Origin of the sequence: Paraburkholderia metrosideri (assembly GCF_904848625.1) — a bacterium.
GTDB classification, from domain to species: Bacteria; Pseudomonadota; Gammaproteobacteria; order Burkholderiales; family Burkholderiaceae; genus Paraburkholderia; species Paraburkholderia metrosideri.
Window position 1 is genome coordinate 56595 of the sequence record NZ_CAJHCP010000001.1, and the last position, 230686, is coordinate 287280.

Annotated in this window: 178 protein-coding genes, 2 tRNA genes, 2 pseudogenes and 1 riboswitch (2 of these 183 only partly in view); of the genes and pseudogenes, 118 read left to right on the forward strand and 64 right to left on the reverse strand. The window is 63.0% G+C overall.

The annotated features are described in order from the left end of the window. The 3 genes from LMG28727_RS00260 to LMG28727_RS00270 form a co-directional block, all read left to right on the forward strand. Positions 1 to 491: the 3' portion of a LysR family transcriptional regulator gene (locus tag LMG28727_RS00260; protein WP_201640310.1), read on the forward strand. It extends 418 nt beyond the left edge of the window; the window shows 491 of its 909 coding nt (coding positions 419–909); the start codon falls outside the window, past its left edge; its stop codon occupies positions 489 to 491. 236 nt (positions 492 to 727) lie between these two features. Further along, complete coding sequence (locus LMG28727_RS00265) at positions 728 to 1651, forward strand: LysR family transcriptional regulator (RefSeq protein ID WP_201640311.1); 924 nt, start codon at positions 728 to 730, stop codon at positions 1649 to 1651. Between the two features lie 130 nt (positions 1652 to 1781). Then, on the forward strand, positions 1782 to 2099 hold the full coding sequence (locus LMG28727_RS00270; RefSeq protein ID WP_201640312.1) for a single-stranded DNA-binding protein: 318 nt from the start codon (positions 1782 to 1784) through the stop codon (positions 2097 to 2099). Here LMG28727_RS00270 and LMG28727_RS00275 read toward each other — a convergent pair. Then, on the reverse strand, positions 2069 to 2995 hold the full coding sequence (locus LMG28727_RS00275; RefSeq protein WP_201640313.1) for a LysR family transcriptional regulator: 927 nt from the start codon (positions 2993 to 2995) through the stop codon (positions 2069 to 2071). The genes LMG28727_RS00270 and LMG28727_RS00275 overlap by 31 nt on opposite strands. A 129-nt stretch (positions 2996 to 3124) precedes the next feature. Here LMG28727_RS00275 and LMG28727_RS00280 point away from each other — a divergent pair, with 129 nt between their 5' ends. The 5 genes from LMG28727_RS00280 (at position 3125) to uvrA (ending at position 15500) form a co-directional block, all read left to right on the forward strand. Next, positions 3125 to 4909, forward strand: coding sequence for an acyl-CoA dehydrogenase family protein (locus LMG28727_RS00280; protein ID WP_201640314.1), 1785 nt, complete (start codon positions 3125 to 3127; stop codon positions 4907 to 4909). Continuing rightward, complete coding sequence (locus LMG28727_RS00285) at positions 4906 to 6153, forward strand: CaiB/BaiF CoA transferase family protein (protein ID WP_201640315.1); 1248 nt, start codon at positions 4906 to 4908, stop codon at positions 6151 to 6153. Before LMG28727_RS00280 ends, LMG28727_RS00285 begins: the two co-directional genes overlap by 4 nt. A 68-nt stretch (positions 6154 to 6221) precedes the next feature. Continuing rightward, positions 6222 to 7535 (forward strand): MFS transporter, encoded by a 1314-nt coding sequence (locus LMG28727_RS00290; RefSeq protein WP_201640316.1) that lies wholly within the window; start codon positions 6222 to 6224, stop codon positions 7533 to 7535. A gap of 158 nt (positions 7536 to 7693) precedes the next feature. Beyond that, positions 7694 to 9202 carry a cysteate racemase gene (cuyB, locus tag LMG28727_RS00295; RefSeq protein ID WP_201640317.1) on the forward strand — a complete coding sequence of 503 codons (1509 nt, stop codon included), beginning with the start codon at positions 7694 to 7696 and terminating at the stop codon, positions 9200 to 9202. 412 nt (positions 9203 to 9614) lie between these two features. Further along, a complete protein-coding gene (gene uvrA / locus LMG28727_RS00300) occupies positions 9615 to 15500 on the forward strand; it encodes an excinuclease ABC subunit UvrA (protein ID WP_201640319.1) in 5886 nt (1961 codons plus the stop codon). A 153-nt stretch (positions 15501 to 15653) separates the two neighbouring features. Here the strand turns inward: uvrA and LMG28727_RS00305 are convergent, their stop codons facing one another. Continuing rightward, entirely contained in the window at positions 15654 to 16010 is a 357-nt protein-coding gene (locus tag LMG28727_RS00305; RefSeq protein ID WP_201640320.1) for a DUF4148 domain-containing protein, read from the reverse strand. A gap of 380 nt (positions 16011 to 16390) precedes the next feature. Between LMG28727_RS00305 and LMG28727_RS00310 the strand changes: the two genes are divergently transcribed. The 4 genes from LMG28727_RS00310 to LMG28727_RS00325 all read left to right on the forward strand — a co-directional run bounded on the left by LMG28727_RS00310 (position 16391) and on the right by LMG28727_RS00325 (position 20621). Beyond that, positions 16391 to 17068: a response regulator transcription factor gene (locus tag LMG28727_RS00310; RefSeq protein ID WP_201640322.1), complete on the forward strand. Its 678-nt coding sequence runs from the start codon at positions 16391 to 16393 to the stop codon at positions 17066 to 17068. Then, positions 17065 to 18477 carry a HAMP domain-containing sensor histidine kinase gene (locus LMG28727_RS00315; protein ID WP_407945815.1) on the forward strand — a complete coding sequence of 471 codons (1413 nt, stop codon included), beginning with the start codon at positions 17065 to 17067 and terminating at the stop codon, positions 18475 to 18477. Before LMG28727_RS00310 ends, LMG28727_RS00315 begins: the two co-directional genes overlap by 4 nt. 35 nt (positions 18478 to 18512) lie before the next feature. Beyond that, complete coding sequence (locus LMG28727_RS00320) at positions 18513 to 19217, forward strand: response regulator transcription factor (protein WP_201640323.1); 705 nt, start codon at positions 18513 to 18515, stop codon at positions 19215 to 19217. Positions 19218 to 19505: 288 nt separating this feature from the next. Continuing rightward, entirely contained in the window at positions 19506 to 20621 is a 1116-nt protein-coding gene (locus LMG28727_RS00325; protein WP_201640325.1) for a porin, read from the forward strand. Positions 20622 to 20888: 267 nt separating this feature from the next. On the opposite strand, the gene LMG28727_RS00330 is transcribed toward LMG28727_RS00325, so the two are convergent. Further along, on the reverse strand, positions 20889 to 21167 hold the full coding sequence (locus tag LMG28727_RS00330) for a DUF4148 domain-containing protein (RefSeq protein ID WP_201640326.1): 279 nt from the start codon (positions 21165 to 21167) through the stop codon (positions 20889 to 20891). On the opposite strand from LMG28727_RS00330, the gene LMG28727_RS00335 reads away from it, so the two are divergent. Both LMG28727_RS00335 and LMG28727_RS00340 read left to right on the forward strand, forming a co-directional pair. Then, positions 21157 to 21357, forward strand: coding sequence for a hypothetical protein (locus tag LMG28727_RS00335; protein ID WP_201640328.1), 201 nt, complete (start codon positions 21157 to 21159; stop codon positions 21355 to 21357). The genes LMG28727_RS00330 and LMG28727_RS00335 overlap by 11 nt on opposite strands. Positions 21358 to 21491: 134 nt before the next feature. After that, complete coding sequence (locus LMG28727_RS00340) at positions 21492 to 22673, forward strand: porin (protein WP_201640329.1); 1182 nt, start codon at positions 21492 to 21494, stop codon at positions 22671 to 22673. A 144-nt stretch (positions 22674 to 22817) separates the two neighbouring features. Here LMG28727_RS00340 and LMG28727_RS00345 read toward each other — a convergent pair whose 3' ends face one another. The 6 genes from LMG28727_RS00345 to LMG28727_RS00370 form a co-directional block, all read right to left on the reverse strand. Next, the gene (locus tag LMG28727_RS00345; RefSeq protein WP_201640330.1) at positions 22818 to 24329 is read right to left on the reverse strand and encodes an efflux transporter outer membrane subunit; all 1512 of its coding nucleotides are present in this window, start codon (positions 24327 to 24329) and stop codon (positions 22818 to 22820) included. Beyond that, positions 24322 to 25545, reverse strand: coding sequence for an efflux RND transporter periplasmic adaptor subunit (locus LMG28727_RS00350; protein WP_201640331.1), 1224 nt, complete (start codon positions 25543 to 25545; stop codon positions 24322 to 24324). Before LMG28727_RS00350 ends, LMG28727_RS00345 begins: the two co-directional genes overlap by 8 nt. Then, a complete protein-coding gene (locus LMG28727_RS00355) occupies positions 25535 to 28813 on the reverse strand; it encodes an efflux RND transporter permease subunit (protein WP_201640332.1) in 3279 nt (1092 codons plus the stop codon). The genes LMG28727_RS00350 and LMG28727_RS00355 overlap by 11 nt, the downstream gene beginning before the upstream one ends. Before the next feature lie 256 nt (positions 28814 to 29069). Then, on the reverse strand, positions 29070 to 29744 hold the full coding sequence (locus LMG28727_RS00360) for a response regulator transcription factor (RefSeq protein ID WP_201640333.1): 675 nt from the start codon (positions 29742 to 29744) through the stop codon (positions 29070 to 29072). Positions 29745 to 29760: 16 nt separating this feature from the next. Beyond that, positions 29761 to 30684 carry a LysR family transcriptional regulator gene (locus LMG28727_RS00365; protein WP_201640335.1) on the reverse strand — a complete coding sequence of 308 codons (924 nt, stop codon included), beginning with the start codon at positions 30682 to 30684 and terminating at the stop codon, positions 29761 to 29763. Positions 30685 to 31063: 379 nt separating this feature from the next. Then, positions 31064 to 31438, reverse strand: coding sequence for a hypothetical protein (locus tag LMG28727_RS00370; RefSeq protein ID WP_201640336.1), 375 nt, complete (start codon positions 31436 to 31438; stop codon positions 31064 to 31066). 771 nt (positions 31439 to 32209) lie between these two features. Here LMG28727_RS00370 and LMG28727_RS00375 point away from each other — a divergent pair. After that, on the forward strand, positions 32210 to 33205 hold the full coding sequence (locus LMG28727_RS00375; protein WP_201640337.1) for a GlxA family transcriptional regulator: 996 nt from the start codon (positions 32210 to 32212) through the stop codon (positions 33203 to 33205). 104 nt (positions 33206 to 33309) lie between these two features. Next, a complete protein-coding gene (gene rfbC / locus LMG28727_RS00380) occupies positions 33310 to 33861 on the forward strand; it encodes a dTDP-4-dehydrorhamnose 3,5-epimerase (RefSeq protein WP_201640338.1) in 552 nt (183 codons plus the stop codon). A 146-nt stretch (positions 33862 to 34007) separates the two neighbouring features. Here the strand turns inward: rfbC and LMG28727_RS00385 are convergent, their stop codons facing one another. Next, positions 34008 to 34169 (reverse strand): DUF1328 domain-containing protein, encoded by a 162-nt coding sequence (locus LMG28727_RS00385; protein WP_201640339.1) that lies wholly within the window; start codon positions 34167 to 34169, stop codon positions 34008 to 34010. 249 nt (positions 34170 to 34418) lie between these two features. Here LMG28727_RS00385 and LMG28727_RS00390 point away from each other — a divergent pair, with 249 nt between their 5' ends. Then, the gene (locus LMG28727_RS00390) at positions 34419 to 34928 is read left to right on the forward strand and encodes a DUF523 domain-containing protein (RefSeq protein WP_201640340.1); all 510 of its coding nucleotides are present in this window, start codon (positions 34419 to 34421) and stop codon (positions 34926 to 34928) included. A 218-nt stretch (positions 34929 to 35146) separates the two neighbouring features. Here LMG28727_RS00390 and LMG28727_RS00395 read toward each other — a convergent pair whose 3' ends face one another. Continuing rightward, a complete protein-coding gene (locus tag LMG28727_RS00395; protein WP_201640342.1) occupies positions 35147 to 35572 on the reverse strand; it encodes a diacylglycerol kinase in 426 nt (141 codons plus the stop codon). A gap of 370 nt (positions 35573 to 35942) precedes the next feature. On the opposite strand from LMG28727_RS00395, the gene bcsB reads away from it, so the two are divergent. The 9 genes from bcsB to LMG28727_RS00440 all read left to right on the forward strand — a co-directional run bounded on the left by bcsB (position 35943) and on the right by LMG28727_RS00440 (position 51753). Further along, positions 35943 to 38375 (forward strand): cellulose biosynthesis cyclic di-GMP-binding regulatory protein BcsB, encoded by a 2433-nt coding sequence (gene bcsB, locus LMG28727_RS00400; protein ID WP_201640344.1) that lies wholly within the window; start codon positions 35943 to 35945, stop codon positions 38373 to 38375. Between the two features lie 4 nt (positions 38376 to 38379). Continuing rightward, on the forward strand, positions 38380 to 39756 hold the full coding sequence (bcsZ, locus tag LMG28727_RS00405; protein WP_201640346.1) for a cellulose synthase complex periplasmic endoglucanase BcsZ: 1377 nt from the start codon (positions 38380 to 38382) through the stop codon (positions 39754 to 39756). 41 nt (positions 39757 to 39797) lie between these two features. Continuing rightward, positions 39798 to 43871, forward strand: coding sequence for a cellulose synthase subunit BcsC-related outer membrane protein (locus tag LMG28727_RS00410; protein ID WP_407945818.1), 4074 nt, complete (start codon positions 39798 to 39800; stop codon positions 43869 to 43871). A gap of 32 nt (positions 43872 to 43903) precedes the next feature. Continuing rightward, positions 43904 to 46015, forward strand: coding sequence for a cellulose biosynthesis protein BcsE (gene bcsE, locus LMG28727_RS00415; protein ID WP_407945816.1), 2112 nt, complete (start codon positions 43904 to 43906; stop codon positions 46013 to 46015). Beyond that, complete coding sequence (locus LMG28727_RS00420; RefSeq protein WP_201640348.1) at positions 46015 to 46221, forward strand: hypothetical protein; 207 nt, start codon at positions 46015 to 46017, stop codon at positions 46219 to 46221. The genes bcsE and LMG28727_RS00420 overlap by 1 nt, the downstream gene beginning before the upstream one ends. Next, positions 46218 to 47006, forward strand: a complete 789-nt coding sequence (gene bcsQ / locus LMG28727_RS00425) for a cellulose biosynthesis protein BcsQ (RefSeq protein ID WP_201640350.1) — start codon at positions 46218 to 46220, stop codon at positions 47004 to 47006. The genes LMG28727_RS00420 and bcsQ overlap by 4 nt, the downstream gene beginning before the upstream one ends. Before the next feature lie 305 nt (positions 47007 to 47311). Then, entirely contained in the window at positions 47312 to 49849 is a 2538-nt protein-coding gene (bcsA, locus tag LMG28727_RS00430; protein WP_201640797.1) for a UDP-forming cellulose synthase catalytic subunit, read from the forward strand. A gap of 51 nt (positions 49850 to 49900) precedes the next feature. Next, positions 49901 to 51451, forward strand: coding sequence for a cellulose biosynthesis protein BcsG (bcsG, locus tag LMG28727_RS00435; RefSeq protein WP_201640352.1), 1551 nt, complete (start codon positions 49901 to 49903; stop codon positions 51449 to 51451). A gap of 8 nt (positions 51452 to 51459) precedes the next feature. Beyond that, positions 51460 to 51753 carry a hypothetical protein gene (locus LMG28727_RS00440; RefSeq protein WP_407945817.1) on the forward strand — a complete coding sequence of 98 codons (294 nt, stop codon included), beginning with the start codon at positions 51460 to 51462 and terminating at the stop codon, positions 51751 to 51753. A 69-nt stretch (positions 51754 to 51822) separates the two neighbouring features. Here the strand turns inward: LMG28727_RS00440 and LMG28727_RS00445 are convergent, their stop codons facing one another. Continuing rightward, positions 51823 to 52476, reverse strand: coding sequence for a LysE/ArgO family amino acid transporter (locus LMG28727_RS00445; protein ID WP_201640354.1), 654 nt, complete (start codon positions 52474 to 52476; stop codon positions 51823 to 51825). Between the two features lie 97 nt (positions 52477 to 52573). On the opposite strand from LMG28727_RS00445, the gene LMG28727_RS00450 reads away from it, so the two are divergent. Then, the gene (locus LMG28727_RS00450) at positions 52574 to 53467 is read left to right on the forward strand and encodes a LysR family transcriptional regulator ArgP (protein WP_201640356.1); all 894 of its coding nucleotides are present in this window, start codon (positions 52574 to 52576) and stop codon (positions 53465 to 53467) included. Between the two features lie 18 nt (positions 53468 to 53485). On the opposite strand, the gene LMG28727_RS00455 is transcribed toward LMG28727_RS00450, so the two are convergent. Beyond that, entirely contained in the window at positions 53486 to 54436 is a 951-nt protein-coding gene (locus tag LMG28727_RS00455) for a LysR substrate-binding domain-containing protein (RefSeq protein WP_201640357.1), read from the reverse strand. 117 nt (positions 54437 to 54553) lie between these two features. Here LMG28727_RS00455 and LMG28727_RS00460 point away from each other — a divergent pair, with 117 nt between their 5' ends. Beyond that, the gene (locus LMG28727_RS00460) at positions 54554 to 55726 is read left to right on the forward strand and encodes a M20 aminoacylase family protein (protein ID WP_201640358.1); all 1173 of its coding nucleotides are present in this window, start codon (positions 54554 to 54556) and stop codon (positions 55724 to 55726) included. A 71-nt stretch (positions 55727 to 55797) separates the two neighbouring features. After that, positions 55798 to 57192 carry an MFS transporter gene (locus LMG28727_RS00465; protein WP_201640359.1) on the forward strand — a complete coding sequence of 465 codons (1395 nt, stop codon included), beginning with the start codon at positions 55798 to 55800 and terminating at the stop codon, positions 57190 to 57192. Positions 57193 to 57272: 80 nt separating this feature from the next. On the opposite strand, the gene LMG28727_RS00470 is transcribed toward LMG28727_RS00465, so the two are convergent. Continuing rightward, positions 57273 to 58529, reverse strand: coding sequence for an MFS transporter (locus tag LMG28727_RS00470; protein WP_201640360.1), 1257 nt, complete (start codon positions 58527 to 58529; stop codon positions 57273 to 57275). Beyond that, positions 58526 to 59518 (reverse strand): PRC-barrel domain-containing protein, encoded by a 993-nt coding sequence (locus LMG28727_RS00475; protein WP_201640361.1) that lies wholly within the window; start codon positions 59516 to 59518, stop codon positions 58526 to 58528. The genes LMG28727_RS00470 and LMG28727_RS00475 overlap by 4 nt, the downstream gene beginning before the upstream one ends. Before the next feature lie 503 nt (positions 59519 to 60021). On the opposite strand from LMG28727_RS00475, the gene LMG28727_RS00480 reads away from it, so the two are divergent. From LMG28727_RS00480 to LMG28727_RS00495, 4 genes are all read left to right on the forward strand, one after another. Beyond that, positions 60022 to 61404, forward strand: a complete 1383-nt coding sequence (locus tag LMG28727_RS00480) for an NCS2 family permease (RefSeq protein WP_201640362.1) — start codon at positions 60022 to 60024, stop codon at positions 61402 to 61404. Positions 61405 to 61638: 234 nt separating this feature from the next. Then, on the forward strand, positions 61639 to 62082 hold the full coding sequence (locus LMG28727_RS00485; protein ID WP_201640363.1) for an ArsR/SmtB family transcription factor: 444 nt from the start codon (positions 61639 to 61641) through the stop codon (positions 62080 to 62082). Next, positions 61971 to 62423, forward strand: coding sequence for an SRPBCC family protein (locus LMG28727_RS00490; RefSeq protein ID WP_201640364.1), 453 nt, complete (start codon positions 61971 to 61973; stop codon positions 62421 to 62423). Before LMG28727_RS00485 ends, LMG28727_RS00490 begins: the two co-directional genes overlap by 112 nt. 76 nt (positions 62424 to 62499) lie before the next feature. Beyond that, positions 62500 to 63249: a DUF899 domain-containing protein gene (locus LMG28727_RS00495; protein WP_201640365.1), complete on the forward strand. Its 750-nt coding sequence runs from the start codon at positions 62500 to 62502 to the stop codon at positions 63247 to 63249. A 43-nt stretch (positions 63250 to 63292) separates the two neighbouring features. Here LMG28727_RS00495 and LMG28727_RS00500 read toward each other — a convergent pair whose 3' ends face one another. Together LMG28727_RS00500 and LMG28727_RS00505 are read right to left on the reverse strand one after the other, a co-directional pair. Then, the gene (locus LMG28727_RS00500) at positions 63293 to 63475 is read right to left on the reverse strand and encodes a hypothetical protein (RefSeq protein ID WP_201640366.1); all 183 of its coding nucleotides are present in this window, start codon (positions 63473 to 63475) and stop codon (positions 63293 to 63295) included. A gap of 136 nt (positions 63476 to 63611) precedes the next feature. Beyond that, positions 63612 to 64505, reverse strand: a complete 894-nt coding sequence (locus LMG28727_RS00505) for an NAD-dependent epimerase/dehydratase family protein (RefSeq protein ID WP_201640367.1) — start codon at positions 64503 to 64505, stop codon at positions 63612 to 63614. A 119-nt stretch (positions 64506 to 64624) separates the two neighbouring features. Here LMG28727_RS00505 and LMG28727_RS00510 point away from each other — a divergent pair, with 119 nt between their 5' ends. From LMG28727_RS00510 to hutG, 8 genes are all read left to right on the forward strand, one after another. Further along, positions 64625 to 65521, forward strand: coding sequence for a LysR family transcriptional regulator (locus LMG28727_RS00510; RefSeq protein WP_201640368.1), 897 nt, complete (start codon positions 64625 to 64627; stop codon positions 65519 to 65521). A 463-nt stretch (positions 65522 to 65984) separates the two neighbouring features. Next, on the forward strand, positions 65985 to 67505 hold the full coding sequence (gene hutH / locus LMG28727_RS00515; RefSeq protein ID WP_201640369.1) for a histidine ammonia-lyase: 1521 nt from the start codon (positions 65985 to 65987) through the stop codon (positions 67503 to 67505). 25 nt (positions 67506 to 67530) lie between these two features. Next, the gene (gene hutC / locus LMG28727_RS00520; RefSeq protein ID WP_201640370.1) at positions 67531 to 68226 is read left to right on the forward strand and encodes a histidine utilization repressor; all 696 of its coding nucleotides are present in this window, start codon (positions 67531 to 67533) and stop codon (positions 68224 to 68226) included. A gap of 66 nt (positions 68227 to 68292) precedes the next feature. After that, positions 68293 to 69981 carry a urocanate hydratase gene (gene hutU / locus LMG28727_RS00525; RefSeq protein WP_201640371.1) on the forward strand — a complete coding sequence of 563 codons (1689 nt, stop codon included), beginning with the start codon at positions 68293 to 68295 and terminating at the stop codon, positions 69979 to 69981. A gap of 20 nt (positions 69982 to 70001) precedes the next feature. Further along, positions 70002 to 70619 carry a HutD/Ves family protein gene (locus LMG28727_RS00530; protein ID WP_201640372.1) on the forward strand — a complete coding sequence of 206 codons (618 nt, stop codon included), beginning with the start codon at positions 70002 to 70004 and terminating at the stop codon, positions 70617 to 70619. Positions 70620 to 70737: 118 nt separating this feature from the next. Then, a complete protein-coding gene (gene hutI, locus LMG28727_RS00535) occupies positions 70738 to 71952 on the forward strand; it encodes an imidazolonepropionase (protein WP_201640373.1) in 1215 nt (404 codons plus the stop codon). A 3-nt stretch (positions 71953 to 71955) separates the two neighbouring features. Continuing rightward, positions 71956 to 73341: a formimidoylglutamate deiminase gene (locus LMG28727_RS00540; RefSeq protein ID WP_201640374.1), complete on the forward strand. Its 1386-nt coding sequence runs from the start codon at positions 71956 to 71958 to the stop codon at positions 73339 to 73341. A gap of 128 nt (positions 73342 to 73469) precedes the next feature. Continuing rightward, positions 73470 to 74282, forward strand: a complete 813-nt coding sequence (hutG, locus tag LMG28727_RS00545) for an N-formylglutamate deformylase (RefSeq protein ID WP_201640375.1) — start codon at positions 73470 to 73472, stop codon at positions 74280 to 74282. Positions 74283 to 74630: 348 nt separating this feature from the next. On the opposite strand, the gene LMG28727_RS00550 is transcribed toward hutG, so the two are convergent. After that, positions 74631 to 74771: a hypothetical protein gene (locus LMG28727_RS00550; RefSeq protein WP_201640376.1), complete on the reverse strand. Its 141-nt coding sequence runs from the start codon at positions 74769 to 74771 to the stop codon at positions 74631 to 74633. Positions 74772 to 75136: 365 nt separating this feature from the next. On the opposite strand from LMG28727_RS00550, the gene LMG28727_RS00555 reads away from it, so the two are divergent. Genes LMG28727_RS00555 through LMG28727_RS00565 form a run of 3 tightly spaced genes read left to right on the forward strand, consistent with a single transcriptional unit; the run spans position 75137 to position 77960 of the window. Beyond that, positions 75137 to 75802, forward strand: a complete 666-nt coding sequence (locus tag LMG28727_RS00555; protein ID WP_201640377.1) for a hypothetical protein — start codon at positions 75137 to 75139, stop codon at positions 75800 to 75802. A 2-nt stretch (positions 75803 to 75804) separates the two neighbouring features. Then, the gene (locus LMG28727_RS00560; protein WP_201640378.1) at positions 75805 to 76026 is read left to right on the forward strand and encodes a helix-turn-helix domain-containing protein; all 222 of its coding nucleotides are present in this window, start codon (positions 75805 to 75807) and stop codon (positions 76024 to 76026) included. Next, on the forward strand, positions 76023 to 77960 hold the full coding sequence (locus LMG28727_RS00565) for a DUF3857 domain-containing transglutaminase family protein (protein WP_201640379.1): 1938 nt from the start codon (positions 76023 to 76025) through the stop codon (positions 77958 to 77960). The genes LMG28727_RS00560 and LMG28727_RS00565 overlap by 4 nt, the downstream gene beginning before the upstream one ends. Positions 77961 to 78044: 84 nt before the next feature. Here the strand turns inward: LMG28727_RS00565 and LMG28727_RS00570 are convergent, their stop codons facing one another. Further along, positions 78045 to 79196 carry a branched-chain amino acid ABC transporter substrate-binding protein gene (locus LMG28727_RS00570; protein WP_201640380.1) on the reverse strand — a complete coding sequence of 384 codons (1152 nt, stop codon included), beginning with the start codon at positions 79194 to 79196 and terminating at the stop codon, positions 78045 to 78047. 791 nt (positions 79197 to 79987) lie between these two features. Further along, complete coding sequence (locus tag LMG28727_RS00575; RefSeq protein WP_201640381.1) at positions 79988 to 80449, reverse strand: hypothetical protein; 462 nt, start codon at positions 80447 to 80449, stop codon at positions 79988 to 79990. A 217-nt stretch (positions 80450 to 80666) separates the two neighbouring features. On the opposite strand from LMG28727_RS00575, the gene LMG28727_RS00580 reads away from it, so the two are divergent. Next, the gene (locus LMG28727_RS00580; RefSeq protein WP_201640382.1) at positions 80667 to 81023 is read left to right on the forward strand and encodes a hypothetical protein; all 357 of its coding nucleotides are present in this window, start codon (positions 80667 to 80669) and stop codon (positions 81021 to 81023) included. A gap of 14 nt (positions 81024 to 81037) precedes the next feature. Here the strand turns inward: LMG28727_RS00580 and pdxY are convergent, their stop codons facing one another. The 3 genes from pdxY to glgC form a co-directional block, all read right to left on the reverse strand. Beyond that, positions 81038 to 81904, reverse strand: a complete 867-nt coding sequence (gene pdxY / locus LMG28727_RS00585; protein WP_201640383.1) for a pyridoxal kinase PdxY — start codon at positions 81902 to 81904, stop codon at positions 81038 to 81040. A gap of 298 nt (positions 81905 to 82202) precedes the next feature. Continuing rightward, positions 82203 to 83663, reverse strand: a complete 1461-nt coding sequence (gene glgA, locus LMG28727_RS00590) for a glycogen synthase GlgA (RefSeq protein ID WP_201640384.1) — start codon at positions 83661 to 83663, stop codon at positions 82203 to 82205. Between the two features lie 244 nt (positions 83664 to 83907). After that, the gene (glgC, locus tag LMG28727_RS00595) at positions 83908 to 85173 is read right to left on the reverse strand and encodes a glucose-1-phosphate adenylyltransferase (protein WP_201640385.1); all 1266 of its coding nucleotides are present in this window, start codon (positions 85171 to 85173) and stop codon (positions 83908 to 83910) included. Between the two features lie 541 nt (positions 85174 to 85714). Between glgC and LMG28727_RS00600 the strand changes: the two genes are divergently transcribed. Beyond that, positions 85715 to 86839, forward strand: a complete 1125-nt coding sequence (locus LMG28727_RS00600) for an alpha/beta fold hydrolase (RefSeq protein ID WP_201640386.1) — start codon at positions 85715 to 85717, stop codon at positions 86837 to 86839. A gap of 90 nt (positions 86840 to 86929) precedes the next feature. On the opposite strand, the gene LMG28727_RS00605 is transcribed toward LMG28727_RS00600, so the two are convergent. After that, positions 86930 to 87925, reverse strand: coding sequence for an LLM class flavin-dependent oxidoreductase (locus LMG28727_RS00605; protein ID WP_201640387.1), 996 nt, complete (start codon positions 87923 to 87925; stop codon positions 86930 to 86932). Between the two features lie 488 nt (positions 87926 to 88413). Between LMG28727_RS00605 and LMG28727_RS00610 the strand changes: the two genes are divergently transcribed. The 15 genes from LMG28727_RS00610 to LMG28727_RS00680 all read left to right on the forward strand — a co-directional run bounded on the left by LMG28727_RS00610 (position 88414) and on the right by LMG28727_RS00680 (position 106188). After that, positions 88414 to 90018: a rhodanese-related sulfurtransferase gene (locus LMG28727_RS00610; protein ID WP_201640388.1), complete on the forward strand. Its 1605-nt coding sequence runs from the start codon at positions 88414 to 88416 to the stop codon at positions 90016 to 90018. Positions 90019 to 90694: 676 nt separating this feature from the next. Continuing rightward, entirely contained in the window at positions 90695 to 91219 is a 525-nt protein-coding gene (locus LMG28727_RS00615) for a hypothetical protein (protein ID WP_201640799.1), read from the forward strand. A 48-nt stretch (positions 91220 to 91267) separates the two neighbouring features. Further along, positions 91268 to 92221 (forward strand): patatin-like phospholipase family protein, encoded by a 954-nt coding sequence (locus LMG28727_RS00620; RefSeq protein WP_201640389.1) that lies wholly within the window; start codon positions 91268 to 91270, stop codon positions 92219 to 92221. A 336-nt stretch (positions 92222 to 92557) separates the two neighbouring features. Continuing rightward, on the forward strand, positions 92558 to 93247 hold the full coding sequence (locus tag LMG28727_RS00625; protein ID WP_201640390.1) for an ABC transporter permease: 690 nt from the start codon (positions 92558 to 92560) through the stop codon (positions 93245 to 93247). A 6-nt stretch (positions 93248 to 93253) separates the two neighbouring features. Continuing rightward, positions 93254 to 93967 carry an ABC transporter permease gene (locus LMG28727_RS00630; protein ID WP_201640391.1) on the forward strand — a complete coding sequence of 238 codons (714 nt, stop codon included), beginning with the start codon at positions 93254 to 93256 and terminating at the stop codon, positions 93965 to 93967. A 120-nt stretch (positions 93968 to 94087) separates the two neighbouring features. Further along, entirely contained in the window at positions 94088 to 94879 is a 792-nt protein-coding gene (locus LMG28727_RS00635) for an ABC transporter ATP-binding protein (RefSeq protein ID WP_201640392.1), read from the forward strand. A gap of 40 nt (positions 94880 to 94919) precedes the next feature. Further along, a complete protein-coding gene (locus LMG28727_RS00640; protein WP_201640393.1) occupies positions 94920 to 95972 on the forward strand; it encodes a GlxA family transcriptional regulator in 1053 nt (350 codons plus the stop codon). 162 nt (positions 95973 to 96134) lie between these two features. After that, positions 96135 to 97379: an aspartate aminotransferase family protein gene (locus LMG28727_RS00645; protein WP_201640394.1), complete on the forward strand. Its 1245-nt coding sequence runs from the start codon at positions 96135 to 96137 to the stop codon at positions 97377 to 97379. A 55-nt stretch (positions 97380 to 97434) separates the two neighbouring features. Next, positions 97435 to 98493, forward strand: a complete 1059-nt coding sequence (aruF, locus tag LMG28727_RS00650; protein ID WP_201640800.1) for an arginine/ornithine succinyltransferase subunit alpha — start codon at positions 97435 to 97437, stop codon at positions 98491 to 98493. Next, the gene (astA, locus tag LMG28727_RS00655) at positions 98490 to 99527 is read left to right on the forward strand and encodes an arginine N-succinyltransferase (protein ID WP_201640395.1); all 1038 of its coding nucleotides are present in this window, start codon (positions 98490 to 98492) and stop codon (positions 99525 to 99527) included. The genes aruF and astA overlap by 4 nt, the downstream gene beginning before the upstream one ends. Positions 99528 to 99529: 2 nt before the next feature. Next, complete coding sequence (astD, locus tag LMG28727_RS00660) at positions 99530 to 100993, forward strand: succinylglutamate-semialdehyde dehydrogenase (protein WP_201640396.1); 1464 nt, start codon at positions 99530 to 99532, stop codon at positions 100991 to 100993. A gap of 9 nt (positions 100994 to 101002) precedes the next feature. Further along, entirely contained in the window at positions 101003 to 102343 is a 1341-nt protein-coding gene (astB, locus tag LMG28727_RS00665; RefSeq protein ID WP_201640397.1) for an N-succinylarginine dihydrolase, read from the forward strand. Further along, positions 102327 to 103391 (forward strand): succinylglutamate desuccinylase, encoded by a 1065-nt coding sequence (astE, locus tag LMG28727_RS00670; RefSeq protein ID WP_236591548.1) that lies wholly within the window; start codon positions 102327 to 102329, stop codon positions 103389 to 103391. The genes astB and astE overlap by 17 nt, the downstream gene beginning before the upstream one ends. 269 nt (positions 103392 to 103660) lie before the next feature. After that, complete coding sequence (locus tag LMG28727_RS00675) at positions 103661 to 104455, forward strand: ABC transporter substrate-binding protein (protein ID WP_201640398.1); 795 nt, start codon at positions 103661 to 103663, stop codon at positions 104453 to 104455. A 368-nt stretch (positions 104456 to 104823) separates the two neighbouring features. Beyond that, complete coding sequence (locus LMG28727_RS00680; RefSeq protein WP_201640399.1) at positions 104824 to 106188, forward strand: EAL and HDOD domain-containing protein; 1365 nt, start codon at positions 104824 to 104826, stop codon at positions 106186 to 106188. A gap of 229 nt (positions 106189 to 106417) precedes the next feature. On the opposite strand, the gene LMG28727_RS00685 is transcribed toward LMG28727_RS00680, so the two are convergent. Beyond that, a complete protein-coding gene (locus LMG28727_RS00685; protein WP_201640400.1) occupies positions 106418 to 107875 on the reverse strand; it encodes an HDOD domain-containing protein in 1458 nt (485 codons plus the stop codon). Positions 107876 to 107966: 91 nt separating this feature from the next. Beyond that, positions 107967 to 109781: a putative bifunctional diguanylate cyclase/phosphodiesterase gene (locus LMG28727_RS00690; RefSeq protein ID WP_236591549.1), complete on the reverse strand. Its 1815-nt coding sequence runs from the start codon at positions 109779 to 109781 to the stop codon at positions 107967 to 107969. A 321-nt stretch (positions 109782 to 110102) separates the two neighbouring features. Here LMG28727_RS00690 and LMG28727_RS00695 point away from each other — a divergent pair, with 321 nt between their 5' ends. From LMG28727_RS00695 to LMG28727_RS00705, 3 genes are all read left to right on the forward strand, one after another. Then, positions 110103 to 111437 (forward strand): EAL and HDOD domain-containing protein, encoded by a 1335-nt coding sequence (locus LMG28727_RS00695; RefSeq protein ID WP_201640401.1) that lies wholly within the window; start codon positions 110103 to 110105, stop codon positions 111435 to 111437. 221 nt (positions 111438 to 111658) lie between these two features. Then, the gene (locus LMG28727_RS00700) at positions 111659 to 112219 is read left to right on the forward strand and encodes a peroxiredoxin (RefSeq protein ID WP_201640402.1); all 561 of its coding nucleotides are present in this window, start codon (positions 111659 to 111661) and stop codon (positions 112217 to 112219) included. Between the two features lie 214 nt (positions 112220 to 112433). After that, complete coding sequence (locus LMG28727_RS00705; protein WP_201640403.1) at positions 112434 to 112898, forward strand: hypothetical protein; 465 nt, start codon at positions 112434 to 112436, stop codon at positions 112896 to 112898. 136 nt (positions 112899 to 113034) lie between these two features. Here the strand turns inward: LMG28727_RS00705 and LMG28727_RS00710 are convergent, their stop codons facing one another. The 6 genes from LMG28727_RS00710 to LMG28727_RS00735 all read right to left on the reverse strand — a co-directional run bounded on the left by LMG28727_RS00710 (position 113035) and on the right by LMG28727_RS00735 (position 124612). Continuing rightward, positions 113035 to 116352, reverse strand: coding sequence for an efflux RND transporter permease subunit (locus tag LMG28727_RS00710; RefSeq protein WP_201640404.1), 3318 nt, complete (start codon positions 116350 to 116352; stop codon positions 113035 to 113037). 3 nt (positions 116353 to 116355) lie between these two features. Beyond that, complete coding sequence (locus tag LMG28727_RS00715) at positions 116356 to 119490, reverse strand: MdtB/MuxB family multidrug efflux RND transporter permease subunit (RefSeq protein ID WP_201640405.1); 3135 nt, start codon at positions 119488 to 119490, stop codon at positions 116356 to 116358. 18 nt (positions 119491 to 119508) lie between these two features. Continuing rightward, on the reverse strand, positions 119509 to 120948 hold the full coding sequence (locus LMG28727_RS00720; RefSeq protein ID WP_201640406.1) for an MdtA/MuxA family multidrug efflux RND transporter periplasmic adaptor subunit: 1440 nt from the start codon (positions 120946 to 120948) through the stop codon (positions 119509 to 119511). Between the two features lie 416 nt (positions 120949 to 121364). Beyond that, positions 121365 to 122201: an IclR family transcriptional regulator gene (locus LMG28727_RS00725; RefSeq protein WP_201640407.1), complete on the reverse strand. Its 837-nt coding sequence runs from the start codon at positions 122199 to 122201 to the stop codon at positions 121365 to 121367. Between the two features lie 511 nt (positions 122202 to 122712). Continuing rightward, positions 122713 to 123093: a fluoride efflux transporter CrcB gene (crcB, locus tag LMG28727_RS00730; protein WP_201640408.1), complete on the reverse strand. Its 381-nt coding sequence runs from the start codon at positions 123091 to 123093 to the stop codon at positions 122713 to 122715. 76 nt (positions 123094 to 123169) lie between these two features. Then, positions 123170 to 123231, reverse strand: a riboswitch (Fluoride riboswitch). Between the two features lie 193 nt (positions 123232 to 123424). Then, on the reverse strand, positions 123425 to 124612 hold the full coding sequence (locus tag LMG28727_RS00735) for an ammonium transporter (protein ID WP_201640409.1): 1188 nt from the start codon (positions 124610 to 124612) through the stop codon (positions 123425 to 123427). Positions 124613 to 125030: 418 nt separating this feature from the next. On the opposite strand from LMG28727_RS00735, the gene LMG28727_RS00740 reads away from it, so the two are divergent. After that, complete coding sequence (locus tag LMG28727_RS00740) at positions 125031 to 126800, forward strand: sensor histidine kinase (protein WP_201640410.1); 1770 nt, start codon at positions 125031 to 125033, stop codon at positions 126798 to 126800. Positions 126801 to 126968: 168 nt separating this feature from the next. Here LMG28727_RS00740 and LMG28727_RS00745 read toward each other — a convergent pair whose 3' ends face one another. Both LMG28727_RS00745 and LMG28727_RS00750 read right to left on the reverse strand, forming a co-directional pair. Beyond that, positions 126969 to 127295, reverse strand: a complete 327-nt coding sequence (locus LMG28727_RS00745) for a hypothetical protein (RefSeq protein ID WP_201640411.1) — start codon at positions 127293 to 127295, stop codon at positions 126969 to 126971. A gap of 188 nt (positions 127296 to 127483) precedes the next feature. Continuing rightward, on the reverse strand, positions 127484 to 128065 hold the full coding sequence (locus LMG28727_RS00750; protein ID WP_201640412.1) for a DJ-1/PfpI family protein: 582 nt from the start codon (positions 128063 to 128065) through the stop codon (positions 127484 to 127486). 331 nt (positions 128066 to 128396) lie between these two features. Here LMG28727_RS00750 and LMG28727_RS00755 point away from each other — a divergent pair, with 331 nt between their 5' ends. The 4 genes from LMG28727_RS00755 to LMG28727_RS00770 all read left to right on the forward strand — a co-directional run bounded on the left by LMG28727_RS00755 (position 128397) and on the right by LMG28727_RS00770 (position 133174). Next, the gene (locus LMG28727_RS00755) at positions 128397 to 128873 is read left to right on the forward strand and encodes a hypothetical protein (protein WP_201640413.1); all 477 of its coding nucleotides are present in this window, start codon (positions 128397 to 128399) and stop codon (positions 128871 to 128873) included. Positions 128874 to 128969: 96 nt separating this feature from the next. Then, positions 128970 to 129419, forward strand: coding sequence for an Rrf2 family transcriptional regulator (locus LMG28727_RS00760; RefSeq protein WP_201640414.1), 450 nt, complete (start codon positions 128970 to 128972; stop codon positions 129417 to 129419). A gap of 175 nt (positions 129420 to 129594) precedes the next feature. Then, entirely contained in the window at positions 129595 to 130242 is a 648-nt protein-coding gene (locus LMG28727_RS00765; RefSeq protein WP_201640415.1) for an NAD(P)-dependent oxidoreductase, read from the forward strand. Between the two features lie 262 nt (positions 130243 to 130504). Further along, positions 130505 to 133174: a mechanosensitive ion channel family protein gene (locus LMG28727_RS00770; RefSeq protein WP_201640416.1), complete on the forward strand. Its 2670-nt coding sequence runs from the start codon at positions 130505 to 130507 to the stop codon at positions 133172 to 133174. Between the two features lie 262 nt (positions 133175 to 133436). Here the strand turns inward: LMG28727_RS00770 and LMG28727_RS00775 are convergent, their stop codons facing one another. Continuing rightward, a complete protein-coding gene (locus tag LMG28727_RS00775; protein ID WP_201640417.1) occupies positions 133437 to 134117 on the reverse strand; it encodes a cysteine dioxygenase family protein in 681 nt (226 codons plus the stop codon). Between the two features lie 138 nt (positions 134118 to 134255). Between LMG28727_RS00775 and LMG28727_RS00780 the strand changes: the two genes are divergently transcribed. Both LMG28727_RS00780 and LMG28727_RS00785 read left to right on the forward strand, forming a co-directional pair. Next, a complete protein-coding gene (locus tag LMG28727_RS00780; protein WP_201640418.1) occupies positions 134256 to 134729 on the forward strand; it encodes an Lrp/AsnC family transcriptional regulator in 474 nt (157 codons plus the stop codon). A gap of 159 nt (positions 134730 to 134888) precedes the next feature. After that, positions 134889 to 135098 (forward strand): hypothetical protein, encoded by a 210-nt coding sequence (locus LMG28727_RS00785; protein WP_201640419.1) that lies wholly within the window; start codon positions 134889 to 134891, stop codon positions 135096 to 135098. Positions 135099 to 135225: 127 nt separating this feature from the next. On the opposite strand, the gene LMG28727_RS00790 is transcribed toward LMG28727_RS00785, so the two are convergent. Continuing rightward, complete coding sequence (locus LMG28727_RS00790; protein WP_201640420.1) at positions 135226 to 137757, reverse strand: FUSC family protein; 2532 nt, start codon at positions 137755 to 137757, stop codon at positions 135226 to 135228. A 237-nt stretch (positions 137758 to 137994) separates the two neighbouring features. Here LMG28727_RS00790 and recC point away from each other — a divergent pair, with 237 nt between their 5' ends. Genes recC through LMG28727_RS00805 form a run of 3 tightly spaced genes read left to right on the forward strand, consistent with a single transcriptional unit; the run spans position 137995 to position 147382 of the window. Further along, the gene (gene recC, locus LMG28727_RS00795) at positions 137995 to 141369 is read left to right on the forward strand and encodes an exodeoxyribonuclease V subunit gamma (RefSeq protein WP_201640421.1); all 3375 of its coding nucleotides are present in this window, start codon (positions 137995 to 137997) and stop codon (positions 141367 to 141369) included. Beyond that, positions 141366 to 145061 carry an exodeoxyribonuclease V subunit beta gene (recB, locus tag LMG28727_RS00800; RefSeq protein WP_201640422.1) on the forward strand — a complete coding sequence of 1232 codons (3696 nt, stop codon included), beginning with the start codon at positions 141366 to 141368 and terminating at the stop codon, positions 145059 to 145061. Before recC ends, recB begins: the two co-directional genes overlap by 4 nt. Next, positions 145058 to 147382: an AAA family ATPase gene (locus LMG28727_RS00805; protein ID WP_201640423.1), complete on the forward strand. Its 2325-nt coding sequence runs from the start codon at positions 145058 to 145060 to the stop codon at positions 147380 to 147382. The genes recB and LMG28727_RS00805 overlap by 4 nt, the downstream gene beginning before the upstream one ends. A gap of 116 nt (positions 147383 to 147498) precedes the next feature. On the opposite strand, the gene LMG28727_RS00810 is transcribed toward LMG28727_RS00805, so the two are convergent. After that, complete coding sequence (locus tag LMG28727_RS00810) at positions 147499 to 148140, reverse strand: VC0807 family protein (protein WP_201640424.1); 642 nt, start codon at positions 148138 to 148140, stop codon at positions 147499 to 147501. Between the two features lie 184 nt (positions 148141 to 148324). On the opposite strand from LMG28727_RS00810, the gene arfB reads away from it, so the two are divergent. Further along, positions 148325 to 148729, forward strand: coding sequence for an alternative ribosome rescue aminoacyl-tRNA hydrolase ArfB (gene arfB / locus LMG28727_RS00815; protein WP_201640425.1), 405 nt, complete (start codon positions 148325 to 148327; stop codon positions 148727 to 148729). Positions 148730 to 148733: 4 nt separating this feature from the next. Here the strand turns inward: arfB and LMG28727_RS00820 are convergent, their stop codons facing one another. Continuing rightward, positions 148734 to 150026: an EAL domain-containing protein gene (locus LMG28727_RS00820; RefSeq protein WP_201640803.1), complete on the reverse strand. Its 1293-nt coding sequence runs from the start codon at positions 150024 to 150026 to the stop codon at positions 148734 to 148736. Positions 150027 to 150607: 581 nt separating this feature from the next. On the opposite strand from LMG28727_RS00820, the gene LMG28727_RS00825 reads away from it, so the two are divergent. Further along, complete coding sequence (locus LMG28727_RS00825; RefSeq protein WP_201640426.1) at positions 150608 to 150898, forward strand: putative quinol monooxygenase; 291 nt, start codon at positions 150608 to 150610, stop codon at positions 150896 to 150898. Between the two features lie 178 nt (positions 150899 to 151076). On the opposite strand, the gene LMG28727_RS00830 is transcribed toward LMG28727_RS00825, so the two are convergent. From LMG28727_RS00830 to LMG28727_RS00840, 3 genes are all read right to left on the reverse strand, one after another. Continuing rightward, positions 151077 to 151334 (reverse strand): hypothetical protein, encoded by a 258-nt coding sequence (locus LMG28727_RS00830; protein ID WP_007182306.1) that lies wholly within the window; start codon positions 151332 to 151334, stop codon positions 151077 to 151079. Between the two features lie 333 nt (positions 151335 to 151667). Beyond that, positions 151668 to 151892, reverse strand: a complete 225-nt coding sequence (locus tag LMG28727_RS00835; protein ID WP_201640427.1) for a hypothetical protein — start codon at positions 151890 to 151892, stop codon at positions 151668 to 151670. A gap of 255 nt (positions 151893 to 152147) precedes the next feature. Further along, positions 152148 to 152867: a YdcF family protein gene (locus tag LMG28727_RS00840; protein WP_236591550.1), complete on the reverse strand. Its 720-nt coding sequence runs from the start codon at positions 152865 to 152867 to the stop codon at positions 152148 to 152150. A 263-nt stretch (positions 152868 to 153130) separates the two neighbouring features. Here LMG28727_RS00840 and LMG28727_RS00845 point away from each other — a divergent pair, with 263 nt between their 5' ends. Continuing rightward, the gene (locus LMG28727_RS00845; RefSeq protein ID WP_201640429.1) at positions 153131 to 153454 is read left to right on the forward strand and encodes a hypothetical protein; all 324 of its coding nucleotides are present in this window, start codon (positions 153131 to 153133) and stop codon (positions 153452 to 153454) included. 344 nt (positions 153455 to 153798) lie between these two features. On the opposite strand, the gene LMG28727_RS00850 is transcribed toward LMG28727_RS00845, so the two are convergent. Beyond that, complete coding sequence (locus LMG28727_RS00850) at positions 153799 to 154053, reverse strand: hypothetical protein (protein ID WP_201640430.1); 255 nt, start codon at positions 154051 to 154053, stop codon at positions 153799 to 153801. 305 nt (positions 154054 to 154358) lie between these two features. Then, positions 154359 to 154754 (reverse strand): annotated as a pseudogene (locus LMG28727_RS00855) (transposase); the annotation flags it as partial. A 407-nt stretch (positions 154755 to 155161) separates the two neighbouring features. Between LMG28727_RS00855 and LMG28727_RS00860 the strand changes: the two are divergent. From LMG28727_RS00860 to truB, 9 genes are all read left to right on the forward strand, one after another. Further along, complete coding sequence (locus tag LMG28727_RS00860) at positions 155162 to 156064, forward strand: LysR family transcriptional regulator (RefSeq protein WP_201640431.1); 903 nt, start codon at positions 155162 to 155164, stop codon at positions 156062 to 156064. 315 nt (positions 156065 to 156379) lie between these two features. Beyond that, positions 156380 to 157591 (forward strand): pyridoxal phosphate-dependent aminotransferase, encoded by a 1212-nt coding sequence (locus tag LMG28727_RS00865; RefSeq protein WP_201640432.1) that lies wholly within the window; start codon positions 156380 to 156382, stop codon positions 157589 to 157591. Positions 157592 to 157974: 383 nt separating this feature from the next. After that, on the forward strand, positions 157975 to 159132 hold the full coding sequence (gene scpB, locus LMG28727_RS00870; RefSeq protein ID WP_201640433.1) for an SMC-Scp complex subunit ScpB: 1158 nt from the start codon (positions 157975 to 157977) through the stop codon (positions 159130 to 159132). 63 nt (positions 159133 to 159195) lie between these two features. Then, complete coding sequence (locus LMG28727_RS00875) at positions 159196 to 161088, forward strand: pseudouridine synthase (protein WP_201640434.1); 1893 nt, start codon at positions 159196 to 159198, stop codon at positions 161086 to 161088. Positions 161089 to 161657: 569 nt separating this feature from the next. After that, entirely contained in the window at positions 161658 to 162116 is a 459-nt protein-coding gene (gene rimP / locus LMG28727_RS00880) for a ribosome maturation factor RimP (RefSeq protein ID WP_121318629.1), read from the forward strand. Next, entirely contained in the window at positions 162113 to 163588 is a 1476-nt protein-coding gene (gene nusA, locus LMG28727_RS00885; protein ID WP_201640435.1) for a transcription termination factor NusA, read from the forward strand. The genes rimP and nusA overlap by 4 nt, the downstream gene beginning before the upstream one ends. Before the next feature lie 94 nt (positions 163589 to 163682). Beyond that, on the forward strand, positions 163683 to 166646 hold the full coding sequence (gene infB, locus LMG28727_RS00890; RefSeq protein WP_201640436.1) for a translation initiation factor IF-2: 2964 nt from the start codon (positions 163683 to 163685) through the stop codon (positions 166644 to 166646). 192 nt (positions 166647 to 166838) lie between these two features. Continuing rightward, positions 166839 to 167204 carry a 30S ribosome-binding factor RbfA gene (gene rbfA / locus LMG28727_RS00895; protein ID WP_201640437.1) on the forward strand — a complete coding sequence of 122 codons (366 nt, stop codon included), beginning with the start codon at positions 166839 to 166841 and terminating at the stop codon, positions 167202 to 167204. Between the two features lie 105 nt (positions 167205 to 167309). Beyond that, a complete protein-coding gene (gene truB, locus LMG28727_RS00900; RefSeq protein ID WP_201640438.1) occupies positions 167310 to 168245 on the forward strand; it encodes a tRNA pseudouridine(55) synthase TruB in 936 nt (311 codons plus the stop codon). A 143-nt stretch (positions 168246 to 168388) separates the two neighbouring features. On the opposite strand, the pseudogene LMG28727_RS00905 reads toward truB, so the two are convergent. The 4 genes and pseudogenes from LMG28727_RS00905 to LMG28727_RS00920 all read right to left on the reverse strand — a co-directional run. Further along, positions 168389 to 169963 (reverse strand): annotated as a pseudogene (locus LMG28727_RS00905) (DHA2 family efflux MFS transporter permease subunit); the annotation flags it as partial. A gap of 24 nt (positions 169964 to 169987) precedes the next feature. Further along, complete coding sequence (locus LMG28727_RS00910) at positions 169988 to 171226, reverse strand: HlyD family secretion protein (protein ID WP_201640440.1); 1239 nt, start codon at positions 171224 to 171226, stop codon at positions 169988 to 169990. Positions 171227 to 171301: 75 nt separating this feature from the next. Further along, positions 171302 to 172810: an efflux transporter outer membrane subunit gene (locus LMG28727_RS00915; protein ID WP_201640441.1), complete on the reverse strand. Its 1509-nt coding sequence runs from the start codon at positions 172808 to 172810 to the stop codon at positions 171302 to 171304. 49 nt (positions 172811 to 172859) lie between these two features. After that, positions 172860 to 173375, reverse strand: coding sequence for a MarR family winged helix-turn-helix transcriptional regulator (locus LMG28727_RS00920; RefSeq protein WP_201640442.1), 516 nt, complete (start codon positions 173373 to 173375; stop codon positions 172860 to 172862). Between the two features lie 369 nt (positions 173376 to 173744). Between LMG28727_RS00920 and typA the strand changes: the two genes are divergently transcribed. From typA to zapE, 5 genes are all read left to right on the forward strand, one after another. Next, positions 173745 to 175571 (forward strand): translational GTPase TypA, encoded by a 1827-nt coding sequence (gene typA / locus LMG28727_RS00925; RefSeq protein ID WP_201640443.1) that lies wholly within the window; start codon positions 173745 to 173747, stop codon positions 175569 to 175571. 406 nt (positions 175572 to 175977) lie between these two features. Further along, positions 175978 to 178839 (forward strand): 2-oxoglutarate dehydrogenase E1 component, encoded by a 2862-nt coding sequence (locus LMG28727_RS00930; RefSeq protein WP_201640444.1) that lies wholly within the window; start codon positions 175978 to 175980, stop codon positions 178837 to 178839. A 143-nt stretch (positions 178840 to 178982) separates the two neighbouring features. Then, a complete protein-coding gene (odhB, locus tag LMG28727_RS00935; protein WP_201640445.1) occupies positions 178983 to 180263 on the forward strand; it encodes a 2-oxoglutarate dehydrogenase complex dihydrolipoyllysine-residue succinyltransferase in 1281 nt (426 codons plus the stop codon). Between the two features lie 138 nt (positions 180264 to 180401). Beyond that, complete coding sequence (gene lpdA, locus LMG28727_RS00940) at positions 180402 to 181844, forward strand: dihydrolipoyl dehydrogenase (RefSeq protein WP_201640446.1); 1443 nt, start codon at positions 180402 to 180404, stop codon at positions 181842 to 181844. Positions 181845 to 181933: 89 nt separating this feature from the next. After that, positions 181934 to 183031 carry a cell division protein ZapE gene (gene zapE, locus LMG28727_RS00945; protein ID WP_201640447.1) on the forward strand — a complete coding sequence of 366 codons (1098 nt, stop codon included), beginning with the start codon at positions 181934 to 181936 and terminating at the stop codon, positions 183029 to 183031. Between the two features lie 29 nt (positions 183032 to 183060). On the opposite strand, the gene LMG28727_RS00950 is transcribed toward zapE, so the two are convergent. Continuing rightward, positions 183061 to 183222, reverse strand: coding sequence for a hypothetical protein (locus LMG28727_RS00950; RefSeq protein WP_201640448.1), 162 nt, complete (start codon positions 183220 to 183222; stop codon positions 183061 to 183063). Between LMG28727_RS00950 and LMG28727_RS00955 the strand changes: the two genes are divergently transcribed. After that, positions 183221 to 183679: a transposase gene (locus tag LMG28727_RS00955; RefSeq protein WP_201640449.1), complete on the forward strand. Its 459-nt coding sequence runs from the start codon at positions 183221 to 183223 to the stop codon at positions 183677 to 183679. The two genes, LMG28727_RS00950 and LMG28727_RS00955, sit on opposite strands and share 2 nt — an antisense overlap. 190 nt (positions 183680 to 183869) lie before the next feature. On the opposite strand, the gene LMG28727_RS00960 is transcribed toward LMG28727_RS00955, so the two are convergent. The 4 genes from LMG28727_RS00960 to LMG28727_RS00975 form a co-directional block, all read right to left on the reverse strand. Beyond that, entirely contained in the window at positions 183870 to 184352 is a 483-nt protein-coding gene (locus tag LMG28727_RS00960; protein WP_201640450.1) for a DUF2147 domain-containing protein, read from the reverse strand. A 304-nt stretch (positions 184353 to 184656) separates the two neighbouring features. Further along, on the reverse strand, positions 184657 to 186366 hold the full coding sequence (locus tag LMG28727_RS00965; RefSeq protein ID WP_201640451.1) for a ShlB/FhaC/HecB family hemolysin secretion/activation protein: 1710 nt from the start codon (positions 186364 to 186366) through the stop codon (positions 184657 to 184659). A gap of 292 nt (positions 186367 to 186658) precedes the next feature. Then, positions 186659 to 188065 (reverse strand): collagen-like triple helix repeat-containing protein, encoded by a 1407-nt coding sequence (locus tag LMG28727_RS00970; RefSeq protein WP_201640452.1) that lies wholly within the window; start codon positions 188063 to 188065, stop codon positions 186659 to 186661. Positions 188066 to 188253: 188 nt separating this feature from the next. After that, positions 188254 to 189822 carry a collagen-like triple helix repeat-containing protein gene (locus LMG28727_RS00975; protein ID WP_201640453.1) on the reverse strand — a complete coding sequence of 523 codons (1569 nt, stop codon included), beginning with the start codon at positions 189820 to 189822 and terminating at the stop codon, positions 188254 to 188256. Between the two features lie 657 nt (positions 189823 to 190479). On the opposite strand from LMG28727_RS00975, the gene LMG28727_RS00980 reads away from it, so the two are divergent. The 14 genes from LMG28727_RS00980 (at position 190480) to LMG28727_RS01045 (ending at position 204643) form a co-directional block, all read left to right on the forward strand. Further along, positions 190480 to 190659, forward strand: coding sequence for a Flp family type IVb pilin (locus LMG28727_RS00980; RefSeq protein ID WP_201640454.1), 180 nt, complete (start codon positions 190480 to 190482; stop codon positions 190657 to 190659). 140 nt (positions 190660 to 190799) lie between these two features. Beyond that, complete coding sequence (locus LMG28727_RS00985) at positions 190800 to 191327, forward strand: A24 family peptidase (RefSeq protein ID WP_201640455.1); 528 nt, start codon at positions 190800 to 190802, stop codon at positions 191325 to 191327. After that, complete coding sequence (locus tag LMG28727_RS00990) at positions 191324 to 191875, forward strand: TadE/TadG family type IV pilus assembly protein (RefSeq protein ID WP_201640456.1); 552 nt, start codon at positions 191324 to 191326, stop codon at positions 191873 to 191875. The genes LMG28727_RS00985 and LMG28727_RS00990 overlap by 4 nt, the downstream gene beginning before the upstream one ends. Positions 191876 to 192014: 139 nt before the next feature. Then, a complete protein-coding gene (gene cpaB, locus LMG28727_RS00995) occupies positions 192015 to 192959 on the forward strand; it encodes a Flp pilus assembly protein CpaB (protein ID WP_201640457.1) in 945 nt (314 codons plus the stop codon). 41 nt (positions 192960 to 193000) lie between these two features. Further along, on the forward strand, positions 193001 to 194419 hold the full coding sequence (locus LMG28727_RS01000; RefSeq protein WP_201640458.1) for a type II and III secretion system protein family protein: 1419 nt from the start codon (positions 193001 to 193003) through the stop codon (positions 194417 to 194419). Between the two features lie 132 nt (positions 194420 to 194551). Then, positions 194552 to 195796, forward strand: a complete 1245-nt coding sequence (locus tag LMG28727_RS01005) for a fimbrial protein (protein WP_201640459.1) — start codon at positions 194552 to 194554, stop codon at positions 195794 to 195796. Positions 195797 to 195798: 2 nt separating this feature from the next. After that, positions 195799 to 197199 carry a CpaF family protein gene (locus LMG28727_RS01010; protein ID WP_201640460.1) on the forward strand — a complete coding sequence of 467 codons (1401 nt, stop codon included), beginning with the start codon at positions 195799 to 195801 and terminating at the stop codon, positions 197197 to 197199. Then, positions 197192 to 198235 (forward strand): type II secretion system F family protein, encoded by a 1044-nt coding sequence (locus LMG28727_RS01015; protein WP_201640461.1) that lies wholly within the window; start codon positions 197192 to 197194, stop codon positions 198233 to 198235. The genes LMG28727_RS01010 and LMG28727_RS01015 overlap by 8 nt, the downstream gene beginning before the upstream one ends. A 2-nt stretch (positions 198236 to 198237) precedes the next feature. After that, positions 198238 to 199242 (forward strand): type II secretion system F family protein, encoded by a 1005-nt coding sequence (locus LMG28727_RS01020; protein WP_201640462.1) that lies wholly within the window; start codon positions 198238 to 198240, stop codon positions 199240 to 199242. Between the two features lie 10 nt (positions 199243 to 199252). Beyond that, the gene (locus tag LMG28727_RS01025; RefSeq protein ID WP_201640463.1) at positions 199253 to 200164 is read left to right on the forward strand and encodes a tetratricopeptide repeat protein; all 912 of its coding nucleotides are present in this window, start codon (positions 199253 to 199255) and stop codon (positions 200162 to 200164) included. A gap of 101 nt (positions 200165 to 200265) precedes the next feature. Next, complete coding sequence (locus tag LMG28727_RS01030) at positions 200266 to 200694, forward strand: DUF3613 domain-containing protein (protein ID WP_236591551.1); 429 nt, start codon at positions 200266 to 200268, stop codon at positions 200692 to 200694. Between the two features lies 1 nt (position 200695). Further along, entirely contained in the window at positions 200696 to 202471 is a 1776-nt protein-coding gene (locus LMG28727_RS01035) for a TadG family pilus assembly protein (RefSeq protein ID WP_201640464.1), read from the forward strand. 10 nt (positions 202472 to 202481) lie between these two features. Continuing rightward, positions 202482 to 203873 carry a sigma 54-interacting transcriptional regulator gene (locus LMG28727_RS01040; RefSeq protein ID WP_201640465.1) on the forward strand — a complete coding sequence of 464 codons (1392 nt, stop codon included), beginning with the start codon at positions 202482 to 202484 and terminating at the stop codon, positions 203871 to 203873. Positions 203874 to 203920: 47 nt separating this feature from the next. Beyond that, a complete protein-coding gene (locus LMG28727_RS01045) occupies positions 203921 to 204643 on the forward strand; it encodes a DUF2968 domain-containing protein (protein ID WP_201640466.1) in 723 nt (240 codons plus the stop codon). A 358-nt stretch (positions 204644 to 205001) separates the two neighbouring features. Here the strand turns inward: LMG28727_RS01045 and LMG28727_RS01050 are convergent, their stop codons facing one another. Further along, on the reverse strand, positions 205002 to 205190 hold the full coding sequence (locus tag LMG28727_RS01050; RefSeq protein WP_201640467.1) for a hypothetical protein: 189 nt from the start codon (positions 205188 to 205190) through the stop codon (positions 205002 to 205004). Between the two features lie 117 nt (positions 205191 to 205307). Here LMG28727_RS01050 and LMG28727_RS01055 point away from each other — a divergent pair, with 117 nt between their 5' ends. After that, positions 205308 to 205487, forward strand: coding sequence for a hypothetical protein (locus LMG28727_RS01055; protein ID WP_201640468.1), 180 nt, complete (start codon positions 205308 to 205310; stop codon positions 205485 to 205487). A 176-nt stretch (positions 205488 to 205663) separates the two neighbouring features. Here LMG28727_RS01055 and hfq read toward each other — a convergent pair whose 3' ends face one another. Continuing rightward, positions 205664 to 206173: an RNA chaperone Hfq gene (gene hfq / locus LMG28727_RS01060; protein ID WP_201640469.1), complete on the reverse strand. Its 510-nt coding sequence runs from the start codon at positions 206171 to 206173 to the stop codon at positions 205664 to 205666. A 383-nt stretch (positions 206174 to 206556) separates the two neighbouring features. On the opposite strand from hfq, the gene LMG28727_RS01065 reads away from it, so the two are divergent. The 6 genes from LMG28727_RS01065 (at position 206557) to alaE (ending at position 211364) form a co-directional block, all read left to right on the forward strand. Beyond that, positions 206557 to 206697, forward strand: a complete 141-nt coding sequence (locus LMG28727_RS01065; RefSeq protein ID WP_201640470.1) for a hypothetical protein — start codon at positions 206557 to 206559, stop codon at positions 206695 to 206697. A 14-nt stretch (positions 206698 to 206711) separates the two neighbouring features. After that, on the forward strand, positions 206712 to 207266 hold the full coding sequence (locus LMG28727_RS01070; RefSeq protein WP_201640471.1) for an RNA polymerase sigma factor: 555 nt from the start codon (positions 206712 to 206714) through the stop codon (positions 207264 to 207266). Next, on the forward strand, positions 207266 to 208366 hold the full coding sequence (locus LMG28727_RS33945) for an anti-sigma factor (protein ID WP_236591552.1): 1101 nt from the start codon (positions 207266 to 207268) through the stop codon (positions 208364 to 208366). The genes LMG28727_RS01070 and LMG28727_RS33945 overlap by 1 nt, the downstream gene beginning before the upstream one ends. Positions 208367 to 208531: 165 nt before the next feature. After that, positions 208532 to 210109, forward strand: coding sequence for an FAD-binding oxidoreductase (locus LMG28727_RS01085; protein ID WP_201640472.1), 1578 nt, complete (start codon positions 208532 to 208534; stop codon positions 210107 to 210109). Positions 210110 to 210187: 78 nt separating this feature from the next. After that, complete coding sequence (locus tag LMG28727_RS01090) at positions 210188 to 210613, forward strand: hypothetical protein (RefSeq protein ID WP_201640473.1); 426 nt, start codon at positions 210188 to 210190, stop codon at positions 210611 to 210613. 334 nt (positions 210614 to 210947) lie between these two features. Further along, complete coding sequence (gene alaE, locus LMG28727_RS01095; RefSeq protein ID WP_201640474.1) at positions 210948 to 211364, forward strand: L-alanine exporter AlaE; 417 nt, start codon at positions 210948 to 210950, stop codon at positions 211362 to 211364. On the opposite strand, the gene LMG28727_RS01100 is transcribed toward alaE, so the two are convergent. From LMG28727_RS01100 to LMG28727_RS01135, 8 genes are all read right to left on the reverse strand, one after another. Then, the gene (locus LMG28727_RS01100; protein WP_201640805.1) at positions 211361 to 212302 is read right to left on the reverse strand and encodes a DUF1571 domain-containing protein; all 942 of its coding nucleotides are present in this window, start codon (positions 212300 to 212302) and stop codon (positions 211361 to 211363) included. The genes alaE and LMG28727_RS01100 overlap by 4 nt on opposite strands. Before the next feature lie 263 nt (positions 212303 to 212565). Then, on the reverse strand, positions 212566 to 214371 hold the full coding sequence (locus LMG28727_RS01105) for an AMP-binding protein (RefSeq protein ID WP_201640475.1): 1806 nt from the start codon (positions 214369 to 214371) through the stop codon (positions 212566 to 212568). Between the two features lie 90 nt (positions 214372 to 214461). Then, a complete protein-coding gene (locus LMG28727_RS01110) occupies positions 214462 to 215763 on the reverse strand; it encodes an acetyl-CoA C-acetyltransferase (protein WP_201640476.1) in 1302 nt (433 codons plus the stop codon). Positions 215764 to 215978: 215 nt separating this feature from the next. Next, the gene (locus tag LMG28727_RS01115) at positions 215979 to 216914 is read right to left on the reverse strand and encodes a MaoC/PaaZ C-terminal domain-containing protein (RefSeq protein WP_201640477.1); all 936 of its coding nucleotides are present in this window, start codon (positions 216912 to 216914) and stop codon (positions 215979 to 215981) included. A 2-nt stretch (positions 216915 to 216916) separates the two neighbouring features. Further along, positions 216917 to 218326: a 3-oxoacyl-ACP reductase gene (locus LMG28727_RS01120; protein WP_201640478.1), complete on the reverse strand. Its 1410-nt coding sequence runs from the start codon at positions 218324 to 218326 to the stop codon at positions 216917 to 216919. A 176-nt stretch (positions 218327 to 218502) separates the two neighbouring features. Next, positions 218503 to 221001: an acyl-CoA dehydrogenase gene (locus LMG28727_RS01125; protein ID WP_201640479.1), complete on the reverse strand. Its 2499-nt coding sequence runs from the start codon at positions 220999 to 221001 to the stop codon at positions 218503 to 218505. A 522-nt stretch (positions 221002 to 221523) separates the two neighbouring features. Then, on the reverse strand, positions 221524 to 222417 hold the full coding sequence (locus LMG28727_RS01130) for a TetR/AcrR family transcriptional regulator (protein WP_201640480.1): 894 nt from the start codon (positions 222415 to 222417) through the stop codon (positions 221524 to 221526). Positions 222418 to 222779: 362 nt separating this feature from the next. Continuing rightward, complete coding sequence (locus tag LMG28727_RS01135; RefSeq protein WP_201640481.1) at positions 222780 to 224000, reverse strand: MFS transporter; 1221 nt, start codon at positions 223998 to 224000, stop codon at positions 222780 to 222782. 441 nt (positions 224001 to 224441) lie between these two features. Between LMG28727_RS01135 and LMG28727_RS01140 the strand changes: the two genes are divergently transcribed. The 3 genes from LMG28727_RS01140 (at position 224442) to LMG28727_RS01150 (ending at position 226653) form a co-directional block, all read left to right on the forward strand. Next, the gene (locus LMG28727_RS01140) at positions 224442 to 224828 is read left to right on the forward strand and encodes an MAPEG family protein (RefSeq protein ID WP_201640482.1); all 387 of its coding nucleotides are present in this window, start codon (positions 224442 to 224444) and stop codon (positions 224826 to 224828) included. Between the two features lie 235 nt (positions 224829 to 225063). Beyond that, positions 225064 to 226395 (forward strand): chloride channel protein, encoded by a 1332-nt coding sequence (locus LMG28727_RS01145; RefSeq protein WP_201640483.1) that lies wholly within the window; start codon positions 225064 to 225066, stop codon positions 226393 to 226395. Positions 226396 to 226437: 42 nt separating this feature from the next. After that, positions 226438 to 226653 carry a hypothetical protein gene (locus LMG28727_RS01150; RefSeq protein ID WP_201640484.1) on the forward strand — a complete coding sequence of 72 codons (216 nt, stop codon included), beginning with the start codon at positions 226438 to 226440 and terminating at the stop codon, positions 226651 to 226653. Between the two features lie 7 nt (positions 226654 to 226660). On the opposite strand, the gene LMG28727_RS01155 is transcribed toward LMG28727_RS01150, so the two are convergent. Together LMG28727_RS01155 and LMG28727_RS01160 are read right to left on the reverse strand one after the other, a co-directional pair. Beyond that, positions 226661 to 226747 (reverse strand) — tRNA-Leu (locus LMG28727_RS01155). Between the two features lie 230 nt (positions 226748 to 226977). After that, positions 226978 to 227064 (reverse strand) — tRNA-Leu (locus LMG28727_RS01160). A 318-nt stretch (positions 227065 to 227382) separates the two neighbouring features. Here LMG28727_RS01160 and rnr point away from each other — a divergent pair. Together rnr and rlmB are read left to right on the forward strand one after the other, a co-directional pair. Beyond that, positions 227383 to 229893, forward strand: a complete 2511-nt coding sequence (gene rnr / locus LMG28727_RS01165) for a ribonuclease R (protein ID WP_201640485.1) — start codon at positions 227383 to 227385, stop codon at positions 229891 to 229893. A 225-nt stretch (positions 229894 to 230118) separates the two neighbouring features. After that, positions 230119 to 230686: the 5' portion of a 23S rRNA (guanosine(2251)-2'-O)-methyltransferase RlmB gene (gene rlmB, locus LMG28727_RS01170; RefSeq protein ID WP_201640486.1), read on the forward strand. The gene runs 179 nt beyond the window's last position; only the first 568 of its 747 coding nucleotides appear in the window; the start codon lies at positions 230119 to 230121; its stop codon lies off the right edge, out of view.

Consider the following 230686-nt stretch of genomic DNA (forward strand, 5'->3'; position numbering starts at 1 on the left):
TGTTGCGGGCGGGGAATCTGCAGGATTCGTCGATGGTCGGGCGGCGCGTCGCGCAACTGCGGCAAGTCACGGTCGCGAGCCCGGCGTATCTCGCGGAATATGGCGAGCCAGCCGATCTGGCGGCGCTGTCCACGCATCGGGCGGTGAATTACGTGTCGAGCGCAACGGGCAAGCCGGTGCCGCTCGAATTCAACGTCGGCGGCCGCGAGACGGCGATGGTGCTGCCGTCCGCGGTGTCGGTGACGGGCGCCGATCTTTATGCCGGCGCGGCGCTAGCGGGCCTCGGTATCGTGCAGGTGCCGCAGTACCGGGTGGCCGGCGACCTCGCCGCAGGGCGGCTCAAGATCCTCCTCGCGAATTTCCCGCCGCCGCCGATGCCGGTGTCAGTGCTGTATCCGCAGAATCGACAGTTGTCGTCGCGTGTGCGGGTGTTTGCGCAGTGGCTGCGGGATATTTTCGAAGCGGCGGAAAAGGCCCAACGCCTGTCGTGAACGGCGTGATGCGCAGCCCGCAAGCGCGGCGAATCTGGCGCGGTGTTGTGCTCTTTGACCAGGCGAGCTTCGATTGGGGAGCGTAACCGGCGGCCGGGAATGAGCGAGCCAGCATCGCTTCGATCTATAGCGACAGGCGCGAGCGAGCTATTCACCGCGCTTCACGTTTGCACGACCCGCGCTTGCGCTTTGCCAGTACCTTCCTCGCATCGCGAACTCGTTCGAAGGAATGGAACATGTTGTCGGAAGACGAACTGGCTTTGCTCGACGCGATTCGCGAAACCGGCAGTCTGTCGCGGGCGGCGGCACGGCTCGGCAAGGCGCCGTCCACGATTTCGCATGCCGCGCGACAGCTCGAGACGCGCTTCGACGCGCTGTTGTTCGACCGGCGGCGGTACCGGCTTCAACTGACACCCGCCGGCCAGCTTCTCGCCGACGAAGCCGCACGCCTGATGCTCGACATGTCGCGAATGACGCAGCGTGTGCGGCAGATCGCGAGCGGCTGGGAGGATCGTCTGTGGGTCGTCACGGACGAGCTTCTCGAATTCGAACTGCTGATGCCGGTGGTGCGCGCATTCGATGCGCTCGACTCCGGTGTCAAGCTGCGCTTCACGCATGAAGTGCTGGGCGGCACGTGGGAGGCGTTGCGCGACGGTCGCGCGGATCTGATCGTCGGCGCGACGAACGAGCCGCCCGCCATTCCTGCTTTGCGCTGGTTCGAACTCGGCGTGATGGAGTGGGTGTTCGCGGTGTCGCCGCGGCATCCGCTGGCGGGGATCGACGGGCCGCTTGACCGCGAGCAGATCCTCGCGCATCGGGCGGTGGTGGTCGCGGATTCGTCACGCGCGACAGCCGGGCGCGCATATGGCGTGATCGGCGGACAGGCGTCGCTGGCGGTGCCCAGCATGCGCGCGAAGATTCTCGCGCAGCGCGACGGTTTGGGCGTGGGGTGGTTGCCGCGTCAGCGCGTGGCGTCGCTATTGAAGCGGGGTGAATTGATCGAGAAGGCGACGGCCGACCCGCGCGAGCCGAACGTGTTGTACGTCGCGTGGCGCGGCGATCACGAGGGACGGGCGTTGCAATGGTGGCTCGAACAGTTGCGGCAAGCGCGTCTGGCGAAGCGTCTTGTGCGTGGCGTGGATATGACGGCGGGCGGGTAGAGGCGCGCCATTCTTCTCTGTCCGGATGTGTCTTTTCTGCTGTCTGCCCAGCGTCTCATGGGATCATACGGACCGTGCTGGGCAATTCCGCTTTTTGCACCGTGACAGCAACAGCAACAGGAGCAGTGTAATGATCGATGGACTGGTGGGCGGGCGGTTATACGGCGAGGCGCAGATTCGCACCGGGCAGAACGGCAGGCGTTTCGTGACCTGCAAAGTGCGGGCGACCACCAACGACGGCGACACGATTTTCGTCAACGTCATCGCGTTCGACGATGACGTGCAGACCGCGTTGCTCGCGTTGACCGACGCCGATAGCGTCGCACTGAGCGGCACGATCACGCCGAAGGTCTGGACCGACAAAAACGGCCTCGTCAAGCCGGCGGTGGACATGATCGCCCACAAGCTGCTGACTGCCTACGACGGCCGCCGCGACGGCGACGCCTGACGCGTTTTATCCGGCTCTGCGCCAGCCATCCGGAGATAGTCGACAAAGCGGTCCGCGACCGGTTCTGCGTCGCCGTTTCGTCGCAACAACAGCACTTGCGAGAGCAACGTCTCGCCCCGCAGCGGCAAAAAACACACCCGTGGATCCTGCACCTGCCGCAAGGTGTACGGCACTAGCGCGACGCCCATGCCGAAGCCGACCATCGTCACGACGGTCTGCCACAAGCGCGCTTCATGACGGATCAACGGACTGAAACCCGCCCCTACGCATTGCGCGATGATCAGATCGTGATAATGCGGCGACACGGTACGCGGAAACAGGATGAACGGTTCCTGCGCGAGCGCCCGCAGATCGATTTTGCGTTTGCGCGCGAGTGGGTGATTCGCAGGCAGGCAGCACAGAAACGGCTCGGAAAAAACCGGCGACGAGATCACATCCGACGGAAAATTGCCCCAATGCGCGCAGCCCATGTCGATCTGCATCCGCTGGATTGCGTGGACCTGTTCGCTGGTGTTCATCTCCTTCAACACGATCTCGACGCCCGGATAGTCGGCCTCGAAGCGGCTCACCGCCTGCGGCAGACCGCGATACAACATCGAATTCACGAAGCCGATGCGCAGGCGGCCCGCGAGCCCATGCGCGGAGCGCACCGTGATGCGCTCGGCCTCGCTCGCCTGCAAGAGCAGACGGCGCGCCTCGCCGAGCAGCACCTGACCCGCATTGGTCAGCGCCACCGACTTATTGGTGCGCGCAAGTAGCTGCACGCCAAGCTGGTCCTCGAATTTGCGGATGTCGAAACTGAGCGCCGGTTGCGAGATGAACAGCCGCTTGGCCGCGCGGCCGAAATGCAGTTCTTCGGCGACCGCCACGAAATAGCGGAGTTGCTTCAGGTCCATGGCGGTCTCCGCTGGGTTATCGATAAGCGCTGTCTATCGTACCGGATATAAGTTGTATTAGACGATTATCGACGCCGCTTCTATGCTGCCTCCACAACACCACCCTGGCACATGGGCTCGGAGGCACGCATGACCAATATCAGCGACATCGGCAGAATCACTGCGCAGCCGGCCCCCGGCGCGTCCAATATCCCCGACAGCCGGGGCATCAACTTCTTTTCCAGCGACCCTGACTTTGCACGCCTGCTCAAGCTGCATCTGGGTGACGCGCTGTATCAGGAACTCGAAAGCCAGTTCGTGTCGCTAGGCCAGCGTGCGTCGGACGAACTCGACATCTGGGCGATGTCCGCCGACAGAAACCCGCCGCAATTGCACCATCGCACGCGCCGCGGCGAGGCGCTGCAAAGCATCGACAAACACCCCGACTACGTCGCACTGGAGCGGGTGGCTTACGCGGAGCTGGGGCTGGCGTCGATGAGCCACGATAAACATAACGGCAGGACGCCACCGCCGCCGCTGGTGAAATACGCGCTGACGTTCCTGTTCGTGCAGGCGGAATTCGGTTTGTGCTGTCCTGTCAGCATGACCGATTCGCTCACGCGGACGTTGCGCAAATTCGGCGCCCCCGAACTGGTTGCGCGCTTTCTGCCGATGCTCGCGTCGCGCGATTTCGACACGCTGTTTCAGGGCGCGATGTTCATGACCGAACAGGCGGCGGGGTCGGACGTGGCGCGTATCGCCACGCGGGCGTCGCGCGGAACCGATGCGAATGGTCATGCCGAGTGGCGTCTGTCTGGCGACAAATGGTTTTGCTCGAATGCGGACGCCGATCTCGCGATGGTGCTGGCGCGCCCCGACGACGCACCGCCTGGCATCAATGGACTGGGCCTGTTCCTGCTGCCGAAAACCTTGCCCGACGGCTCGCGTAACAGCTACCGGATCGTGCGTCTGAAGGACAAGCTCGGCAGCCGTTCGATGGCGAGCGGCGAGATCGTGCTCGAAGGCGCGCTCGCGTATCTGATTGGCGAAGTGGGGCGCGGCTTTCATCAAATGGCCGACATGATCAACATGTCGCGGCTGTCGAACGGCGTACGTGCCGCTGGGTTGATGCGGCGCGCGCTGACCGAGGCGTTGCATATCGCGCGAAATCGCGAAGCGTTCGGCCGCAAACTGATCGACATGCCGTTGATGCAGCGGCAGTTGCTCAAGATGATGCTGCCCACCGAACAGGCCCGCTCGATGTTCATCCGCATCGCGCAGTTGTTGCCGCTAGCCGATGCCGACGATCGCCAGGCGGCGAAATGCGTGCGGATTCTCACGCCGCTGATCAAATTCCGCGCGTGCCGCGACGCGCGCCGCGTGACCGGCGACGCGATGGAAGTGCGCGGCGGCACTGGCTATATCGAAGAATGGAGCGACGCGCGGCTGGTTCGCGACGCGCATCTCGGCTCGATCTGGGAAGGCACCAGCAACATCGTCGCGCTCGATATCGCGCGGGCGGCCAAACGCGACGGCGCGCTCGAACCGTTGCGCCACTATCTGAACGAACTGCTGGACGCGGCCGGTCTGCCGGCTGAAAGTCTCGCGCTGTTTCGCTGGACCTTGACGCGTGCCTGCGACGCGCTCGCAAGCGTCGCCGATTCCGGTCGCGACGAATCGGTCCGTCAGGCTGGCTCGGCGCTGTATCACGCGAGTACGGCGGTGTTGATGGCGTGCGAAGGCGTGCAACTCGCGCCCGATTACCGGCGTCTTGCGCTGGCGCATCTGGTGGTGCGGCACAAACTGCTGCCAGCCGATCCGCTCGATCTGCACGGCGCAACCGACGATATCGAAGTGATCGACGCGCTGGTCGATGGCCGTGAGATCACGCTCGATCAGGCGATGCAGTTGTTGCCGGCAGGAGCCGCGCAATGACCGCCGCCGCGACTCATCAAACTCAGGGCGCGTTGCAGGGCCTCAAGGTTATCGACCTGAGCCGTGTGCTCGGTGGCCCGTATTGCACCCAGGCGCTCGCCGATCACGGTGCGCAGGTGATCAAACTCGAACCGCCTGACGGCGACGAAACCCGCGGCTGGGGGCCGCCGTTCTATGGCGACACCGCGTGGTACTTCGCGGGCGTGAACCGCAACAAGCAGGGCATTGCGGTCGATCTGTCGCGCGAAGAGGGCCGCGCGATTTTGTGGAAGCTGCTCGAAGATGCCGACGTGCTGGTCGAGAACTTCAAGCCCGGCACGCTCGCCCGCTGGGGCATGGACTACCAGCGCGATCTGCGGGTGCGTTTCCCGAAGCTGATTCATTGCGCGGTGTCGGGCTTCGGCCCCGATGGCCCGCTTGGCGGTTTGCCTGGCTACGACGCCGCGATTCAGGCGATGACCGGACTGATGAGCGTGAATGGCGAACGCGACGGACCCGCGACGCGCGTGGGCCTTCCAGTCGTCGATATGGTGACGGGCCTGAACGCGCTCGCCGGCATTCTGCTGGCGCTCGCTGAGCGCGCGACAAGCGGACACGGCCAGTCGATCGATATCGCGTTGTACGACTGCGGCGTATCGCTGCTGCATCCGCATCTGCCGAACTATTTCGGCTCGGGCCGCACGCCGCAGCGCAGTGGCAATGCGCATCCGAATATCACGCCGTACGACAGCTATCGCACCGCGACCGCGCCGATCTTCCTCGCCGTCGGCAACGACCGGCAGTTTGCGCGGCTGTGCGCGCATCTGGGCGCGCCTGAACTCGCCGACGATCCGCGTTATGCCGACAACCGCAGCCGCTGCGCGCATCGCGAGCCGTTGAAGGCCGCGCTCGAAAGCCTGCTCGCGACGCACGCTTGCGAGCCGCTCGCGCAAGCGCTGATCAACGCGGGCGTACCGTGCGGCCCCGTGCAAACGGTCGATGTGGTCGCGCGTCATCCGCATACGCTGCATCGCGGGATGGTGGTCGAGATGGGCGAGTATCGCGGCACCGCGTCGCCGATCAAATTGTCGCGCACGCCGGCCAGCTACCGCAGTGCGCCGCCGTCGCTCGGGGCCGACACGCGCGACGTGCTCGATGCCTTGGGTATCGACGCGGCCACCCAGCAGCGTTTGTTCGATGCGGGCGTGCTCAAGGCCGACACGCGCACCGACGCAACGCCCGAACCCGAGGTGCTCAAAGCCTGACAGCGGTTTTCCGGCGACGGCACCCAGATAGCCGCGCCTTCCAGAAGAATCATCTTGGAGACAGACACATGCATCGTGCACCCGACGACCACGCCGCTACCCGGCAACCCACCCGCGCAGCGGCCGCCGCTTTTGTCGGCACCACGATCGAGTGGTACGACTTTTATATCTACGCCACTGCATCCGCGCTGATTTTCGGCAAGCTGTTCTTTCCCGGCAGCGATCCGTTTTTCGCGACGCTCGCGTCATTTGGCACGTTCGCGGTGGGCTTTTTCGCGCGGCCTTTCGGCGGGCTGGTGTTCGGTCATCTGGGCGACCGCATCGGCCGGAAGAAAGCCTTGGTGGCGACGCTCGCGATCATGGGCATCGGCACGGTCGGCATCGGCTTCCTGCCCACCTATGCGAGCGCCGGTACGTGGGCGCCGGTGCTGCTGGTGCTGCTGCGCGTGGCGCAAGGCATTGCGATTGGCGGCGAGTGGGGCGGCGCGGTGCTGATGGCGAGCGAACATGCGCCGAAGGGCAAGCGCACGTTCTTCGCGTCATTTGCGCAGTTGGGCAGCCCGGCCGGCTTGATCCTGTCGCTGCTGGCGTTTCGCGCGGTGGCGTCGATGGATAAAGAGGTGTTTTTTAGCTGGGGATGGCGTCTGCCGTTTCTCGCCAGCGCGGTGTTGCTGGTGGTCGGCCTGCTGATTCGCTCGGGGGTCGGCGAATCGCCGGAATTCAATGCGCTGAAAGCGCAGCGGCGGGTCGCGGCGTTGCCGGTTGCCGAAGTCGTGCGCGATGCATGGCGCACGGTGTTGCTGTGCCTCGGCGCGAACGTGATCGGCGTGGCGGGTGCGTGGTTCGTCAACACCTTCATGCTCAATTACACGACCCAGACGCTCGGACTCGATCGCTCGCTGATTCTCGACTGTCTGTTCGTGGTGGCGTTCATTCAGCTATTTACGCAACTCGGCTCCGGGTGGTTCGCGCAACGCATCGGCACCGGACGCTTTCTGAAGGGCGCGGCGGCGTTGGCGATGCTGTCGCCGTATCCGATGTTCGCGCTGGTCTCGACCGGCCGGCCGGTGGCGATCGTGATCGGCATTGCGCTCGCGGTGATGTGCATGTCGAGTTCGTATGCGGTGATGGCGGGATTCATGTCGACGGCATTCCCGGTGCGCGTCCGCTATTCGGCGATTTCGCTGTCCTACCAGATGTGCGCCGCGCTGGCAGGTGGCTTGACGCCACTGATCGGGACTGTGCTCGCGCATCGTTATCCGGGCGCGTGGTGGCCGCTCGCCGTGTTCTACAGTTGCCTCGCGGGGGTGTCGCTGGTGTGCATCGGCACGCTGGAGCGGCGCAAACGCGGCGCGGCGCGAGGTGTCGTCGAAATCGCCTGATGGCTTTCCCGCCGGTTACGATGGCCGTTGCGGCATGCGCCGTAACGGTGATTTCGTGGTTAACCCCACGTCATGGAGGCGCTACATAATGTCATCCTCAAGCGCTCAATAGCCGCCTGCGTTGAAGGCGGACGGACTCAATGACGGGGGAGGTCATCATGAATCGCTTTCGTTCGCTAGGTGTGGTGACGGGCGCGGCGCAATTCGCCAGCGCCGACGTGCTGTGCCGGATGAGCGTGGCGTCGCAACGGGCCGGCGCGACGCGGCCCTTCGACCTCGTTCTCGAGCAGCGCTCCTGGCAGGGACCCGCGGCGCCGGAAGCCGCCCACGCGCCTTTCCGGTTTCATGTGTTCGACGCGGTGCGTGCGTTAGAAAAGCGGGGGGTCGACGCGATCGTGCTGCCGTGCTTTTTGTGCCACACCTTTATCGACGAACTGTCGGCCAATGTTGCCGTGCCGGTCGCGAACATCATGACCGCGCTCGTCGCGCATGTGCAGAAGACGTTTCCTTCCGTGCGTCGCGTGGGGGTGCTCACGTCCGCGACGATTCGCGACAACGGGCTTTTCGAGCGCTATTTCGGCGGCGCGCAATTTAACGTGCTGTATCCGCGCAACGACACCGGGATCGACTGCGTGACGAGCGCCGTGTACGGCGAAGAGGGTATCCGGAGCGGCCGTGTGCACGGGCGGCCGGTCGAGTTGTTGCGGGCGGCGTGCGCGGACCTGATCGTGCAGGGCGCTGAATTGATCGTGCCGGGGCTCGCGGAAATTGGCCTCGTGATGCGCGCGCTCCATGCGCTCGAGGTGCCGCTCGTCGATACCAATCAGGTCTATGCGCGCTACGTCGCATCGGACCGGTATCTGCAGCCGGCACCGCGCTTCAAGCTGGGCGTGGTGGGCGGAGTCGGGCCGGCAGCAACGGTCGACTTCCTGGCGAAGCTCGTGCGCAATACACCGGCGGCGCGCGATCAGGACCATATCAAGGTGATGGTCGAGCAGAATCCGCAGATTCCGGATCGCACCGACGCGCTGCTCGGCCATGGCGACGATCCGACTCTCGCGCTATATGCCGCGTGCAGGACGCTGGAGGACGGCGGCGCGGATCTGATTGCGATCCCGTGCAATACCGCGCATGCGTTTGTCGAACAGATCCAGTCTGCGTTGAAGGTGCCGATCGTCAATATGCTGACCTGTACCGTCGATTATCTGCGTGAGAGCTTCCCGGCATTGCGCGAAGTTGGCGTGCTGGCGACCTCGGGCACGCTCGCGAGCCGCGTGTATGAGCGCTCGCTCGAGGCGCGCGGCTTTGTGCAGATCGCGCCGGCGGCGCCGGCGCAGGCGCGTCTGATGAGCGCGGTGTATGGTCCTCGCGGCGCGAAGGCGGGCTACACGTCCGGTGAGTGTGCCGACGATGTTGCCGCCGCGCTCGACGATCTCGTCGCGCAAGGCGTTCAGGTGATCGTGCTGGCGTGTACCGAATTGCCGCTGCTGCTGCGCGACGCCGTGCTGGCGTGTCCGGGCGGGCGAGTGGTGCGGCTGGTCGATCCTACCGAGGTGTTGGCGCGCGCTTGCGTGGCGCATGCGTTGGGCGAGAGTGGCGCGCGCGGAGAGCGTGGCGAAATCGCCGTGACGCAAGGTCCGGCGGACATTGAAAGCGCTTATGGCTGAGCGGTGGCGATGACGCGGCGGTTATCCGCTGCGCGCTGAGCGGCGCGGGTTGCTTTGCGCGGGCTACTGGCACGGAAAGTCTCGTGCCGCCTCTCTATTCTCGTTTCTGGCGATCCGGGTTCGGCTCGTTTCGAGTCGTCTTCGGGATCGGCACACCCCTTGCTGCCCCCACTCAGCGGCGCTGCCGCTCGCCACCTATTTACACGCGACTCGCTGACCACGCCGCTGGCAAACCCGCTGGCAAGTCGTTACCGGCGGTGTCATGGAAAACTGTATAAATATACAGTATAGTATTTGGCTGCAAGCTGGGCTTCGGTGCGTCTGCGCCGCCCCGGCAGCACCGAACTTGCGCGGTCGCGAGGCGTCCGTGAGAGGTGGCCCACCCATTCAGACATTCAGACGGTCGGAAAAATTGTCATCTAACGGCACTATCAAGATTCGCGGCGCTCGCCAGCACAATCTCAAGAACCTCGATCTCGACGTACGAACCGGCGAGATGACGGTCGTCACCGGGCCCTCCGGTTCCGGTAAATCGAGCCTCGTGTTCGACACGCTTTACGCGGAAGGCCAGCGGCGCTACGTCGAAACTTTCAGCGCTTACGCGCGCCAGTTCCTCGACCGCATGGACCGGCCGCAGGTCGACCGGGTAGACGGCGTGCCGCCTGCCATCGCGATCGACCAGACCAATCCGGTACGCAGTTCGCGCTCCACCGTCGGCACGATGACGGAGCTCAACGACCACCTGAAGCTGCTCTATGCGCGCGCGGCCGAACTGTTCGACCGCAAGACCGCGCAGCAGGTGCGGCACGACACGCCGGAAACGATTTACGCCGAGCTGCTCGAACGCACCGGTCAGAACGAACCCCGGCTGGTGGTGACGTTTCCCGTCGAGTTGCCGGAATCCGCTTCGGAACAGGAGGTCGAGCAGTGGCTTTCCGCCAGCGGCTACACGCGTGTGCAGGCGCAGCGCGAAGTCGATTCGCCCACCGGCAAGCGCAAGCTGCTCGACGTGGTGGCCGACCGTTTCCGTCTGAGCTCGGTGGACAAACAGCGCGTGGTCGAGGCGATCGAAGCGTCGCTGAAGCGCGGCGGCGGGCGCGTCAATATTTACGTGCTGCCTGCGTCGTCCGAAGGCGCGCAGAGCCAGCACGCCGAGCCGATAATCTGGCGTTTCTCCACCGGCTTGCATAACCCCGATAGCGATCTGCGCTATGCCGACCCGCAACCGGCGCTGTTCTCGTTCAACTCGGCTTACGGCGCGTGTGAAGTTTGCCGCGGGTTCGGGCGCGTGATCGGCGTCGACCTCGGGCTCGTCATTCCGGACGCGCGCAAGACCTTGCGCGACGGCGCGATCAAGCCGATGCAAACGCCTGCATGGAAGGAATGCCAGGACGATCTGATGCGCTACGCGGCGAAAGCCGACATCCGTCGCGACACGCCGTGGGGCGAGTTGACGGAGGCGGAGCGCGACTGGGTCATCAACGGTTCGCCGGACTGGAACGGCACATGGCAGAGCCACTGGTACGGCGTCAAACGCTTCTTCGAGTATCTCGAATCGAAAGCGTACAAGATGCATATTCGCGTGCTGTTGTCGAAATACCGCAGCTATACGCCGTGCGAAACCTGCGGCGGCGCACGTCTGAAAACGGAATCGCTGCTGTGGCGTCTCGGCAGCAAAGCGAATGCGGACGAAGCGCTGGAGGCGCCACGCCGCTTCCTGCCGCGCGGTGTCGACTGGACACGCGCACAACTCGAAGCGTTGCCGGGGCTGACCGTGCACGACCTGATGCTGATGCCGATCGAGCGCATTCGCCGCTTCTTCGACGAAATCAGTTTGCCTTCCGCGCTGCTGGACGACGCGCTGAAACTGCTGCTGGCCGAAGTGCGCACCCGCCTGAAGTATCTGTGCGACGTGGGCCTGGGCTATCTGACACTCGACCGGCAAAGCCGCACGTTATCGGGCGGCGAGGTGCAGCGGATCAACCTGACCACGGCGCTCGGCACGTCGCTGACCAAAACGCTGTTCGTGCTCGACGAGCCGAGCATCGGGCTGCATCCGCGCGATCTGAACCGGATCGTCGAGGCAATGCATCGTCTGCGTGACGCCGGTAATACGCTGGTGGTGGTCGAGCATGACCCGTCGGTCATGCTCGCAGCCGACCGTCTGATCGATATGGGTCCGGGGCCGGGCGAGCGGGGCGGCTCGATCATTTACGACGGTGTGCCCGAGGCGATTCGCTCGTCGGGCACGCTCACCGGCGAATATCTCGGTGGCCGCCGGCATGTGGCCGACGCCGCGCACTGGTCACAGCGTCCGGTGAATGCGACGACGCCGCGCATCGTGCTCGAAGGCGCGACCGAGCATAACTTGCGCGATGTCACGGTCGAGATTCCGTTGGAACGGCTCGTTTGCGTGACGGGCGTGTCGGGTTCTGGCAAGTCCACGCTGCTGCAAGACGTGCTGTATCCGGCCATGGCGCGCCATTTCGGCCTTGCTACCGAATCGCCCGGTGCGTTCAGAAGCCTGACCGGGGCCGATCAGGTGACCGACGTGGTTTTCGTCGACCAGTCGCCGATCGGCAAGACTGCGCGCTCGAATCCGGCCAGTTACGTCGGCGCGTTCGACGAAATCCGCAAGCTGTTCGCCAAAGCGCCGCTTGCTCAGCAACGCGGCTATGGTCCCGGCATGTTCAGCTTCAACTCGGGCGACGGCCGTTGTCCGACTTGCGGCGGCTCGGGTTTCGAGCATATCGAAATGCAGTTCCTGAGCGACGTGTACTTGCGTTGCCCGGATTGCGACGGGCGCCGTTATCGCGCGGAACTGCTCGAAGTGAAGATCGAGCGCGGCGAACCGGCGCGTGCGTTGAGCATTGCCGACGTTCTGGAGTTGACCGTCAGTGAAGCCGTGGCTTACTTCGCGAGAGATGCCGAAGTACTCCGCGTGCTGCAGCCTATCGTCGACGTGGGTCTCGAGTACGTGAAACTCGGTCAGCCGGTGCCCACGTTGTCGGGCGGCGAAGCGCAGCGGCTGAAGCTCGCGGGCTTCCTCGCAGAGTCGGCGCAGGCGCGTACCGCGCGCAGCGCGAAACAGGCGGTGCCAAAACGTCTGTTCATGTTCGACGAACCCACCACCGGCTTGCACTTCGACGACATCGCCAAGCTGATGCAGGCGTTCGGCAAGCTGCTCACAAGCGGACATTCGCTGATCGTGATCGAACACAATCTCGACGTGATCCGCGCGGCGGACTGGCTGATCGATCTTGGGCCCGAAGGGGGCGACGGCGGCGGCCGTGTGCTGTGTGCGGGCACGCCGGAAGAGGTCAAGCTGTGCGCCGAATCGCATACCGGTGAGGCGCTGTTGCAATACGACCGCGCGGTGGGCGCGGCGGCTGAACCCGTGTCGCAAGGCATTCCGCTGCAAAAGGCGCTGAGCGCCGCGCGCGCGCGGCGGGCGATCGAAGGCGAGGACGTGGTGCGCATCGTCAACGCGCGCGAGCACAACCTGAAAGCGCTGGACGTAGACATCCCGCACGGCAAGTTCAATGTGATTACCGGCGTATCCGGTTCGGGCAAGTCCACGCTCGCGTTCGACATCCTGTTTCACGAAGGGCAGCGCCGTTACCTCGAATCGTTGAACGCGTACGCGCGTTCCATCGTGCAACCGGCTGGGCGGCCCGAAGTCGACGCCGTGTATGGCATCCCGCCGACCGTTGCGATCGAACAGCGGCTTTCGCGCGGCGGCCGCAAGAGTACGGTCGCCACCACGTCCGAGGTATGGCACTTCCTGCGCCTGCTGTATGTGAAACTCGGTTTGCAGCATTGCATTCATGACGGCACGCCGGTTACGTCGCAGAGTGTCGAATCGATTGCAGCGCAGTTGCTGCGCGATCACAAGGGCCAGCATGTCGGTTTCCTCGCGCCGCTGGTCGTGAATCGCAAGGGCGTCTATACGGATCTCGCGAAATGGGCGAAGGCGCGCGGCAATACGCATCTGCGAGTCGACGGTGAATTCGTGCCGGTGGATCCGTGGCCCAAGCTCGATCGCTTCCGCGAGCACACCATCGAACTGCCGGTGGCGGACCTCGTCGTGTCGGCGGATCATGAAGCGGAATTGCGCAAGGCGCTCGATCAAACGCTGGAAATCGGCAAAGGCGTGATGCATCTGCTCGCCCCGCTCGACGGTCTGCATGACGCGATTCACGGTGGCCGCACCACCGCGAAACTGGGTGCCGTGAAAGTGCTGTCCACCAAACGCGCCTGTCCGGCATGCGGTACGAGCTATCCTGAACTCGATCCGCGTATGTTCTCGTACAACAGCAAACACGGCTGGTGTACGACATGTGTCGGCACCGGTCTGTCGCTGACCCGCGAACAGCGTGCCGCGTACGACGACACGATCGTCGTCGAAGACAATCGCGGCCGCGAACAGAGCTTGCCGTCGGAGGAGCAGGAGCCGGAAGGCCTGATCGACGAGCCGTGCCCGGATTGCTCGGGCACGCGCCTGAATCCCACGGCGCGGGCCGTCACGTTCGACACCCAATCCATCACCAACGTCGCGCAGTGGACCGTGTCCGATACGCGTACGTGGATCGACACATTGGAGATGACCGGCCGCAACGCCGAAATCGCGCGCGACGTGATCAGCGAAATCGGCAGCCGTCTGCAATTTCTGGAAGAAGTCGGGCTGGGTTACCTGAGCCTCGACCGTGCCGCGCCGAGCCTGTCCGGTGGTGAGGCGCAACGGATCCGGCTCGCCGCGCAACTTGGCAGCAACCTGCAAGGCGTGTGCTACGTGCTCGACGAGCCGACCATCGGTCTGCATCCACGCGACAACCAGATTCTGCTGAACGCGTTGCGCAAGCTGGGCGAAAAGGGCAATACGCTGGTGGTGGTCGAGCATGACGAAGATACGATTCGACGCGCCGATCACATCATCGATATTGGTCCGGGGGCGGGCAAACGCGGCGGGACGCTGGTCGCACAGGGTAGCGTGGCGGATCTGTCCGCGCAGCCCGATTCGCTGACCGGGCAATTTCTTGCGCAACCTATCGTGCATCCGCTGCAGCCGCGCCGTCAGGTGATGGCGCCCGGCAAACGGACAGCCGCGGTGCCGGAGAACTGGCTGACCGTGCATGGCGGCAAATTGCACAATCTGCGCAATGTCACGGTGGGCATTCCGCTGTCGCGGCTGGTGGCGGTGACGGGCGTCAGCGGTTCGGGCAAGTCCACGCTCGCACGCGACGTGCTGATGACCAATCTGCTGGACGCGGTTGGGCGCTCGGTTCTGTCGTCGCCGGCCACCCGGCGTGCGCGCGCGGCGGCCGAAGAAAAGCCGGCGGCTAACCGGCGCTCCAGCGTGCTCGCACGAAGCGCGCCGCGTGCGCCGTTGAACGTCACGCATGCATGGCAAGGGTGCGATTCGATCACCGGTTGGGAGAGTATCGACCGCGTGCTCGAAGTCGACCAAACGCCGATCGGTAAAACGCCGCGCTCCTGTCCCGCCACTTACATCGGCGTGTGGGACGCGATTCGCAAGCTGTTCGCCGGCACGCTCGAAGCGCGTGCGCGTGGCTACGCGGCGTCGCGTTTCTCGTTCAACACCGGCGACGGTCGTTGTCCGGCTTGCGAAGGACAAGGCGTGCGCACGATCGGCATGAGCTTCCTGCCCGACGTGAAGGTACTGTGCGATGTGTGCCATGGGCAGCGCTTTAATCCGGAGACGCTGGCGGTCACCTGGCGCGGCAAGAATATCGGCGACGTGCTGACCATGGAAATCGACGAGGCGGTCGAGTTCTTCTCGTCAATCACGAATATCGGTCACCCGTTGCAGTTAATGAAAGACGTCGGCCTCGGCTATCTGACGCTGGGTCAACCGTCGCCGACGTTATCGGGCGGAGAGGCGCAGCGGATCAAACTCGTCACCGAGTTGAGCAAGGTGCGCGACGACATCACGCGGCGCGGTCAGAAGCCGCCGCATACGCTGTATGTGCTGGACGAACCGACGGTCGGCCTGCATATGGCGGACGTCGCCAAGCTGATCCGCGTTCTGCATCGTCTCGCCGATGGCGGGCATAGCGTCGTCGTCATCGAGCACGATCTGGACGTGATCGCCGAAGCCGACTGGGTCATCGATCTCGGTCCGGAAGGCGGCGTCGGCGGCGGGACGATTGTCGCCGCGACGGATCCTGAAGGACTGTCGCGCGTTGCCGCCAGTCACACCGGCGCTGCATTGCGCCCGGTACTGGCGCGCACGCAGAACGGTACGGCAAGAGTGGCGGGTGAGGGTACCAACGGTTGACGCGAGGCGGAGCGGCGCAGCGCAGCCAGCTTGCGCCGCTCGAAGCAATGCGTTGCGACCCGGGCCCGCGTTGCACTGCGCGAGTTCGCAAGTCCGCTTCCGGATTGAAGCGCGTCGGCGCACAGCCACGCGCGCCCACCATCCCGATGAACCTCAACCGGCCGGCTGATTGACGTTTTGAGCCGGCGCCACGCCACCGGGCGTCGGCGCCGCGCTGGCCGACACGTGCGTTTGCGCAGGCATACAGTCCGCGCGATATTCGGCTTGCAACTTCTGCTCGGCCGCCTCGAGATCGTCCGGGTAATTGGCGTCATCGCCGCTGCTCGGCTGGTAACCAACCGCTTCCAGTTCGCCGAGTTCGCGCATTAACTGCTTGTGCGTGACCTCGCCGGTCATCTGTTTGAACGGGTAATCGTTGCATTGCTGCTGCGTGAGACCGGGGGCGGCCATCGCCGAAGCACTGCCAATCAGAAGAAGCGTAGTGAGCAGGGTTTTCGTTGCGAGCTTCATTTTTGTCCATCCACGAGAAGGTTCGAATCGGACCGCCATAAAACAGCGGGCAGACAGAAGGCTAGTGGAGGCGGTCTACCGAACCGGCGTCGGCAGAATGAAATTTGTTTTATCGTTTTTCAGGCCTGTTTAAAGGGCCTTTCTGCGGCCTTTCGGCGGATTTTTCCGAGCTTAAATAATTCTTCATGAAACGGACGCTCATCCGCTACGAGGCCCGGCGTAGCCTGCATTCTCGCATCGTGGCGAAGCGGCGACATCCGTTGAATCGCACGCCCGTGCACTGAACGCGCTAGCCGAATATGGCATCATGTCCTCCTACTGATAACCGGTCGCGTCCGTCGCTTGCATCGGTAGAGCGGGCTGCGGCGCATGCAATGATCATGTCGCGAGTTCTGACAATCGAAGATGATGAAATTACCGCGAATGAAATTGTCGGTGAACTGAAAAGCCGCGGCTTCACCGTGGACTGGGTGGCGAACGGTCGTGACGGCATGGCGCGCGCAATCAGCGAAGACTACGACGTCATTACGCTCGACCGCATGCTGCCTGGCGTCGACGGCCTCACGATTCTGACCACCATGCGCAGCATCGGCATTCAAACGCCGGTGTTAATGCTAAGCGCACTCGGCGATGTCGACGAACGCGTACGCGGTCTGCGTGCCGGTGGCGACGATTATCTGACCAAGCCGTTCGACCCCGAAGAAATGACCGCGCGCCTCGAAGTATTGTTGCGCCGCAGTCAGACTCCAACCGCGCAACTCGAAACCCATCTGCGAGTCGGCCCGCTCGAACTCGACCTGATTTCGCGCAAGGTTCAGCGCGATGGTGAAGAGATCGTGCTGCTGCCTACCGAATACCGCGTGCTGGAATTCATGATGCGTCATGCAGGGCAAACTATTACGCGCACGATGCTGTTCGAGGCGGTATGGGGTTATCACTTCGACCCGGGCACCAATCTGATCGACGTGCATATGGGCCGGCTACGCAAAAAAATCGACCCGCCCGGCGTCACGCCGATGATCCAGACCGTACGGGGTTCGGGCTATATCCTCGCATGAGCGATATTCTGATGGACACGACTTTGCCCGCTCAATCAGCGCTCGGGCGGCGCTGGCATTCGACCACGTTCCGGCTGCTGGCCATTTACGCGGTCATTTTTTCGCTTTCGGTGATGGTGCTGCTGGGCGTCATCGGCTGGGCCGTGACCGGCGACATGGAGCGCGAGTTCGACGTCGTCATGGATTGGCAACTGATCTATTTCGACTCGCTGCCTGACGCGGATCTTGCCGACGCGATCCACCGGCGGATCGAGCACGAACGGATGCACTCCAACTACTACGGTCTGTTCGGACCCGACGGCCATCTGCTGGCCGGCGACGTGCTCGCGCTTCCGCCGCAATTACCTACCAATCGCACGGGCAAGACGCTCAATCTCACGGCGTCGATGGGGCATGACGAAGAACCGCCCCGGGTGCGCGCGATGGCCGAACAGCGCAAAGATGGTTCGACGCTCATGATCGCGCGCGATCTCACGCACGTGCTGCGGATTCGCGAGACCATCATCAAGGCGTTGGTGGGCGGCGGTATTTTGTGTCTGCTCGCCGGTACGGCAGGCGGACTCGCGTTGAGTGTGCGGCAGATGCGCCGGCTGAAAGCGATCCGGCACGTCACGCAACGCATTGCACAGGGCGACCTCGCACAGCGTTTGCCGATTGGCGGCCGCGATGAAGTGGATATGCTCGCGCATCTCGTGAATCATATGTTGGCGGAAGTCGAGCGCCTGATGAACGAAGTGAAGGGCGCGTGCGACGGTATTGCACACGATCTGCGCACGCCGTTGGCCCACGTTCGTACGTTGCTCGCGCATGCGGCAGAGCGCACGTCGTTGCATGACGATGCCGAGTTGTCCGCGTTAGTGGATCGCGCGCGCATCGAGACCGACGGGTTGCTCGACCGCTTCCGCGCGATGCTGCGCATCTCCGAAATCGGCACGTTGCAACGGCGCGGCGGCTTCAGCGAGATGCAACTGCAAACCCTGGTTCAGGAAGTGGGCGAGCTTTATGAGCCGCTCGCCGAGAGCCGATCCATTCAACTTTCCGTCCACACCCAGCCCGTCGATGCCATTCACGGTGACCGTGCTTTGCTATTCGAAGCGCTGAGCAATCTGATAGACAACGCGATCAAATTCACCCCCGAAGGCGGCGTAGTGCGAATGGAATTGCGTCAGACTCCGGCGGGACCCCAGGTCGACATTATCGATAACGGCCCCGGCATTGCCGCAGACGAACGTGATGCGGTGCTGCAACGGTTCTATCGCGGGGAAACGACTCGACACCTCGCGGGATCGGGCCTTGGCCTCAGTATTGTTTCGGCAGTGATGCGAGTGCACGACTTCACGATGAAGATCGGCAATGCGCGACCGGGCGCCAGAATTTCCATCGAATGCTGGTCGAGGACGTTGGCGTGATTGATCTATTGTGTCCTGTCATTGGCAGGTGCTGAATGCGTGTTTTATTCGTAGGTCCTGCTCATCCCGAAGCGGCGTGGCTCTTTAAAGCACTTCAGGAGAGCGCGCATAGCCTGCAGCGAGCCGACGATCTGCGCGACGGCGTTTTTCTGGCCACTCAGGAAACCTTCGACGCCATCGTGCTGATGGTCATCGACATCGCGCATTACCCGTCGCTGCTGGCCTTTCTCGCAGAGTTTTCCGCAACGGCAAATGGAGCGTCGATCGTGGCCGTGCTCGGCGCTGCCACCGCTCAGGACCGCACCCGTGTTCTGCGTGCCGGTGCAGATGCCTGCTTTTGCCAACCCTATTCGTTTATTGAAATGCATGAGCGGCTTCACGCATTGCGGCGAATCAGCGGTACTCGTGCTGTGGCGGCAAATTCAGGTCCTGCGTCGGCGTCTTTCGCGTTCAATCGTCCTTCTCTCGACACAGCGACCAGAGAACTGGTTTTCGGCATGCGCCGGCTCGCCGTGACGCGACGTGAGTTTCTATTGCTCGAATGTCTTCTGCGGCAGATGAATGCGCCGGTGGCCAGAGATCAATTGATCCGCTATGCGTGGCCCGAGAAGGAAGATGTCGATCCGTCCAGCGTCAATCTGGTGGTGTCCCGATTGAGAAGAAAGTTGCTGGACGATGTTCCTCAGGTCAGGATCGAAACCGTGAGCCGCTTTGGGTATCAGGTGTCGATCGCTTCTTAAGCTTCTCCGCTTTCCCAGTACCTTATCTTTTATTCGCTCGCTCGCGCACGCTTCGCGTCGCGAGTACTTTCGCGTGCCCGTCTTTCAGCTTCTGGTTCCGTCATTGGCGTGAGGGAGGGTGTTCATGCGCCTTGGGTCAATGATCCGCTCATGAAAATGCAACGCGTAGGTTGAAACTCAGTCTTGCAGATGCAGCGGTTTCTGGTCTCGATATATTCGTCGCGTGGTCACATTCATAGCAATGTTCCTACTGTTATCAGCCATCCTTAATTAAATGAAAGGTCATGCATGAATCAGAAGATGAAACTGGCACACATGGTCGGGGCACTCCTGTGTGTCGGTGTTGCCAGTACTGCACACGCACAAAGCAGCGTCACGTTGTATGGACTTCTCGATACGGGGATCGATTTTGCCAATAACGTCGACGGTAGCCATCTTTATCAGATGGCGAGCGGCGTGAGCGCGGGGAGCCGCTGGGGCGTGAGAGGCAAGGAAGATCTGGGCGGCGGTCTGTCGGCGGTTTTCGATCTGGAAAGCGGCTTCAATTCGACCAATGGCAGCCTTGGCAGCGGGCTCGCCTTCTCGCGTAATGCGTACGTCGGACTCGCCAGTCAGACGGCCGGTACGGTGACGCTTGGCCGCCAGTGGGACCCGATTGTCGACCTGATCGAGCCGTTCTCGCTGAACGACAGTTACGGCGGCTGGTATTTCTCGCATCCGAACGACATGGATAACCTCGACAACGGCTTCGCGATCAGTAATGCGGTGAAGTACACGAGCCCGACGATCGGCGGCTTTACCGGCGAGGCGCTCTATTCATTTGGCGGACAGGCGGGACAGTTCTCGAATAACTCCGCCTATAGCGCGGCGGCATCGTACTCGAATGGTCCGTTCTCGATGGGCGCGGGCTATTTGCGTGTCAACGATCCCGAGCAATCGATCCAGAGTTATCAGAACGGCTCGGGCTTCACCAACGCCGTGTATGGCGATTATCTGGCGAATGCGCGCAGTCAGGGCATCTTCGCGGCGGGCGCGTCGTACTCGGTCGGCAAGTTCAAGGTGATGGGCAACTTCACCAACGTGAACTTCCAGCAGGGCGATGATGGGCAGGACGTGAAGTTCCAGAACTATGAAATTGCCGGTACGTTCCAGGCAACCAGCCAGGTGAACCTCGCAGCAGGCTATACGTACACGGAAGGCCGTAATCACGCGACCGGTCAGGAACCCAAATACCAGCAGCTCAATCTGAGTGCGGAGTACGAGGTATCCAAGCGTACTGCTGTCTATGCACTTGCCGCATTACAAAGGGCCAGCGGTGGCGCGGTCGCGCAGATTGCCGGTTTCGATCCGTCGACTACCGGTGAACAGGTTGTCGGCCGGGTCGGCATTCGACACTCGTTTTAAAGCGTCGATATCAGATAAAAGAGCGCGTTGCCCGAACGGGTAACGCGCTCTTTTCTATTACGAGCCAAAAAAGGTATTGCAGAAACTGACTGGGCCGACGCAACTGTTGTCGGCGGTACTCGACGGCGTTGTCGCGCAACCGGATAACAGCAGTCCGGCTGCGACGGCGACAACGGCGAAACGGGCGGATCGTTTGATCGCGGTACGAAAAGTCATCAGTATCGTCGTGGGGTAAAGGCAGGGCGGCGCGCGTGGTCCCCGAACGGGTCAGTGCGCGTAGAGCGTGGAATTCAGATACGCGAGCTGGCCGTCCTTCTCCGCATGCACCAGTTCCTGATAAACCTGAGCGCGCGTTTTTTCGACCGTCGGCTGTCCATACGGAGCCACCCACGTGCCGGCGGCGCTGATGGAAGGCGTAGCGTTTGCCGCGACCTGCATCGACGGTGCGGCGCTTTGCTGTGAAGCCGGCGCCGTGGTGGATTGAGCAAAAGCGGAAGCAGTCGCGGTCAGACCGATAAAAGCGATGGCAAGCGTCATGGATTTCATCTTCGTATTCCTCATAAATCGGATGGGTTGGCGGCCGGCGCGCGAAGCGCAATGCATTCGTGGTTCGGCTGATGAGAAGGATAGTCAACCCGCTTTAGCGGATGAGCGCTGTGAGCATGAAAAGAAATTTATCTGTTACAGCAAAGAATCAGTAAGCAGGGCACTTTGCGAGACCATGTCGGAAACATAAAAAACGTTTCATCAAACCAGTGGTTTTGATCACGGGTGTGTCACTGCGCGTATCTAAATTGCGGCTACCCGCACGGTTTGCGGGATCGGTCCGTGGATGCGCGGATCGGCGCCTTCTTTTACCCGGAATCAAACATGAAAAAAGCATTGGCAACCACACTCGTCGCGCTGGCCGGATCGCTGGGTGCGACAGCACACGCACAAAGCAGCGTGACGCTCTACGGCACGCTCGACACCGGTCTCGACTACGTCAGCAATCAGAAGACGGCTTCGGGTGCGGGCAAAAGCAACTGGATGATGGAAAGCGGCAATCTGAGCACCAACCGTTGGGGCCTGCGCGGTAACGAAGATCTGGGCGGGGGCCTGAGTGCGGTCTTCGATCTGGAGAACGGTTTCAATGTCGATAACGGCAAGATTTCGAATGGCGGCGATCTGTTCGGCCGGCAGGCATGGGTGGGTCTGTCCAGCAAGCAGTGGGGTACGGTGACGATGGGCCGTCAATACGACTTCATGGTGGACTTCGTCGCACCGCTGTCGGCAACGGGCTCGGGTTTCGGCGGCAATATCGCCGATCATCCGTTCGACAACGACAACCTGAACAACGATATGCGCCTGAACAACGCGGTGAAATTCCGCAGCGCGACTTATGACGGCCTCTCGGTCGGCGCCGCCTATGCGTTCAGCAACGCAGCAGGCGGCTTCAGCAACAACAATGCGTACAGTCTCGGCGCGCAATGGGCCGGTGGTCCGTTCAACCTCGCCGTGGCCTATCTGCAGATCAACCAGCCGGGCGGTGTCAACACCCCGACCAACACGAGCGGTGCGGCGAGCAGTAGCGATGGCGATGCGATCTTCACCGGCGCACGTCAGCGGACGCTCGGCGCGGCGGGCCGCTATATGTTCGGCGACGCGACGGTGGGGCTGGTCTTCACGCGTACGATTCTTAACGACCCGAGCCAGATCACGCAGGGCGGTGCTTATTCGACGCTCAACGGTAATCTGCTGACCTTCAACAACTATGAACTCAACGCGCGCTATGCGCTGACCCGTGCGTTGTCGGTGGGCGGTTCGTACACCTTCACGGACGGCCATTTCAGCGACGACGGCAAGCGTGTCGCGCCGAAGTGGAATCAGTTCATGCTGCAGACGACCTACGCGTTGTCGCGCCGCACCGACGTGTATCTGCAAGGGGTCTACCAGCATGTATCGGGCGCGAACGGCGTGGCGGTACTGGGCAATGCGTCGATCTACTCGCTGGCGGCTTCGTCGAACAACAAGCAGGCGGTCGTGGCCATCGGCATGCGGCACAAGTTCTAAATCTCTTGTGCGCACGGGCGTTGAACTGCGCCCGAGACAAAAGCGTCGCCGGTTTGATCGACCGGCGACGTTTTTTTATGCCTGCCGCCGGAGCCGGCAAGCAGCGGACTTCTGCTGTATCAGCCGAGGTGTGCGGTGCGGCGACTAACCGGCGTTCGCAACGCTGTGCGACGGCGTCCCCCGGGTCTGCGCCGCCTGAACATCAGGCGCGGCTTTAGGGCCGTCCGCGGACCATCCCCCACCCAACGCCTCGATCAATCCCACCGAAGCCAGCAGGCGCCTCGTATTGAGGTTCAGCGCGGCGATCTGCGTGTCGAGTTCGGTCGTTTGTGCGGTGACCACGTCCAGATAACTGACCACACCGTCACGGTAACGCGACATCGACAGCGTCAGTGTGCGTTGCGCGGCCACGAGCGCTTCATTCTGACGCTGGGCTTCGTCGCCGAGATGGTGCAGTTGCGCGAGGTTGTCCTCCACCTGCTGGAACGCCAGCAGGACCGCGGCCTTGTACTTCGCGCCGTTCTCCGCGAGTTTGGCGCGTGCCTGCCGGGTGATGGCAGCACGGCGGCCACCGTCGAACAGCGTCATCACGAGACTGGGTCCGACCGACCACATCTCGTTGGGTGCCATCAGCCACGGCGACAGCGTGGTGCTTTGATAACCGCCGTCGAGGCCGAGCGAGATGTCCGGGAAAAACGCGGCTTTCGCGACGCCGATCTGCGCATTCGCCTGAGCGACACGCCGTTCGGCGGCGGCGATGTCGGGTCGCCGTTGCAGCAGCGCGGCCGGCACGCCCGTGGGTAACGACGGCAGATAGGCTTCGGCGGTGTCGGGGTCCAGCGAGAAGTTCGACGCAGGCGTGCCGGTCAGACTCGCGATGGCGTGCTCGTAAAGCGCGCGGCGCGCGGCGATATCGTCGGCGGATGCGCGGGCGGTGTCGAGCTGTGTCTGCGCGCGCGATACATCGAGGTCCGACGCAATGCCGCCGGCGTGACGGCTCAACGTGAGTTTGAGCGCTCGCTGGTAGGTGTCGATCGTGTCGTTGAGCAGTTGCTGTTGCGCGTCGAGACCGCGCAGATTGAAATACGCGTCGGCGAGATTGGCCTGCAGGCTCAGGCGCACGGATTCGAGATCCGCCTCGCTGGCCTGCATGGCGGCGCGCCCCGCAGAGACTTCATTGCGGACCTTCCCCCATAGATCGAGATCGTAGCTAATGCCGACGTCGACGGTATTCGCGCCGTACACGGAAGGCTGGCCGGTGCCGCGCAGCGGCCGGTCATCCGATTGCCGCTGACGAATCACCGACGCATCGGCGCCGATGGTCGGGAACAGGCCCGAGCGCGCTTGCGCCAGATAGCTCGTGGCTTCGTCGTGACGCGCGATTGCGGCGGCCACGTCCGGATTCGCCACGGCCACCTGAACTTCGAGGCGATCCAGCACGGGGTCGCGATACACGCTCCACCACGCATCGCGTGGCACGCGGTCGGCGGGTCGTGCGAGTTGCCAGGCTCCGCCTTCCTTGAACGTGGTGGGGATGCTGGTGGGCGGCGCGTGATATGTCGGTGCGAATGAGCAGCCGCTCATCAGCGTCGCAGCCGCCAGCGCCACGCATAAGCGGCGCAGGTTGCGGGTGGTGTGCGGGTTGCGTTCAGCCATGAGCGCTCTCCGCTGGCCGGCGTCCGGCGACCGACGTGCCGGACCGGTCGGCAGTGCGGGTCGGGTTGCCTTGAAGTCGAATTTCGTCGCCGGACGACAGCGAATCGGGCGGATTGTCGATCACACGGTCCGTCGCATTCAGGCCCGACGCGATGTCGACATGTGTGCCGAGATCGGTCGCGATCGACACCGGCTTGAGCACCGCGCGGTTGTCGCTGCCGACCACCGCGACCTGCAAGCCGGCTTGCCGGAAGATCAGCGAGCTCGCGGGGATCGATAGCGAATGCGCACTGGTCGGCAACGAGAAATGCACCTCGGTGTATTCGCCAGGAATCAGCAGACCGTCATGATTGTCGACGGAGAGTTGAACCAGCAAGGTGCCGGATGACGGCGTGATCGCGTCGTCGGTGTCGACGAGCCGCGCGTTGAACTTCATCCCGGGCCGCTCAGGGACGGTGAGCGTTGCGTTCATTCCTGGCTGGATCGCAGCCGCTTCGTCCTGCGGTACGCTGACGTACACCCGCAATTGACGCGCGTCCGATACCGAGAACAACTCCGGGCCGTTGCCGCCGCCCGCGTTGATCAGCGCGCCGATATCGGTGGTGCGCGCGGTGACGATGCCATCGAACGGCGCGGTAATGCGCTTGAACGATGCGAGCGCTTCGAGTCGCCGCACGTTGGCTTCGGCTGCATCGACGGTGGCCTGTTTGGCGACGAGGTCGCTGGTCTTCTCGTCGGCGTCCTGTTGCGAGACGGAGTCCTGCTGCAACATCTTGGTCCAGCGTTGCGCAGTGGATGCCGCGAGTTTTTCATTGGCCTGGGCGTTCTGCAAATCGGCGCGCGCCTGTTGCAATTGCTGATCGAGATCGGGCGTATCGATCACGCCAAGCAACTGTCCCGCTTTGACGTGCGTGCCGATATCCGCATACCACGCATGGAGATAACCGGATACGCGCGCATAGATTGGCGCGTTCACGAACGCAGACAGATGACCCGGCAGGACCAGCGACTGCGCGTCGAGGTCGTGCGTCGGCGTATAGGCAACCACCGTGGGGATGGCCTGTTGCGCGGACCAGGTGGTCAATTCCTGCTTCGCATGCACGCGGCTGGTGATACCGCTTGCCACGATGCCAGCTGCCGCCAGCAGCGCAATGAGGCCGATGAGTTTCAGATGACGCAGCCGCTTCGGCGAATTGATCTCGATCTCAGTGGACATGATGGACTCCGGGTTCGGATGATGAATGCTCGTCAGAAGGGGCGTGCGCGTCGTTTGCGTGGTCGCGCGAAGGGGGATGATCTGCCGCATCGCGACGATGCACGATGCTGAACACGACCGGCACGAAGAGCAGCGTGGCGAAGGTCGCGCAAAGCAGCCCGCCGATCACCGCGCGGCCGAGCGGCGCGTTCTGCTCGCCGCCATCGCCGAGACCCAGCGCCATCGGCGCCATGCCGATGATCATCGCGAGGGCGGTCATCAGCACCGGGCGAAAGCGCGTGAAGCCCGCTTCCATCGCAGCGACCAGCGCATTGCCGGTCACCGCCAGGCGTTCGCGCGCAAAGCTCACCACCAGAATACTGTTGGCGGTGGCGACGCCCATGCAAAGAATCGCGCCGGTCAACGCGGGCACCGACAGCGGGGTGTGCGTGATGAACAGCATCCACACGATGCCCGCCAACGCAGCCGGCAACGCGGTGACGATCACGAACGCATCGCTCCACGAATGGAAGTTCACGACGATCAGCAGGAAGATCAGCAGGATCGCGCCGACCAGACCCAGCGACAGGCCGAGGAACGCGCTGTTCATCGTCTGAACCTGGCCACGCAGCGTGACGATCGATCCTTTCGGTACGTCTTTCGCCGTATCGTGGACGATGTTCTGGATCTTCGCGGACACGGCGCCGAGGTCCTGACCTTGCGTGGTCGCGAACACGTCGTAGAGCGGTTCGATGTTGTAGTGCGAGACCACCGCATTCCCCACCCCACGCGTGATCGTCGCAATGCCGCCGAGAATTTGCGCCTGACCGTTCTTGCCGGTCACGGGCAGATTGCTGAGATTCGACAGCGACGTCATCCGGTATTGCGGCGTCTGCGCGACGATCGGATACGACACCCCGTTCTTCGGATTCAACCAGTAGGTCGGCGACACCTGGCTCGTGCCGGACAGGCTCGCCACCACGGAGTTGGTCACGTCCTGTTCGGTGATGCCAAGCTGGTCGGCGCGTGAACGGTCCACGGACACAGTGAATTGCGGATACGTTGCAGCCTGCTGCATGCGCGTATCGGCAATGCCCGGAATCATCCGCATGCGGCGCAATACTTCATTCGCGTAACGGTGATTGGCGGCCTGGTTCGGGCCGGCCACCTGCAAATCGATCGGCGCGGGTGCGCCGAAATTCAGAATCTGACTCACGATGTCGGCCGGCAGGAACGCGAATGTCGTACCCGGAAACTGACGCGGCAGGCTCTCGCGCAGCTTGCGCACGAAGTCGGCGGTCGGCTGATGAGCTTCATTCAGCGAGACCAGAATGTCGCCGTCCTGCGGTCCGATCGTGCCGCTGTTGTTATACGTCAGGTTGATACCGCTATTCGGCAAGCCGATGTTGTCGACGATGCTGCGCAGTTGATCGGGCGGAATTGCACGACGTAGCGCGTTTTCGATCCTGTCGAACTGATCGGCGGTGTCTTCGACTCGCGTGCCGATCGGCGCGCGAACGTGAATCGCGATTTCACCCGAGTCGATATCCGGGAAGAAGTTGCGGCCCAGCCAGGGTGCGAGCAGGAAAGACGCGGCGACGACCACGAGGAAGCCCGCGACGAAACGTTTGCGATGGGTGAGCGCGAGACCGAGCACGATCCGGTACACGCCGCGTACGCGCTCGAAGCGATGTTCGAAAGCGCGCTGGAAGCGAACCAGCGGATTGCGCGATGGGGCGGCATGCGCATGGCCGCCATGCGGGTCCATTACCGCGGCCAGTTCGCCGGACGCGTGACCGCCGGATGCGTGCGGACGCAGCAGGTATTGCGCCATCATCGGCACGAACGTGCGCGACAGAATGAACGACGCGATCATCGCAAAGATCACCGCTTCGGCCATCGGCACGAACAGGAAACGCGCAATGCCGTCGAGCAGCAGCATGGGTACGAAGACGATACAGATGCACAGCAGCGACACGAATGCAGGCGCGACGATCTGCGCAGCGCCATCGAGAATCGCGCTCCTCACGTCCTTGCCTTGCTCGAGGTGCCAGTTGATGTTCTCGATCGTCACGGTGGCGTCGTCGACCAGAATCCCCACGGCGAGCGCAAGTCCGCCAAGCGTCATCACGTTGAGCGTTTCGCCCATGGCCGCGAGCCCCGCAATGGCCGCAAGCACGGCAAGCGGAATCGATGCCGCGATAATCAGCGTGGAGCGCCAGCTGCCGAGGAACAGCAGGATCATCAGCGACGTCAGCGCGGCCGCGATAATGCCCTCACGTGCCACGCCGCTGACCGCGCCTTTCACGAAGGTCGACTGGTCGCCCATCGTGACGAGTTTGAGGCCCGGTGGCAGCGTTGCTTCGATACGCGGCAATTGCGCTTTCACGCCCGCGATGATGTCGAGCGTCGATGCCGAGCCGTTCTTCAGAATACTCATCAGCACAGCGCGATGACCGTCCACCCGCACGATATTGCCTTGCGGCGGATACCCGTCGCGCACATGCGCGACGTCGCGGATATAGATAGTTGCGCCATCTACCGTCTTGATTGGCAATGCATTCAGTTCGTCGAGTGCGAGCGGACTGTTGTTCAGCTTGATGTTGTATTCGAAGCGGCCGATCTTCTCGGTCCCCGCCGGGATGATCTGATTCTGCTGCGCGAGCGCCGTGGCGACATCGTTAGCCGAGAGCTTTTTCGCCTGCAAGGCCTGCGGATCCAGATCGATTTGCACTTCGCGGGTCTTGCCGCCGTACGGCGTTGGAATCGCCACGCCCGGCACGCTGAGCAATTGCGGACGAATGAAGTTGGTCGCGTAGTCGGCGAGTTTCTGCTCGTCGAGCGTATTGCTGGTGAGGGCGAGTTGCAGCACTGGCACCGTGGACGCGTTGTAGTTCAGAATCTGCGGCGGCGTGGTGCCGGGCGGCATCTGTTTGAGTACCGTCTGCGAAACGGATGTTACCTGTGCGGTGGCGGTGCGAATGTCGACGGTCGGCTGAAAGAAGATCTTGACGATGCCGTAGCCGCGAAACGATTGCGACTCGATATGGGCGACGTCGTTGACCGTCGTGCCGAGCGTGCGTTCATAGTAAGTGACGATGCGCCCGGACATATCGTCCGGTTGCAGGCCGGCGTAATTCCACACCACGCTGATCACGGGAATGCGGATGTCGGGAAAGATATCCGTTGGCGTGCGCATTGCGGCAAGCGGGCCGATCAGCAGGATCAGCATGGCAAGCACGATGAACGTGTAGGGCCGGGTCAAAGCTAACCGGACTATTTTTAACATCGAAGGCTGCTCCGTTCAGAGGCGCGATTGAATCTGCGCGAGCGTGTGGCGATTGAGGCCGACGCGCAACGGCGCGACCCGGTAACGGCATTCTGGGGAGCGGGTCCTAACAGGTGCGGACAAAACAAATGAAACAAGTTTTAGGAAAAGACGTGTGGCGCGCGATGCGATCGACGTGTTTGCGAGACGTGCAGAGTGCAGCAGCTATAGCGCTGTATGCAGCGCTATAGCTCGCTTGCCCGATAGGGTGGTGCGGTTAGCCGAACAGATAGCCGGACCCACGGATCGTGCGGATCAGCGGACGCTCCCCCGGCATTTCGACTTTTTTGCGCAAACGGCCGACATGTACGTCGATGAGATTCGTGCCTGGGTCGAAGCGACAGCCCCACACGGCTTCGAAAATCATCGTGCGTGTGAGAACCTGGCCGGTGTGGCGCATCATGAATTCGAGCACGCGAAATTCGGTGGGCTGCAAATCGAGTTCACGCTGCCTGTGCGTGACTTTACGTCGCACGAGATCGAGCTCCAGCGATCCATTGCGCAACATGGTTTCGGCTTTCGCGTGACGCGGGCGTCGTCGCAACAGCACTTCAACGCGGGCGAACATTTCCTCGGGCGAGAACGGCTTGGTCAGATAGTCGTCGCCGCCGGCCCGCAGGCCCTGAATGCGCTGATCGACATCGGACATCGCGCTCATGACGAGCACCGGAGTTTCCATGCCGACGCCGCGCATCGTCGCGACGATGGTGAGGCCATCGAGATCGGGCAGCATGCGGTCGAGCGTGACGACGTCATAGTCGCCCGCCATCGCTTTAGCCATGCCTTCACGGCCGGTACGCGCGACATCGACGGAAAAGCCGCTCGCGCTGAGTGTGCGCACGATGTCGTGCGCGATCAGCTCGTCATCTTCGATCGTCAATATTTTGGGCATGATGCGGGGGTCCGCGTCAGGCTGCAGCGCGCAGCGCAACGTGCCGATCCGGCGCGCGATACTGGCTGACCGCGAAGTCGATGAAAGCGCGCACGCGCATCGACAGATAATTGCGGCCCGAGTACAGGATCGAAATCTCGCGTGGACCGCCGTTGATGTCGAACTGTTCGAGTACCGGCACGAGTGCGCCGCGAGCGAGATCGTCGGCAATGATCGGTTTGGGCAGCAACGCGATGCCCATGTGATTGAGTGCGGCGACCCGCACCATTGCACTGCTGGTGGCGGTCAGCGCGCTGCCGGTGTTCACGCGGTAGACACCGTCGTGATCCGCGAATTCCCAGGTGCGCGACGAGCCGTCGGACACTGTCAACAGACCATGCTGGTTTAACGCGGCCGGGTCGCGCGGCGCGCCGTGGCGTGCGAGATAAGCGGGCGAGGCCACGGTGATGTCGTCGACGCTGGTGAGCTTGCGGCTGACCAGTGACGAATTGGCGAGACGCCGGTCGTCGGAAAAGCACACGTCGTAGCCGCCTTCCACCATATCGATGTGCGTGTCGAACGTCGTGACGTCGAAATCCACCCGGGGATGCAATGCGCGGTACGACGCCAGCAGTGCGCCCAGGCCCGAGGCCGCGAATGTCATTGGCGTCGCAATGCGCAGCGTGCCCTGCGGATCGCGCGTAGTCTCCAGCAGATTCGATTCCATTTCATCGAGCTTTTCAATGATCGCGCGGCATCCGTCGAGATATTCGCGGCCCACGTCGGTCAGTGACAGACTGCGTGTGGTGCGATTCAACAGGCGCATGTTCAGATGCGCTTCCAGTGTGCCGACGCTGCGCGTGACCGCGGCGGCCGACATGCCTAACTGTCTCGCGGCGAGATTGAAGCTGGCGAGATCGACTACTCGTGTGAAGACACGCATCGCTTGTAGCTGGTTCATGTTGGAACAGTAGAGAAGGGCGATGGATGCATGATGGGTGATCGAAGATAAATCCACGCAGCCACGTGGATTAAGTCTTTTTTAACTTTGTGAAATGTTCATGAATTGCCGTACGAACCTGTAAGGTGGCCCGTGATGCTTATCATTGGGATGGCTAAACAATGGGCAAAAAAAGAGCGCGGACAGAGCCGCGCTTGAGAAAGTCTTGATGAAAGTTGCCGCAGTCAAGCGGCGAACGAAGTATAGGCGGATCGCGTGGCGAATTGCACAAGCAATCTGAAACGCAGTGCTGCGAGAAATGCAAGAGGCGCAAGAAGCGCAGGAAGCGCCGCACGACGCTTCTTGAAAGGGGCTTTCAGCGAGTCTTTCAACCAGCCTTTCAGTTAAGCATCCCGTGTACTTCCAGCGACTTCTCCAGTTGCTGCCCCAGCGCGTGATGCAGTTTGACAAGGCTTTCAGTTGGCAATGCGAAGCCGGCCCAGCCGAGACCGGAGTGCCGCAGGAACAGCACGGCGCCGTCACTCATCGGATGTTTTTCGGCGTGCCAGCACGGATCGACTTCGATCACATATCGATGCGCGCGCACTGGCGCCATCGGAAGCTCGGGGCGCATCGTGGCGCGCAGCGCACCGAGGTGTTCGATCAGCGCATCCAGATCGGCGACCTCGAGCAGCACCGCGCTGCCGTCAATGTCGATTCGAACGGCGTTCTTTCCATACTCGTTGACTTTCTCGATGCTCATCGGGCGCGACATGTTTCACTCCTTGCGGCGATCACGGTACCCGAAGTATCGCGCGCGGCAGGCAGGCCGATCCTTAAACAGCGCAATCCCCTGATGAAATTTTGTTTAAACAGCGGTCACCGCGCCAATTGCTGCACTGCTTTAATCATCTGATGTTTATTTTCCGGTTGCTCGAGACCTTACGAAACAGCGTGCGTTAAGTCATACGATATGAGTTCAAATGTTTCAATTTAGAAACGTTTTTTGGCAGTCGGAAATTTCGCCGTGAAATCATTAATTAAGTTAACTCCGCACATTATGCGAAAGTACCCAATGCGGAAGCCGGTAAATTCCCAATTTGCGAATATAAGCCGGAATTGACGGCCATTATCACCGTGCATTAGAGTTCAGGTTTGAAACACTTTCATTCTCAATGGACCGAGGCGATGTGAGATACAGAAAACGATTCGCGCAGTGTAGGATTTCTGCATGTGAAACCCCGACAGCCCGTCTGCATGCGGCTTGGCACCGATGGTGACCGGAGCGCCGTGACATAACGCAACGAAGCGCCGCCGCGTCGCGCGGATCTCATATCAAACACTCAATAATTCTTTTCGTCATACATTCAATTTCGTGATTGAGATTTGTTTTTCAAATTTACTATAGCGAGCCATTCCGCTAACATCACGCATAATCCGTTAAACGGCGTTGTCAGCACTTTCTGCCGTAATAAATTCATTCGCTCGTTTACGCGAACCAGCGGGGCATCGGGGTCCACAACGTATGACCGTTTGGGGAAAGATCATGCCGCAAATGCACCTTGATACAGCGAGAATTACATGGCTACACACGCCGACTTTGAACGTGCGTACTGCAGCGCGGCGAATCGGCGTATTGCTGTTTGATGGCTTCTGGCTGCTCGGGCCGGGCACGGTGGTCGAAATGTTCCAGACCGCCAATGAACTCTCCGGCTCGCAAGCCGGCGAAGAGCCACCCTATGAAGTGCAATTCCTGTCGATGGATGGCGGCAGCGTCGCCAGTTCGTCATCGGCACGAATCTGGACCGATCGTATCGACATTCGCTTTGGCGCCGGTTTCGACGTGCTGTTCATCGCCGGCGGCTACGGTGCGCATGCGGCCGCGCGCGACGAGCGACTGCTCGGCTGGCTGCGTTCCGTGCAGTCGCGTACCCGCGCGATCGAAACGATAGGCGAGGGGCGCGTCGTGCTGGAAGCCGCCGGTCCGACCGACCACGATGGTTTGCAGATGAACCGCTATCTGGGCAGCGTCGCCAGCGAGGCCGCGTTGAGTGCCGCCAACGATCGTCACGACTGCGCGCGGGCCGCGCTGATGTTTATCAAACGCGATCTGGGTGCTGAACTCGCACGCAGCGTCGCAGACCGCGTGATGCCGGGCATGGCTGCCACGTGGGTGCCGTTGCCCGCCGAAGGCGGCACGCTGAGCGTCGCGGAGAAAATCCGCGCGGCGGCGCGCTGGATGGAAGCGAACTGCGACCGGCCGGTGTCGGTGGCCGACGCCGCGCAGGTTGCAGCGATGAGCGAGCGCAATTTCCTGCGCCGCTTCAAGCATGAAATGCACGTCACGCCGTCCGACTATCTGTTGCAGGTGCGACTGCGGATTGCCTGCAATTTCCTGACTGAAACCGAATTGCCCGTCGACAAGATCGCGCGCCGCAGTGGCACGGGTAATGGCGACCGCCTCGCGAAGATCTTCCGCAAACGCATGGCGCTGTCTCCTACCGAATATCGCGCACGCAGCAGGGTGAGCAGTGAGGTGTAGCATTGACGAAGGCGCCCGTGCCGACGTGCGCCGGATGACCGTTGGATGCGGTCGCGCTGGCTGCCGCGTCTTTGTCGGGCGAGCTTCTTACGAGCACAGTGGCAATGGGCAACAAGGTAATGGCGACGGCATTGCCGGAGGTGAAACTCATCGAGCCCGACGTGTTTTGCGACGAATTCGGGTTCTGCTATGAGAGCTTCAGCGCGGACGAATTTACCGACGACGTCTCGCAAGGTTTCAATTTCGTGCAGGACCGGCATTTGAAAGCGGTACGCGGTGTGCTGCGTGGGTTGCACTATCAGGTGCAACGTCCGCAAGGGCGACTGGTGCGGGTCGTCAGAGGAGAAGTATTCGACGTGGCCGTCGACGTGCGGCTCAATTCGCCGAACTTCGGCAAATGGACCGGCACGTATCTGAGCGAAACGAATCAGCGGCAGTTGTGGGTGCCACCCGGTTTCGCGCAAGGATTCGTGGTGTTGTCGGAAGTCGCGGAGTGTTTGTGGAAGACCACCGAGTACTGGTTTCCCGAACTCGAACGCTGCATCCTATGGTCTGATCCCGACATCGGCATTGAATGGCCGATCGACTTCGAGCCCATTCTTGGTACGAAGGACGCCGCGGGCCGGCGTCTTTACGAAGCGGAAAACATTGCGTGAATTCAGTCCCGGTGCGCGCAGCAACTCTTGCAATAGCGGGCGGCAATTATTGCAACTTCAATTGCAACTTCAATTGCAACATCATGCCGCCGTTCACACCGGGACAGACCTCGACGCACGTTGACGCACGCGCGCAACCTGCGCGGTCAGCGTCGCATCAGACCCATCAGCAGGGTGACGAGGAAGATCACCACGAAGATGAAGAACAGTACTTTGGCGATCTCTGTCGCGCCAGCGGCAATACCGCCAAAGCCGAACAAAGCGGCGATGATGGCGATCACAAAGAAGATTGCAGCGTATCGAAGCATGGGGCCTCCCACCGGTGGATTGCTGATTGAATAGAAACGGCGACCCGTTTCAGACACTGCGCGCCTGGACGGGTTATTTGCCGGCGAGCGGAATACAGCAATAGGTGTGCCCAGCATTTCAAGTGAGGCCAGGGAACAACCTGCACCAGCCACATCGGACAATTGGGCCCGGCGGTTGCGATCATCGCGCGGCCATTACAATCTTTCCGTCCCTAGTCATCGGCCCCCGTCGGGGCGCTTTCCATCGTCATGTTGAAGATTCTGGTCAGTGCGTGTCTCGCTGGTTTCCCGGTGCGCTATAACGGCACGGCTAAAACGGCACGCGACGCGTGGCTCGCGAGTTGGCGCGAAGAAGGCCGCCTCGTGATCGTGTGCCCGGAGGTGGCAGCCGGCTTTCCGACTCCGCGTCCTCCCGCGGAAATCCAGTTGCGCGGGACCGGTGCCGATGTGCTGAATCATCGGGTGTCGATTGATGACAACACCGGCGCAGACGTCACCGCGCTCTTCATCGCGGGCGCCCGGCATGCGCTTGAACGCGCACAGGCAGAAGATTGCCGTTTTGCGTTGCTGGCCGACGGCAGCCCGTCATGTGGCAGCACGTTCATCTATGACGGTGAATTCAGCGGCACGCGTCACGCTGCGGCGGGCGTCACCGCGACTCTGTTGCAGCAGCACGGCATTCGCGTTTTCGCCGAGTCGCAGATCGCTGAGCTTGCTGCGGCTATCGCGCTCGAATCGAATCGAATCGGTAACGGGTAGCACACGCCGCCCGCTTTGATTCGCTCATCTACGGATTTTCTTGCAGCTTTAAGTGAGCGCTAACGTTTGCGACCAACCGATTCATCGCGAAGAGGGGCAATTGCACCCCTTACACGAACAAGTTACGCGAAGCGAAACGAAACGAAACGAAACGACACGGTACGGAACGGAACGGCACGACGCAAAAACTACCGCGCCTGCAGACGCAAACTCGCGGCTCAGAGCATCAATCCACGCAGCCAGTGATAAACAATCGGCCCGCAGAATACGCCCCACGTCACCGCGCAAATCAGCAGCGCCATCGTCACCGCCGCGCTGCCGCAATCCTTAGCGCGCTTTGACAACTCGTGATGCTCCAGTGAAATACGGTCGATGGCGGCCTCGATACTCGAATTGAGCAACTCGACCAGCAGCACCAGCAGCACCGACACGATCAACAACACCCGTTCGACCGCGCCCACCGGCATCAGCAGCGCCGCGGGAAGCAGCACCACCGCCAAGGCAGCTTCCTGGCGAAATGCGCTTTCTTCGCGCAAGGTCGCGAGGATGCCATCGCACGAATGCCGTAGCGCAAACAGCGCACGCAAAGGACCACTACGTTTTGGGGGCGGACGGACCGTCGGCGAGTCGGTTGGATTGAGCATGATCAAAGTCACTTCGGGAATGGCGGCAGCATGCCTTAAACGTAACAATTTGTCACAGACTTGTGATATCTTTGCGCCGCCGCGGGCGTACGGATGCCTAAGCGTTTAGGCGACGAGGCCGGGAATCAAAGTGCGCTTCGCGCGCTGCACGGGCGATCGCGTGCGAGACGGACCGGGTTCTTTCCGTTATATCGCCCGCCCTCAAGGTTTGACCAAATTTTCCGTATACAAAGATTAGGAGACCGCGTCGCGGTCGCACGGTATCCGTTTGCCATTTTCCGCACGTTCGTGCGGTAAGCCGAATTCGCAAAGAAGTGTGTCAGCACTCGTTGGTGGACGGCGGACTTTTAATAAAAAAGCTGGTCTGTTCATGAAATCTGCCGTTTCGTTGTCCGCTTCATTGTGCGTTCCGCTGACCGCTGTTGTCGGCACTCTGTATGCAATCGTGTCGGCTGCTGCGCCCACCGTGCCGGTTGCCGCTGCGGCGCATCCCACGTCTTCGATGGCCGTTCCGGCGTCGGCGGTAAGCGCGCCGACCGTCAACAGCGCGGGCCTTCAGCCTGCGCTCAAGCCGAGTGTCAATGCAATCGGCGACGCAATCGGCGACGCGCCTCGCACGCCCGCAACCGCCGCCGGTTCCACCACGACACATCTTTCATTTGCCGCGCTCGGCGCCTATCAGCCGCTGAATATGCGCGGACTCGAGGATTCGCGCACGGTCAATGTCGGCGTGCGGCTCGACCGGGTGGTGACGGCAGCGCATCTGCGCTTGCGCTACACCTATTCGCCGGCGCTGGTCTTTCCGATCTCGCATCTCAAGGTCTCGATCAATAACGAAGTGATCGCGACCGTGCCGTTCGACCGCGAGCACGCGGGGCAGATCGTCACGCAGGACATCGCGCTCGATCCGCGCTTTCTGACCGATTACAACCAGCTGGGTCTTCGTCTGATCGCGCATTACACGCTCGATCATTGCGAGGACCCCGACAACTCGGCGCTGTGGGCCGACGTGAGTCCGACCAGCGAACTCATTCTCGACACCGCGCCGATTCGTCTGCCGAACGATCTCGCGTTGTTGCCCGCGCCGTTTTTCGACCGGCGCGACGTGAGCCGTCTGCGGCTTCCGTTTGTGTTGCCCGCCGCTGCCGATAACGCCACGCTGCGCAGCGCAGGTGTGCTGGCGTCGTGGTTCGGCGCGCAGGCCGATTACCGGCAGGCGCGTTTTCCGGCGCTGTCCGCGTTGCCCTCCGACGATCAGGCGGTCGTGGTCGCACGCAGCGAGCAATTGCCCGCCGGGCTGAAGCTGCCGCCGATCAACGGCCCGATGCTGATCGTCACCGACAACCCGAACGCCGCGAACCGGAAGCTGCTGATCGTCACCGGCCGTACTTCCGCCGAAGTCGATCAGGCGAGCGACGCGCTGGTACTCGGTAAAACGGCGATGGCGGGCCCTGCCGTGCGGATTACGCAACTCGACATTGGCGAGCCGCGCAAACCGTACGATGCGCCACGCTGGCTGCCGGTGGATCGACCGGTCGCATTCAGGGAACTGATCGACGACCCGAACCAGTTGCAGGTGCAAGGCAGCGCGCCCGACGCGATCCGGCTGAATCTGCGCGTGCCCGCCGATCTGTTTTCGTGGAACGGCGCGGGTGTGCCGCTGAATCTGAAGTACCGTTACACGGCGCCGACCGTGCAGAACAATTCGGTGCTGGCGGTGCAGATCAACGATCAGCTCGTGAAGTCGTACCGGCTCCCGGCCGCCAGTGCCGACGACGCGCAGGGCCGCCTGCAATTGCCGGTGCTGTCGAACAACGGCAGCCGCTCGAGCAGCCTGCTCGATATTCCGGCGTTCCGCGTCGGCAGTTCGAACCAGTTGCAGTTGCGCTTCAATCTGGACTCGCAGAAGACCGGGCTGTGCCAGTCGGTTGCGTCGAACCCCGTGCAGGCCGCGGTCGATCCCGACTCGACGATCGACTTTTCCAGTTTCGTCCACTACGCGCAGATGCCGAACCTCGCGTACTTCGCGAACAGCGGGTTCCCGTTCACGCGCTACGCCGATCTCGCGCAGACCGCCGTGGTGGTTCCGGCTCATCCCGCGCCCCAGGAGATCGAAAGCATGCTGACGATGCTTGGTCACATGGGGCAGTGGACCGGTTATCCGGCGTTGCGCGTGCAGATTGCGCGACCCGCCGAACTCGCGCAACTGACGGCCAAGGATTTGCTGGTGATCGGCGGCAATGGGTCGGCGCCATTGCTTGACCGGTGGCACCAGACGCTGCCTCTGACTATCGGTACCTCAGGCACCTCAGACACCCCGGACACCGCGGGTTCGTCGAACGACGCCGCGCAGGATAGCCCGATCACCCGCGCATCGTTTTCGGTGAAGGAAGAGTGGCGCAACGGCACGCACTTGCCGGACGGCAGCGCGCGGATCGACCGCGACGGTCCGCTGGCCGCGCTGATGGGCTTCGAGTTGCCTGGCAGCAAGGGACGCAGCGTCGTCGCGCTGACCGCCACCGATCAGCAGCAGCTGTCGCAATTGCTCGACATGCTCGAGAAGCCGGATCGCGTCGCGCAACTGCAGGGCGATGTCGCGCTGCTGCGCAGCGGTGAAGTGGACAGCATGCGGGTCGGCGACCTGTATGTGGTCGGCTATGTGCCGTGGTACGCGAAGTTGTGGAGCAAGGCGATCCAGCATCCGGTGTTGCTCGGCGTGCTGGGCGCACTGGCCGGGCTGTTGCTGGCGATCGGCGCATTCACCGCGCTGCAGGAACTGGCCGCGCGCCGTCGGGGAGTCTGACGCGATGGCGTGGGGGATCGGTAAGGTGCCGCGACGGGCGGGGCGCGGCGATCTGCGGACGGCGCTGAAGAAGCGCGTGCCAGCGCCCGCGGGCGCCGCGCGTACGGCCGCCATGAAAACAGCCGCGAAGGTTGCCGCTACGGTGGTCAACCGAGCGGCCATGACGTTTGCGTCGAGCCTGATGTTGTCTGTCTGGACGACATCCTTGGCGTTCGCAACCGGCGCACCGCAGAAGGCCGTCACGACTGTGACGACCATCGCGAGCGTGACCGGTATGTCCGCTAGCGCATCTACCGCAAACTGCGTGCCCCCGACATGGCCTGCGTGGCAGCAATTCCGGCGCGATTTCATTTCCGCCGACGGCCGCGTGATCGACGTCGGCTCGGCCGATTCGCGCACCGTCTCGGAAGGGCAGTCCTACGCGCTGTTTTTTGCGTTGGTCGCCAACGACCGCGCAACCTTCGACACCGTTCTGCAATGGACCGAACAGCATCTCGCGCAAGGCGACCTGACCGCCCATTTGCCCGCGTGGCTATGGGGCCGCGCGGACGACGGGCAGTGGCAGGTGCTCGACACGAACGCGTCGTCGGATGCCGATCTGTGGATCGCCTATGCGTTGCTCGAAGCCGGTCACGTGTGGCAGGACCGCAGCTACACGGCGCGCGGCGCTGTGCTCGCGCGGCATGTGCTCAATGACGAAACGGCGAGCGTCCCCGGTCTCGGTCTGACGCTGTTGCCAGGTCCGGTCGGTTTTCATCCGGCGTCGGATCTGTGGCGCGTGAACCCGAGCTATTCGCCGCCGCAGGTGCTGCGCGGCCTTGGCACGCGTTTGCCCGACGATGAGCGCTGGTCGCGGGTTCTCGCCAGCAGCAGTCGGGTTCTGATCGATACCGCGCCGCACGGCTTCGCGCCGGATTGGGCGCTGTATCGCGCGAAACGGGGCTTCGTGCCGGACGAGCAGACCCAGGCGGAAAGCGCCTATAACGCGATTCGGGTCTATCTGTGGGCCGGCATGCTCGATCCGCGCGACCCGCTGGCGCCGACCCTGCTCAAGCACTTCGCGCCGTTTGCCAACTTCATCGCGAGCCATCGGGCGCCGCCTGAAAAGGTCGACACCACCAACGGCAGCGTCGGCGAAAACATGGGCAACGCCGGTTTCTCGGCGGCGGCCGTGCCGTTCCTCGAAGCGAGCGGCCAGCGCATGCTCGCCGATACGCAGACGGCGCGCGTCGCGCAACTCGATCGCGAGAGTGCCGCGGGTTATTACACCAGCGTGCTGAGTCTGTTCGGACTGGGCTGGCGTGATGGTCGCTATCGTTTTGCCGCTGACGGCACACTGGATCTGCATGGGAGTTCGCTGTGTCGCGCCGCCGTTCAGTGAGTCTCGTGGTGCGCTGGGTCGTGCTCGTTGCGTGGCTGGGTATGACGGGCGTTGCGCGGGCGCTGCCCGCGCAGCCGGACGCGCTGGGCGCCGCCACGCCTCATGCGGCGTCGCCGACGGCTGACGTTCGACCCGCCGCGGCTTCGCATGCGTCGGCGATGCGGCACGCGACCGGTACGTCGGCGTCCATGGATCCGCGACACGCTGCTACCGTGCTGCCAAATGGCGGCGCGAAAGAAAATGGCGGCGCGAAAGATCGAGCGTCACGCACGGTCGCCGCGCCGCCTGCGCCCGCCGCGCAACTCGCCAGATCTCACGGCATAGCAGTCCCCACCGCGACCCTCGCAGTCCCGCACACCGAAGGCGCTTCGCAGCACACCGCCGCGCAGCAGTTGTTCGCGACCGCGAAGATGTGGTCTACCAAACATCGCGACGACCTCGCGTCGCAGTCGATTCACAAGGCGTTGCTGATCGCGCCGAACGACCCGGCGTTGCTCGCCGAACAGGTCCGCATCCAGCTACGCCTCGGCCAGGCGCAGGCCGCGCAGACCACGTTGACGCGTCTACGCTCGCTAGCGCCAGGCGCGCCGCTCACGCAGCAGATCGAAGATGAATACCGGGTCGCGACTGACGGCCGCCAGGAACTTGCGACGATCCGCCTGCTCGCTCGCAGCGGCCAGTCCGCCGAAGCGACACGCCGTCTGCTCGCGCTGTTTCCACACGGCGCGCCAGCGGGCTCGCTCGGCGCGGAGTACTACCAGATCATCGCCGGCACGCCCGACGGACGGACACAGGCGATCGGCGCGTTGCATCAGCGGGTCGCCGCCGATCCGTCCGACGTCGACTCCGCGCTGGTGCTCGCAAATCTGCTGAACGCGCGCGGCGACACGCGGGCGGAGGCCAACCGCATCGCATGGAATCTGGCGACGCGGCCCGACTCGGACCAGTCGGCCTCGCTCGACGCATGGCGTCACGTGTTGCAATCCGCAGGCGCGGACCCGGCTTATCTCGCCGCGTTGCGCGCGTATCTGCAACTCGTGCCTGACGACACCGAATTCAAGGAGCGCGTCACCGCGATCGAAGCGCAGCTCGAAGCGCAACGCCAGCTCGAACGCAATCCCGATTACATCGCGCAGCAACGCGGTTTGCAGGCGCTCGCACGCAACGATCTGAGCACCGCGGAGCCGCTGCTCGCGCGTGCCGCAGAGGCTCGTTCAACCGATGCCGAAGCGGTCGGCGGACTCGGTCTCGTGCGCATGCGGGAAGGGCGGCGCGACGAAGCGCGCGGCTTGTTCCTGCGCGCTGCCGCGCTGGCGCCGGACAATCGCGCGAAATGGGAGAGCCTGGCGCGTGCCGCGCAGTTCTGGGGCACGCTCGCGCAAGGCCGCGATGCCGCTGCCGCAGGCCGGCAGCAGGACGCGGAGCGGTTTGCGCGCGCCGCGCTGGCGATGCAGCCCGACAACGCCGACGCGAAGCTGATGCTCGCCGACGCGCTGCTCGCGCAACGCAACTGGAGCGCTGCCGAACCCCTGCTGCGCGAATTGCTGTCGGCGCGCGAGCCGAGCGTGTCGGCGGTGCGCAGTACCCGGACGCTGTACGAGAACACGGGCCGCGACGCCCAGGTCGAGCCGTTGCTCGAGGCTTTGCAAAGCCGCTTTACCGCCGCGGACGATCGTCAGAGCCTCGCGCAACTGCGCGCCGATCGGCTCGACGATCAGGCGGAGAAACTGCTGGCTGCCGGCCAGCGCGGTCCCGCTGCGCAACGTTACGAGGCGTCGTTGCGGCTCGCGCCCGACGCGCCCTGGACCCGCTTTGCGCTCGCGCGTCTGTATCGCGATCTGGGCTTGCCGCAACTTGGCCGGATCGTGATGGACGATGGGCTCGCGGTCTCCGCATCGCCGGAAATGCGTTATGCGAGTGCGCTGTACCGTAACTCGATCGACGATCTCAGCGGCGCGCAAGCCGTGCTCGCGCCGATCGCCGCGCAGGACCGCACCGACAGCATGCGCGCGCTCGATCGCAGTCTGCAGGCGCAGCAGTGGCTCGCGAAGGCGCGTGCCGCGTTTGTGCTCGACGACCGCGCTGCTGCCACGCAGTCGCTCGACGAAGCCCGCGCGCTAGCCGCCGACGATCCCAATCTGCTGGCGTCGATCGGTTCGCTGTGGATCGACCAGCGCGAACCCCAGCGCGGTCTCGCGTTGCTGCAGGACTGGATGGCGGCGCACCCGCAGCAGACCGATGCCGACGTGCGTCTGCGCTACGGCGATCTGCTCGGCAGCGCGAAGCGCAACACCGAACTCGACGCGTGGCTGATCCGCTTGCGCGACGACCGCACGCTCGAGCTGACGCCCGCGCAACGCGCGCGTCTCGAAGATCAGGCGCTGCGCTCGGTGCTGCGCGAGACCGACGACGCGCTCGATCGTCAGGATTACGACGCAGCACGCCGCCTGCTGGCTCGTGCGAGTCCCGCGGGCAAGCGCGATAAACGCTATGCGTTCGAAGTCGCCGACCTCGAACGGCTGCAAGGTCACTATGCGGCTGCGCGTGCCGCATTGAGTCCGGTGCTGGCGGCCACGCCTACCGACCCAGAAGCGCAACTCGCGCTGGCTCGCGTGCTGGAGCAAAGCGGCGAGCGCCGCTCCGCGCTCGATCTCGTGCACAGCGTGCTCGACGGCGCTGCACCCGACGACGTCGACACGCGGCTGTCGGCGGCGCGGCGTTTGTCTGCGTTGCGGCATCCCGACGAAGCGCAGCAGATCACCACGGCGTTGCGCGTGTCGTATCCGGCGCGGCCCGACGTGACCGTGCAAAGCGGCCGGGTGGCGGAAGACCTCGGGCAGTACGACGAAGCGGCGTCGTTGTATCGGTTGTCGCTGGCGCAGGAACGGGTGGCGGGGGTCAGCGCCGGTCCTGACGGCACGCCTGCCCAAGCCGCGTTGGCTGATCTGGAGCAGCGCCGCAATCCGGAGATCGAAACCGGCTGGCTGCCCAGCTATAAATCGGGCGATGCGGGCATCTCGCAGTTTCACGGCTACCAGGTGCCGGTGTATGCGCAGATTCCGTACGGCTATGACGGCCATTTTTTCGCGCATGTCGATACCGTGCATCTCGATGCCGGCACGCTCGACCCGGGCACGGCCGGTGCCGGCTTCGGCAACGCGTCTTCGCGCGCCCAGTTCGGCACGCTCCCTGCCTCCGATGAACCGGTGCAAACGCAGTATCTGCATCAGGCGGTAACGGGTGTCGCGCTTGGCGCGGGCTATACGTCGGACGCGTGGCGCTTCGACCTCGGCACCACGCCGCTCGGTTTCCCGGTGCACTACCTGGTCGGCGGCGCGCGCTACCAGTTCGATGCCGGACCCGCGAGCTTTTCGCTTAGCGGATCACGCCGGCCGGAGACCAGCAGCCAGCTTTCCTATGCGGGCATGCATGATCCGGTGACCGGGGCCGTGTGGGGCGGCGTGCGTCGCGACGGCATCGATCTGCATTCATCGGTCGATGTCGGTGCGACGAATCTGTTCGCCGATTTCGGCGCGGGCATATTGACGGGCCGCGAGGTCGAGAGCAATCAGGAAGTCACGCTGCGTACTGGCGTGACCGTGCCGGTCTATCAGCGGATCAATACACTGGTGAGCACCGGACTGATCGGCAACGTCTGGCACTACACGAATAACCAGCGTTTCTATACGTTCGGGCAGGGCGGTTATTACAGCCCGCAACGCTATCTGTCGCTCGGCGTGCCGATCGAATGGGCCGGCCGTCACGATGACCTGAACTGGGACCTGACCGCCACCGTCGGCGTGTCGAATTCATACGAGAAGAATGCGCCGTATTTCCCGAACGGCTTGCCCTCGGTGCTGACGGCTCCGTCTGCCTCCGACAGTGGCGTCAATGCCGGCAGCTCGACGCGCGGCGTCGCGTTTTCGTATGGCCTCGCGGGCATCGTGCAATACCGCTTCAGTCCGCATCTGCTGGCGGGCGCGCAATTGAGCATCGACCGTTCGCACGACTACGCGCCGAGTTCCGCGCTGGTTTATCTGCGCTATACGATCGACGCCCGCAAGCAGGACAACAGTCTGTCGCCAAGACCTGTGCGTCTTTACTCCAGTTTCTGAACGGCGATAGAACGAGATCAGGGAAGCCACGCGTGAGCACTGTTTCGACTCCACCCAGGCCGGCACCGGCGGCCGGCAACTTCATCCGGCGCTGGTGGCACACGCTGCGCCGCGCGGGCGCGCACGGCGACGCCTATGGGCGCGCGCGGCTCGTCGGCCGGCTGGCGGTGGACGCGTTGCCCGACGAATGGTCCGCGCTCGAAGCGGGCAAGCTGTACGCGATTTATGCGGCGCCGCGCACGCCCGGCGCCGATGTGCTGATCTGGGAAAGCGCCCGCGAAGCACATACGCGCGACGTCACGGTCGTGCTGGCGCGCGAGCGTGTCGAGGTTGACCGGCGTCTGCGTGAGCTTGGCTTCAGCGCCAGCGCGCCGGCCTCCGGCTGGCCGCGCAATCTGGGCGTTCTGGCGATGCCGCCGGTCGCCGTCGAGCGCGACCGCGACCACGAGCGCAACCGCGAGCGCAACAACGAGCGCAACAACGAGCCGGCGGCCGATCAGCCGGGTAACACATCCGCGGTGTTCGGCAAGGTATTCGGTGGCTTGCGCGCGCTCAAGCGCTTCGGCTTCCGTACACGTTCGCTGTATTTCATCGAAGGGGCGGAGCGCTGGTTCAACTGGGACGACGCTGCCGCGCTGGCACGCGAGGGCCGCATGCTGGCGAACTGGTGCGCCGCGCGCAAGATCACGCTGGTGCTCCTGCTCGGCTCGCCGTCGGGCGTCAGCGATAGCGATGACGGCCTCGACTGGCTGGACCCGGCGACCTCGACGGACAACGCGCTCGCGCAACAAGGCCGCAACGAATTCCATGCCGCGTGCGCAGGCGTGGCGCGGATGCGGCGCACCCACGGCGAGTTGCTGTGGCATGTCGACTTCTGGCGCGCGGACCGTACGCTCGTGACCGGCGAAGTGCGCTCGCTGCGTTTCACCGAGCACGGCCGCCTGAGCGTGACATCCGAGCAACCCGGCAACGCGGCGGACGGCGACGGCTTACTCGCACGCGATGAGCAGCGGGTCGTGGTCAGCCGCGCGGCGGTTCGCGGGCACGAAGCCTGGGTGCCGCCCCACTGGGAAGTCTGCGCGGATCTGGCCGGCGTGCTGGCCGCGTGTGTCGACGCGCAGGCAGCGACCGTCGTACTCGACTATGCGGGCGGCGCCCAACTCGACTCGCTGTGCGCGGCAGTGCATGCGCTGCGGCGCCAGGCGGGACGCGCGTTGAAGATCGTGATCGTCGAACGCGGGGAAGTGTTGCGGCATCAGTACGAACTGCTGGTCCTGACGCTTGGCGCCAATCTCGTGCTCGGACGCGACCTGCCGTTTTCGCGGATGCAGTCGTTGCTGCAATCGCTGCAAGGGCAATTGCACACACGTCCGATTGCCACCGACTATCGTGGCGCGCTCAGTGCCGCATTGAGCGATGACGTGCTCGGCTATCTGCCGCCCGGCGCATTCTGCGAGCGGGTGCGCACCGTGCTCGATCGCAGCGCGATCCTGCAATTGCCGCATGTGCTCGTCAAACTGACCCTGCTGCCGGAATGCGCGCATGTCGACGCGTTGCGGCATTGCGTGCCGCGGCGCGCGGGCGATGTGTTCACGGCCGACGCCGCGCATCTGTATGTGTTCCTGTTCGCCTGCCGGCTCGCCGATGCGGATGCAGCGCTGGCGCGCATCTTCGATGTGCCGGTCGAGCAGATCGCGGACACGCTCGTGCATCTCGCGGAGCAGAGCATCGGTGACGAACTGAAAGCGCTGGAGACGGCGAACCGCCGGGCGCGCATCGCCGATTACAGCGATCTGTTCGCGATGCCGGCGGCGGCACATCAGGTCGAAGTGAAAGCGCCGGCGGTGGACGCTGACGCGACAGTCCCGAACGGGACGGTGCAGGCCAGCGCCGAGCAGCTGGCGCGGGTCGAAGAGGCGCTGGCTCGAGCGCGTGCCGACGCTGAGGCCGAAGCCAATCTTCATGCTGACGATTCCGGCATCCCCAACGCAGTCGACGCTCACGGCGTCGCTGACAACGCCACGCGCAACGCAGTACCCGACCTCACGGCGTCAAAGCAGGTTCTCGCGACGCGCCAACTGACACCCCCATCGCGTTACGCCGAACCGTATGCGATGCCCGTGCGCAAGACGGAGAGCAGGTAATGGAATTTCTATTGACGTGTTTCGCCGTGGGTATTCTGGTTGCGATTCCGCTGTGGATCGTCTGGCAGCGGCTCGGTTCGCGCCGGGCTCTGGCGGCGATGCGAGGTTTTGATCCGCGCGACGCAGTGCCGTGCGATATCGAAGCGGTGGCACTCGGCGCCCGTTTGCTGCCCGATGCACCCCACACCGGCGAGGCCGCGCGATGAAGGTGATTGCCATCGTCTCCACGGCGGGCGGTACGGGCCGTACGACGCTCAGCGCCGCGCTTGCGGTGCTGCTCGCGCGGCGTGGCCGTCAGACGGTCGCGCTCGACCTCGATCCGCAGAACATGCTCGGCGCGCATCTGGGGATCGACGGGTTCGCGCCGCAGGGCATCGCCCACGCGTTGCTCGACGACACCCATGCGTGGCATGCGCATACGTGGCGCAATGCCGAGGGCGTGCTGTTCGTGCCGTATGGCGCGGTGTCGCTTGCACAAAGCGCGCGTTGCGATGCGCGTCTGGCTGCCGAGCCACGGTGGCTCGCGACCGCGCTCGCTCAACTCGATCTGCCACGCGACGGCGTCGTGCTGATCGACACCGCGCGTTATCCATCGCAACAGGCGGAGCAGGCGGTGGGTTGCGCCGATCTGGTGTTGTGCGTGACGCCGCCCGAACCGGCTGCATGCGCGACGCTGGTCGTGCGGCTCGCTGCATTACGCAGCGGCGGGGCGCAATTGCGGATCGTCGTGAACCGGCTGAATCCGGCGCGCGATATGCAACGCGACGTGCTGGCCATGCTCGGCGCCGCGCTCGGCGATGGGGTGCCGCTCGTCCAGCGCGTGCATCTGGATGGGGCGTTGCCGGAATCGTTCGCACGCGGCACCTGGTTATTCGACGACGCGCCGCATTCGCAGGCTTCGCACGATCTGCATGGCGTGGCGAACTGGCTCGACACGTGGCTGGCCGACGCGCCGCGCAAGCCCACTCACCGTGATGGTGAGCGGGCATGACGAGGCGAGTCGACGCCGGCCGCGAACCGGACGATGCGCGCGATGGGCGCGAGATGCGCCCGCCCGGCGAGCGGGGCGATGGGCACGGGGCGCACGACGCGCACGAAACCCACGAAACCCACGAAACCCACGAAGCGCACGAAGCGCACGAAGCGCACGAAGCGCACGAAGCCCACGAAACGCACGAAACGCAGGAAGCGCACGGAGCACACGAAGCCCACAAAGCCCACAAAGCCCACGAAGCCCACGCGCTGCGCGATTCACCCGCGGCGACCCGTCCGCGCGAAACGCGCGATCCGGGTGCAATGCGAGCGCCACGCGAAAAGCGCAACACGCTGCGCAAACGCGCGATCGACTGGTTCGCGCGCGGCCTCGGCATGCCCGCCGAGCGCACGCTGCTCGACTGGTTCGTGCGGCTGTTTTTTCAGCCGCCGGCGCCGGGCAAGACCGACTTCGCAAGTCGCTGGATCCGGACCGCCGTGCTGCATCTGGCGCTGCAATGGGGCGTCCTCGAACCCCATCGACTGCGAGCGTGGCTGTGGCGCGCGCTGGTTCGCCCAGCGCGTGCGCCTGAGCACAGCAATGCGGCAAAACTGCGCGCGTTGCTGGCGTGGGTCGACCGTTGGCTGGTGCCGCTGTGGTTGCGCGGCCAGCGCCTGCGCCGTCGGATCGAAGCGATGCTGCCGACACTGCCCTGGCAGCGCTGGGGCACACAACTCGAAGCGGGCACGCAGCGCATCGGCCATATCCGCTGGCTGCTGCCGCCGATCGTGCTGGCTGGCGCAGGCTTGTGGGTGATGATCGGCACGTCGCCGTTGTCGCCGGACGGGCAGTTCGAATTTTTCGCGGTGCTGATGGCGGTCGCGCTGTTCCTGCGCCGCTTCCCGGGCCGCATGCCGGTGCTGGTTCTCACGGTGCTCGCGCTGCTCGCGATGGCGCGCTACATATGGTGGCGCGTCACGCAGACGCTCACGTTCCAGACGCCGGGCGAGGCGGTGCTCGGCTATCTGCTGTTCGGCGCGGAGGCGTACACGTGGATCATTCTGCTGCTCGGCTTCGTGCAGACCGCGTGGCCGCTCAATCGCACAGTTGCCGAATTGCCCGCCGATACGGACAGCTGGCCGAGCGTCGATATTTATATTCCGACCTATAACGAGCCGCTCTCCGTGGTGCGGCCCACCGTGTTCGCCGCGCAGGGTATCGACTGGCCCGTGGACAAATTGCGCGTGTACCTGCTCGACGACGGTCATCGCGAGGAGTTCAGGGCGTTCGCGCGTGACAGCGGCATCGGCTATCTCACGCGCGACGACAACCTGCACGCAAAGGCCGGCAACATCAACCGCGCGCTGCAAAAGACCGACGGCGACTACATCGCGATCTTCGATTGCGATCACGTGCCGACGCGTTCGTTCCTGCAAACCACCATGGGCACCTTCCTGCGCGACCGTCGTTGCGCGATGGTGCAAACGCCGCATCATTTCTTTTCGCCCGATCCGTTCGAACGCAATCTCGGCACGTTCCGCCGCGTGCCGAACGAAGGCAATCTGTTTTACGGGCTCGTGCAGTCCGGTAACGATCTGTGGAATGCGTCGTTCTTCTGCGGATCGTGCGCAGTCATCAAGCGTACGGCGCTCGATGAAGTGGGCGGCGTCGCGGTGGAAACCGTCACCGAAGACGCGCATACGGCGCTCAAATTGCACCGGCGCGGCTATACGACGGCCTATCTGCCGACCGTGCAGGCCGCCGGTCTTGCCACCGAAAGTCTCGCGGGCCACATCAAGCAACGGGTGCGCTGGGCGCGCGGGATGGCGCAGATTTTCCGCATCGACAATCCGTTTCTTGGGCGAGGCCTCGGCTTCTTCCAGCGCCTGTGCTATGGCAACGCGATGCTGCATTTCTTTTACGGCATACCGCGGCTCGTGTTCCTGACCATGCCGATGGCGTACCTGTTTTTCCAGATGTATTTCATCAACGCATCGGCGACCACCATCGCCGGCTTCGTGCTGCCGTACATCGTGCTCGCCAACATCGCGAACTCGCGGATGCAGGGTAAATTCCGCCACTCGTTCTGGGCCGAAGTGTATGAGTCGGTGCTCGCGTGGTACATCGCGCTGCCGACCACGATTGCGTTTTTCAGCCCCAAACACGGCAAATTCAACGTCACCGACAAGGGTGGCCGCATCGACGAAGGCTACTTCGACTGGGCTGTGTCAAAGCCGTATCTGGTGCTGTTCGGGCTGAACGCAGGCGCGCTGACCGCGGGGGTCTACCGGCTCGCCTTCGGGCAAAGCGGCGAAACCGCGACGATCCTGATGAACGTGTTCTGGACGCTCTACAACCTCGTGATGCTCGGCGCGGCCGTGAGCGTGGCGCGCGAAGCGAAGCAGGTGCGCGTGACGCACCGAATCGCGATGCGCACGGCCGCGACCCTGCTGCTCGCGGACGGGACGACGCTTGCCTGCGCGACCACCGACTATTCGACCGGTGGCCTCGGTCTCGATGTCGACCCGGATCTCGAACTCGCGCTCGGCGACACACTCGGCGTCTGCCTGAGCCGTGGCGACCGGCAATTTCATTTTCCGGTCCACGTGAGCCGCTTTGTCGGACGCAATCTGGGTGTGCGCTTTGACAACCTCACGCTCGACCAGGAGCGGCAGATGGTGCAATGCACGTTTGGCCGCGCCGATGCATGGCTCGACTGGGACGAGCAAACCGAAACGGACGCACCGCTGCGTGGCCTGAAAGAAGTCCTGACGATGGGCGTCGAAGGCTATTCGCGACTGATGAGCGGCGTGGTGCGCGCCGTGCAGTCGCTGCTCGCACTGGACCGTACCCGTTATTAATGCCGCCGGAATGCTGACGACACGCGCCCGGCCAATCAGGAAACTCTGTTCATGACTTTGTGGAACCTGTATTTCATCATCAAGCTGTATCTGTTCACGGGCGGCCATCTGTTGCCGCTGTGGACCGTCAACATCGGCTTCGCGCTGGTGCTCGCGGCGACGTCGACGCTACGGCATCGCGGGCTGCGCGTGTTGCGCAACGTGATCGGTCTCGCAATCGGCATTCCGTTGATGTACCACGAAGCAAACGTGCCGCCGTTCTCGCGTCTGACCGAAGAGTTCGGCAATCTCACGACGTTCAGCTTTGGCTACTGGCTCGAACTCGCGCAGCGTTTTGTTCCGCCTATGCTGCTGCTCGCCGTGCTTGGCGGTGTGCTCGCCTATCTGATCGTGAACCGCTGGCTGCGGGTTGCCACGTTCGTGCTGATCGCGCTGGTCGCCATGCCGCTGTGGCACGAAGGCAGTGTGGTGCTGGCACAGTTGCGCAGTGCGCCGGTTGTCGCGTCGTCGGGTAATGCGCAGGCTGCCCAGCCGCTCGACCATAATGCCGCGCTGGCCGCGTTCCGCACGCAGGAATCGCAACGGCAGGTGAGCTTTGGCCACCTCGGCTCCGATCCGAATACGCAGTTCGACGTGATCGTGCTGCACATTTGCTCGCTGTCGTGGGACGATCTCGACGCCGCGAAGGCGCGCAATCATCCCATGCTGAGCCACTTCGATTATCTGTTCTCGAATTTCAGCACGGCGGCGAGCTACAGCGGACCGGCTGCGATTCGCGTGCTGCGCGCGAGTTGCGGACAGGAAGCGCATGCGGACCTCTACAAGGACTCGCCGCAAAACTGCCATCTGCTGGCCGATCTGGCGCAGGCCGGGTACACGCCGCAGACCATGCTGAATCACGACGGTCACTTCGATAACTTCCTGCAACTGGTGCATGACAACGCGGGCGTGCCGAACGTGCCGCTGATTTCGAACACCAGCGTGCCGGTCGCGATGCATGCATTCGACGGCTCACCGATTCGCGACGACTACGCGACGCTCGCCAACTGGTACGCCCAACGCGCGAGCGTGCCGGGCCCGGTCGCGCTGTACTACAACACGATCAGTCTGCACGACGGCAATCGTCTGCCGAACAACAATCTGTCGAGCATCGACTCCTATCCGCGGCGCGTGAACCAGATGATGAGCGACTTCGACCGATTTGCGGACCTGATTGCGGCGTCGGGGCGGCGCGCGGTGATCATCTTCGTGCCGGAACATGGTGCGGCGTTGCGTGGCGACGCGAATCAGGTGGCGGGCTTGCGTGAGATCCCGACGCCACGCATCGTGCATGGTCCTGCGGGTGTGCGTCTGGTCGGCTTCCAGGGCAACCACGGGCCGACCACCGTGATCGACACGCCGTCGAGCTTTCTGGCGGTCGCGCAACTGTTGTCGAATCTGGTGTCGAACAGTCCGTTCAAACCGGGCGTGACGTTGTCGCAATACGCGGTCAATCTGCCGCAGACACAGATGGTCGGCGAAAACGAAGGGACGGTGACGATGACGACGGCGTCCGGTTATGTCGTGAAGACGCCGGACGGCGTGTGGGTGGACGGAAAATGAAAAGCGACGTGAAAAGCGACGTAAAGCGCGATATGAAGAGCGATGTGAAGCGCGCCGCGGCATCGGACAGCAAACCGTCCGAGATGGCAGCAGGCTGGCCGGTCGACGATATCAACGGGCTTGCACGCCGTTTGCCCGAGGTCGATCCCGCCAGCTATTTCGATGGACAGGCGCGGGACGCATACCAGCAGTCGCTGATGAAATGGCCGGTGCTCGCGCGGCTGATGAATCTTGTCGCGCGTGATGAGGTTCCTGCGGCGACGGGAGAGAACGAGCCAGTGAAAGAACTGGCCGTTAAATGATGCGGTGTTGAAGAAGGTAGTGTTTGATTGGCGACGCGCTCTCTGTACCAACGCGTCGCCGTGGTCGGCTTAACGCAACTGCGTCACTGCAAGCAGCAACACCATGCTGCCGATCGCGCCATCCAGCACCCGCCATGCAGTCGCCCGGCGGAACAGCGGCGCCAATGCACGCGCCCCATACCCGAGGCCGACGAACCAGATGCCACTCACGGCCATCGCGCCGAGTGCAAATGCCACCCGCGCGCCTTCGGGTTCGCGCGCGCCCGCCGTGCCGATCAGCAGGAACGTGTCGAGATAAACGTGCGGATTGAGCCACGTAAAAGCCAGCGTCATCAGGATGATCGGCAAAGCGCGTTGGGCGGGCGGGTTGTTTGAGCCAGGCGTCGCGCCGTTCGCACTATTCTCATCATTCACATTGGCGTCCAGCACCGCATGCCCCGGCCGCACTGCGCGCCGCAGCGCGTTGATGCCGAACCACGCCAGATAGGCAAGCCCGACATACAGCATGGCGTGGACGAACACCGGATAGCGCTCCACCAGCACCGACGCCCCGCCGACACCCGTGCCGATCAGAATGAAATCCGACAGCGCGCACAGCGCGACGATTTTGCCGACATGCGAACGCATGATGCCCTGACGCAGGATGAAAGCGTTTTGCGCACCGATGGTCACGATCAGCGAAGCGCAGAGCGCGGCACCATGGGAAAAAGACAGCCAGTTCATAGTCGATCCAGTAGACGGGGGAAACCAATGGCGTTAGTCTGCGGTTTCGCATCTCGTAAGAGAAGCTAATTTATCTAACGCCGATTAAGGAACGCTAATGCTCGACTATGCGTTGCTCGATGCACTGGCCGCCGTGGTGCGCCACGGTTCGTTCGACCGCGCGGCAAGTGAGCTGAACGTCACGCCGTCGGCGGTATCCCAGCGGGTCAAACTGCTGGAAGAGCGGGTGGGGAGCGTGCTCGTCAAACGCGGCCAGCCGTGCGTCGCGACCACCTCGGGCGCGCTGCTGTGCCGTCATACCGAACGCGTGCTATTGCTGGAGGCGGAGTTGACCGGCCGCCTGCCGGCGCTGCCCGGCACGCTGGTCGAGCCGTGGCCCGCGCTGCGTGTCGCGGTGAACGACGACAGTGTCGGCACCTGGTTTATCGACGCCGTCGCGCCATTCTGTGTCGAGCGGGAGATGTTGCTCGACCTGGTCGTCGACGATCAGGACCATACCGCGCAACTGATTCGCGACGGCAGCGTGCAAGGCGCGGTCACCACGCAGGCCGAGCCGGTGCAGGGCTGCCGCTCCACACGGCTTGGACGCATGCGCTATATGGCGGTGTGCTCACCGGCATTTTTCGCTCGCCATTTCGCCGACGGCGTCACGCGCGACAGTCTGAGGCGCACGCCGTGCGTCGATTTCAATCCGAAAGATCAGTTGCAAAAGCGCTTCATGCGACGGGTGACGCGAGCGGAAATCGACCCGCCTTTGCACTGGATTCCGCATGTCGCGGGTTTTCTGCGAGCCTGCGTAACGGGTCTCGGCTGGGGGATGTGCCCGGAGCGGATGATTACCGGTCATCTGGCGCACGGCGAACTGGTGCAGATCGTGCCCGGCAAGCATATCGACGTCGATCTGTACTGGCAGAGCTGGCGTCTGTCGATTGGCTGGCTCGACGATTTCGGCGCAGTGCTGCGCAAGCGGGCCGCGGAATATCTCGACTGAAGCCGCGCCTGCATGCCGCTAGAGCAGCAATTCGATTGAATGAAACAGCCGGCGCTGTTCGGGGTCCGGCGAGCGCGCGCCTTCATCGATCACTTCACGCAGACACGCGAGAAAACAGACCGCCGCCGGACTGGTCGGCGCGCCCCGGCGTGACGTGATGCTCACGATGGTTTCGTCCACCGTTTCGCGCAGCGGCAACGCCCACAGGTTCTCTCGGGCGAGCATCACCTCGACCAGCGGCCACGGGAAGATGCTCAGCATGTCCGTTTGCGCGAGCAGCCCCAGCACGATGGCCAGCGAATGCGCGAGATGAATGGTATGCGGCACGCGCATGCCGCGCTTGCGGAACAGGTTGTCCGACAGCGACTCCTGACTTGCCGGGTCCCAGTTCAACACCCATTCGGCGTCTTCGAGTTCGAGCAGCGTGCGGCAACCCGCCTTCGGATGATCGCGCCGCGCGACCACCGCCGAATGCGTCGAGAAAAGCGGCACGTTGTGAAACTCCGATTGCGGTGACGCAGGCGGCGGCCGGCCAATCGAAAAATCGAGGCTGCCGTCGCGCAGTCGCGGTTGCACGAGCGCCAGCAGGCCTTCGAAAAACTCCAGTTGAACCTCCGGCATCCGTTGCCGGAAGCGTTGCACCGCAGGCGGCAAAAACGTCAGCGCGACCCACGGCGTGACGCCAATCGACAGCTTGCCCGCTGCCGCGCCGCGCAATGCTTCGATCTCGGCTTCTGCGCGTTGCAATTGCCCGAGCACCAGCCGCGCGTGCACGACCAGCGCACGGCCGAACTCGGTGAAGGCGGCGCCACTCGCGCTGCGCACCAGCAGCGGCGCGCGCAGATCGGCCTCCAGTTCCCGCATCGCCTTGGTGACGGCGGCCGGCGAAAGGCCCAGCGAGCGTGATGCGGCCCGGATACTTCCAGTATCTGCAATGGCCGCCAAGGTGCTGAGCTGATGAAGTTTCATCGACAAAATTCGGAAAAAGGCGGCAACCAGCGGTTGCCGGCGTAACGATTCTACGCCTGCCGGTCGCAAATTGGCGTCGCTATGCTGGGTCACGATTTTGATAGACGGAGACGACACGTGAACACCATGGCCATCCCGGCGGGCATCGCCGAACTCGAAGACGAAATGATCGCGCTGCGCCATCGCATCCACGCGCGGCCAGAACTGGCTTACGAAGAATTCGCGACCGGCGATCTGGTCGCCGAGCGCTTGCAGGCGTGGGGTTATACGGTGCATCGCGGGCTGGGTCAGACGGGTGTGGTGGGGCAATTGAAGGTCGGCCATGGCACGCGCAAGCTCGGTATCCGCGCCGACATGGACGCGCTGCCGATTCACGAGACCACCGGCTTGCCGTATGCGAGCACGGTGCCCGGCAAGATGCACGCATGCGGTCATGACGGCCACACCGCGATGTTGCTGGCCGCCGCCAAACATCTGGCCGAGGAAAAGTGCTTCGACGGTACGTTGAACGTGATTTTCCAACCCGCCGAAGAAGGCGAGGCCGGTGCGCGTGCGATGCTCGAAGACGGTCTGTTCGATAAATTTCCGTGCGATGCGGTCTTTGCGATGCACAACATGCCGGGCTTCCCGACCGGCAAGTTCGGCTTCCTGCCGGGTTCGTTCATGGCGTCGTCGGATACCGTGATCATCACCGTGACCGGACGCGGCGGCCACGGCGCGGTGCCGCACAAAGCGGTTGACCCGGTGGTGATCTGTGCGCAGATCGTGCTCGCGTTGCAGTCGATCGTGTCGCGCACGGTCGCGCCGCTCGACATGGCGATCATCACGGTCGGCGCGATTCACGCGGGTGAGGCGCCGAACGTGATCCCGGAAACCGCCGAAATGCGCCTGTCGGTGCGCGCGCTGAAACCGGAGGTTCGCGACCATCTGCAGGAACGCATTACGGCGGTGGCCTGCGGGCAGGCAGCCGTATTCGGCGCGCGGGCCAAGGTGGATTATCAGCGCCGCTATCCGGTGCTCGTCAACGACGCGGCCATGACCGGCCTCGCCCGGCAAGTCGCGCTCGACTGGGTCGGTGAAGACGGCCTGATCGCCGATATGCAACCGCTCACCGGCAGCGAAGACTTCGCGTTCCTGCTCGAGAAGTGCCCGGGCAGCTACCTGATCATCGGCAATGGCGACGGTGAGGGCGGTTGCATGGTCCATAACCCGGGCTACGACTTCAACGACGCTTGCCTCGCCGCCGGTGCGGCTTACTGGGTGAAGCTCGCGCAGACGTTTCTCGTCTGACGCGGGCTTGCGTGTGACTGCGTCGGAGCGCATCCGCTTCGCGCAGGCAGCACATCATGGAGGAGACACAGATGGACTATTCCGCCTCATCGCCACCCGCAGCCAATGACGCGTTCAGCGCGCAGAGCGGGTCGGCACCAGCGGCTACGCAAGGTGCTCTGGGTGCTGTTCAGCCCGCTAAACGCGCGAGCCATGCCAAGGCGATCGCCGCGATCACGCTCGGCAACGGCCTCGAATTCTTCGACTTCACGATCTACAGTTTCTTCGCGACGATCATCGGCAAGCTGTACTTCCCCGTCGAGGGCCAGCTTGCGCAACTGATGCTCGCGGTCGGCACTTTCGGCGTGGGGTTCATCATGCGTCCGGTGGGCGGTGTCGTGCTCGGTGGCTATGCCGACCGCGCCGGTCGCAAGGCGGCAATGAGCCTGACGCTGTGGCTGATGACACTCGGCTCGGCGATCATCGCGTTCGCACCGACCTACGCGGCGATCGGGGTGGCCGCGCCGCTGCTGATCATCGTCGCGCGGCTGGTTCAGGGCTTTGCGCTGGGCGGCGAGATCGGCGCCTCGACGTCGCTGTTGATGGAATACGGCAGTGACAAAACGCGCGGTTTCTATGGCAGCTGGCAATTCGTGAGTCAGGGTTTGAACACGGTGTGCGGGTCGCTGCTCGGGGTGGCGCTGGCGGCAACGCTGTCGAGCGCGGCGCTCGAAAGCTGGGGCTGGCGGGTGCCGTTCGTGATCGGCATGGCGATGGGGCCGATCGGCATTTATATCCGGCGTCATCTGGACGAGACACTGCCCGGCGTTGAAGCCGGTGCCGACCCGGCGCAGGCCGTGGCGGAGATTCCCGCGTCACAACCGGTACGCAGGCTGTTTCGCGACCATTCCCGCGTGATCACGATGGGTGTGCTGACCACGATCGGCGGTACGGCGGCGAACTATATCGTGCTGTTCTATCTGTCCACGTACGCAATCCGGATTCTGCATCTGCCGATGTCGTCCGCGTTGTGGGCCGCGTGGACGGCAGCCGTCGTCACGGTGATCTGCTCGCCATTCGCCGGTGCTTTGTCGGACCGCGTCGGACGCAAGCGCGTGTTGTGGATTCCGCGTGTGCTGCTGATTATCGCGGTGTATCCCGCGTTCATGGTGATCAACGCGGTGCCTACGGTGCCGGTGTTGTTATCGGTCGTGGCAGGACTTGCGGTGCTGGTCGCGTTCACCGCGGTGCCGAATATCGTCATGCTGCCGGAACTGTTTCCGCGTGCGATTCGCGCGACCGGGATGTCGATTGTTTATTGCCTGGGCGTATCGATTTTCGGTGGCTTTGCGCAGTTCTTCGCGACCTGGCTGATCCAGCTTTCCGGGAATAATCTCGCACCGGCCTGGTATCTGATTGGCTGCAGTCTGGTGTCGTTGCTGCCGTTGCCGTTCATGAGAGAAACAGCGGGCAGGGCAATCGATTGATCGATTGACTGGCTCAAAGAAAAAAAAGAGGCGCGAAGGTTCTTCGCGCCTCTTTTGATTCGCCCGGCGTGGCCGAGGTATTACCTCGCGGCGGTCTTCTCGCCGTTCGCCACCGGCGCGTCATCTCCCGCCGCCGCCGCGTCCCGCGTCTCGGGCATTGCGGCCCACACCAGCAGCACCGCGAGCGCACCCGCTGCAGCCAGACCAAAGAAGCTGACCGCGTTGCCGAAATGGTCCGCCACGAAGCCCGCCGCCGTCGTACTCAGCGTCGCGCCAATCCCCGCCGCGAGACCGAACAGGCCGATACACAGGTTGTAGCGTCCCTTGTCACCGGCGACGTCGGCGGCGATCAGCGGCAGCATCACGCCGAAGACTGCCGCGCTCAAACCGTCCAGCATCTGCACCGGCACGAGCAGATACGGGCTGCTGATACCGGCAAACAGCAGCGCGCGAATCGGCAGTGCGGAAAATCCGAGCAGCAGAATCGGCCTGCGTCCCCAGCGCTCGGCAGAGCGTCCGACCCACGGCGACATCATCGCGACGATCGCCTGCGGCACGATGATGCACGCCGCAATCACGAGCTGAACGTTATCGCCCATGCCGGCGGTCACTTCGCCCGCTGCCAGGTTCAACATCGCCGCATTCGACAGATGGAACAACACGATACATGCCGCGAACAGCAGCATCCGCCGGTCGCGCAGCAACGCGCGCAGGCTCTCGCGGCGCTCGATCTGCTGCGGGGTCGGGCCGGCTTTCGGCAACTCGACGGTGTCGGTACGCTGGATCATCGCGAGCGCAAACAGCGCGGGCACTGCGAGCCCGGCGGTCAGCCAGAACACCGCGCGCGGCGAATAGTATTCGCCGAACACGCCCATCAGCCCGGCCGCCACCGCGCTGCCGATCGACGCCCAGCGCGCGTTACGTCCGAGCCGGTCGCCGAGATTCGCGCGTCCCACCAAAGCGAACGAGATCGCGGCGAGCGCCGGTGTCAGCATGCAACTGGCGAAACCGTGAAAGACCTCGGCGGCGATCACCGGCAGCACGGTCGGACTGACGGCCAGCAGCACCGCGCTCAGGATGATCGCGATGATCGCCCAGGCCGCCGCGCCTTTCTTGTTGCGCAGCGCGTCGACCGCGGCGCCGCCCGGCACCTGGCTCACCATCGCGCTGATCGTGCCGACCGACAGCGCCATGCCGATTTCGCCCTGGGTCCACTTATGCGACGCGAGATACGACGCGATGAACGGCCCGAAGCCCGTCTGCACATTCGCGACGAAGAAGTTCAGCCAATCGAGCGCGCGCAGACTGCGCGCCGTGACCAGAGTGCGGCCGGTCATCGGGCCGCCCTTGCGCTGGACACCGCGATCGCCGTGGAGGTTGCCGCCGCTGCAGGCGCTGCGGCGGCCGGAGCCGGAGCAGGAGCCGAAGCCGGAGCGGCGGGGGGCGCTGGCGACACTGCGCGGATCGGTTTATCGCTGGCGTACGGCGGCGTCGCGTTGATTTGCGCGTCGCTCAGATCGAGCAGCGGATGCAGCTCCTTGTCTTTGGTGACGAAGTGCAGCGCGGACCAGTTCGCGGCAATCGTGCGCCGCTCGGTGCTGACCATCCCGTTGACGTCGAGCACGACGGCCTGCGGTTGTGCATTGGCATCGATCAGCACGTCGATCACGCGGCCCACCTTCGCGCCGTTCGAGCGCTCGACGGTGGCGTCGATCAGCGGCAATTGCACGGGCGCCGGCTTGGCCGCTGTCGCGGGCACGGCGGTCGCATTCAGCGTGATCGGCGCGGCCTTCGCGGCCGGCGTGAAGCGGAACGCGCTCCATGGGAAATTGACCTTGCGGTCGCCGACGCCAAGGAAGCCCTGCAGGTTGACGACCATCTCGCGCGGTTTGCCGAGTGCGTCGGCGATCAGATCGACCGCGCGGCCGACGACCTTGCCGTCGGGCTTTTGCACTTCGCTGTCGAGCAGTGCGCGCGCCTCGTTACGCTCGATCGTGCGCAACACGATCAGCGGCGGCGGCGGGGGCGGCGGCGGTGCGGGCGTGACCACCGGCGGGGGCGGCTCGACCTTGTGCGGCTTCACGACCGGCTTCTTCGGCTTTTTCGGTTGCTCGGGCTCGCTCGCTTCGGTTTCGACCGGCTCGGGCGCGGATGCCGCCACCGGCGCGCTGGCGGGCTCGACGGGCATCACCGTGGCATCGACGATCGGCGCTTGCTGCGAGCCCCATAACAGGCTGCTGCAACCGGACAGCGCTGACAGCACAAGCAGCGCGAATACAGCGAAGATCGGCAAACGCCACGCAGGACGCGAAAAACCGCCAGTCATCAAGAAAAACTCCAAGGGCCGGGGCGGGCGGGCACGATGGGCCGCCGCAATTGGACAGGTAGGGGCAGAGTGTAACCCGCGACGCCGGCCGGCCCCCGTTTTGCCGACGATCCGGCACCGTGCCACAAGCACGCTTCATGCCGCGCGCGCAGAGCGGCGACAGCGATATCGGGGCAGTATCCGACGCCGCTTCGGCGAGCGCGCGGACCCCATCGGTCACCTGTGTCGAACCCCGCGCGAAACTCTCAAATCCCTTTCACCGCACTCTGACGGACCGTAGGTGTAAACACGCGCCGCGCGTGCCCGCCGTGCCGTCTATCAGGCCATATAAGCATCGCGACATGTCCAGCATGCCGTTCATGCGATTGGACACATATTTGTGTTGCCCTACATTTCGAGACAGCAAAAAGGACGTAGTCCCCATTAAACCAAAGCAACGAGACGAACCTGATGGCGGCCAATTCGACGGCCGTTTCAGCACGCTGATAAAGGAGGCACTCATCATGATGGAACCCCACGCCCACCCGGTTGCCGATGTCGCAACGGAATCATTCGACGGAAAGGGCTTTCTCGACCGCTATTTCGATATCACCGCACGCGGCAGCACGCAGCGCCAGGAAATCGTCGCGGGTATCACGACCTTCCTCGCGATGGTCTATTCGGTGTTCGTCGTGCCCGGCATGTTCGGCAAGGCGGGCTTCGACACCAGCGCGGTGTTCGTCGCCGTCTGCCTGACGACGGCCTTCGGTTCGCTGTTGATGGGCGTGTGGGCACGTTTGCCGATCGCGATCGGCTGCGCGATTTCGCTGACAGCGTTCACCGCGTTCGGCCTCGTGCTCGGCAAGGGGCTGCATCCGAATGTCGCGCTCGGCGCGGTATTTCTGATGGGTGTCGTCTTCACCGCGATTTCGGTGACCGGCGTGCGCTCGTGGATTCTGCGCAATCTGCCCACCGGCATCGCGCACGGCACGGGCATCGGCATTGGGCTGTTCCTGCTGTTGATCGCCGCGAACGACGTGGGTCTGGTCGTGAAAAATCCGGGCGCAGGTTTGCCGGTGTCGCTGGGGAATATCACGGCGTTGCCAGCGTTGATGTCGGTGGCGGGGCTCGCGGCGATTTTCGGGCTGGTGCGTCGGCGTGTCCCCGGTTCGATCCTGATCGTGATCGTTGCGATTTCGGCGATTGCGCTGCTCATCGATCCGGCCGTGACGTACCACGGCGTGTTCGCACTACCGTCGCTGAGCGCGCCGGGCCATGCGTCGCTGATCGGCGCAATGGACATCAAGGGCGCGCTGTCGATGGCGGTGCTGCCCAGCGTGCTGGCGCTCGTGATGACGGCGGTATTCGACGCAACCGGCACGATCCGCGCGGTCGCCGGACAAGCGGGACAACTCGATGAAAACGGCCGCATCATCAACGGCGGTCGCGCGTTGACGGCCGATTCGCTGAGCTCGATTTTCTCGGGGCTCCTCGGCGGCGCACCGGCCGCGGCGTATATCGAATCGACGGTCGGCGTCGCGGCGGGCGCAAAAACCGGACTGACGGCGGCAGTCGTCGGCCTGCTGTTCCTCGTCGTGATGTTCTTCTCGCCGCTCGCGAGCCTCGTGCCTTCGTATGCCACGGCGCCCGCGTTGATGTATGTGGGTCTGCTGATGCTGTCGAACGTGAGCAAACTGCATATGGACGACATGGTCGATTCGATGTCGGGGCTCATGTGCGCGGTGTTTATCGTGCTGACCGCGAACATCGTCACGGGCATCATGCTCGGCTTCGCAACGCTCGTGATCGGTCGCGTGGTGAGCGGCGAATATCGCAAGCTGAATGTGGGGACGGTGGCGATCGCTGTCGTGCTGGTCGGCTTCTATCTCGGCGGATGGGCGATCTGATGTTCCGCTGAAGTTTCACAGGGGTCCACGAGACTTCGCGGGCATTCGCGGAAATTGATGGGCATTTCGCGAGAGCGGGTAGTCGTTGGTCTCCCACCTTGACGCGGTGTATCGCAGATTTTTTTCTGCGGTGCACCGCGTTTTTTTTGTCCCGACCCTGCGCGATTTTCTGGTGCCGACAGAAAACGCGTACCTGTCCTTGACTTCGTGAGCTTCGTTTCTATACTTAACCTCATGGTTAAGTTTAATGAAGTGGTACTCGATCGTACCTTTGCTGCGCTGTCGGACCCGACGCGGCGCGCGTTGCTCGCGCGTCTGTCGGAACACGATCTGTCGGTCAGTGAACTCGCTGCGCCGTTCGCGATGTCGCTGCCCGCAGTGATGAAACACCTCGACGTGCTGTCCGACGCGGGGCTGATCACGCGTAGCAAAACCGGCCGCACCGTGGCGTGCCGGCTCGCCGCCGGACCGATGGAGGAAGCCATGGCGTGGCTCAACCGCTATCAGCGTTTCTGGTCCGAATCGCTCGACCGTCTTGCTACATTCGTCGAAGAGGAGCCTGACCCATGTCCGCCCAGCCCAACCCGCTCGCCCAGCCCAGCCTCACCCTCCAGCGGCGTCTCAACGCCACGCCCGCCAAAGTCTTCCGTGCGTGGACGGAACCGGCGCAATTCATGACGTGGATGCATCCGGGCGGCTCGGACGTGGTTCGCGCGGAATTCGACGTGCGGGTGGGCGGCGATTACACGATTGGCTTTCGCAAGCCGGACGGCGGCGAGGTCGAGGTGCGCGGCAAGTATCTGGAAGTCGTGCCCGACCGCAAGCTGGTTTTCACATGGACACCACGCGGCGGCACTGAACATGAATCACGGGTCACGCTCCTGCTGGAACCGGAAGCCAACGGAAGCGCAACGTGGCTCACACTCACGCACGAACGTTTCGCCGACGACGCGCAACGCGACGATCATCGCCACGGCTGGACCGACGGTATCGATTCGTTGGAACGCTACGTGGCGTGAGCGGGCGACGCGAAACGTAGCGCATTCTTTTGAGTGTGCCGGATTGAATCTGCATCACGCAGAGAAGGAGACGAAGATGGAACCGCAACGCCGGATCGGCACGAAACAGGAATGGCTCGACGCGAGCCGGGCGCTTCTCGTCGAAGAAAAAGCGCATATGCGGGCCGGCGACGAAATCGCCCGCAAACGCCGTGAATTGCCGTGGGTGAAGGTCGACAAGACTTATGCGTTCGACACACCGCAAGGCCGCAAAACGCTCGCCGAGCTATTCGACGGACGCAGCCAGTTGATCGTTTACCACTTCATGCTGGGGGCGGACTGGCAGGAGGGCTGTGTTGGCTGTTCGTTCGTATCGGATCATATGGCCGGTGTTCTGCCGCATCTGGAGCATCACGATGTGACGTATGTGACGGTGTCGCATGCACCGCTCGCCAGGATCGAGGCGTTTAAAAAGCGGATGGAATGGACTTTTCCGTGGGTGTCGTCCGATGGCAGCGATTTCAATTTCGACTACCACGTGTCGTTCACGCCTGAAGAACTGGCCAGCAGGAAGGCTTTCTATAACTTTACCGAGCAGGATGTCGGTATCGACGAACAGCACGGTCACAGTGTGTTCTACAAGGACGGCAACGGTGACGTGTATCACACGTATTCATGCTTTGGGCGCGGCGACGAACGGTTTCTGAGCACGTACGCGCATCTGGATATCACGCCGAAGGGGCGCAACGAACAGAACGGTTTGACCGATTGGGTCAGACATCACGACCGTTATGAAGAAGAGAAGCCGGCAGAAAAGCACGGCGGCTGCGCGGCGTGCGGTTCGTGATTCACTAAAACCGCCTACGCGACGACCGGTCGGTACGCGATAGTCACAGCGCCATGTCAAACGCGGGCTTGAGGAAAAACTCCATCGCCATCACGGCGAGGCCCATCGCCGCAGCGGCCAGCGTCAACACGCCGTATTCGTCGTAGCGTACATCGTAAAGGCACGCTACGACAAAAAGAATCGCCAGCAGATTGGTCAGCCAGTCGAAATTCAGCGCGAAGGTCATCGATCAAAATCCGTGCTCATGTGCGACCCGGACAGTCGGGTCGCACGGAAGATGAGCGGGATTTTATCGAGAACAGCTTACGAATTTGCAACGATTGCGCTTACACGCCTTACACGCCTTACACGCTCTGTACCACTCACATGTCGCGTTCGATCCACTCGATCACCGAGGTACGCGCCGGTTGCCAGCCGAGCAGTGTGCGCGAACGATCGCCGCGCACCCGGCTATTCGACCCGAGCCCGTACGAGGCCATTTCGTAGCCCCATTCTTTTTGCGCGTCGGCGAGCGGCCAGTCTTGCGCGTCGCCGAGATTCATCTTGCGGGCAATCGCCGCGCTCATGTCGCGGAACGACGCCTCGCCGCTTTCGACGAAATAGAACGTGCCCGCCGGGGTTTTCTCCAGAGCGAGGCGATACAGTTCGGCGACATCGTCGATATGCACGTTCGACCAGATGTTGCCGCCGCTGCCCACGTGACGCACCACGCCGCTCTTTTGCGCCTGACGCACGAGACGCGGCAATTGCACGCTCGCGCTGCCGGCGACTGCGCCGTGGCCGTAAATCAGCGTGTTGCACAGCACGGCGGCGCGAATCTTCTGTTGCGCCGAATCGAGCACGAGTTGATCGATCGCGACGCGCGCCGCTTTGTCCGGCGTCGGCGTGGGCAACGCATCTTCGTGATAGATGCGCGCGTCGCCCGCTTCGCCGCCCGACGCGTCGCCGACGATGCTCGAACCGCTGGTATGCAGGAACGGTTTGCCGGAGCCGGCGAGGCCGTCGATCAGCGCTTTCACCGCGCCTTCGTGATCGCTGCTCGCGGCGTTGATGACCGCGTCGGCGGCGTGCGCTTCGGCGATCAGCAGATCGCGGTCGTCGAGCGTGCCGATGACCGGTTCGATGCCGAGCCGTTTCAGTTCAGCCGTATGGTCGGCATTGCGGATCAGGCCGCGTACGTGATGGCCGGCGCGCACCAGATGCGCGGCAATCGAGCCGCCGATAAAACCGCTTGCGCCTGTGATGAAAATCTTCAAGACGTTCTCCTTGAAAGAGGGAAAGACGAAAAAGCTCCGTGACAGGCAAGCAGTATCCGCCGTCCTGATTCTCGCAAAAAGCGTGTTAGTCTCAAATCAATCTTGATTTGAAATCAATAATGAAAACTTCAACCGACGAATTGCTGGTATTCGTCACCGTGATCGACAGTGGTTCGATCACGGCGGCGGCGGAGAAGCTGGGGCAAACCGTGTCCGGCGTGAGCCGCGCGCTCACGCGGCTCGAAAAGAAGCTCGACACCGCGCTGGTGCGTCGTACCACGCGCCGGCTGCATCTGACCGACGAAGGCGAGGCGTTCCTGCGACGCGCGCGCGCGATTCTCGACGCGATGGAAGAAGCTGAGGAATCCGTCACCCGTGGACGCGCGCGACCGTCGGGGCGTTTGCGGGTGGATGCGGCATCGCCGTTCATGCTGCATTGTGTGGCGCCGCATATGACGGCGTTTTCGGCGCTGTATCCGGAGATTCGTCTGGAGTTGACCAGCAACGAGCGGATCGTCGATCTGCTCGAACAGAAGGTCGATATCGCGATCCGGATCGGCGCGTTGCAGGATTCGACGCTGCACGCGCGCGCTTTGGGCAGCAGCCGGTTAAGAGTGCTCGCGAGTCCGGCGTATCTGGCTGAATACGGCGAGCCGAAATCGGTGGACGCGTTGCGCGGGCATCGGCTGGTTGGCTTTACGGCGCCCGAGCATCTGAACCGCTGGCCGTTGCGTGAAGGGCGTGCGGGCGGTGCCGGGTCGCTGAAAATCGAGCCGGCGATTACCGCGTCGAGCGGCGAGACGTTGCGGCAACTGGCGCTGTCCGGGTGGGGCATCGCGTGTCTGGCCGACTTCATGAGCGCCGCCGACGTGCGCGACGGGCGCCTCGTGCCGATTCTCGGCAATGCGCTGGTCGACGAGCGGCAGCCGGTTAGCGCGGTGTATTACCAGAGCGCGTCGCTGTCGGGCCGCGTGCAGAGCTTTCTGGATTTCATCGCGGCGCGCGTGAAGCTTTAATTGCGGGCGGGCGGGCGGGCGTTGCGTCCGGTTTCACTGCGGCCGTCGCCGCGCGCTTCTCCTGCTTCCACGTCGATCAAGCCCGCCGCTGCTGCGCTCACAGGCCGCCAGCACGCGGGCTTGTTTGCGCCGCCAGGCAAGTCCCGCTTTCCGCGGAAACGCGCTCGTCTCCTATAACTATTCTTATCTGACCGGTTCGGCGGGGCTGGCAGCGGTCTCCGCGCGGCGAATGTTTTTGTCGGTATGGAGCGGAGAAATTTGGACGTGTATATACAAGTCGGAGTCTAAGACCGTCTGAAGCTGCATTGCCAGCGCACTGTTTCCGGCTCTGCGCGAGAGCCTATTCGCCGCCCGTCGGGCTCGCCTCTAATGGAAAATCCCTACGATCCGTGGATTAAAAACAAGTTGTATATACAAGGCTGCCCCGCTAGACTTCACTGAACTTGTATAGACAGGATAAATCATGATTCTGAAGCCCGGTTTTCTGACTCTCCCGCAACTGCGCCAGATCGCGCGCGAACCCGTGTCCCTGCAACTCGACCCCGCCAGCCACGCTGCGATCGACGCCTGCGCGAAAGCCGTCGCCGACATCGCCGCGAAAGGCGAGCCGGCCTACGGCATCAACACCGGCTTCGGGCGTCTGGCCAGCACGCATATCCCGCACGACCAGCTCGAACTGTTGCAACGCAATCTGGTGCTGTCGCATGCGGTCGGCGTGGGTGAGCCGATGTCGCGCCCGGTCGTGCGTCTGTTGATCGCGCTGAAGCTGTCGAGCCTGGGCCGGGGTCATTCGGGCATTCGCCGCGAAGTGATGGAAGCGCTGATCACGCTGTTCAACGCCGACGTGCTGCCGGTGATTCCGGTCAAGGGTTCGGTCGGCGCATCGGGCGACCTCGCGCCACTCGCGCATATGTCGGCCCCGCTGCTCGGCGTCGGCGAAGTGTTCGCAAAGGGCGAGCGCATGCCGGCCACCGAAGGTCTCGCGCTGGTCGGCCTCAAGCCGCTCACGCTGCAGGCGAAGGAAGGCCTTGCGCTGCTGAACGGCACGCAGGCATCCACCGCGCTCGCGCTGTACAACATGTTCGCGATCGAAGACCTGTACCGCACCGCGCTGGTGTCGGGCGCATTGTGCGTAGATGCCGCGATGGGTTCGGTCAAGCCGTTCGACGCGCGCATTCACGAACTGCGCGGCCATCAAGGTCAGATCGACGCAGCAGCGGCGTATCGCACGCTGCTGGAAGGCTCGAACATCAACGTGTCGCATGCCGATTGCGACAAGGTGCAGGACCCGTACAGCCTGCGCTGCCAGCCACAAGTGATGGGTGCGTGTCTGGACCAGATGCGTCACTCGGCGAACGTGCTGCTGCTGGAAGCCAATGCGGTCTCCGACAATCCGCTGATTTTCCCGGACACCGGCGAAGTGCTGTCGGGTGGCAACTTCCACGCTGAACCGGTCGCGTTCGCAGCGGACAACCTCGCTCTTGCCGTTGCCGAAATCGGCGCGCTGGCCGAGCGCCGCATCGCGCTGCTGATCGACGCGACGCTGTCAGGCTTGCCGCCGTTCCTCGTGCGCGATGGCGGCGTGAACTCCGGCTTCATGATTGCCCACGTGACGGCGGCTGCGCTCGCATCGGAAAACAAGACGCTCGCACATCCGGCTTCGGTCGATTCATTGCCTACGTCGGCGAACCAGGAAGACCACGTGTCGATGGCGACGTTCGCCGCGCGCAAGCTCGGCGACATCGCCGAAAACGTCGCCAACATTCTGTCGATCGAACTGCTCGCTGCTGCACAAGGCGTCGATCTGCGCGCCCCGCACAAGACCAGCCCGAACCTGCAAAAAGCGATGGACGCGGTGCGTAAAGACGTCGCGCATTACGAACTCGATCACTACTTCGCACCGGACATCGCCGCTGTCACGCGTCTCGTGCAGAACGGCACGATCGCGAAGCTGAGCCCGTTCTCGTTCGCGTCGGAACAGTGAGCGTCAGGGCAAGCGGATCACACCAATGAACGCACCGGCTTATCAGGGCATCAAGGACTTCATCCTCGCGCGCATTCATGCGGGCGAATGGGCCGAAGGCGACCAGGTGCCCTCCGAAAACGAGCTGGCGCGCGAGTTCAGCGTCGCGCGCATGACGGTCAACCGCGCGTTGCGCGAGTTGACCTCGGAGCAGGTGCTGACGCGCGTGCAAGGGTCGGGCACCTTCGTGGCCCGTCCCAAGTACGAATCGACGCTGGTGGCGATCCGCAGTATTTCCGACGAAATCGTCGCCCGTGGTCATCGTCATCAGGCGAAGGTGCTGCATATCGGCGCGAGCATCGCCGACGAAGCGCTCGCCGAGGAAATGCAGGTGAAGGCGGGCAGCCCGGTGTTTCATTCGCGCGTATTGCATTTCGAAAACGACGAGCCGGTGCAGCTCGAAGAACGCTGGGTCAATCCGGCGGTCGCGCCCGAGTATGCATTGCAGGACTTTACGAACACCACGCCGAACCAGTACCTCGTGCGCGTGGCGCCGTTGCAGCGGGTCGAGTACCGGATCGAAGCGCTGGCAGCGGACGCCGACGCCCGCGAACTGCTGACCATGGACGAACTCGAACCCTGCCTCGTGCTGCATCGGCGCACGTGGTCGCAAAGCCAGGTGGCGTCGATTGCGAATCTGTGGCACCCAGGCAGCCGTTATCGCTTTACCGGACATTTCTGATCTAGCTGCTTTACCGAATCTTCTTCGAACCTCTTCCGAACTTCTTCAAGCATTCCGAGAGCCATCATGAACAATCCGAAACACATCGATCCGCGACTCGACCCGACCCGCACGATCCGCGCACCGCGCGGCGCGGAAAAGACCTGCAAGACCTGGATCGCCGAAGCCGCGTACCGGATGCTCCAGAACAATCTGGACCCGGAAGTCGCCGAGCATCCGCATGCGCTGGTCGTGTACGGCGGGATTGGCCGTGCTGCGCGTAACTGGGATTGCTTCGATCAGATTCTCAAGTCGCTGAAGGACCTGAACGAAGACGAAACGCTGCTGATTCAATCGGGCAAGCCGGTCGGCGTGTTCCGCACGCATGCGGACGCACCGCGCGTGCTGCTGGCGAATTCGAACCTGGTGCCGCATTGGGCGACGTGGGAGCATTTCCACGAACTCGACCGCAAGGGCCTGATGATGTACGGGCAGATGACCGCAGGCAGCTGGATTTACATCGGCAGCCAGGGGATCGTGCAGGGCACCTACGAAACGTTCTTTTCGGTCGCGAACCAGCATTTCAACGGCGACCCGAAGGGCCGCTGGATTCTGACCGGCGGTCTCGGCGGCATGGGCGGCGCGCAACCGCTCGCGGCGACGATGGCGGGCTTCTCGATGATCGCGGTCGAGTGCGATGAAACGCGCATCGATTTCCGTCTGAAAACGCGTTACGTCGACAAGAAAGCGAAGACGCTCGACGAAGCGCTCGCGATGCTCGAAGAAGCGAAGCAGGCGGGCAAGCCGGTGTCGATCGGTTTGCTCGGCAATGCCGCCGACGTGTTCGCCGAGTGCGTGACGCGTGGCATTACGCCGGATTGCGTCACGGACCAGACCAGCGCGCACGATCCGATTCACGGCTACCTGCCGCAAGGCTGGAGTGTGGAAGACTGGCGCGAGCGCATGAAGACCGCGCCGGACAGCATCGTCAAACCGGCCAAGCAGTCGATGGCTAAACAGGTGCAAGCGATGTTGGCGTTGCAGGAGCGGGGCGCGGCCACGCTCGACTACGGCAACAACATCCGTCAGATGGCGCTCGAAATGGGCGTGGAAAACGCGTTCGATTTCCCGGGCTTCGTGCCCGCGTATATCCGTCCGCTGTTCTGCGAAGGCAAGGGGCCGTTCCGCTGGGTCGCGCTGTCGGGCGATCCGGAAGACATCTACAAGACCGATGCGAAGGTCAAGGAACTGATTCCCGACGATCCGCATCTGCATAACTGGCTCGACATGGCGCGCGAACGCATCGCGTTCCAGGGTCTGCCGGCGCGGATCTGCTGGGTGGGCGTGAAGGATCGCTATCGTCTGGGCCAGGCGTTCAACGAGATGGTGAAAAGCGGCGAACTGAAAGCCCCGATCGTGATCGGCCGCGATCACCTGGACACCGGTTCGGTCGCGAGCCCGAATCGCGAAACCGAATCGATGAAAGACGGCTCCGACGCGGTCAGCGACTGGCCGTTGCTCAACGCACTGCTGAATACGGCGGGCGGTGCATCGTGGGTGTCGCTGCATCACGGTGGCGGGGTCGGCATGGGCTTCAGCCAGCACTCGGGCGTCGTGATCGTCGCCGACGGTACGGACGCAGCCAAAGAGCGCCTCGGCCGTGTGCTGTTCAACGATCCGGCAACCGGCGTGATGCGTCACGCAGATGCAGGCTATGAACTCGCGCAGGAAACCGCGCGTGAGGCAGGCCTCAATCTGCCGATGCTGGGCCGTTGATCGTGACGGTTGTCGGCAGCATGGCAACTGTCACGCTGATTCGCGGCGCCGACCTCGTGGGGGCGCCGTGGAAGAACGGCGGAGGGGTGACGCGCGAAGTGGCGGCGTTTCCCGAGCAGGCCGGTATGGACGCGTTCGTATGGCGCGTGAGTATTGCAGATGTCGCGCAGGCCGGCCCGTTCTCGCGTTTTGACGGTATCGACCGCACGCTGGTGTTGCTGGCCGGCGCGGGGATGGTGCTCGACGAGACAGTGGGCGCGCAGGTGCTGAAGTCGCATGCGCTTAAGCAGCCGCTCGACCTTGCGAGGTTTGAAGGCGAGGTGCATATCGATGCACGCCTGGTCGACGGTGCGACGCGCGACTTCAACCTGATGGTGCGGCGTGACGTGGCGCAGGGCGAGCTCGACGTATGGCGCGGCGCTTCACAGCACAACACGCAGCGCACGTTTTCCGCCGATGTCGTGCTGCTGTATTGCGCAAGCGGCGGCGTGACGGTGAGCGTTGCGTCGGGCGACGCGCAATCGCACGCGCTCGAAACCGGCGACACGTTGCGCATCGATGCGCCTGACATGCTGTCTTGCGCGCTCGAAGGAACGGGCGTGCTACTCGCCATCACGCTGCGCTACACACAACACTGACGACGATTCGCGTGCGTGCCTGCCTTCACTGCGAAGCCGAACCCGCACCCGCAGCGCGCCCGCGAACCACCCCAGACCACAGACACGCAACGAGCTGCAACGAGCAACAAGGCACGCGATGAAGCAAACCGTCTGGCATCACCTGAATCTTTGCCCACAGGGCGACCCTCACCACACGCTGGCCGATGCCGCGATTGCCGTCGAAGACGGCCGCATTGCATGGCTCGGCGCAGCGTCCGAATTACCCGCTCATTACGCCCCCTGGCCGCGCGAAGATCTGCACGGCGCGTGGGTGACGCCGGGTCTCGTCGATTGCCATACGCATCTGGTGTACGGCGGCCAACGCGCGGACGAATTCGCCCAGCGACTCGCGGGCGTCAGCTATGAAGAAATCGCGCGGCAGGGCGGCGGCATCGTCTCGACGGTGCGCGCCACCCGTGCCGCCGACGAAGCCACGCTGTTCCGGCAATCGGCTGCGCGGCTCGAACCGTTGCTTGCCGAAGGCGTGACGGCGGTCGAAATCAAATCCGGCTATGGCCTCGATCTCGCCAGTGAACGCAAGATGTTGCGCGTCGCGCGGCAATTGGGCGAGCGCTATCCGGTGACGGTCTATACGACGTTTCTCGGCGCGCACGCATTGCCGCCCGAATTCGCGGGCCGCGCGGACGCGTATATCGATGAAGTCTGCAACACGATGCTCCCCGCGCTCGCTGGCGAAGCTCTGGTCGACGCGGTCGATGTGTTCTGCGAGCGCATCGGTTTCTCGCTGCAGCAAAGCGAGCGCGTGTTCAACGCGGCCGCGCGCTACGGGCTGCCGGTCAAGATGCACGCCGAACAGTTGTCGAACGGCGGTGGCACGGCCTTGGCGGCGCGTCATCGCGCGTTGTCTGCCGATCACCTCGAATTTCTCGACGAAGCCGGTGTCGCCGCGATGAAAGAGGCGGGGACCGTGGCCGTCTTGTTGCCGGGTGCCTATTACTTCATCCGCGAGACGCAGTTGCCGCCGCTGGACCTGCTGCGGCGCTACGAGGTGCCGATCGCGATCTCAACCGACAGCAACCCGGGCACGTCGCCCGCGACCTCTTTGCTGTTGATGATGAACATGGCGACCACGCTGTTCCGCATGACCGTGCCCGAAGTGCTGCAAGGTGTGACCACGAACGCGGCGCGCGCACTCGGTAAAGCGGACACGCACGGCGCGCTGCAAGCCGGACGCGCGGCCGACTTCGCCGTGTGGCCGGTCGATTCGCTGGCCGAGCTGGCTTACTGGATTGGGCGTCCGTTGTGCGCGCGGGTCGTGCGCGCGGGCGAGACCGTTTTTTCACGGACCTGACAGATGACGCAATCGAATCAATCGCTGTTTGCCGCGCATGCGTACCTACCGGGCGGCTGGCGTCGCAATGTGCTGCTGGAGTGGGACGCGAACGGCACGCTGACGGCAGTCACGCCGGATACGAAAGAAGCACCGGCGCGCGTGAAAAAAGCGGCGGGCCCGGTATTGCCAGGGATGCCGAATCTTCACTCGCATGCATTCCAGCGCGCGATGGCCGGTCTCACTGAATATCGTGCCAATGCCACCGACAACTTCTGGAGCTGGCGCGACCTGATGTATCGCTTTGCCGCGCGCATCACGCCGGAAGGGCTGGCCAGCATCGCGCAATGGCTCTACATCGAAATGCTGAAAGCGGGCTATACGTCCGTGTGCGAATTTCATTATGTGCACCACATGCCGAACGGCAGCCGTTACGCGAATCAGGCGGAACTCGCGCAACGGGTCGTGGATGCCGGGTCCGCGAGCGGCATCGGCATGACGATGCTGCCGGTGCTGTATCAGTACAGCGGCTTTGGGTCGCGCGCCCCGCGTGACGATCAGGCGCGCTTCATCAACACGCCGGAGAGTCTGCTCGATCTGCTCGGCACGTTGCGTACGGCACGCCCCGAAAGTGCCGCGCTGCGTTATGGCGTGGCGCCGCATTCGTTGCGCGCGGTGTCGGCGCAATCGTTGCGTGTGCTACTGGGCGGGATCGACGCAAACGCGCCCGTGCATATCCATATCGCCGAACAAACCGCTGAAGTCGATGCGTGCGTCGAAACCGAAGGTGCACGTCCGGTGCAATGGCTGCTGGATCGGTTTGATGTCGATAGCCGCTGGTGTCTCGTACACGCGACCCATGTCGACACCAACGAAACCCTCGCGCTCGCGAAGAGTGGCGCGGTGGCCGGTTTATGCCTGACCACCGAAGCGAATCTCGGCGACGGCATTTTTCCGGCGCAGGAATATCTCGACGCGCAAGGGCGGATCGGGGTCGGCTCGGATAGCCACATCGGCGTCGACTGGCGCGCGGAATTGCGTCTACTCGAATACGGCCAGCGTCTGACGCGCCGGCAGCGTAACGTGCTCGCGTCGGCGCAGGCCACGCACGTTGCAGATCGGCTATTCGATGCAGCGCTCGACGGCGGCGCGCATGCCACGGGCCGCGCGGTCGGTGCGTTGCAGGTTGGCCGCCGCGCGGACTGGCTGGTACTCGACGAGAATCATTCGAGCATCGCCGGGCATGCGCCCCACGCGTGGCTGTCAGGCGTTGTATTCTGCGAACATGGTGAGACGCCGATTCGCGACGTGTATGCGGGCGGCGACAAGCTTGTCGATAACCGCAGGCATCGCGACGAAGAGGGCGCTTACGCGCGCTATCGTACGGCGCTGGCTGAATTGCTCGACTGAGACTGCGCGGTTCTCCTGAGTGGTTTTGATAAAAGCAACGCTAGTGAAGCGCGCTAGCGGGTTGCCTGAATCAACCGCTAACACGACTTGCTGAATGGATCTTTCGATTCAATCGATTCCGGACTGACATGACTGCCTCGACTACTCCGCCGGTTTTCTCGCTGCATCAAGGAAGCCTGCCTCTGCTGATCTCGATCCCGCACCTGGGCACGCAAATCCCCGCCGATATCGCGGCAACGATGACACCGGTCGCGCGCCGCACCGACGATTGCGACTGGCATCTGGACCGTCTTTATGAGTTCGCAAAACGGATGGGTGCATCGGTTCTCGCGCCGCGCTACGCGCGCTATGTGATCGATCTGAACCGGCCGCCCGACGGTGCGAACCTGTATCCGGGCCAGGATACGACCGGTCTGTTGCCGGTCGATACGTTCGACAAGGAACCGCTCTATCTCGACGGACATCTCCCCGATGACGCCGAAGTCGGGCGCCGCCGCGATCAGTACTGGACGCCGTATCACACTGCGCTGAAGGGCGAACTTGCCGCACTGAAAGCGAAGCACGGCAAGGTGCTGCTGTGGGAAGCGCATTCAATCCGCTCGCATGTCCCGCGTTTTTTCGAAGGACGTCTGCCGGATTTCAATTTCGGCACGTCGAATGGCGCGAGCGCGGTGGCGGGTCTCGGCGACGAGCTGGCGGCGATGGTCGAGCGGCACGGCGGCTACACGGCGATTGCCAACGGGCGTTTCAAGGGCGGCTATATCACGCGGGAATACGGGCAACCGGCGCAAGGCGTGCATGCCGTGCAACTCGAGTTGTCGCAGATCACGTATATGGAAGAGCACATGCCCTATGCGTATGACGAAAAGCTCGCCGCGAAGATCGAGCCGTTGATGGAAGCACTGGTGACAACCGCATTGGAGCGCGCGAAGGCGGCTTAACGATGATGACGGTGGCTTCACGGGCGCATGAGCGACAACATTGTCGATTCGTGTGGATCCGAACAAAGCCGTCGCCCCGCCTTCAATTCATTTTCATTTTTTCTCTTCCACGCGAACACGGCGTCACGCAAAACCGGAATTGCATGACGCCGTATTCACGTCGGCTCGCATCGCAAAGGTGTAACAGCATGTGTCCGGGATTGCATACGACCGTTTTCCCGTGGAACGTATAGAGCGTCGAAGACATGTGCTCCCGCCAGGCCCATCGCACATCGCCATAAAAAAAGCCCCGCTGATTGTGCGGGGCTTTGCGATGTGCGGCGTGCCCGGAAGGACACCGCATCACCATTAGTGGCAGCGCTTTTCCCAGTGACCGTGAATCTTCACCTTGTGGCAAACCGGGTGGTGATGATGTTCTTCGGCTTGTGCGGGAGCGACCGCGCTCAGGGCAACGATGGCTGCAGCAATGGCGAGAGCAAATTTCTTCATTACAAAACCCTTAAGTCAGTGTTGTGGAGCTTCCGATTCAGCACATGGCGTGCCGCATCGGTCCGCAAGCATGCCACATTGCGCCGGTCGCGCGTAGGAACGCTGCGCGATTACGTGTGTCAGTGCAACACAGTGAGTATTCGACAACGTCGAATCGCCGCAAAGGCGCGCAGTATCGTGTAATTCCGACAGAGCGGCGCGCAGGCGCAAGCGTCATTCGCAGCGCCCGATCAGCTTGCCCACGCGTGTAAGCCGGGATTGCGCGAGGTGCGGTGAAGCGGCTAACCTTTCAAAACGATGACGCGCGTGACGATGTGGGTCGAGCGTATCGTCATGACATCGGGCAAAAGATGGAAGACCCAGCGATGGAAGATTCCGACGAATTGCTGCTCCCAGTATGGCGGGCCAACCTGGTGCTGCTGACCCGCGAGGTCGGCGCCGCGACGCGGCTCGCGCGCATGATGACTTTCTCCGCGAGCTACCTCAAATTGATGCTGGCCGGTCAACGCGAATTCAGCGAGGAGTTCGTGCGCGGCATCGAAGCGGTCACGGGCTTGCCAAACGGCTGGATGAACGCACCGCATGCCGATCACGAGATTCCGCCCAACGCGCGTGAAGCGATCGACAACGAACAGCCGCTCGCGCGTTTTCGCGGCACCGCGCATCCGGTGCGAAAAAAGACGGTGCTGCGGCCGCCGGAGCCGATTTTTGGTCAGCCGGGTCCGGCCAAACGTGTCGAAGAAGAGGCGCTCGATGCCGAAGCGCATCGACGTCAAGCGTATTTGCGCAAGGTCCGCGATCTGGCGATTCAGGACGTGCGGCGCTTCGAGCGGCATCTGAGTCACGCGCCGGTCGATCTGGCCACGATGCGCTCGAAGGTCGAAGAAGTGATCGCGTCGGCCGAACTCGACGATCTGCTTCAGGCCGATCTCGCGGGCCGTCTGGAGCAGATAGAAAAGCATCGGCATTTGCTGCTCAGACATGTGGAGAGTCTGCAGGCGTTGCTTGCGCAGCTTGGCGAAGCGGATTGAGCGTGGCGTTCGAGCGCGTAAGCGGCGTCACACCGCGTCAATCTTTGCGGCGCACGCGTTGGCGAGCCACCGCGCTGCGCCGTCGCGACGACCACTGGCAGATCGTCGACATGGCGTTCGATTGCGGCTTCAACGATCTGTCGACTTTCAATCATGCGTTCCGTGCGGAATGCTCCGCGAGTCCGCGTGTCTGGCGTACACGCGGCACGGCACGCGGTTCATGACGGGGCGCGGCGCGTTCGTCAGGCTGGCCGCGGGTTGGGCGCGTGCTGTGCGGGTGGCGTCATTGGTGCTCTTGACGTACTCGTGCGCCGTCATCGCCGACGATAACCACGGCATCGTCTCGCCTTCCTCTGCTGACGACCTTGCGCCCTCCACGATGGAGAGCGACGTCCATCTGTTCACGATCCAGAAAGACGGCTCGATCGAAGAGCACGACGACACGGTACTGCGGGCCAACACGACCAGCGGCGTCGACGATATCGCGCAACGCTACGTGTGGTTCAACAAGGACATCGAGCAGGTGCAACTGCTCAGCGCGGAAACCGTCGATCCGAACGGCGTCGTGCATCCGGTCGGGCCCGAGGCGATCCGCGACGTGCAGGAGCCGCGCTCGGCCGGCGCGCCGAGTTTCGAGGACGGCGTGCTGCGCACGGTGATCTTCCCCGGCGTGGAGCCGGGCTCGCGCGTGCATCTGGCGTTCCGGAAGACGCGCACCAAGCCGTTGCAGGCGGGCACCTTCGCGTACCTCGTCGAGCCGACTCGCGACCCTGTCGAGATGCAGCGCCTGATCTTCGATCTGCCCGCCGAGGTTCCGCTTTACGCCGACGCGCGCGGCTATGTCGCGAGGCCGCCGGTCACGGCCAACGGCCGCACCCGCTATGAGTTCGACTACAGCCACGGTCCCTACGCGCCGCTCGAAGCGGGCGCGGTCGGCTATGCGAACTGGGGCGACCGGCTGATGGTGTCGACGGTGCCGGATTTCGCGAGCTTCGCCGCGCGTTATCGCGGGCCGGCAATCGACCCGACGATGAACGATCCCGCCATCGTCCAGCTTGCGCAGACGTTGACCGCCAACGCCGCCGACCCGCGCACGAAAGCCCGGCTGCTGTACGACTGGATGCGTATGAATATTCGCTACGTGGCGTTGTTTCTCGGCGAGACGGCGGCGATCCCGCACAAGGCGGTGGACATCCTGCGTAACCGGTACGGCGACTGCAAGGACCACGTCGCGCTGTATAGCGCGTTGCTGGCGGCGGTCGGCATCCGCAGCGAGGCGGTGTTGCTGAATCTCGGGCCGTACTACAGCCTGCCTGACGTGCCCGGTTACGGGGCGAGCGCGATCAATCACGCGATCGTGTGGATTCCCGACCTGTCGTTATTCGCCGATACGACCGCGGGCGGCACCGGCTTCGGCTATCTGCCGGTGGCCGTGATGGACCGTCCGGTGCTGCTGGTGGACGACGGCGTGCTGTCACGCACGCCCGCCACCCAATCGCGTGAGCGCTCGGCGCGCGTGCAGATCGACGTCGACGAGAGCGGCGCGGCCCACTACGCGTATCGCGTCGAGGACGCCGGGTTTACCGCCGAAATCGAGCGCAATACGTTCCGGCGGTCGACCCGGCAGCGCATCCAGCAGATCGCGGCGAACCGTCTGTTGCTGACGGGATTTCATGGCACCGCGCAATTGCGTACCGACGACGTGAACGCGACTGACGGTCCCTTTGCGACAACGATGCAGGGAGACGTCGCGCACTTCGTGTGGAAGGACGGCACGACGGCGGTGCCCACCTTGACGAGCTTCTCTGGCGGAATGGGATCGCAGGTCCAGGGATGGCTTGCCGAGCCTGCCCGGACGCAGGCGTGGGCCTGCATCGGCGGAGAGTTTGATGAGACGCTGGAGATGACGCTGCCGCGCTTTGTCCGCGTGACGGATTTACCGTCCGGCATGGCGGTGGAGGACCGCTTTCTGACCTTTTCGTCGCGCTATGTTTTCGATCCGGCGACGCGGGTGTTGCAGGTCAACCGGCAATTGCACGCGGCGTTCGGCCATCAGATGTGTTCAGCCGGGGAATTCGCCGACATGAAGGACGACCTCGTGCGGATCGAGCGCGATCTCGACGCCGAACTGGTGGTGAAGGTGGCGAATCCGAAGTAGTGCGAGCGCGCTCACGTAGCGTGGCTTGAAAAAGACCCTGGCCCGCCCGCAGCCAGGGCCTCTTTTTCACAACCCACCCTGAGCTTAACTGCCGCCCTTCGTCACGATCGGCACCCATACGCCGTTCTTCACCTGATACAGCGTGGACGCGCCGCTCTTCAGTGCGCCGGTGTTGTCGAACGAAATCTTGCCGGTTACGCCGTCGTAATCGATCGCCTTCAACACCGGTCGATAGACCGCCGGCGACGTCGATTTGGCCTGCTCCATCGCCTTGATCGCGACCCACGCACCGTCGTAGCCGAATGGCGCGTACGACAGGATATCCACGCCGAAACGCTTCTTGAATTTCGCGGAAAAGTCCTTGCCGCCCGGCAATTGGGCGAGCGGGCGGCCGTATTCCCAGGCCATTGCGCCTTCCGCTGCGTCGCCGGCGAGCTTGATGAAGTCCGGATCCATCACGCCGCCGCCGCCCACCAGCTGCGCGTTGAGCCCCAACTGCTTCATCCGTCGTGCGAAGCCTGCGGCCTGGTTATCCAGTCCGCCGAAGAACACCAGGTCGGCATTGGTGCCCTTGATCTTGGTGATCTGCGTGCTGAAATCGACCGCGTGATTGTCGGTGTACTCATGCGCGACGATGTTGCCGCCGCGCGCTTTCACCGCTTTCTCGAATTCGTCCGCTTCGCCTTGGCCGAACGCGGTCCGGTCGTCGATGATCGCGATGCGTTTGGCTTTGCTCACGTCCACTGCGTACGTGCCGGCGTTGCCGGCGTTCTGCGCATCCGTGGAAATCACCATGAAGGTGTTCGCGAAGCCGCGTCCGGTAATGATCGGATTGGTCGCGGCCGGGTCGATCACCGGAATGCCGGCCTGTTCGTACACTTGCGACGCGGGAATTGTCGTACCCGAATTGAAGTGGCCCACCACCACCGCGACGCCCGAATCGACCAGTTTCTGCGCCGCCTGCACGCCGATGCGCGGGTCGGCCTGATCGTCCTCGGAGACGATCTGGAACACCGCGACCTTGTCGCCGATCTTGATCTTCTGCGCGTTGGCTTCGTCGATCGCGAGCTGGACGCCGTTCTCCAGATCCTTGCCGTAGCCCGCGTTGGCGCCCGTCAGCGGCGCGGCGAAACCGATCTTGACGGGCAGGTCGTCGGCGAAGCTGGCTGGCGGCGCAACGGCGAACAGGGCGCCCACTAACAGGGCAAGCGGTTTCAGCGTGTAGCGAAGACTCATGGTCTCTCCTTCCATCGACAGTTTCAGGGTGTGAAAGCGGCAAGGCGGTAACGCTGGGTCGATGCGCGAGTCGGGGCGAGGTCGGCGGTTCGTCGCGCACATCGAGAGCCTACGGATGATCGGTCGCCATAAACAATGGTGGAATACGCGCAGTCTTCTAGCGTCGCCGGGTGACGTTTATTGGCATCACGCGACGGTCAATCTGGCGCGAATATAGAAAGCCAATTTGCCGTCGTCTTGGCAATTCGAGGCGCTTTGAATGAGCATTTCGGCATAGGGTGCACGGCGTGGCTGCGGGCAGACTGGCGGCCGCATGCGGGGAGTGTGGATTGCGGCACATGCTTAAGAAGCGTGGCGGGGGCGGGGGCCTGCGGGGGATGAGCGGATGACGAGGTAAGGGGGGCGGTGGTGGGGGGCGGGGGGATTGCGCGAGTAGTGCCGGAGTAGTGCGGAAGTAAAGCGGACTTAGCGCGGGAGTAGAGCGAGGGTAACGAAAGTAACGAGGGTATGAGGGGTATGAGCGACGAGGGACGAGGGGGACGAGGGGGGACGAGGGACGAGGGGTACGAGGGACGAGGGGGACGAGGGGGGACGAGGGACGAGGGGTACGAGGGGTACGAGGGACGAGGGTGCGAGGGGACGAGGGGACGAGGGGACGAGAGATACGAAGCTAACGCCGCGCGCGAGCGCAGCGCCAATCACGGCGCACTCGCGGAACCCTGTCCGCGCGAGTGCGCCTGAAACACATCGCTGGTTTTACGGTCCAGCGTCGAAGCGTGAGTCCGCTGCTTTCAGTGTTCGCCTTGCTGACGCAACAACTCTTCACGCAGACGCAGCAACGGTGCTTTGGTTTCGTCGTCGGCCCACGTGTCGAGATCGTCGATCGCGCGCTGGCAGCCGTCGAGCACCAGGTCGAGATCGACGGGCACGCCGTTGTTCAGCGCGAATTCGATAGTCTCCGCGAACTGCTGGCACTCGTCCTCGCCGTACGAGATGTCGAGATTGTCGGCGATCACTTCGGCGATATTGCTGCGCGCCTTGTCGTCCGCCGTCACCATCTCGACGATGCCGCGTGCCACGGCCGGCGAGTAGTACAACGCGATGTCGAGCCATTGCGCGGGATCGAAGTCGGCCTGGTCGAACTGGTTCTCGAAATACTCGATCGCTTCCTGTTCGTGCGCTTCGTCGGCGTCGACGCTCATGCACAACTGCTCAAAAAATTCTTCCCGCTCACTGCGGATATAACCGTCCATCGATGCCTCGTCTGCTGAATTCTGCGGAATGCCTGATGCGTAAGAAATGCGATGTGGAGGGGGCAGGCGCCTCGTCCACGCGGCACGCATTATAGGACGGCTGGCTGACTATCAAGGCGCCGGCTGTCCGTTCAGTGACGTGGCGTATCCGCGGAACGCCATCGAAGCCACGCGCAAAGGCGTGATACCCGCGCGCGTAACGGGCGGGCGGGGGCGGGTGGCGAGCGCCGCAAAAGTCGCGGTCCGCGACGCGGCCTGGACAGAACGCGACTGCCCGGGTTTGATCGGAATTGAGCATCGAGCATCGAGCATCGACTGCGACCGCGACCGCGACCGCGACCGCGACCGCAACTGCAACTGCAACTGCAACTGCGACCGCAACTGCAACTGCGACCGCGACCGCGACTGCAACTGCAACTGCAACTGCAACTGCAACTGCAACTGCGACCGCGACTGCAACTGCAACCGCAACTGCAACCGCAACCGCAACCGCAACCGCAACCGCAACCGCAACCGCAACCGCAACCGCAACCGCAACCGCAACCGCGCACCGACCGCCACTGCCCAGGATTGATCGCAACCCGCGCGCTACGCTGTCTCCGCGACCCACGCGTCGAACCACTCGTGCGGCTGTGCAATCTCGCTCTGCGCGGCCACCAGTTCGAGCTCGTACCGTCCAGCCTGCCAGGTCGTCTTGACCACCGCGTTCACCGCCGCCACCGTATGCTCGAACGCCGCGCGAACCGAATCGCCGAGCAGCGTGCGCGCAACGAACACCGCACTGGTCAGATCGCCGACCCCCACGGGCTGCCGCGCGAACGGATACAGCGGGCGCTGCGCCATCCATGCTTCGCGCTCGGTGACGACCAGCATGTTGAAGCGGTCGGCGAGACTGTTGCGATCCAGCAGATGCTTGACCAGCATCAGCTTCGGTCCGCGCGCGATCACCTCGCGGCAGGCGGCTACCGCTTCTTCCAGCGTTTCGATTTCACGGCCCACGAGACGTTGCAATTCGGTGTGGTTCGGCGCCATCGCGTCGGCGACCTCGGGCATGGTGCGCACGAGAAATTCCTGGATGCCCGGTTCGACCTTGCAGCCGGTCGCGGCGCCCATCACCGGATCGCAGAAATACCACGCGCGCGGATTGGCGGCCTTCACCAGCTTGACGATTTCCACCACCGACTGTGCCTGTTCCGGCGTGCCCAGATAGCCCGACAGCACCGCGTCGCAACGCGGCAGCATGCCGATGGCGCCGATGCCTTCGACCAGATCTTCCATCTGCGATGAGTCGATTGCGCTGCCGCTCCAGTGGCCATATTGCGTGTGATTCGAAAACTGTACGGTATTGAGCGGCCACACGTTGACGCCGAGCCGGCGCATTGGGAATACCGCAGCGCTATTGCCGGCGTGTCCGAAGACAACATGGGACTGGATGCTCAGAACGCTTTTTGTCATGGTGTCGCTCGCGCCGGTGGGAGTGCGCGAATAAAGAGAACGGTAGGGTGCGCCGCGTTGACGAGCCACGATTGACTGGTCGTCCCACGCAACAGGACTGCTTCAGATGATGGTGCAGGAAAAATGCACGCTTTGCATCGTCAGGAAACAATACAGGAGTTTGACGCGCGCGAGTTGATCCGTCCCCGTGTTGTTGCGTCTAACCATCAGATGCAAGAGGGGCGGGCGGGTTAGCGAAACAGCGGCGGCGAGCATTCCAGTCGGCGGGAGACGGCGCCCCGGAGCGCCTCGCGCGCGCTTAGATCAACTCGCGATACAGCGCCAGATAGCGCTCGGCAGACGCGCCCCAGCCGAAATCCTGACGCATCGCGCGGCGTTGCGTCGCCTTCCACTCGGTGCGCCGGTCGTAGAGCGCGAAGGCCCGGCGGATGGCCGCCGCCAGCCCCTTGGGTTCGAATCGTTCGAACACGAAACCGGTGGCGAGGTCGTCAGCGAGATTTTCCAGCGAGGCATCCGCGACCGTATCCGCGAGACCGCCGACGCAATGCACCAGCGGCAGTGAGCCATACGCGAGCGCATACAACTGCGTGAGTCCACACGGCTCGAAGCGCGACGGCACGGCGATCACATCGCTGCCCGCGACGATCGTATGCGCGAGCGTTTCATCGAAGCCCAGTTCGACCGCCACCGACTCCGGATGCGACTGCGCGACGCGTTTCAAACCATTCTCCAACGCGGGATCGCCGGTGCCGAACACGACCAGTTGGCCGCCGTGCCTGATAATCTCGGGCACACCGCCTAGCAGCAGATCGAGGCCTTTCTGCTCAGTCAGGCGGCTGACGACGCCGAACAGCAGCGCGTCGCTTTTCTGCGCAAGGCCGAAGCGTTTTTGCAGTGCTTCCTTGCAGGCCGACTTGCCGGCAAGGCGCGTGGCGCTGTAGTGGGTGTCGAGCAGCGCGTCGTCGGTGGGGTTCCAGACGGCGTAGTCGACGCCGTTCAGGATGCCGCTCAGATCGTGCGACCGGTGCCGCAGCAAGCCATCGAGCCCGCCGCCCTGCGACAGCGTCTGGATCTCGCGCGCATAAGTCGGGCTGACGGTCGTGATGCGGTCGCTATAAAAAAGGCCCGCTTTGAGAAACGACAGTTGTCCGTAGAACTCGATGCCGGAGATGTTGAAAAAGTCATCCGGCAAGCCGAGTTGGCCGAACTGATGCGCCGGAAACACGCCCTGATACGCGAGGTTGTGCACGGTGAAGACGCTGCGCGCGACGGGCCGGCCATGCTGACGTTCGGCCGCTTTCAGATAGGCCGGCGCGAGCCCCGCGTGCCAGTCATGCGCGTGGACGATCTGCGCCGACCACGCCGGATCCAGTTGCTGCGCGAGTTGCGCCGCGACCCAGCCGAGCAGCGCGAAACGCTGGGCGTTGTCGCCGTACGGCACATGCTCGTCGTTCAGATACGGATTGCCAGGCCGGTTGTACAGCGACTCGGCGCGGATCACGTAGACGACCAGACCGTTCGACGGCAGCGTGCCCCGTTCGACCGTGACCCCCGGCGTGTCGAAGCGGCGCCCCAGTTGTGCGACCGGATGCAGATCGGTCAAACCGGCCAGCACGGCTGGAAAGCCGGGCAGCAGCGCCCGCACATCGGCGCCGCGCTCGATCAGCGCGGGCGGCAACGCGCCCGCGACGTCGGCGAGACCGCCCGTTTTGAGCAGCGGATACAGCTCGCTTGCGACGTGCAACGCGCGAATCGTCATAGGCCAGGTCTCACTCCGGTGGGTCGGTGGTGCTCGTTCAAATGCAGCGTGTTCGGTGCGGTTTGTCGTTGTCGACAGCCGGTTGCAGGTGCTCACAGCCCGTTGCGGCGACGCGGCGATCTGCGTTGCGTGCGCAGCGTGCGCCGTGCGAAGCGTCGCCGGTGGCTGCCTTCATGCACGCAACCGGTGCATTGTCGCCGCTCGACAGCGAGCGGCCATGCCCGGTCAGCGAATCACGCGCGTGTTACTTCGACTTCGGCCGCAACGCCTCGGGCGTCACCAGCACGACGCCGTCGTCGGTGCGATAGAAGCGTTCGGCATCCGCAACCGGATCTTCGCCGATCACCGTGCCGTCCGGTATCGCGCAGCCGCGGTCGATCACCACCTTCTGCAACCGGCAACTCGCGCCGACCGTCACCTGCGGCAACAAGACTGCCTCATTGATATTACAGAATGAACTCACTTTGACGTTCGACGACAACACCGAGCGCGAGATCTGCGACCCCGAGATCACACAGCCGCCGCAGACGATCAGATTGTTGCCCGAGCCCTGCAAGCCCTTCATATCGCGGACGAACTTGGCGGGCGGCAACTGCTCCTGATAAGTCCAGATCGGCCAGTTGCGGTCGTACAGATCGAGCGTAGGAATCGTGGACGCGAGGTCGAGATTGGCCGCCCAGTAGGCGTCGATCGTGCCGACATCACGCCAGTACGGCTCCACGCTAGGGTCCGACGACACGCACGACATACTGAACGGATGCGCGATCGCCGTGCCCTGGGTGACGACGCGCGGCAGGATGTCCTTGCCGAAGTCGTGGTCGGTATCGATCGACGAAATGTTTTCTTCGAGCAGCGAATACAGGTAATCGGCATTGAACACGTAGATGCCCATGCTGGCGAGCGCGATGTCCGGGCGGCCGGGCATCGCGGGCGGGTCGGCGGGCTTTTCGACGAAACCGGTCACGCGGCGGTTTTCATCCACCGCCATCACGCCGAACGCGACCGCGTCCATGCGCGGCACCTCGATGCAACCGACCGTGCAGTCCGCGCCGCTCTCCGCGTGATCGGCGATCATCCGCGTGTAGTCCATCTTGTAGATGTGGTCGCCCGCCAGCACCACCACGTATTTCGGCCGGATCGAACGGATGATGTCGAGATTCTGGAACACCGCGTCGGCGGTGCCGCGATACCAGTGGGCGCCTTCCACGCGCTGTTGCGCCGGCCACAGGTCGATGAATTCGCCAAATTCGCCGCGCAGGAAACTCCAGCCGCGCTGCATGTGGCGCAACAGCGAGTGCGCCTTGTACTGCGTGACCACCGCAATGCGCCGTATGCCGGAGTTCAGACAATTGGACAGCGCGAAGTCGATGATCCGGTATTTGCCGCCGAAGTGCACCGCGGGCTTCACGCGCTTGTTGGTGAGCGGCCCGAGCCGCGTGCCTCTGCCGCCTGCGAGGACGATGGCGAGGGTTGAGCGTTGCACATCGTTCAGCCGTGACGGGGTGTCCATGTCTGTCTCCACGATTAGTATGCCCCGGATGATCTGGTTGTCTGCTGCTGGTCTCTTGGGTCTTTTCTGATCGATTGAATCGCCGGACCGCCGGACCGCCGGACCGCCGGTTCTGCGCCGATGATTCGTGCTGCCAGGCGGCTCGTCTTCGCGAACCCGTCAGGTAGTTCTAGCACCGAATTGCCGCGAGCGCGAAGCCCGAATTTTGCGCATGCATGCCCATCAACCCAATTGCAGACGATCGGCTGTTGCAGCGCGGTCATCCGTGCGGCGCGACACATAGACGGCAAGTTGGAGCGTCGCAATATGCGTGCCACCGCAGAAACGCGGAGGAAAGCGCGGTTGTGGCCGAAACGGCAGGGCGATCAGACGCCAGGGAGGCCGCCTGGGTGGATCGAAGAGAACACCGCGGCCCATGTCTGCCCGATTGGCGGCACGGTCTGGCGTGTGCGTCGTAGAATCGAGCGCTCCAGGCGTGCGCCGGACGGCCCACGCATTCTCCGCCGGTTCTTCGCAGCTTTATTTTTGCAAAACATTCTCGATGAATTTTCGCCGCCATTGCCTGCTTGCCCTGTTGAGTGTCTGCGCATGGGCTGTCGTGCCCGCCGTATCCTCTGCGTCAGCCGCCACCCCGGCGAGTGCCGCCGCGGCTGCGGCGATGAGTCAGGCGAGTCCCGTGGCGGCCAGTGCCGCGTCGGTGGCGACGGCCGATAACAGCGGCCCGGCCTACGGCCCGGAGTTGCAGGGCTTCACCTATCCCGCGCCGGTCGAGCGTTTCGACTTCACGTCGCAAGGGGTCGCGCTGCAGATGGCGTATATGGATGTGAAGCCGGCGCATCCGAACGGCCGCACTGCGGTGTTGCTGCACGGCAAGAACTTCTGCGCGGCGACGTGGGACGCAACGATCCAGAAGCTGAGCGATGCGGGGTATCGGGTGATCGCCCCGGACCAGATTGGTTTCTGTAAGTCGAGCAAGCCCGAGCATTACCAGTACAGTTCTCAACAACTGGCACGCAATACCCATGCGTTGCTCGAATCATTGGGCGTGACCGACGCGACGATGATCGGTCATTCGACCGGCGGCATGCTGGCGATCCGCTACGCGCTGATGTATCCGCATGCCACGCAGCAACTGGTGCTGGTGAACCCGATCGGTCTGGAGGACTGGAAGGCGAAGGGCGTGCCGTCGCTGTCGGTGGACCAGTGGTACGAGCGCGAACTGAAGACGACCGCCGACGGCATCCGCCGCTACGAGCAAGCCACTTACTACGCGGGTCAGTGGCGCGCCGACTATGAACCGTGGGTGCAGATGCTTGCGGGGATGTACCGTGGGCCGGGCAAGGACGTCGTCGCGTGGAATTCCGCGCTGCTGTACGACATGATCTACACGCAACCGGTGGTGTATGAGCTGGGGCAGTTGAGCATGCCGACATTGCTGCTGATCGGCCAGAAGGACACCACGGCGATCGGCAAGGACGCGGCGCCGCCCGACGTGCGGGCGAAGCTTGGTCATTATCCGGAACTGGGCAAGGCAGCCGCGAAAGCGATCCCGCATGCGACGCTGGTCGAATTCGCCGGCTTGGGACACGCGCCGCAGATGCAGGACCCACAGGCGTTCCATAAGGCACTGCTGGATGGGATGGCGGCGGTGCCAGCGAATCGGTGAAGGCGACTGGACCCGAAACCGTAACCGGTTAGCCAAAACAGGAAGGGCTGCCCACGGGCAGCCCTTCCTGTTTGCAAGCCTGCGCCGCAATTACTTGCTCGAACCCAACTCCTCCCGCACCTGCGCGCCGATCTCAAACGACCGCAGCCGCGCCTCGTGGTCATAAATCTGCGCGGTGAGCATCAATTCGTCCGCGCCGGTTTGATCGATGATCGACTTCAGACCTTCGCGTACCGTGTCGCGATCGCCGATTGCAGTGCAGGCAAGCGAATGCGCGACGTTGTTCAACTCCATCTCCGAAGCCGCGAGCCGGTCCACCGGTGGCTGCAGCTGCCCCGGCGTGCCGCGCCGCAAGTTGATGAACTGTTGCTGCAGCGACGTGAACAGGTGCTGCGCTTCGTCGTTGGTATCGGCGGCGAACAGATTGACGCCGACCATCGCATACGGCTTATCGAGTGTTGCGGACGGCCGGAACTGCGCGCGATACACCTGCAACGCCGTCAGCATGTAATCGGGCGCGAAGTGCGATGCAAAGGCGAACGGCAGGCCAAGCGCCGCCGCAAGCTGGGCGCTGAACAGCGACGAACCCAGCAGCCACAGTGGCACATGCAGCCCTGCACCCGGCACTGCGCGAATCCGCTGACCCTCCACCGGATCGGCGAAATAGCGCTGCAATTCGACGACGTCGTCGGGGAACGAGTCCGCGCTGTTTTGCAGATCGCGGCGCAGCGCGCGCGCGGTGTTCTGATCGGTGCCCGGCGCGCGGCCTAGACCGAGGTCGATCCGGCCAGGATAGAGCGACGCGAGCGTGCCGAACTGTTCCGCGATCACAAGCGGAGCGTGGTTCGGCAGCATCACGCCGCCCGAACCGACGCGAATGGTTTTCGTGCCGCCGGCGACATAGCCGATCACCACCGAGGTCGCCGCGCTCGCGATTCCCGTCATGTTGTGATGCTCGGCTAGCCAGAAGCGGCGGTAGTTCCAGCTTTCCGCATGCTGCGCGAGGTCGAGCGAATTCCTGAAGGCATCGGTGGGCGTCGCCCCCGCGTTGACTGGCGCCAGGTCGAGGACTGAGAAGGGGATCATTGTCTGTTCACTTGCTGTTTCGGGCGTTTTCACGCGATGGCGCATTGTGGCAAAGGTTTCGCTTTTCTGCTGACGGTGCGCGGATGCCCACGTTTGCGGAAGGGGGTTTGTTTGCAACGGCGTGGTTTGACGCCACAGTTTTGTATGAGGACTGCGGCAATCAATCGTCGTCAACCCGTCGTCAACCGCTATGCAGTTGCGCGCCACGACGAGCAAACGGCGTGGCGCGAAAATTGCACGCGCTCAACCGTATCGAGTGGGACGGTTCACGTGGGTCGAGCCATTCGTCGAACGACGACATAAGAGCAGGAAACGTCTTCTGGCGATCGTACGAAGATCGGCAATCACGTGTACGGTTAAAGCATTGGTGCGGTGACACGCGCGATTGATCCTGGCGGCAGCAACCGCAAGTTTCCCAGGGGATTCGCACGATGTGTCGCCCACGCAGATGAATTGTTTCGAAGAACCTCGAAGGAGTCTGCTATCTCATGACTTTCGTTAAAGAGTTTCGTACCCGATCATTCGAAGATGTACGCGCGTCGTTGCTTGAACGCGAAGAAATCGCGCTGCTCGATGTGCGGGAAGAGGACCCGCACGCACAGGGTCATCCGCTGTTTGCCGCAAATCTGCCGTTGTCGCGGCTCGAAGTGGACGCACCGCTGCGTCTGCCGCGTCTCGCTGTGCCGATCGTGCTGTTCGATGCAGGCGAAGGTTACGCACAACGCGCGGCCAAGCGTCTGACCGAATTGGGCTATACCGATGTCGCGTTGCTCGAAGGCGGGCTGCAAGGCTGGCGGGCGGCCGGCGGCGAACTGTTCCGCGACGTCAACGTGCCGGGCAAGGCGTTCGGCGAACTGGTCGAGCAGGTGCGGCATACGCCGTTGCTGAGCGCGCAGGAGGTCCAGGATCTGATCGATGGTGAAGCCGATATCGTCGTGTTCGACGGGCGCCGCTTCGACGAATATCAGACCATGAATATTCCCGGCAGCGTCAGCGTCGCAGGGGCGGATCTGGTGCTGGGCGCGCAGCAACTCGCGCCGGACCCGGCCACGCGAATCATCGTCAATTGCGCGGGGCGCACCCGCAGCATCATCGGGGCGCAGTCGCTGATCAATGCGGGTGTGCCGAATCCGGTCGCAGCGTTGCGCAACGGCACGATTGGCTGGACGCTGGCCGGTCAGCCGCTCGCGCACGGCAGTTCGCGCCGGTTTGACCCGACAGCCGTCGGCGACACGCTGCGTCTGGCCGCGGCGGAGTCGGCGCGCTCGCTCGCCGATCGCGTGCGGGTGGGTCGCACGTCACGCGACGAGGCACGCCGCTGGGCCGGCGAAGCGGTGCGTACCGTGTATCGCTTCGACGTGCGTTCGCCGGCAGAATACGAAGCGGGGCATGTGCCCGGTTTTCGTAGCGCACCCGGCGGCCAGTTGGTGCAGGAAACCGAGATGTTTGCACCGGTTCGCGGCGCGCGCGTGATCCTCGCGGACAACGACGGCGTGCGCGCGAACATGAGCGCGTCCTGGCTCGCGCAAATGAACCTCGAGGTCTATGTCGTGGATGGCCTGATGCCCGCCGACTTCGCCGAGAAAGGTCCGGCGCCGGCGGCGCGGCTCGCACCCACTGCGCCCGCCGTCGACGAAATCGCCGCAGCCGATCTCGCCACGCTGCTGCAATCGCGCGGCACGGTGGTGCTGGATTTCACGTCCAGTGCGAATTATGTTAAGCGCCATATTCCCGGCGCGTGGTTTGTGATTCGCGCTCAACTCGACAGCGTATTGCGCGAGTTGCCCGATGCGCAACGCTACGTCGTGACGTGCGGCAGCAGTCTGCTGGCACGCTTTGCCGCGCCCGAAGTCGCAGCGTTGACCGGACGGCCCGTGCAGGTGCTGACGGGCGGCACAGCGGCGTGGGTCGACGCGGGCTTGCCGGTTGAAAGCGGTGAGACGCGGCTGGCCTCGCCGCGTATCGACCGGTACCGTCGTCCTTACGAAGGCACCGATAACACGCTCGAGGCAATGAGCGCCTATCTGGAGTGGGAGGAGGGTCTCGTCGCGCAACTGGAACGGGACGGCACCCACCGTTTTCGGGTGATCTGATTGATTTATCGGGCGCCGCCAACGCACTGCGGTATAGCGAAATCATCTGCCAATTCGGTGTAAACGCGCTCTCGTCTAAAGCCTGCAATCCGTTTAGATTAACGCCATTAGCACGGCTTATCGAGGGACCAGGGCGGCCATACAAGCAGCGGTTTGCCATTCCGTCGATGGCGCAAGGTGAGTCGCCAAGGTTGCTCACCGCTTCGCCGGAACCGGACCGCTGCGCGTCGTCCCAGTTGCTTCGAGTCAGGCGGCTTGCTGGATATTTTTTAGCCGCTTTCATTTCCGGTTGACCATATCGACCGATCCGGCGACGCGTTGTTCAGCGTCGCCTTTTTGCTTGTGGCGACGTTTTTAGACTCGCTCATCAGACGCGCGACGCGCGTGCCGCAACCTTCATCGCACAGCACTCGTCCTTCCGCAGCAAAAGCGGCGTTTTGAGCGACGCCTGCTACAGCTTTTCCCCACTCACCGATTTTCGGTCCGCCAGCCGCGGCACGGTGTTGCCATTGTGCGCAGCTCGCTCGCCGTTTTCGCGGCGCGCGGTTATTCTGTGGAAACCCCTGAAAAAAGCCCTTTCGGGAACGCACGCCGCAACCTACCAAACCGCGCGCAGGGTTCGGGTGCGCGCCTGAACAGGAAACTCGCTGTGGGCTTCAAACTGCTTACTGCCGCCATGCTGGCCGGATGCATCGCACTGACCGGCTGCAACGAACAACAGAGCGACCAGGCCGTGCAAAAACTCAAAGAATTCTTCAACGCCATCAAGCCCGATGCGCTCCTGCTCAAGGACCTGACACCGGGCGTGACGACCGAAGCGCAAATCCGCGACCAGATGGGCCGGCCGGAAACCGAGCGCACTTTTACCGACGGCTCGAAACGTTTCGAATATCCACGTGGTCCCCAAGGTTTGAATACGTACATGGTCGACATCGACCGGGACGGTAAATTGCAAGCTATCACCCAGGTGCTGACGGCCGCCAATTTCGGCAAGATCCACCTGGGCATGAGCGAGGACGAAGTGCGCCGCCTGTTAGGCAAGCCGGGTCAGGTGGCGGTGTATCCGCTCAAACCGGAGACGGTGTGGGGCTGGAAGTGGCGCGAAGGCGGCGTCACCGAGGAGGGCTACTTCAACGTGCATTTCGATCGAAACGAGAAGGTGTACACGACATCGCGCTCAGACGTGATTCGCGGGCGGTAACAGGCAATTACGCACGGAACGAAGCAGGGAACTACGCGGGGTAACAAAATGATACGTCGACGTCGATACAGCCGTATCGGGCTGGTGTTAGGGGGTGGCGCCGCGCGCGGCTGGGCGCACATCGGGGCAATTCGAGCTTTGCATGACGCGGGAATCAAGCCCGACGTGGTGTGCGGCACGTCGATCGGAGCGCTGGTCGGCGCCGTGTATGCAAACGGCGATCTCGACTGGCTCGAAGAATGGGTGTCGCGGCTCAGTTGGCAAACGGTGGTGCGGTTGCTCGACCTGCGCATTTCGGGGGGGCTGCTCGGCGGGCGCAAGGTGATCCAGCTATTTGCCGAAAAATTCGCGGGTTGCTCGATCGCGCAATTGAAAATGCCGTTCGCGGCGGTCGCCACCGAACTCGATACGGGCCGCGAAATCTGGCTTCAGGACGGCAGCACGATCGACTCGGTGCGCGCATCGATTGCGATTCCCGGCATTTTCACGCCGGTCTGGCACAACGGCGTGTGGCTGGTGGACGGCGGTTTGAGCAATCCGGTGCCGGTGTCGGTCGCACGCGGCATGCGCGCGGACTGCGTGATCGCCATCGATCTGAACAACGACATTCTGAATGGCCGCGATTTCGGCGGCGCGGTGGTCGAAACCCCCGCGCTCGATCCGGGCGCGCCGCCGCAGGTCGCGTTGCGCCGCAACGGCAAACCGTGGCCGCGCTGGCTCGCACCCGCCGACGCGCGCGTCACCGACGACGTGCGCGTCGCCCCGCCGCGCAGTGCACGCGTGCCGTCGATGCTGAGTTCGGTCGCGCAAAGCATCGACATCATGCAGGTACGGATCACGCGCAGCCGTCTGGCGGGAGAACCGGCGGATATCCTGATTCAACCGCGCCTCGGCGGCATGGGGATCTTCGACTTTCACCGCGCGGCACCGGCTATCGAGGAAGGGCGCGCGGCGGTCGAATACATGCTGCCGGCGATCCGCGCGCGGCTGGGAATGGATTAATGCGGGCTTGATCACGGCTCGAACGGGCTGCGAAGGCCCGCGCGGTCTATCGAAAAAGCGACCCGAAACTTGCTAAATCGCGGCGGCGCCTGCCGCCCGCGACGCGGCTTACAAAGACATATCTCCCGTAAAACCAAGCGCCAGGGGCGTCGCAGTGCGCTCTGGAGCGCAATGCTGCGATGCAGCAAGGCGGCCATCCCATATTTGAGCATTTGATTTTCGCTTGCGAGACTCCGCGCCATGCCGGATGAGTCGAGGGGCCAGCGCTGCGTGCAGCACGCCAGATCACGTCGACTTCGTCCGTGACATCCTCAATAAACCTGGATGGAGACAAGCGTGTTCCTATACGGCTTTGGCCCGGTGTTGCTGGCCGGCACGATCCAGACGATCGAGTTATCCGTTCTGTCGCTAGCGACGGCCGTGCTGCTCGGACTCGCGGGCGCGGCGGCGAAACTGTCGTTCAACCGCCCGCTACGAGCGATAGCGACCGGCTACACGACGCTGATCCGCTCGGTGCCCGATCTCGTGCTGATGCTGCTGCTGTTCTACAGCATCCAGATCGCGGTCAACAATCTGACCGACGCGCTGAATCTGCCGCAGTTCGATATCGACCCGTTCGTGGCCGGTGTGCTGACGCTCGGCTTCATTTACGGCGCGTATTTCACCGAGACGTTTCGTGGCGCGTTTCTGTCCGTGCCGCGTGGCCAGCTCGAAGCGGGCAGCGCGTATGGGATGAGCGGCGCACGCGTGTTCACCCGCATCCTGTTTCCGCAGATGATGCGCTTCGCGCTGCCGGGCATCGGCAACAACTGGCAGGTGCTGGTCAAGGCTACCGCGCTGGTGTCGATCATCGGTCTCGCCGACATCGTCAAAGCCGCGCAGGACGCGGGCAAAAGCACCTTCAACATGTTCTTCTTCATCCTGGTCGCCGCGCTGATCTATCTGGCGATCACGTCGGTATCGAATCTCGTGCTGATCTGGCTGGGCCGGCGCTATTCGATTGGCGTACGCCACGCGGAGCTTTGACAGACCATGATCGATATCCTCAATCAATTCTGGCGCGCGTTCCTGTACTGGGACGGTCAGCGCATGTCGGGTCTTGCGGTGACGCTGTGGTTGCTGGTCGCGTCGATTGCGATCGGCTTCGTGTGCGCGATTCCGCTGGCTGTGGCACGCGTGTCGAAGAACCGCTGGCTGTCTACGCCGGTGCGAATCTACACCTACGTGTTTCGCGGCACGCCGCTCTACGTGCAGTTGCTGCTGATTTATACCGGCATCTACAGCCTGAATTTCGTGCGCTCGCACAACCTGCTGGACGCGTTTTTCCGCAGCGGGTTTCACTGCGCGATTCTCGCGTTCGCGTTGAACACGTGCGCCTATACGACCGAGATTTTCGCGGGCGCGATCCGTTCGACCTCGCATGGCGAAGTGGAAGCGGCTCGCGCATACGGGATGAGCTGGTTCACGATGTATCGGCGCATTGTGATACCGTCCGCGCTGCGCCGGGCGTTGCCGTTGTACAGTAACGAAGTGATCCTGATGCTGCACGCCACGACGGTCGCCTTCACGGCCACGGTACCCGACATCCTGAAGGTCGCTCGCGACGCGAATTCGGCGACCTATCAATCGTTCAATGCGTTCGGGCTCGCGGCGCTGATCTACCTGGTGGTGTCGTTTGCGCTGGTAGCGCTGTTCCGCCGCGCCGAGCGTCACTGGCTGGCTTACCTGGCGGTGCGCACGCATTGACGTGTATGACGTCGACGTGGGTCGACGTCGGTCGACATCGGTTGGCATCGGGGCGTGACGTATTGGTTGTCGATAGGCACGCCGTCAAGGATTGATCCGCATTTTCAAAGGGAGAGCATCTTGCTCCACACGACTCAAACCGAAGCTTGCAAGCTCGCCGTACAGGACATCCACAAGCGCTATGGCGACAACGAGGTGCTCAAGGGCGTGTCGCTGAACGCGAACAAGGGTGACGTGATCAGCATCATCGGCGCGAGCGGGTCGGGTAAGAGCACCTTCTTGCGCTGCATCAATTTTCTGGAGCGGCCGAACGCCGGTCAGATCATCGTCGACGGCGAAGCAGTCAAGACGAAGCCCGATCGCGCGGGCAATCTCGAAGTCGCGGATCACAAGCAGTTGCAACGCATCCGCACGAAGCTCGCAATGGTGTTCCAGCACTTTAATTTGTGGGCGCACATGAATGTGATCGAGAACATCGTCGAAGCGCCGATTCACGTGCTTGGCTTGCCGCGTCGTGAAGCGGAAGAGCTTGCGCGTGAGTATCTGGAGAAGGTGGGTCTCGCGCCACGTCTGGAAAAGCAGTATCCGTCGCATCTGTCGGGCGGTCAGCAGCAGCGCGTGGCGATTGCGCGTGCTCTGGCAATGAATCCCGACGTGATGCTGTTCGACGAGCCGACTTCCGCGCTCGATCCCGAACTGGTCGGCGAAGTGCTGAAGGTGATGCAGAAGCTCGCCGAAGAAGGCCGCACGATGATCGTCGTCACGCACGAAATGGGTTTTGCGCGCAACGTGTCGAACCATGTGATGTTCCTGCATCAGGGGCGCACCGAAGAAGAAGGGCTGCCCGCCGAGGTGCTCACCACGCCGCGCAGCGAACGGCTCAAGCAGTTTCTATCCGGCAGCCTGAAGTAACGCGCGGTTTCCTGCAGCCGTTGTATTTCGCCCGTTCACGATGCCTCCTCGCACGTCCAGTCCCACCCGCACCACGCAGGTCGCCATCGTCGCGTTGCCGCCCGTCTCGATGTCGGGCGTCGGGCCGATTGTCGATGCGCTCAATCTTGCCAATGAAATCGACGGCCGCGCGCTGTATCGCGTGCAGGTGTGTTCGTGGGACGGCCGCGCGGTGCCGCTGTCGGGCGGCGCGCAATGGCCCGCCGATGCCGCCTTCGGCGACGCAATGGCGTGCGACTGGCTGATCATCGTCAGCGAACGCTTTCAGCAGTTTGCCGACTACCGGTTGTTTCTCGCGAGTTTGTCGCGGGTCGGGCAGCGCACGCCGCTGGTCACCGGCATTCACCACGGCGTGTGGTGGCTTGCCATGGCGGGGCAGTTGTCCGGTTATCGCGTGAGTGTGAACTGGGAAACCTATCAGCAGTTTTCCGAGCAGTTCGAGCGCTCCATCGTCACCCAGCAGATTTTCGAAATCGACCGCGATCGGGCGACGTGCGCGGGCGGTCAGGCGACCGTCGACTTCATGCTCGCGATGATCGGCCGCGAACACGGCCCCGAACTGGCAGACCGGATCGCCGATACGCTTGGCGTCGGCGTATTGCGGGCGGGCGAGGAGCGTCAGCGGATTCCATTCGTGACCGCGCCCGGTGAGCGGCATCCGCGTTTGAACGACGCGTTGCTGCTGATGGAAGCGAATATCGAAGACCCGCTCACCACCGATGAAATCGCCGGTCTGGTCGGCGTGTCGCGTCGGCAACTCGAACGCCTGTTTCGCCAGTATCTCGGCTCGATGCCGTCCAAATACTACCTGGGCTTGCGGCTGTCCAAGGCGCGCACGCAATTGCAGCGCACTAGCAAATCGGTCGTGCAGATCAGTCTCGCTTGCGGTTTTTCGTCGGCGGCGCACTTTTCGAATGCGTATCGCGAACGTTTTGGTGTCACACCGCGAGAGGATCGTCGTAACTGGATCGACAAGCAGACCGGCGCAAGCGGCGCGGCGGCAAGCGAGCCACGGCCGGGTGCGCTGATCGAGCGGCCGGATCAGGTGGATTGACGCGGTGCATGCAGTGAACCTGCATGCCGTGAAATGCCGCGCAAACACCGCAGCCGTTCGCGCGCGTGGAACCTCATAGAAAGCGTCGCGTATGCGCAAGACGTATCGCGTGCGGTTTCCTACACTACTCGTATTACCTCTCACCTGTAACGAGGATTTGCCATGAACGACCTGACTGTGACACGCCAGACCTTCGACGAAGTCATGGTGCCGGTGTTTTCGCCCGCCGCCTTCGTACCGGATCGCGGTCTCGGCTCACGCGTCTGGGATACGCAGGGCCGCGACTATATCGACTTCGCCGGCGGCATCGCCGTCACCGCGCTCGGCCATTCGCATCCCGAGTTGCTGAAGGTGCTGCACGAGCAGGGCGGCAAGCTGTGGCACATCGGCAATGGTTATACCAACGAGCCAGTGCTGCGCCTCGCCAAACGTCTCGAAGACCTCACGTTCGCCGACCGCGCGTTCTTCGCGAACTCGGGTGCCGAAGCGAACGAAGCCGCGCTGAAGCTCGCGCGCCGCGTCGCATTCGACCGTTTCGGCGAAGATAAAGACGAAATCATCTCGTTCACGCAGTCGTTCCATGGCCGTACGTTCTTCACGGTGAGCGTCGGCGGCCAGCCGAAGTATTCGGAAGGTTTCGGTCCGGTGCCGGCCGGCATCAGGCACTTGGCGTACAACGACATCGAAGCGGCAAAGCAGGCGATCGGCGCGAAAACCTGCGCGGTGATCGTCGAGCCGATTCAGGGCGAAGGCGGCGTGATTCCCGCCGACGCGGCCTTTCTGAAGACCTTGCGCGAAGCCTGCGACCAGCACGGCGCACTGCTGATTTTTGACGAGGTACAAACGGGGGTGGGCCGTAGCGGCTACTTCTACGCATACGAGGACACCGGCGTCACGCCAGACATCCTGACCACGGCCAAGGCGCTCGGCAACGGTTTCCCGATCGGCGCAATGCTGACCACGAACGAACTGGCCGCGCATTTCAAGGTCGGCGTGCATGGCACGACGTACGGCGGCAATCCGCTCGGCACCGCCATCGCCGAAAAAGTCGTCGAACTGGTCAGCGACCCGAAGGTGCTCGAAGGCGTGCGCGCTCGCGGTGAAGCATTGAAGGGCCATCTCGCGAAGCTGCATGAACGCTTCGGGTTGTTCAAGGAAGTGCGCGGCAAGGGTCTCCTGATCGGCGCTGAATTAACCGACGCGTTCAAGGGTCGCGCGAAAGATTTCGTCACCGCTGCGGGTCAGCATGGCGTGATCATGCTGATGGCCGGTCCCGATGTGCTGCGTTTCGTGCCGTCGCTGATCATGCCGCTCGACGATATGAACGAAGGCTTCGAGCGGTTGACGAAGGCGTTCGGCGAAATCGTCGAAGCGAATACACAAGCAGCGCAAGCGGCGGCGCGTTGATTCACAGCATGGAGTTGAAGCAGCGAACCATGCGTCACATTCAACAGGAACGATGATGCTCTTCGTACGCCCCAGCCGCCTCGCGGATCTCGACGCGCTCGAACAGATGGCGCGCACCGCGCAACCGGTGCTGCATTCGTTGCCGCACGACCGGCGCGCGCTCGAAGCGCGCATCGCGCTGTCGGAAGACTCTTTTCGCGCGGAGGTCGATTTTCCGGGCGAGGAGTTCTATCTGTTCGTGCTCGAAGACAGCGCAAGCGGCAAGCTGATGGGCACGGCGAGCATCGTCGCCGCAGCCGGTTATTCGGACCCGTTCTACGCATTTCGCAACGACGCGCTGATTCACGCGTCGCGCGAACTGCACGTGAATCGCAAGATTCATGCGCTGACCATGTCGCATGAACTCACGGGTAAGAGCCGGCTCGCGGGTTATTACATCGATCCGTCACTGCGTAACGATGCCGCCGCGCATCTGATGTCGCGTGCGCGGATGATGTACATCGCCGCGAATCGCAAGCGCTTTACGCCCGAGGTGTTCTCGCTGCTGCTCGGCGTTACGGATGAAAACGGCGTGTCGCCATTCTGGGAAGCGGTGGGGCGCAAGTTCTTCGGCCGCAATTTCGCCGACATCGAAATCGAATCGGGTGGCCGCAGCCGCACGTTTATCGCTGAAGTGATGCCAACCTACCCGGTGTATGTCCCGTTGTTGCCGGAAGCGGCGCAGCGCGTGCTGGGCGAGCCGGATTCGAAAGCATGGCTTGCCTATGAAATTCATCAGGAAGAAGGCTTCGAGACCGACCGCTTCATCGATATCTTCGATGCGGGTCCAGTGTTGACCGCGCAGGTGGATCGCAGCGCGTGTGTCACGCGTAACGAAACGCGCGTGGTGCATGAAGCCAACGAAACTCATGCTGCGAATGCATCGATCTATCTGATCGCGCATAACGGTGACCACGGCGAATTCCGTTGCGTGCTCGGCGAATTGACGGCAGGAAAGGGTGCGGCGCTTGCACTCGAAGCGCGCGCCGCGCTCGGTGTACAGGAAGGCGATGCGGTGCGCTGTGTGCCGTTGCATCAACAGGATCAGGAAGAACCATCGGGAGAGGCGCAATGATCGTCGTTCGCGTTGTACAACGAGGCGATGTGGATGCGCTGATGCGGCTCGCGCAGGAAACCGGCCCCGGTCTCACCACGTTCAAGCCGGATCGCGATGCCCTCGCGGCGCGCGTCGAACGTGCGCGCCGTACGATGGAAGACAAAGCGGAGCCTCACGAAGCAGGCTACTTCTTCGTGATGGAAGACACCGATACCGGCGACGTCGCCGGTGTCTGCGGAATCGAAACGGCGGTGGGTCTGCAACAGCCGTTCTACAACTATCGCGTCAGCACGGTAGTGCACGCGAGTCAGGACCTCGGCATCTGGACCCGCATGAGCGCGCTGAACATCTCGCACGACCTGACCGGTTACGCCGAAGTGTGCTCGCTGTTCCTCAGCCCGCGTTATCGCACGAGTGGCGTGGGCGGTTTGCTGTCGCGCTCGCGCTTCATGTTTCTCGCGCAGTTTCGCGAGCGTTTTCCGCAGCGTCTGTGCGCGGAATTGCGCGGCCATTTCGATGCAGAAGGCACGTCGCCGTTCTGGCGCGCGGTCGGCTCGCATTTCTACCAGATCGACTTCAATGCCGCGGACTATTTGAGTTCGCACGGCCGCAAATCGTTTCTTGCGGAGTTGATGCCGCGCTATCCGGTGTACGTCGAGCTGCTGCCGGAAGAAGCGCAGAAATGCGTCGGCCTCACGCATAACGACACGATTCCCGCGCGCCGCATGCTCGAATCGGAAGGGCTGCGCTACGAGAATCACGTCGATATTTTCGACGCGGGTCCGGTGCTCGAATGCCATATCGCCGACTTGCGCACGGTCCGCGAGAGCGTGCTGGTGCCGGTCGAGATCGCCGATGTACCCGCAGGTGCTTCTCACGACGCACCGCGCTCGATGGTATCGAATACGTCACTCGGCGATTTTCGCGTAGGCATCGCGGCGGGCGTACCGCAAGCCGGCGTGTTCCGGATGAATGCAACGGAAGCCGCGGCACTCGACGTCAAGACAGGCGACCTGGTACGGGTGCTGCCGCTGAAACACAAACAGGGATGATCATGAGCGAGCTTTTCATCGACGGCGAATGGGCCGCCGGCACAGGACCCGCATTCGCATCGCGCAACCCGGGTACGGGCGCGACGGTTTGGGAAGGCCACAGCGCGTCGGCGGACGATGTCGATCGCGCCGTGCGCAGCGCACGCCGCGCGTTTGCGACGTGGTCGGCATTGAGCTTCGACGAACGTTGCGCCGTGGTGCGCCGCTTCGCCGCGCTCGTGACGGAGCGCAAGGAAGTGCTCGCCGAAGCGATTGGCCGCGAAACTGGCAAACCGCTGTGGGAAGCGCGCACCGAAGCGGCGTCGATGGCGGCGAAGGTCGAGATTTCGATTCAGGCCTATAACGAACGCACCGGCGAAAAGCGTTCGGCAATGGCAGACGGCACTGCCGTGTTGCGGCATCGTCCGCATGGCGTGGTCGCTGTGTTTGGGCCGTATAACTTTCCTGGACACTTGCCGAACGGGCATATCGTGCCCGCGCTGATCGCGGGTAACGCGGTCGTGTTCAAACCGTCCGAACTGGCGCCGGGCGTGGCTGCGGTCACCGTGCAGATCTGGCGCGACGCGGGCTTGCCCGCGGGCGTGCTGAATCTCGTGCAAGGCGAGAAGGACACGGGCATTGCGCTCGCCAATCACCGGCAGATCGATGGGCTGTTCTTTACCGGTAGTTCGGATACCGGAACATTGCTGCACAAACAATTCGGCGGACGTCCGGAGATCGTGCTCGCGCTGGAAATGGGCGGCAACAACCCGCTCGTGATCGGCCCGGTCGCGGATCTCGACGCCGCTGTGCATCACACGATCCAGTCGGCGTTTCTGTCGGCGGGGCAGCGCTGCACGTGCGCGCGCCGTATCTTCGTGCCGAACGATGCGAACGGCGAGCGCTTCGTCGCGCGGCTGACCGAGGTCACGTCGCGGATCAGTGTCGGCGAATATAACGCCGATCCGCAGCCGTTCATGGGCGCCGTGGTGTCGGCTCGCGCCGCTTCGCGACTGGTCGCTGCGCAGGAACGCCTGCTGGCCGACGGCGCGACGGCACTCCTCAAGATGGAGCAACGCGATCCGAAGCTGGGCTTCGTCACACCGGCCATTCTCGACGTGACCCACGTGAAGAATCTGCCCGACGAAGAACACTTCGGCCCGCTCGCGCAGATCATCCGTTACGACAGTTTCGACGAAGCGATCGACCGCGCCAACGACACCGAATTCGGTCTCTCCGCCGGTCTCCTCGCCGACGACGAAGCGCTGTGGACGCATTTCCAGCGCACCATCCGCGCGGGTATCGTCAACTGGAACCGGCCCACCAACGGTGCGTCGTCGGGCGCGCCGTTCGGCGGTCCGGGCCGCTCGGGCAACCACCGCCCGAGCGCGTATTACGCCGCCGACTACTGCGCGTACCCGATGGCCTCCGTCGAAAGCGCGCAACTGAACATGCCCGCGAGCGTCTCGCCGGGCCTTCAATTCTAAGGATCGACGATGCAAGCCACTGAAGCCAATTTCGACGGCCTGGTCGGCCCGACCCACAACTATGCGGGGCTGTCGTTCGGCAACGTCGCGTCGCAGAACAACGAGAAGTCGGTCGCGAATCCGAAGGCTGCGGCGCGGCAGGGTCTGCGCAAGATGAAGCAGTTGGCCGACCTCGGTTTTCATCAGGGCGTGTTGCCGCCGCAGGAGCGTCCGTCGATGCGTCTGTTGCGTGAACTCGGTTTTTCCGGCGACGACGCGACGGTCATCGCGCGAGTCGCGAAAGACGCGCCGGAATTGCTGGCCGCCGCGAGTTCGGCGTCGGCGATGTGGACCGCGAACGCGGCCACCGTGAGCCCGTCAGCGGATACGGGCGACGGGCGTGTGCATTTCACGCCCGCCAATCTGTGCAGCAAGTTGCATCGCGCGATCGAACATCAATCCACGCGTCACACGTTGAGCGCGATCTTCAACGATCACGATCGCTTCGTCATTCACGAGGCTCTGCCGGGCACGCCCGCACTCGGTGATGAAGGCGCGGCGAATCACACGCGTTTTTGCGCGGAATATGGCGCACGTGGCGTCGAATTCTTTGTGTACGGACGCAGCGAGTATCGTCGCGGACCGGAGCCGAAGCGCTTCCCCGCGCGCCAGACTTTCGAGGCGAGCCGCGCGGTCGCGCATCGTCATGGCTTGCAGGAAGCGGCCACCGTGTACGCGCAGCAGAACCCCGACGTGATCGACGCGGGCGTGTTTCACAACGACGTGATCGCCGTCGGCAACCGCAACACGCTGTTCTGCCATCAACTCGCGTTCGTCGAACAGAAGGCGGTGTACGACGAATTGCGCTCGAAGCTCGACGGCATGAAGGCCGGCTTCAACGTGATCGAAGTGCCCGACGCGCAAGTCAGTGTCGCCGACGCGGTGACCTCGTATCTGTTCAACAGCCAGTTGTTGACGCGTCCCCACGGCCGGCAGGTGCTGGTGGTGCCGCAGGAATGCCGCGAAAATCCGCGGGTTGCGGCGTATCTGGACGATCTGGGTTCGCAGGCCGGCCCGATCGACGACGTGCTGGTATTCGATCTGCGCGAGAGCATGAAGAACGGCGGCGGCCCGGCGTGCCTGCGTCTGCGGGTGGTACTCGACGACGCGGAGCGCGCGGCGGTTTCATCGGGCGTGTGGATCAACGACACGTTGTTCGGCCGTCTCGACACATGGATCGAAAAGCATTATCGCGACCGTCTCGCACCGTCCGATCTGACCGATCCGCAATTGCTGACGGAGTCGCGTACGGCGCTCGATGAACTGACGCAGATTCTCGGTTTGGGTTCGCTCTATGACTTCCAGCGCTGAGCAGGTGATGCCGGATTCGATGCTCGACGATTTTCTCGCTTATACGCTGGCCGGGACGCGGCCGTCGGCACAGGAATCGCAGGGCAGCTGCGCTAACGGCGCAGTGCACTGGTCGTGGCTGGACGACGGGGTTCTGCTCATGGAGCCCGCGACACCGCAGCCCCGCGAGGCAAGCGCACGCAGCGTGCTGGTTTCGGCTGGCGTGCATGGCGATGAAACCGCGCCGATCGAATTGCTGTCGTTTCTGGTCCGCGATATCTCAAGCGGTGCGGCTTCATTGACGTGCCGGCTGCTGGTGATCCTCGGCAATGTGGACGCGATGCGCGATGCGCACCGTTATCGCGACGACGATCTGAACCGTCTGTTCAGCGGTCGTCATCTGCAGGTGCCGGGAAGCCATGAGGCGCCGCGTGCCGCGGCGCTCGAGCAGGCCGCCGTGCAGTTCTTTGCGGCAGCGTCGAATGAACCCGGCGGACGCTGGCACATCGACATGCATACGGCGATCCGCGCATCGGCATTCGAGCAATTCGCGTTGCTGCCGCACACGGGCAAGCCGTTTTCTCGTGCCATGTTCGAGTGGCTCGGCAGCGCGCATATCAGCGCGGTGCTGCTGCACACCACCAAGGCCAACACGTATTCGCATTTCACCGCGGAGGCATGTAGTGCACAAGCGTGCACGCTCGAATTAGGCAAGGTGCGTCCCTTTGGCGAGAACGATCTGACGCGCTTCGCGGGCGCGGATCGGGCGGTGCGTGATCTGCTGGCCGGCACTCACGACGCCGCACCGGCAGCCATGCCGCGCGTATTCACCGTCATCGACCAGATCACCAAGCAGAGCGATGCATTCGAGCTACTGCTGGCGAAAGACGTCGCCAATTTCACGCCATTCGCGAAAAACACCTTGCTCGCCCGTGACGGCGACTATCGCTATGCCGTGCGTCACGACGAGGAGCGCATCGTGTTCCCGAACGCAACGGTCAAGCCGGGTTTGCGCGCCGGTCTGCTGGTGATCGAAACGACTCAGGACACCCTCTCGAAGCTTGTCTGAGCGGTCGCGGTCTTAGCTCTTTCGCGTTCTCTCCTTGCTTTGGCGCGACACAAACTTGCACCTTCCCCGTGCATCGCGTGCGTGTCGCGTCAGGCAGGCGCTTTCCCCCGCCCGCCAGGCGTGCTCCGCGAAGCCTGTACAATCTCGCCCTCGCGGCTGTTGCGCTGCACCAAACCGGCCGCACGAGTTTGAATCGCATTTTTGGCGCGGCAATCATGCCTGCGCAGATTCGACTCCGTTTTACTCAATACCGTATAGGAACACCCGTAATGAAGATGAATTGGCGAAACATGGCTGCGCTCGCGCTGTTCGCGACGGCAACGGTAGCGGCTGGCACGGCATCGGCCGCGGATATCAAGGAAGTGCGTTTTGGCGTCGAGGCGTCGTATGCGCCGTTCGAATCGAAGTCGCCGTCGGGCGAACTGCAAGGTTTCGACATCGACGTCGGCAATGCCGTGTGCGCGAAGCTGAAGGCGAAATGCGTGTGGGTCGAAAATTCGTTCGACGGCCTGATTCCGGCGCTGGAAGCGCGCAAGTTCAACGCGATCAACTCGGACATGACGATCACCGAGCAGCGTCGTCAGGCGGTTGATTTCACCGATCCGATCTACACGATCCCGAATCAGATGATCGCGAAGAAGGGCAGTGGTCTGCTGCCGACGCCGGCATCGCTGAAGGGCAAGCACGTGGGCGTGTTGCAGGGCACGATTCAGGAAACGTACGCGAAGGCACGCTGGGCACCGGCGGGTGTCGACGTCGTGCCGTATCAGACGCAGGACCAGATTTACGCCGACCTGGCTTCGGGTCGTCTGGACGCATCGTTCCAGGACGCGGAAGCGGCATCGAAGGGCTTTCTGAAGAAGCCACAAGGCGCGGGCTTTGAGTTCGCGGGTCCGGCCGTTTCCGACGAAAAACTGCTCGGCGCAGGCGTCGGTTATGGCATCCGCAAGAACGACAAGGCACTGAAGGACGCGCTCAATCAAGCGCTGAAGGAACTGAAGGCGGACGGCACGATCGACCGCCTCGCTGCGAAGTACTTCGACGTGAAGGTTGTGCTGCGGTAACAGAAGGATAGAGGGAAGGTTTGGCGCGAGGTAGTGCGCTTCAGGACGAACGGCCGCTGATGCGGCCGTTTGCTTTTGATGCGGCGTCAACGGTCGCAGCAGGATCGCACGCGAGCCAACGCGCGTGGGTGGAACGCTTTTGCACGACATCAGCGCACGGCGCGATTCCTCACGCGATTTTCTGTCGAACGCTGCGCCAATTATTTCGAGATATTGCGTTGCGGGCATGTGCTGGCAGGGATGGGCTGCGATAAAATCGCCGGGTTCACCGGGGGCGCGACGGGCCTTTGAGCGAGACACACGCTAACGGTGCAGCAAAATCAAATACAGCGGCACGCGCCAGGGCGGCGCCCAAGCGGGGGACTGGAATGACCACCATCGCAATCGAAACTGTGACGCAGACCGGCATGGCCGACGACGCGCAACTGATTGCCAGCTTTGCACGACAGCCGATCCTGAACCGGGACGGCATGCTGTGCGGTTACGAGATCAAGGTGCGCGCACCGGCAACGCCGGCTGCGGACGCCGAAGCACCAGCAGACGCAGACGCAAACGCCCAGGAGGGCTCGCCTGACAGCAAGCTCGACCCGGCACAACGCGTGGCGAGGGCGATCATCCGCGGGCTGACGCAGAGCGACCTGCGCAGCGCACTCACCGGACATCCGGCGTATTTCGACGTCAGTCGCGAGGTGTTGTTCGACGACGCGATTCTGCGATTGCCCGCCGATCGTTTTATGTTCGAACTGCCGCCAGGCATCGTCGTCGACGACGCATTGATCGCGCGTGTCGTGCATCTGCATGGTCGCCGTTATCGCTTTGTGCTCGACGAAGTGACCCAGCCCAACGAGACGTTCGCGAAGCTGCTGCCTTACGCGGAAGTCGTCAAGATCGATTTCGCGCGCGCGCCCGCTGCGTTGCTGCCCAAGCTGACGAGCGTGCTGAAATCGGCGGGCAAGTTGCTGCTCGCGTCGGGTGTCGATACGCCGGCCAGTTTCGAAGCAGCGCGTGGACTCGGCTTCGACCGTTTCCAGGGCTACTACTTCGCGCGTGCGCAGAATCTGACGACACGTCGCGTCAGCGCGCCGCGTCACGCGTTGCTGAATCTTTTGCAATTGCTGGCCGGCGACCCGACCGTCGCGCAACTCGAAGCCGAACTCAAGCTGAATCCGGTGCTGGTGATGCATCTGATGAAGCTGGCAAATTCGAGCGGCCTGGCGCTCGGCCATCGCGTCACCACGCTGCGCGACGCGATCATCGCGACCGGCACGAACCGCATCGCACGCTGGACGCAGTTGCTGCTCTATGCCGACGGCCGCAAGGTCGCGCTCGAAGACGACCCGTTGCTGCAACTCGCGGCGACCCGGGCGCGTTTCATGGAACTGGCGATCGAGCGCATGCCCGACGCTGGCCGCGATGAAGCGGACGCGGCGTTTCTGACCGGCGTGTTTTCATTCGTCGACGCGGTGTTCGGCGGTTCGCTGGAAAACACGTTGAACGTGTTGACGCTGTCGCGTCCGATCCAGGCCGCGATTCTGCATCGCGAGGGTACGCTGGGTTTGCTGCTAGGCGTGGTCGAAGCGCTGGAACTCGGCGCATGGGATCAGATCGAGAAGCTGTGCGCGCGCTCGCAAACGTTGACGGTAGAAGAGGTCGCGCAAATGGGACTGGCTGCCGGCGCATGGGCCGGTGTCGCGGACCGCAGCGCGGAAGGTCTGGAAAGGATCGAGGACTGAGAGGTCCACGCTCACAGGTGAAAAGCGAGCCTTGAAAAAGGCTCGCTGAACAACGCGTTGGGCCGACGGCCATCAACGTATCAACGTGGGTTGTCGTCAGAGGGCCGCTCACGCAGCGCATGCGGGTCAAACCTCGAACTCGACGATCCACTCAACTACCCGCTCAACGTCGGGCAGATGCAAAACCGGTGAAGAGTGAAGCGCGGTGATCAACGATCACGCCACGCCTTCACATCATCTCCATTTCCCGCATCTGCCCCAGGCCGAAAAAACGCCCTAACTCCTTGGCCATTTCGTTGAGCACGCTCATCTCCTTCTGCGAGATGCGGCGGGGTTCCTGCGTATGAGACCAGTCGCCGTACAGCAAGGCCACCGTCTGGTCACTTTCATCGACAACCGGCAGTAGCACGAATGCGCGGGCGTCGTCGAATGAACGGCGGAACCACTCCGGTAATCGCGCGACCATCTTCGGGTCACGCGCGTTCTCGATGAAGATGCCGACCGAATTCGCAATCGCGAGATGGAACACGTCGGGCTCGAATGCGGTGTTGAAGGTCAGCTTCGGCAGTGCCGCGTCGATCTTCGGACCGAGGCCAAGGCGCGCCTTGAAGGTTCCGTTGCTGTGTTTGACGAACACCACGGTGCGCGCAAAGCCCAGGCCCGCGAGCACGGTTTCCGACGCCATTGCGAGGGCCGGCGCGAGCGGGCTGCCGTCCGGCAACTCGCGTAAGTCCTTCACGCCCGCCGCAATGCGCGCCTCGGGAGTGAGCGCTTCACGCGCCATCGCGTCCGCGTTCGCACGCAACTCGACGATCTCGGCCATCACCCCGTCGCCGCCTTCTTCGCGGGCCAGCGCCACGCTCATTTCGAGCAGCACCTCGGGGTCGGTGTTCAGCACGCCGCTATATTCCTGCGCGAGCGCGGCGATCTGCTGCTCACGCTCCCAGTCGGGCACGTTTTGCTGCGTGAGCACGTTGGCGACCGCCGTCGAGTAATTGGTGATCGCGCGCAGCCATTGCACCTGACGCGGCTGCTCGGTGTCCTGCGGATCGAATTCGCCCATGCCCGAGCGGATCATATCGGGCAAGCGCCAGCGCACTGCCGCTTCTTCGCCGATTTCGTCGAAGGTCACGCCGAGCACCAGCACGCACGCATCGGTTTCGAGCGCGCCGCCTTCGATATGCCGGCGAATCTGATCCCATTCGGCGTCGAGGTAGAACACCACCAGCAGTTTGCCGATCTGCCGCATCAGCGTGCACACCACGGCTTCCTCACCGGCGCGCAGATCGCCGCGCTCGGTCAGCTTGCGTGCGACGCAGCCCGACAGCAACGTACGGTTCAATTCGAGTTTGGCGTCGATGCGGCGCGGCGCGCTGTGATGAAAGTGATCGACGATTTTCAGACCGACGACGAGATGGCCGACCGCGTCCATGCCGAGCACCATCAACGCGCGCGACACGGTCGTGATATTGCCGCCGAAGGCCATGTACATCGCCGAGTTCGCGAGCCGCAGCACCTTTTGCGTGAGCGCGAAGTCCGACAGCACCACTTGCACGAGGCCGGTGAAGTCGAGGTCGTCGTTGTTCATCGCCGTCATGGTGGTGCGCAGCGACTGCGACAGCATAGGGAAATCGCCGCGCTCGCTCATTCGCGTCCAGAGCCGGTCGAGCACTGCCGCCTTTACCATGTGAGTCCCGCCAAAGCCATACATGTTCCAAAGAGTGCCACGCCGGCGCGAGGCCGGCTTGTTCCGTTGCGCAAGCGCTTCGCCCGCATCACTAGGCAGTATGCAGGTGAAGCGTGCGAGCTTCGAAACGCTGCGCGAGTTCGTCTGAGGGCAACGCCTTGCAGACGAGCCATCCCTGAATATGATCGCAGCCCATCTCGGTGAGGAGAGTGCGTTGTGCTTCCGTCTCAACGCCCTCGGCAACCAGTTCGAGATCGAGCGTCTGGGCGAGCCCGACGACCGCGCTAACGATTGCCTGATCGTTTCGCGAGGTTAGCAGATTCTCGACAAAACTCCGGTCGATCTTCAGCTTCGCGAGCGGGAAGCGTTGCAGGTAAGCCAGGCTCGAGTAACCGGTGCCGAAGTCGTCGACAGCAAACCGTATGCCCATCGCCGTCAACTCTTCGAGCAGACCCTTCGCATGCGCGGGGTCGTGCATCAGCAGACTCTCGGTGATCTCGAACACGACGCGGCGCGGGTCGATGCCGGTCAACTCGATCGCCTCGCGCACCGAATCCTTGAAGCGCGGATCGCGGAACTGCTGCGGCGATACGTTCACGGCCACGTACTGCAGGCAGATATCTTTTGCATCCCATTGAATCAATTGCATGCACGCGACCTTCAACACCCAGTTGCCGAGGAAGTTGATCAGGCCGATCGACTCCGCAAGCGGGATGAACATCGAAGGCGGCACGAGACCATGCACCGGATGCGACCAGCGGATCAACGCCTCGACGCCGACCACGCCATGCGTGCGGCTGCTCGTGATCGGCTGGAAGTGTAGCGAGAACTCGCCGTTACGCACACCATCGTAGAGGTCCGCCTCCAGTTTCAGGCGTTCGGCATCGGCGGGGTTGTCGTCGGGGACGTAGAACGCGAGCGTGTTGCCGCCGGCCGCCTTGGCTTGCAGCAACGCGTGATCGGCCCAGCGCAGCAGGTGAGTGTCGTGTGCGGCGGTGTCGTTTGCGTGCCGCACGTCCGGATACAGCGCAATGCCGATGCTCGCCGACAGGTGCACCTGCTGGCCCTTGAACACATACGGCTGCTGGATCGCGGTCAATAGACGGCGGGCGAGCGTTTCGGCAGCGGCCGCCGCGTCGGTGCGGCTCGCAGCGGGCTTCACGAGAATCGCAAACTCGTCGCTGGCCACGCGCGCCACGGTCTCGCTCGGGCTCGTCATGTTCAGCAGACGCCGCGACGTATCGCGCAGCATCTCGTCGCCAGCGTCGTAGCCGAGCGCGCGGTTCACCCGCTGATAGCCGTCGAGGTCGAGCAGCAGCAGCGCAGCCGGCGTGCCATGCGCGTCGGCCTGGCGTTGTGCATCGAGCAGCGCGGGAATCAGCGCGGATTGATTGGGAAGGTTGGTGAGACGGTCCAGATGCAGCGCCTGGGTCAGACGTTCTTCGGTGGCGCGCCAGGCCGACACGTCGAATGCGGCAATCGCATAGCCGTCGATACCGTTATGGTTGCTGCGCACCACGCGCAACTCGACGGTGATCGGATAGGTGAGCGATTTGATCAGCCCGAGCGTGGCCTTCTCGACGTTGCCCGAAGCGGCGGCCAGCACGAGCAATGCGTCGAGGCTCGCCACATCGGCGGGCGCGACCAGATCGTGCAGCGTGATCGTCTCGAGATACTCACGGTGATAGCCGATGAAGCGCAGACTCGCATCGGAGACGTAAATGAAGCGCAATGCGTCGTCCACATGCGCCAGCAGGTCGACCGCGCCGACCACCTGTTCAAGTTGCGCAGCTTGGCTTACGCCGGTCTGCGGTATGACGTCCTCGCGCCGGCCGAACGCACGAAGCCGGTCCATGACCGTGCGCACGGGGCCCCGGTGGGGGGCGGTGATCCTGTTCGCTTCCATGTTTATCGCTGGCAACCTGTATTCGTCTGCAGGCAGGCGGCTCGTGTTCCGCCGGTCGGGCGGGCGAGAGGTATCAAACCGCCCCATCAGAACGAGATAACGACTCGCGTGGATAAATCTTTAGCGACTACTGCAAAAAACTGTAAAAAACAACGGGTAAGGAAGTCGGTAAGGAAGTCGGCCGGCGTTGCGGCACCGTCCCAGGGTCGATTCGGTTAAAGTGGCAGCGCTTCGCGTCCGTTAATACGGCAAACCTGTTGTGCAGTGTCGGCCGTGACGTCGCTGCTGCGTAGCTTTTCCGAACACTTGCACCGATGATCCATGTCCGAACGTCATATTGCCAGGATCCCACCCCGGCACATCGAAGTGCTTGAGTCGCTTGTCGACGGCACCGGACCGGACTCCATCACGCAGTTCGTCTACCTGGGCCGACAGCCGATCCTCGATCGCGACGGTGCGCTCAACGCCTACGAACTGCTGTTTCGAGCCGGCGCGCATAACTACGCCGAAATCAGCGACGATGCGCAGGCCACCGCGCAGGTCGTCGCACGCACGATCGGCGGGATCGGCGTGCCTTCGGTGCTCGGCCATCATCGCGGCTTCGTCAACATGGACCGGGCGCTGCTGTTTAACGACATCGTCCATCTGATGCCGCCCGATCGCTTCGTGCTCGAAATCCTCGAGACCGTGCGGTTCGACGCGCATCTGGCGCGCCGGCTCGGCGAGTTGCGGCGCGCGGGCTTTCTGATTGCGCTGGACGACGTCAGCGAACTGTCGGACGAACTGATCGGCGCGCTGCCTTACGTCGACATCGTCAAGATCGATTTCCTGCAGACCGGGCGCGAGACGCTCGCCAAGCTGGCTTCCATGGTGCGCAACCACGGCAAGACGCTGCTCGCGGAGAAGGTCGAAACGCGCGAGGACTTCGCGCTCGCGCGCGAACTCGGCTTCGATCTGTTCCAGGGTTACTTTTTCGCCCGGCCGCAGGTACTGGTCGCGCCGCGCAACCGTTCGTCGCGGCCGGGTCTGCTGCGGTTGCTGGCGCTGTTGTCGCGCGATGCCGGGATTGCCGAACTGGAAGCCGAACTGAAGCTGAATCCGAGCGTAGTGGTGCAACTGCTGCGCCTCGTCAATTCGAGTGCGTTTGGGCTGGGGCGCAAGATTGCGTCGCTGCGCGAGGCGATCATCGCCACCGGCACACGGCAGATTGCGCGCTGGGCGCAACTGCTGCTTTACGCGGACGGCGGCGATCTGCCGTGGAGCGCCGATCCGCTGGTGCAACTGGCCGGCACGCGTTCGCGCTTCATGGAGCTGGCCGCGAACTGGCTGCGTCCGTCAGATGAAGATTTCGCCGATGCCGCGTTCATGACCGGCATCTTCTCGCTGGTCCACGTGGTGCTCGGCAGTACGCCGTGCGAGGTGCTGGACAAGCTCGGCCTCGCGCCGCAGATTCGCGATGCGATCGTGCTGCGCAATGGCGCGCTTGGCGCGCTGCTGCGTCTGGCCGAAGCGGCTGAAGAGGGCGATGCGGCGTCGCTCGCGCCTGGCCACGACGCGCCGGCCGGCTTCGAGGCGCTGACGCCCGATGTGCTGTCGGAGTTGAATCTCTCCGCAGCGGCCTGGTTCGGCGCGCATATCGCAGAAGTGGCGGTCTGACGCTCGACATCAGGCGGCTTTCTGCAGGCTGACAAGTGATCATCAACGGGGGGCGCGTGCATCGCGCCCCCCGTTTGCGTTGCGCGTTCCGGTTGCCGGCGTGTACGCATTCCGTGCGTCCGTGTTCCAATAGCGGGCAGAGGTGGCTGGCTTGTCTACCGGAGCCGCCTCCCCCTATTCATTGGACGACGCGCGAGCATTCACGCACAGAGGAGCAACAGATGAAAAGGAAAATCAGATCGGCAGCGTTGGCCGCGGTGATGTCGGCCGGATTCGCGATGTTTTCGTTGACGGCCTCGGCGACGCTCAAGCCTGGCGACGAAGCGCCGACCTTCACCACGCAGGCTTCGCTGGGCGGCAAGACGTACACGTATTCGCTCGCCGATGAGCTGAAGAAAGGGCCGGTCGTGGTGTATTTCTACCCGGCGGCTTTCACCAAGGGCTGCACGATCGAAGCCCATGAATTCGCCGATGCAGTCGACGAATACAAGAAATATGGCGCAACGGTGATCGGCGTATCGCACGACAACATCGACACGCTGACGAAGTTTTCCGTGAGCGAATGCCGCAGCAAATTCCCGGTCGCCGCGGACGCCGATTCGAAAGTGATCGGCGCGTACGATGCCGGCATGCCGCTGCATAACTCGATGGCCAATCGCGTGTCATACGTGATCGCGCCGGACGGCAAGATCATCTATGAGTACACGAGCCTGTCGCCGGAGAAGCACGTCGAAAATACGTTGAAGGCGGTGAAGGATTGGGCGGAGACGCATAAACAATAACGCGCTGGTACGCCGACGCCAGGTTCGGGCAGGCGATGCGTGTGGTCGTCGCGTAGGGGCTCAAGTATGGCGCGTATGGCCCGCTTGGGGCCCGTGCGTGGCTCACGCGTGGCCGTTTCCGGCAATGGCTTTTTGCGCGGCGTATGAGCCGGCATTGCACGTCGATCCGCTATCGCTCGTGCTAGGCTAAGTTTTTTTGTCTGGTGAGCTTGCGATGCCGATTATTGTTGCTTTGGCCGCGTTGATCGCGCTGGTGTATGGCGCAGTGCGAGCGTTCTACGCCCTCGAGGCGTCTTTTGGCTTGGCCGTTGCGGTTGGCGTGGCGATTGTCGTCGCGTTACTGGTAATTGCCGCGCTGGCGTATTGGTGGCGCCGCCGCAAGGAAGTCGCGCCGAATGTCCGCGACGGCGACTGGACTCACGAACTGAACGGAAGCTGGGGCGAGGTACGGCTCGCGGCGGGCAAGCGCTTGTGTGAGATCCGGCTTGGCGCGGAGCAGGGCGCTTATATCTTTGCCGATCTGCGTGGGGCCGAGGCGCAGAACCCAGGCGGCGAATGGAAGCTTGCGGTGCACGTCAAAGACCCCCGCCATAGCGACTGGCTCGTGCCGATGCAGAGCGAGCGGCAAGCGCGCCAATGGCAGCGGATCTTCTTGCTGGCGATAGACCAGAAGCTTTGAGCGAGGTGTTTTGCGCGGCGAGCGCGCGTTGAGTCGCGCTCGCGGGTTGTGCTTACTGCTTACTGCCTGGTGCTGACCGCTCACTGCCAGCACAACCCACGACGCAATTGAACATGGTGCTCACCCGAGCATCACGTTACGCAGACGGCGCAATGCCCGATCTGCGTGCTTTCCTCGACTCCCACCTCACGCGAACCCGGTCCATGTACAGATAGACGACCGGCGTCGTGTAAAGCGTGAGCATCTGGCTCACGATCAATCCCCCCACGATCGCGATACCAAGCGGAGCCCGCAATTCCGCGCCTTCGCCGCTGCCGAACGCCAGCGGCAATGCGCCGAGCAGCGCGGCGAACGTGGTCATCATGATCGGCCGGAAGCGCAGCAGACACGCCTGGAAAATCGCCTCACGCGACGACAGCCCCTGGCGCGACGCTTCGATCGCGAAGTCCACCATCATGATCGCGTTCTTCTTCACGATACCGATCAGCAGAATCACGCCGATCAGCGCAATGATGCTGAACTCGGTGTGAAACAGCAGCAGCGCGAGCAACGCGCCGACACCGGCTGACGGCAGGGTCGACAGAATGGTCAGCGGGTGGATGTAGCTCTCGTACAGCATCCCCAGCACGATATACACCGCCGCGAGCGCGGCGAGGATCAGGATCGGCTGGTCGGACATCGACTGCTGGAATGCCTGCGCGGTGCCCTGGAAGCTGCCGTGTATCGTGCCCGGCATGCCGATCTGCGCCATCGTGTCGTAAATCGCCGCAGTCGCCGTGGACAAGGACACGCCCGGCGGCAGATTGAACGAGATCGTCGACGCGACGAACTGGCTCTGGTGATTCACCGACAGCGGCGTCGTGCCCGGCCCGAAGCTCGCGATGGCCGACAACGGCACCATCGTTTCTTTCGACGTGGACACGGCCGAGCCCGACGACGCACTCGACTTGCCGCTCGCCGCAATCGAGTTGATCGCCTGATTGCGCGCGGAGTCGGCTGCAATGCTGGCCGCGCTCGTGGCCGTGGTGCCCGCCGCGCCGCCCGACGACGCGCTGGTCGTGGTCGAGGTAGTCGGCGTGGTGGTTACCGTGCCCGCCGGCGCATTGGTGGTCTGCGCGCCGCTCGCGCTGCCGCCCGACGTACTGATGTAAATCTGGTTCAGCATTTCCGGGCTTTGCCAGTATCGCGGCGCGACTTCCATCACGACGTGATACTGATTCAGCGGGTTGTAGATCGTCGACACCTGACGCTGGCCGAACGCGTCGTACAGCGTGTTGTCGATCTGCGCGGGCTTGATGCCCACGCGCGACGCGGTCGCGCGGTCGATCGTCACCATCGCTTCGAGGCCGCCTTGCTGCTGGTCGGAGTTCACGTCCGCGAGTTCGGGGCGCGCCTGCAGCGCTTCGGTCAGCTTGGGCCCCCACAGGTACAGGTCGGGCGTCGAGTCGGCAAGCAGCGTGAACTGGTACTGCGCGTTCGATTGCCGTCCGCCGACGCGAATGTCCTGCACCGCTTGCAGGAACGTGCGCGCACCGGCCACGTCGCCGAGCGGCGCGCGCAGTTGCTGGATCACTTCATCGGCGGAGAGCTTGCGCTCGCTTTTCGATTTCAGCGACACGAACATGAAACCCGAGTTGGTCTGCCGGCCGCCGGTGAAGCCGACCACGCTTTCGACGGCGGGATTCTTGCCGACGATGTCCATCATCTGCGCGAACTTGCCCTTCATCGCCTGGAACGACGTGCTCTGGTCGGCCTGGATGCCGCCGACGAGCCGCCCGGTGTCCTGCTGCGGGAAAAAGCCCTTCGGGATGATGATATACAGCCAGACGTTCAGGCCGATGGTCAGCAACAGGATCGTCACGATCAGCTTCGGATGCGCCAGCGCCCAGCCGAGCGAGCGCTCGTAGCCGCGCTGCAGCCACATGAAGCCGCGTTCGAGCCAGCGTCCGAAGCGGCCTTCTTCCTGTTTCTCGTGATGCTCTCGCAGCAGGCGCGAACACATCATTGGCGTGAGCGTGAGGGAGACGATCAGCGACACGCCGATAGCCAGCGACAACGTCAGCGCGAACTCGCGGAACAGCCGGCCGACAATGCCGCCCATCAGCAGGATGGGCAGGAACACGGCGACCAGCGAGATGCTGATCGACAGCACCGTGAAGCCGACTTCGCGTGCGCCGATGAACGCGGCCTTCATGCGCGGCACGCCGTTCTCGATATGCCGTGAGATGTTCTCCAGTACCACGATCGCGTCGTCGACCACGAAGCCGGTCGCGATGGTCAGCGCCATTAGCGACAGGTTGTCGATCGAGAAGCCCAGCATGTACATCGCGCCGAACGTGCCGATGATCGAGATCGGCACGGCCACGGTGGGAATCAGCGTGGCGCGCCAGTTGCGTAGGAACAGGAATACGACCATCACCACCAGCGCCACGGCGATCATCAGCGTGCGCTCGGTATCTTTCAACGACGCGCGGATCGTGATGGAGCGGTCGGAGGTTGGCGCGATGTCGACGTCGGCGGGCAGCGACGCATGCAGTTGCGGCAGCATCGCCTTCACGCGGTCGACCGTGTCGATGATGTTGGCGCCCGGCTGGCGGTACAGGATCACCAGCACCGAGTGCTTGCCGTTGAACAGGCCGAGATTGCGCAGATCCTCGACCGAATCGACCACCTCGCCCATGTCGGACAGCTTGACCGCCGCGCCGTTGCGATAGGCGATGACCAGGTCCTTGTATTGCGATGCCTTGCTCGCCTGGTCGTTGGTATAGATCTGCACGCGGTTGGCGCCGAATTCAATCGACCCTTTCGGGCTGTTCGCATTCGCCGCGGCCAGCGCCGCGCGCACGTCTTCGAGACCGATACCGTAGTGCGACAGCGCATTCGGCTCCAGTTCGACACGCACGGCCGGGTTGGCCGAACCGTTCACATCCACTTCGCCGACGCCGTCCACCTGCGACAACGACTGTTGCAGCACAGTCGCCGCCGAGTCGTACAACTGACCGGCGGTCAGCGTGTTCGACGTCAGCGCCAGAATCAGGATCGGCGCGTCGGCCGGATTGACCTTGTGGTACGTCGGGTTGCTGCGCAGGCTGGTGGGCAGATCGGCGCGCGCGGCGTTGATGGCGGCCTGCACGTCACGCGCGGCGCCGTCGATATCGCGGTTCAGACCGAACTGCATCGTGATCCGCGTCGAGCCGACCGAACTCTGCGAGGTCATTTCGGTGACGTCGGCAATCGAGCCGAGGTGCCGTTCGAGCGGACTCGCGACACTCGTGGCCACCGTCTCCGGGCTCCCGCCCGGCAACGAGGCCTGAACCGAGATGGTCGGGAAGTCGACCTGCGGCAGCGGAGCGACCGGCAGCTTCGTGAACGCGAACACGCCGGCCAGCGCGATGCCGATCGCCAGCAACGTGGTGGCGACCGGGCGGGAAATAAACGGACGCGACAGGTTCATCGGTCAGTTCCCTGGATCGGCAGCGGGCGGCGTCGCGTCGTGGGGCGGCCTGCCGCGATTGAAGCGCTCACGCGCGCGACGGCCGAGCGAATCGAACGCGAGATAGATGACCGGCGTGGTGAACAGCGTCAGCAACTGGCTGACGATCAACCCACCCGCAATCGCGATACCGAGCGGGCGGCGCAGTTCGGAACCGGCGCCGGTGCCGAGCATCAGCGGCAGCGCGCCGAGCAACGCGGCGAGCGTGGTCATCAGGATCGGCCGGAAACGCAGCAGACACGCCTGGTAGATCGCTTCGCGCGGCGGCTTGCCTTCCTCGCGCTCGGCGTAGAGCGCGAAGTCGATCATCATGATCGCGTTCTTCTTCACGATACCGATCAGCAGCACGATGCCGATAATGCCGATGATGTCGAGATCGTGCCCGGTAATCAGCAACGCGAGCAGCGCGCCGACGCCCGCTGAAGGCAGCGTCGACAGAATCGTGATTGGGTGAATGAAGCTCTCGTACAGCACGCCGAGCACGATATACATCGTGACGATAGCCGCCAGAATCAGGAACAGCTCGTTCGACAGCGATGCCTGGAAGGCCAGCGCCGCACCCTGATAACGCGTCTGGAACGACGCCGGCAAGCCGATGTCCTTCTGCGCCTGGTCGATCGCCTTGACTGCCGCGCCGAGCGACGAGCCGGGCGCGAGGTTGAACGACACGGTAGTGGCCGGGAACTGGCTCAGGTGCGTGACCAGCAGCGGCGCGGGTTTCTCGATGAACTTCGCGATCGACGACAGCGGCACCTGGCCGGTCGTCGACGTGGAAGAGGGCAGGTAGATCGAATTCAGCGAGTCGGTGTAGTGCTGCATCTCCGGCAACGCTTCGAGAATCACCCGGTACTGGTTCGATTGCGTGAAGATGGTCGAGATGATCCGTTGGCCGAACGCGTCGTACAGCGCACTGTCGATCGTGGCTGGCGTAATGCCGAAGCGCGACGCGGTCGCGCGGTCGATCTCGATGAACACCGACTGGCCGTTGTCCTGCAGATCGGTCGCGACGTCTGCGAGCGCGGGCGACTGCTCCAGCCGCTCGATCAGTTTCGGCACCCACGTCGTGAATTCACTGATGTTCGGGTCGGTCAGCATGAACTGGTACTGCGTCGGGCTGACCGTCGAGTCGATGGTCAGATCCTGTACCGGCTGCATGTACAGCGACGCGCCCGGAATGTGCGCGACGTCACGCTGCAATTGCCGGATCACTTCGCTCGCGGTGTTGCTGCGGTCGTCGCGCGGCTTCAGGTTGATCAGCATGCGGCCGCTGTTCAGCGTGATATTGCTGCCGTCCACGCCGATGAACGATGTCAGGCTTTCCACGTCCGGGTTCTTCAGGATCTGCGCGGCGAGCGCCTGCTGCCGCTCGGCCATCGACGCATACGACACCGATTGCGGCGCCTGCGTGATCGCCTGGATCACACCGGTGTCCTGCACCGGGAAGAAGCCCTTCGGAATGTAAATGTAGAGCACCGCGGTCAGCACCAGCGTGAGCAGGCCGACGAACAGCGTGGAGCGTTGCCGGTTCAGCACCCACGTGAGTGCGACTGCATAGCGCGCGATCACCCAGTCGATCGCGCGGTGTGCCTTTGCTTCGAAGCGGTGGCTTTCATGCGGCGGCGTGTGGCGCAGCAGCTTCGCGCACATCATCGGCACGAGCGTCAGCGAGACCACCGCCGAAATCACGATGGTCACGGCGAGCGTGATCGCGAATTCGTGGAACAGGCGGCCGACCACGTCACCCATGAACAGTAGCGGGATCAGCACGGCGATCAGCGAGACGGTCAGCGAAATGATCGTGAAGCCGATCTGCTTCGAGCCCTTCAACGCAGCTTCGAGCGGTTCCTCGCCTTCCTCGACATAGCGCGCGATGTTTTCGATCATCACGATTGCGTCGTCGACCACGAAGCCGGTCGCGATGGTCAGCGCCATCAACGACAGGTTGTCCAGCGAGAAGCCGCACAGGTACATCACCGCGAGCGTGCCGATCAGCGACAGCGGCACCGACAGACTCGGAATGATGGTCGCGTAGACGTTGGCGAGGAACAGGTACATCACCAGCACGACCAGCACGACCGACATCGCCAGTTCGAACTGCACGTCGCGCACGGACGCGCGGATCGTGGTGGTGCGGTCGGTGACGATGCGCACGTCGAGCGCGGCGGGCAGCGACTGCTGCAACTGCGGCAGCAAGGCCTTGATGCTGTCCACCACCTGGATCACGTTCGCGCCCGGCTGGCGCTGCACGTTCAGGATGATGGCCGGCGTGTTGTCGACCCATGCGCCGAGCTTGGTGTTTTCCGCGCCCTGAACGATGTTGGCGACGTCGGTCAGCATCACCGGACGGCCGTTCTTGTACGCGATCACGGCGCTCTTGTACTGGTCGGCGTCGGTGAGCTGGTCGTTCGAGTTGATCGTGTAGTTGCGCGTCGGGCCGTCGAAGTTACCCTTCGGCGTGTTGACGTTCAGGTTCGAAATCGTGGTGCGCAGATCGTCCAGATTCAGGCCGTAGGCGGCGAGCGCACGCGGGTTCGCCTGGATGCGCACCGCGGGGCGCTGGCCGCCCGACAGACTGACCAGACCCACGCCCGCGACCTGCGAGATTTTCTGCGCGAGACGCGTGTCGGCCATGTCCTGCACCTGGGTCATTGGCAGGGTGGGCGACGTGATCGCGAGGGTGATGATCGGCGCGTCGGCCGGGTTGACCTTCGCGTAGATAGGCGGCGCGGGCAGGTCCGACGGCAGCAGGTTGCCGGCCGCATTGATTGCGGCCTGGACTTCCTGCTCGGCGATGTCGAGCGGCAGGTCGAGACTGAATTGCAGCGTGATGATCGACGAGCCGGCCGAGCTTTGCGACGACATCTGATTGAGCGACGGCATTTGCCCGAACTGCCGTTCGAGCGGCGCAGTGACCGACGACGTCATCACGTCCGGGCTTGCGCCCGGATAGAAGGTCTGCACCTGGATCGTCGGGTAGTCGACCTCGGGCAGCGCCGACAGCGGCAAAAAGCGCAGCGCGACGAGACCGACCAGCATGATCGCCGCCATCAGCAGCGCAGTGCCGACGGGACGCAGAATAAAAGCGCGGGATGGATTCATGCGGTAAGTGCCGTGCCTTTATTCGGAAGCTTGCGCGTCGCGTTTGTGACGATGGCCGTGCGCGCCCGAAGCGCCCGACGCACCGGCGGCCCACGCGCCACTGCCGGCGTGCGCGCCATGCGCACCCGACGCGCCACGCGGACGATCTGCCGGAATGGTGATCTTCGCGCCTTCGCGCAGACGGTCCGAACCGTCGATCACCACGCGCTCGCCGACCTGCAAACCGGACTGGATACTGGTGCGCTCGCCGTCCACCGGGCCGATCTTGACCTGACGCACCGTGACGGTGTTATCCGGCTTTACGACATACACGAACTGACCCATCGAGCCATTGAGCACGGCCGTGGTCGGCACGATCACCGCGTCCTTGATCGTATCGACCAGCAGGCGCGTGTTCACGAACTGATTCGGGAACAGCTTGCTGTCGTTGTTGTTGAAGAGCGCACGCAGCCGCACCGTGCCGGTGGTGGTGTCGATCTGGTTGTCCATCGTCTTCAGCGAGCCGACTTCGAGCGGCGTGGTATTCGCGCGGTCATAAGCGGTGGCCGACAGCTGCTCGCCGTTCTGCGTGTGCTGGATGATCTGTTGCAGGTTGTCTTCGGAGGTCGTGAAGATCACGCTGATGGGCTGCAATTGCGTAATCACGACGATGCCGGTCGCGAGGTTGGACGTCACGTAGTTACCCGGATCGACCTGGCGCAAGCCGACCCGTCCCGACACCGGCGCGGTGATGCGCGCGTAGACGAGGTCGAGCTTGAAGCTGTCGATGCTTGCCTGGTCGGACTTCACCGTGCCTTCGTACTGACGCACCAGCGAGGCCTGCGTATCGACCTGCTGGCTCGCGATCGAGTCCTGCGCGAGCAGCGTCTGATAACGCTTCAGGTCGAGGCGCGCGGTTTGCAGCAGCGCCTGGTCACGCACCAGCGTGCCTTGCGCATTTTCCAGCGAGATCTGGTAAGGGCGCGGGTCGATCTGGGCGAGCACGTCACCCTTCTTGACCATCTGGCCTTCCTTGAAATAGACGTCCTGCAACACACCGCTCAACTGCGGCAGCACCGTGACGGTGGCGAGCGGCGTGACGGTGCCGAGCGCGGTCAGTACGACCGGCATTTCGCCTTGCACGGCGCTCGCCACGTGAACTGGTTGCGGCAGGTTGCCCATGCCGCCGCGGCCGCCGCGCCCACCGGCGCGCGCGCCGCTTGCACCACTCGCACCACTCGCGCCGCGTGCCTCGGACGCCCCGCCTGCTGCGCCAGGACCGCCCCACGGGTGCCAGCGCCACAGCACGACACCGACGATGACCAGCGCAGCAACGATCAATGCAATAGTGCGGCCCCGGTGCCGCTTCACTGGGCCACGCGGATCGCCTGGCTTGCCGGCCGCAGCGCCGTTGGGGCGCGATTGGGAAGCCTGGTCGGCGGGATGTGAAGTTTCCGAATGCTTTTGTTGTTCGTCCATCGGTTCGGTCAGGTGGCAGGCTTTGATGTGAGCCGCTCGCGCAGTCCAGCGGGAACCGAGGTTCGGCGGACTGGCACGCGGGTGGCATGACAGGCAGTTGTTGGTGACAGCGGACGCAGCGCGCGTTTTTTAGCGCGATGCTACCCGACGCGCGGGGCAGAGATGTTAACGCAATGCGTTATTCACGCAGCTTTGCCGGGGTTGTCAGCGTGGCTATTCTTCACCCTGTCGGGATATTCGCCCCCGGCTGGAACCCATCGGACATACGCTCCGCGCGACGGAAAACGCATGATCCTACGTTGTGCCGTCCGTAACAGTCCACCTGTGTATTTTTCTTTTGATTACAAAGGTTACAGGATGTACTGCCACGGCGACGGGCATTCCAGTGGCCACCGACCGGCAAGCCCGCGGGTGCTTCAGTTGTCGAGTCGACGCCCCGGCGTGCCGCCTATTTCGAGAACGATTTTGCTGATGCATTCAAGCAACGCCGGCGCAGCGCGCGAGATCAGCCAGTCACGCGGACACTGATCCGCCGAGCCGCCGCAATTGACGGCGTAGCGCTCGCCGGAGGGCCCGACGAAACCTAGCGCGATCGCGTTCAGGCCGTTGTACCACTCGCCCGTGGCGATCGCGAACCCCTGTTCGATGGTCTCCTGCAACGCGCTTTCCAGCCGGCTGCCGATATGACCCCAGTCGTCGCCTTCCGCTGCCTGAAGGCCAATCAGCAACTTGTCGCGTTCGGATTCGGCGAGGGCGGCCAGGTACGCGCGGCCCACCGCCGTGCGGCTAAGATTCATCCGCGAGCCGATTTCAAGGCGCGACACGAGGACCGCCGACCGAGGCCGGATCGCGTCGATCACCACCATGTCGAAGCGATCCCGCACGGCGAGGTGAACCGACAACGACGTACGTTCGGCCAGTTCGATCAGGAAGGGCCGCGCGCGGGCGCGAATGTCGAAGTTGCGCAGAAAACCGTTGCTCAACTCCAGCACCGATGAGGTCAGCACGAAACGCTCGCTGTCCGGCAGTCTGAACAGGAAGCCGGCGCCAACCAGAGTCGCCGTGATGCGCGATACCGTCGGTTTGGGGATGCCGGTCAGTTCGGTCAGTTCACGATTGCTGAGCGGCGCGTCGGCCGCCGCGACCGAACGCAGGACGGTCAGACCACGGGCTAGCGCGGTGACTTCGTCGCTGGAGCCGTCTTTTTCCTTGGTCACGTCTGCGGGAGTGGCAGGGCGAACGGGTGGGTTCATGTGATTTTTTTGGAACTGTATTTCAAATTATTCGTTTGCAATCTGCTGATGACGATGCCACAGCAGGCCGCCAGTCACCCCGGCCGGGGGTGCTGATTCCGTTTTTCATCAGAACATTCATTGTATCGGAATATTTTTCCGTTACGAATTACGCTTTTTAGATTTTGCTTGACTTAGTCAGCATAAGCATAAAAAATGGAATCTCATTTCGAAAGACGCTTTCAGATTCCGATTTGTTTAAAGAATTTGAATTCACCGTGACTCCGTTTGTGTCGATTGTCTTCACAATTCCATGTCACCGTCTGTAGTTAGGGCCGCATTGCGCTCTAACTGTCGAATCCCGTCTCTCAGGTTCTAGCACGGCCCTCGGAATGGCTAGAACTTTTTAAGGCGTCACGGCAACGTGACGCCTTTTTTTTCGCCTGGCGTTTTGGCTTGCGCGCAGCCCCGGCTCAGCGCTGATTTGAGCGAGAGCGAGGCGCGCTCCGTTTGCGTTGCCGCTGCCAGCGCGTTAGCGCGACAGCAACGACACGGTTGCAATGCCCAGAATCGTCATGACCAGCGACGCGCTCACGTGAATCGCGACTTCGCCCGCAGCCCAGCCGAGCCGGCCGTCCTGCAGGCGCTGCACGACTTCAGCCGAAAAGGTCGAAAAAGTGGACAAGCCGCCCATCAGGCCGGTAATGACGAAAAGCCGCCATTCCGGTGCGATTTGCGGCGCGCGGGCAAAGCCTGCGACCGCGACCCCGATGATGTAGCCGGCAATCACGTTGGCGGCCAACGTGCCGAGCGGCAAGCCGCTAAAAATGCCATTCAGGCGGATGCCGAGAAACCAGCGAAACAACGAGCCGAGCGCACCGCCAATAGCGACTGCAAGGAAGGACCAATACATGGGAAAAGCCTGACAGAACCGGAGGGTCGACGAACCGGACCGGGCGGGCGCGCGATGCCGCGTCCATGGGTGTCCGGGCGAAGCAGGCATCATCAGCCACGAGGGCGGTTAATGGAGAATGCCATCTCCAGCGCGCAAGTCTAACATCGGCGCGGATATGGAGGGACAGGTCAGGGCGCGTGAAGAAGGCCCTCGCGCGGGTGGTTTGTGTCGGCGCGAGCCGTTGGCAGGAGCCCGGGCGGAGCCTGCAAAGCCCGGCGTCGCGCGCCGGGTCCGGCGCGCGACCAGCCAATCCCTACCCGCTCCAGTGTCCGGGCTGGGCGCGCGCGACTTACTCCGACGTCGCCGAAATCTTGTGGATCGACAGATCCGCGCCGTTGTACTCGTCTTCCTGATCGAGCCTCAGACCCACGGTCAGGCGAATCGCGCCGTACACGGCCGTGCCGCCGAGCAGAGCGACGGCGATCCCGCCGAGCGTGCCGATGACCTGCGAACCGAAGGCGACGCCGCCCATCCCGCCGAGCGCGCGCAGACCGAAAATGCCCGCCGCAATGCCGCCCCACGCACCGCACAGGCCGTGCAGCGGCCACACGCCGAGCACGTCGTCGATACGCCAGCGGTTCTGCACGCACGTGAACATATAGACGAACAGCGCGCCCGCGATACCGCCCGTCACCAGTGCGCCGAGCGGATGCATCACGTCGGAGCCGGCGCACACGGCAACCAGACCGGCCAGCGGACCGTTATAGGTGAAGCCGGGGTCGTTGCGACCGGCGAGCCACGCGGTCAGCGTGCCGCCGACCATCGCCATCAGCGAATTGACCGCGACGAGGCCGCTGATCTTGTCGACGGTCTGCGCGCTCATCACGTTGAAGCCGAACCAGCCGACCGTCAGCACCCAGGCGCCCAGCGCGAGAAACGGAATGTTCGACGGCGGATGCGCGGCGATCCCGCCATCGCGGTGATAACGTCCATGCCGCGCGCCGAGCAGCAGCACGGCCGGCAACGCGACCCAGCCGCCGAACGCGTGCACGACCACGGAGCCGGCGAAGTCGTGAAACTGCGCGCCGAACGCCTGCTGAAGCCAGTTCTGAATGCCGAAGCGTCCGTTCCACGCGATCCCTTCGAAGAACGGGTAGATGAAACCAACCAGCACGAAGGTCGCGAACAGTTGCGGATTGAATTTCGAACGCTCCGCGATGCCTCCCGACACGATCGCCGGAATCGCGGCGGCGAAGGTCAGCAGGAAGAAGAAGCGCACCAGCGCATAGCCGTTGTGCGCGGACAGCGATTCGGCGCTGCCGAAGAACTGCACGCCGTAGGCGATCGTGTAGCCGATAAAGAAATACGCGATGGTCGACACTGAAAAATCCACGAGGATCTTGACGAGCGCATTGACCTGGTTTTTCTTGCGGACCGTGCCGAGTTCGAGAAACGCGAATCCTGCATGCATGGCGAGCACCATCACTGCGCCTAGCAGCAGGAAGAGGGTATCGGTGCCGGTTTTAAGACTTTCCATCGATGTGTCCCGCTTATGCCAAAAAAACGGGCAATGAATGCAAGAAGTGGGCCAAACTTGTGCCGATGAGCGTCGATGAGGTGCAAACCGGCACCGGGATGGAATTTCTTATGCACCCTGGTTAGCTGTTGCACATTTACTGTAATTAATCATGCACCGTAAAAAGGCATTAAAAAGCACAGTTATAGTGCACAAATTTCGAGTGTCGTTTTGCGTGATCCAGTAAAGGGCGAATTATTCGATTTTAATTACATTTAATTCAAAAACCTGACGCTATGGACGCCAATAAGCGTGTTTTACCAAGGCTGGTTGGCAGTGGCAGGTCGACGACAACGTCGCTTTGTTTCCGGTTAAATCGCCGACATAATGTGCCGTTCCCGGACCCGATCCCGCTGGCCCTCGACCCTATGCGAAGCGCATGAGACTGACCACCAAAGGCCTGTTGCTGATCGCCATTCCCGCGCTGTTCGAATTGGCGTTGTTGTCCGGACTGGTGAAGGCGCAGTCCGACGCGGCTTTGGCGGAGCGCTGGGCGATCCATAGTGAAGAAGTGCTGCGCCAGACCGCCGCGATTCTCGATCCGGTGATGGGCGAATCCGTTGCGCTGCGCGGTGCGGTGCTCGCCCACGACACGCATTTCACCACGCCGGTCGCGGTGTGGATGGATGTGGACCGTCGCATCGATCAACTGGCCGAACTGGTCGCCGATAATCCCGCGCAGGTCGAACGCGTGGCGCAGATGCGCCAGGAAGTGCAGGCTTATCGCCAATGGTCGGACCGGATCGAAGACATGCTGCATGCCGGGCGCCGGCGCGATGTGGTTGACCGTTTTCAGGATCTCGCGGAAGCCGAGGTGCTCGATCGTTTCCGTTTGCAGGCGGCCGCGTTCCAGACGGAGGAGCGGCGCCTCGACACGCTTCGCTCAAGTGTCGCGGACGAAGCGCGTGAACGGCAGCAAACGCTGATCGTTGCCGCCGCGCTCAGCTCGCTGCTGTTCGTCGCGCTGGCCTTCTGGCTGTTCACGCGCGGCGTGCGGGGCCGGCTCGCAATACTGTCGGACAACGCCGGACGCCTCGCGGGCAATGAACCGCTGGCGCCCATCAGTGCCGGCCACGATGAAATCGCGCGTCTCGACCAGACCTTGCATGAGACCAGCCGGCGGCTGCTCGAGGCCGAACGTATCCAGGCGCGTTTCCAGGCCGATCTCACGCGCCGCGCCGGCGAACTCGCGCGAATCAACGAAACCCTGCGGCAACAGACTCAGGAAAACGAGATGTTCATTTACAGCGTCTCGCACGATCTGCGCGCGCCGCTGGTGAACCTGCAAGGCTTCTCGAAGGAGCTGATCCGTGCGGGCGATGAGTTGCGCGCGGCGGTTCGGGAGTCGTCGCTGGCGGTGGCGACGCGGCAGCGCATCGAGCGGGTGATCGACGAGGACATCGGCGAAGCGCTGCATTATTTGCAGACTGCCGTGCTGCGTGCGTCGCACATCATCGACGCGTTGTTGCGGCTGTCGCGGGTTGGCCGCGTCGAATATCGGCGGCAAAGGGTGGAGGTGCGCGATATCGTGCAGCGCGTGGTCGACGCCATGCAGGGGTCGGTCCGGGCCAGGCGTGCGCAGGTGCGGGTCGACGAATTACCGGCTGTGTGGGGCGACCCCACGGCGCTTGAACAGGCGTTCGCGAATCTGGTGGGCAACGCGGTGAATTATCTGGACCCCGCGCGCGATGGACGAATCGAAATCGGCACGACGATGGCGCCGCCAGGTGTTCAGTCGTTACGGATTTTTTACGTGCGGGATAACGGCCAGGGCATTCCTGAAGTCGCGCTGCCGCGTCTGTTCAATGCGTTTCAGCGGCTGCACGGCAATACGACGGCGGGCGAAGGGATCGGCCTTGCGCTGGTGCGGCGGGTGGTCGAGAGGCACGGTGGACGGGTGTGGGCAGAGTCGAAAGAGGGCGTGGGCACGACGTTTTATCTGTCGTTGCCCGAAGCGGGCATCCGCCATGTCGAGCCGGCTGCCGGGGCGCTTGCCGTTACTCCGGCGGAAGTGGGTCATGCTCAGGAAAAGGGCGAGATGCGCGACTGGCGGGCTAATCTGGAGCGCCGTGACATGAACCGTGCGAGCGGCAGCACGGCTGCGCATTCCGCCGATGCCGCACAGCCACAGCAGACTGGTACGCGATAGCGGTACAAGTGTTGCGCCTGGTTGCGCTTGAGTTGGCGGGTCCGTCGCTCTGCGGCGGGATCGCAGGCGGGGTCAGCGCGGCTTATGCTGGTTATGCGGCCTATGCGGCTTGTCACGACTGGCTTCGGCGCTGGAGCACTGGATAGGCATAAGCCAGCAAACGCCCGCTCAATGCGCCGTAAACAACTGCCGTGCTTTAAGCAGCCTGCTGCCGCGAATCGACCAGTAACACGCGCAGAGGATCAACATCGACACGGCCGTCAGCGCGAAAAGCGGCGAAGGGTGCAACCCGGCGAGCCCATCGATCATGAACAGGTCCCGCGCGACGATCAGCAGCGCGACCCACATCGCACATGTCGCCTGGAGCAGCAGCCGCGTGCCCGCGAGGCGACGTGCACGGTTCTCGCGCGACCAGTTGGCCGGCGTGCGCGAGCAGAAAAAAGTAATGGCCATCAGCATGACGGCGAGGACGACGATCCAGTCCACCAGTTCCATCGAAAGACACTCCCAAGTGAGCAGCGACTATAGGAAAGCCTTCGTGCATGAACAATCGGACCAGTCTCAATTGCTAAGTGAATAATTCATTCAGGCGAGCGTCCCGCGCCATGAAGGCATGGCGCTCGCCGTCAAATCAGAGTGATGGGGAGCCGATTCTGAATCGGCTCAACGCGGTTAGGAGCCGCTCACAGTTCGATCCGCGTGCCGAGCAGCACGAGGAATTGACGCAGCCATTCAGGGTGGGCGGGCCATGCCGGAGCGGTCACGAAGTTGGCGTCGGTGATGGCGGCATCGACCGGAATGTCGGCAAATTCACCCCCAGCCAGTTTCACTTCCGGCGCGCAGGCCGGATAAGCCGAAATACGTTTGCCGCGAATCACGTCGGCGGCGGCGAGCAGTTGCGCTGCGTGGCAGATAGCGGCGATCGGCTTGCCCGCTTCGGCGAATTGCCGGACGATTTCGATCACCTTCTGATTGAGCCGCAGATACTCCGGAGCACGGCCGCCAGCAATGGCGAGCGCGTCGTACTGGCTCGGATCGGCATCGTCGAACGAAGCGTTCAGCGTGAACTGATGACCCGGCTTCTCGGTGTAGGTCTGGTCGCCTTCGAAATCGTGGATGGCTGTCTTGATGCGATCGCCCGCACGCTTGTTCGGACAGACCGCGTCGACGATATGGCCGACTGCCTGCAGTGCCTGGAACGGCACCATCGTTTCGTAATCCTCGGCGAAATCGCCGGTCAGGAACAGAATCTTCTTTGCCGCCATCGTATGCCTCCAGTTGATCAACGGAACACAGCGAACGTGACTTCACGTTCATAGACGCTCAGGCAGTCTACTCCATCGCAGTTGACAGAACTGCGACGCGTTGTGCAATCGGTTCGAGGTTGCATGGCGCACACGTTATGCCGTTGAAGAAGCAGCGATCGTGCTGCGTTGAAGCCGCTATCAAACGGAATTCATGCAGTCTTTCGCGGATGACTGCGAATTCGTAGAGAATCGCGTTTCGTGCGCTGCGGGACATGACGTTCTGCCGCAACGGCGTATCATGAGCGCGTTTTCGCCACACTGAAGCCGCCTGAGCGGCTCACACCCAATCATGATTTCATCTATTCGTTCATCTTTGCTGCGCCGCGTCGCTTTCGTGGCCGTCGTGTTCGGTGGACTGGCCGCGTGTCAGAAGAACGACGCAACGGCCGGGCAGGTTGCGGGCAAGGTCAACGACGTCGCGCAGGTCGCAGGTCAGAAGCTCGATCAGGCGGCCAGCTACGTCGGCCAGCAGGTCGACGCGACCAAGGCGGCCGCGGAGCAGAACCTGCAATCCGCTTCGTCGCCGTCGATCAATATCGACCCCGGCGCGCTCGCGTCGACGGCGCAGGCCAATCTGCAGAACGCAGCCAGTGCGACCCAGGCGCAACTCGGCAAGGCCGCGTCGCTGACCGGGCAGAGCCTCGAGACCGCGGGGCGCAAGCTGCAGGACTGGTCGGCGCAAAACTCGGCGTCGACGACGAGTGCCACGGCCTCTTCCACAAGCTCCGGCGATTCCGCCGATGCGCAAAAGCAGATGGACAAGTGAGATGCCGGCCACACTGTGCTGCTGCAAGGCGACCGGTTTGACAGCCGGATTAAATGTAATTACCATGGTTACACATTGTCGCCGGGCGGGTTCGCTGTGAATACGAGTAGCCGGTTTGCATTTGCGGTGCACGTGCTCGCGCTGCTGTCGTTGCAGGAGGGCGTGCCGCTGTCGTCGGACATGATCGCGGGCAGCGTGAATACGAATCCGGTGCTGATCCGTCGACTGCTTGCAATGCTCGCCGAGGCGGGGCTCACCACGTCGCAGCTTGGCGCGGGCGGTGGTGCGTTGCTCGCGAAGACGCCTGAGCAGATCACGTTGCTCGACGTGTATCGCGCGGTCGACGATGCGCAATTGTTCGCGCTGCATCGCGAGGAACCGAATCCGGCGTGCATGGTGGGGCGCAATATTCAGGGCGTGCTGCGCGGTATCATCGGCGATGCGCAGCAGGCGATGGAAGCATCGCTCGGCGCGCGTACGCTGGCTGACGCCACCGCGGACGTAGTGCGCTCCGAGAAGCAGCGGGAACGCAAGCGTCGAGCGTAGAAATGGACGCCACGACGAGGTCGTAATCAATCAGCAGGAAGGGCGTGGGTTCAGGTTAGATACGACACCTGAAACACGCGCCCAGTCAGACGGGGGCAAAAGCCCCTATTTTTCCCCCGATATATGTAATCATAATGGTTACATATTGGCCAATCACAGGAACAGGAGTAGTCACATGAGCAAACAACTGAAAATCGCCTTGTTTGGCGCGACCGGCATGGTCGGTTCGCGGATCGCCGTTGAAGCGGCGCGGCGCGGGCACCAGGTCACGGCGTTGGCGCGCAATCCGGCGCGCGTGCCGGGCGACGTGGCGAATCTGAATGCGGCGCAGGCCGACTTGCTCGATGCCGCGAGCGTCGGCGCGGCAGTGCGCGGCCACGACGTGGTGGCGAGCGCCTACGCTCCGCCGCAAGACAACCTCGCGACCTTGAGCGACGCGACCAAGGCGCTGGTCGAAGGCGTGCGCGCGGCCGGTTTGAAGCGCCTCGTGGTGGTGGGCGGCGCGGGCTCGCTGGAAGTGGCGCCCGGCAAGCAACTGGTCGACACGGCCGGCTTCCCTGACGCATACAAGGCGATCGCACTTGCGCATCGCGACGCACTCGGCTACTACCGCACGGTCACCGATCTCGACTGGACGTTCTTCGCGCCTGCCGCGCTGATCGCACCGGGCGAGCGCACGGGCACGTTCCGCACCGGCGCGAATACGTTGATCGCCGACGCTGCGGGCAACAGCAGCATCTCCGCGGAAGACTACGCGATTGCGTTCGTCGACGAACTGGAACAGGGCCGTTTCGTCCATCAGATTGCGACCGTGGCGTATTGAGTCGCTGATTTTTCGTGGCCGGCGCGCGGCGCAACGCAACGTGTTGCAGCGAGCGCGCTGGCATGAATCGCCGATGCGGTGATCTGCAAGGCCGGCGCGCCGGCACCGCAAGACTCGCTGCGGGTTCGCCGTCCAGCGAGTTCCGGGCGAATAGGCATCCCCGCGAATTGCGCAAGCGTCCTAACATTCGGTTACGCATGTCCGGGCGCGCCGGGTAAAACTGCGGCTAAACTTGGCGTCTCCCGTTTTCCTACGGATTGCCATGCAGTCATGCCCGTCGCGGCGTGAGTCCGAGGCTGCGCCGTCCAGCGGCGGGCAGCCCGCGACCCATGCAGTCGTTCATCTTGCCACCGCTGAAAGCGCTCGCGCCGCGCAGCCGCGTGTGCGCGCGCCGTTTATGGCGCGGTTCGGCGCCAGGCCCGGTGCATGGATCGTCGCGTTCTGCGTCGCGCTGATCCTCTGCGTCGGCTGGCTGCCCGGGAACGCGCTAGCCGCCGCCGGCGCCGGTACCAGCACGCCGGTCATTCCGGCTTTGCAAAGCCTGATCAACAGCGCAACGGTGGCGCCAGCCGCGGCCGTGGCGGCTTCGGGCGCTTCCGCTGCCGACGCCGCTTCGGCACCGTCGCCCGCAAGCCAGGCCGAACTGGCGCGCTCGCTCGACAGCGTGATCTCCACGCTCGACAACGACCGGCAACGTACCGCGCTCGTCGCCCAACTCAAGAAATTGCGCGAGGTTTCGCAGAACGTCGCCCCGCCTCCGCCGGTGCAACCGAGTCCTGGCTTGCTCGGCGCAATCGCGTCGGGCATTGCGTCGTTCGAATCCGATGTCCATCAAGGCCGCACGCCGGTGCGCTATTGGGGCGGACGCTTCAACGCGGCCGGCAACGAGCTCTACACGATCGTGTCGGGGCAGGGACAGGAGAGCTTCGGCCGCATTCTGCTGACCATGCTCGGCATGCTGATCGGCTGGGGCGCGTGCGCCGGCGCGCTGATCTATCTGCAACACCGGCTGTACCGGCGTTTCGGCATCGTCATGGGACTGCAGCCGAATCCGACCACGCGTGAGTTGCTGATTTTCGCGCTGCGCCGCGTCGGCCCGTGGATCATCGCTTTCGTCGCCGCGCTGCTGTTCGTGCGCGCCATGCCCGATGCGCTCGGCCGCACGCTCGGCATGGTGGTCGCGTATGCGATCGTCGCGGGGGCGGTGTTTTCGGCGATCTGTCTGATCATGTTCTCGCTGTTCGGCTCCGGGCATCGGCGCATCGCCGTGCGTCTGCTGATCGATCATGCGCGGCGAGTGCTGTTCGTGGTCGGCGTGTGCGGCGCGCTGGGCGACGCGGCGGTCAACTACGACGTCGCCCATCAACTCGGCTCGAATCTCGCGGCGCTGATCTCGACGGCGGCGAACATGACGGCCGCTGTGCTAACCGGCTACTTCGCGCTCGCGTTTCGCCGGCCGGTCGCGCATCTGATCCGCAACCGGCCTTACGAGCAGCGCAACGATCACAAGGCCGCGACCGACGCGTTCGACGTGCTCGCCGCGTTGTGGCACGTGCCGGTGCTGGTGCTGGCGACCGCGTCGGTCGTCGCGACTTTAGGCGGGTCGGGTTCCAGCGAAAACGTGTTGCAGATTTCGATCGTCACCGCCGCGTTGCTGGTGCTGGCGTTTTTCCTGTCGGCGATCGTGTTGCGGATGACACGTCCGCGCAGTGCGCGCGCCCGCCGCCGTTCACCTTATCTGACCCGGCTGCTGCGCTTTTCGGGCACGCTGCTGACGCTCTTCATCTGGCTGTTTTTCTTCGAACTGGCGGCGCGGCTGTGGGGGGTGTCGCTGGCGGCGATGGTCGAGGAAAACGTCGCGGCACGCGGCATCGCGCATGCGGTGGTGGCGATCATCGCGACGGTGTTCATCGCTTGGCTGCTGTGGATTCTGGTCGACACCGCGATCACGGAAGCGCTCAATCCGGGCGGCCCGCGCAACAAGGCGCGCGCGCCGAGCATGCGCGCCCGCACGATGCTGCCGCTCGTGCGCAACGTGCTGCTCGTGACGATCATGACGATTGCCGGCATCGTGACGGCCGCCAATCTGGGCATCAACGTGACGCCGCTGCTGGCCGGCGCGGGCGTGATCGGTCTGGCCATCGGGTTTGGCGCGCAGTCGCTCGTGACCGACCTGATCACGGGTCTTTTCATCATTATCGAAGACACGATTTCGGTGGGCGACTGGATCGACGTGGACGGCGGACATGCGGGCACGGTCGAGCATCTGTCGATCCGGACCGTGCGTTTGCGCGACGGCCAGGGAGCGATTCACGCGATTCCTTTCTCGCAGATCAAGATCGTCAAGAACCTGTCGCGCGATTTTGCGTACGCGGTGTTCGAAGTGCGCATGTCGTTTTCGACCGATGTCGATCAGATCACGCAACTGATTCGCGAAGTCGGCGCCGATCTGATGGCCGATTTCCGTTATCGGCGCGAGATGCTGGGGCCGATCGAGGTGTGGGGGCTGGACCGTTTCGATCCGAACTGGATGGTCGTGAAAGGGCAGATCAAGACGCGTCCGTTGCAGCAGTGGAGCGTGGCGCGCGCGTTCAATCTGCGGCTGAAACGCAAGATGGATGAAGCGGGCATCGAGATTCCGGTGCCGCAGATGCGGGTGTATACGTCGTCGAAGGATAGCGAAGGTCAGCCTTTGCAGGACGATGAGATGTCCGGGTTTGTCGCGCAGCATGGTCATGAAGCCGGCCATGCCGACGCGCAAGCCGGAACTGGGGCGGGGGCGGCGGTGCGGGCCGCGCATGCGGCGCATGTGCCGCTCGCCATGGCGCGCGATGTGTCGCATGAACCGAGGCCCGCGCCGCCGCCGACTGGGCAGACCGATCCCGTTCCACCGCAGATTCCTACGGCGGGGGAAGCGGGCGGGAAGAGTTAGACGGGTGTGGGTTCAGTAGGCGGCTTTATCGCCGCTTCTGTGCGTACTGCGTGGGTGGGGAGGCGTGGGTTCGTTGTGCCGGCAAAGAGCGGTGCGCGGCGCGCAATGCCAGTGATGGTGCGTGTTTAATGCTTGAGTGGCTTGAGTGGCTTGAGTGGCTTGAGTGGCTTGAGTGGCTTGAGTGGCTGGGGGCGCGTATCGGTCAGGTATTCGCCCGTCTGCATCGCCTGTTTCTACGCCCGCTTCAGCTTCAGCTTTTGCCTCAAGCCAGTTCCGTCGCTTTAGTCCCTCGAACAACGTCATTCACATGCGTGGCGATCTGCGCACCCGACACACCGTAAATATGCAGCGACACAGCGGGCGCGTCGGAGCGATTCCCCAACTGATGGATACCGCCCCGGCCACCGCGCACAAATGACACCGCTCCGTGTTTGCGCGTCTGGGTACGCGTCGCGCTAGCGCAATGCTGCGTGCTGTTCCATTCGAATATCGTCTCGCTCAGCGCGCCTTCCAGCACCGCATAGCCGCACCACGTGTGATGCCCATGCACCGGACTAGCCTGCTGCGGCTGCCACACGAGGGCGGCGACCGCATAGCGCCCTTGCGGATCGGCGGCGAGCAGGTGGCGCCGGTAAGTGTGCGTCGACCCTTCGCGTTGCGGTGGTGCGAGCAACGCCGGTTCGGCCGCCGCCTGGGCCAGCGCGATGCGCATGCTGCGCGCAAAGAAGGTCGAGTCAGACGGTTCCGGGAAATGTGCGCAGGCGTCGAAGATCGCGTCCAGCGCGTCGCACAGACGCGCGAGCGGCGGGTTTCGGGCGATGTGCGGCTGCGACTGCGGCGGGGTGTCTGCACGGACCGGCGAGGCCGTGTCGGCCGGCGTGCCGGACTGCGGGCGATAAACCGGCAAACGGTTGAAAGAGGGGGCGCGGAGGTCTTCGCTCATGTTCGTTTTGCAGCGTCATCGCTGCCTGGTCGGCTATTTTCGATAGCGATATTTATACCCGTTTGACCGGAGAAAGAGTTTCCATATAATTCCCTTCGGAATCGCAAAAGTAGAATAATTTCCTATAGGGGTGTGAAGATGGGAATGGATATCATCGACCGGAAGCTGCTGGAGTTGCTGCAGGAAGACGCCACCATGCCGATCGCCGAGTTGGCGCAACGGGTGAATCTGTCGCAAACGCCTTGCTGGAAACGGCTCCAGCGCCTGAAAGAGGCGGGCGTGATTCGCGCCCAGGTGGCGCTTTGCGATGCGCGCAAACTGGGCGTGGGGACCACCGTATTCGTCGCGGTACGAACCAATCAGCATACCGAGGACTGGGCCAGAACTTTCACGCTGGCCGTGCAGGCGATCCCGGAGGTGGTGGAGGTCTACCGGATGAGCGGCGAAACGGATTACCTGCTGCGCGTGGTGGTGTCCGACATCGACGATTACGACCGCGTGTACAAGCAGTTGATTGCCGCGGTGCCGCTTTATGACGTGAGTTCCAGTTTCGCCATGGAGCAGATCAAGTATTCGACAGCGTTGCCGGTGCGGCCTACCGCGGTGGCCTAGCAGAATTGACTGTGACAGCGCGGATAGCGTTCGGCGGGCGCGGCATGCCGCCACGCTGCTCGGTGCCGGCCAGTTGCAAGCCGCGTGCAAGCTCGCCAAGCGTAGAATGCCGCGTTCCCCGATACCATCCACGAGTGCTTTGCGAACCGAGCCCGCCTCATGAATAAACCGCCGCGCAAGAAGAACCCGACCTTAGGCGTTGCCATCTTCATCGTGGTTGCGATACTGCTGGTGATTGCGACGATTCTCTACAACGCAATCAGGGAAAAGCACGATTTCGACAGTCAGAACGCGTCGGCGCCGTCCATTGCATCGGGTGCGGCGGCAGCGGCTAGTGTGATGAAGCCGGCGAGCGGCGCGGCTCAGTAAGTCGGATGGCTGGGTCAGCGGGTGCGCGTGTTGGGCACTGATTTGACAGCGCCAGCGGTGTCCCCGAGATCGACGCCGACCACGCCGTCCACCCGCTTGGCCGCCGCAGTTCGCCATTCGTTGTGCTTCAGCCCTCCGGCAGACGGATCACACTGGCATCCTTGCGAATCAAAGCCGACGCGGCCAGCATCTGCTTGCACTGATGCGCGAGCAATTTCATGTCATGCACGGCATCGGCTGAATAGTCGGGCGACTTCTCCGTTTCGACCACCATGGCATCGAGTTCCCGGCTCAGCAGTTTGATCTGCTCGCCTTGATCGGCAGGCGCCGCGGTGCCCACTTCAGCTTCGCTGAGATTGTCCCGAACGGCGCTCAGCGCGCGTTGCAGCGGCTGCAGGGAAACGCTCTCCACCTGCTGTTGCTGCTGGGCTGAAGTGCGCAGCAACGGCGCGGCCGCGGCGATCTGCGAGGCAAGGACGTGGCTGCGCACGAGCAGGCCATTCAGTTCAGGTACGAACTTCTGCGCGGATTTCGGTTCGAGCATCATCCGTTGAAACGCCTGGCCCAGATTGGCAAACGCCACGTGAACGTTTTTGCGCGCAAGGCGATAGCGATAATCGCGATCGAGTGCCGTTGCGGCGGCGGCTGCGGCAGCAGAAGCGCCCGCCGGTGCCCTGGCGGTCACATTGCTAACTGTCGTGGTGCCCGCGCTGGCTTCGGCATCTGCAATCGGCTTGACTTCGCTGACGGTGGCTGTCGCGACAGCATCCGGGCTCGCTTCCCTGTCTACCGCGCCGCCCACGTTGCCACCGACGTTGCCGCTCACGTTGCCGCCGACGGCAGCCATCGCGGGCCTCCCAAATTCGATTGCCGGATCGGCCATCGCCGCCGCAGCAGCACGCGCACCACCTTCGGTTACGGTCGCCACGACCGCTGCGGCCGGCTTGCCGCTCCACCACCAGCTCGCTTCCAGATATTGCCGGGTCGCGCTGATCACGTTGTTGACGAGCTTGCCCATCAGCCGGTATTCCCAGTACGGGAACAGATGGCTCGCGGCAATCGCGATCGCGCAACCGACCACCGTATCGATCGCACGTTCGCCGATGATGCGCATGCTGCCCGGCGCGAGCAGATGAAACAGCAGCAGCACATACGACGACGTGAACACCACACTCGCCGCGTAATTGAACAGCAGCAGGCTGTAGCTCATTACCATCGACGCGAACATCGCCACCATCACGATGTGCGGGTTCTTGACGAGGATGATCAGCGCGATACTGGCCGCGCAGCCGATCAGCGTACCGATGATCCGTTGCCCATTGCGCTGTTTGGTCAGCGAATAACCCGGCTTCAGAATGATGACAGTCGTCATCACGATCCAGTACGCATTCGTGAGCGGCAGCAGGCGGCCGAGCCAGAAGCCCACGGCGACCGCAATCGTCACGCGTAGCGCGTGACGAAAGCTCGGCGAAGCCATGGTGAGGTTCGAGAAGATCTGTCCGAACGGCACGCGTCGGCTCGATACGAAGCGGCTCAGCGCCTTGTCGATCCGCAGTTCGGTTTCGGTCGGGCTCGGGTCGCTCGACAGGCTCTTGCGCATCCTGTCGATCAGACGCGTCGCACTCCAGATGCGTCTGAAGTTCGATGACACCGCTGCATAAGCCTCCGGGCTTTTTGCGGGCAGGTCCTGCTTGCGCATCAGTTCGATCTCGAACTCGATCGCACGTAATTCAGCCTTGACGTTCACGCTCTTGCGCGGCGCGTGATTCTGCAAGACCGCGAGCCCGATTTCTTCGAGGTCTTCGGCGGCCTTGCGAATCAGGTCGCGGTAGAACACCAGCAGATCCGAGCCGCCGAACGTGTTCCGCACCAGCGGGTAATCGGTGTGCGCGCCGACAAACAGTTCGTGCAGATCGACCGTATTGATGAACAGATTGAACAGCATTGCGCGGCGCGGTTCGAGCTTGCCGCGCTTGAGCTTGGGCAGATTGCGCAGCACGATGTCGCGCGCGGCATCCTGGCGCTCCACCGCGGCAATCTGCTTGTCGACCAGATTGCGATAGCACTCGTCCAAATCGTTGTCGAGATCGTAAAACGCGGCGCGCGCGAGCAGATAGTCGGCGCACGCGAACACGCTCTCGGCGAGCGCCTGCTGCTCGATCCGATGCATCATCCAGCGGCTGACGAAGGTCGACCAGTAGGTGTACCAGAGACCGCCCAGCAGAATCCACGATGCGTTGACGAGCGCCTGGATCGGCGTGAAATGCTCCTCCAGCGTCATGATCATCATGAACAGCGTGGCGAAACTGATCTGCGGCCAACGGTTGCCGTACACGACGATCAGCGACAGCACGAACGTGAGCGGCACGACGGTACACCACAGCGCGACCGGATTGACGGTGGCAAGCCCGGTGGCGAGCGCCGACAGGAAACCGATGACCGTGCACGCCAGCATTTCGTTGTGCTTGTACTTGAGCGGCCCGGGCATGTCGACCACACAGGCGCCGAGCGCGCCGGTGGCGATGGTGAAACCGAGTTCGCGATCGTGGAATACGATCAGGCACAAAAGCGCGGGTAACGACACGCCAACTGCGATGCGCAGGCCGCCATAAAAGTACTGGCTGTAAAGGAATTTTCTTATTTCAACCGAATAGCGCATCGACTACCTGAATTCCATTCACTAAGAAAAATGCGGCTGAAGGGTAGACGCAGGGGGCAGACCCAAACTGCCGTCGAGTCTAACGTATTTTGTCTCTGATCTGACCTCGTCCATCTGGCCAGGTTATGCCCTGGGAGCGCGTTTGTTATGCTGTCGCTTCACTGTCTGTGGCGGCTTGCACGTTGCGCTGAAGTGGCGCCCATGTTGCCCCGATACCGCCCGCCCGATCCGGAATCCATGCTCCAGCTCTTCTATTCGAACCGCTACGAAACCCTTGTCGACGCGCTGCTCGACGATCTCGGCGAAGCGCCGTCCGATCCCTGGACCGCGCAGCCCGTGATCGTGCCGAGCGCGGCGGTGCGCCGCCGGCTGGAGCTCGATATCGCCAGGCGTCAGGGCATCTGCGCGAATGTCAATTTTGGTTATCTCGCGCAGTGGCTGTGGGCGCAGATTGGCGGGGTGATCGAAGTGCCGCGGCATTCGCCGTTTGCGCCGGACCGGCTGGTCTGGCGTTGCTACCGGTTGCTCAGTGATGCGGACGAGACGCTTGCGTGGAACGCGTCGCCGCGTCTGCGTACCTATCTGGACGCCGCGGACGCCTCCATGCGCTATGAACTTGCGCGGCGCGTCGCGACCGTGCTCGACCACTATCTGACCTACCGCCCCGAGTGGTTGTTGCAATGGCAGAAAGGCGGTTCGATCTTCGCAAGCGGCGCATTGGACGACACCGGTCCGCGTCTGGTTGGCGCGAGCGATGCCGCCCGCGAAGACGAGCGCTGGCAGGCGGCGCTGTGGCGCGCTGTACTCGCCGAAGTCGCAGGTAATGCGCAAACGCCCGCTGCCGCATTGCCGCCCGCCTACCGCTTCCTGGAAGAGATCGGCACGCTCGATCTCGAAGCCATCTCGAACGCACAGTGGCCGGAAGCCGTCAGCGTGTTTGCGTTGCCGACCATGCCGCCCTTGCACGTCGCGTTGCTGCGCGCGTTGTCGCGCTGGGTCGACGTGCGCCTCTATGTGTTGAACCCGTGTCGCGAGTTCTGGTTCGACGTCGTTAGCGAAGGGCGCGTTCAGGCGCTCGATGCCGCCGGTCAACTCGACTATCAGGAAGTGGGGCATCCGCTGCTTGCAGAATGGGGCCGTCAGACGCAGGCGCAGTTGCATATGCTGCATGAGCTGACCGAGAGCGCCGCGTCGGGAGAGACCGGCGACTTCACGGAAAACCCTGAACCTAGCTGGCTGGCGGCCGTGCAAAATGGCATTCTCGATCTGCGTGCGGAAACCGATACCGATGAGTTCCCGATCGAGCGCGGCATCGAGGTTCACGTCTGCCATAGTCTGTCCCGCCAGCTCGAGGTGCTGCACGACCGGCTGCTGGGCTGGTTCGACGAATTCGACGATCTGCAACCGTCGGACGTGCTGGTCGCCGTGTCCGATCTCGCGGCGGCGGGTCCGTTGATCGATGCCGTATTCGGCACCACGCCGCCAGGCGATTCGCGCCGCATACCTTATCGGATCACCGGTTTGCCGCCGTCGCAGGCCAACCCGGTGGCGCGTCTGCTGCTGGACTGGCTCGCGTTGCCCGAGCGTAGCGTGGGCGCGCCCGATCTGATCGAATGGCTGCGCGTCGACGCGATTGCGGTGCGCTACGGCATCGACGCCAGTTCGCTCGAAGCTGCCCAGGAGTGGCTCGCGGCAGCCGGTGCGAGGCGTGGGTTGGCGCCGGTCGAACCGATCGGCGAGAACGTGCCGATCGCCCGTCATACGTTCGCGGACGCGCTCACGCGTCTGTATCTCGGCTATGCGATGCCCGATGGCGGCGAGCCGGTCGACGCGTGGTTGCCGGTCGAAGGCGCCGACGGCTCGGACGCCGAATTGCTCGGCCGCCTGGCGCGTTTCGTCGACGATATCGACGGCTTCGCGGCGGACTGCGCGATCGAACGAACCCCGGCCGAGTGGTCGCAGCTGTTGCTTGAAACGCTCGGGCAATCTTTCGACGGCGGTGTCGACTTCGCCGATTCGCTCGCCGCCGTGCGCGACGCGATCGACCAGATGGGCGACGCGATGCAGGCGGGCGCGCAAGACGTGCTGCTGCCGGCTGCCGTGGTGCGCGGCGCGCTCACCGAGGCGCTCGACGACCCGGCGCGCGGCGGTGTGCCGTGGGGCAGCGTGACGTTTTCGTCGCTGACCAGTTTGCGCGGCTTGCCGTTCCGGATCGTCTGTCTGCTCGGCATGGACGACGGCGTGCTGCCGAGTCTCGCCCGCGCCGACGAATTCGATCTGATGGCCGCGTTCGGTAAAGCCGGCGACCGGCAGCGCCGCGACGACGAGCGCAATCTGTTCCTCGATCTGGTGCTCGCGGCGCGCGAGCGGCTTTTCATCGCGTACACGGGGCGCAGCATTCGCGATAACGCGCCGTTGCCGCCGGCCGCTCTGGTCGACGAGCTGCTCGATCATCTTGCGCAAGTGTCGGCGGGCGAGGACGCAAGTCCCGCGGAGGTCGACAACGCACGGCATGCGTTCATCGTCGATCACCCGTTGCAGGCGTTTGCGTCGGACTATTTTTCTTCGCAGGGCGAGTTGTTCACCTATAACGCCGATCGCGCCGAACTGGCGACATTGCTGGCCTGGCCGCAGCATGCCACCGTCGCACCGTTCTTCGATCAGCCATTGCCGCCGGAAGACAACTCGCCGGTCGCATTCGACGAATTCGTGCGTTTCTGGCGTCACCCGGCGCGTGCGTTGTTGCGGGATCGGCTGGGCATTGTGCTATCGGACGCGCAAGGCGAATTGCTCGACACTGAGCCATTCGACCTCGATTACAGCGGGCGCGACGCGTTGGCGGATCGCCTTCTCCCCGTGCTGCTCGACACCGATACCGAAGACGACGTCATGTTCGACCGCGTACGCCGGGTCGCCGCAGCCAGTCCCGAGTTGCCGGGCGGCGCGACTGGCGCGGTATGGCGTGCGCGAGAGCTGGGCGCGTTGCGCCAGCTTGCGTCGAGCGTACGCGACGAAGTGGCCTCGGGCGTCGAGCGTCTGCCGTTCGTACTCGACCTCACGCCGCGCTGGCCCGACAGCGCGGATCTCGCGGGTGCGTTGTTCGGCCCACATGACGCAACGCTTCGTGACGCGGCCCGAGCGCCGCTGCAACTGCACGGCACGTTGAATCTGCTGACCGGAACAGGACAAGTGATTTTCCGTTACGCCAAACCCACCGCCCGCGATTATCTGTCCGCGTGGCTCTCGCACCTGATCTATTGCGCCGCACGGCCTGATGGTCCGCGCCGCACGGTGTGGCATGGCAGCGGCGAGAGCTTCGAACTCGCACCGGTTGCCGCACCGCTCGACGAACTGGCGCCGCTCGCTGCATTGTTCAGGGCGGGGCGCCGGTTGCCGCTGCGATTTTTCCCGAAGAGCGCATGGACGCGCGTAAGCGAAAGCGAATCGGCGTCGCAAGGGGTGTGGATCAACGACCGCGTGCGCGGCGAGTCCGACGACCCTGCGTTGCGCATTGCATTACGCGGCACACCGCTCACGCTCGATGAACCGTTCGGCAGTCTTGCATCGATTGTGTTCAAGCCGTTGATCCAGCATCTGCGGAGCGCATCATGAGCGGCGCCGTGCAGAATTACGCGCTGGTCGCCGAAGAACTCGACGTTTTTGCGTGTTCGCTCGACGGCGTCAACCAGATCGAAGCGTCGGCGGGAACCGGCAAGACGTGGAACATTTGCGCGTTGTACGTGCGGTTGTTGCTCGAAAAGAACCTGAACGCCGATCAGATTCTCGTCGTCACCTTCACGAAGGCGGCGACCGCCGAGTTGCACGAGCGCATACGCGGCCGTCTCGCCGAACTGCATCGCGCGATCGACATGGATGACGACGGCGGCGATCCGTTCATTCAGCGGCTCTTTGAAACGACGCTGTCGCCGGAACGTGGCATTGAACGTGACGATGCGTTGAAAGTGGTGCGCCGCGCGTTGCGTACTTTCGACCAGGCCGCGATCCACACGATTCACGCATTCTGTCAGCGTGCGTTGCAGGAAGCGCCGTTCGCCGCCGCCATGCCGTTCGCGTTCGAGATGGAAGCCGACGACGCCGCGTTGCGCTTCGAGATGGCCGCCGATTTCTGGCGTGAGCAGGTGGAGCCGGTCGCTTATGCGCATCCCGCGTTCGCCGCGTGGCTGGTGGCCAGACGCGCGGGTCCCACGTCACTCGACGAGCAACTCGCGCGGCGTCTGAAAAAGCCGTTGGCGTTGTTGCGTTGGGGCGAGCTCGACGCGAGCGGAAGCGGTGCCGATCCGCAAGCCGGTTTCGACGCCGCGTGCTCGCTTTGGCACGCGGAGCGCGACGCGATCGTCAGTCTGCTCGCGCAGGCACAGGAGCGCTTGAGCAAGACCACGCATAAGCCCGATCATGTGAGCGCCGCGATCGCCGCATGGAGCGACTATTTCGCGCAGGGCGATTGCCATGCGCCGCCGCCGAAGGCCGCGCTGAAGTTGACGGTGTCCGCGTTGAAGAAGGCGACCAAGGTCAAGTTCGAACCGCCGGAGCATCCGTTCTTCGAGCACGCTGAAGCGCTGGCCGCCGCCGTGGTGGCCGCCGAGGCCGTCCAGCGGGCACGCTGGCTCGAACTGGTACAAAGCTGGCTCGACTATGCGCCGGCCGAACTGGTGGCGCGCAAGCGTACGCGCCGGGTCGTTTCGTTCGACGATCTGCTGTCCAACCTGTATCGCGCGTTGGCTGCTCATCCATGGCTTGCCGATGCTTTGCGCGCGCGTTATCCGGCCGCGCTGATCGACGAGTTTCAGGATACCGACCCACTGCAATTCGCGATCTTCAGCCGTATTTTTGCGCCTGCGGGTCCGCTGTTCCTGGTCGGCGATCCGAAGCAGGCCATCTACAGTTTCCGCGCGGCGGATCTGCATACCTATCTGGCGGCGCGCGCGGCAGCTTCCGCGTGCTACACGCTGGCCGTCAATCAGCGCTCCACCGCGCCGATCGTCGAAGCCTGCAACCGGCTGTTTGAAGCCAACCCTCAGGCGTTCGTGCTCGAGGGCCTCGACTATCAGCCCGTGCGGGCGGGCGAGCGGCGCAGGGCACCGTTCACCGATCCCGATGCAGGCGCCGGCGATTTCCGTATCTGGACCCTGCCGCAAGGCGATGCCGCGTTGACCAAGCGCGTGGCCCAACGCGAAGCGAGTGAAGCGTGCGCTGCCGAGATCGTGCGGCTGTTGCGCGGCGCGCGCGAGGGTGTCGTGACGATCGGCGACAAGCCGCTCGCGCCAGGCAACATCGCCGTGCTGGTGCAAACGCATAAGCAGGGCAGTCTGATCAAACGCGTGCTGGCCGCGTGGGGTGTCGGCAGCGTGGAACTGGCGCAGGCGTCGGTATTCGCGACGCTCGACGCCGAGCAGATCGAGCGTGTGCTTGCTGCCGTCGACACACCTGGCGATCTGCGCCGTCTGCGCGCCGCGCTCGCCACCGACTGGCTCGGTCTCGACGCCGCTGCGCTGTGGCGTCTCGAACAGGTCGCCGACGCGCCATCATCCGCCGACGACCCTGCGCACGCAGCGGACGCGATGGGCTGGGTCGAACGTTTTTCACGCTACCGCACGCTGTGGCACGAACGCGGTTTCGCCGTGATGTGGCGCACCTTGACGCGTGAGTTGCGGGTTGCGCAGCGGCTCGTCGCCGGCGTGGACGGCGAACGCCGTCTGACCAACGTGAATCATCTGGCCGAACTCGTGCAGGCGCGTGCTGCCACGCAACCCGGCATCGCGCCGACTTTGCGCTGGCTCGCCGCGCAACGCGAGCAGGGCGGCGGTGAAGACGCGCAATTGCGGCTCGAGTCGGATCGCAATCTTGTGCAGATCGTCACCGTTCACAAATCGAAGGGGCTCGAATATGCGGTGGTGTTCTGTCCGTTTCTGAACGACGGCGCATTGCGCGAGCCGCCATCATCGGGCTTGCCCGATGCGCGCGAGTATCACGACGAAGCCGGCGACGCCGTGCTCCATTACGGTTGCGACGACGAGGAGGCCGAACGCGCGTCACGTTACGCATCGCGTGAACAGGCGGCGGAGCGGGCACGGCTCGTGTACGTGGCGCTCACGCGCGCCGTGTACCGCTGCTATCTGGTCGCGGGGACGTACCTGTCGGCGAAGTCCACGAAAGAATCGCGCCGCAGCGTGTTGAACTGGCTGGTAGGCGGTAGTGGCCACAGCTTTGACGACTGGTTGAGCGCGCCGCCGGACGAAGCCGATCTGGCCGCACGCTGGCACGCGCTGGCGGGTGGTCCGGTGACGTTGCAGGCGCTGCCTGCGGCGACGCGTCGAATGCCGCTGGAAAGCCTCGAGGATCACGGCGCGCATAGGCAGGCGCGAGCCAATCGCCGCATGCTGCGTGACCAGTGGCGCATGGCGAGTTTTAGCGGTTTGATCGCGGCCGGCAGTAAAGCCGAGGAGATGCACGCGCCAGCGGAAGACGTGCGGCCCGATCACGATGAAATCGCTGACTCGGTCGCTGCCGTGCCGGTGGCTGCTGCCGCCCAGGCGCCGTCCTATGCCGAAGACGACATTCTCGGTTTTCCGCGCGGCGCTGCCGCGGGCGATTGTCTGCATCGCATGTTCGAGTTGGCGGCATTCGACGATTCGCACACGTGGCCCGATGCGATTCGCGGCGCGCTGCGCGAGCGGCCGGCACCGGCCACACCTGAACTCGCCGCCCGTTTGCCCGCGATGATGCACAACCTGATCGCCGATGTCGTCGGCACCGAACTCATACCCGGCATGACGCTCGCCCAACTCGATCCGCGGCGGCGTTTGAACGAACTCGAGTTTCTGTTCGCCGCGCCGTCGCTCGATTTCCCTGCACTGCGCGAGTTGCTGATCGAACACGGCTATCCCGACGTCGCGCTGGAGCCAGGCGTGTTGCGCGGTTTCGTCAAAGGATTTATCGACATGATCGTCGAGCACGACGGGCGCTTCTGGATTGTCGACTGGAAGTCGAACCATCTCGGCGATACCGCCGCCGACTACGCCGCTGCACCACTCGAAGCGGCGATGGCGAGTCATGCGTATCACCTGCAGGCGCTGCTCTATACGGTCGCGCTGCATCGGTATCTGAAAACACGCGTGCGCGATTATTCGTACGACACGCATATCGGCGGCTATCTGTATCTGTTCGTGCGCGGCGTGCGGCCCGGCTGGCTCGATGTCGATGGCGCTGCTGGCGTGCATCGGCGGCGGCCCGCTTTTGAACTCGTGGCGCTGCTCGATGCGGCAATGATCGGAGGTGCCGCATGAGCACGCTTGAGCACAATGGATCGACGCCGCCGGAGATGGACGATATCGGCATCACGCTGCCCGCGCCGGCCGATTTCAGTATCGCGCTCGCGGAGGGATTCGCCCGCCGTATTGGTGCGCTGGCGCGGCGCGGTGGGGCATCGATCGAGGCGGTGAAATGGGCGGCGCGCGGCGCTTTTGCCGCGAGTCGGGCGACGTCCGAAGGTCACGTGTGCGTGCCGCTTGCCGTGTTGGCGCGGCGCTTCGATGCGTCGACCGGCGAGGCCCGCGCGGCGTTGTTTGCAAGCGGCATGGCCAGCGATGGTTCGCAGAGTGCGGCCGCTTTGCGGCCCCTGGTGCTTGATAAGCAGGGGCGGCTGTATCTGGCGCGGTATTACGACTACGAGCGGCGTCTGGCGCGCGCGCTGGTGGCGCATGCGGGTGAACGGGGCATGCGGGACGATGGTCGTGATGCGGTTGGTGAGGGATCTGATGCTGACACGGTTCCGGAAGCTAACGGCAACGGCGACGGCAACGGCAACGGCAACGGCAACGGCAACGGCAACGGCAACGGCAACGGCAACGGCAACGGCAACGGCAACGGCAACGGCAACGGCAACGGCAACGGCAACGGCAACGGCAATGCCAACGCCAACGCCAACGCCAAAACTCTATCCGACCGTCTGCTGCGCTATTTCGGCCCGCCAAAGGACGACGAAGTCGATTGGCAACGCGTCGCGGCGGTCATGGCGCTGTCGGGACGGCTCACCATCGTCAGCGGCGGCCCCGGCACCGGCAAGACCACCACCGTGGTCGGCGTGCTTGCCTGCCTGCTCGATACCCGCGCCGATCTGCGGATCGCACTCGCGGCACCAACGGGCAAAGCTGCCCAGCGGATGCAGGAGGCGTTGCTCGCACGCGCCGGCGATCTGCCGCCCGAACTCGCCGTGCGTTTGCCGCAGACCTCGTACACCTTGCATCGCCTGCTTGGCTCCGGACCGGGCGGACGATTCCGGCATCACCGTGACAATCCGCTGCCGTACGACGTCGTCGTGATCGACGAGGCATCGATGATCGACGTCGCGATGGCCGCGCATCTGCTCGATGCCATCGCACCGCAGACCCGTCTCGTGATGCTCGGCGACAAGGATCAGCTCGCTGCAGTGGAAGCCGGCGCGGTGTTCGCCGAACTCAGCGCGCGCCCGGCCTTCACGCAGGACGGACTGCAACGGCTCGCAGAAGCGCTCGGGATCGGGCGGGCCCGGCTCGCGCAAGCATTGCCTGGCGTATCGCGGGAGGTCGATGAACCGCCCGCTGATCTTTTTGCCCCGTTTGACGCAGGCCCGGATGACGATTTCCGTCCGCCATCGGAGGCGCTTTTTTCGCAGCCCGATCCGCACGATGCATTCGATCCGCCGCACACCGGCGACCTGTTCGGCGCGGCCGAGCCGTCAGCAGGTGACAGCGCATCGTCCGCGTCCCGCAGTGACGCATTGGCTCCCACTGCGCAGAGTCCGCTCGCCGACTGCGTCGTCTGGCTCGAGCGCAACTACCGGTTCGGTCTCGATTCGCCTATCGGCCGTTTGTCCCTGGCGATTCGCGGCGGCTCGGCCAGCGAGGCGCTCGCGGTTTTACGCATCGATCCGACCGAAGCATGTGCAGCGGCGCTACACGAAGATACGCACGCGACGCTGACCGAGCGCACCATCAACCGACTCGCCGCAGGCTTTGCGCCGTATGCCGACGCGCTGGCATCCGCGCTTGCAATGGACACGCCCGATCCGTTGCCGCTTTTCGATGCGTTGAACCAGTTCCGCATTTTGTGTGCGACGCGCTCCGGGCCGCGCGGTGTCGATCAGGTGAACGCGGCGATGGCGGCGCAGGTGCGGCGTGTCGCAGGTGTGACATTGGCAGTAGGCGCGCAGTGGTTCGCGGGACGCGCGATCATGGTCACGCGTAACGACTACGCACTGGGATTATTCAACGGTGATATCGGTATCGCGCTACCCGGCGCGAGCGGCGCGTTGCGTGTGTATTTCCGGACCGGCGACGGTGGACTGCGAGCGGTATCGCCGGCCGCGCTTCCGCCGCACGATACGGCTTTCGCGTTGACGGTTCACAAATCGCAAGGCTCGGAATTCGAGCATGCGGTGTTGATGCTGCCGTCGGTATTTAGCCGGGTGTTATCGCGCGAGTTGGTGTACACGGCGATTACCCGCGCGCGCGTACGGGTGGAGGTGGTGGGCGCACGCACGGTGTTGGCGCAGGCGATTGCAACGCCGACGCAGCGTGATTCAGGGCTGGCTGCACGGATTGCCGAGGTCTGGCGGCGCGGGGGGTAGTGCGGAACGGAATGGGGTGGCCTGTGCAAGCGGCGTGTGGTGGCGCAAATTCGTGTGCTACTTGGCGTCGGCGTCGGCGTCGGCATCGCGCACCAGCCGCGCGCACCGTCAACCACTCACCCCGCCATCCCGCCCGGGCGCACCTGCGCAGCTGCGCGATTGCTTAGCGTCTTCCGATACCACAGCGTCCAGAGCGCAAGACCGCCGTAAATGCCGTAGCCGATGAACGGCGAGACCACCAGGAACCGCTCGATCGGCCACGTGAGCGCCATCCACGAGCGCAGCGCGGTTTCGGCAGTCAAGCCGATGCCCCACACCAGCGTCATCAGCCGCATCGACGTAGCGAGGGCAGGCCGCTCGCGCCACAGCGCTTCAAAATGTGCGGCGCCGCCTTCCATCTCACGGGCGACCGTTGCGCGTGCAAGATAAAAAATCAGCGGACGGCGCATCGGCAGCGACAGCAGAAACACCACGCCGACCGCACCGGACACCAGCGACTCGCGCAACAGCAGCACGCGCGGACTGCCGCCCAATGCCATTGCCGCGACCGAGAGCACGATGCCCGCGACCACCATCACGCTGAGCGCGTCGATGCGTCGAAAGCGAGCCAGTTCGATCAGACTCCAGACGATCGGCGGCACAGCGGACGCGATCAACGCGCCGGTCTCGCCGAGATGCGGCAGCGTGAACCGGTAAGCGAGCCAGGGCAACAGAAAGTTGACGGCCATTTCCACCACCAAACCCGGGCGCAGTTTCATATGACTTTATGCAGTAAGCGAGAGAACGCAGTATCGATGAACGGATTGAGCCGGTGCAAACGGTTTTTCATCCCGGTCGCATCGTTCGGTACGTCTTTAAAAAAACGGAAACGCATAACCCGTAGCGACCGTTCTTCAACGCGCGTCGCCGGTTACACTCGCGGTTCACAGCCCAAATAGCATCATGACATCCCGTTACCCGATCCCTCCCAACGAAATCGAACTGATCGCAGTGCGCGCGCAAGGAGCGGGCGGTCAGAACGTCAACAAGGTGTCGAGCGCCATCCATCTTCGTTTCGACGTGCACGCATCGTCGCTGCCGGAAGTGTTGAAAATGCGTCTGCTCGCGCTGTCCGATCATCGGCTCACGCGCGAAGGCGTGGTGGTCATCAAGGCACAGGAGCATCGCACGCAGGAGATGAACCGCGCGGCGGCGCTTGCACGGCTCGACGAACTGATCGAAAGCGTCAGCGTGACGCGCAAGCCGCGCGTCGCGACCCGGCCAACGCGCGCGTCGAACCGGCGGCGCCTCGATAGCAAAGCGAAACACAGTGAGATCAAATCCGGCCGCGGCCGGGTGGTCGACTAGGCGGCTAGCGCTTGCCGCGTCCGCGGGGACGCGCTTCCGTGTCCGAAGCGGTTGGCACGAAATCGACGCACAGCACATGCGTGCCGTTGCGGTCGAATGCAAGCGCAGCGGTGTAGCAGTCCTGGCCGTCGGCCAGTGAATAATGCGGGCCCATCATGGCGACGCGTCCCGGTGCGGCGAGCGCGTGCTTGAAATACGCACGCCGTGACCAGTTGCTGCGCGTTTCGGTGTAGAGCGGCGCGAGCCGCAGCGGCGGCGGTGGCACCGAGGCGGCCGTGACGGAAGGCTGGGTTTGCTCGCCTTGTCCGTCGGTGATGAAGACCCGGCGCGCTTCGCGCAAATGCCACACTTTTTGCGCGGCCTGCCGCAGATCGCCGGTGGCCTTGTAGGTGTCCGCCGCGGCCAGCACCGCTTCCGCAAAGCCCTCGAAGCCGAGCCGCTGATGGCCGGCGTGTTCGCGTTCGTAATCGGCGAACTTGCTCCAGATCGATTCGACCAGTGGGGGCACGCGGGCACACGCTGCCTGTATCGACGCTTTCGGCTGACCGAGCCAGAAACCCTGCACGAAATCGACGTCGGCCTTCATCAGGATCATCAGTTCCTCGTCGGTTTCGACGCCTTCGGCGAGTACCAGCGTGCCGGACTGATGGAGCATCGCGATCAGATGGTCGATCATCGAATCGTCACCCTCGCGCTTGCCCGCACGCGCCACCAGCGAGCGGTCGAGTTTGACGATGTCGGGGCGGAAACGCCACACGCGGTCGAAGTTCGAAAAACCGGTGCCGAAGTCGTCGATCGCGATCAGAAAATCACGCGGTTGCGACGCGGCGAGCATGCTGGCGACGGCCGATTCATCGTCGGCGGGTTGCTCCAGCACTTCGATCACGATGCGTTCCTGCGGCAGCCCGAAATGCGCCGACAACTCGTCGATAAACGCACGCTGAGGCCAGCCGGTTTCGAACACCTGCGGGCGCGTATTCAGGAAAAGCCATCCCGTGCTGATGCCTTGTTCCATGAAGTTCGCCACATGCAGGCAGCGTGCGATGCGGTCGAGTTCGCGCGCATCAGCAGCCGAGCGCGTGCCGGAAAAGAGGACTTCGGGCGAGACCGGCAAGCCGACTGGATCGAAGGCGCGCAGCAGCCCTTCATAACCGACCACGCATTGGTGCGTGACCGAAATCACCGGCTGGAACACACTATGCAGCGTCAACGCGCGCCACGTCGCGGTCCAGCCGGACTCGTCCCGTACCAGATGCGGGAGCAGGCCGCTCAGGGTCAATTCGCTGACGGTTGGCATAGGAGCGGAAGTGAGATCATACAAGGGAGCATCGCGGCCGACGGTCGGCGGCTCGCGCAACCCGGCGCAGTGCGCAATGCAAGCACGGTCCACACGTCCGCAGGGCGCAATCGATAAAGCCTGGGAACGCGGAGAACGATGCCAGCCATGCTGGACTCCGGCGGATTGGTCAAACCAGTCTAGCAGTTTGCAATTCGCGTGAATGTGCGGGTTATCACAGACTGGCGACGGGGAAGTCTGCCATGCCAGCGAGTCGCTAAGCCCGGCCTGAACAGACTTTGACGGCACGGCGCACTGGCGTTCGACGCGCCTGTTTCAAACAGAACCCGGGCGCTGATTTCGATCGGTTGCCTGCCTGAAATGAGCGTAACAGGGTGGTAAGCGGCCACCCGCCAAACTCCAGGCAACCACGGTGCTTACGCGTCACTCAGATTTTCCTGACGTGATTCGAGCGTTCTTGGGGATCAGATTGGATGCGGGTCCGACAACCTGGGCGGGCGGTTTGCGAGGTCCGGCAGCACGTTTGGCGACCGGCAGGTATGCTGCTGCTTTTTACGAATTTTCAGGTAAAGGAGACAGGCATGTCGGAAATCGCAGTGGTCGCAATTTCGGTGGCGAAGCCGGGCTATGAAGAGCAACTGCGTGAGGCGCTCGAAGGCATCGTTGGGCCGACGCGCAACGAGCAGGGCGCGCTTCAGTACGATCTGCACCGCGATCTGCAGGAGCCGCGCCGTTTCGTGTTTGTCGAGCGTTGGGAAAGTAAGGAAGCGCTGGCCGCGCATGCAAAATCCGCGCATCTGGAGGCTTACCGGAAGGCTTCGGCGGACTGGATCGAACACTCGGAAATTCGCGTTGTGTCGAAGATCGCTTGAGTGGCTTAAGTCGCTTAAGCCGTGTCGGTCGCGTTGGTCTCGTCAGTGAGATAGCGCGCTCCGGTATCACATAGAAGTACGCGAGCCCATAAGGCAACGACGGCGAGCGAGCCACGAGACCGGATCGGTCTGCGCGGCTCGCTCGCCGTCGTTTTTTGCAGATGCTACTGCGAGCGTTCTAGTGAGTCGCTTGCGGTACGTCGAGGATCAGGATGATGGTCCAGTCCGCATCGCCGTCGTGGTGATACTGCCGTTCCGCGACGATAAACGGTTGCTGCTTGCCATCCGGGCCGAGAAACAGCACGTCGCCTTCCATCGGCAGGCATTCGACGGGCGGCAGCGCAAGAAACGCTTCCTGGCCGCCACGCGGCATCAGTTTTTCAATTTTGCGGGATGCTGCTTCCGTCCATTCGATATCTAGCTGGATGTTGCTCATGCTGTCCTCCGCACCAGGGTGCGCACGGGTTAGGGGATTCCGGCTGGGTGCCGGTCGGTGCGCGACTTTAGCATACCGAAAGCCGGGCGCCTCAGGCCTCGCTCGAGCTGGTCGGACGTGCGTAGCGAGGGCAGCTGGACTGCGCGACAGATCGCCTGAACCTTGCCGATCGCTGCCGTCGACGCTTAGGCGCCGGCCTGAGTTCAGCGCGAGGATCCATCAAACAGCAAAAAAGCCGAAGCGGGCGATGCCGGCTTCGGCTTTTCACCTTCGGGACATGGCCACGAAGTGAAGCTGGTCGCGGCCCTCTATAGAGGGTGCTCCACGGCACACTTACTGCGCATCAGGCTTCTTGTGATGATGCATCGGCTTGTGGTGCTTGTCCGACATGGGTGCCGTACTCATTGATTGCTGGCGGTTTTGCAAATCTTGCGCGCGTTGTTCGATGTCTGCGGCTTTCGCCGGGTCGTTACTCATCGTAATGCCGTTGTCTTGCGCATATGCCGCACCCGCTACAGCACTGAGAGAAACCAGGATCGCCAGGGACACTTTCTTCATCGCTACCTCCGCAGAGTGGTTGTGGACCCGAGTATTGCCTGTCCTGTCGGAAAGACAATGCATTCTAGTCAGCAATATCCGCTCCCGCAGATGGATTTGTAACTGCAATCACAATCTGTTACATCTCGCAATGCCAATGCGGCATTGCCCAAATTGATTAATCGAATTGCGCCCGATTCACATGCATGTCACGGCGGTGCGTTTTTCTTAGAGCATTCGCATGGCTAAATAACGTTCTCCGGCGTCATTCCATTCTCAAAACCACCCAAGCGCGCGATAGACGTGGAATTGCGCAATTCCAATCAGTTCATGCAATGCAATCTCCGCACTTTTCAGATTTTCAAAGCGCGGCAGTACGCCCAGTTCGGCGCGGCGAGCGCTGGAGATCAACGGCTGTGGCGCGAGGCCGAAGCGGTGGAAGTCGAGCAGCGCGCGGGGCATGTGATACGCGGACGTGACCAGGATCAACGTGTCGTAATGGGACTGGCTGAGAATGGTCGACACATTGCGCGCATTTTCATACGTCGTGAGACTGCTGTCTTCGAGCACGATGTCCGCGCGAGCAACTTTCTGACGCAGTAGATAGGGCAGATAGGTTTCCGCTTCGGTCGCTGGGTGCCGTTGCGGATTGCCGCCACTCACGATCACCTGGCAAGTGGCCTCGGTCCGTTTGCACTCGACGTAATTCTCCGCGCTAGCTGAAATGCGGACGAGCACGTCGCGAGGCGGCACGAGCACGTGGTTGGCGTCGTAAATCGTGCCGCCACCCAACAGAATGATCGCGGTACGCGGCGCAAACGTTGTCGGCATCACGTTTTGCCGATGCGGTTGTGCCAGATCGAGCAAAGGTGCCGTCAACCAGCCGGCCGCAAGCAGCCAGAACAGGATCACGGTACCAAGGAGGAGGGGGCGACGAGCGCGTTTCCATCGCACGATTGCTGCAAAAAAAAGCGCTAATAAAGTGAATAGAATCAATTTAAATGGGGTAACGTATGTCTTTCGGGACGAATCTACGGGCTTGCTATCGCGCCGCAGCGGTTGCATCGTCGGCACGTAGGTAGAACGCTAACATGCCGTTCAAACGGGGGTTCCGAAACCGAGACCAGGCAACACCTGGTGGAATTCGGCTGCGAGAGGCAGCCAGCTTCCAGCCAAGGCGGGTGCTACGCGCGTCACTGGTGGCGCGGTGACGTGTTGGGCATAGATGTGTCATAGCTGCACTTTAAGAAAGAAGTGAGATGACCACGTATTCCAACGAAGCGGTACTTGAAGCGCTGCGGCGGGCGCAATATCGCCAGGTTCCATGGGCCAGAAGGCCGGGCGTTTTTCAATATCTTCGCGCATTAGGTCTGATGGACACCGTTCGGCAGCGCACTGTCGCACCGGCGCCGGGCTTCCATGCACCGGTCGACATCGCTGTGCTCACAGATCGGGGCCGGGCCGAGTTTGCACGGCTCGCGCACGACGAACGTTTGCTCAGTTGGACCGCGCAGCGAATGAACGACTACGTTCTGGCTCAGGCAGAAACGAGGCCCGCTGCGGCGCTTGAGGCTCGACCTTAGGGCTGCCTGGAGTCTTCAGGCAGACCTGGGCTATTTCCCAGCCGCATCGGCGGCTGGCGAAGATTCTTTTCTCCGGCGATCAAGCCTATAGAACGGCATGCCGGCGCTAGCATGCCGGCGCTAAACGCGCCAGCGGTTCTTTTGCGCAAAAAAAAGCCCGTATCACGAGGATACGGGCATACCGGAATTACTACTGCCACGCTGTGCTAATGGCATTAAATGAGACTGGTACCACACGCGGTGGTTCCCTGATTATTCGACTTGCTCGCCGAACCCTCGTTCAATGACGTTGTACCGATTAAAAATCTGTTGGAACGTCGGCAAATCAATAGCGGGATTGATGCCTACCGTCGCCGCATTGAATCTTCCCGCGGCGCGTCAGGACGTGCCCGCACATTACTGGCGATATCGCCGCGCAAATCTCCACGCGGTGCAGGTGGTGTGAAATCGCGGCTTTGCGTCTGGCTTTGCTGCCACGATTCAAGACTGGCCGTGCGGTCCGGCCGCCAGTTCCATGCCTGTTGACGCTCCTGTGCAAGCGCCGGTGCGGCCATTGATGAAATCACAATGCCGCACAGAAGCAGTGACATTGGTTTCATGCTGCGCTCCCGTCAAGCCGATCGACTCAAGGCCTGTTTGCATACGTATAAAGGTATGCCGAACGGCGAAAGCACGCTGTAAGTAATAGTAAATGGATGTTTCATCCGCAGTAGAACGCGCTGCTTCAGTGCTCTGAAGCAGCGCAAAACCTGGCTAATGGGGCGAAACCGGGAGGGGACGACTGTGTTGGGCGCGCCTGGCGGCGGTGCCCATGGTGGGTGACGAGTGGTGAACTCGCAACCGCCCAACCTACGGAAAGTACGCTGGGCGCCAGTGGCGCCCAGCGGCAGAATACTTCGCGTCAGGCCATCTTGACCGGAGCGCGCCACGATTCCGGATTGGTCCAGAATGCGCCACGCAGGCGGTCGCGGCTCGGCGGTGCCGGCGGTTTTGCCGCCGTCGCGCCAATCCGGCCGCGCAGCGAAATTTCGCGGCCGCTCGTACCGAGTCGCTTAACTATTTCGGCGAGCGTACCATCGGCTTGCCACTCGTCGAAGCGACGGCGGCAAGTCGGCGGCGACGGATAACGGCCCGGCAGTTTGGACCAGCCTTCGCCCGTCGACAGCACCCAAAGCACAGCATTGACAACCGCGCGCGCTTCCACGCGGGGCCGGCCACGCCGTTCACTCCGCGCCGGTTCGGCACAGAACAAAGCCTCGACCAGCGCCCACTCGTTGTCTCTCAAATCGTCGAACAGCATCATGTTTCACCTCAGCGAAGCTAACTCCGGTGCGCTGCCCCGCGCCGCGCACTCTCCATGCACTCGATAGGCGAGTGCCAAAGGGGTCGGGCTTGCCACGATCTCCGAACAGTCAGAAGTCATGGCGCCGACCCTGTGTGCATGTAAATGCATGAAGTGTGCCAAGTTCATTCCGACTGCCCGAAAGCCCCGTAGCAGCGGGCCAGCGCGGGCGCTAGCTAGGGGCGTATGAGAATCCAAAAAACCCATTCAGCAAATCGGGACAATCACCAATCTTGTGCAATCAAGCCCGACCAGCGTGCGCTTGCGCCTTATTGCTGCATTGCAGCGAAACCATAAAGATAGCTCTCGCAAGCTTTTTTGACCCTACAATGCGCATCAAATTAAGCTATTGATGAGGTCGGTAAATGAATGTCACGCTGCGTCAGCTAAGGGTTTTCATCGAGGTGGCTCGTCTGCAAAGTTTCAGCCGGGCGGGCGATGAGATCGGTCTGACGCAATCGGCGGTGAGCCGCTGCGTGCGTGAACTGGAGAGCGAAATTGGTCTCAAGCTGATCGACCGCACCACGCGCGAGGTGCAACTCACCGACGTCGGCGGCAATCTGGTCTCGAGCGTGTCCCGACTCCTGACGGATCTGGATGACGCGTTGCGCGAGATCCGCGAAATCGGCGAACAACGCCGGGGACGCGTGGTGGTGGCCGCCAGCCCCACAGTGGCGTATCGGCTGATGCCACGTGTGGTGGCGTCGTGCATGCAGCAGTTTCCGTATATCACCTTGGGCCTGCGTGACGACGTTCAGAGCGACGTGGTGCGCAAGGTCAAGTCGGGCGAGGTCGATTTCGGCGTGATCATCGGTCCCTTTTCCGCCGACGATCTGCTGAGCGAAGCGCTAATGACCGATTCATTCTGCGTGGTGTTCCGCGACGATCACCCGCTGGCGGCGCAGCAGCAGGTAGCGTGGGCGGACCTGGAGGGCCAGCAGCTGGTGATGCTCGATTACGCATCGGGCAGCCGGCCGATCATCGACGCCGTCATGCACGCGCATGGGGTGAGCGCCACGGTGGTGCAGGAGCTGGGGCATTCTGCGACCGTTTTTGGGCTGGTCGAGGCGGGCGTCGGTGTGAGTGTGCTGCCCTGGCTGGCGTTGCCTCTACCGGCAGGTGCCGCGCTAATAGCCCGGCCACTCGTGCCGAGGGCGGAGCGGACGGTTGAACTCGTGCGACGGCGTGACCGGTCGCTGTCGCCAGCGGCGGAGGCGGTGTGGGGATTGATCAGGCAGTTGCCGGCGCGGGCCGAAGATTTGGGCTAGGCGAAAGCCGAGGCGGGGTTGGCGAGCTATAAGCCGCCGTCTTTCGGTGCCGACGGAGCAGGGTTGTTCATGCCATGACCGGGGATGGCGCGGGCGTGTATGGCCTGAATTTCCGGCCACACGAACAATGGCCTTGGGCGACAGTGATGGGGCGCTTATAGCTATTTTTCTGGCGCAATGCCGCCCGGAGCAGCATATAGACGGCGTGATTTCGACCCAGCGGCAGGTGACTTCGCCGCGCTAAAAACCGACGCCGCGCTAAACTGCCCCCTTCCTGAGCGTCAATTTTTTCCACTAATCTGTCTGGAAGCCTCGATGAGCGTGTCGGACCTGTCTGTGCCCTCCATCCCCAATGCGCGTGACGCTGTACGCGCGCTGCGTCCTTCGCAAATCCGTGAAGTTGCCAACGCGGGTTTTGGCGTCAGCGACGTGCTGCCGTTCTGGTTCGGCGAGTCCGACCGGGTCACACCGGCCTTTATCCGGGACGCTGCGAGCGCCGCACTGGCCGACGGCGCAACCTTCTATACGCATAACCTGGGCATCGCGCCGCTGCGCGCGGCGCTGGCGGACTACGTGAGCGAACTGCACGGCGCGACGTCTGCAGACCACATCGCGGTGACCAGCGCAGGGGTCAACGCGCTGATGCTCGCTTCGCAACTGGTGGTGGGCGCGGGCGATCGGGTCGTTGCGGTGACCCCCCTGTGGCCGAATCTCGTCGAAATTCCGAAAATTCTCGGTGCACATGTCGAAACGGTTGCACTGAATTACGGCGATCATGGTTGGCAGCTCGATATCGGGCAATTGCTGGCAGCCTTGACGCCCGACACCAGAATGCTGATGCTCAACTCGCCGAACAATCCGACCGGCTGGGTGATGAGCCGTGACGACCAGCGCACCGTGCTGGAGCATTGCCGTCGCCACGGCATCTGGATTGTCGCGGACGAGGTCTACGAGCGTCTCTACTATGCGGATGCTGAACCGGGCGTGGGTGGCAAGCCGGTTCGCACTGCGCCGTCGTTTCTCGATCTGGCTGGGCGAGACGAACGTGTGATTTGCGTCAATTCGTTCTCGAAGGCCTGGTTGATGACCGGCTGGCGGCTTGGCTGGATCGTCGCCCCAGCAGGGTTGATGGACGATCTGGGCAAGCTGGTCGAGTACAACACGTCGTGTGCGCCGTCATTCGTGCAGCAGGCGGGAGTTGCGGCAGTCCAGCAAGGCGAGCGTTGCACGCAGGAACTGGTGCGCGACCTGAAAACGTCGCGCGACCATCTGGTGCGTGCGCTTTCCGCGGTGCCGGGCGTTGACGTAAAGGCGCCCCTTGGCGCGATGTATCTGTTTTTCTCGATGCCGGGCGCCGGGAGCAGTCTGGAGTTGTGCAAGGCCATGGTGCGCGAAGTCGGACTCGGCGTGGCACCAGGCAGCGCATTTGGTCCGCAGGGCGAAGGTTTCGTACGCTGGTGCTATGCGTGCGATACAGCGCGACTGGACGCAGGCGTCGAGCGTCTGAAGCGGTTTTTGGCGCGCTAGCGGCGACTGCAGCCACGCTGAATGAGAGTAGGCCAACGTGCTGGCTGAAAAGGACGGTGGAAAAGTCCGATGGAACAAAGCGGATTGTCTGCCGTCCACACCTGCTTTTCGGCTAAAGCACGTGGGCCAGCGCCCAGCAGGAAAATGCGCGGGGGATTTCGTCTTTACGCACTGATTGTTTTTGCGTAATATGGCGCTCAGTCACGCGATTCCTTCCAGGAATATCGCTGCTCCGTCCGGCTGGGTTTGGCTCGATAGTCTGTCTCGCCTCCCCCCGGTGCGTGCTCCCATCAATATGACCGATCAGAATCGGGCGAGCGCGTCTTCAGTTCCACATCGTCTGTTTGATCCGGTTCTTTGACCACAGGGTCTGACCTAGCTGCATGAATACCCAAGAGGCGAAGATCGTCCTCGAGACTGCCTTGATCTGCGCGCAGGAGCCGTTAAAGCTCGGCGAGTTACGCAAGCTCTTTGCCGACGGCGTGTCGGCAGACACCGTTCGGACTTTGCTCGAAGACCTCAAGCAGGACTGGTCTGGGCGCGGTGTGGAGTTGGTCGGGCTGGCGTCGGGCTGGCGGTTTCAAAGCAAGCCCGCGATGCGTTCGTATCTGGATCGTTTGCATCCTGAAAAGCCGCCGAAGTATTCGCGCGCGGTGCTCGAAACGCTCGCGATCATTGCGTACCGGCAGCCGGTCACGCGAGGCGATATCGAAGAAATTCGTGGCGTCACGGTGAATACACAGGTCGTCAAGCAACTCGAGGACCGCAACTGGATCGAAGTGATCGGCCATCGCGATGTGCCGGGCCGTCCGGCGCTGTACGCGACCACGCGGCAGTTCCTCGACGACCTGGGTCTGAGAGCGCTGGATGAGTTGCCGCCGCTGGCTGATCCGTCGGCCCAGTTGAACGCGGATCTGCTCGGTCAGCATGCGATCGAATTTGCCGATGCCGAGATCGCGCAGAGTCTGGTGTCCAGCGACGATGCCGACGCCGGCGAGTTAACGGCCGGAACATCTGTGGAAGGGGCGGTCGAAGCCGAGGCTGGAACGCAAGCCGAAACCCATGTCTCCGTGATCGCGGGGTCTGCAGACGAGAGCCGGTTGGAAATACAGGCTGAAGCCGCCGGCATCACGACGACAGATGCGAATGCGGAAGCGCAGGGCACGAGCGCCGCCGCAACCGAGGGCGAACTCGCGAGCGGCATCGGCGAAGTCGGGCCAGCCGATAGCGTTGCCGAACGCGCAATATCGGGAATCGAGCCGCATCCCGAGGCAGCAGATGCGCCGGCCCCGCAGGAACACGCTGAAACAGCACCAGCAACACCGCAGGCCGGCATCGCCGAGCCCGCACCGAATCACGATCCGGTCTCCCAGGCCGATCCGGCAATACCCGCGCACGACTCGGGCGTACTCCGCGATACGGAGCACGCCGCCGAGCCGAATCCGACCACGGCGGCGCACGGCGATCCTGAAGATCGTCGCGATGCTGCACAGGACGCAGGTTTTCTGACCGACGACGAACCCGAGTCGCGCAGCGCCTGACGTAACCGAACTTTTTTGCCACGCCCGCAACGGGCGTGCGCGACCTGACATTTTGAGGTTGTTTTGACACATACCCACGACACCGATTCGTCCGAATCCGAGCGCGCCGTTCCGTCGGCACGGGCCGACGAAGCTCGCACCAAGCAAGCGTCGGCCGGCGAGGGCGAGCGCCCCGCACAGACCGCGGAAGCGGATGGCGAAGACCGTCCGCGCCGCGGCTTGCGTCGCGGGCCGCGCAGCCTGATCGCGCGACGCCGCGCCGGAGCGAAGACGAAGGGCGCTGAAGGCGCACCCGCGCAAGGCGCGCCGGTCGTCACCGAAGCGCCGCCGGACGGCGAAGTGGTCGCGCAGGTGCGCATGCCGCGCAAAGATGCGGGCGCCAAGGGCCAAGGCCCGCGCCGCAATGCGGGCAGTGCGAAGCGCGAGGGTGGTCAGCGCGAGGGAGCGCCCCGTGAAGGCCAGCGCGAGCGTCAGCCGCGTGAAGGTGGTCCGCGTCAGAGCAACCGCCGTGGCGCCGAGACACCGGCAGCACCAGCGGAAGCCGGTCAGGACGACCTCTTCTCTTACGTCACGTCGCCGGCATTTGACGCTGATAACAGCGCAACGGGCGGCGTGCGCGCGCCGATGCTGCGTCGCGGCAAGCCCGCTGCGCCAAAGCGCGTGCTGGCAGCCGACGACGATGCACCGAAACTGCACAAGGTGCTCGCCGAAGCGGGCATGGGTTCGCGACGCGACATGGAAGAACTGATCGTTGCCGGGCGCGTTTCGGTGAACGGCGAGCCGGCTCATATCGGCCAGCGCATCATGCCGACCGATCAGGTCCGCATCAACGGCAAGCCGGTCAAGCGCAAGCTGGCCAACAAGCCGCCGCGGGTGCTGCTGTATCACAAACCGACGGGCGAAATCGTCAGCCATGCCGATCCGGAAGGCCGTGCGTCGGTGTTCGACAAGCTGCCGCCGATGAAAACCGCCAAGTGGCTCGCGGTTGGCCGCCTCGACTTCAACACTGAAGGTCTGCTGATGCTGACCACATCGGGTGATCTGGCGAACCGTTTCATGCATCCGCGTTATAGCGTCGAGCGTGAATATGCGGTGCGCGTAGTCGGCGAACTGGCTGAAGGCATGCGTCAAAAGTTGCTGCACGGCGTTGAGCTGGAAGACGGTCCGGCGAACTTCCTGCGGATTCGCGACGGCGGCGGCGAAGGCACCAATCACTGGTATCACGTCGCGTTGGCTGAAGGGCGTAATCGTGAAGTGCGCCGTATGTTCGAAGCGGCCGGCCTGATGGTCAGCCGACTGATCCGCACGCGTCACGGCCCGATCTCGCTGCCGAAGGGCCTGAAGCGGGGTCGTTACGAAGAACTCGAAGACAATCAGGTGCGTGCGCTGATGGCGTCGGTGGGCCTGAAGGCGCCGGCCGAAGAGCGTGGCAGCCGCAATTCGGCGCCGGAACGTAAGCAGCCGGATCCGATGCAGACATCGATGGGCTTTATTGGCCGTGAGCCGGTGTTGATGTCGCACAGCCGTTTTGAGCAGCAGCCGCGTGGTCAAGGCCAGGGTCAAGGTCGTCGCGGTGCGGCGGGCGGCGGTTTTGGCGGCGGCGCCAGCGGTGGCGCTGGCGGTGGGTTCGGCGGCGGTGGTGGTGGCTACGGCAATCGCGGTGCGGGCCGCAGCGCTGGCGGTGCCGGTGGTTTCGGCGGCTCGATGGGCGGCGGCGCGGCGGGTCCGCGTGGCGGCCGCGAGGTCGACGGCAATCGCGCGCCGTCCGGCAACGGCAACCGTGCGGGCGGCAGCAAGCGCGCGGCGGGCGGTCCCAATCCTGGTAACGGCGGTGGTAGCCGCGGTCCGGGCGCTAATCGTGGCGGCAACGCGAACCGTGGTGCGGGCGGCAATGCCAACCCGGCTGGCGGTAATCGCAGCGGCGGCGCACCGCGCGGCCGCTCGCGTGGCCGTTAAGCCTCGCAGCGAAGCCTGACCCTTCAACCGCTGGCTAAGCCAGGGCAGTCAGGCAACGCGCTGTAATTGCGTGACGGTCGGTCGCTAATCGAATCTACGATTGCTGCGAACGACCGTCAGATTCGATCGATGAGTGCCACGATTCAGGTAGTACATAAAACCGTGGCGCGGCGGGAAGCAGGCCCAGCCCTGATTTCTCCCGCTGGCAGGACCCCGGCAGCAATGCCGCCCGAGCCGCCTTGCAAAAGGCTCCGGGAAGCGCCATATCATCGAAAGATTCCCATGAAATCAAGCGGAAATGCGCTTTACGCGGCGTTCTGCGGTTTGCGTTTGTCCTGAAAAATGGCTACAATCGCGAAGTCGCTGGGCGTGCGGCTTTTCATGTGCGGCTCAGGTGCGACCACCGGTAATAAGATGATGGGCGTTTAGCCCATTTTTTTTTGCCGCTCAGTTAATCGTGGTTCGGCATCTCGGGTACGCACGAACGTGCGCCGGCTTGGCGCGCGGCCCGCATTGGTTGTTTGCAAAACAAGCGGCAGGCTCGCTGCGCGAACATCTAAGAGGGCAATGTGCAACTGACGGAACTGATTGAAACCACGGTCGTGGGACTCGGCTACGAGCTCGTCGATCTCGAGCGCACCGGGCGCGGCATGATGTGCATTTATATCGACCAGCCGGCCGGCATCGCGATCGAAGACTGCGAGAAAGTCACGCGTCAGCTCCAGCACGTTCTGACGGTCGAAAATATCGATTACGAGCGGCTTGAAGTGTCGTCGCCGGGACTCGATCGCCCGCTGAAGAAGCTGGCGGATTTCGAACGCTTCGCAGGCAGCGAAGTGGTAATCACATTGAAAAAGCCATTGGACGGACGGAAATCGTACCGGGGCATCCTGCATGCTCCGCAAGGCGAAACGATCGGTCTGGAATTTGAAGGGAAGGAAGGCGCCGCGATGCTCGATTTCACGCTCGCGGACATGGACAAAGCACGCCTCGTTCCGAAAGTTGACTTTAGGAGCCGCAAACAATGAGTCGCGAAGTGTTGATGCTGGTGGATGCGCTGGCACGCGAGAAGAACGTCGACAAAGACGTGGTATATGCCGCGCTCGAAGCGGCTCTCGCTTCGGCCTCCAAGAAACTCTTCGAAGAAGACGCGGACATCCGCGTCCACATCGACCGTGAAAGCGGCGAGCACGAAACGTTTCGCCGCTGGAAAGTGGTGCCGGACGAAGCCGGTTTGCAGGAACCGGATCAGGAAATTCTGCTGTTCGAAGCACGTGAGCAGCAACCCGAGATTCAACTCGACGAGTTCATCGAAGAACCGGTGCCGTCGATCGAGTTCGGCCGTATTGGTGCGCAGGCTGCAAAGCAGGTCATCCTGCAGAAGGTCCGCGACGCAGAACGCGAGCAGATCCTGAATGACTTCCTCGAGCGCGGCGAGCACATCATGACCGGCTCGGTGAAGCGCCTCGACAAGGGCAATTTCATCGTCGAAACCGGCCGTGTCGAAGCGCTGCTGCGCCGCGATCAGCTGATTCCGAAGGAAAACCTGCGCGTGGGCGACCGCGTGCGCGCCTATATCGCCAAGGTCGATCGCACCGCTCGCGGTCCGCAGATCGAGCTGTCGCGTACGGCGCCCGAATTCCTGATGAAGCTGTTCGAGATGGAAGTGCCGGAAATCGAGCAGGGCCTGCTGGAAATCAAAGCAGCCGCTCGTGATCCGGGCGTGCGCGCCAAGATCGGCGTGGTCGCTTACGACAAACGCATCGATCCGATCGGCACTTGCGTGGGTATTCGTGGTTCGCGCGTGCAGGCTGTGCGCAACGAGCTCGGTGGCGAAAACGTCGACATCGTGCTATGGTCGGAAGATCCCGCACAGTTCGTGATCGGCGCGCTCGCGCCGGCAGCCGTCCAGTCGATCGTCGTCGATGAAGAAAAGCATTCGATGGACGTCGTCGTAGACGAAAACGAACTGGCGGTCGCGATCGGCCGCAGCGGCCAGAACGTGCGTCTTGCCAGCGAACTCACCGGCTGGCAGATCAACATCATGACGCCGGACGAATCTGCGCAAAAGCAGAATCAGGAACGCGGCGTACTGCGTGACCTGTTCATGGCGCGTCTCGATGTCGACGAAGAAGTTGCCGACATCCTGATCGACGAAGGCTTTACGAGCCTCGAAGAGATCGCTTATGTGCCGCTCAACGAAATGCTCGAAATCGAAGCATTCGACGAAGACACCGTTCACGAACTGCGTAACCGCTCGCGCGACGCGTTGCTGACGCAAGCTATCGCGAACGAAGAAAAGGTCGAAAATGTAGCGCTCGACCTGAAGAGCCTGGACGGCATGGATGCCGACCTGCTCGCAAAGCTGGCTGAACATCAGGTGCAGACGCGCGACGAACTCGCCGAACTGGCCGTAGATGAACTGGTCGAGATGACCGGAATGGAAGAGGATGCCGCTAAGGCGTTGATCATGAAAGCACGTGAACACTGGTTCCAGTGAGAAATGACCATGGCGCACTAAATTGAACGCGGCCGTCAGGCCGCATGACCCGATGCTAACCGCAAGGAATCGGTCCTTGCATTAAGAGGAATGAATGGCGAGTAACAACGTAGCCCAATTTGCCGCGGAACTGAAAATGCCTGCAGGCGTGCTGCTCGAGCAGCTGCAGGCGGCGGGCGTCACAAAAGCGAGTGAAGACGACAGCTTGTCCGAGACGGACAAGGCGCGTCTGCTCGACCACTTGCGCAAGTCTCACGGCTCGACTGATGCGGACAAGCGCAAGATCACGCTGACGAAACGGCATACGTCGGAGATCAAACAATCCGACGCGACGGGCAAAGCTCGCACCATTCAGGTCGAGGTGCGTAAGAAGCGTACTTTCGTCCGCCGAGACGAAGCCTCGGCCGAAGGCGGGGAAGCATCGAATCATGTGGCCGAAGCCGAGGTCGACGACCTCGAACTTCAGCGTCGTGAAGAGGAAGCTCGTCACGAAGCTGAGCTGCTCGAAAAGCAGGCTCAGGAGCTGAAGGCGCGTCAGGAACAACTCGAACGCGAAGAAGCCGAACGTCAGGCGCGGGAAGAGGCGGCTGAAGCCGAGCGTCGTCGCGCTGAAGAAGAAGCGGCGAAGAAGCGCGCGGCGGCTGCGGCTGCCGAGGCAGCAGTTCGCGAGAAAGCCCAGCAGGCGGCGCAAGTTGCCCAGCCGGTGGCAGCGAAGGCTGAACCGGTTGCTGTCAAGGCAGCGGAGCCGGTGGTCGCAAAGGAAAGCGAGCAGGACGACGAGCGCGCAGCGGCCGAACGTGCTGCACAACGCGAAGCCGCCAAGAAGGCAGAAGACGCAGCGCGTCAGGCTGCCGACAAGGCACGCGCCGAGCAGGAACAGATCGCCAAGCGTCGTGCAGCGGCTGAAGCTGAAGCAGCGGCTATCCGCGAAATGATGAACACGCCGCGCAAGGCGCAGGTCAAGGCGCCGGAACCGGCACCGAAGCCCGCTGAGCCGGCCAAGGCCGCAGAAGCCAAGGGTACGCTGCACAAGCCGGCACGTCCGGCAGGTGAAGCAGCGGCGCGTCCGGCTGCGAAGAAGCCGGCTGCTGCGGCTCCGGCAGCCACGACCACGCCGTCCGCTGGCGACAAGAAGAAGCCTGGCGGCGGCAAGGGCGGCTGGCAGGACGACGCAGCGAAGCGCCGTGGCATCAAGACGCGTGGCGACACGAGCGGCGGTGTGGATCGCGGCTGGCGCGGCGGCCCGAAGGGTCGCGGCAAGCACCAGGATCAGAACACGACGTTCCAGGCGCCGACCGAACCGATCGTCCGTGAAGTGCACGTGCCGGAAACCATTACGGTTGCCGACCTGGCGCACAAGATGTCCGTGAAGGCGTCGGAAGTCATCAAGTCGATGATGAAGCTCGGCCAGATGGTCACGATCAATCAGATGCTGGACCAGGAAACGGCGATGATCATCGTCGAGGAACTGGGCCACCACGCGGTTGCGGCCAAGCTGGACGATCCGGAAGCAATGCTGGTCGAAGGCGAAGTGTCGGATGCGGAAGCTCTGCCGCGTCCGCCGGTCGTCACGGTCATGGGTCACGTCGACCACGGCAAGACCTCGCTGCTCGACTACATCCGCCGCGCGAAGGTTGCAGCGGGTGAAGCCGGTGGCATTACGCAGCACATTGGCGCTTACCACGTCGAAACGCCGCGTGGCGTGATTACGTTCCTCGACACGCCGGGTCACGAAGCCTTTACGGCAATGCGTGCCCGTGGTGCGAAGGCAACTGACATCGTGATTCTGGTGGTCGCAGCCGACGACGGTGTGATGCCGCAGACGAAGGAAGCGATTGCCCACGCGAAGGCTGGCGGCGTGCCGCTCGTCGTCGCGATCAACAAGATCGACAAGCCGGATGCGAATCTGGAACGCGTCAAGCAGGAACTCGTCGCGGAAGGCGTTGTGCCGGAAGAATACGGTGGCGAATCGCCGTTCGTACCGGTGTCGGCAAAGACCGGCGCAGGTATCGACGATCTGCTCGAAAACGTGTTGCTGCAAGCCGAAGTGCTGGAACTGAAGGCACCGGTCGACGCACCGGCCAAGGGTCTGGTTATCGAAGCGAAGCTCGATAAGGGTAAGGGTCCGGTTGCAACGATCCTGGTCCAGTCGGGTACGTTGAATCGTGGCGATGTGGTGCTGGCAGGTAGCGCTTACGGTCGTGTGCGAGCCATGCTCGACGAAACCGGCAAGCCGACCAAGTCCGCTGGCCCGTCGATCCCGGTTGAAATTCAGGGTCTGTCGGAAGTCCCGCAAGCAGGCGAAGAAGTCATCGTCATGCCGGACGACCGCAAGGCACGTGAAGTCGCGCTGTTCCGTCAAGGCAAGTTCCGCGACGTCAAGCTGGCCAAGCAACAGGCCGCAAAGCTCGAGAACATGCTGGAACAGATGGGCGAAGGCGAAGTGGCATACATGCCGCTCATCGTCAAAGCCGACGTGCAGGGTTCGCAGGAAGCGCTGGTGCAGTCGCTGCTCAAGCTCTCGACCGACGAAGTGCGCGTGCAGATCGTGCACGGCGCGGTGGGTGGCATCAGCGAGTCCGACGTCAATCTGGCAACGGCATCGAAGGCGGTCATCATCGGCTTCAACACCCGTGCGGATGCGCAGGCTCGCAAGCTGGCGGAATCTAACGGCGTCGATATTCGCTACTACAACATCATCTATGACGCAGTGGATGACGTGAAGGCCGCGATGTCGGGCATGCTGGCACCGGAGAAGCGCGAAGTCGTGACGGGTACCGTCGAAGTGCGTCAGGTCTTCAAGGTACCGAAGATCGGTGCAGTGGCCGGCTGTATGGTCACGGACGGTTTCGTCAAGCGCTCGTCGTCGGTGCGCGTGTTGCGCAACAACGTCGTCATCTTCACGGGCGAGCTCGATTCGCTCAAGCGCTTCAAGGACGACGTCAAGGAAGTCCGTCAGGGCTTCGAGTGCGGTATGTCGATCAAGAACTTCAACGATATCGTCGAAGGCGATCAGTTCGAAGTCTTCGAGATCACCGAAGTCGCGCGTACGTTGTAATTCACGCGGCACGGCTCAACGGGCGGAGCGGGCTTTAACGCCCGCTCCGCCCGTTGTTTTTGGGGCCGCCGTTTCGCGCAGGCCGGCTTTCTGCTCATCGGGCCATTTGCCTGTTGCCCGCCTTGGCCAGCCATACAGCCACGGCCGCGCGAACAACTTTTTTGCATCCGCCAGATCGGATCACACAACACCATGCCTAAGAAACGTACTTCCCCTAATCGCAACGTGCAGATCGCCGATCAGATCCAGCGCGATCTGTCCGAGTTGCTGCGCGAGGTCAAAGACCCGCGCATCGGCATCGTCACGATTCAGAGCGTCGAACTGACGCCGGACTACGCGCACGCGAAGGTCTTCTTCACGACGTTGACCGGCGACCCGCAGCAGACTCTCGAAGCGCTGATTCACGCGGCCGGCCATCTGCACAATCAGCTGTTCAAGCGCTTGCACATTCATACCGTGCCGACGCTGCATTTTCACTACGACAAGACGATTGAACGGGCGGTTGAGATGTCACGTCTGATCGATGAAGCGAACGCTTCTCGCGCGAAAGAAGACTGAGTGCGGTGTTAGCCGCGGTCGTGGTCGTGGTTGCCAGGCGCAACCGGCAACGCGCCGCTGTTTAGTGCTGTTTTCCGAATCCATCGAAGTCTCTGCTTTTCTGACATGACCGCACCTCAACGCCCCCGCGTGCCGCGCCGCGCGCTCGACGGCGTGCTCTTGCTCGACAAGCCGCTCGGCCTGTCGAGCAACGACGCGCTAATCCGCGCGAAGCGTCTCTATCTGGCAAAAAAGGCGGGCCACACCGGCACGCTCGATCCGCTCGCGACTGGCCTGCTGCCGCTGTGTTTTGGCGAAGCCACCAAGTTTTCGCAAGACCTGCTTGAAGCCGACAAGACCTACGAGGCCACCATGCGCCTCGGTATCCGCACGACCACCGGCGACGCCGAAGGCGAAGCGATCGACACGCGCGAAGTGACATGCGACGAGGCGGCGGTGCAGGCGGCTTTGCCGGAATTCGTCGGCGAGATCATCCAGATTCCGCCGATGTATTCGGCGCTCAAATGCGACGGCAAGCCGCTGTACGAGTACGCGCGCGCGGGTCAGACAGTTGAGCGGGAAGGGCGTCAGGTGACAATCCTCAAGCTTGAATTGCTCGCGTGCGCTCTGCCGGACGTGACGTTTCGCGTGACGTGCAGCAAGGGTACTTACGTGCGCACGCTGGCTGAGGATATCGGCGAGGCACTGGGGTGTGGCGCGCATCTGGTCGCGTTGCGACGTACCGGCGTCGGGGCGCTGACGCTTGAAAATTCGGTGACGCTCGACGCATTGTCTGACGCCACCGAAGCCGAACGCGACACCTGGCTGCAACCGGTGGATGCGTTGCTGTCGACCTTTCCGAGTATCGAGTTGAACGAAGACGAAACGCGGCGGTTTTTGCATGGCCAGCGGCTAAAGCTTTCGGAATTGACCATTTCCGGCGATGCTGTCAATGCGCCCCGAGTGCGGGTGTATGCCGCGCAAGGCAGGCTGTTGGGCGTTGCGAAGCAAGGCGAGGGCGTGCTGGCGCCTGAACGGCTGGTGGTGACCACAGCGAGCTAAGGCCGCCATCACGCGCGCTGGGCTATCTCACAGGTAACCTGCGCCAGCCATGGCGCGTGGCGACAAAGAAAAAAGGCGGGGCCGCTCGAAAGCGGTCCCGCCTTTTTTCATACTGTTGCCAGATCAACCCGGCAACGCGAACTTCAATGCGCTGCAGCCGCCGCGGCACCTGCATCACCACCGGCGCGCTCGGGCTTGGTGATCCAGATCAACGCAATCAGCGCCACGAAAATTCCCGCCGACATGTAGAACAGATCGTTCACACCCAACTGCGCGGCCTGTTGCGTGGCCATGGTGTTAAACAGCCCGTACGCCTGCGACTGACTAAAACCCGCCGCACCCATTTGCCGGATCGACTGATCGAACACCGGGTTGTACACATTGGCCTGTGCGGCCAGTCGCGCGTGGTGCACGATCGTGCGGTGATCCCATGCGGTCTGGAAAATCGATGTGCCAATACCGCCGCACATGATCCGCACAAAATTCGACAAGCCCGACGCCGCCGGAATCCGGTTGCCCGGCAACCCCGACAGCGTGATCGACACTAGCGGGATAAAGAACCCGGCCATGCCGATACCCTGAATCAACGTGGGAATCAGCAGCGAATTGGTGTCGACACCGGTCGTATAACGCGAGCGCATCCAGAAACACAACGCGAACACGAGGAACGACAGCGTCGCGATATAGCGCGGGTCGGTGCGCGGCAAAATCTTGCCCGTGATCGGCGACAACAGCACCGCAAACAGGCCGACTGGCGCCATCACCAAGCCGGCTTCGGTCGCGGTGTAGCCGATATCGGTTTGCAGCCACAGCGGCAGCAGGACGAGATTGCCGAAGTAAAGCCCATAACCGATGGACAGCGCGATGGTGCCGCCCGTGAAGTTACGCCGGCCGAACAGCGACAGATCGACCACCGGATGCTCGGCCGTCAATTCCCACACGATGAAGAACGCCAACGCAATGACCGCCACGAGCGCCAGCACGACGACGGTCGTCGACGAGAACCAGTCGAGGTCCTTGCCCTTATCCAGCATGACCTGCAGCGAGCCGACCCAGACGATCAGCAGCCCGAGACCGACGCCGTCGATCGGTGCCTTCCTGATCACCGAATCGCGGTTACGGAAGATCGTCCACGTCGCCGCGGCCGCAATCATGCCGACCGGAATGTTGACGTAGAAGATCCACGGCCACGAGATGTTGTCCGAAATCCAGCCGCCGAGAATCGGCCCGGCCACTGGCGCAATCAACGTGGTCATTGCCCACATCGATAACGCCATCGGCGCTTTCGCGCGTGGATAGCTGGCGAGCAGCAGCGTTTGCGACAGCGGGATCATCGGACCGGCGACCGCGCCTTGCAGCACGCGCGACGCCAGCAGGAACGGCAGGGTGGGCGCGAGGCCGCACAGCCACGACGAGATCACGAACAGCACGATCGACGCCATGAACAGACGCACCTGGCCAATACGGTCGGTGAGCCAGCCCGTCAGCGGCACGGAGATCGCGTTGGCGACCGCGAACGACGTGATGACCCACGTGCCCTGGTCGGACGACACGCCGAGATCACCGGAAATCGACGGGATCGATACGTTGGCAATCGACGTGTCGAGCACGTTCATGAAAACGGCGAGCGACACCGCGATGGTGCCGATCACCAGTTGCGCGCCCTCGAGCGGCGGATGAGGGACTTGCGCCTGAGCCTGAGCCATTAAAAAAGCCTTGTTTGAATCGTCAAGCGGCGGGGATCAGCTCTTGGCCGGCTTCGCAGCCGCGACAGTCGCGTCGGCGCCGGTTTGGGCCGACTTCTTTGCACCGCCATTCGGACCAGCGTTTTCCGCGATGATGCGGGCAACTTCGGCATCGGCTTCGTTGCCGAACTTGGCGAACACGTCGGTCTCGTAGACCGTGTTCGGTGCCTGGCCAAGATGGCCGCCGTTGTCGTCCCGAATATTCACGTCGACTTGCATCGACAGGCCGATGCGCAGCGGGTGCTTCTCGATATCCGCCGGATCGAGCGAGATACGTACCGGCAGGCGCTGCACCACCTTGATCCAGTTGCCGGTCGCGTTTTGCGCGGGCAGCAGCGAGAACGCCGAACCCGTACCGGCCGAGAAGCCGATCACCTTGCCGTGATACACCACCGACGAACCGTACACATCAGCCGTCATTTCAACCGGCTGGCCGATCCGCATATGGCGCAGTTGCACTTCCTTGAAGTTCGCGTCGACCCACACGCCGTTCAGCGGCACGATCGCCATCAGCGGGGTACCCGGCGACACGCGCTGGCCGACCTGCACCGAGCGTTTCGCGACGTAGCCGGTGACCGGCGCCGGCAGATTGTTACGCGCGTTGTTCAGGTACGCGTCGCGGACCTTCGCGGCGGCGGCCTGCACGTTCGGATGGTTCGCGATCGTCGTGTTCGCGGTCAATGCGCGGTTCGACGCCAGTTGTTGCTGGGCCGCATCGACGGAAGCTTGCGCGCTCTTCACGGCGTCGCGGGCGTGCGAGATTTCTTCCTGCGACACAGCGCCGGTTTGTGCGACCGTCAGGCGACGCTTCAAATCGTCCTGAGCGCGCGACAGATCGGACTGGCGCATCGCGACTTGTGCCGCGTACTGGTTGTCGTCGACGAAAATGCCGCGCACCTGACGCACCGTCTGCGCCAGATTCGCTTCGGTCTGCTCGAGCGTGACGCGTGCGTCAGCCGGATCGAGCACGACGACGGGGTCGCCGGCCTTCACGGTTTGCGTGTCGTCCGCATTCACGCTGACCACGGTGCCGGTCACTTGCGGCGTGATCTGAACGACGTTGCCGTTCACGTACGCGTCGTCGGTGCTTTCGGTGAAGCGCGCGACGAGGAAGTAGTAAAGGCCGTACGCGATCGCGGCAATCAGGATCACGATGACGAGCAGCGTCATCATGCGCTTGCGTTTGCCGTTGTTCGCCGGTTGTTGCGGGGCGGCGGGCTGCTGGGGGGTGCTCATTGATGTGCTCCGGGTTCTCTCAAGCGTCGTCGTTTATTCGGATGTTCGTGCGTGTGTTCGGTGCGTTGCGCGCGCTCAGTTCGCTGCGGCGGTGGCGGCGGTGGCCGATGCCGGGGCATCGGTCGGCACCACGAGGCCGGTCTGCGTCGCGTCGAAACCGCCGCCGAGCGCCTTGATGAGGCCGATCTGCATGTCGCGGCGCTTCATCTTCAGGCCCGTTACCGTCTGTTCGGCGGAGAGGCGGTTCTGGTCGGCGGTCAGCACCTGCAACTGGGGCGATAAACCGGCCTTGTAGCGGATCACAGCCAGTTGATAGGCCTTCGTCGACGCTTCGAGCGCGCGCTGGGCGTCGCCCGATTGCTGGTCGATCGAACGGATCGACGACACTTGCGTCGCAACGTCCTGCAGCGCGCCGATCAGCGTCTGGTTGTAGTTCGCCACATCGAGATCGAAGTCGGCAAAGCGACCCTTCAACTGCGAGCGCAACGCGCCGGCGTCGAAGATTGGCAGGTGAATCGCCGGGCCGAACTGGATCTGACGGCTTGCCGAGGTCAGGAAACGGCCCCAGCCGAACGCGTCGAAACCGAAGCCGGCTGCGAGGTTCACGTCCGGGAAGAATTCGGCTTTTGCTTCCTTCACGTCGTGCATCGCAGCTTCGACCTGCCAGCGCGCGGCGACGATATCTGCGCGACGGGCCACGAGGTCAGCGGGAATGTTGTTCGGCAGCGCCACGAGGTCGCCACTGCCGAGCGCCGGCTGGGCGATCTGCAGGCCCCGATCCGGACCCTTACCGAGCAGTGCGCCCAACTGGTAGCGCACCGTGGTGATCTGGCCGTCCAGTTCAGTCAGGTTCGACTGGCTGGTCGCGATATTGCCGGTCGCCGTTTGCCGCTCGACGTTGGTGTCGAGGCCGGCAGCCACGCGACCATTGGTAATGCGGCCAATATCCTGACGGTTGGCGATTTCGCGCGCAGCGATGTCGCGGAACGCATACAACTGCGCGAGTTGGTTGTACGTGCTCGCGACCGACGCGGCGAGCGTCACACGCGCCTGCTGAATGTCGGCCTCAGCGGCCTTTTCCTGCGATACGGCCTGACCCAGACGCTGACGGTTCTTGCCCCACAGGTCGAGGTCCCACGACGCGCTCGCCAGCACGTTGTTCTCGCTATACCAGGTGCCGCCGTACGGAGGCGGGTAGAGCGAGTTGGCCGAATAGAGTTCGCGGGTCCATGAATAGCTGGCGTTGACTTTCGGGAACAGCGCCGAGCGCGAGCTCTCGATATACGACGAAGCCTTTGCCAGACGCGCTTGCGCCTGAGCGATCGACGGGCTGCCATCCAGCGCTTCCGAAATCAGCTTGGGCAATTGCGGGTCGCCGAACTGGTTGGCCCAGTCGAGCGACGGCCACTGGCCGCCCTGGTCGGGCAGACTCTGGGTGGACTCATACTGAGTCGGCGACGATATCTGCTTGTCGCTTTTCATACCGAAGTAGTTCGCGCACCCCGTAAGGGCGAGCGCCGTCACCGCAGCGGCGACAGCGGCCCGGCTCGATAGCGCGGGCGCGGACAGGGAAAGGGATTTCATCGCTCGACTCTTTGAGTGGAATGTAATGATGGACGCTGCAAGCAAATACTTACGATTTACCGTCAGAATTGCTTGCTGCATCACGGGTTAGTCCCGTTTGTTCGCCGGAATTGACGAGCACGCGGCGGAGCATGCTCTTCAGAAAACCCACTTCTTCAGGGGTAAAACCGCTCAGCAGATTGTCCAGTACGCCGTTGAATATACCTGGCATTCTGGCTGCGATTGCGTGACCTTCGGGTGTCAACGCAAGGCGCACAACCCGTCGGTCTTCATTGCTGCGCACCCGGGTCAGCAGGCCACGCTTCTCAAGCCGGTCGATCAGCCGCGTGACGGCGCTGGCGTCAATGCCGTATTCGCGGGCCAGTTCGGCGGCCAGCAGGCATTTGCCGCTTGCTACCATGAACAGGATGCTGCCTTGCTGACTGGTAATGCCCAACTCGGCCATGCTGCGCTGGGTGATCAGATTCGACATGGTCGATTTCACTCGCGAAAGCAGATAGCCGACGCTTTCGCCTAGCTGATACTCGCTGAGATCTGGCGTGGGGGTGGGGGACGGCTCCGTCATGATTCTCGTGCGAATGCAATGGTTGACTAGGCAGAATTATAGTCAGCGGTTGGTTGACGCGGCAAGCGTTATTACAGCTTAGGCAAGGATCTTTTTCTTCCGATGCATTTAATGAGGGCCGGGAGTAGAAGGCGCGCTGTATGGCCGGGTTGAGGTCCGCGCCATCATTTTTCCTGCATGCGACGACGGGCAAGGATGACTGGTCTATCAGGGAATACCCAGAAAGCTTCATTCTCCCGTGCTACAATATTGGGTTCCCAAAAGTGCGCTTTGGGCTTGTCGTGGTTTCGTGGTTGTTTTTAGAAGTAGCAAGTAACCGTAAGCAACCGGCATAAGCAAGCGGCGCACTCAACTGTCTCCAGGTTTCCTATGACCCGCGCCCTACGCAACATCGCCATCATTGCCCACGTCGACCACGGCAAGACTACCCTCGTCGACCAGCTCCTCCGTCAGACCGCCACGTTCCGTGACAACCAGGCGGTTGTCGAGCGCGTGATGGACTCGAACGACATCGAAAAAGAACGTGGCATCACGATCCTTTCGAAGAACTGCGCGGTCGAATACGAAGGCACGCATATCAACATCGTCGACACCCCGGGCCACGCCGACTTCGGCGGTGAAGTGGAGCGCGTGCTGTCGATGGTCGACTCGGTGCTGCTGCTGGTCGACGCGGTCGAAGGTCCGATGCCGCAAACGCGCTTCGTGACCAAGAAGGCGCTGGCGCTCGGCCTGAAGCCGATCGTCGTGATCAACAAGGTGGACCGCCCGGGTGCGCGTATCGACTGGGTGATCAACCAGACGTTCGACCTGTTCGACAAGCTCGGCGCGACCGACGAACAGCTCGACTTCCCGATCGTTTATGCATCGGGTCTGAACGGCTACGCCGGCCTGACCTCGGACGTGCGCGAAGGCGACATGCGCCCGCTGTTCGAAGCTGTGCTGCAACACGTGCCGGTTCGCCCGGCCGATCCGAGCGCGCCGCTGCAACTGCAAATCACGTCGCTGGATTACTCGTCGTACGTCGGCCGTATCGGCGTGGGCCGTATCACGCGCGGCACGATCAAGCCGGGTATGTCGGTGGCCGTGCGTTCGGGTCCCGATGGCGCGATCCTGAACCGCAAGATCAACCAGGTGCTGTCGTTCAAGGGCCTCGAGCGCGTGCAGGTCGACTCGGCTGAAGCTGGCGACATCGTGTTGATCAACGGTATTGAAGAAATCGGTATTGGCGTGACCATCTGCGCACCGGAACAACCGGAAGCGCTGCCGATGATCACCGTCGACGAACCGACGCTGACCATGAACTTCCTCGTCAACTCGTCGCCGCTGGCCGGCCGCGAAGGCAAGTTCGTCACGAGCCGTCAGATTCGTGACCGCCTGATGAAGGAACTGAATCACAACGTCGCGCTGCGCGTGAAGGAAACCGGCGACGAAACCACGTTCGAAGTGGCGGGCCGCGGTGAACTGCACCTGACCATTCTCGTGGAAAACATGCGTCGCGAAGGCTACGAGCTGGCCGTTTCGCGTCCGCGCGTGGTGATGCAGGAAATCGACGGCGTGAAGCACGAGCCGTACGAAAACCTGACCGTCGACATGGAAGACGGCCACCAGGGTGGCGTGATGGAAGAGTTGGGCCGCCGTAAGGGCGAAATGCTCGACATGGCGTCGGACGGCCGTGGTCGTACGCGTCTCGAATATCGTATCTCGGCACGTGGTCTGATCGGCTTCCAGTCGGAATTCCTGACGCTCACGCGCGGCACGGGCCTGATGAGCCACACGTTCGACTCGTATCAGCCGGTCAAGGAAGGCGCGGTGGGCGAGCGTCGCAACGGCGTGCTGATTTCGCAGGACGATGGCGCGGCAGTCGCGTACGCACTGTGGAAGCTGCAGGATCGCGGCCGTATGTTCGTGTCGCCGGGTGAGCCGCTGTACGAAGGCATGATCATCGGTATTCACAGCCGTGATAACGACCTGGTCGTGAACCCGATCAAGGGCAAGCAGCTGACCAACGTGCGTTCGTCGGGTACTGACGAAGCAGTGCGCCTCGTGCCGCCGATCCAGATGTCGCTGGAATACGCAGTCGAATTTATCGACGACGATGAGCTGGTTGAAGTCACGCCGCAATCGATCCGTCTGCGCAAGCGTTACCTGAAGGAACACGAGCGCCGCAGCGCAAGCCGTAAGGGCGCGGTGGACTAAGCGGTCTTTCGCCTCAACGGATTCGCGGTGCTTCTTTTGTGAGGCATTGCGTGACAAACAAAAGCCACCCTCGGGTGGCTTTTGTCGTTTCCGGGGCTGGAGTGTGGAGCGCGCGCTTTGTTGTCTGTTTGCGACAGTTCACGCGTGTTTCAATGCTTGTCCCCATTTTCAACAGAAGACTATTGCGAACGGCGCAATCAGCGTGGAAACGCCGCTGCGACAGGCTTGAGCGGCAATCCACCAGCTATCTGCGGTATTCGTTCTGTGCTATGCTCCCCGGGTGCAAAGTTTTAGGTCCTTCCAAGCAAGACTTGATTCGCGCAATCCGCTAAACGGTCAGGCCGTGTCGCGGAAGGTTCTGTAACCCGCTATTTCTCGAGAAACTCGAAGAAAGGTGAGCGTAAAAATGATGAAGCAATTCCAGTCGAACTCTTATCTGTTCGGCGGCAATGCTCCGTACGTCGAAGAAATGTACGAAGCGTATCTCGATAATCCGGCGTCAGTGCCCGAGAACTGGCGTAGCTATTTCGACGCGTTGCAGAACGTTCCGGCAACGGACGGTTCCAATGCCAACGACGTGGCCCACGGCCCGATCGTCGAATCGTTTGCTCAACGGGCCAAGGCTAATGCCTTCATCCCGCGCACGGCAGCTGGTGGCGAAGACCTCGCTACGGCTCGCAAGCAGGTCTATGTGCAATCCCTCATCGGCGCATATCGCTTCCTCGGCTCGCAATGGGCCAATCTCGATCCTCTGAAGCGCCGCGAACGTCCCGCTATTCCCGAACTCGAACCCGCGTTCTACGACTTCACCGAAGCCGACATGGACCAGGAGTTCAGCGCCACGAATCTGTATTTCGGATTCGAGAAGGCGACGCTGCGCGAGATCGTCAAGGCATTGCGTGACACGTACTGCGGCCAGATCGGCGCTGAGTACATGTACATTAGCGATCCGGAACAGAAGCGCTGGTGGAAGGAACGCCTGGAGTCGATCCGCTCCACGCCGAATTTCAGCAACGACAAGAAGAAGCACATCCTGAATCGCCTGACGGCCGCCGAAGGCCTCGAGCGCTTCCTGCACACCAAGTACGTCGGCCAGAAGCGCTTCTCGCTCGAAGGCGGCGAAAGCTTCATCGCGTCGATGGACGAAGTCGTTCGTCACGGCGGTGCGAAGGGCGTGCAGGAAATCGTCATCGCAATGGCTCACCGTGGCCGTCTGAACGTGCTGGTCAATACGCTCGGCAAGATGCCGGCTGATCTGTTCGCCGAATTCGAAGGCAAGCACGTCGATGACCTGCCGGCTGGCGACGTGAAATACCACAAGGGTTTCTCGTCGGACGTCTCGACCGACGGCGGCCCGGTCCACCTGTCGCTCGCGTTCAACCCGTCGCACCTCGAAATCGTCAACCCGGTGGTCGAAGGTTCGGCGAAGGCCCGTATGGACCGTCGCGGCGACGACAGCGGCCTGCAAGTGCTGCCGGTGCAGATCCACGGCGACGCGGCTTTCGCGGGCCAGGGCGTCGTGATGGAAACGCTGAACCTCGCGCAAACGCGCGGTTACGGCACGCACGGCACGCTGCACATCGTCATCAACAACCAGATCGGCTTCACCACGTCGGACCCGCGCGACTCGCGCTCCACGTTGTACTGCTCAGACGTCGTCAAGATGATCGAAGCGCCGGTTCTGCACGTGAACGGTGACGATCCTGAGGCAGTCGTGCTGGCTACGCAAATGGCTATCGACTTCCGGATGCAGTTCCACAAGGACGTCGTCGTCGACATCGTCTGCTTCCGCAAGCTGGGTCACAACGAGCAGGACACGCCGGCTGTCACGCAGCCGCTGATGTACAAGACCATCGCGAAGCACCCGGGCACGCGCGCGCTGTACGCTGAAAAGCTGGTGCAGCAAGGCGTCATCACCGCCGCAGAAGGCGACGATTTCGTCAAGGCCTACCGCAAGGCGATGGACGAAGGCCATCACACGGTCGATCCGGTCCTCTCGAACTACAAGAGCAAGTACGCGGTCGACTGGGTTCCGTTCCTGAACCGCAAGTGGACCGACGCAGCCGACACGGCCGTGCCGCTCGCCGAGCTGAAGCGTCTCGCTGAGCGCATCACGACGGTGCCGGAAAACTTCAAGGTGCACCCGCTGGTCGAGCGCGTTCTGAACGACCGTCGCGCGATGGGCCGCGGCGAAGCGAAGCTCGACTGGGGCATGGGCGAGCACTTGGCATTCGCGTCGCTGGTCGCGTCGGGCTATGCAGTGCGCCTGACCGGTCAGGACTCGGGCCGTGGCACGTTCACGCACCGTCACGCTGTGCTGCACGATCAGAACCGCGAACGCTGGAACGACGGTACGTACGTGCCGCTGCAGAACATCTCCGAAGGTCAGGCGAAGTTCAACGTGATCGACTCGGTGCTGTCGGAAGAGGCAGTGCTGGGCTTCGAATACGGTTACTCGACCGCTGAACCGAATACGTTCGTCGCGTGGGAAGCGCAGTTCGGCGACTTCGTCAACGGCGCGCAAGTCGTGATCGACCAGTTCATCTCGTCGGGCGAAGTGAAGTGGGGCCGCGTGTCGGGTCTCACGATGCTGCTGCCGCACGGCTATGAAGGCCAAGGTCCGGAGCACTCGTCGGCACGTATCGAGCGCTTCCTGCAACTGTGTGCAGACCACAACATGCAAGTGGTTCAGCCGACCACGCCGGCGCAGATTTTCCACCTGTTGCGCCGTCAGATGATCCGCCTGTTCCGCAAGCCGCTGATCGTCGCTACGCCGAAGTCGCTGCTGCGCCACAAGGAAGCCGTGTCGGATCTGTCGGAACTCGCGAAGGGTGCGTTCCAGCCGATCCTCGGCGAAGTGGACGAAGCGATCGACGCGAAGAAGGTCAAGCGTCTCGTCGCCTGTTCGGGCCGCGTGTACTACGACCTGGTTGCACATCGTCGCGAAACCAAGGCGAACGACGTCGCGATCATCCGTATCGAGCAGCTCTATCCGTTCGCGCACAAGCAGTTCGAAGCGGAAATCAAGAAGTACGACAACGCGACCGAAGTGGTCTGGGTGCAGGACGAGCCGCAGAATCAAGGCCCGTGGTTCTACATCGAGCACCATCTGAAGGACGGCATGAAGGAAGGACAGAAGCTGGCATACAGCGGCCGTCCGGCTTCGGCCTCGCCGGCAGTCGGCTACTACGCGAAGCACTACGAGCAGCAGAAGGCGCTGATCGAAGGCGCTTTCGGCCGCCTCAAGAGCGCGTCGATCGCTAAATAACCAGAAACAGCGAACCGGGAAGGCGCTCAGCGCTTTCCCGTGCCGCATCTGGTGATCCAAGTAGATTCACACGCGGCATACACGGTTCGCAGGCGGTCGTCGTTCACCGCGCCGTCACCCGATACGTATTCAGGATATTCATAATGGCTATTGTTGAAGTCAAGGTTCCCCAGCTGTCCGAGTCGGTCTCGGAAGCCACGATGCTGCAGTGGAAGAAGAAGCCCGGCGAGGCTATTGCTGTCGACGAAATTCTCATCGAAGTCGAGACCGACAAGGTCGTTCTCGAAGTGCCGGCACCCTCGGCTGGCGTGCTCGTACAAGTGATCGCGAACGACGGCGACATCGTCGTGGCCGATCAGGTCATCGCGAAGATCGACACGGAAGGCACCGCTGGCGCCGCTGCTGTCGAAGCTGAAGTGAAGCCCGCTCCGGTTGCGACGACCGCACCGGCTGCTGCTCCTGCTGCACAAGCTGCATCCGCAACGGGTGCAAACACCGCAGCTTCGCCGGCTGCCGGCAAGCTGATGGCCGAAGCGGGCCTGTCGTCCGCCGACGTCGCAGGCACGGGCCGCGACGGCCGTATCACCAAGGGTGACGTGCTGGGCGCAGGCCAAGCTGCTCCGGCTGCCAAGGCTGCACCGGCACCGGCTGCCGCACCGAAGGCTGCGAAGCCGTCGCTGCCGGACGTCAAGGGCCCGGCATCGGCCGACCAGTGGCTGAAAGACCGCCCGGAACAACGCGTGCCGATGTCGCGTCTGCGTGCGCGTATCGCTGAGCGTCTGCTCGAGTCGCAGCAAACCAACGCCATCCTGACCACGTTCAACGAAGTGAACATGGCTCCGGTGATGGACCTGCGCAACAAGTACAAAGACAAGTTCGAGAAGGAACATGGCGTGAAGCTCGGCTTCATGTCGTTCTTCGTGAAGGCGGCGGTTCACGCGCTGAAGAAATTCCCGCTCGTGAACGCGTCGATCGACGGTAACGACATCGTCTATCACGGCTACTTCGACATCGGTATCGCTGTCGGTTCGCCGCGTGGTCTGGTGGTGCCGATCCTGCGTAACGCAGATCAACTGAGCCTCGCTGAAATCGAAAAGAAGATTGCCGAATTCGGCCAGAAGGCCAAGGACGGCAAGCTGTCGATCGAAGAAATGACCGGCGGTACGTTCTCGATCTCGAACGGCGGTGTGTTCGGCTCGATGCTGTCGACCCCGATCATCAACCCGCCGCAATCCGCGATTCTCGGCGTGCACGCCACCAAGGAACGCGCTGTGGTCGAAAACGGCCAGATCGTGATCCGCCCGATGAACTATCTGGCGCTGTCGTACGACCACCGCATCATCGACGGCCGCGAAGCAGTGCTGTCGCTGGTCGCGATGAAGGACGCGCTGGAAGATCCGGCTCGCCTGCTGCTCGATCTGTAATTGCCATCAGCCCTGGGCCGGCTTGTCATTGCACAAACCGGCACCATCTGAGCAGTACGTCTTTCGCATTCCGCAGTACAGGAACGGTGCGCGCCACCAAGTGTGGCCGCGCGCCGTTCCGTCATCAAAAGGATTGTCATGTCCAAAGAATTTGACGTCGTCGTGATCGGCGCAGGCCCTGGCGGTTACATCGCCGCCATCCGTGCAGCGCAGCTCGGCAAGACCGTCGCATGTATCGAAAAGTGGAAGAACCCGGCCGGCGCGTTGAAGCTCGGCGGCACGTGTCTGAACGTGGGTTGCATTCCGTCGAAGGCGCTGCTCGCGTCGTCGGAAGAGTTTGAAAACGCATCGCATCACCTCGCCGACCACGGCATCTCCGTGGAAAACGTCAAGGTCGATATCGCGAAGATGCTGGCCCGCAAGGAAAGCATCGTCGAGAAGATGACGAAGGGTATCGAATTCCTGTTCCGCAAGAACAAGATCACGTGGCTCAAGGGTCACGGCAAGTTCACCGGCAAGACGGACGCCGGCGTGCAGATCGAAGTCAGCGGCGAAGGCGAGGGTGGTGCAAGCAGCGAAGTCGTGACGGCAAAGAACGTGATCATCGCCACGGGTTCGAAGGCACGCCATCTGCCGAACATTCCGGTCGACAACAAGATCGTCGCCGACAACGAAGGCGCACTGACGTTCGACTCCGTGCCGAAGAAGCTGGCGGTGATCGGCGCAGGCGTGATCGGTCTGGAACTCGGCTCGGTGTGGCGTCGTCTGGGCGCGGAAGTGACCGTGCTCGAAGCGCTGCCGGAATTCCTCGGCGCGGCTGACCAGTCGCTGTCGAAAGAAGCGGCCAAGCAGTTCAAGAAGCAGGGCCTCGACATCCAGGTCGGCGTGAAGGTCGGCGAAGTGAAGACGACCGACGCAAGCGTGTCGATCGCTTACACGGACAAGGACGGCAACGCGAAGACGCTCGACGCGGACCGCCTGATCGTGTCGATCGGCCGCGTGCCGAACACCGACAACCTCGGCCTCGAAGCCATCGGCCTGAAGGCGAACGAACGCGGCTTCATCGACGTCGACGACCACTGCGCGACGGCTGTGCCGAACGTGTACGCGATCGGCGACGTGGTGCGCGGCCCGATGCTCGCGCACAAGGCTGAAGACGAAGGCGTGCTGGTCGCTGAAATCATTGACGGCCAGAAGCCGCATATCGACTACAACTGCATTCCGTGGGTGATCTACACCGAACCGGAAATCGCGTGGGTCGGCAAGACGGAACAGCAACTGAAGGCTGAAGGCCGCGAGATCAAGACGGGCCAGTTCCCGTTCATGGCGAACGGCCGCGCGCTCGGCATCAACAAGGCGGATGGTTTCGTCAAGATGATCGCCGACGCGAAGACCGACGAACTGCTCGGCGTGCACATCATCTCGGCCAACGCATCGGACCTGATCGCGGAAGCCGTGGTGGCGATGGAATTCAAGGCGGCGTCGGAAGACCTCGGCCGCATTTGCCATCCGCATCCGTCGCTGTCGGAAGTCATGCGCGAAGCCGCGCTGGCCGTCGACAAGCGCGCGCTGAACATGTAATCACGCGCACGCCTGACTGAACGCATTCTGGCATCACCACAAAGGCGGGCGGGTTCACTCCCTCCCGCCTTTCTTTTTGCAGCAACACCATGAACGTCACCGAATACTACGAAAAAGAACTGCAGACTCGCGGCTATCAATCGGACCCGGCGCAGCGCGCGGCGGTCGACCGTCTGCAGCGGTGCTATGAAGAGTGGGGCGAATACAAATCGCGTCGCTCGAACGCGTTCAAGAAGCTGATTAATCGGCCGGACCTGCCGCGCGGCGTGTACATGTGGGGCGGCGTCGGGCGCGGCAAGAGCTTCCTGATGGACAGCTTCTACATGATCGTGCCGCTGCATCGCAAGACGCGTCTGCATTTTCACGAGTTCATGCGCGAAGTGCATCGCGAACTGGAAGACCTGAAAGGCCAGGCCGATCCACTCGACGAACTCGCGCGCCGCATTGCCAAGCGTTACCGGCTGATCTGTTTCGACGAATTCCACGTGTCGGATATCGCCGACGCGATGATTCTTTACCGTTTGCTCGACAAGCTGTTCGAGAACGGCGTGCAGTTCGTGATGACGTCCAATTACGATCCGGACACACTGTATCCGGATGGGCTGCATCGCGACCGCATGCTGCCGGCCATCGAGTTGATCAAGTCGAAGCTCGACGTGCTCAACGTCGACGCGGGGATCGACTACAGGCAGCGCACGCTCGCTCAGGTCGAGGTGTATCGCTCGCCGCTGGGCGCGGCCGCCGACAAGGCGCTGCGCGACGCGTTCGGGCGTCTTGCCGCGGTTCCTGATGAAAGTCCGATCCTGCATATCGAGAAGCGCGAACTGAAGGCGCTGCGCAAGGCTGATGGCGTCGTGTGGTTCGATTTCGCTACGCTGTGCGGCGGTCCGCGTTCGCAGAACGACTATCTGGAACTGGCGAGCCGCTTTCATGCAGTCGTGCTCTCGAGCGTGCCGCAGATGTCCGCGCGGATGGCCTCGGAAGCGCGCCGCTTCACCTGGCTGATCGACGTGTTTTACGACCACAAGGTCAAGCTGTTGATGTCCGCCGCCGTGCCGCCCGAGCAACTGTATGTGGACGGCCCGATGGCGAACGAATTCACGCGCACGGTTTCGCGCATTGTCGAGATGCAGTCGAAGGAATATCTCGACACGCCGCGCCGGATTGTCGATACCTCGTTGACCTGATACGAGCGTGCGTGCCCCGCCAGCGCGGGTCACGCGAGCCGGATGCTGCGTGCCACGCGATGCATCAGGTCGCGCGCAGACGTTGAAGTGGCGACGTCGAACGCCTTAATTTCAAGATTCAGATTGGTCTTATTCTCCGCATGAGGAGGACTGGATATCTTTTGTCCTGTTTCTGACAAAGGAGTATTCATGAATCTGCACCGCGATATCAATGACGAAGAATGGCAACGCGTCGCACCGTTGCTCCCCGAATTGCGCCCACGCTCCGAGCTGCGGGGACGTCCACTTGCCAATACCCGCTCGGTACTCAACGGCGTTCTGTGGGTCATGTACAGCGGCGCGACCTGGTCGGCCATGCCGCGTAAATACCCGTCCTATCAAACGTGTCATCGCCGCTTCAAGGCATGGTATGAATCCGGCGTGCTCAAACGTGTCACCGAACAACTGGTCGGTGCAGCAGGCGAAGAGCTTTGCAATCTGATGGAAGCACGCATGCGCACCCACGCACGCGCCGAGCGCAAGGCTGCTTCAGCAGCGAAGGGTTCAGGCCAGGCAGCCGCAGTACCGCCGTTGTACAGCCAGCCAATCACCAAACCGCTACCTTCATCGCCGTTCATGTATGTGTCGCCGTTCAAGCAAGCTGCATGACAGGCGCAATCCAGTGGCGTCAAATAAAAAATGGCCGAACGATGACGATCGTCGGCCATTTTTTCTGGTTTCATCCTGGCCGCTTTGAGGGCCAGGCACCGGCTCTGCCGGCATCCCGAGCTTCACGTCGTGCTGGACTTCAATCCGCGTCGGCCAGCCTCTCAGGCAACGATTTCAAACCATCCGTGCGTTATTGCTGACGCACCCACGTCTGCGAGCGGCCCAGTAGCGACACGCCAATATAGCCGCGCACCACCAGCTTGTTCCCACCGTCTTCGAGATGCATCTTGCACTTGTAGACCTTGCCGTTTTCCGGGTCGAGAATCTGCCCGTGATCCCAACCGTCGCCATCCTTCTGCATGTCGTTGATGATGGTCATGCCGAGAATCAACTGATCCTTACGCGCGTCGGTACATGCGCTGCAGCGCCGATCGGGCTGGTTGTTCGCGCCGAGTCCCTTGATGACCTTGCCGTCGAACAAACCGTTGCTGTCCTGCGTGATCTGCACGAGTGCCTTGGGCTGACCCGTGCTGTCGTCAATGGTTTGCCATGTGCCTGCCGGAGTATCCGTCTGCGCCATCGCCGTGACGGCGCTGGCAAGCAACACACCGGCAAGAGCGGCATGTCTGACGGTGCGAACGGCGAGGGTGCGAGCTTGTTGAGCGAATTGCATTTTTTGATTTCCTCCTTGATGAAAGACTGCGCGATCGTGGTCGCGCAGCGTTATTGGCATCTCGGGCGGTCCTCAGTGTCAGGTCACCGTGATGCCTCGTCGTGCCTCTCAGGTCTGCTGCAGCTGAACGGTTGTTGTCACGCAAGCCGTCACTCGGGACCCGACCCGCTGACTATCGTGGCGGCTCGAATGGTGGTGGCTCGAATGTCGTCTGCGCAGAATACGGGAAAGTGCGCGCGACGTTTGATAGTGGACCCTCTAATCGGGTCGCGTGCACGCTGAACGATCGACGGTGTTTAAGCAATCAATTCAACTGGTACGAGAACGTGGCGTTGATACGCGGACTGCGTGACGGGCTTTCCACCGGTGCATCGCCGAGTGCCTTCGCCACCGACAAATCCAGCGTGTAGTACTTCGCATCCGAAATCCGGAAGCCGAACGCGATCGACGAGAGTCTTGACGGCGACGGCGTGCCCGCATGCAGATAAACCCGCGCCATGTCGAACGAGATATACGGCACCAGCGTGCGCAAATAAGTGAAGCCCGGCGTGAATGGGCGATTTATTTCGAACATCGCGCCCCAGCCCGAATCGCCCGACGCTTCACCCGGTTGATAGCCCTGCGCAAAACGTTGCGCGCCGAACGAGATTTGTTCCGACGTCGGCAGCGAGACGGCGCTGTATTGACCGGTCAGCGAGACGGCGGTGCCGAGCTTCATCGGCCATTCGTTGGTCTGCGAAAAACTGGCGGCGCTCTTCACGAAGTTGATCGACGCAGGATTGGTCACCGGTGACCCCACCACGTTCGAATCGCCGGATTTCGACGCACCGAGAATGTCGAATGCCTTCGACACGCTGATGTTCGCGCGGCGCACCTGCCCGGTATCCACGCCGGTGTAGTCGGCCTGCAACTGCATCACGCGCACTTGCGAACGAAAGCCGAGCTGCGCGCCGGTCTGCTGGTTGTTGTAACGATCCTCATCGTGCGACGCATACACCGATGCCGTACCGATCACGCTCTGCGTGTTGCTCAACTTGAGCGGATACGCGAGCGATCCGCCCACCTTGTCGTTGATCACCGTACGCTGCACGTAGCCGGGCAAGCCAGGATTGTCGACCGGGTTGCCGCGATAGTGCGTCGCGTCGATCTTGCCGATCAACCCGTCGCTGCCGATCGGCACCGCCGCGCGCGCGGCGAGATAAGTGACGTTGTCGCGTCCCTTCGGCAGCAACGCCGATATGCTCAACTGTTCGCCGAGCGAAGTCAGCCCGTTCTCGGTGGCAGTCAGCAGCCCCTGCACGCCGGGCTGATTGAAGTTGACGCCCACGCTGATATCGAACGGCTTGCGATCCACCTTCAGTTCGAGTGTCGTGGCACCGTCGGTGTTCTGCGGCGGCGCCACGTTGGCCGCGACCTTGATGCCCGGCAACAGGCCGAGCACGTTGATATAACGTTCGAACGTTGCGCGCCGCAACGGCCGGTCGGCGACGATGTGATCGGCGATCGCGCGAATCCTGTCTTCCACCGCACCGGGCCTGCCGGTGATCTTGACCGCCGACACATAACCTTCCACTACCGTTACCCGCACGACGCCGTCTGCGAACGATTGCGTCGGAATGAACGCGAACGACAGCGCATAGCCGCGCTCCTGGTACAGCTTCGTGACGCCATTGGCGACCTCGATCAACTCGCCAACCGTGATGTCCTTGCCGACGAGCGGCGTGAAGCGTTGTGCGACTTCATCGAATGGAATGGACTTCACGCCCTCGACCTGCACGCGCGTGGGCGTCAGGTGGCGGGCGAGCAGTTCCTGAAGTTGCGGAGCTTGCGACTCGACCTGCACGGTCACGCTGGGACCGCGATCGGGCGCCTTGATCTGCGGCAGCGAATCGAGCGGGTTGCCGCCGACTGCTGCACCGCCGGGACGGGACTGCGCTTGTGCTTCCATTTGCAAAGTACTCGCTGCGAGCGCCGCGAGCAGAAGGGTCCGTTTGCTGCCGTACCCGAGTTTCATCGGATTTTCCTCGTATGCCATTCTTGTGTTGCGGGCGTGCCGCCTGGCCGGGCTGGTCGCGATCGCTTATGTGAGGCTCGACGCATACTGCCATGCTTGCATGTATTACGTCACGCGCTCCTCGCCGCTTGAGCATGCGTGAGAAATAGCGGACTACGTGATGAGTTGGATGGAGGATGCGTGACGCATGACCGACCGGGTTGAGAGCCCGTCCAGCGCGATGGGTAACGGCATATCGCGCCGGACGGTACCGGCATCTGCCTCGCATCAATCGGATCGATACTTAGGCTAACTACTTATGGCCCACCGGCAACAGGCTGCCGAGCAGTGTCGTCACACCATTGGTCGCGCCGCTCGAGCTGGTCGTCGAACCTGCTGTCGAACTGAGCGTGGCGGTCAACGTGCCGACCAGCGACGTCACCGGCGACAGGAGCTGTCCGGCGCCGCTGCCGCCCGACGTACTGCCCGTCAGCCCCGTGAGGGTGCTCGTGAGCGTCGTCAGCGGATTCGACGCGCCGCTCGCGCCGGTCGTGCCGCTCAACACCGACGTCAGCGATGCAAGCGGCGTACCGTTCAATGCCGAGGTCAACGAACTCAACGGCGTGCCGCTCAGTGCGGAGGTCAGGCTGGAGAGCGGCGAGCCGCCGAGTAGTGTCGTCACCGAGCCAAGCGGATTGCTGCCGAGCCCGAGGCTCGCGAGCGAGCTTTGCAGCGGGCTCAGCGGATTGACGCTGGTGGCCGTGCCGCTCGCGACGCTCACATTGGTGCTGCCGACCAGACTCACGATCAGACCAGGAATCGGATTCGCACCGTTCGGGCCGTTCGGATTGACGAGGCCGCCCGCGTTGGTCACGGTATTGCCGAGCGAACTGACCAACGTGCCGACGTCGCTGCCCAGCGCGTTATTGGTCGCCGAGCCGACTTTCGATCCCGCCGAATTCAACGCTCCGCCCACTTGCGCCAGCACTCCGCTCAGCGGAACGCCCAGCCCCGTCTGGGTACCGACCGTTTGCGTGACGAGGCCGGCGGTTTGCACGATCGGCGTGATCGCGGTGCTGATCGGCTGGGTGACCTGCTGGACCGGCGCGGAAGCCAGCACATTGCCGAGCGTGGCGCCGCCTGCGTTCAGTGCGCCTGCCGTAGTCGACAGAACGCCGGCCAGCGGTGTGGTCACCGGTGCCAGCGGCGCAAGATTACCCGCGCCGAGGCCGCCGACCGCGGTGCTCAATCCTTGTACGACGCCGCTCGTCGAACTGACTACCGAGCCGAGTCCGGCGACCGTGGTGCCGACCGGATTCGCAGTGGTGCCGGTCTGGCCGATCCCGTTGCTCACCGCATCGGCGAGCGAATTCAGGGTGCCGCTCGTGCTCGATACGGCACTGCCGAGGCCTTGCGTCACCTGCGGGCTGAGGCCCGGAATGGTCTGCGAGGCGATCGTGGTGCCGAGATCGGTGGTGGTTTTCGCGGCGGTGGTGGCGAGGCCGCTGGTGCCCGTCGACGTGATGGTCGTCGTACCCGTGGTGGTCGTGCCGCCGCCGCTGCCACTACCGGTGCTTGAGGTCGGCGGCGCGCTGACGGTGCTGCCGCCACAGGCCGCGAGCATGCTGGCGACCGCGACCGACACGGCGACCAACGGCGCGCGCAACGACGACACGGTCGCGCACGCCGCATGGAGAGTAAAAAAACGTTGAGTGGACATGGTGTGCTCCTCTGTGTCATGCAGTTGTCGTGTGCGGATGTTTCAGCGCGCCGTTGCCACGGATATCTGAGCGGCGCGGCCCAGGTCATGCGGGATGCGTGGAGGATCCGGCCGCGGCTCGCAAGCCGCGTTCCGGAGCCGGGTCATGGCATCTTTTTCTTGAGTCCTGAGGATCGCGAGCGGGCCGCTTACTTCTTCGTCAGTCCGCCGAGCAGGCCAGTGACGAGCGAAGTCACCGGCGACAGCGGATTGCTCGAGGTTCCTTTGCTGCTGGTTGCCGACAACGACACGCCGGTGCCCGAGCTGGTCGCGGCGGACGCGGTCGCCGACGACGTCGTGGCCGCTGCCGTGGTGGTGACGCCGCCGAGCGCGCCGGTGACGGTGGTCAGCAGGCCGGTGACCGGCGCGAGCGGGCTGCTGGTGCCGCCGGTCGCGCTGCTCAGGACGCTCGTCACGCTAGTGAGCAGGCCGGTGACCGGAGCCAGCGGGCTGCTGCCGGTGCTGGAGCCGCTGGTCGCGCCGCCGAGCGTGCCCGTGACGGTGGTCAGCAGGCCGGTGACGGGAGCGAGCGGGCTGCTGGTGCCGCCGGCCGCGCCGCCCAGGCCGCCCGTCAGGGCGGTGAGCAAGCCGGTCACCGGAGCCAGCGGGCTGCTGCTGGTGCTGGAGCCGCCGGTTACGCCGCTGAGGCCGCCGGTCAGGCCGCCCAGCGCGGTTGTCAGCGAGGTCAACGGATTGGTGCTGGTGCCGCCGGTGAGCAGGCCGCCTACCGAGGCGACGGTCGTACCGGTTGCGGTGACCGTCTGGCCGAGCGCCGTCGTGACCGGGTTGTTACCCGTTGAGGCCAGCAGCGAGCCCGCTTTGCCGAGTCCGCCGCCGACCGTGGACAGCAGCGTGTTGACCGGTGCGCCAAGACCCGTAGCGGTGCCGACGGTTTGGGTCGTGGAGGCGAGCACCGACGTAATCGGGGTGATCGCGGTGCTGAGCGTCCGCGTGACCTGTTCGACCGGACCCGTCGACAGGGCGGTGGTGAGCGTGCTGCCACCCTTGGTGACGGCCGTGCCGAGCGTGCTGACGACGCCGCCGAGCGGGGTGGTCAGCGGGGCCAGTGGCGAGAGCGCGCCGTTGCCGAGGCTCGTCACGAGGGTACCGGTGTCGGTGACCGCATTGCCGACCTTGCCGACCACGCCGCCCACGCTCGACACCGTCGTGCCGACTGCATTGTTACCGGTGCCGAGTTGACCGAGTCCTTGCGACAGACCGGAAGCGAGCGTCGACACAGCCGAACCGACGTCCTGCACGACCTGGCCAGTGGCTTGAGTCGTTTGTGCGCTCACGCCGGGCAGCGTCTGCGAGCCGATCACCGAGCCGAGGCCCGTCACCGTCTTGCCGACGCCGTCGACCACACCACTGGCCTTGTCGGTCACCGTGCCGAGCGCATTCGCGACCGTCGTGCTGGTGCTGCCGGTTCCCGACGTGCCCGACGTACCGGACGTGCCGGAGGTCCCCGAGGTGCCCGACGAGCTACCCGTATCGGTCGTCGTGGTGGTGCCGGAACTGGAGCCCGAACCGCCCGAACCCGATGAACCGCTGCCGCTTCCGTTCGTGGAAAGTGTGCCGCCATCGGATCCGCTGCCGCTGCTGCCGGTGCCGGAACTGAGACTTCCGGAGCCGCCGCAGGCGCCAAGCGAAAGCATCGCGGCGATGCTCGCCGCAATCAGGGTTGCCCGTACTGTGGTGGTGGTCGTTTGAATGGTCATGTCGCCCTCGGATCGCATGTGTTATTGAGTGTTGCTGCGTGCCTACCTCTGCATGAGCCGTGCCATTTCGACAGAAGATTGCAGAGAATTTTTCGACGATGCAGCGCTCGACCTTATGCAGCGGGGCTTGACGAGGATTCGATGAAGTGTGCGCGACGCGTGAATCCGTTCCTGAAACGCGTTTCACGGGGCGTTGACGCGAGCCGCGTAACGTAACGAGCCGCGCGCGCCGTTACGATGTACGGCGTAACGCAAATACAGACACAAGGCTCGCGCGCTTCAAACGTTCTGTTCAAACAGTTATTTAGTGCAGCGAATCTAACTAGTGGTTATTCCTATGTGCTGAAAAGCGCGAATGGCCGTTAACCCAGGTAAGGCGAACAAAACGCTGGCGGTTTGTGGTTTCGGGCTTAGGACAATTGCTTAAATAAGATTGTTCGGCTATAAAACCCAAAAGCATTACGGATTGACGACGGAGGTTCGTTATCGAACAGACTGCACCAGTACATCCGTTTTAGTGAGCACCGCTGCAAATTGGGCTACTGAGACGCAACACCAGGCACCAGGAAATGAGAGACCGGGGGCCGTGGCGTCGACAGTGCTCGAGGCTTGATGCAGCTTCAAAGACACGAAATAAATCAAGTTCCGAGGGTAAAAATGAAAAAGTTCACACAACGCTTCCTGAGAGATAACAAAGGCGTGACAGCCATTGAGTACGGGCTGATCGCGGGGCTGATCGCACTGGCCATTGTGGGGGCGGTGAACGGCTTGAGCACCGAGCTCTCTTCCGTTTTCACCAGCATCACGAACGCGGTCAGCGGCGGGAAATCGTCGTGACAGGCAAACCCTAAACGTTGCGCGAAGCACGGTGGCGTCGTTACGTCACCAAGCTGCACGGCCGTTTAACGCATCGTTGTATTGATTAATGCGAATTGCATAGCAATTCGCATTGCGTTGCTTCGCCTGTTGAGTGCGAGATGAATAACTTCGCCGGTATTTCTTTATTTATTGCCTGGGCCGTGGTTGTCGCAATTAGCGACTGCCGCGCCCGGCGTATTTCTAATTTATTAATTGCTGCCGGTTTAGCGGCGGCATTCGGCTGCGCGTTATTTCAAAGCGGGCCCTTTGGCATTTCGTTACTCCATTCCAGCATCGGTGCAGCGGTCGGCCTGGTGGCGTTGTTGCCGTTCTTCGCGCTGGGTGTGATGGGCGCCGCGGACGTGAAGGTGTTCGCCGTGCTGGGTGCGTGGTGCGGCATGCATGCGTTGCTGGGACTGTGGATGGCCGCGAGTCTGGCGGCCGGGGTGCATGCGCTGTGGCTGCTCATTACGACGCACGTAAGCCGCACGAGTTGCACGAGTTGCGCACGGCTTGCGGGGTCGGCCCGTCTGACAGGGGCGACCTTCGAGTTGGGCGGCAAGGCCTCCACGCCGTATGCCGCGTGCCTCACGGTCGCCGCGATGGTGTGGCTGGCGCTCAATGCAACCGGCGGAGCCGCGCGATGAGCCCGCTGCCAACCCAGCTCGCCTTGCGGATCGAAGGACGCGCCGAAACCAGGCGCGCAGCACGACCGGCAACCCATTGCGCAAGCAGAGCGCTCGAGCGCGCACCGGGGCGTCGGGCGCACGCGCAGCGCGGCGCCACTGCGATTGAATTCGCGCTGGTGTTCCCGCTGTTCTTCTCGATCCTGTACGCGATCGTCATGTTCAGTCTGATCCTGGTGGCGCAGCAGAACCTCACGCTCGCGGCATCGGAGGGCGCGCGTTCCGCGTTGAACTGGCGGGCCAACGGGGGCCTCACCGATGCGATCCAGAAGCGCACCGACGGGACCTGTACGACAGCGAAATTGATGATCAGCACACTCGTAAAAAAGATGGATTGCACGGCGACCCAGGTGACCTGCAACGGTGGCATGGTCTGCGTGACGGTGACGCTCAAGTACGACTATTCCACCTATCCGGTGATACCGACGTTGCCGCTGCTGAGCTATGCAGTGCCGACGTCGCTGACAAGTACCGCCATGGTCCAACTTAACCCGGAGAACGTTCAGTGATGTACGCGCCGGCTTCCAGCCTTCCTGACCGTGAGCGCGTGTCCGCACGCGCTGATCACACGGCCTCGTGCGCGGCCTTGCTCATGGCCGTGTTCGCGATCGTTGCGACGATCGTGTTTAACCGACGCAGCCCATCGTCATGCCGAATCTGACCAAAATTTTTGCCGGCGTGCTGATCGCCGTGGCACTCGTACTCGGACTGTTCGCGTGGTCGCTGTCACGCCGTCCAGCGCCGGTGCCCGTTGCTCCCGTTGCGCAGGCGGCCTTCCCGGTCGTCGTGGCGAGCCAGAGTTTGCCGCCCGGCAAGCCCATCACCGCCGATCAGTTGCGTGTGCAATCGCTGCCAATCAACCCGAGTGGCGCATTCACCGATGCGTCGCAACTCGTCGGCCGCGTACCGGGCGTCGAGATCGGCGCGGATTCGCCGGTGCTGGAATCGCAACTGTCGTCGGGGATCGCCGAGCGCATCGAACCGGGCGAGCGTGCGCTTGCCGTGCGCGTGGACGAGAGCAACGCGGTGGGCAACCGCTTGCGGCCCGGCAATTTCGTCGACGTGTTTTTCACGCTCAAGCGTGACGGCAACGGCATGGGCGGTGAGATCGATCGTACCCAGGCGCGTCTGCTGATGTCGAAAGTGCGCGTGCTGGCGTTCGGCAACGCGACCACCACGGGCGACACCGGTGGCGATCCTAACGGCATGGTGCGCACAGCCGTGCTCGCGGTGCCGGTCGCCGACGTGGACCGTCTGACGCTGGCCGAGAGTTCGGGGCGTCTGGTCTTCGCGTTGCGCAATCCGAGGGATGCCGAAGTGGTCGATCAAAGCGTGTTGCCGGTGCTGCCGGGCGTGCTGAAGACAGCCGCTCACACGGGCGATCCGGCTACCCAGCAGGACTCGACGCGCGCCGCAGCGGGCGTGGCGCTCGACGCGCTGTCGGGCAGCAGCGAAAGCGGCGCGGGCGGACGGCTGCCGCCGGTCCCGCGTCTGCCGGTGCCGGCTACCACGCGCGTCGCGGCGAACACGAACAGCACAAATAGCGGTATCGAAGTGATACGGGGTGGGCGCGCCGAAACGGTCGCCCGATAAGAAGTTTCAGGGAGCGGGCGGCCAATCGCCTCCATAACTACATGACAGAACGGATTTTTGTTTTCAGAAAGGCGGTATGGGTTGGATTGGCTTTGCTGGGCGTATCGGCTGCGACTGACGCAGCCGGTCCGGCGCAGCGTGCGCAAACCGCGCATACGGCCCAGTCAGCCGATCCGGCCCAGACCGCGCTTGCGATGCCCGCGCAAACCCTCGATATCACGGTCGGCGCGCAGCAGCAGGTAGCGATCGGCCATGCGTTGCAGCGGGTCGCGATCGGCGATCCGGCAGTCGCGGACGTGCTGATCATCAAGGGCGACAAGCGCGGCGGTCTGTTGCTGGTCGGCAAGGCCGCCGGCACGACGAGCCTGATGGTCTGGACGCGCGATCGTGACGCGCCGCTGAACTACACGGTCAACGTGGTCACGCCGGCGGCGGCAGCGCTGCTCGGACCCGATACGTCGGCGGTGAAGGTGCTCGGCAAGACGGCGGTGGTGTCGGGCTCGTCGACCACGACCGAAGCCCACCAGCGGGCTGTGGTCGCGGCGGAAGGCGCGGTTGGCAAGGACGGCGCGGTGTTCGACAGCTCGACGGTGGCGAGCCGCGCGGTGGTGCAGGTCGACGTGCGGGTGGTCGAGTTCAGCCGTTCGGTGCTCAAGGAAGTGGGCTTCAACTTCTCCAAGACCAACAACGGCTTTACGTTCGGCTCGTTCGCACCGTCTGCGTTGACGTCGGTGTCGGCGACGGCGGGCGCGGCGCCGGTGGTGGCGTCCACCTCGCCGATCTCGTCGGCGTTCAACCTGATTTTCAACTCCACCACGCACGGGTTGTTCGCGAACCTGAGCCTGCTGGAGAGCAACAACCTCGCGCGCGTGCTCGCCGAGCCGACGCTGGTGGCACTCTCCGGGCAGAGCGCCAGTTTCCTCGCGGGCGGCGAAGTGCCGATTCCGGTGCCGCAGGCGCTGGGTTCGACGTCGATCGAATTCAAGTCGTACGGGATCGGGCTCACGCTGACGCCGACCGTGCTGAGCCCGCAGCGCATCGCGTTGAAGGTGGCGCCCGAGGCGAGCCAGCTCGATTACACGAACGCGGTGACGATCAGCGGCGTGTCGGTGCCCGCGTTCACCACGCGCCGTGCCGACACCACGGTCGAACTCGGCGATGGCGAGAGCTTCGTGATCGGCGGACTGATCGACCGCGAGACCGCGTCGAACGTGTCGAAGGTGCCGATGCTCGGCGATCTGCCGGTGATCGGCGCGTTCTTCAAGCAGTTGAACTATTCGCAGAATGAAAAAGAACTGGTGATTATCGTGACGCCGCATCTGGTGTCGCCGATCGCGAAGGGCGCCATCTTGCCGACGACGCCTGGCGAGCAGTCGGAGCAGCGCAATGCGCCGGTGTGGCGTTCGCTGCTCGGTGGCGTGGTGGCGACCCGCGACGCCGTACCGGGCTTTTCGAAGTGATGCCGGCAGCCGCTCCGTGGGCGTGCCGGTTGCATACGGTTTTGAGCCGGCGCGCGTGCGAATCGCGTGCGCACGCCGGCAGGCAGTACGACGCGGCGGCTTCATCGCCAATGCCGCAAAAGGATGTCCACTATGAACGCGAGAACGCATTCATTGACTGAACGGGCGGTCACCGACCATTTCGTGTTTGCGTCGCTAGCCGACGCACACGTGCATTGGCTCGCCGATACGCTGACGAGCGCCGGCGCGGTCGAAGCGGCCACGCTCGATCCGGCGATGCTGATGCAGCGCATCGCGACGCTCAACCCGTCGCTGGTGTTCGTCGATTTTTCCGGCGGCCACGCGGCGGCGGCGAGCGCGGCGGTCAGCGCGGTGCGCGGGGCGTCTGCGGGCATGCAGATCGTCGCGCTCGGCTCGCTGGCCGAGCCGGAAAGCGCGCTGGCCGCGCTGCGGGCGGGCGTGCGCGATTTCATCGATCTGTCCGCGCCCGCCGAAGACGCGCTGCGGATCACCCGCCAGGTGCTCGACAATATCGTCGAGCCGGTCAGCCGCCACGGCCAGGTCACGGCGTTGCTGGGCGCGCGCATCGGCATGGGAGTCAGCACGCTGGCCGCGAATCTCTCCGTCATGCTGCAGCGGCGCGATGTCGCGCAGGGCCGCAAGGCGGCGTTGCTCGATCTCGGCCTGCCTGCGTCGGACGGTTCGCTGCTGCTGAACACGCGCAGCGAATTCAATTTCGTCGAAGCCGTGCGCAACCTGCGCCGCTTCGATCAGACCTTCGTGCATACCGCGTTGTCGCATCATTCGAGCGGCCTCGCGCTGACCGCGTTGCCGCCCAATCTCGCCGATATGCGCGAGGTGTCGTACTCGTCGTCGATCGGGTTGCTGAACCGTCTGCGTGCTTTCTTCGACCAGCAGATCATCGACCTCGGCGGTTTTACGAACAGCGAGTTCATCGCACATGTCGTGCAGGCCTCCGACGAAGTGTGGCTGCTGTGCGATCAGGGCGTGGCGTCGATCGTGTCGGCGGTCAGCGTGCTCGATTCGTTGCGCGAAGAGGGCGTGGATACCGCCAACGTGAAGCTGATCGTCAACAAGTTCGACGCCGATCTCGGGCTCGCCGCCGCACAGATCGCGCAGCGCCTGGAAATTCCGCTGCTCGCCACCTTGCCGGAACGCCGTGTCGCGCTCGGACAAGCGGTCAACCAGGGGCATCTGCTGGCCGACGTCGCCGCGCGCGACCCGTATGTGCGTGCGCTGGAGCCGTTGATCGAGCAGCTTGGCGGCGCGCAGCGCGATAGCGCGCAGACGCGTGGCGGCAAGACCGCCTTCGGTGCGCTCAAACGCTTTATTCCTACTACTCAAAAGCGGTCATAGAGATGGCAAAAGAGATCGAATTTGCCGACGACGCGCCTGCGTTCGCGCATAGCCAGCAGTTCCAGGACATCAAGAACGCAGCGCACGAACATTTGCTGACGCGTATCGAGGAACTCGGCTCGGAGTTCGGCCGTTGGTCGCGTAACGCGATCAACCAGTTCGTCGATCTGGAGATGGACAGCTTCGTGAGGCTGCGCCGGATTCCGATCAACGAGAGCGAAGTGCGCCTGATCGCCGAGGCGTTGACCAAGGAGTTGGCCGGCTTCGGTCCGATCGAGGACCTGCTCGCCGATCCGGCCGTCGAAGACATTCTGATCAACGGCTACAACGATGTGTATGTGTCGCGCCACGGCATCCTGACGCGCATCCAGGTGCGTTTCGCCGACAACGCGCACCTGCTGCGCATCGTGCGGCGCATTCTCGCGCCGATCGGCCGGCGGCTGGACGAATCGAATCCGATGGTCGATGCGCGTTTGCCGAACGGCGGGCGCGTGAACGTGGTGATCGAGCCGCTGTCGATCGACGGGCCCATCGTGTCGATCCGCAAATTCCGCAAGGATCCGATGCGGCCCGACGATCTGCTCGCGAACGGCACCTACAGCGCGGAAATCGGCGCACTGCTGCAAGCAGCGGTGGCGGCACGTTGCAACGTGCTGGTGTCGGGCGGCACGAGTTCGGGCAAGACCTCGTTGCTGAACGCGCTGGCGTTTCACGTGCCCGAAGGCGAGCGCGTAGTGACGATCGAGGACACCGCCGAGCTGTCGCTGAATCACCCGCATGTGGTGCGGCTCGAAAGCCGTCCGGGCGGCTTCGACGGCGCGGGCGTGGTGACGATTCGCGACCTGCTGCGCAATACGCTGCGGATGCGCCCGGACCGCATCATCGTCGGCGAAGTGCGCGGTGGTGAAGTGCTCGAAATGCTGCAGGCGATGAACACGGGCCACGACGGCTCGATGGGCACCGTGCACGCGAGTTCGCCGCGCGAGTGTCTGTACCGGCTCGAAATGCTGGCGGGTTTCGCCGGCTTCCAGGGCACCGAGTCGAGCCTGCGCCGGCAGATCGCCAACGCAGTCGACTTCGTCGTGCAGATCGGCCGGCTCTCCAATGGACGCCGCCGGATTCTGTCGATCACCGAAGTCACGGGTCTGTCGGACAACATCATCGCGAGCCAGGAGTTGTATCGCTATGAACCGATCGTGAACGCCGAAGGCGAGGAACTGGACAACTGGGTGTCGCTGGGCATTCATCCGCATTCGCCGAAGCTCGCGCGCTTCCGTCAGGCGCTGGGCGGTACCGAGCCGAACAATGCGTTTGGCAACGCGGGCTTTGGCGGCAGCGGCGGTGGTTTCGGCGGCGGCTTTGGCGGGTCGGGCGGCGGCTTTGGCGGAGGCTTCAATGTCTAGCGCAGTACTGGTCTTCGTGGCGCTCGCGCTGCTATGCGCGGCGCTTGCGCTGCTGCTATGGCAACGCGGTACGCAACGCAAAGGCCAGGCCATCGTCGAGCGTTATATCGACAGCCGCATGGCGTCTGCCGCACCCGCTGTCGCGGCAGGCGGCGGCATGACGGGGGGCCTTAATCCAGCTGCCGGTGCCGCGCCGCGCGCGGCCCAGGCACGCGCGGCGGGGGCGGTACTGATCGCGCCACAGGCGCCGGCCGCCGACGCGGACTGGCTCGCGCGCTGGACTTATCTGCAGGCGCGCGCGCGCTTCATGCTGCAACACGTGATGGCCCGCGCGGGCATCGGCAACGCGAAGCGCGCGGTCACCGTCGTCGTGGTCTGCATGCTGGCGCTGGGCGTCTGGGCTGGCAGGCTGGGCGGCCTGATGGGCGCGTGCGTCGCGCTGCTCGCAGGTGCGGCGTTCGTCTATTTCCTGCTGATGATGCGCGTGAACAAGCGCCGTCAGTTGATCGTGCGGCAGTTGCCGTTGTTCCTGGACGGCATCGTGCGGCTGATCACGCTCGGCAATAGCGTGCCCGCCGCTTTCCAGGCCGCGCTGCAAACCACCGACGCGCCGCTGCGCGAGTGTCTTGACTATGTGTCGAGAATGCTGCGCAGCGGCGTCGAAATCGATCGCGCGCTGTTCCAGGTTGCCACGATCTACGGCGTGCGCGAATTCGAACTGGTCGGTGCGGTGTTGCGCCTGTCGGTGAAATACGGTGGACGCGCCGACGTGATGCTCGACCGCATGTCGTCGTTCATGCGCGATCTCGAACAGGCCGAGCGCGAGCTGGTTGCGATGTCGGCCGAAACGCGGTTGTCGTCGTGGGTGCTGGCGGCGTTGCCGGTCGGCATCGGCGGCTTTCTGATCCTGTCCAATCCTAAGTACTTCGCGTCGATGTGGTTCGATCCGGCCGGCCGCCAACTCGTCTATCTGGCGTTTGGCTTGCAGGTGTTCGGAGCGTATCTGCTCTACCGTCTATCGAGCCTGAAGGACTGATCATGCAAGCGCATCAACTCGTTGCAATCGCGCTCGCTCTGGCCTCGGTCGGGGTATTGCTGCTTGCCGGACTGGTGCTGGCGCGCGTGGCGGCGGTCCGGCGTAGCGAACGTACGCTGCGCCACGCGCTCGACGAACGGGCGCTGCAAAGCGCCGCGCTCGCCGCTGCGTCGCGCAGCGCAGATGGCGCGCAAGCGAACGCGAAGGCTACCCGGCCCGTGCAGCCGAAGGGTTTCAAGGGGCTGCTCGAACGTTTCGCGCACGCCGGAGTTCGCTGGCTCGACACGCCGTTCGGCCGTCAGGTGGTGGCGGAGGAAGAGCGCCGTCTGCTCGAACAGTGCGGTTTCGTGGATACGCGCACGCGCGGCCTGTTCCTCGCGTTGCGGATGCTGGGGGCGGTGTTGTTGCCGGTGGTCGCCGGCATGCTCGCGACCGGGCACGTGAGCGGGCCGCGTTACGTGACGCTCGTGGTGGGCGCGGCGATCGTGGGCTTCATGCTGCCGAAGTTCATCCTCGCGCGACGCGCCCGCCGGCGTCGCAATGGCGTGGTCAATGAATTGCCGCTGCTGGTCGATCTGCTGCGCCTGTTGCAAGGCGTGGGTTTGTCGCTCGATCAGGCATTGCAGGTCGTCGTCAGCGATTTTCGCGGCATGTTGCCGGTGCTGTCGAGCGAACTCGAAATCGCGCAGCGCCAGTTCGTCACCGGCCGTACCCGCGAACAATCGTTCAACCGCCTGGCGCAGAGCTACGACAACGAAGACCTGCGCGCGGTCGTGCGGCTGCTGGTGCAGGTCGACCGGCATGGCGGCGCGGTGCAGGAGCCGCTCAAGCAGTTCGGCGACCGCTTGCGTGAAATGCGCCGCGCGATGCTGCGCGAACGCATTGGGCGTCTCACCGTGAAGATGACGGGCGTGATGATCGTCACGTTGCTGCCCGCACTGATGATCGTGACCGCCGGGCCGGGTGTGCTGGCAGTCAAGAATTCGCTGCACGTGTCGCAGCATTGAGGACCGATCGATGATTCACCGCTTATCTACTCATGACTGGATGCACCGCGGCCGCGGCTTTGCGCGCGGCGCCGTGGCGCTCGTGGCGTTGTCGCTGCTGGGCGCGTGCGCATCCAGAGGAGCGTCGGGCTACGGGATCGGCGAGCAGGCCGAGCGCGCAATGATGGCGCAGCAGTCCGACAAGAACGCGGCGCCCGATACCCCCGGCATGTACCTCGGCCTGATTGACCAGATGCAATCGCAGGGGCTGTACTTTGCGTCGCTCGCGCATATCGATGCGTACGAAAAGCAGTACGGCGTGACCCCCGACACGATTGTTCTACGTGCTGACGCGCTGCGTATGACCGATCAGCCGGCCGCGGCGGCCCAGGCCTATGGGCAGCTCATCAAGACGCCGCTTGCGGCGCGCGGGCATCGCGGGCTAGGTCTCGTGGCCGGCGCGAGCGGCGATTTCGCGCTCGCCGCGCAGGAGCTGCAACAGGCTGCCGAACTCGCGCCAACCGACCCGGTCACGTTGTCCGACCTCGGCTACGCCAGACTGCGCGCCGGCGACATCGACGGTGCGCGCGTCCCGTTGATGAAGGCGGCCGAACTCGACCAGAAGAGCCCGAAGATCGTCAGCAATGTGGTGCTATATCTGCTGGCCAATGGCGACCAGGCTCAGGCGCAGGCGGTGATGAATCAGCAGAACTTCGCCGCGGATGTGCGCTCGGCGCTTCATACCGACGCGGCGAAAGTGGCTGCGGCGGCGCGTGTGCAGTCGCGCGGCGCGGCGGTCCAGCCAGCGCCGCAGGTGTCCGGCGGCCCCGGTGTCGCCCGTGACACAGGCGCCCCCGGTGTCGCGGGCGGCGACTCGCGAACGGTGGCGAGCGCACAAGGGATCGAGCCCGCACCGCGTCTGTTGCAGCGCTTTTCGCAGTGAACGGGGGGTTGGAAGACGGTGGGCTGGCCGCGCGAATCGGCAGAGAAGCGGGCAGAGCGGAGAAGCAGGCAGTGAGTCATCAGGCATTCAGGGAGAAAAAAATGACAAAGACAAACATGACACGGGGCTGGAACGCATCGATGCTGTGCTTCGGTGTGGCGGTGGCCGTCGTGCTCGGGACCCCGGCTTTGGCCGTGGCGCAGACGGCTGCGGACGCGGAGCCAGCTCAGGGGGCCGCCCAGGCATCGGCGCAGGACGCGGCTCAGGCATCGGCGCAGGACGCGCAGCCGGTGGTTCTGGTCAGTGAAATCGGTCATTCGACCCGCGCGTGGCTCGATCTGCAAAGAAGCAACACGCAGGCCGCGCCGATGTTGCCGACCTTGGGCACGGAAGCCGGACTTGCCTATCGGCGTTACATGGAGTCGTTCAACAGCAAGATTCCCGATCTGTATGGTTCGGCGTTGAGTGGCGGCGGAAGTAGCGGTGGCGGAAGCGGCGGCGCCGCGGGCAATACTGGCGGCTTGAACTGACATGAACAGGCAGCCATCGTGCTCGACGGTTGATGCTGGCCATATGCGTCGGCCGCACCGGCCGCGCTGGCGGCGCGTCGGTGGCGCACGCCGTCAGCGGGGCGCCGTCGCGATGCTCGCGGCGATCTTTCTGATCCTCGCGGTGGTGCTGCTCGGCGCGATCGATATCGGCAATATCTATTTCGTGCGCCGGCAGTTGCAGCGCACTGCCGACATGGCGGCGATGGCGGCGGTGCAAATGGTCAGCATGCCCGCGGGTTGCACCGGCGCCCGTAACACCGCGACGGCGACCGCGCTGGCCAACGGCTTCGCGGTCGACTCCACGCCCGCGAAAACGACCACGCTCACGACGAACTGCGGACGCTGGACTACGGGCGCGCCGGCCTTCAACAAGGACGGTACGCCGCTCAACGCGGTGCAGGTGCAGGCCCAGCAGTTCGTGCAGCCGTTCTTCGTGGCGCCGTCTTTCCCTAATCTGGGCCGCACGGTTTCAGCAACCGCGACCGCCTACACGACCAACATCGACCAGTTCTCGCTCGGCACCGGTGTTGCGACCATCAACACGCAGCAGTCGGCGCTGCTGAATGCGATTCTGACCGGGCTGTTGGGCTCGAAAATCGCGCTTAGCGTCGCTGACACGCAGAGTATCGCGGCAGCGAACATCAAACTGGGCGATCTGATGACAGCGCTCAATCTAGGTTCGATGCAAGCGCTGCTGGCTACTTCGGTGACCTATCAGCAATTTGTCGTGGCAATGGCGAAGGCGTTGCAGAGCGGCGGCGACACGGTCAACGCGACGATTCTGCAGACGCTGGCCGTCAACGTGCCTGGTAGCCAGAACATCACGCTGGGCGGCAGCGGTTCGACGCCCGGGCTGCTTTCGCTCGGGCTGTCCAATCCCGATTCCGCGGCGACGGCGACGGTCAATGTGCTCAACACTGTCGTGGCAGCCGCGCAGATCTCGCAATACAACCCGAACGGCACTGCGCCCGTGATCAACCTCACGGGCGGACTGACCGGGGTCGCGGGAATTTCGTTGCAGCTCATCAACCCGCCGGTGGTGGCGGTAGGCGAGGGTGGCCTGACGCCGCCGATCCAGGCGAGCACGGCAGCGGCGAATCTGACCGTCACTTTGCTGCCGGTGGGGTTGCAGCCACTGGACCTGTTCGTCGCAAAGGTGTCGGCGTTCAGCACGCCGCTGGTCGTGTCGCTGAAGGTTGCGGGGGGCAATGCAACGTTGACCTCGGTCGATTGCGAAAGCACCAAGGCGGCAACGACGGCCGCCATCAAGGTGACGCCTAGCATCACGTCGGTGTGCCTGGCGTCGAATGCATCCTGCAGCGGTTCCATCAATGTGGCCAGTATCTCGGTGCTCGGGGTCAATGTTGCCACCCTGGGGTTGGGCAGCACCGGCTGGCTGAGCCTGTCGCCCGCCCCGCAGACGTTGTACTTCAACGGCTCAACGGGCAGCTTCAAAACGAGCCAGACCATTAATTCCAACCAGCTTGGCAGCGACGTGGGCAATCTGACCGGCACGTTGCTCACGGCACTGCCTAACGTATTGAAGATCACGGTGCTCGGCAGCAACTTTCTGGGCGACATTCTCTCGACCATCCTGTCCGGTCTGACCAACGCTCTGAATCCGGTGCTCACCCCCATTTTCAATCTGCTCGATTCCGTCCTTGTCCCGGTGCTCTCCCTGCTTGGCGTTCAGGTCGGCACGGCCACCGTCAATAATCAGGCGCTGACGTGCGGCGTCGCGCAACTGGTCCAATAGCGTATCCAAGATGAGAACGACCACCAAAATCGAGGAACTCGATATCTACGTCTGGGAGGGCAAGGCCGACATCGTCGACCGGGTCGCGCGTTGCATGGCGAGCTTCGACGTCGAAGTGATCCGTGCCGACGATATTGCGATCTCGCCCGAACGGACCGCGTTGCGGCCGTCGCTTGCGATCATCAGTGTCTCGGTGATCGACAGCGGCGCGCTGATCTTGCGCGACTGGCAGGCCGCGCACGGTATCCCGGTGGTGTGGGTCGGCGCCGCGCCGCGCGAGCACGATCCGGCTGCGTACCCATCCGAGTATTCGCACATCCTGCCGCTCGATTTCACCTGCGCCGAATTGCGCGGCATGGTGATGAAGCTGGTGCTGCAAATGCGCGCGCACAGCGCCAAGACGCATGAATCCGACGCGATGATCGCGAATTCGGAATGCATGCAGGCGTTGCTGCACGAAGTCGACACCTTCGCCGACTGCGATACGAGCGTGCTGGTGCATGGCGAAACCGGTGTCGGCAAGGAGCGCATCGCGCAACTGCTGCATGAAAAACACAGCCGGTACGGGCAGGGTCCGTTCGTCGCGGTGAACTGCGGCGCGATTCCGGACGGGCTGTTCGAGTCACTGTTTTTCGGCCACTCGAAAGGCTCGTTCACGGGTGCGGTCGTCGCCCACAAAGGCTACTTCGAGCAGGCCGACGGCGGCACGCTGTTCCTCGATGAAATTGGCGATCTGCCGCTGTATCAGCAGGTCAAACTGTTGCGCGTGCTCGAAGACAGCGCGGTCACGCGGATCGGTTCGGCCGCGCCGGTGAAGCTCGACTTCCGGCTGGTGGCGGCGACCAACAAGCATCTGCCGCAACTGGTGAAGGACGGCACGTTTCGCGCCGATCTGTACTACCGGCTCGCGGTGATCGAGTTGAAGATTCCGTCACTCGAAGAACGCGGCGCGGTCGACAAGATCGCGATCTTCAAAGCATTCATTGCGCAGGTGGTCGGCCAGGAAAAACTGTCCGCGTTGCCCGATTTGCCTTACTGGCTCGCGGACGCTGTCGCGGACACTTATTTCCCGGGCAACGTGCGCGAGTTGCGCAACCTGGCCGAACGGATCGGCGTGACGGTGCGGCAGATCGGCGCGTGGGATGCGGCTCGGCTGCAACGCCTGCTGGCGCTCGCGCGCAGCAGTCAGCCAGTGCCCGCGGAAAGCGCCGCCGAAGTGCTGGTGGACCGCAGCAAATGGGACATGGCGGAGCGCAACCGCGTGCTTGCCGCGCTCGATGCAAACGGCTGGCGTCGCCAGGATACGGCGCTCTATCTGGGCATCAGCCGCAAGGTTTTGTGGGAGAAAATGCGCAAGTACCAAATTTTCGATGAAGAGCCCGAAACGCGCGAAAGTGAGTAATAATTAGCCCGTTTTACTAAAACAAAAACTGTTCGAGCAGGAATTACATGGACCGAAAGTCGAGACTACGACAGATTGCGTTTGCCGCATTCGTCGCATTGGGAGCCGCTCAAGGCGTGAATGCTCAGGCTCTGCAAGCCAGCGGCGCTAACGCTGGCGTCGTTTCCCAGCCAGGCACCACCACGGCGTTGCCCTCCACCTCTATATCGCAAGCCGGGCAGACCGACACCAGTGCGTTGACACCCGACGAAAGCAAGCAGTCTGCCGCAGGCAATGTGGCCGAATTGCAGCAAATGATTCGCGGTTCGGACCTCAGTGAATTGCGCACTACCTACAACGGCAGCTACGGTGCGAGCTTGCTGTTCTACGGTAAGGAGATGACGTTCTACGTCGCGTTGTTCCAGCAGAAAAACTTCTGGCGCGTGATCAAGACCGACGACGCAACGCGCGCGGAACTGATCTATAAGGACTTCGTGCGCCAGACCGTGCAGCTGTCGGAAGTGGAGATTCGCCGTACGCAGCTGGAGGCGCAGAAGGTCTTCACGCAACGCATGATCGCATTGTCGCAAGATCGCGCGAACCGCCTGCAGGCCGACATCGACGTTGCGCGTCAGCAGCAGAGCATCGTGGCGAGCCAGCAGCAGCAAACCCGCGCCGAGGCTACGGCATTGGCTCAGCAGAAGACCGTCGCGCAAGACCAGTTGCGTGCCGCGCAGCGCCAGGTGCGCGAGTTGCAGCGTGAACTGGAAACCGGCCTGCCTCCGCACTGAATGTGTTGTTGAAAACGGGCTAACCAGGGCGGGCGCAGCGGTGGTAACAGCGACGTCCGCCTGACTCTATTGCTGGGTTATCAGGTTTGTAGCGCGATGGTGGTGATGATCGCGTTGCCGTCTGTTCCTGGTAGGCATTGCGCAGCGCCTAGCCTGCCCCGCGAGTTTATCGACTCGAGGCGGCTATTTTTTGCGGAAGCGCGCTTTACTCTGGTGGCAGTCGGCTGTCCGGGTGGCGGGCTTGTCACCGGTTTCTGTAGCACCCACATTCCTCGTTTGTTGCGCAGGTCCGCTTACCTAACGGACGCTTTCGCATGTGCGCCCCGGCGCCGCAAACCACTAGCCGCAAACCCAACCACTAACGCTTTTTCTTCCCCTCCGAAGAGGGTTCCTTTGCGGTCGTTTTACGCGGCTCAACCGGATCGATGGCAATTGGATCGCTGGCGGGAAAGCTTTCCTCCAGCGCTTCGTCAAGGCGGCTTTCGACGGAATCGACAGGCGGCGGAGTTTTAGCAGACTGAGCTTCAGGATGCTTCTTGCTGGTCATGACGTGCTCCGTTAGAAGAAGGTCGATTGGTTCAGCATAGCGCATAGTCCTTGCCGGCGAATATCGTCCGAATGACATAGGACGCTGCGTCGTAAGCATTTTCTTCACAGCGAGACTATGAGCTCGTTCGTCTGCGCGCACGCAAACCGCTTCGTTTCAGTGGATCACAAGGACCTGAAAAAGCCTTTGGACGTGCTGCGCCTGAGCGCCTCGCACGTTGGCGACGCTGAACGGGAGAATGTGGATTGGGTAACGAAGCAGCCTGTGCTGCGCGCGCTGGATGCCATGGACGACTGACGCCGCTCGCGAGCGCTCACACGCGGATTTGAAGCTGAGACAGAGTAGGGGGACGAACTGGAGAGGGTTTTGCAGCGGCTCGGTCACTTAGCGGAATAACCTGCCAGGCGGGGTTGTCGTGATAGCTGATGTAATCGGCATTATCGAACGACATGACCGAGCGCTGCTGAAGCGATTTATTCGTGGCTGCCGCCGTTGCCGCCGTTGCCGTGATTGCCACCGCCGTGACTGCCGCCACCGTGGTTGCCACCATCGCCACCACCCGTGCCGAACAGACGCCGGCGACGCGTGACGACCACCGGGCCATCCGACGTGCTGTTGCCGCTGCGCTCCGACGGCGGGCGGTCTGACGACGGCGCGCCATACGACTCGCGCGGCTCGCGCGGTTCACGATGCTCGCGCGGTTCACGCGAACCGTGCGGCCCACGCGTGTTGTGCTCGCCATGCGACGGACGACCCGCGCGCGGCGCCGGACGCGTGCCGGTGTCGAGCTGAATGGTTGAGATCGCGCGCTTGTAGATGCCTTGCAGGCCGACAGGCGTGCGCAGCATCACCAGGTACTGATCGAACGACTCGATGCACCCGGTCAGCCGAATGCCGTTGACGAGGTAGATTTCGACGCGCTTTCGTTCTTTGCGCGCAGCGTTCATAAAGTCGTTTTGCGGGTGCGATTCTGCGGAAGCCATGGACAATTCAGGTTAGAAAGACGGTGGTTCGCCGCAATTCTACCCTGTGTGGGGATAGAGCGCGTCGGTGGGCGAACTGCGTCCACTATACCGGCTTGGGGACACATAAGCATCTGATTACTCTTGACTGTAACGTTGCGTTACGAATCTGCGGACGAATGGCGTGTTCTGCCTGCCTCCCCAGGCGATCCCCGCAACGCTGGCGGAAAAAAGATGGAGAAAGGTCTGACTGTCGGCGGAATAAATCAGCTCCTGCCGGCGTTAAGTCATGCATGGCGATGCTGCATTCCGCGTGTGGCCGTTCGGTGACCTGACAGGTGACTGACAGCGGAAGGTCATCCGATCGGGCAGCGTCCAGCCGAATGTTCATCAGGAGACTGATCATGACGATATCGCGCATTTTTTCCGCAGTTTGCGTGTTGCTGGTGCTTGCGTTCGGCTCGCTTGCGACCAGCGCGTGCACTTCCGCGACCGACAGTACCGCGTCGGGCAGCAGCGGCAATAGCAGTGGTGGCGGTTACTAGGCATCGATACACGGGTGACATTTGAAGCAGAAGTGATTGCGTGGCTCCCGCAGTTGCGCCGCTATGCGCGCGCACTGACGGGCGACCGCGCGTGGGCCGACGATCTGGTACAGGATACGGCGGAGCGCGCGCTTGCGCGCTGGTCTGCGTTCCGGCCCAATAGCAACCTGCGGGCGTGGCTGCTGACCATCCTGCGGCATCTTTATATCGACCAGTTGCGCGGCCGCCGCGAGATTGCCGTCGACGATGAGAGCGCGCCGTGGCGCAATCTCGAAGCGCCGCATGGCGAGGTCGACGGCCTGGTGCTGCGTGATCTGCAGCGGGCGCTGTATTGCCTGCCGGTCGAACAGCGCGAAGTGCTGCTGCTGGTCGGCGTGGAGGAGCTGTCTTATCAGGAAGCGTCGAGTGCGCTGGGCGTGCCGATCGGCACGATCATGTCGCGGCTGTCGCGCGCGCGTGAGCATATGCGCGTACTGCTGACCGAAGGGCCTGCGCAGGGAGCGGCTCAGGGGAGTGCGCCTGGGACGGGGCGTAAGGCTCCGCCGTTGAAAGTAGTGAGAAATCCGTGATGAATAACGACGACTACGATCACAGCTTGCCCGAGGGGCTCGATCTGCGAGCGCTGTCGGCGTTCGTCGACGGCGAGTTGCCGGAAACCCGGCGCATCGAAGTCGAGGCGATGCTCGCGCAGCATCCGCAGGCGGCGGCGAAGGTGGCGGCGTGGCGCGCGCAGAAGGCCGCGCTGCGGGTTTTATGCGGGTTGCCGCGACGGAGTGACAGTGCGGCGGTTGCTGGGCACGGGGAGTTGGGCGAGGCTGACGGGTACGGCGAAGGGTACGGCGAATCCGGCGCGCGGGGTGACTGGCACGAGCGTAACGCTAGCGCCGGGCACGACGATCGCGACATTCGCAGCGACGACGATAAACGCAGCGACCGCAGCGATCACCACGACCGCAGCGACCACCACGACCACCACGACCGCGATAAAGAACACCCCGCCCGTGATCAACGTCACGCCGATTCCTCTCGTGACAACCACACCATCGGCGCCATCGATACCCCCGCCACCGAACCCGCCTTCATCGTCATTCGCCGTCCGGTGCCGTGGTGGCAACGCGTCGGTATCGCCGCCTGCTGGCTGGCGCTTGGCGCAGGGCTCGCGCTCGTCCTCGGGCCGCTCGCGCCGCGCCTGACCGGCGGCGCGTGGAGCGGCCTGGGCGGCCAGCCTGCGGGCTTCGCGCAGCGCGCGGATATTGCCTATGCGGTGTACACGCCGGAGCGGCGTCATCCGGTGGAAGTGGCGGCCAGTGACGAAGAGCATCTGATCAACTGGCTCTCCAAACGACTGAACCGGCCACTGTCGGTGCCGTCGTTGCAGGAATACGGCTACTCGCTGGTGGGAGGGCGGCTGTTGCCTGGCGAAGCGGGCCCCGCTGCGCAATTCATGTACGAGAATCAGAAGGGCGCGCGCCTCACGCTGTACGTGACCGGCATCACGCGCGACGAAACCGCGTTCCGCCTGTTCCGCGACGGCAACCGGCGAACCTTCTACTGGATCAGCGACGGCATGGGTTATGCGTTATCCGGTGCGATCGCGGAAGACAAGCTGCGCTCGATGGCCATCGACGTGTGCAGCGCGTTGGGTGGAAAACCGGAGTCGTGGCAGTAGCGTGCGATCGGTAAACCGATCAGCGATCTGCTCGGCAAACCGATCGGCGACCCGATCAGCAAACCGATCAGCAAACCGATCAGCAAACCGATCAGCAAACCGATCAGCAAACCGATCAGCAAACACCCCAGCCGCTCGCACACCCCGACCGCAAAGGAAACCGCCTTGCCCACCCCGTTGCCGCCGACCCTCTCCGCTGCGCAGTTCGACCGCGCGCTCGCCAGTTGGCGCGCAGTCGTCGGCGAGGCTCACGTCGTCACTTCGCCAGCCGGGCTGGCCGCCTATCGCGATCCGTTCGTGCCCGGCGAACGCGCAGCCTTTTCCGCGAGCGCCGCGTTGCTGCCGGCCTCGGTCGATGAAATTCGCGCGGTGCTGCGCATCGCCAACGAATTCCGCATTCCGCTATGGACGGTCTCCACCGGACGCAACTTCGCGTACGGTGGCGCCGCACCGCGTCTGTCCGGATCGGTCGTGCTCGACTTGCAGCGGATGAACCGCATCATCGAAGTCAACGAAGCGCTCGCCTACGCGCGGGTCGAACCTGGCGTGAGCTACTTCGACCTCTACGCGCATCTGCGCGACAAAGGCTACCGGCTATGGGTCGATCCGCCCGCAGCCGGCTGGGGCAGCGTGGTTGGCAACACACTCGAACGAGGCTTCGGCTACACCGCGTACGGCGATCACGCGGCGTCGCAATGCGGGATGGAAGTGGTGCTGGCCAATGGCGACATCGTGCGCACCGGAATGGGCGGGATCGAAACCGGCACCGCGTGGCAGCTTTATCAACCGGGTTACGGCCCTTCGTTCGACGCCATGTTCATGCAGTCGAACTACGGCATCGTCACCCAACTCGGTGTCTGGCTGATGCCCGCGCCGCCCGCGTATCTGCTCGGCGAAATCCAGTTCCGGCATGAAGCCGATCTCGAGGCGATTGTCGAGATTCTGCGGCCGTTGCGGCTCGACGCAACGATCGGCAACCACGCGGTGATCGAAGGCGGCTTGCGTCGAGCGGCAGGTTTGTCGGCGCGCGCGCAGTGGTACGAAGGCAAGGGGGCGATGCCGGAGAGCGCGGTGGCCGCGATGCTCGACAAGCTGAACGTCGGCCGCTGGAATCTGCATTACGCGCTGTACGGCACGCCCGAATTGATCGACGCGCGGCAGCGAATTGTGCAGCGCGCCTTCGAGCGTGTACCGCAGGCGAAGCTGTTCGCCACGCGCTATGCGGGCGACGCGCAGCCGGCCGGCGGCGGCGACCGCAACCTCGCCGGCATTCCCGCGATGACCGCGTTCCGGATGCTCGACTGGCGCGGCGGCGCGGGCGCGCACGTGGACTTTGCGCCGATCTGTCCGGCGACCGGGCGCGATGCGCTGCGTCAATACACGATGATCAAGACCCGCGCCGCCGAATACGGCTTCGACTATTACGGCGGCTTCACGGCGGGCGTGCGTCATCTGCATCACATATTCGCGGCGATTTTCGACCGCGACGACGCGAACCAGGTCGAGCAGGCCGGCGCGCTGCTGCGTTCGCTGATGAGTGATACGCGCGCCGCGGGCTATGGCCAATACCGTGCGCATCTCGCCTACATGGATTTTGCGGCGGCCCAGTACAGCTTCAACGATGGCGCGTCGCTGCGGCTGTCGGAAACGATCAAGGATGCGCTCGACCCGAACGGCATTCTCGCGCCGGGCAAGCAGGGCATCTGGCCGCAAGCATGGCGCGACCGGCGAGGATATACCTGAATCCGGCGATGGGCGACGGCGTTCGGGCGACCGCCTTCACGCTACCTGCTACACGTTTCATGGCGAGGGTGGCCACGTATGGACCGACGCACTTTCATGATGACCGGCGCATGGCTTTCGACCGTGACGGGGACCGCATGGCCGTGGTTCGCGCGCGCCGCCGCGCATGAGGGCACGCTTGCGATCGTCGACTCGACGCTGGCGTGCGGGCCATCGTTCGCGCGCTACGCAGCGCGAATGAAGCTGCCGACTTTCGAAACCGGCGACGACATCGGCGCGCTCTGGTACACGACGCTCGCGCCGCTCATCGGCCGGACCGGTGGCACCTCGGCACGTCGCTCGGTGATCGGCCTGATTCGCGCGTCGGATTACTTCGTGCTCGATGGCTTCGTCACCCGTTCGGCGCATCGGGTCGAACAGTGTCATGAGCCGCTCGGCGGGTCGTCCGTCAAGCACACGCACGTCGCGTTTGCATTTACTTTCGTGCCGCGCGTTGCCGCATAGCCGGCGTTAAAGCCGCCGCCGAAGCTGGAGCGTGTCAGGCACTTCCGTTCAGATGCGGTAACCTGACGGACAAACGAACGCAAGCTATACCCGACGAAGGTGTCGGACGAAGAATGGCGCTGCGCTGCGCCGCGCTGTACCTGACCGCGATGAACAAAGACGCGCCGCAACGCCGATACGAACTGCGTATCTGTTTGTTGCCGCGCCGACGGGTGGTTGAACGCAGCGTCGGCAGGCTTGCACGTCGTTGCCTTCGCCAGGCTTATCCCGGTTCATACCGTACCAACCGTGACGCGATGTGCGTGGCACACGCTCCAGAGCGCCCAGGGGGAACGTGAGACGCTATCTTGCTGACACATTTGCGATGGTGGTTTTTTCGATTGCTATTGGTGCTTTCGTCGAGCTCGTCATCACAGGGCTCACCCTCGAGCAAACCATCAAAATACGCGCCACCGCCATACCGGTCTCATTGTTGATTGGCAGGCCATATGGAATGTACAGGGACTGGGTGTTCAGGCAGCTAGGCAGCGCAGAAAAAACGCTGCTGCAAAAAATCCTGCTGGATACACTCATCAATTTGACGTTCCAGATGCCTCTCTATGCGCTGATATTGGCGTTGAATGGCGCTACGTTTATGCAAATTCTTACTGCGGCGAGTTCCATTCTTGTCATCGTTGGCCTGTCCGGTCGCCCCTACGGTATTTTTCTAGGCGCATGCCGGCGACTGTTCAAGGTATCTGAGCCGCTCTAGAACTTGTACGCGTTGTTCTTCGGATCGAAAGTCGACTCGTCGAATGTGCCCGGCGTGATGCGTTCGAATACGATTTTCTCGAACAGCTTGCCGTCGTTGTCATAAGACTCGACGGTACGAAAGTATGGATGCCGCAGATCCAGCCCAAGCGTCTCCTTCTTCGCGTAGAACTGCGGCTGCCCGGTGGGCGTTTCGAAAGTGAAAGCGACCACGCGTACACCGTCGAGCGTTTTGACTTCCACCTGCATCGAGCGCGGCAAACCCGCTTCCGCGTATTTTTTTCCCTCGCTCAGATACTGGGCCGCAATGTACTCGGTGCCGAGGTCGCGTAGGTCATGATTCGACTGCGAGTGGGCGAGGCTGCCGGTCAGCGAAGTCCACAACGGCATCACGTTCATGAAACCGCCTAGATGCCCGTACATTTCGTCGCTCCGTTTGGACTCGTCGTAGATGATTTCCTGACCCGCGTGTGCACCGTCCGGCAGCCATTTCGCGTAAATGCGCAACGGGTCGTGCGCGATACGCACCAGCATGTGATCGGGCGTGCTGGGCCACTGTCCGTGAATGCGTTCCGAGCGCGACATCGTGAATTCATACGACGGGTAGCCGTTCGGCCCTTCCTTGATATAGCGCGGCAACGCAAGCGGATCGAGCGACTGGAATAACGCGACCAGTTGATCGTCGCCGAGCTTTTCCATGGCGCCGCTCTGTTGCGCGGCACGCAGCCATTTGACCTGCTGATCTAGCGTCAGCTTGCCGACCTGCGAAGGCGGTGTGGTGGGTGCCTTGACTGCGCTCGCGGTGTCGAGCGGAGGCGGCGTGTCGTCGTTTTGCGCAAACGCCGCGGGCGGTGCGATGGCGGCTGCACTGACCAGCAGCGCGCCGATCAGCACCGTGCGGGAGGCGCTACCGCGCGACGCGTTGGCGGAAACGGCCATGACGGTCGATGCGATAGAGCTCGCAGCAGGCGGCTCGCTACGCACGTCACCGCGCACGTCACCGCGCACGTCACCACGCACGTCACCGCGCACGTCACCACGCACGTCACCACGCACCTCACTATGTGACTCCATCGCAGAGGCACGCCACCGCGCGCCATACCCCAGGTGCATGAAGGCCAACCAGCGGCATGAGCGTGCAAACAGGCGGTGCTTCATGAATCTCTCCGTAAGGTCGAGGGCGACGCAAAGCGTCCTGCCTGTCAGGCAGACTTTTGCTTCGCGAGTTCCTCGTCCCGCAGCGCGCGGCGCAGAATCTTTCCAACATTGGTTTGCGGCAACTCATCGCGGAACTCGACCAGCTTCGGCACCTTGTAGCCGGTGAGATTCTTGCGGCAATGAGCAATGATCTGTTCTGCGGTCAATGACTTATTGCGTCGAACGATGAATACCTTCACGCGTTCGCCCTGCGCGGCGTCGGGCACGCCGATCGCAGCGACGTCGCGCACGTCGGGATGCGCGGCGATCACGTCTTCGACTTCATTCGGATAAACGTTGAAACCGGACACGAGGATCATGTCCTTCTTCCGGTCGATCAGGCGGATGAATCCGCGTGAATCCATGACGCCGATATCGCCGGTGGCGAGCCAGCCGTCGTCGTCGATCACCTTGGCGGTTTCTTCCGGACGATTCCAGTAGCCTTTCATGACCTGCGGTCCCTTCACGCACAATTCGCCCGGTTCGCCGATGTTCGCCCAGCTGCCGTCGTCCTTCCTGAAGCGCACATGAGTGGACGGCGCGGGCAGGCCGATCGAGCCTTCGAAGTCGCGCATATTACTCAGGTCGACCGGGTTCATCGACACGATCGGCGAGCATTCGGTCAGCCCATATCCTTCGATGATCGGCTTACCGGTCACCGCCTTGAAGCGGTCGGCGACGGCCTTCTGCGTGGCCATGCCGCCCGCCATCGCGAGTTTCAGATTCGAGAAGTCGCGCTTGCAGAACTCCTCGTTATCGAGAAACGCGTTATAGAGCGTGTTGACCGCCGTCATGCCGGTGAAGGTCTCGTGACGGATGATCATCATCACGCGCTTCATGTCGCGCGGATTCGCGATCAGGATATTGCGCCCGCCGAGGCCCATGAAGATCAGCGCGTTCACCGTCAGCGAATAGATGTGATAGAGCGGCAGCGGCGTGAGCACCGTTTCGATGTCGCCGTTCAGTTGCCCTTCTGACCAGGCCTTCGCCTGCAGCAGATTCGCGATGATGTTCTTGTGCGTGAGCATTGCACCCTTCGCCACGCCGGTGGTGCCACCGGTGTATTGCAGGAATGCGATGTCGTCGTGAGTCGTGCGCACGGCGTTGACGGGCCGTGAATAGCCGATCGACAGCGCCTTCAGTAGCGGCACCGCCTGCGGCAGCTTGTAAGCGGGCACCATTTTCTTCACGTGACGCAACGCGAAATTAAGCAGACGTCCCTTCAGATTCAGGCCGTCTGCGAGCAGATCGCCGAGACCTGTCACGATCACGTTCTTGATTCGGGTGCCCGGCAACGCGTCTTCCACGGTCTTCGCGAAGTTCTCGAACACGATGATGGTTTGCGCGCCGCTGTCTTTCAATTGATGCGCAAGTTCGCGCACTGTGTAGAGCGGATTCACGTTGACCACGACCGCGCCGGCTTTCAATACGCCAAATAGCGACACCGGGTACTGGAAGGTATTGGGCAGCATGATCGCGACGCGCTCGCCGGGCTTCACGCCGATACTTTGCAGATACGCCGCGAACGCCGCAGCCTTGCGCCCGAGTTCGCCATACGTCAGATTCGCGCCGACGCTCACATACGCCACGCGCTCGCGAAACTGCGCGATGCATTCGTCGAAGAATTGCGCAATCGATTCGTATTGCGTGACGTCGATGTCATGCGGGACGTCGTCGGGATACGACGCATACCAGATGTTGTCGGTGTTGGGCGCGCGCGCTGGCTTCTGAACGGGGGCCTGTGCGTCGCCCGCCGCATTCAGCGTAGACGTGGACGTGGGCGAGAGCGGGGCTTGAGTGGGCTGGGTCATCGGTCGTCTCCTGAAGCCTGGATTTCATTTATCTGTTTGTGTGCTGGTCTCGCGGCGAGTCGTCGGCGCCACGCAAAGCGAGCACGCCGCTCAACGTTCCAGAATCGCGACCACACCCTGGCCGCCAGCTGCACAGATCGAGATCAGCCCGCGCGCGGTGCCAGCGGGCTTGTCGAGTTGCGCGAGCATTTTCGCGAGTCCCGCGACGATGCGTGCACCGGTCGCCGCAAACGGATGCCCGGTGGCAAGCGAACTGCCGTTCACATTGAGCTTCGTCCGGTCGATCTCGCCAAGCGGTCCGGCGAGGCCCAGTTGCGTGCGGCAATACTCATCATCCTGCCATGCTGCGAGTGTGCATAACACCTGCGCCGCGAAGGCTTCATGGATTTCATACAGATCGAAGTCCTGCAACGTGAGGCCCGCTCGCGCCAGCATGCGTGGCACGGCATAAGCCGGGGCCATCAGCAAGCCTTCTTTCTTGTCGAAGAAATCGACGGCGGCGGTTTCGGACCAGCTCAACCAGGCCAGTACCGGCAGACCGTGCCGGGCGGCCCATGCTTCGCTCGCGAGCAGCACGGCGGACGCGCCATCGGTGAGCGGCGTCGAATTGCCGGCGGTCAGCGTGCCGGCGTCACGATCGAATACCGGCTTCAGGTTGGCAAGCTTTTCCAGCGTCAGATCCGAGCGCAGATTGTTGTCGCGTGCGAGACCGCGATACGGTGTCATCAGATCATTGACGAAGCCGCGCGCATACGCGTCCGTCAGCTTGCGATGGCTCTCGTACGCGAGCACGTCCTGGGACTCGCGCGAAATGTTCCAGCGCTTGGCCATCAGTTCGCAATGCTCGCCCATTGAAAGCCCGGTGCGCGGCTCGCCGTTGCGCGGCAACAGCGGCTTGAAAAACATTCCCGGCCGTAGTTTGGTCAACGCACTGACACGCTGGCCCGTACTCCTGCCGCGATTCGCTTCGAGCAGAATCTGGCGCATGCGTTCGTTGACGCCGATCGGCGCATCGGAGGTCGTATCGACACCGCCTGCGATGCCCACTTCGATCTGCCCCAGCGCGATTTTGTTGGCGACGAGAATCGCGGCTTCGAGTCCGGTGCCGCATGCCTGCTGAACGTCGTACGCGGGCGTTTCTTTGGCAAGCGTAGTGGACAGTACCGCTTCGCGCGTCAGATTGAAGTCGCGCGAATGCTTGATGACCGCGCCCGCCGCGACTTCGCCCAGGCGTTCGCCGTGCAGGTTGTATCGATCGATCAGCCCTTGCAGTGTGAACGTCAGCATGTCCTGATTCGACGCGGTCGCGTAGGCGGTGTTCGAGCGGGCAAACGGAATCCGGTTGCCCCCGATGATGGCGACGCGGCGCACAGCGGGTTGCGGGTTGGACATGCTCGGCTCCTTTGGGTCGTTCCCTGGTTATTGAACGGTGCGAACGGTGCGAACGGTGCGAATGATGCGGATGATGCGGATGGTGCAAAAAGTACCAACGGTGTGCGCGATTTCACCGAGACTCACGGGGCCCTGGAAGCAATAACGATTTCGACACCGTTTTCATTCCGCCGTGATCATCGCAGTGCCCCGCGCGATAAAACAAGCGGCGGGTTTCACTGCAACCTCCACTGCATACGGCCGCGCAAATGCGGCTTTTCCCCCGCCTTGTCCCGCACCTCGATGTCGCGTTCGATCAGCGAAGGCGATGCGCTCCACAGCGACGCCTCGCCAGGCAGCAGCATCGGCAGCTTGAATTCGGCGCTCAGGGTGGCTTCGGCGAGCGGCTTCGGCGGTTGCAATGCGGACGCGGCGCGCGCGAGCGTCCACATGCCGTGTGCAATCGCGCGCGGAAAACCGAACGCTTTCGCCGACAGCGCGGCGAGATGGATCGGGTTGTAGTCACCCGATACGCCCGCGTAGTCGCGACCCAGTTGCGACGCGAGCTGCCAGCGCGCGATGCGTTGCAGCGCCAGCGGCCCGAGTTCGAGCGGATCGAGCGGGTTGCCCTGCGCCTCCACACCACGCTTCAGATAGACGCTGTCGCCGTCCCACACGGCCTCGCCGCGCCGGTACATACGCGTATGCAGCACGAACGCCTGACCCTTGTCGTGACGCAGCAGCGCACCGAATTCGACTTCGACGCGCAGCAGGTCCTTGTAAGACAGCGGCCGGCGCAGCCGCACATGGTTAGCCAGATGCACGAGCCCGAGCGCGGGCCACGGAAACGCCGGATCGGTCAGCATCAGCAGATGCAACGGAAAGGCCAGCAGATGCGGATACGTGAGCGGCACGCCGTGTTCGGGGATAAAGCCGCACACGCGCGCATAACGCCACACGGGTCCGGGATCGATCGCAACGGCGGGGCGCACGAGGCGCAGCGCGGGCAACTGCGTGTCGCGCCCACGTTTGATGATGCCCGACAACGCGCGCGCATAGAGCTTCGCCGGCGCGGGCAGGGTTTCGATGACGACGGTTTTCGGCCGCACCGCATCGGGCCGTGTCAAACCCGCCGCATGACGGTTGCCGAACGGATCACCCGGATCACCCATGTTCACGCTCCAATCAGGCTTTGTCCGCACACCCGCACGATCTGGCCGCTCACGCCCGCCGATCCGGGATGCGCGAGCCACGCGATGGTCTGCGCGACGTCGACCGGCTGGCCGCCCTGGCTCATCGAATTCATGCGGCGTCCGGCTTCGCGGAGGGTCAGCGGAATTTTCGCGGTCATCTGGGTTTCGATGAAACCCGGCGCGACTGCGTTGATCGTGATGCCGCGCGCGTGCAGATGCGGCGCCATGCTTTGCACGCGTCCGATCACACCCGCTTTCGACGTCGCGTAATTGGTCTGACCGAGATTGCCCGCGATACCGCTGATCGACGACACGCCGATAATGCGGCCGCCATCGCGCAGAATGCCGGCGTCGAGCAACGCGTCGTCGATCCGTTCCTGTGCGCTCAGGTTGATGTCGATCACGTTTTGCCACGCGGCGTCGGTCATCTTCGCGATGGTTTTGTCTTTCGTGATGCCCGCGTTGTGCACGACGATATCGACGCCCTGTTCGTCGAGCGCGGCGGCGATTTGTGCGGGGGCTTCTGGCGCGGCGATATCGAAGGCGAGGGCGGTGCCGTTCAGCTGACGCATCGTCGCGTCGAGTGCGTCGCGCGCCGACGGAATATCGATGCCGATCACGTGGGCGCCCTCAGCCGCCAGCACACCTGCAATCGATGCGCCGATGCCGCGCGCCGCGCCGGTCACGACGGCGCGCCGGCCGGCGAGCGGTTGTTGCCAGTCGAAGGCGGCAAGTGATTGAGCCGCGCCTGCGGCGAGCCGCACGACCTGTCCCGACACATACGCGGAACGCGGTGACAAAAAGAATCGCAATGTCGCTTCTGCGCCGCTTTCCGCGCCTTCGCCGACATACACGAGATTCGCCGTGATCCCACGCCGCGCTTCCTTACCCAGCGAGCGCGTCAGCCCTTCGAGCGCGCGCTGCGCCGTCCACTGACGCGGGCTCGCGCAGGCTTCCGGCGGTCGCCCGAGCACGACGATGCGCCCGCATCGGCCTAGCGAGCGCAGCGTGTCGTGAAAGAACGCGTGCAGCGGCTCCATCTGGCTGCTGTCCTCGATCCCGCTCGCATCGAACAGCAACGCGGCGAGCTTGCCGGACGAGTCGGCCTGGGCCGGCTCGAATCGCCCGGTCATCAAGCCATGCCGATGGGCAAGCGGCACCCACAACCCGGCGCTCTGATGCGCGACGCTGGTCACGCCGATGCTGGCCACGAGATTCGCCAGCGCATCCAGTAGACGAGGCTCACGGGCTGCGCCGATGGCGATCAGACCGCCGAACTCTGGCTGGTCCGCGCGATAACGGCGCAGTACCTCAGGCTTCGGCAGGCCGAGCGAGCGCGCGAGGCGCGCGCCGAACGGCGAGTTGACGAAGTTCAGATAAGAGTCGTTCATAGAGTTGGCTGCTCCGCTGGTCACGCTCTTCGGAAAGTCTCTGTTCGGGGACTTTGGACGTGTGTCAGTGTGCACTGAGTTGGGCGCCTCGGCGCGCCCGCTCAGGAGGTTTTTTTCAGGTACTCAGTGTTCACTGAGCTGGGACTCGGATGAACTCGCATGAACTGCGCTTGAACTCACGCGGCAAGTTCCAACGCCTTGTCGAGCGTCTCCTTGCGTTTCTGCAGATTCGCGAGCAGGTCGAAGTCGGCGGGAAAATCGTCGACCTTCACAACGAGCGCGCCGTAACGTGCGTAGTCGTCGAGCACGCGGCGCTCGTCGGCGTCGATCAGGCCTTTCTTCTGCGCCGTGTCGGTCCATGCGGCGAGTTGCGGCAGGCTCTGCGGCATCGGCTCGAAGAGCCCCTGTTTGACCGCGTCGCGCAGCTTCTGATCAATTTGTGTGAAGCGCGGATTCAGTTCGAACGCCAGCTCGCCATAGCCGAGCGCATCGACATCGGGATGCGGCACGTACGAGTCCGACACCAGCCGGTTGCGCGCCGCGCCGGGCGTCTGCATCAACTCGGCGATCTGCGTGCCGAGGCGATCCGACGGCTCGCGATGCGGCAAGCCGAACGGGAACGCGAGCACGCGCACGAGAGCGGCGGCGAAACGATTGGGATAGTTCGCGAGCACGCCGTCGAGCGCGTGTTGCGCCTTATACAGCGAATCTTCGACACCCCAGCGCACCAGCGGCAGGTCTTCTTCCTGACGGCCTTCGTCTTCGAAACGCTTGAGCGTAGCCGAGATCAGGTACAACTGCGACAGCACATCGCCCAAACGCCCCGAGATACGTTCACGGCGTTTCAGGTCGCCGCCGAGGACGAACATCGATACATCGGCCAGCAGTGCGAACGCGGTCGAGATACGGGTCGCCGCGCGATAGTAGGCGTGCAACGGCGCATAGGCCGCATGCGGCTTCGCGATGAAAGCGCCACCCGTTATGCCATAAACGAAGCTGCGCACGACATTGGAAAGCGTGAAGCTGACGTGGCCGAAGAACGCGTCGTCAAAATCGCGGAGTGCTTTCGCGTGATCGGCTTCGCGGGTCGCCGCCATTTCCTTCAACACATACGGATGACAACGGATCGCCCCCTGCCCGAAGATGATCAGGCAACGCGTGAGAATGTTCGCGCCTTCGACGGTGATCGCAATCGGCACCTGCTGATAAGCGCGCGCAAGGAAGTTCGACGGCCCCATGCAGATGCCCTTGCCGGCAGCGATATCCATGCCGTCGTTGATCACCATGCGGGCGCGTTCGGTGATGTGATACTTCGCGATAGCGGAAATCACCGACGGCTTTTCGCCCAGATCCACCGCATGCGCGGACAGGCGGCGCGCGGCGTCCATCACGTACAGATTGCCGCCCATGCGCCCGAGCGCTTCCTGCACACCTTCGAATTTGCCCACCGCCGTGCGGAATTGGCGCCGAACCGCCGCATACGCGCCCGTGCCGCGCACGGCGATTTTCGCCATCCCTACATTCGACGAAGGCAGCGAAATCGCGCGGCCCGCAGCGAGGCACTCCATCAGCATGCGCCAGCCGTTGCCGACCTGAGCGCGCCCTCCGATCACCCAGTCGAGCGGAATAAACACGTCCTTGCCCGAGTTCGGGCCGTTCTGGAACACCGCGTTTAGCGGCCAATGACGCCGGCCGATATTCACGCCGGGATGGTCGGTTGGAATCAGCGCGCACGTAATGCCGGGCTCGGCGCCGCCGCCGAGCAGACGGTCGGGGTCGAGCGCGCGGAACGCGAGGCCGAGCACGGTCGCAATCGGGCCGAGCGTGATGTAGCGCTTGTCCCACGTCACGCGAAAACCCAGCGTCTCACGGCCTTCAAACGTCCCCTTGCAGACGATGCCGACATCGGGAATCGCCGCTGCATCGGAACCCGCATAAGGGCTCGTCAACGCGAAGCAGGGGATTTCATCGCCGCGAGCAAGACGCGGCAGATAGTGGTTTTTTTGTTCCTCCGTGCCGTAGTGCATCAGCAGTTCGGCTGGCCCGAGCGAGTTCGGCACCATCACCGAGACGGCCGCCGCCGAGCATCGCGTGGCGAGCTTCATGATGACCTGTGAATGCGCATACGCGGAGAACTGCTTGCCGCCGTACTGCTTCGGAATGATCATGCCGAGAAAACCGCTTGCCTTGATGTACTGCCACGTTTGCGGCGACAGGTCCTGCCAGACCATGGTGGTTTCCCAGTCGTTCGCCAGATCGCATAGACGCTCGCATTCGACATCCAGAAACGCTTGTTCTTCAGCCGTCAGCGTCGCGGGACCATAGCCGAGCAGCGTGTCCCAGTGCGGGCGTCCCGAGAACAGTTCGGCGTCCCACCAGACGGTGCCGGCTTCGATCGCGTCGCGCTCGGTCGGCGACATCTCCGGCAGGATTTTGCGGAAGACTTCGAGCACCGGTTTCGTGAGCCACGCGCGGCGCAACGGCTTGAGCGTGAGGACGAGGGCAGGGAGCACGAAGACGATGGCAAACACGGTAGTCAGAAGCGGGCCGGCCACTCCGCTGACATGCGCGGCCGCCACCCAGACGATCATGAGAGCCAGCCACCAGGACGCGCGCGCCTGAACGTAGACGAGCGCAAGGGCGGCGATGACGAGCACAAGGATGAACCACGGCATGACGTTTCCTCCTGTTTCGATGGTGCGGGCGAACGCATCCGCAGCGCGCAGACGGCTCGCGTTCTGTTGATCTTCTTTCTTCTTTTTACTGCATCTGGCGGCGGGGCAGTGGCCCGCTTCACCCTGTGCTCTGACCGGTAGTGCGTGGCTGCCTGGGTCATTCCCGACTCGCTCCCAACTCGCTCCCGACTCGCGCCTGCTGCGTGGTCTGCTGCGATTTTCCGCGTGCTGCTGACCGTTCGACAACGCAGTGTCGCTCAGGTGCGGGAGTTAGACGTGCTGCTCGGAAACGCAGGTTTCATGGTGTCCGGTTGCGTAACGTGACGTGCCGTGTAGTCGTTGCGCGGGTTGCGTCGTCGCAGCGATAAGGATGAGTACCGGTTACCGCTTTGATGCTTCGGCGTACTGCCCGACGGAGGCGGCGGTGCTCTCCCATGTCCGGTATTTTCTCCGCCCGCTCCATCAGGTTTGTCGCAGGACGACCCATGATGGCGTCGTCCGTGCCGATACGGCCTTGGCGTTTCAGGCCAGACCGTGATACGCGTGCTGATACGACGCTGCCTCGATGCTGCCGCCGTGACGCTCGCCGCCGGATGAAACATCCGCTGTCGTGTCCGCCGACTCAGCCGACCCGCCGTCTTGCGTCGCTGCCGCCGCCGACGCACTGCCCGCGGTTGCGCCAACATGCTCAGTCGCGTTTTCCGTGCAGCCTTCAGCCGCGTCGCCCAGCACGGCTGCGAACACCGCCAGTTGCGAGCTGTCCGGCAGCGGGGCCTTGAGCGCGGCCACCATCAGCGACGCGAGGCGGGCAATCAGTTGCAGGTCGTTCATCGACTTGCCCTGCGAGAACTCGGAGATCAGGCTGTCGGTATCGGTACCCGCCAGTACGCCCGACAGCGCGCCGATTGCAAAGTGCAGGCGCCAGCCAAGTTCCTCGCGCGGCAGATGCGGCAACGCGCGCTGGAACGCATCGAAAAAGCGTACGGCCACCGTTGCGTAATGACCATTCAGAAAGTCGCGAATGAACGCCGACGGATCGGTATAAGCGCGGCCCAACAGGCGAAGAAACGCCTTGCCGCCGACCCGCTGATCACGCGACAAACGCAACGCCGGAATGAACATCGCACCGAGCACGTGCTCGCAGGTCAGGCGCTCGCCGAGCATCGTGTCGAAGCGGTCGAGCAGCTTGACGCGTTCCTGGTTGAGCTGGTCGAGCCGGCGCGACAGCATCGAGTGAATCAGCGACTCCTTGCTGCCGAAGTGATAGTTGACCGCCGCCAGATTCACTTCGGCCCGCGAAGTAATCTGGCGTAGCGACATTGCCTCATAACCACACTCGATGAAGAGCGTTTCGGCGGCGTCGAGGATGCGTGATTTTGTATCGCCGGCATGCCGGCCTGTTGTGCGAACTGCCATGTTGCGTCTCCCAGTTGCCGGGCGTCCGGCCCGCAAACAAGCGATTCAAATTGATATTTGAAACAGCCGTTTTTTTCAGGATAAAGAAAGAAGGTGCGTACGATCAAGGGGTCGCAGTCGACTAACTCCTCTAGAAGACCTGACGCCGGTCGTCTTCCGTGATGCGCGATGCGTCAATTCGCGCGGAAAATAAAAAAGGCCGTTCCGATGGAAATCGGAACGGCCTCGTATTGCTTGTCGTGCTACCTGTTTGGCCCTGCTTCGTACTGCGGACGCGTGGTTCGCGTCGCGGCGGTTCTAGCCGCCTTTGCGCGTATTGTGCCTGATATCTTGCAAGCGCAATAGCTGTTTAGTTCGAACGCTTAAAGCTGCGCTGCGACCTCTTTCGCCGACTGTGTCATGTCGATACCGCGGCGCTCGCGGCTGAACGGAATCAGCACGGCGATCACGACCGCCACGATGCCGATCACGACCGCCATCACCAGCGCGTAGTTGTTGCCCATGCGTTCGGCGATGCCTGACTGCAACGGTCCGTTCACCGACGCGATCAGATTGCCGAGTTGATACACGAGTCCGGGGAAGGTGGCGCGAATTTCATCGGGCGAGATTTCGTTCAGGTGTACTGGAATCACGCCCCATGCGCCTTGCACCGAGATCTGCATCAGGAAGGCGCCGGCTGCGAGCAGCACCGGCGTAGTTGAGAATGCCCACAGCGGCAGCACCGGCAACGCGATCAATGCCGCGATGAAGATCGCGCGCTTGCGGCCGATCTTCTCCGACAACGAGCCGAAGAACAGACCGCCGATAATCGCGCCGACGTTCAGCGTAATCGTGATCCACGACACCGTGTGCGCGTCGAACTGATGCTGAACGCGCAGGAAGGTCGGATACAGATCCTGCGAGCCGTGCGAGAAGAAGTTGAATGCCGTCATCAGGACGATCGCATACAGCGACAGCTTGACGTTCTGTTTCAACGTGATGAGAAGACCAGGACGTTGTTTCTTTTCGAGTGTTCTGAAAGCCGGCGATTCCGGCACGTGCGCACGCACATACAGCACGAGCAGCGCGGGCAACACGCCGACGAAGAACATGCCGCGCCAGCCGATGTATTGATAGAACAAGCCGAACACGATCGACGCCAGCAGATAGCCGCTCGGATAGCCCGCCTGCAGCAGACCGGAGACGATGCCGCGCGATTTGGGCGGCACGGTTTCCATGGTCAGTGCGCCGCCCACGCCCCATTCGCCGCCCATCGCGATACCGAACAGCGCGCGCAGCACCAGCAGGGTCATCAGATTGGGTGACAGGCCGGACAGCAATTCGAGCAGAGAGAAGCACGCGATGTTGACCATCAGCGTGGGGCGGCGACCGTACTTGTCCGCGAGCCAGCCGAAAATCAGTGCGCCGACCGGACGCATCATCAAGGTCAGCATAATGGCGATAGCAACCGACGGAATCGTCGTATTGAATTCTGCCGCAATATCTTTCAATACGAATACCATTAGAAAGAAATCGAATGCGTCTAGCGTCCAGCCGAGATAGGCGGCGATCGTGACGTTTCTCTGTTCCCGTGTCCAGCTCATTGATTGTTCTCCTGAGTCCCCAATCACCCGTGTATGTTCACGGGCATCTCTTTAGCCCCGTACGCCTTGTGGCGTGGGCCTCGAGCGAGTGTACGCCCACCGTTAAACGCTTGCATGATTGAACGCATCTTTATCCGTATTAATACCTGGCAATAGCCGCAGCAAAATTCGTGCTGAATCCGCAACGCAGGGTTAATGTCGGATAAATGTAATTATTGTATTGATGATGTCGGAATTATTGTTTGTACTTTGTAATGTATGAATTACGCGATGCGGGAATATCGCGGTTTCTTTTACCTGATTTCCAGCGGGCTTTGGGCAGGCGATTGGCGCGGTCGAATAGAGGGCTTTCTCGCCGGATTCCGGTTGGCGATGGCTCGGGCCCACCGGTATAACAGCGGCTCGCGGCATTCGCGCCGTGCAACAAGGGAGACTAAAAAAATGACAATTCCGCATGTATGCCTGCTGATCGTCGCACTGCTGCCGTTTCCGTGGACCATGCTGGCGAAAGTGAGCAGCCGTTACGACAATCGCGCGCCGCGTGCTTATCTGGCCAGTCTCGAAGGATGGCGCGCGCGAGCCCATGCCGCGCATCAGAACGCGTGGGAAGCGCTCGCGATGTTCACTGCCGCGGTCGTCGTAGCAGGGCAGGCAGGCGGTTCGATGACGTGGATCAACTGGCTGGCGATCACCTTTGTCATCATGCGCGTGCTGCATGGGGTGTTGTATGTGATGAATCTCGCATCACTGCGCTCGCTGGTTTGGTTCGTCGGGGCGGCCTGTGTGGTATCGATGTTTTTTGTGTCGGCGGGTTCGACGAGTGTGTGACCGGATGGATTCAGCGACGTGGCAGCGCGTAGGAATGTCGCCGCGTCGCTGGGAGGCAACGCAGTTTCGCCAGCGATTCGGTAGGTCGCGAGGCGAGCATTAGCAACCCTGTAAGAACTCGCTACGACGAATATATGCACATATCGCATGAGTAGATCTGAAAAATAAATTTGATTCATGCTGCGTCGCGGCATACCATGTTTGCTATCTTATTATTTGCCCCCGCCGACGCACTATGTCAGTCAAATCAATCACTTCGCAGCCCGTTCGCCGTGAGCACAGTCCGTTTGCGGTGGTCGCCATGGTGACGCTGCTGACCGGCGTCGGCGCGGGGCTGGGCGGCATGGGACTCGCGTTGCTGCTGCACGGCATCCAGCACCTTGCGTACGGTTACAGCGAAACGCAACTCATCAGCGCCGAGAGTTTTCTGCAGGGTGTGAGCGGTGCCGCGCCCGAGCGTCGCCTGATGGTGCTGACGATTTGCGGACTGATCGCCGGGCTCGGCTGGTGGGCGCTGTATCGCTACGGACGGCCGCTCGTGAGTATTCGCCAGGCCGTCAAGTCCGACGATCCGCAGATGCCGGTGCTGAGTACGACCATTCACGCACTGCTGCAGATCGTGACCGTGGCGCTCGGCTCTCCGCTCGGTCGCGAAGTCGCGCCGCGTGAGATCGGTTCGGCGTTGGCCGGATGGCTGTCGCGTCGCGCGGGTTTGTCGGTGGCGCAAAGCCGCATCATGGTGGCGTGCGGCGCAGGTGCGGGTCTCGCCGCGGTCTATAACGTACCGCTCGGCGGCGCGGTGTTTGTACTCGAAGTGCTGCTGGGCACGTTCGGTTTGCCGGCACTGGTGCCGGCGATCGTGACGTCGGCGATCGCGGCACTGGTCGCGCAAACCGGCTTGGGCAACGAGCATCAGTATCTCGTGCCGTCGATTGCGGTGAATGCACCGCTGGTGGTGTGGGCGCTAGTGTGCGGTCCGATCTTCGGCGCGGCCGCGTGGGGTTTTACTGAACTCACCAAGCACTCTCGCGCGGCTGCGCCGAAGGACTGGCGCCTGCCCGCGCTGTCGCTGCTGAACTTCGCGATCATCGGCGTACTGGCAATGCATTTCCCGCAGTTGCTCGGCAATGGCAAAGGTCCTGCAGGCCTGGCATTCGACGGCGGCCTGACGATCGGTCTCGCCGCGATGTTACTGGTGTTGAAGGTGGTGATCACCGCGAGCAGTTTGCGTGCGGGCGCGGAGGGCGGCTTGCTGACGCCGGGCCTTGCGAACGGCGCGTTGCTTGCCATCGTACTTGGCGGTGTGTGGAGCCTCGTCTGGCCGGGCGCATCGTTAGGCGGATTCGCCGTGGTCGGTGCGACAGCGTTTCTCGCCGCATCGATGCAGATGCCGATTACGGCGGTAGTACTCGTGTTTGAATTTACGCGGGTGGGCCAGGACTTTCTGATTCCTGTGCTGTTTGCTGTAGGCGGTTCGTTACTCGCATTCAAGGCCTGCACGAAGTGGGCACCCGCGATGCAATCCGCTTTCGGTTTCAACCTCGGTGGGGCGGGCAAAGCGCGTTGAGTTTGTTCGCGCTTTAGCGGCGACAGGGAAGTCGGCTCGAGGATGATGTTTGAGGTCGATGCGCTGTCGCCGCAAGAGAAGATCGCAACTGATAACGCAAGACGTCATGACGACGTTATGCAATTCGATGCAGCGGGCAACACAGGTTGGTTTTGCATGCGGGCGCAGGCGCATGTCGAGCGCATGCAAAATCAGTCGCTGAAAACAAAAAACCCCGCGAAGCACGAAGGCTCAACGGGGTGTTTCGTTTTTGCTTGAAGAGGCGTGGTGCCCAGGAGAGGACTCGAACCTCCACGGTGTTGCCACCGCTAGGACCTGAACCTAGTGCGTCTACCAATTCCGCCACCTGGGCACGTCTTCAAGCTAGACCGCTATTTTAGCGTGTTGATTAAGCTTGTCAATCCCTACTTCAGACAAACTGCACTTTATCAACCGCCCGGTTAATTGCGCAGCGAAGCAATGCTTTCACTACTCAACGACCGTCCTGCTCACTACGCAAACCGATCACACAAACGCATGAATCAGACAGCGTAGCTTCTCACAAAAATTAGAGCCGCCCGGAGGCGGCTCTAATTTTGAATCTGGTGCCCAAGAGAGGACTCGAACCTCCACAGTGTTGCCACCGCTAGGACCTGAACCTAGTGCGTCTACCAATTTCGCCACCTGGGCAGGTGATGAACAGCAAAGAGCGCCATTATAGCGACAGATTGGGACCTGTCAAGCGTTTCTCCAAACTTGCTTAAACATCCCGCCGACGCATGCTGAATGCGCCTCTCAGCGACTATTGACGGCCCGCTTGGCGCGCAAGACGGGTGTTAGAATGCCTCGCAGTAGTTCGTTGGCACGGTGCACATACGAGCGTCGACTCAGCCTTGAACGAGCCGGACCCGAGCAGTTTTTTTCTGTGCATTTGCAGGTGCATTTCAAGCGCAACTGAAGCACAACGCAAACGCTTCCCAAGCCGAGCCACATCGCCGACCGACGTCCATGCAACGAGAAAAAATCATCGACAAGCCCTTGAGCAAATTTCCCTATCCGATTCCAAGCCGCGAAGAAATCCTCGGCGTCCTGCGCACGAGTGAAGCGCCGCTTGCCGCGAACGACATTGCTGAAGCCTTGTCGATCAAGCGCCAGGAGCGCGAGGGATTTTTCAAGCGCCTCGGCGCCATGGAGCGCGACGGCCAGATCCGGCTCGATCAGCGCAATCTCTATCAACTCACGCATCCGTCGAACTTTGTCGCGGGTCGCGTGCAAGGTCACCGCGACGGCTACGGCTTCCTGATTCGCGACGACGGCCAGGACGATCTGTTCCTGCCCACCGGCGAGATGCAGAAGGTCATGCATAACGACCGGGTGCTCGCACGCATCGTCGGTTATGACCGGCGCGGCCGCCCGGAAGGGCATATCGTCGAAGTCACGGATCGCGCCAACAAGCGCGTGATCGGCCGGCTGCTCAATGAGAACGGCGCGCTGATCGTCGCACCTGAAGACAAGCGCATCGGCCACGACATTCTGATCGCGCAAAACACCAAGAAGGCCAAGGTCGGCCAGGTGGTGGTGGTCGAACTCACCGATTTCCCGAGCCGTCATTCGCAGCCGCTTGGCCGCGTGGTCGAAGTGCTCGGCGATATCGACGACCCCGGCATGGAAATCGAGATCGCGGTGCGCAAGTACGGCGTGCCGCATGAGTTCGGTCAGGCCGCGCTCGACGAAGCCGCGAAGCTGCCCGACGAAGTGCGTCCGGTCGACGCGCGTCATCGTATCGATCTGCGCGACGTGCCGCTCGTCACGATCGACGGCGAAGACGCCCGCGACTTCGACGACGCGGTGTATTGCGAACCGGTTCAGGTCGGACGCGGCGAGGGCTTCCGCCTGATCGTCGCGATCGCCGACGTGTCGCATTACGTGCATCCGAAGAGCGGGCTCGACGCCGATGCGATCGAGCGCAGCACGTCGGTGTATTTCCCGCGCCGTGTGATTCCGATGCTGCCGGAAAAGCTGTCGAACGGTTTGTGCTCGCTGAACCCGAACGTCGACCGTTGCGTGCTGGTTTGCGACATGATCGTCACCGCGCGCGGCGAAGTGAAGGCGTATCAGTTCTATCCCGGCGTGATGCATTCCGCCGCGCGTCTGACCTATACGGAAGTCGCCGCGGTGTTGAAAAACACCAAGGGCCCCGAGGCCACACGTCGCGCTGCATTGCTGCCGCAACTGCAGAATCTGTATGGCGTGTACAAGTCGCTGTTCGCGGCGCGTCAGAAGCGCGGCGCGATCGACTTCGATACGACCGAGACGTACATCGTCTGCAATGCGCAGGGCAAGATCGAGCAGATCGTGCCGCGCACCCGCAACGACGCGCACAAGCTGATCGAGGAATGCATGCTGGCCGCGAACGTCTGCGCGGCCGACTTCCTCAAGCGCAACAAGCATCCGGGTCTGTTCCGCGTTCACGCCGGGCCGACCCCGGAGAAGCTCGAAAATCTGCGCACGTTCCTGCGCGGCATGGGGCTGACGCTGCAAGGCGGCGACAAGCCGCACGCCAGCGACTACGCCGCGCTGATGGCGCAGATCCGCGAGCGGCCCGACGCGCAGATGCTGCAAACCATGCTGCTGCGCTCGATGCAGCAGGCGGTTTATAGCCCGGACAACATCGGTCACTTCGGTCTCGCGTATGAGGCTTATGCGCACTTCACGAGCCCGATCCGCCGTTATCCCGATCTGCTGACGCACCGCGCGATCTACGCGATCCTGCAAGGCCGTAAATATCAGCCGGAGCCGCCGCAAGGCGTCGAGCTGAATACGGCGCTGTCGCCGCGTGCTCGCGCGATGCAGCAGTCCGACGAAGAAAAGCGTGGCCTGCAGCGCGCGAAGAACGTCGCGATCTGGGAAGAACTCGGCTTGCATTGCTCGGCCAACGAACGTCGCGCGGACGAAGCGTCGCGTGACGTCGAAGCATGGCTGAAGTGCTATTTCATGCGCGACAAGCTCGGCGAAGAGTACGGCGGCATGGTGAGCGGCGTGACGTCGTTCGGCATTTTCGTGCAGCTCGATTCGCTGTTCATCGAAGGTCTGGTGCACGTCACCGAATTGGGCTCGGACTACTTCCAGTACGACGAGATCAAGAACGAGTTGCGCGGCGAGCGTACCGGTATTCGTTATCGGTTGTCGGACCGCGTGCGCGTGCAGGTGAGCCGCGTCGATCTGGATGCGCGCAAGATCGATTTTCGTCTGGTGCGCGATACGCCGATCAAGCCACCGGCCGCGCGTGGCGCAGCGGCCGACAGGAACCCGGGCGAAAGCGGCAGCGCACGCGTGCGCGCGTTGCCTCCGGTAGACGGTGGCGCGGGCGGCACGGCGGCGCCGGGCGGGCGCCGCAAGAAGGCGGCTCCTGCGCAAACGGCGGCGGTCAAGGAAGCACGCGCCGCGCGCGGCGCGGCGAAGAAGCACGGCGTCGTGGCCAAGTCGGCAGCGAAACCGCAGGCACGCAAGAAGCGCTGAAGCAGCTTCATCGGTCGAACCGCGCGCATCGGGTACGTTCACGCGTACCGGTTGCGCGCGGTCTGCGTTTTATCGCAGGCATATTGCAGTGCAGTCAGTGCAATCAGGTATCCGGACGCAGCAGGCAAGTGAGCTTGCAGGCACAGCACTCGATTCACGTACCCAGGCTCGTATTCATCACAGCAGCGCGCGTTCAATGCGCGCTCAATCAAAGGTTGTTCAGTCATGTCACGTCTCAAGGTTTTATACGGTTTCCACGCAGTGACCGCCCGCATCCGGCACGATGCATCGACGGTTGAAGAGGTGTATTACGACGCGACGCGCAAAGACCGTCGTATGACCGAATTTCTGCATGCCGCGAAAGAAGCCGGCGTGCGTCTGATCGCGGCCGACGAAACGCGTTTGTGGGGCCTCGCGCACACCGAGCGTCACCAGGGCGTGGTGGCGCGGGCGAGCGACATGCCGCTCGCGCAGAACCTCGCCGAACTGCTCGATGGCATCAACGGCTCGCCGCTGATCCTGGTGCTCGACGGCGTGACCGATCCGCACAATCTCGGTGCCTGCCTGCGCGTGGCCGACGCCGCTGGCGCGCATGCGGTGATCGTGCCGCGTGATCGTGCGGTGGGGCTGAACGCCACGGCGGCCAAAGTCGCGAGCGGCGCGGCCGATACCGTGCCGTATATCACCGTCACGAATCTGGCACGCGCGCTGCGCGAGTTGAAGGACGCCGGGGTGTGGGTGGTGGGCACGGCTGGCGAGGCCACCAAGAGCCTCTATGAGACGGAACTGGACG

What these genes read in the sequence shown, in the direction of transcription:
- LMG28727_RS00265 (WP_201640311.1), top strand. Translation starts at nt 728, where the DNA reads ATGTTGTCGGAAGACGAACTGGCTTTGCTCGACGCGATTCGCGAAACC.
- LMG28727_RS00270 (WP_201640312.1), top strand. Translation starts at nt 1,782, where the DNA reads ATGATCGATGGACTGGTGGGCGGGCGGTTATACGGCGAGGCGCAGATT.
- LMG28727_RS00275 (WP_201640313.1), bottom strand. Translation starts at nt 2,995, where the DNA reads ATGGACCTGAAGCAACTCCGCTATTTCGTGGCGGTCGCCGAAGAACTG.
- LMG28727_RS00280 (WP_201640314.1), top strand. Translation starts at nt 3,125, where the DNA reads ATGACCAATATCAGCGACATCGGCAGAATCACTGCGCAGCCGGCCCCC.
- LMG28727_RS00285 (WP_201640315.1), top strand. Translation starts at nt 4,906, where the DNA reads ATGACCGCCGCCGCGACTCATCAAACTCAGGGCGCGTTGCAGGGCCTC.
- LMG28727_RS00290 (WP_201640316.1), top strand. Translation starts at nt 6,222, where the DNA reads ATGCATCGTGCACCCGACGACCACGCCGCTACCCGGCAACCCACCCGC.
- cuyB (WP_201640317.1), top strand. Translation starts at nt 7,694, where the DNA reads ATGAATCGCTTTCGTTCGCTAGGTGTGGTGACGGGCGCGGCGCAATTC.
- LMG28727_RS00305 (WP_201640320.1), bottom strand. Translation starts at nt 16,010, where the DNA reads ATGAAGCTCGCAACGAAAACCCTGCTCACTACGCTTCTTCTGATTGGC.
- LMG28727_RS00310 (WP_201640322.1), top strand. Translation starts at nt 16,391, where the DNA reads ATGTCGCGAGTTCTGACAATCGAAGATGATGAAATTACCGCGAATGAA.
- LMG28727_RS00315 (WP_407945815.1), top strand. Translation starts at nt 17,065, where the DNA reads ATGAGCGATATTCTGATGGACACGACTTTGCCCGCTCAATCAGCGCTC.
- LMG28727_RS00320 (WP_201640323.1), top strand. Translation starts at nt 18,513, where the DNA reads ATGCGTGTTTTATTCGTAGGTCCTGCTCATCCCGAAGCGGCGTGGCTC.
- LMG28727_RS00325 (WP_201640325.1), top strand. Translation starts at nt 19,506, where the DNA reads ATGAATCAGAAGATGAAACTGGCACACATGGTCGGGGCACTCCTGTGT.
- LMG28727_RS00335 (WP_201640328.1), top strand. Translation starts at nt 21,157, where the DNA reads ATGGATTTCATCTTCGTATTCCTCATAAATCGGATGGGTTGGCGGCCG.
- LMG28727_RS00330 (WP_201640326.1), bottom strand. Translation starts at nt 21,167, where the DNA reads ATGAAATCCATGACGCTTGCCATCGCTTTTATCGGTCTGACCGCGACT.
- LMG28727_RS00340 (WP_201640329.1), top strand. Translation starts at nt 21,492, where the DNA reads ATGAAAAAAGCATTGGCAACCACACTCGTCGCGCTGGCCGGATCGCTG.
- LMG28727_RS00345 (WP_201640330.1), bottom strand. Translation starts at nt 24,329, where the DNA reads ATGGCTGAACGCAACCCGCACACCACCCGCAACCTGCGCCGCTTATGC.
- LMG28727_RS00350 (WP_201640331.1), bottom strand. Translation starts at nt 25,545, where the DNA reads ATGTCCACTGAGATCGAGATCAATTCGCCGAAGCGGCTGCGTCATCTG.
- LMG28727_RS00355 (WP_201640332.1), bottom strand. Translation starts at nt 28,813, where the DNA reads ATGTTAAAAATAGTCCGGTTAGCTTTGACCCGGCCCTACACGTTCATC.
- LMG28727_RS00360 (WP_201640333.1), bottom strand. Translation starts at nt 29,744, where the DNA reads ATGCCCAAAATATTGACGATCGAAGATGACGAGCTGATCGCGCACGAC.
- LMG28727_RS00365 (WP_201640335.1), bottom strand. Translation starts at nt 30,684, where the DNA reads ATGAACCAGCTACAAGCGATGCGTGTCTTCACACGAGTAGTCGATCTC.
- LMG28727_RS00370 (WP_201640336.1), bottom strand. Translation starts at nt 31,438, where the DNA reads ATGTCGCGCCCGATGAGCATCGAGAAAGTCAACGAGTATGGAAAGAAC.
- LMG28727_RS00375 (WP_201640337.1), top strand. Translation starts at nt 32,210, where the DNA reads ATGCCGCAAATGCACCTTGATACAGCGAGAATTACATGGCTACACACG.
- rfbC (WP_201640338.1), top strand. Translation starts at nt 33,310, where the DNA reads ATGGGCAACAAGGTAATGGCGACGGCATTGCCGGAGGTGAAACTCATC.
- LMG28727_RS00385 (WP_201640339.1), bottom strand. Translation starts at nt 34,169, where the DNA reads ATGCTTCGATACGCTGCAATCTTCTTTGTGATCGCCATCATCGCCGCT.
- LMG28727_RS00390 (WP_201640340.1), top strand. Translation starts at nt 34,419, where the DNA reads ATGTTGAAGATTCTGGTCAGTGCGTGTCTCGCTGGTTTCCCGGTGCGC.
- LMG28727_RS00395 (WP_201640342.1), bottom strand. Translation starts at nt 35,572, where the DNA reads ATGCTCAATCCAACCGACTCGCCGACGGTCCGTCCGCCCCCAAAACGT.
- bcsB (WP_201640344.1), top strand. Translation starts at nt 35,943, where the DNA reads ATGAAATCTGCCGTTTCGTTGTCCGCTTCATTGTGCGTTCCGCTGACC.
- bcsZ (WP_201640346.1), top strand. Translation starts at nt 38,380, where the DNA reads ATGGCGTGGGGGATCGGTAAGGTGCCGCGACGGGCGGGGCGCGGCGAT.
- LMG28727_RS00410 (WP_407945818.1), top strand. Translation starts at nt 39,798, where the DNA reads ATGACGGGCGTTGCGCGGGCGCTGCCCGCGCAGCCGGACGCGCTGGGC.
- LMG28727_RS00420 (WP_201640348.1), top strand. Translation starts at nt 46,015, where the DNA reads ATGGAATTTCTATTGACGTGTTTCGCCGTGGGTATTCTGGTTGCGATT.
- bcsQ (WP_201640350.1), top strand. Translation starts at nt 46,218, where the DNA reads ATGAAGGTGATTGCCATCGTCTCCACGGCGGGCGGTACGGGCCGTACG.
- bcsA (WP_201640797.1), top strand. Translation starts at nt 47,312, where the DNA reads ATGCGAGCGCCACGCGAAAAGCGCAACACGCTGCGCAAACGCGCGATC.
- bcsG (WP_201640352.1), top strand. Translation starts at nt 49,901, where the DNA reads ATGACTTTGTGGAACCTGTATTTCATCATCAAGCTGTATCTGTTCACG.
- LMG28727_RS00445 (WP_201640354.1), bottom strand. Translation starts at nt 52,476, where the DNA reads ATGAACTGGCTGTCTTTTTCCCATGGTGCCGCGCTCTGCGCTTCGCTG.
- LMG28727_RS00450 (WP_201640356.1), top strand. Translation starts at nt 52,574, where the DNA reads ATGCTCGACTATGCGTTGCTCGATGCACTGGCCGCCGTGGTGCGCCAC.
- LMG28727_RS00455 (WP_201640357.1), bottom strand. Translation starts at nt 54,436, where the DNA reads ATGAAACTTCATCAGCTCAGCACCTTGGCGGCCATTGCAGATACTGGA.
- LMG28727_RS00465 (WP_201640359.1), top strand. Translation starts at nt 55,798, where the DNA reads ATGGACTATTCCGCCTCATCGCCACCCGCAGCCAATGACGCGTTCAGC.
- LMG28727_RS00470 (WP_201640360.1), bottom strand. Translation starts at nt 58,529, where the DNA reads ATGACCGGCCGCACTCTGGTCACGGCGCGCAGTCTGCGCGCGCTCGAT.
- LMG28727_RS00475 (WP_201640361.1), bottom strand. Translation starts at nt 59,518, where the DNA reads ATGACTGGCGGTTTTTCGCGTCCTGCGTGGCGTTTGCCGATCTTCGCT.
- LMG28727_RS00480 (WP_201640362.1), top strand. Translation starts at nt 60,022, where the DNA reads ATGATGGAACCCCACGCCCACCCGGTTGCCGATGTCGCAACGGAATCA.
- LMG28727_RS00485 (WP_201640363.1), top strand. Translation starts at nt 61,639, where the DNA reads ATGGTTAAGTTTAATGAAGTGGTACTCGATCGTACCTTTGCTGCGCTG.
- LMG28727_RS00490 (WP_201640364.1), top strand. Translation starts at nt 61,971, where the DNA reads ATGTCCGCCCAGCCCAACCCGCTCGCCCAGCCCAGCCTCACCCTCCAG.
- LMG28727_RS00495 (WP_201640365.1), top strand. Translation starts at nt 62,500, where the DNA reads ATGGAACCGCAACGCCGGATCGGCACGAAACAGGAATGGCTCGACGCG.
- LMG28727_RS00500 (WP_201640366.1), bottom strand. Translation starts at nt 63,475, where the DNA reads ATGACCTTCGCGCTGAATTTCGACTGGCTGACCAATCTGCTGGCGATT.
- LMG28727_RS00510 (WP_201640368.1), top strand. Translation starts at nt 64,625, where the DNA reads ATGAAAACTTCAACCGACGAATTGCTGGTATTCGTCACCGTGATCGAC.
- hutH (WP_201640369.1), top strand. Translation starts at nt 65,985, where the DNA reads ATGATTCTGAAGCCCGGTTTTCTGACTCTCCCGCAACTGCGCCAGATC.
- hutC (WP_201640370.1), top strand. Translation starts at nt 67,531, where the DNA reads ATGAACGCACCGGCTTATCAGGGCATCAAGGACTTCATCCTCGCGCGC.
- hutU (WP_201640371.1), top strand. Translation starts at nt 68,293, where the DNA reads ATGAACAATCCGAAACACATCGATCCGCGACTCGACCCGACCCGCACG.
- LMG28727_RS00530 (WP_201640372.1), top strand. Translation starts at nt 70,002, where the DNA reads ATGGCAACTGTCACGCTGATTCGCGGCGCCGACCTCGTGGGGGCGCCG.
- hutI (WP_201640373.1), top strand. Translation starts at nt 70,738, where the DNA reads ATGAAGCAAACCGTCTGGCATCACCTGAATCTTTGCCCACAGGGCGAC.
- LMG28727_RS00540 (WP_201640374.1), top strand. Translation starts at nt 71,956, where the DNA reads ATGACGCAATCGAATCAATCGCTGTTTGCCGCGCATGCGTACCTACCG.
- hutG (WP_201640375.1), top strand. Translation starts at nt 73,470, where the DNA reads ATGACTGCCTCGACTACTCCGCCGGTTTTCTCGCTGCATCAAGGAAGC.
- LMG28727_RS00550 (WP_201640376.1), bottom strand. Translation starts at nt 74,771, where the DNA reads ATGAAGAAATTTGCTCTCGCCATTGCTGCAGCCATCGTTGCCCTGAGC.
- LMG28727_RS00555 (WP_201640377.1), top strand. Translation starts at nt 75,137, where the DNA reads ATGGAAGATTCCGACGAATTGCTGCTCCCAGTATGGCGGGCCAACCTG.
- LMG28727_RS00565 (WP_201640379.1), top strand. Translation starts at nt 76,023, where the DNA reads ATGACGGGGCGCGGCGCGTTCGTCAGGCTGGCCGCGGGTTGGGCGCGT.
- LMG28727_RS00570 (WP_201640380.1), bottom strand. Translation starts at nt 79,196, where the DNA reads ATGAGTCTTCGCTACACGCTGAAACCGCTTGCCCTGTTAGTGGGCGCC.
- LMG28727_RS00575 (WP_201640381.1), bottom strand. Translation starts at nt 80,449, where the DNA reads ATGGACGGTTATATCCGCAGTGAGCGGGAAGAATTTTTTGAGCAGTTG.
- pdxY (WP_201640383.1), bottom strand. Translation starts at nt 81,904, where the DNA reads ATGACAAAAAGCGTTCTGAGCATCCAGTCCCATGTTGTCTTCGGACAC.
- glgA (WP_201640384.1), bottom strand. Translation starts at nt 83,663, where the DNA reads ATGACGATTCGCGCGTTGCACGTCGCAAGCGAGCTGTATCCGCTGCTC.
- glgC (WP_201640385.1), bottom strand. Translation starts at nt 85,173, where the DNA reads ATGGACACCCCGTCACGGCTGAACGATGTGCAACGCTCAACCCTCGCC.
- LMG28727_RS00600 (WP_201640386.1), top strand. Translation starts at nt 85,715, where the DNA reads ATGAATTTTCGCCGCCATTGCCTGCTTGCCCTGTTGAGTGTCTGCGCA.
- LMG28727_RS00605 (WP_201640387.1), bottom strand. Translation starts at nt 87,925, where the DNA reads ATGATCCCCTTCTCAGTCCTCGACCTGGCGCCAGTCAACGCGGGGGCG.
- LMG28727_RS00610 (WP_201640388.1), top strand. Translation starts at nt 88,414, where the DNA reads ATGACTTTCGTTAAAGAGTTTCGTACCCGATCATTCGAAGATGTACGC.
- LMG28727_RS00615 (WP_201640799.1), top strand. Translation starts at nt 90,695, where the DNA reads ATGCTGGCCGGATGCATCGCACTGACCGGCTGCAACGAACAACAGAGC.
- LMG28727_RS00620 (WP_201640389.1), top strand. Translation starts at nt 91,268, where the DNA reads ATGATACGTCGACGTCGATACAGCCGTATCGGGCTGGTGTTAGGGGGT.
- LMG28727_RS00630 (WP_201640391.1), top strand. Translation starts at nt 93,254, where the DNA reads ATGATCGATATCCTCAATCAATTCTGGCGCGCGTTCCTGTACTGGGAC.
- LMG28727_RS00640 (WP_201640393.1), top strand. Translation starts at nt 94,920, where the DNA reads ATGCCTCCTCGCACGTCCAGTCCCACCCGCACCACGCAGGTCGCCATC.
- LMG28727_RS00645 (WP_201640394.1), top strand. Translation starts at nt 96,135, where the DNA reads ATGAACGACCTGACTGTGACACGCCAGACCTTCGACGAAGTCATGGTG.
- aruF (WP_201640800.1), top strand. Translation starts at nt 97,435, where the DNA reads ATGCTCTTCGTACGCCCCAGCCGCCTCGCGGATCTCGACGCGCTCGAA.
- astA (WP_201640395.1), top strand. Translation starts at nt 98,490, where the DNA reads ATGATCGTCGTTCGCGTTGTACAACGAGGCGATGTGGATGCGCTGATG.
- astD (WP_201640396.1), top strand. Translation starts at nt 99,530, where the DNA reads ATGAGCGAGCTTTTCATCGACGGCGAATGGGCCGCCGGCACAGGACCC.
- astB (WP_201640397.1), top strand. Translation starts at nt 101,003, where the DNA reads ATGCAAGCCACTGAAGCCAATTTCGACGGCCTGGTCGGCCCGACCCAC.
- astE (WP_236591548.1), top strand. Translation starts at nt 102,327, where the DNA reads ATGACTTCCAGCGCTGAGCAGGTGATGCCGGATTCGATGCTCGACGAT.
- LMG28727_RS00675 (WP_201640398.1), top strand. Translation starts at nt 103,661, where the DNA reads ATGAAGATGAATTGGCGAAACATGGCTGCGCTCGCGCTGTTCGCGACG.
- LMG28727_RS00680 (WP_201640399.1), top strand. Translation starts at nt 104,824, where the DNA reads ATGACCACCATCGCAATCGAAACTGTGACGCAGACCGGCATGGCCGAC.
- LMG28727_RS00685 (WP_201640400.1), bottom strand. Translation starts at nt 107,875, where the DNA reads ATGGTAAAGGCGGCAGTGCTCGACCGGCTCTGGACGCGAATGAGCGAG.
- LMG28727_RS00690 (WP_236591549.1), bottom strand. Translation starts at nt 109,781, where the DNA reads ATGGAAGCGAACAGGATCACCGCCCCCCACCGGGGCCCCGTGCGCACG.
- LMG28727_RS00695 (WP_201640401.1), top strand. Translation starts at nt 110,103, where the DNA reads ATGTCCGAACGTCATATTGCCAGGATCCCACCCCGGCACATCGAAGTG.
- LMG28727_RS00700 (WP_201640402.1), top strand. Translation starts at nt 111,659, where the DNA reads ATGAAAAGGAAAATCAGATCGGCAGCGTTGGCCGCGGTGATGTCGGCC.
- LMG28727_RS00705 (WP_201640403.1), top strand. Translation starts at nt 112,434, where the DNA reads ATGCCGATTATTGTTGCTTTGGCCGCGTTGATCGCGCTGGTGTATGGC.
- LMG28727_RS00710 (WP_201640404.1), bottom strand. Translation starts at nt 116,352, where the DNA reads ATGAACCTGTCGCGTCCGTTTATTTCCCGCCCGGTCGCCACCACGTTG.
- LMG28727_RS00715 (WP_201640405.1), bottom strand. Translation starts at nt 119,490, where the DNA reads ATGAATCCATCCCGCGCTTTTATTCTGCGTCCCGTCGGCACTGCGCTG.
- LMG28727_RS00720 (WP_201640406.1), bottom strand. Translation starts at nt 120,948, where the DNA reads ATGGACGAACAACAAAAGCATTCGGAAACTTCACATCCCGCCGACCAG.
- LMG28727_RS00725 (WP_201640407.1), bottom strand. Translation starts at nt 122,201, where the DNA reads ATGAACCCACCCGTTCGCCCTGCCACTCCCGCAGACGTGACCAAGGAA.
- crcB (WP_201640408.1), bottom strand. Translation starts at nt 123,093, where the DNA reads ATGTATTGGTCCTTCCTTGCAGTCGCTATTGGCGGTGCGCTCGGCTCG.
- LMG28727_RS00735 (WP_201640409.1), bottom strand. Translation starts at nt 124,612, where the DNA reads ATGGAAAGTCTTAAAACCGGCACCGATACCCTCTTCCTGCTGCTAGGC.
- LMG28727_RS00740 (WP_201640410.1), top strand. Translation starts at nt 125,031, where the DNA reads ATGAGACTGACCACCAAAGGCCTGTTGCTGATCGCCATTCCCGCGCTG.
- LMG28727_RS00745 (WP_201640411.1), bottom strand. Translation starts at nt 127,295, where the DNA reads ATGGAACTGGTGGACTGGATCGTCGTCCTCGCCGTCATGCTGATGGCC.
- LMG28727_RS00750 (WP_201640412.1), bottom strand. Translation starts at nt 128,065, where the DNA reads ATGGCGGCAAAGAAGATTCTGTTCCTGACCGGCGATTTCGCCGAGGAT.
- LMG28727_RS00755 (WP_201640413.1), top strand. Translation starts at nt 128,397, where the DNA reads ATGATTTCATCTATTCGTTCATCTTTGCTGCGCCGCGTCGCTTTCGTG.
- LMG28727_RS00765 (WP_201640415.1), top strand. Translation starts at nt 129,595, where the DNA reads ATGAGCAAACAACTGAAAATCGCCTTGTTTGGCGCGACCGGCATGGTC.
- LMG28727_RS00770 (WP_201640416.1), top strand. Translation starts at nt 130,505, where the DNA reads ATGCAGTCATGCCCGTCGCGGCGTGAGTCCGAGGCTGCGCCGTCCAGC.
- LMG28727_RS00775 (WP_201640417.1), bottom strand. Translation starts at nt 134,117, where the DNA reads ATGAGCGAAGACCTCCGCGCCCCCTCTTTCAACCGTTTGCCGGTTTAT.
- LMG28727_RS00780 (WP_201640418.1), top strand. Translation starts at nt 134,256, where the DNA reads ATGGGAATGGATATCATCGACCGGAAGCTGCTGGAGTTGCTGCAGGAA.
- LMG28727_RS00785 (WP_201640419.1), top strand. Translation starts at nt 134,889, where the DNA reads ATGAATAAACCGCCGCGCAAGAAGAACCCGACCTTAGGCGTTGCCATC.
- LMG28727_RS00790 (WP_201640420.1), bottom strand. Translation starts at nt 137,757, where the DNA reads ATGCGCTATTCGGTTGAAATAAGAAAATTCCTTTACAGCCAGTACTTT.
- recC (WP_201640421.1), top strand. Translation starts at nt 137,995, where the DNA reads ATGCTCCAGCTCTTCTATTCGAACCGCTACGAAACCCTTGTCGACGCG.
- recB (WP_201640422.1), top strand. Translation starts at nt 141,366, where the DNA reads ATGAGCGGCGCCGTGCAGAATTACGCGCTGGTCGCCGAAGAACTCGAC.
- LMG28727_RS00805 (WP_201640423.1), top strand. Translation starts at nt 145,058, where the DNA reads ATGAGCACGCTTGAGCACAATGGATCGACGCCGCCGGAGATGGACGAT.
- LMG28727_RS00810 (WP_201640424.1), bottom strand. Translation starts at nt 148,140, where the DNA reads ATGAAACTGCGCCCGGGTTTGGTGGTGGAAATGGCCGTCAACTTTCTG.
- arfB (WP_201640425.1), top strand. Translation starts at nt 148,325, where the DNA reads ATGACATCCCGTTACCCGATCCCTCCCAACGAAATCGAACTGATCGCA.
- LMG28727_RS00820 (WP_201640803.1), bottom strand. Translation starts at nt 150,026, where the DNA reads ATGCCAACCGTCAGCGAATTGACCCTGAGCGGCCTGCTCCCGCATCTG.
- LMG28727_RS00825 (WP_201640426.1), top strand. Translation starts at nt 150,608, where the DNA reads ATGTCGGAAATCGCAGTGGTCGCAATTTCGGTGGCGAAGCCGGGCTAT.
- LMG28727_RS00830 (WP_007182306.1), bottom strand. Translation starts at nt 151,334, where the DNA reads ATGAGCAACATCCAGCTAGATATCGAATGGACGGAAGCAGCATCCCGC.
- LMG28727_RS00835 (WP_201640427.1), bottom strand. Translation starts at nt 151,892, where the DNA reads ATGAAGAAAGTGTCCCTGGCGATCCTGGTTTCTCTCAGTGCTGTAGCG.
- LMG28727_RS00845 (WP_201640429.1), top strand. Translation starts at nt 153,131, where the DNA reads ATGACCACGTATTCCAACGAAGCGGTACTTGAAGCGCTGCGGCGGGCG.
- LMG28727_RS00850 (WP_201640430.1), bottom strand. Translation starts at nt 154,053, where the DNA reads ATGAAACCAATGTCACTGCTTCTGTGCGGCATTGTGATTTCATCAATG.
- LMG28727_RS00860 (WP_201640431.1), top strand. Translation starts at nt 155,162, where the DNA reads ATGAATGTCACGCTGCGTCAGCTAAGGGTTTTCATCGAGGTGGCTCGT.
- LMG28727_RS00865 (WP_201640432.1), top strand. Translation starts at nt 156,380, where the DNA reads ATGAGCGTGTCGGACCTGTCTGTGCCCTCCATCCCCAATGCGCGTGAC.
- scpB (WP_201640433.1), top strand. Translation starts at nt 157,975, where the DNA reads ATGAATACCCAAGAGGCGAAGATCGTCCTCGAGACTGCCTTGATCTGC.
- nusA (WP_201640435.1), top strand. Translation starts at nt 162,113, where the DNA reads ATGAGTCGCGAAGTGTTGATGCTGGTGGATGCGCTGGCACGCGAGAAG.
- infB (WP_201640436.1), top strand. Translation starts at nt 163,683, where the DNA reads ATGGCGAGTAACAACGTAGCCCAATTTGCCGCGGAACTGAAAATGCCT.
- rbfA (WP_201640437.1), top strand. Translation starts at nt 166,839, where the DNA reads ATGCCTAAGAAACGTACTTCCCCTAATCGCAACGTGCAGATCGCCGAT.
- truB (WP_201640438.1), top strand. Translation starts at nt 167,310, where the DNA reads ATGACCGCACCTCAACGCCCCCGCGTGCCGCGCCGCGCGCTCGACGGC.
- LMG28727_RS00910 (WP_201640440.1), bottom strand. Translation starts at nt 171,226, where the DNA reads ATGAGCACCCCCCAGCAGCCCGCCGCCCCGCAACAACCGGCGAACAAC.
- LMG28727_RS00915 (WP_201640441.1), bottom strand. Translation starts at nt 172,810, where the DNA reads ATGAAATCCCTTTCCCTGTCCGCGCCCGCGCTATCGAGCCGGGCCGCT.
- LMG28727_RS00920 (WP_201640442.1), bottom strand. Translation starts at nt 173,375, where the DNA reads ATGACGGAGCCGTCCCCCACCCCCACGCCAGATCTCAGCGAGTATCAG.
- typA (WP_201640443.1), top strand. Translation starts at nt 173,745, where the DNA reads ATGACCCGCGCCCTACGCAACATCGCCATCATTGCCCACGTCGACCAC.
- LMG28727_RS00930 (WP_201640444.1), top strand. Translation starts at nt 175,978, where the DNA reads ATGATGAAGCAATTCCAGTCGAACTCTTATCTGTTCGGCGGCAATGCT.
- odhB (WP_201640445.1), top strand. Translation starts at nt 178,983, where the DNA reads ATGGCTATTGTTGAAGTCAAGGTTCCCCAGCTGTCCGAGTCGGTCTCG.
- lpdA (WP_201640446.1), top strand. Translation starts at nt 180,402, where the DNA reads ATGTCCAAAGAATTTGACGTCGTCGTGATCGGCGCAGGCCCTGGCGGT.
- zapE (WP_201640447.1), top strand. Translation starts at nt 181,934, where the DNA reads ATGAACGTCACCGAATACTACGAAAAAGAACTGCAGACTCGCGGCTAT.
- LMG28727_RS00955 (WP_201640449.1), top strand. Translation starts at nt 183,221, where the DNA reads ATGAATCTGCACCGCGATATCAATGACGAAGAATGGCAACGCGTCGCA.
- LMG28727_RS00950 (WP_201640448.1), bottom strand. Translation starts at nt 183,222, where the DNA reads ATGAATACTCCTTTGTCAGAAACAGGACAAAAGATATCCAGTCCTCCT.
- LMG28727_RS00960 (WP_201640450.1), bottom strand. Translation starts at nt 184,352, where the DNA reads ATGCAATTCGCTCAACAAGCTCGCACCCTCGCCGTTCGCACCGTCAGA.
- LMG28727_RS00965 (WP_201640451.1), bottom strand. Translation starts at nt 186,366, where the DNA reads ATGAAACTCGGGTACGGCAGCAAACGGACCCTTCTGCTCGCGGCGCTC.
- LMG28727_RS00970 (WP_201640452.1), bottom strand. Translation starts at nt 188,065, where the DNA reads ATGTCCACTCAACGTTTTTTTACTCTCCATGCGGCGTGCGCGACCGTG.
- LMG28727_RS00975 (WP_201640453.1), bottom strand. Translation starts at nt 189,822, where the DNA reads ATGACCATTCAAACGACCACCACCACAGTACGGGCAACCCTGATTGCG.
- LMG28727_RS00980 (WP_201640454.1), top strand. Translation starts at nt 190,480, where the DNA reads ATGAAAAAGTTCACACAACGCTTCCTGAGAGATAACAAAGGCGTGACA.
- LMG28727_RS00985 (WP_201640455.1), top strand. Translation starts at nt 190,800, where the DNA reads ATGAATAACTTCGCCGGTATTTCTTTATTTATTGCCTGGGCCGTGGTT.
- LMG28727_RS00990 (WP_201640456.1), top strand. Translation starts at nt 191,324, where the DNA reads ATGAGCCCGCTGCCAACCCAGCTCGCCTTGCGGATCGAAGGACGCGCC.
- cpaB (WP_201640457.1), top strand. Translation starts at nt 192,015, where the DNA reads ATGCCGAATCTGACCAAAATTTTTGCCGGCGTGCTGATCGCCGTGGCA.
- LMG28727_RS01000 (WP_201640458.1), top strand. Translation starts at nt 193,001, where the DNA reads ATGACAGAACGGATTTTTGTTTTCAGAAAGGCGGTATGGGTTGGATTG.
- LMG28727_RS01005 (WP_201640459.1), top strand. Translation starts at nt 194,552, where the DNA reads ATGAACGCGAGAACGCATTCATTGACTGAACGGGCGGTCACCGACCAT.
- LMG28727_RS01010 (WP_201640460.1), top strand. Translation starts at nt 195,799, where the DNA reads ATGGCAAAAGAGATCGAATTTGCCGACGACGCGCCTGCGTTCGCGCAT.
- LMG28727_RS01015 (WP_201640461.1), top strand. Translation starts at nt 197,192, where the DNA reads ATGTCTAGCGCAGTACTGGTCTTCGTGGCGCTCGCGCTGCTATGCGCG.
- LMG28727_RS01020 (WP_201640462.1), top strand. Translation starts at nt 198,238, where the DNA reads ATGCAAGCGCATCAACTCGTTGCAATCGCGCTCGCTCTGGCCTCGGTC.
- LMG28727_RS01025 (WP_201640463.1), top strand. Translation starts at nt 199,253, where the DNA reads ATGATTCACCGCTTATCTACTCATGACTGGATGCACCGCGGCCGCGGC.
- LMG28727_RS01030 (WP_236591551.1), top strand. Translation starts at nt 200,266, where the DNA reads ATGACAAAGACAAACATGACACGGGGCTGGAACGCATCGATGCTGTGC.
- LMG28727_RS01035 (WP_201640464.1), top strand. Translation starts at nt 200,696, where the DNA reads ATGAACAGGCAGCCATCGTGCTCGACGGTTGATGCTGGCCATATGCGT.
- LMG28727_RS01040 (WP_201640465.1), top strand. Translation starts at nt 202,482, where the DNA reads ATGAGAACGACCACCAAAATCGAGGAACTCGATATCTACGTCTGGGAG.
- LMG28727_RS01045 (WP_201640466.1), top strand. Translation starts at nt 203,921, where the DNA reads ATGGACCGAAAGTCGAGACTACGACAGATTGCGTTTGCCGCATTCGTC.
- LMG28727_RS01050 (WP_201640467.1), bottom strand. Translation starts at nt 205,190, where the DNA reads ATGACCAGCAAGAAGCATCCTGAAGCTCAGTCTGCTAAAACTCCGCCG.
- LMG28727_RS01055 (WP_201640468.1), top strand. Translation starts at nt 205,308, where the DNA reads ATGAGCTCGTTCGTCTGCGCGCACGCAAACCGCTTCGTTTCAGTGGAT.
- hfq (WP_201640469.1), bottom strand. Translation starts at nt 206,173, where the DNA reads ATGGCTTCCGCAGAATCGCACCCGCAAAACGACTTTATGAACGCTGCG.
- LMG28727_RS01065 (WP_201640470.1), top strand. Translation starts at nt 206,557, where the DNA reads ATGACGATATCGCGCATTTTTTCCGCAGTTTGCGTGTTGCTGGTGCTT.
- LMG28727_RS33945 (WP_236591552.1), top strand. Translation starts at nt 207,266, where the DNA reads ATGAATAACGACGACTACGATCACAGCTTGCCCGAGGGGCTCGATCTG.
- LMG28727_RS01090 (WP_201640473.1), top strand. Translation starts at nt 210,188, where the DNA reads ATGGACCGACGCACTTTCATGATGACCGGCGCATGGCTTTCGACCGTG.
- LMG28727_RS01100 (WP_201640805.1), bottom strand. Translation starts at nt 212,302, where the DNA reads ATGGCCGTTTCCGCCAACGCGTCGCGCGGTAGCGCCTCCCGCACGGTG.
- LMG28727_RS01105 (WP_201640475.1), bottom strand. Translation starts at nt 214,371, where the DNA reads ATGACCCAGCCCACTCAAGCCCCGCTCTCGCCCACGTCCACGTCTACG.
- LMG28727_RS01110 (WP_201640476.1), bottom strand. Translation starts at nt 215,763, where the DNA reads ATGTCCAACCCGCAACCCGCTGTGCGCCGCGTCGCCATCATCGGGGGC.
- LMG28727_RS01115 (WP_201640477.1), bottom strand. Translation starts at nt 216,914, where the DNA reads ATGGGTGATCCGGGTGATCCGTTCGGCAACCGTCATGCGGCGGGTTTG.
- LMG28727_RS01120 (WP_201640478.1), bottom strand. Translation starts at nt 218,326, where the DNA reads ATGAACGACTCTTATCTGAACTTCGTCAACTCGCCGTTCGGCGCGCGC.
- LMG28727_RS01125 (WP_201640479.1), bottom strand. Translation starts at nt 221,001, where the DNA reads ATGCCGTGGTTCATCCTTGTGCTCGTCATCGCCGCCCTTGCGCTCGTC.
- LMG28727_RS01130 (WP_201640480.1), bottom strand. Translation starts at nt 222,417, where the DNA reads ATGGCAGTTCGCACAACAGGCCGGCATGCCGGCGATACAAAATCACGC.
- LMG28727_RS01135 (WP_201640481.1), bottom strand. Translation starts at nt 224,000, where the DNA reads ATGAGCTGGACACGGGAACAGAGAAACGTCACGATCGCCGCCTATCTC.
- LMG28727_RS01140 (WP_201640482.1), top strand. Translation starts at nt 224,442, where the DNA reads ATGACAATTCCGCATGTATGCCTGCTGATCGTCGCACTGCTGCCGTTT.
- LMG28727_RS01145 (WP_201640483.1), top strand. Translation starts at nt 225,064, where the DNA reads ATGTCAGTCAAATCAATCACTTCGCAGCCCGTTCGCCGTGAGCACAGT.
- LMG28727_RS01150 (WP_201640484.1), top strand. Translation starts at nt 226,438, where the DNA reads ATGATGTTTGAGGTCGATGCGCTGTCGCCGCAAGAGAAGATCGCAACT.
- rnr (WP_201640485.1), top strand. Translation starts at nt 227,383, where the DNA reads ATGCAACGAGAAAAAATCATCGACAAGCCCTTGAGCAAATTTCCCTAT.